This window comes from Pseudomonas sp. St290 (genome assembly GCF_018325805.1).
Taxonomy (GTDB): domain Bacteria; phylum Pseudomonadota; class Gammaproteobacteria; order Pseudomonadales; family Pseudomonadaceae; genus Aquipseudomonas; species Aquipseudomonas bijieensis.
The window spans coordinates 6,572,313-6,775,898 of sequence record NZ_AP014703.1; the positions used below are offsets into that span (position 1 = coordinate 6,572,313).

The 203,586-nt window shown below is 60.8% G+C and carries 174 protein-coding genes and 2 pseudogenes (1 of these 176 cut by a window edge); 72 read left to right on the plus strand and 104 right to left on the minus strand.

The features are described 5' to 3' along the window. On the plus strand, nt 1-933 hold the 3' portion of the coding sequence (locus tag PBDP_RS28975) for a YifB family Mg chelatase-like AAA ATPase (RefSeq protein ID WP_212801615.1). 561 nt of this gene lie to the left of the window's left edge; the window shows 933 of its 1,494 coding nt (coding positions 562-1,494); its start codon lies off the left edge, out of view; the stop codon is at nt 931-933. A 6-nt stretch (nt 934-939) separates the two neighbouring features. Here the strand turns inward: PBDP_RS28975 and PBDP_RS28980 are convergent, their stop codons facing one another. The 3 genes from PBDP_RS28980 to PBDP_RS28990 form a co-directional block, all read right to left on the minus strand. Continuing rightward, on the minus strand, nt 940-2,154 hold the full coding sequence (locus tag PBDP_RS28980) for an aldose 1-epimerase family protein (RefSeq protein ID WP_163856192.1): 1,215 nt from the start codon (nt 2,152-2,154) through the stop codon (nt 940-942). Nucleotides 2,155-2,399: 245 nt separating this feature from the next. Next, complete coding sequence (locus PBDP_RS28985) at nt 2,400-4,376, minus strand: methyl-accepting chemotaxis protein (protein WP_109752682.1); 1,977 nt, start codon at nt 4,374-4,376, stop codon at nt 2,400-2,402. 187 nt (nt 4,377-4,563) lie between these two features. Continuing rightward, nucleotides 4,564-5,484 (minus strand): LysR substrate-binding domain-containing protein, encoded by a 921-nt coding sequence (locus PBDP_RS28990; RefSeq protein WP_109752684.1) that lies wholly within the window; start codon nt 5,482-5,484, stop codon nt 4,564-4,566. A gap of 158 nt (nt 5,485-5,642) precedes the next feature. On the opposite strand from PBDP_RS28990, the gene PBDP_RS28995 reads away from it, so the two are divergent. After that, entirely contained in the window at nt 5,643-7,037 is a 1,395-nt protein-coding gene (locus tag PBDP_RS28995) for a NorM family multidrug efflux MATE transporter (RefSeq protein WP_212801616.1), read from the plus strand. Nucleotides 7,038-7,145: 108 nt separating this feature from the next. Here PBDP_RS28995 and PBDP_RS29000 read toward each other — a convergent pair whose 3' ends face one another. Further along, entirely contained in the window at nt 7,146-8,816 is a 1,671-nt protein-coding gene (locus PBDP_RS29000; protein ID WP_109752686.1) for a putative bifunctional diguanylate cyclase/phosphodiesterase, read from the minus strand. A gap of 272 nt (nt 8,817-9,088) precedes the next feature. On the opposite strand from PBDP_RS29000, the gene rep reads away from it, so the two are divergent. Together rep and PBDP_RS29010 are read left to right on the plus strand one after the other, a co-directional pair. Further along, nucleotides 9,089-11,098: a DNA helicase Rep gene (gene rep / locus PBDP_RS29005; RefSeq protein WP_109752688.1), complete on the plus strand. Its 2,010-nt coding sequence runs from the start codon at nt 9,089-9,091 to the stop codon at nt 11,096-11,098. A 69-nt stretch (nt 11,099-11,167) separates the two neighbouring features. Then, the gene (locus PBDP_RS29010) at nt 11,168-11,740 is read left to right on the plus strand and encodes a xanthine phosphoribosyltransferase (protein ID WP_109752690.1); all 573 of its coding nucleotides are present in this window, start codon (nt 11,168-11,170) and stop codon (nt 11,738-11,740) included. Nucleotides 11,741-11,848: 108 nt separating this feature from the next. Here PBDP_RS29010 and PBDP_RS29015 read toward each other — a convergent pair whose 3' ends face one another. From PBDP_RS29015 to dadA, 6 genes are all read right to left on the minus strand, one after another. Then, complete coding sequence (locus PBDP_RS29015) at nt 11,849-13,771, minus strand: acetyl-CoA hydrolase/transferase C-terminal domain-containing protein (protein ID WP_212801617.1); 1,923 nt, start codon at nt 13,769-13,771, stop codon at nt 11,849-11,851. Nucleotides 13,772-13,907: 136 nt separating this feature from the next. Further along, entirely contained in the window at nt 13,908-14,321 is a 414-nt protein-coding gene (locus tag PBDP_RS29020; protein ID WP_003206840.1) for a c-type cytochrome, read from the minus strand. A gap of 182 nt (nt 14,322-14,503) precedes the next feature. Next, nucleotides 14,504-15,052 carry a cupin domain-containing protein gene (locus PBDP_RS29025; protein WP_109752694.1) on the minus strand — a complete coding sequence of 183 codons (549 nt, stop codon included), beginning with the start codon at nt 15,050-15,052 and terminating at the stop codon, nt 14,504-14,506. 128 nt (nt 15,053-15,180) lie between these two features. Continuing rightward, a complete protein-coding gene (alr, locus tag PBDP_RS29030) occupies nt 15,181-16,254 on the minus strand; it encodes an alanine racemase (protein WP_109752696.1) in 1,074 nt (357 codons plus the stop codon). A gap of 95 nt (nt 16,255-16,349) precedes the next feature. After that, entirely contained in the window at nt 16,350-16,703 is a 354-nt protein-coding gene (locus PBDP_RS29035; RefSeq protein WP_109752699.1) for a RidA family protein, read from the minus strand. Further along, entirely contained in the window at nt 16,675-17,979 is a 1,305-nt protein-coding gene (dadA, locus tag PBDP_RS29040) for a D-amino acid dehydrogenase (protein WP_109752701.1), read from the minus strand. The genes PBDP_RS29035 and dadA overlap by 29 nt, the downstream gene beginning before the upstream one ends. A gap of 155 nt (nt 17,980-18,134) precedes the next feature. On the opposite strand from dadA, the gene PBDP_RS29045 reads away from it, so the two are divergent. Further along, nucleotides 18,135-18,623 (plus strand): Lrp/AsnC ligand binding domain-containing protein, encoded by a 489-nt coding sequence (locus PBDP_RS29045; protein WP_003206849.1) that lies wholly within the window; start codon nt 18,135-18,137, stop codon nt 18,621-18,623. A 120-nt stretch (nt 18,624-18,743) separates the two neighbouring features. On the opposite strand, the gene PBDP_RS29050 is transcribed toward PBDP_RS29045, so the two are convergent. Continuing rightward, nucleotides 18,744-19,097 (minus strand): YkgJ family cysteine cluster protein, encoded by a 354-nt coding sequence (locus PBDP_RS29050; protein ID WP_109752703.1) that lies wholly within the window; start codon nt 19,095-19,097, stop codon nt 18,744-18,746. Between the two features lie 145 nt (nt 19,098-19,242). Between PBDP_RS29050 and PBDP_RS29055 the strand changes: the two genes are divergently transcribed. Beyond that, nucleotides 19,243-20,556, plus strand: a complete 1,314-nt coding sequence (locus PBDP_RS29055; protein ID WP_109752704.1) for an NAD(P)/FAD-dependent oxidoreductase — start codon at nt 19,243-19,245, stop codon at nt 20,554-20,556. A 113-nt stretch (nt 20,557-20,669) separates the two neighbouring features. Here the strand turns inward: PBDP_RS29055 and PBDP_RS29060 are convergent, their stop codons facing one another. Further along, nucleotides 20,670-20,915, minus strand: coding sequence for a DUF1127 domain-containing protein (locus tag PBDP_RS29060; RefSeq protein ID WP_109752705.1), 246 nt, complete (start codon nt 20,913-20,915; stop codon nt 20,670-20,672). A 179-nt stretch (nt 20,916-21,094) separates the two neighbouring features. Between PBDP_RS29060 and PBDP_RS29065 the strand changes: the two genes are divergently transcribed. Beyond that, nucleotides 21,095-22,528: an aminotransferase-like domain-containing protein gene (locus PBDP_RS29065; RefSeq protein ID WP_109752706.1), complete on the plus strand. Its 1,434-nt coding sequence runs from the start codon at nt 21,095-21,097 to the stop codon at nt 22,526-22,528. A 61-nt stretch (nt 22,529-22,589) separates the two neighbouring features. Further along, nucleotides 22,590-24,155, plus strand: coding sequence for a phospholipase D family protein (locus tag PBDP_RS29070; protein ID WP_212801618.1), 1,566 nt, complete (start codon nt 22,590-22,592; stop codon nt 24,153-24,155). Between the two features lie 28 nt (nt 24,156-24,183). Here PBDP_RS29070 and PBDP_RS29075 read toward each other — a convergent pair whose 3' ends face one another. Continuing rightward, nucleotides 24,184-25,326: an MFS transporter gene (locus PBDP_RS29075; protein ID WP_163856183.1), complete on the minus strand. Its 1,143-nt coding sequence runs from the start codon at nt 25,324-25,326 to the stop codon at nt 24,184-24,186. Between the two features lie 191 nt (nt 25,327-25,517). Continuing rightward, a complete protein-coding gene (locus tag PBDP_RS29080; RefSeq protein ID WP_109752709.1) occupies nt 25,518-27,011 on the minus strand; it encodes an aldehyde dehydrogenase in 1,494 nt (497 codons plus the stop codon). A 244-nt stretch (nt 27,012-27,255) separates the two neighbouring features. Here PBDP_RS29080 and PBDP_RS29085 point away from each other — a divergent pair, with 244 nt between their 5' ends. Beyond that, nucleotides 27,256-27,618 (plus strand): cupin domain-containing protein, encoded by a 363-nt coding sequence (locus PBDP_RS29085; protein ID WP_109752710.1) that lies wholly within the window; start codon nt 27,256-27,258, stop codon nt 27,616-27,618. A gap of 170 nt (nt 27,619-27,788) precedes the next feature. Continuing rightward, nucleotides 27,789-28,043 (plus strand): peptidase inhibitor, encoded by a 255-nt coding sequence (locus tag PBDP_RS29090; protein WP_232199874.1) that lies wholly within the window; start codon nt 27,789-27,791, stop codon nt 28,041-28,043. Between the two features lie 74 nt (nt 28,044-28,117). Here the strand turns inward: PBDP_RS29090 and rpmG are convergent, their stop codons facing one another. Together rpmG and rpmB are read right to left on the minus strand one after the other, a co-directional pair. Beyond that, nucleotides 28,118-28,273 carry a 50S ribosomal protein L33 gene (gene rpmG / locus PBDP_RS29095; RefSeq protein WP_003177274.1) on the minus strand — a complete coding sequence of 52 codons (156 nt, stop codon included), beginning with the start codon at nt 28,271-28,273 and terminating at the stop codon, nt 28,118-28,120. An 11-nt stretch (nt 28,274-28,284) separates the two neighbouring features. Beyond that, nucleotides 28,285-28,518 (minus strand): 50S ribosomal protein L28, encoded by a 234-nt coding sequence (gene rpmB / locus PBDP_RS29100; RefSeq protein WP_003177273.1) that lies wholly within the window; start codon nt 28,516-28,518, stop codon nt 28,285-28,287. Nucleotides 28,519-28,954: 436 nt separating this feature from the next. On the opposite strand from rpmB, the gene PBDP_RS29105 reads away from it, so the two are divergent. Continuing rightward, nucleotides 28,955-30,541 (plus strand): ABC transporter substrate-binding protein, encoded by a 1,587-nt coding sequence (locus PBDP_RS29105; RefSeq protein ID WP_109752711.1) that lies wholly within the window; start codon nt 28,955-28,957, stop codon nt 30,539-30,541. 148 nt (nt 30,542-30,689) lie between these two features. On the opposite strand, the gene radC is transcribed toward PBDP_RS29105, so the two are convergent. Next, nucleotides 30,690-31,364 carry a RadC family protein gene (radC, locus tag PBDP_RS29110; RefSeq protein WP_109752712.1) on the minus strand — a complete coding sequence of 225 codons (675 nt, stop codon included), beginning with the start codon at nt 31,362-31,364 and terminating at the stop codon, nt 30,690-30,692. 139 nt (nt 31,365-31,503) lie between these two features. Here radC and coaBC point away from each other — a divergent pair, with 139 nt between their 5' ends. From coaBC to argB, 4 genes and pseudogenes are all read left to right on the plus strand, one after another. Continuing rightward, nucleotides 31,504-32,712 carry a bifunctional phosphopantothenoylcysteine decarboxylase/phosphopantothenate--cysteine ligase CoaBC gene (gene coaBC / locus PBDP_RS29115; RefSeq protein ID WP_212801619.1) on the plus strand — a complete coding sequence of 403 codons (1,209 nt, stop codon included), beginning with the start codon at nt 31,504-31,506 and terminating at the stop codon, nt 32,710-32,712. A gap of 5 nt (nt 32,713-32,717) precedes the next feature. Beyond that, nucleotides 32,718-33,173 carry a dUTP diphosphatase gene (gene dut, locus PBDP_RS29120; protein ID WP_003206867.1) on the plus strand — a complete coding sequence of 152 codons (456 nt, stop codon included), beginning with the start codon at nt 32,718-32,720 and terminating at the stop codon, nt 33,171-33,173. A gap of 251 nt (nt 33,174-33,424) precedes the next feature. Beyond that, a pseudogene (locus PBDP_RS29125) lies at nt 33,425-34,828 on the plus strand (phosphomannomutase/phosphoglucomutase); the annotation flags it as partial. 27 nt (nt 34,829-34,855) lie between these two features. Continuing rightward, on the plus strand, nt 34,856-35,761 hold the full coding sequence (argB, locus tag PBDP_RS29130) for an acetylglutamate kinase (RefSeq protein WP_003206871.1): 906 nt from the start codon (nt 34,856-34,858) through the stop codon (nt 35,759-35,761). A gap of 112 nt (nt 35,762-35,873) precedes the next feature. Here argB and pyrE read toward each other — a convergent pair whose 3' ends face one another. Continuing rightward, nucleotides 35,874-36,518 carry an orotate phosphoribosyltransferase gene (gene pyrE / locus PBDP_RS29135; RefSeq protein WP_109752715.1) on the minus strand — a complete coding sequence of 215 codons (645 nt, stop codon included), beginning with the start codon at nt 36,516-36,518 and terminating at the stop codon, nt 35,874-35,876. 83 nt (nt 36,519-36,601) lie between these two features. Between pyrE and crc the strand changes: the two genes are divergently transcribed. Further along, nucleotides 36,602-37,381 carry a catabolite repression control protein Crc gene (crc, locus tag PBDP_RS29140; RefSeq protein WP_013694557.1) on the plus strand — a complete coding sequence of 260 codons (780 nt, stop codon included), beginning with the start codon at nt 36,602-36,604 and terminating at the stop codon, nt 37,379-37,381. Nucleotides 37,382-37,477: 96 nt separating this feature from the next. Here crc and gltS read toward each other — a convergent pair whose 3' ends face one another. From gltS to rph, 3 genes are all read right to left on the minus strand, one after another. After that, complete coding sequence (gene gltS / locus PBDP_RS29145) at nt 37,478-38,686, minus strand: sodium/glutamate symporter (RefSeq protein WP_109752716.1); 1,209 nt, start codon at nt 38,684-38,686, stop codon at nt 37,478-37,480. A gap of 361 nt (nt 38,687-39,047) precedes the next feature. Then, nucleotides 39,048-39,416, minus strand: coding sequence for a DUF4870 domain-containing protein (locus PBDP_RS29150; protein ID WP_109752718.1), 369 nt, complete (start codon nt 39,414-39,416; stop codon nt 39,048-39,050). 30 nt (nt 39,417-39,446) lie between these two features. Beyond that, nucleotides 39,447-40,169 (minus strand): ribonuclease PH, encoded by a 723-nt coding sequence (gene rph / locus PBDP_RS29155; protein ID WP_003177262.1) that lies wholly within the window; start codon nt 40,167-40,169, stop codon nt 39,447-39,449. A gap of 272 nt (nt 40,170-40,441) precedes the next feature. Between rph and PBDP_RS29160 the strand changes: the two genes are divergently transcribed. The 6 genes from PBDP_RS29160 (at nt 40,442) to PBDP_RS29185 (ending at nt 45,749) form a co-directional block, all read left to right on the plus strand. Next, the gene (locus tag PBDP_RS29160) at nt 40,442-41,305 is read left to right on the plus strand and encodes a YicC/YloC family endoribonuclease (protein ID WP_109752719.1); all 864 of its coding nucleotides are present in this window, start codon (nt 40,442-40,444) and stop codon (nt 41,303-41,305) included. A 12-nt stretch (nt 41,306-41,317) separates the two neighbouring features. Continuing rightward, a complete protein-coding gene (gene gmk, locus PBDP_RS29165) occupies nt 41,318-41,938 on the plus strand; it encodes a guanylate kinase (protein ID WP_109752720.1) in 621 nt (206 codons plus the stop codon). 167 nt (nt 41,939-42,105) lie between these two features. Further along, complete coding sequence (gene rpoZ / locus PBDP_RS29170; RefSeq protein ID WP_003177259.1) at nt 42,106-42,369, plus strand: DNA-directed RNA polymerase subunit omega; 264 nt, start codon at nt 42,106-42,108, stop codon at nt 42,367-42,369. A gap of 60 nt (nt 42,370-42,429) precedes the next feature. Beyond that, nucleotides 42,430-44,535 (plus strand): bifunctional GTP diphosphokinase/guanosine-3',5'-bis pyrophosphate 3'-pyrophosphohydrolase, encoded by a 2,106-nt coding sequence (spoT, locus tag PBDP_RS29175; protein ID WP_109752721.1) that lies wholly within the window; start codon nt 42,430-42,432, stop codon nt 44,533-44,535. A 37-nt stretch (nt 44,536-44,572) separates the two neighbouring features. Next, the gene (ridA, locus tag PBDP_RS29180; protein ID WP_014340863.1) at nt 44,573-44,953 is read left to right on the plus strand and encodes a deaminase RidA; all 381 of its coding nucleotides are present in this window, start codon (nt 44,573-44,575) and stop codon (nt 44,951-44,953) included. A 55-nt stretch (nt 44,954-45,008) separates the two neighbouring features. Then, entirely contained in the window at nt 45,009-45,749 is a 741-nt protein-coding gene (locus PBDP_RS29185) for a hypothetical protein (protein WP_109752722.1), read from the plus strand. Nucleotides 45,750-45,800: 51 nt separating this feature from the next. On the opposite strand, the gene PBDP_RS29190 is transcribed toward PBDP_RS29185, so the two are convergent. Then, the gene (locus PBDP_RS29190) at nt 45,801-46,700 is read right to left on the minus strand and encodes a DMT family transporter (RefSeq protein ID WP_109752723.1); all 900 of its coding nucleotides are present in this window, start codon (nt 46,698-46,700) and stop codon (nt 45,801-45,803) included. Between the two features lie 248 nt (nt 46,701-46,948). Further along, entirely contained in the window at nt 46,949-47,806 is an 858-nt protein-coding gene (locus tag PBDP_RS29195; protein WP_116833746.1) for an SDR family oxidoreductase, read from the minus strand. A gap of 188 nt (nt 47,807-47,994) precedes the next feature. Between PBDP_RS29195 and exbB the strand changes: the two genes are divergently transcribed. The 6 genes from exbB (at nt 47,995) to PBDP_RS29225 (ending at nt 54,818) form a co-directional block, all read left to right on the plus strand. Then, nucleotides 47,995-48,966, plus strand: a complete 972-nt coding sequence (exbB, locus tag PBDP_RS29200) for a tonB-system energizer ExbB (RefSeq protein WP_163856171.1) — start codon at nt 47,995-47,997, stop codon at nt 48,964-48,966. Between the two features lie 6 nt (nt 48,967-48,972). After that, nucleotides 48,973-49,401 (plus strand): TonB system transport protein ExbD, encoded by a 429-nt coding sequence (exbD, locus tag PBDP_RS29205; RefSeq protein WP_163856170.1) that lies wholly within the window; start codon nt 48,973-48,975, stop codon nt 49,399-49,401. Next, nucleotides 49,398-50,153 carry an energy transducer TonB gene (locus PBDP_RS29210; RefSeq protein WP_109752727.1) on the plus strand — a complete coding sequence of 252 codons (756 nt, stop codon included), beginning with the start codon at nt 49,398-49,400 and terminating at the stop codon, nt 50,151-50,153. Before exbD ends, PBDP_RS29210 begins: the two co-directional genes overlap by 4 nt. Before the next feature lie 182 nt (nt 50,154-50,335). Then, a complete protein-coding gene (locus PBDP_RS29215; RefSeq protein ID WP_109752728.1) occupies nt 50,336-51,256 on the plus strand; it encodes a hydrogen peroxide-inducible genes activator in 921 nt (306 codons plus the stop codon). A 9-nt stretch (nt 51,257-51,265) separates the two neighbouring features. Then, complete coding sequence (gene recG, locus PBDP_RS29220; protein ID WP_109752729.1) at nt 51,266-53,341, plus strand: ATP-dependent DNA helicase RecG; 2,076 nt, start codon at nt 51,266-51,268, stop codon at nt 53,339-53,341. Nucleotides 53,342-53,420: 79 nt separating this feature from the next. Continuing rightward, on the plus strand, nt 53,421-54,818 hold the full coding sequence (locus tag PBDP_RS29225) for an aminoacyl-tRNA deacylase and HDOD domain-containing protein (RefSeq protein ID WP_109752730.1): 1,398 nt from the start codon (nt 53,421-53,423) through the stop codon (nt 54,816-54,818). A 171-nt stretch (nt 54,819-54,989) separates the two neighbouring features. On the opposite strand, the gene PBDP_RS29230 is transcribed toward PBDP_RS29225, so the two are convergent. Then, on the minus strand, nt 54,990-55,373 hold the full coding sequence (locus tag PBDP_RS29230) for a helicase (protein ID WP_109752731.1): 384 nt from the start codon (nt 55,371-55,373) through the stop codon (nt 54,990-54,992). 526 nt (nt 55,374-55,899) lie between these two features. On the opposite strand from PBDP_RS29230, the gene PBDP_RS29235 reads away from it, so the two are divergent. After that, complete coding sequence (locus PBDP_RS29235; protein WP_212801620.1) at nt 55,900-56,283, plus strand: DUF6124 family protein; 384 nt, start codon at nt 55,900-55,902, stop codon at nt 56,281-56,283. A gap of 872 nt (nt 56,284-57,155) precedes the next feature. On the opposite strand, the gene tagQ is transcribed toward PBDP_RS29235, so the two are convergent. From tagQ to tagH (PBDP_RS29295), 12 genes are all read right to left on the minus strand, one after another. After that, complete coding sequence (gene tagQ, locus PBDP_RS29240; RefSeq protein ID WP_109752733.1) at nt 57,156-58,097, minus strand: type VI secretion system-associated lipoprotein TagQ; 942 nt, start codon at nt 58,095-58,097, stop codon at nt 57,156-57,158. Nucleotides 58,098-58,183: 86 nt separating this feature from the next. Further along, nucleotides 58,184-59,911: a formylglycine-generating enzyme family protein gene (locus PBDP_RS29245; RefSeq protein WP_109752734.1), complete on the minus strand. Its 1,728-nt coding sequence runs from the start codon at nt 59,909-59,911 to the stop codon at nt 58,184-58,186. Next, a complete protein-coding gene (locus tag PBDP_RS29250; protein ID WP_212801621.1) occupies nt 59,904-61,100 on the minus strand; it encodes an ABC transporter permease in 1,197 nt (398 codons plus the stop codon). Before PBDP_RS29250 ends, PBDP_RS29245 begins: the two co-directional genes overlap by 8 nt. Beyond that, the gene (locus PBDP_RS29255; RefSeq protein ID WP_116833749.1) at nt 61,100-61,816 is read right to left on the minus strand and encodes an ABC transporter ATP-binding protein; all 717 of its coding nucleotides are present in this window, start codon (nt 61,814-61,816) and stop codon (nt 61,100-61,102) included. The genes PBDP_RS29250 and PBDP_RS29255 overlap by 1 nt, the downstream gene beginning before the upstream one ends. After that, nucleotides 61,816-64,911, minus strand: a complete 3,096-nt coding sequence (locus PBDP_RS29260) for a serine/threonine-protein kinase (RefSeq protein ID WP_283246418.1) — start codon at nt 64,909-64,911, stop codon at nt 61,816-61,818. The genes PBDP_RS29255 and PBDP_RS29260 overlap by 1 nt, the downstream gene beginning before the upstream one ends. Then, nucleotides 64,908-65,639: a PP2C family protein-serine/threonine phosphatase gene (locus PBDP_RS29265; protein WP_109752738.1), complete on the minus strand. Its 732-nt coding sequence runs from the start codon at nt 65,637-65,639 to the stop codon at nt 64,908-64,910. The genes PBDP_RS29260 and PBDP_RS29265 overlap by 4 nt, the downstream gene beginning before the upstream one ends. After that, entirely contained in the window at nt 65,640-66,293 is a 654-nt protein-coding gene (tagF, locus tag PBDP_RS29270; protein ID WP_212801622.1) for a type VI secretion system-associated protein TagF, read from the minus strand. Continuing rightward, a complete protein-coding gene (gene tssM / locus PBDP_RS29275; protein WP_116833751.1) occupies nt 66,290-69,790 on the minus strand; it encodes a type VI secretion system membrane subunit TssM in 3,501 nt (1,166 codons plus the stop codon). The genes tagF and tssM (PBDP_RS29275) overlap by 4 nt, the downstream gene beginning before the upstream one ends. Beyond that, on the minus strand, nt 69,787-71,106 hold the full coding sequence (locus PBDP_RS29280; protein WP_212801623.1) for a DotU family type VI secretion system protein: 1,320 nt from the start codon (nt 71,104-71,106) through the stop codon (nt 69,787-69,789). Before PBDP_RS29280 ends, tssM (PBDP_RS29275) begins: the two co-directional genes overlap by 4 nt. A gap of 6 nt (nt 71,107-71,112) precedes the next feature. Then, on the minus strand, nt 71,113-72,447 hold the full coding sequence (gene tssK, locus PBDP_RS29285) for a type VI secretion system baseplate subunit TssK (RefSeq protein WP_003206916.1): 1,335 nt from the start codon (nt 72,445-72,447) through the stop codon (nt 71,113-71,115). Between the two features lie 15 nt (nt 72,448-72,462). After that, entirely contained in the window at nt 72,463-72,969 is a 507-nt protein-coding gene (gene tssJ / locus PBDP_RS29290; RefSeq protein WP_060740022.1) for a type VI secretion system lipoprotein TssJ, read from the minus strand. A 68-nt stretch (nt 72,970-73,037) separates the two neighbouring features. Then, entirely contained in the window at nt 73,038-74,558 is a 1,521-nt protein-coding gene (tagH, locus tag PBDP_RS29295; protein WP_212801624.1) for a type VI secretion system-associated FHA domain protein TagH, read from the minus strand. A 417-nt stretch (nt 74,559-74,975) separates the two neighbouring features. Between tagH (PBDP_RS29295) and tssA (PBDP_RS29300) the strand changes: the two genes are divergently transcribed. The 11 genes from tssA (PBDP_RS29300) to PBDP_RS29350 all read left to right on the plus strand — a co-directional run bounded on the left by tssA (PBDP_RS29300) (nt 74,976) and on the right by PBDP_RS29350 (nt 87,970). Beyond that, on the plus strand, nt 74,976-76,019 hold the full coding sequence (gene tssA, locus PBDP_RS29300) for a type VI secretion system protein TssA (RefSeq protein WP_176688917.1): 1,044 nt from the start codon (nt 74,976-74,978) through the stop codon (nt 76,017-76,019). A gap of 81 nt (nt 76,020-76,100) precedes the next feature. Further along, the gene (tssB, locus tag PBDP_RS29305; protein ID WP_003177230.1) at nt 76,101-76,607 is read left to right on the plus strand and encodes a type VI secretion system contractile sheath small subunit; all 507 of its coding nucleotides are present in this window, start codon (nt 76,101-76,103) and stop codon (nt 76,605-76,607) included. A gap of 2 nt (nt 76,608-76,609) precedes the next feature. Continuing rightward, on the plus strand, nt 76,610-78,106 hold the full coding sequence (gene tssC / locus PBDP_RS29310) for a type VI secretion system contractile sheath large subunit (RefSeq protein ID WP_063323773.1): 1,497 nt from the start codon (nt 76,610-76,612) through the stop codon (nt 78,104-78,106). A gap of 227 nt (nt 78,107-78,333) precedes the next feature. Then, on the plus strand, nt 78,334-78,822 hold the full coding sequence (locus PBDP_RS29315; RefSeq protein WP_003206927.1) for an Hcp family type VI secretion system effector: 489 nt from the start codon (nt 78,334-78,336) through the stop codon (nt 78,820-78,822). Between the two features lie 81 nt (nt 78,823-78,903). After that, nucleotides 78,904-79,359: a T6SS effector amidase Tae4 family protein gene (locus PBDP_RS29320; RefSeq protein WP_109752744.1), complete on the plus strand. Its 456-nt coding sequence runs from the start codon at nt 78,904-78,906 to the stop codon at nt 79,357-79,359. Next, nucleotides 79,356-79,805 carry a hypothetical protein gene (locus PBDP_RS29325; RefSeq protein ID WP_116833756.1) on the plus strand — a complete coding sequence of 150 codons (450 nt, stop codon included), beginning with the start codon at nt 79,356-79,358 and terminating at the stop codon, nt 79,803-79,805. Before PBDP_RS29320 ends, PBDP_RS29325 begins: the two co-directional genes overlap by 4 nt. Next, nucleotides 79,799-80,311 (plus strand): type VI secretion system baseplate subunit TssE, encoded by a 513-nt coding sequence (gene tssE, locus PBDP_RS29330; RefSeq protein ID WP_003206934.1) that lies wholly within the window; start codon nt 79,799-79,801, stop codon nt 80,309-80,311. Before PBDP_RS29325 ends, tssE (PBDP_RS29330) begins: the two co-directional genes overlap by 7 nt. After that, nucleotides 80,308-82,167 (plus strand): type VI secretion system baseplate subunit TssF, encoded by a 1,860-nt coding sequence (tssF, locus tag PBDP_RS29335; protein ID WP_109752746.1) that lies wholly within the window; start codon nt 80,308-80,310, stop codon nt 82,165-82,167. The genes tssE (PBDP_RS29330) and tssF (PBDP_RS29335) overlap by 4 nt, the downstream gene beginning before the upstream one ends. Next, nucleotides 82,131-83,183 carry a type VI secretion system baseplate subunit TssG gene (gene tssG, locus PBDP_RS29340; RefSeq protein WP_212801625.1) on the plus strand — a complete coding sequence of 351 codons (1,053 nt, stop codon included), beginning with the start codon at nt 82,131-82,133 and terminating at the stop codon, nt 83,181-83,183. Before tssF (PBDP_RS29335) ends, tssG (PBDP_RS29340) begins: the two co-directional genes overlap by 37 nt. Then, a complete protein-coding gene (tssH, locus tag PBDP_RS29345) occupies nt 83,176-85,854 on the plus strand; it encodes a type VI secretion system ATPase TssH (RefSeq protein ID WP_212801626.1) in 2,679 nt (892 codons plus the stop codon). The genes tssG (PBDP_RS29340) and tssH (PBDP_RS29345) overlap by 8 nt, the downstream gene beginning before the upstream one ends. Nucleotides 85,855-86,029: 175 nt before the next feature. Beyond that, nucleotides 86,030-87,970, plus strand: a complete 1,941-nt coding sequence (locus PBDP_RS29350; protein ID WP_212801627.1) for a type VI secretion system Vgr family protein — start codon at nt 86,030-86,032, stop codon at nt 87,968-87,970. Between the two features lie 171 nt (nt 87,971-88,141). Here PBDP_RS29350 and PBDP_RS29355 read toward each other — a convergent pair whose 3' ends face one another. From PBDP_RS29355 to PBDP_RS29375, 5 genes are all read right to left on the minus strand, one after another. Beyond that, nucleotides 88,142-88,474, minus strand: a complete 333-nt coding sequence (locus tag PBDP_RS29355; protein ID WP_109752751.1) for a hypothetical protein — start codon at nt 88,472-88,474, stop codon at nt 88,142-88,144. Further along, on the minus strand, nt 88,467-89,678 hold the full coding sequence (locus PBDP_RS30160; protein ID WP_212801628.1) for a PAAR domain-containing protein: 1,212 nt from the start codon (nt 89,676-89,678) through the stop codon (nt 88,467-88,469). Before PBDP_RS30160 ends, PBDP_RS29355 begins: the two co-directional genes overlap by 8 nt. A 118-nt stretch (nt 89,679-89,796) precedes the next feature. Further along, complete coding sequence (locus PBDP_RS29365) at nt 89,797-90,060, minus strand: hypothetical protein (protein ID WP_109752753.1); 264 nt, start codon at nt 90,058-90,060, stop codon at nt 89,797-89,799. A gap of 19 nt (nt 90,061-90,079) precedes the next feature. Next, nucleotides 90,080-91,345 (minus strand): PAAR domain-containing protein, encoded by a 1,266-nt coding sequence (locus PBDP_RS29370; RefSeq protein WP_109752754.1) that lies wholly within the window; start codon nt 91,343-91,345, stop codon nt 90,080-90,082. A 54-nt stretch (nt 91,346-91,399) separates the two neighbouring features. Beyond that, complete coding sequence (locus PBDP_RS29375) at nt 91,400-91,834, minus strand: DUF1795 domain-containing protein (RefSeq protein ID WP_109752755.1); 435 nt, start codon at nt 91,832-91,834, stop codon at nt 91,400-91,402. A gap of 248 nt (nt 91,835-92,082) precedes the next feature. Here PBDP_RS29375 and PBDP_RS29380 point away from each other — a divergent pair, with 248 nt between their 5' ends. From PBDP_RS29380 to PBDP_RS29405, 6 genes are all read left to right on the plus strand, one after another. Next, nucleotides 92,083-94,014 (plus strand): type VI secretion system Vgr family protein, encoded by a 1,932-nt coding sequence (locus tag PBDP_RS29380; protein WP_212801629.1) that lies wholly within the window; start codon nt 92,083-92,085, stop codon nt 94,012-94,014. 18 nt (nt 94,015-94,032) lie between these two features. Further along, nucleotides 94,033-94,467 carry a DcrB-related protein gene (locus tag PBDP_RS29385; RefSeq protein WP_109752757.1) on the plus strand — a complete coding sequence of 145 codons (435 nt, stop codon included), beginning with the start codon at nt 94,033-94,035 and terminating at the stop codon, nt 94,465-94,467. Nucleotides 94,468-94,834: 367 nt separating this feature from the next. Beyond that, nucleotides 94,835-99,166, plus strand: a complete 4,332-nt coding sequence (locus tag PBDP_RS29390; protein WP_212801630.1) for an RHS repeat-associated core domain-containing protein — start codon at nt 94,835-94,837, stop codon at nt 99,164-99,166. Further along, the gene (locus PBDP_RS29395) at nt 99,163-99,828 is read left to right on the plus strand and encodes a hypothetical protein (RefSeq protein WP_212801631.1); all 666 of its coding nucleotides are present in this window, start codon (nt 99,163-99,165) and stop codon (nt 99,826-99,828) included. Before PBDP_RS29390 ends, PBDP_RS29395 begins: the two co-directional genes overlap by 4 nt. A gap of 72 nt (nt 99,829-99,900) precedes the next feature. Then, the gene (locus PBDP_RS29400) at nt 99,901-100,524 is read left to right on the plus strand and encodes a hypothetical protein (RefSeq protein WP_212801632.1); all 624 of its coding nucleotides are present in this window, start codon (nt 99,901-99,903) and stop codon (nt 100,522-100,524) included. 181 nt (nt 100,525-100,705) lie between these two features. Beyond that, a complete protein-coding gene (locus PBDP_RS29405) occupies nt 100,706-101,902 on the plus strand; it encodes a hypothetical protein (RefSeq protein ID WP_212801633.1) in 1,197 nt (398 codons plus the stop codon). Between the two features lie 353 nt (nt 101,903-102,255). Here the strand turns inward: PBDP_RS29405 and PBDP_RS29410 are convergent, their stop codons facing one another. Further along, nucleotides 102,256-103,341 (minus strand): hypothetical protein, encoded by a 1,086-nt coding sequence (locus PBDP_RS29410; protein WP_212801634.1) that lies wholly within the window; start codon nt 103,339-103,341, stop codon nt 102,256-102,258. 796 nt (nt 103,342-104,137) lie between these two features. On the opposite strand from PBDP_RS29410, the gene PBDP_RS29415 reads away from it, so the two are divergent. Next, nucleotides 104,138-104,497, plus strand: a complete 360-nt coding sequence (locus PBDP_RS29415) for a DUF6124 family protein (RefSeq protein WP_109752761.1) — start codon at nt 104,138-104,140, stop codon at nt 104,495-104,497. Nucleotides 104,498-104,713: 216 nt separating this feature from the next. Here PBDP_RS29415 and PBDP_RS29420 read toward each other — a convergent pair whose 3' ends face one another. The 16 genes and pseudogenes from PBDP_RS29420 to tssA (PBDP_RS29495) form a co-directional block, all read right to left on the minus strand. After that, nucleotides 104,714-105,646: a serine/threonine-protein kinase gene (locus tag PBDP_RS29420; protein WP_109752762.1), complete on the minus strand. Its 933-nt coding sequence runs from the start codon at nt 105,644-105,646 to the stop codon at nt 104,714-104,716. Then, a complete protein-coding gene (locus PBDP_RS29425) occupies nt 105,643-106,368 on the minus strand; it encodes a PP2C family protein-serine/threonine phosphatase (RefSeq protein WP_249411828.1) in 726 nt (241 codons plus the stop codon). The genes PBDP_RS29420 and PBDP_RS29425 overlap by 4 nt, the downstream gene beginning before the upstream one ends. Beyond that, nucleotides 106,365-109,850: a type VI secretion system membrane subunit TssM gene (tssM, locus tag PBDP_RS29430; RefSeq protein ID WP_212801635.1), complete on the minus strand. Its 3,486-nt coding sequence runs from the start codon at nt 109,848-109,850 to the stop codon at nt 106,365-106,367. Before tssM (PBDP_RS29430) ends, PBDP_RS29425 begins: the two co-directional genes overlap by 4 nt. Before the next feature lie 13 nt (nt 109,851-109,863). After that, nucleotides 109,864-110,727, minus strand: coding sequence for a type IVB secretion system protein IcmH/DotU (icmH, locus tag PBDP_RS29435; protein ID WP_109752765.1), 864 nt, complete (start codon nt 110,725-110,727; stop codon nt 109,864-109,866). Nucleotides 110,728-110,732: 5 nt separating this feature from the next. Then, complete coding sequence (tssK, locus tag PBDP_RS29440; protein WP_109752766.1) at nt 110,733-112,064, minus strand: type VI secretion system baseplate subunit TssK; 1,332 nt, start codon at nt 112,062-112,064, stop codon at nt 110,733-110,735. After that, entirely contained in the window at nt 112,061-112,564 is a 504-nt protein-coding gene (gene tssJ / locus PBDP_RS29445) for a type VI secretion system lipoprotein TssJ (protein ID WP_109752960.1), read from the minus strand. The genes tssK (PBDP_RS29440) and tssJ (PBDP_RS29445) overlap by 4 nt, the downstream gene beginning before the upstream one ends. Nucleotides 112,565-112,623: 59 nt before the next feature. Then, nucleotides 112,624-113,415, minus strand: a pseudogene (gene tagH, locus PBDP_RS29450) (type VI secretion system-associated FHA domain protein TagH); the annotation flags it as partial. Between the two features lie 19 nt (nt 113,416-113,434). Then, nucleotides 113,435-113,575 (minus strand): type VI secretion protein, encoded by a 141-nt coding sequence (locus PBDP_RS29455; RefSeq protein ID WP_109752768.1) that lies wholly within the window; start codon nt 113,573-113,575, stop codon nt 113,435-113,437. 53 nt (nt 113,576-113,628) lie between these two features. Further along, nucleotides 113,629-115,146, minus strand: coding sequence for a sigma-54 interaction domain-containing protein (locus PBDP_RS29460; RefSeq protein WP_109752769.1), 1,518 nt, complete (start codon nt 115,144-115,146; stop codon nt 113,629-113,631). Nucleotides 115,147-115,156: 10 nt separating this feature from the next. Then, nucleotides 115,157-117,742, minus strand: a complete 2,586-nt coding sequence (gene tssH, locus PBDP_RS29465) for a type VI secretion system ATPase TssH (protein WP_109752961.1) — start codon at nt 117,740-117,742, stop codon at nt 115,157-115,159. Between the two features lie 11 nt (nt 117,743-117,753). After that, the gene (gene tssG / locus PBDP_RS29470; RefSeq protein ID WP_212801636.1) at nt 117,754-118,758 is read right to left on the minus strand and encodes a type VI secretion system baseplate subunit TssG; all 1,005 of its coding nucleotides are present in this window, start codon (nt 118,756-118,758) and stop codon (nt 117,754-117,756) included. After that, complete coding sequence (tssF, locus tag PBDP_RS29475) at nt 118,722-120,509, minus strand: type VI secretion system baseplate subunit TssF (RefSeq protein ID WP_116833770.1); 1,788 nt, start codon at nt 120,507-120,509, stop codon at nt 118,722-118,724. The genes tssG (PBDP_RS29470) and tssF (PBDP_RS29475) overlap by 37 nt, the downstream gene beginning before the upstream one ends. Nucleotides 120,510-120,515: 6 nt before the next feature. Next, nucleotides 120,516-120,926 carry a type VI secretion system baseplate subunit TssE gene (gene tssE / locus PBDP_RS29480; RefSeq protein ID WP_109752772.1) on the minus strand — a complete coding sequence of 137 codons (411 nt, stop codon included), beginning with the start codon at nt 120,924-120,926 and terminating at the stop codon, nt 120,516-120,518. A gap of 8 nt (nt 120,927-120,934) precedes the next feature. After that, nucleotides 120,935-122,404 (minus strand): type VI secretion system contractile sheath large subunit, encoded by a 1,470-nt coding sequence (gene tssC / locus PBDP_RS29485; RefSeq protein ID WP_109752773.1) that lies wholly within the window; start codon nt 122,402-122,404, stop codon nt 120,935-120,937. Between the two features lie 25 nt (nt 122,405-122,429). Then, a complete protein-coding gene (tssB, locus tag PBDP_RS29490; RefSeq protein ID WP_109752774.1) occupies nt 122,430-122,933 on the minus strand; it encodes a type VI secretion system contractile sheath small subunit in 504 nt (167 codons plus the stop codon). A gap of 32 nt (nt 122,934-122,965) precedes the next feature. Next, the gene (gene tssA / locus PBDP_RS29495) at nt 122,966-124,522 is read right to left on the minus strand and encodes a type VI secretion system protein TssA (RefSeq protein WP_109752775.1); all 1,557 of its coding nucleotides are present in this window, start codon (nt 124,520-124,522) and stop codon (nt 122,966-122,968) included. A 436-nt stretch (nt 124,523-124,958) separates the two neighbouring features. On the opposite strand from tssA (PBDP_RS29495), the gene PBDP_RS29500 reads away from it, so the two are divergent. Genes PBDP_RS29500 through PBDP_RS29515 form a run of 4 tightly spaced genes read left to right on the plus strand, consistent with a single transcriptional unit; the run spans nt 124,959 to nt 130,830 of the window. After that, on the plus strand, nt 124,959-127,022 hold the full coding sequence (locus tag PBDP_RS29500) for a type VI secretion system Vgr family protein (protein WP_163856086.1): 2,064 nt from the start codon (nt 124,959-124,961) through the stop codon (nt 127,020-127,022). After that, nucleotides 127,019-127,873, plus strand: coding sequence for a DUF4123 domain-containing protein (locus PBDP_RS29505; protein WP_109752776.1), 855 nt, complete (start codon nt 127,019-127,021; stop codon nt 127,871-127,873). Before PBDP_RS29500 ends, PBDP_RS29505 begins: the two co-directional genes overlap by 4 nt. Beyond that, nucleotides 127,870-128,640, plus strand: a complete 771-nt coding sequence (locus tag PBDP_RS29510) for a hypothetical protein (RefSeq protein WP_212801637.1) — start codon at nt 127,870-127,872, stop codon at nt 128,638-128,640. Before PBDP_RS29505 ends, PBDP_RS29510 begins: the two co-directional genes overlap by 4 nt. Nucleotides 128,641-128,652: 12 nt before the next feature. Then, nucleotides 128,653-130,830 (plus strand): lipase family protein, encoded by a 2,178-nt coding sequence (locus tag PBDP_RS29515; protein ID WP_212801638.1) that lies wholly within the window; start codon nt 128,653-128,655, stop codon nt 130,828-130,830. Nucleotides 130,831-130,912: 82 nt separating this feature from the next. On the opposite strand, the gene pdxY is transcribed toward PBDP_RS29515, so the two are convergent. Next, on the minus strand, nt 130,913-131,785 hold the full coding sequence (gene pdxY, locus PBDP_RS29520; protein ID WP_212801639.1) for a pyridoxal kinase PdxY: 873 nt from the start codon (nt 131,783-131,785) through the stop codon (nt 130,913-130,915). A gap of 119 nt (nt 131,786-131,904) precedes the next feature. Between pdxY and PBDP_RS29525 the strand changes: the two genes are divergently transcribed. Continuing rightward, complete coding sequence (locus PBDP_RS29525) at nt 131,905-132,327, plus strand: DUF3301 domain-containing protein (RefSeq protein WP_212801640.1); 423 nt, start codon at nt 131,905-131,907, stop codon at nt 132,325-132,327. 12 nt (nt 132,328-132,339) lie between these two features. On the opposite strand, the gene PBDP_RS29530 is transcribed toward PBDP_RS29525, so the two are convergent. Beyond that, nucleotides 132,340-133,305: a CobW family GTP-binding protein gene (locus PBDP_RS29530; RefSeq protein ID WP_212801641.1), complete on the minus strand. Its 966-nt coding sequence runs from the start codon at nt 133,303-133,305 to the stop codon at nt 132,340-132,342. A gap of 27 nt (nt 133,306-133,332) precedes the next feature. On the opposite strand from PBDP_RS29530, the gene PBDP_RS29535 reads away from it, so the two are divergent. Then, entirely contained in the window at nt 133,333-133,686 is a 354-nt protein-coding gene (locus PBDP_RS29535; RefSeq protein WP_109752782.1) for an NADH:ubiquinone oxidoreductase, read from the plus strand. On the opposite strand, the gene PBDP_RS29540 is transcribed toward PBDP_RS29535, so the two are convergent. After that, the gene (locus PBDP_RS29540; RefSeq protein WP_109752962.1) at nt 133,683-134,333 is read right to left on the minus strand and encodes a DUF1826 domain-containing protein; all 651 of its coding nucleotides are present in this window, start codon (nt 134,331-134,333) and stop codon (nt 133,683-133,685) included. The two genes, PBDP_RS29535 and PBDP_RS29540, sit on opposite strands and share 4 nt — an antisense overlap. After that, a complete protein-coding gene (gene zigA / locus PBDP_RS29545) occupies nt 134,333-135,541 on the minus strand; it encodes a zinc metallochaperone GTPase ZigA (protein ID WP_109752783.1) in 1,209 nt (402 codons plus the stop codon). Before zigA ends, PBDP_RS29540 begins: the two co-directional genes overlap by 1 nt. Before the next feature lie 144 nt (nt 135,542-135,685). Between zigA and PBDP_RS29550 the strand changes: the two genes are divergently transcribed. From PBDP_RS29550 to PBDP_RS29570, 5 genes are all read left to right on the plus strand, one after another. After that, nucleotides 135,686-136,078, plus strand: coding sequence for a glutamine synthetase (locus PBDP_RS29550; protein ID WP_109752784.1), 393 nt, complete (start codon nt 135,686-135,688; stop codon nt 136,076-136,078). Between the two features lie 116 nt (nt 136,079-136,194). Then, the gene (gene folE2 / locus PBDP_RS29555; protein ID WP_212801642.1) at nt 136,195-137,091 is read left to right on the plus strand and encodes a GTP cyclohydrolase FolE2; all 897 of its coding nucleotides are present in this window, start codon (nt 136,195-136,197) and stop codon (nt 137,089-137,091) included. After that, nucleotides 137,088-137,756 carry a metal ABC transporter ATP-binding protein gene (locus PBDP_RS29560; protein ID WP_109752786.1) on the plus strand — a complete coding sequence of 223 codons (669 nt, stop codon included), beginning with the start codon at nt 137,088-137,090 and terminating at the stop codon, nt 137,754-137,756. The genes folE2 and PBDP_RS29560 overlap by 4 nt, the downstream gene beginning before the upstream one ends. After that, complete coding sequence (locus PBDP_RS29565) at nt 137,756-138,622, plus strand: metal ABC transporter permease (RefSeq protein WP_109752787.1); 867 nt, start codon at nt 137,756-137,758, stop codon at nt 138,620-138,622. The genes PBDP_RS29560 and PBDP_RS29565 overlap by 1 nt, the downstream gene beginning before the upstream one ends. Nucleotides 138,623-138,633: 11 nt before the next feature. Beyond that, a complete protein-coding gene (locus tag PBDP_RS29570) occupies nt 138,634-139,509 on the plus strand; it encodes a metal ABC transporter substrate-binding protein (RefSeq protein WP_109752788.1) in 876 nt (291 codons plus the stop codon). 65 nt (nt 139,510-139,574) lie between these two features. Here the strand turns inward: PBDP_RS29570 and PBDP_RS29575 are convergent, their stop codons facing one another. Continuing rightward, the gene (locus tag PBDP_RS29575; RefSeq protein ID WP_053126737.1) at nt 139,575-140,096 is read right to left on the minus strand and encodes a DUF3617 domain-containing protein; all 522 of its coding nucleotides are present in this window, start codon (nt 140,094-140,096) and stop codon (nt 139,575-139,577) included. A gap of 141 nt (nt 140,097-140,237) precedes the next feature. Here PBDP_RS29575 and cls point away from each other — a divergent pair, with 141 nt between their 5' ends. Then, a complete protein-coding gene (cls, locus tag PBDP_RS29580; RefSeq protein WP_109752789.1) occupies nt 140,238-141,677 on the plus strand; it encodes a cardiolipin synthase in 1,440 nt (479 codons plus the stop codon). Here the strand turns inward: cls and cfaB are convergent. The 5 genes from cfaB to hflK (PBDP_RS29605) all read right to left on the minus strand — a co-directional run bounded on the left by cfaB (nt 141,674) and on the right by hflK (PBDP_RS29605) (nt 149,009). Continuing rightward, nucleotides 141,674-142,861: a C17 cyclopropane fatty acid synthase CfaB gene (cfaB, locus tag PBDP_RS29585; RefSeq protein ID WP_109752790.1), complete on the minus strand. Its 1,188-nt coding sequence runs from the start codon at nt 142,859-142,861 to the stop codon at nt 141,674-141,676. The genes cls and cfaB overlap by 4 nt on opposite strands. A 184-nt stretch (nt 142,862-143,045) precedes the next feature. Further along, the gene (locus PBDP_RS29590; protein WP_109752791.1) at nt 143,046-144,965 is read right to left on the minus strand and encodes a heavy metal translocating P-type ATPase; all 1,920 of its coding nucleotides are present in this window, start codon (nt 144,963-144,965) and stop codon (nt 143,046-143,048) included. Further along, nucleotides 144,962-146,014 carry a protease modulator HflK gene (gene hflK / locus PBDP_RS29595; protein ID WP_116833781.1) on the minus strand — a complete coding sequence of 351 codons (1,053 nt, stop codon included), beginning with the start codon at nt 146,012-146,014 and terminating at the stop codon, nt 144,962-144,964. The genes PBDP_RS29590 and hflK (PBDP_RS29595) overlap by 4 nt, the downstream gene beginning before the upstream one ends. Then, on the minus strand, nt 146,011-147,051 hold the full coding sequence (hflC, locus tag PBDP_RS29600; protein ID WP_116833782.1) for a protease modulator HflC: 1,041 nt from the start codon (nt 147,049-147,051) through the stop codon (nt 146,011-146,013). Before hflC ends, hflK (PBDP_RS29595) begins: the two co-directional genes overlap by 4 nt. After that, nucleotides 147,048-149,009 (minus strand): protease modulator HflK, encoded by a 1,962-nt coding sequence (hflK, locus tag PBDP_RS29605; RefSeq protein WP_116833783.1) that lies wholly within the window; start codon nt 149,007-149,009, stop codon nt 147,048-147,050. The genes hflC and hflK (PBDP_RS29605) overlap by 4 nt, the downstream gene beginning before the upstream one ends. A gap of 219 nt (nt 149,010-149,228) precedes the next feature. Here hflK (PBDP_RS29605) and lpdA point away from each other — a divergent pair, with 219 nt between their 5' ends. After that, nucleotides 149,229-150,629, plus strand: coding sequence for a dihydrolipoyl dehydrogenase (gene lpdA, locus PBDP_RS29610; RefSeq protein ID WP_212801643.1), 1,401 nt, complete (start codon nt 149,229-149,231; stop codon nt 150,627-150,629). Nucleotides 150,630-150,811: 182 nt separating this feature from the next. On the opposite strand, the gene PBDP_RS29615 is transcribed toward lpdA, so the two are convergent. The 7 genes from PBDP_RS29615 to PBDP_RS29645 form a co-directional block, all read right to left on the minus strand. After that, entirely contained in the window at nt 150,812-152,962 is a 2,151-nt protein-coding gene (locus PBDP_RS29615) for a hypothetical protein (RefSeq protein WP_116833785.1), read from the minus strand. Then, nucleotides 152,949-154,142: a DUF3142 domain-containing protein gene (locus PBDP_RS29620; protein ID WP_212801644.1), complete on the minus strand. Its 1,194-nt coding sequence runs from the start codon at nt 154,140-154,142 to the stop codon at nt 152,949-152,951. Before PBDP_RS29620 ends, PBDP_RS29615 begins: the two co-directional genes overlap by 14 nt. A gap of 175 nt (nt 154,143-154,317) precedes the next feature. Beyond that, entirely contained in the window at nt 154,318-155,142 is an 825-nt protein-coding gene (locus PBDP_RS29625) for a class I SAM-dependent methyltransferase (RefSeq protein ID WP_176688887.1), read from the minus strand. Further along, entirely contained in the window at nt 155,136-156,290 is a 1,155-nt protein-coding gene (locus PBDP_RS29630; protein ID WP_212801645.1) for an acyltransferase family protein, read from the minus strand. The genes PBDP_RS29625 and PBDP_RS29630 overlap by 7 nt, the downstream gene beginning before the upstream one ends. Next, nucleotides 156,287-157,159, minus strand: coding sequence for a class I SAM-dependent methyltransferase (locus PBDP_RS29635; protein ID WP_116833788.1), 873 nt, complete (start codon nt 157,157-157,159; stop codon nt 156,287-156,289). The genes PBDP_RS29630 and PBDP_RS29635 overlap by 4 nt, the downstream gene beginning before the upstream one ends. Beyond that, a complete protein-coding gene (locus PBDP_RS29640; RefSeq protein ID WP_109752802.1) occupies nt 157,156-158,448 on the minus strand; it encodes a glycosyltransferase in 1,293 nt (430 codons plus the stop codon). The genes PBDP_RS29635 and PBDP_RS29640 overlap by 4 nt, the downstream gene beginning before the upstream one ends. Continuing rightward, nucleotides 158,442-160,052 (minus strand): glycosyltransferase, encoded by a 1,611-nt coding sequence (locus PBDP_RS29645; protein WP_116833790.1) that lies wholly within the window; start codon nt 160,050-160,052, stop codon nt 158,442-158,444. The genes PBDP_RS29640 and PBDP_RS29645 overlap by 7 nt, the downstream gene beginning before the upstream one ends. 425 nt (nt 160,053-160,477) lie before the next feature. Here PBDP_RS29645 and PBDP_RS29650 point away from each other — a divergent pair, with 425 nt between their 5' ends. The 8 genes from PBDP_RS29650 to PBDP_RS29685 are packed head-to-tail and all read left to right on the plus strand — an operon-like array spanning nt 160,478 to nt 169,481. Continuing rightward, nucleotides 160,478-161,392 carry a GDP-mannose 4,6-dehydratase gene (locus PBDP_RS29650; RefSeq protein WP_109752804.1) on the plus strand — a complete coding sequence of 305 codons (915 nt, stop codon included), beginning with the start codon at nt 160,478-160,480 and terminating at the stop codon, nt 161,390-161,392. After that, nucleotides 161,389-162,357: a GDP-mannose 4,6-dehydratase gene (gene gmd, locus PBDP_RS29655; protein WP_109752805.1), complete on the plus strand. Its 969-nt coding sequence runs from the start codon at nt 161,389-161,391 to the stop codon at nt 162,355-162,357. The genes PBDP_RS29650 and gmd overlap by 4 nt, the downstream gene beginning before the upstream one ends. A gap of 3 nt (nt 162,358-162,360) precedes the next feature. Beyond that, nucleotides 162,361-163,803, plus strand: coding sequence for a mannose-1-phosphate guanylyltransferase/mannose-6-phosphate isomerase (locus PBDP_RS29660; RefSeq protein ID WP_109752806.1), 1,443 nt, complete (start codon nt 162,361-162,363; stop codon nt 163,801-163,803). Continuing rightward, complete coding sequence (locus tag PBDP_RS29665; protein WP_212801646.1) at nt 163,803-164,600, plus strand: ABC transporter permease; 798 nt, start codon at nt 163,803-163,805, stop codon at nt 164,598-164,600. The genes PBDP_RS29660 and PBDP_RS29665 overlap by 1 nt, the downstream gene beginning before the upstream one ends. Further along, complete coding sequence (locus PBDP_RS29670; protein ID WP_109752808.1) at nt 164,600-165,865, plus strand: ABC transporter ATP-binding protein; 1,266 nt, start codon at nt 164,600-164,602, stop codon at nt 165,863-165,865. Before PBDP_RS29665 ends, PBDP_RS29670 begins: the two co-directional genes overlap by 1 nt. Next, a complete protein-coding gene (locus PBDP_RS29675; RefSeq protein ID WP_212801647.1) occupies nt 165,862-167,229 on the plus strand; it encodes a glycosyltransferase family 4 protein in 1,368 nt (455 codons plus the stop codon). The genes PBDP_RS29670 and PBDP_RS29675 overlap by 4 nt, the downstream gene beginning before the upstream one ends. Then, nucleotides 167,220-168,350: a glycosyltransferase family 4 protein gene (locus PBDP_RS29680; protein ID WP_109752810.1), complete on the plus strand. Its 1,131-nt coding sequence runs from the start codon at nt 167,220-167,222 to the stop codon at nt 168,348-168,350. Before PBDP_RS29675 ends, PBDP_RS29680 begins: the two co-directional genes overlap by 10 nt. Further along, the gene (locus tag PBDP_RS29685) at nt 168,351-169,481 is read left to right on the plus strand and encodes a glycosyltransferase family 4 protein (protein WP_109752811.1); all 1,131 of its coding nucleotides are present in this window, start codon (nt 168,351-168,353) and stop codon (nt 169,479-169,481) included. Between the two features lie 195 nt (nt 169,482-169,676). On the opposite strand, the gene PBDP_RS29690 is transcribed toward PBDP_RS29685, so the two are convergent. Together PBDP_RS29690 and PBDP_RS29695 are read right to left on the minus strand one after the other, a co-directional pair. Further along, nucleotides 169,677-170,303 (minus strand): glutathione S-transferase family protein, encoded by a 627-nt coding sequence (locus tag PBDP_RS29690; RefSeq protein WP_116833794.1) that lies wholly within the window; start codon nt 170,301-170,303, stop codon nt 169,677-169,679. A gap of 125 nt (nt 170,304-170,428) precedes the next feature. After that, nucleotides 170,429-171,331 (minus strand): LysR family transcriptional regulator, encoded by a 903-nt coding sequence (locus tag PBDP_RS29695; protein WP_212801648.1) that lies wholly within the window; start codon nt 171,329-171,331, stop codon nt 170,429-170,431. Nucleotides 171,332-171,676: 345 nt separating this feature from the next. On the opposite strand from PBDP_RS29695, the gene PBDP_RS29700 reads away from it, so the two are divergent. Beyond that, the gene (locus tag PBDP_RS29700; RefSeq protein ID WP_212801649.1) at nt 171,677-173,890 is read left to right on the plus strand and encodes an LTA synthase family protein; all 2,214 of its coding nucleotides are present in this window, start codon (nt 171,677-171,679) and stop codon (nt 173,888-173,890) included. A gap of 62 nt (nt 173,891-173,952) precedes the next feature. On the opposite strand, the gene nudK is transcribed toward PBDP_RS29700, so the two are convergent. Further along, on the minus strand, nt 173,953-174,549 hold the full coding sequence (nudK, locus tag PBDP_RS29705; RefSeq protein WP_109752815.1) for a GDP-mannose pyrophosphatase NudK: 597 nt from the start codon (nt 174,547-174,549) through the stop codon (nt 173,953-173,955). A 193-nt stretch (nt 174,550-174,742) separates the two neighbouring features. Here nudK and PBDP_RS29710 point away from each other — a divergent pair, with 193 nt between their 5' ends. After that, nucleotides 174,743-176,632, plus strand: a complete 1,890-nt coding sequence (locus PBDP_RS29710; protein WP_109752816.1) for a methyl-accepting chemotaxis protein — start codon at nt 174,743-174,745, stop codon at nt 176,630-176,632. A gap of 3 nt (nt 176,633-176,635) precedes the next feature. On the opposite strand, the gene nadE is transcribed toward PBDP_RS29710, so the two are convergent. Genes nadE through PBDP_RS29725 form a run of 3 tightly spaced genes read right to left on the minus strand, consistent with a single transcriptional unit; the run spans nt 176,636 to nt 179,363 of the window. Next, a complete protein-coding gene (nadE, locus tag PBDP_RS29715; RefSeq protein ID WP_116833797.1) occupies nt 176,636-177,475 on the minus strand; it encodes an NAD(+) synthase in 840 nt (279 codons plus the stop codon). Nucleotide 177,476: 1 nt separating this feature from the next. Then, on the minus strand, nt 177,477-178,706 hold the full coding sequence (pncB, locus tag PBDP_RS29720; protein ID WP_109752818.1) for a nicotinate phosphoribosyltransferase: 1,230 nt from the start codon (nt 178,704-178,706) through the stop codon (nt 177,477-177,479). 9 nt (nt 178,707-178,715) lie between these two features. After that, nucleotides 178,716-179,363, minus strand: coding sequence for a nicotinamidase (locus PBDP_RS29725; protein WP_116833799.1), 648 nt, complete (start codon nt 179,361-179,363; stop codon nt 178,716-178,718). 183 nt (nt 179,364-179,546) lie between these two features. On the opposite strand from PBDP_RS29725, the gene PBDP_RS29730 reads away from it, so the two are divergent. Both PBDP_RS29730 and PBDP_RS29735 read left to right on the plus strand, forming a co-directional pair. Next, nucleotides 179,547-180,104 carry an adenylyltransferase/cytidyltransferase family protein gene (locus PBDP_RS29730; protein WP_116833800.1) on the plus strand — a complete coding sequence of 186 codons (558 nt, stop codon included), beginning with the start codon at nt 179,547-179,549 and terminating at the stop codon, nt 180,102-180,104. Continuing rightward, nucleotides 180,094-180,801, plus strand: coding sequence for an NUDIX hydrolase (locus PBDP_RS29735; protein WP_116833801.1), 708 nt, complete (start codon nt 180,094-180,096; stop codon nt 180,799-180,801). The genes PBDP_RS29730 and PBDP_RS29735 overlap by 11 nt, the downstream gene beginning before the upstream one ends. 3 nt (nt 180,802-180,804) lie before the next feature. Here PBDP_RS29735 and PBDP_RS29740 read toward each other — a convergent pair whose 3' ends face one another. From PBDP_RS29740 to rpmH, 23 genes are all read right to left on the minus strand, one after another. After that, a complete protein-coding gene (locus tag PBDP_RS29740) occupies nt 180,805-182,061 on the minus strand; it encodes a type II toxin-antitoxin system HipA family toxin (RefSeq protein ID WP_212801650.1) in 1,257 nt (418 codons plus the stop codon). After that, entirely contained in the window at nt 182,054-182,515 is a 462-nt protein-coding gene (locus PBDP_RS29745; RefSeq protein WP_109752823.1) for a helix-turn-helix domain-containing protein, read from the minus strand. The genes PBDP_RS29740 and PBDP_RS29745 overlap by 8 nt, the downstream gene beginning before the upstream one ends. Nucleotides 182,516-182,830: 315 nt before the next feature. Next, nucleotides 182,831-184,663, minus strand: a complete 1,833-nt coding sequence (gene glmS / locus PBDP_RS29750) for a glutamine--fructose-6-phosphate transaminase (isomerizing) (protein ID WP_109752824.1) — start codon at nt 184,661-184,663, stop codon at nt 182,831-182,833. A gap of 1 nt (nt 184,664) precedes the next feature. Beyond that, complete coding sequence (locus tag PBDP_RS29755; RefSeq protein WP_106274775.1) at nt 184,665-185,441, minus strand: DeoR/GlpR family DNA-binding transcription regulator; 777 nt, start codon at nt 185,439-185,441, stop codon at nt 184,665-184,667. A gap of 206 nt (nt 185,442-185,647) precedes the next feature. Continuing rightward, a complete protein-coding gene (glmU, locus tag PBDP_RS29760) occupies nt 185,648-187,015 on the minus strand; it encodes a bifunctional UDP-N-acetylglucosamine diphosphorylase/glucosamine-1-phosphate N-acetyltransferase GlmU (protein WP_116833804.1) in 1,368 nt (455 codons plus the stop codon). A gap of 116 nt (nt 187,016-187,131) precedes the next feature. Next, nucleotides 187,132-187,557: a F0F1 ATP synthase subunit epsilon gene (locus PBDP_RS29765; RefSeq protein ID WP_058438442.1), complete on the minus strand. Its 426-nt coding sequence runs from the start codon at nt 187,555-187,557 to the stop codon at nt 187,132-187,134. Between the two features lie 45 nt (nt 187,558-187,602). Beyond that, a complete protein-coding gene (gene atpD, locus PBDP_RS29770; RefSeq protein ID WP_003187186.1) occupies nt 187,603-188,979 on the minus strand; it encodes a F0F1 ATP synthase subunit beta in 1,377 nt (458 codons plus the stop codon). Between the two features lie 27 nt (nt 188,980-189,006). Next, the gene (gene atpG, locus PBDP_RS29775) at nt 189,007-189,867 is read right to left on the minus strand and encodes a F0F1 ATP synthase subunit gamma (protein WP_072397487.1); all 861 of its coding nucleotides are present in this window, start codon (nt 189,865-189,867) and stop codon (nt 189,007-189,009) included. Nucleotides 189,868-189,917: 50 nt separating this feature from the next. Beyond that, a complete protein-coding gene (atpA, locus tag PBDP_RS29780; RefSeq protein WP_024777788.1) occupies nt 189,918-191,462 on the minus strand; it encodes a F0F1 ATP synthase subunit alpha in 1,545 nt (514 codons plus the stop codon). Nucleotides 191,463-191,483: 21 nt separating this feature from the next. After that, the gene (locus PBDP_RS29785) at nt 191,484-192,020 is read right to left on the minus strand and encodes a F0F1 ATP synthase subunit delta (RefSeq protein ID WP_003187192.1); all 537 of its coding nucleotides are present in this window, start codon (nt 192,018-192,020) and stop codon (nt 191,484-191,486) included. 12 nt (nt 192,021-192,032) lie between these two features. Beyond that, nucleotides 192,033-192,503 carry a F0F1 ATP synthase subunit B gene (locus PBDP_RS29790; RefSeq protein WP_003187193.1) on the minus strand — a complete coding sequence of 157 codons (471 nt, stop codon included), beginning with the start codon at nt 192,501-192,503 and terminating at the stop codon, nt 192,033-192,035. Nucleotides 192,504-192,561: 58 nt separating this feature from the next. Then, on the minus strand, nt 192,562-192,819 hold the full coding sequence (gene atpE, locus PBDP_RS29795; RefSeq protein WP_003097235.1) for a F0F1 ATP synthase subunit C: 258 nt from the start codon (nt 192,817-192,819) through the stop codon (nt 192,562-192,564). 131 nt (nt 192,820-192,950) lie between these two features. Further along, complete coding sequence (gene atpB, locus PBDP_RS29800) at nt 192,951-193,820, minus strand: F0F1 ATP synthase subunit A (RefSeq protein WP_003187195.1); 870 nt, start codon at nt 193,818-193,820, stop codon at nt 192,951-192,953. 16 nt (nt 193,821-193,836) lie between these two features. Next, nucleotides 193,837-194,244, minus strand: a complete 408-nt coding sequence (locus PBDP_RS29805; RefSeq protein WP_109752826.1) for a F0F1 ATP synthase subunit I — start codon at nt 194,242-194,244, stop codon at nt 193,837-193,839. 148 nt (nt 194,245-194,392) lie between these two features. Continuing rightward, nucleotides 194,393-195,265, minus strand: coding sequence for a ParB/RepB/Spo0J family partition protein (locus PBDP_RS29810; RefSeq protein WP_060739912.1), 873 nt, complete (start codon nt 195,263-195,265; stop codon nt 194,393-194,395). Nucleotides 195,266-195,274: 9 nt separating this feature from the next. Next, nucleotides 195,275-196,072 (minus strand): ParA family protein, encoded by a 798-nt coding sequence (locus tag PBDP_RS29815; protein ID WP_003207100.1) that lies wholly within the window; start codon nt 196,070-196,072, stop codon nt 195,275-195,277. A gap of 18 nt (nt 196,073-196,090) precedes the next feature. Next, complete coding sequence (rsmG, locus tag PBDP_RS29820) at nt 196,091-196,726, minus strand: 16S rRNA (guanine(527)-N(7))-methyltransferase RsmG (protein WP_178082472.1); 636 nt, start codon at nt 196,724-196,726, stop codon at nt 196,091-196,093. Nucleotides 196,727-196,731: 5 nt separating this feature from the next. Next, nucleotides 196,732-198,630 (minus strand): tRNA uridine-5-carboxymethylaminomethyl(34) synthesis enzyme MnmG, encoded by a 1,899-nt coding sequence (gene mnmG, locus PBDP_RS29825; protein ID WP_212801651.1) that lies wholly within the window; start codon nt 198,628-198,630, stop codon nt 196,732-196,734. Between the two features lie 564 nt (nt 198,631-199,194). After that, nucleotides 199,195-200,565: a tRNA uridine-5-carboxymethylaminomethyl(34) synthesis GTPase MnmE gene (gene mnmE, locus PBDP_RS29830; RefSeq protein ID WP_212801652.1), complete on the minus strand. Its 1,371-nt coding sequence runs from the start codon at nt 200,563-200,565 to the stop codon at nt 199,195-199,197. 79 nt (nt 200,566-200,644) lie between these two features. After that, the gene (gene yidC / locus PBDP_RS29835) at nt 200,645-202,327 is read right to left on the minus strand and encodes a membrane protein insertase YidC (RefSeq protein ID WP_212801653.1); all 1,683 of its coding nucleotides are present in this window, start codon (nt 202,325-202,327) and stop codon (nt 200,645-200,647) included. Between the two features lie 2 nt (nt 202,328-202,329). Next, nucleotides 202,330-202,575 (minus strand): membrane protein insertion efficiency factor YidD, encoded by a 246-nt coding sequence (gene yidD / locus PBDP_RS29840; protein WP_010465488.1) that lies wholly within the window; start codon nt 202,573-202,575, stop codon nt 202,330-202,332. Next, nucleotides 202,568-202,969: a ribonuclease P protein component gene (gene rnpA, locus PBDP_RS29845; protein WP_003207107.1), complete on the minus strand. Its 402-nt coding sequence runs from the start codon at nt 202,967-202,969 to the stop codon at nt 202,568-202,570. The genes yidD and rnpA overlap by 8 nt, the downstream gene beginning before the upstream one ends. A 16-nt stretch (nt 202,970-202,985) precedes the next feature. Continuing rightward, nucleotides 202,986-203,120: a 50S ribosomal protein L34 gene (gene rpmH, locus PBDP_RS29850; protein ID WP_003213577.1), complete on the minus strand. Its 135-nt coding sequence runs from the start codon at nt 203,118-203,120 to the stop codon at nt 202,986-202,988. Nucleotides 203,121-203,586 lie beyond the last annotated feature (466 nt).

The following is a 203,586-nucleotide window of genomic DNA, read 5'->3' on the forward strand; positions in this document are numbered from 1 at the left end:
TACCCCGACCTGAATGAAGTGCAAGGCCAGGCCGGGGCCAAGCGGGCACTGCTGATCGCCGCCGCGGGAGCTCATAACCTGCTGTTCAGCGGGCCACCGGGCACCGGCAAGACACTGCTGGCGAGCCGTTTGCCGGGGCTGTTACCGCCGTTGGCGGAAAGTGAGGCCCTGGAGGTCGCGGCCATCCAGTCGGTGGCCAGTTGCGTGCCGTTGAGCCATTGGCCGCAACGGCCGTTTCGCCAGCCCCACCACTCGGCTTCCGGTCCCGCGCTGGTGGGTGGCGGGTCAAAACCGCAGCCAGGGGAGATCACCCTCGCCCACCATGGCGTGTTGTTTTTAGATGAACTGCCAGAGTTCGACCGTCGGGTGCTGGAGGTCTTGAGGGAGCCGCTGGAGTCTGGGCACATCGTGGTTTCTCGTGCCCGCGACCGAGTCCGCTTCCCGGCGCGTTTCCAGTTGGTGGCGGCAATGAATCCCTGCCCCTGTGGATACCTTGGCGAGCCCAGCGGCCGTTGCTCCTGTACGCCAGACATGGTGCAGCGCTACCGCAATAAGCTCTCCGGCCCCCTGCTGGACCGCATCGACCTGCACCTGACGGTCGCCCGCGAGGCCACGGCGTTGAATCCCAAAAGCGAACCCGGTGCCGATACGGCCACCGTCGCCGAGCACGTGGCCGAAACCCGGGAACGCCAGCAAAAACGCCAGGGCTGTGCCAACGCATTCCTGGATCTGCCGGGCTTGCGTCGGCATTGCAAACTATCCGCACTCGATGAAACCTGGCTGGAAACCGCTTGCGAACGACTGACCCTGTCGCTGCGCGCCGCCCACCGCCTGCTCAAGGTCGCCCGTACGTTGGCAGACCTTGAGCGGGTGGATCGGATCAGTCGGGAGCACTTGGCCGAGGCGTTGCAGTATCGGCCCGCTACGCCCTGAAGTGCGTCACGGCTTGCTCAGGTCCACCAGCGGCGTATCCCGCACCTCGGTCTTGCGGCCACCCTGGATTTCATCGATGCGTTTGAGGGCTTTATCCACGGCGCCCTTATCCGCCAGCAGGCTGTAGTGGATCTGGAACTGCTTGTGCTCTTTCGGCGCGATCATGGGAACCAGGCCCAGTGGTCGCTGATACCGGCGGTTATAGGAAAAACTGGTGCCTGGCTCCAGCCCGGTCACGTAGCCCTGGCCTTGGGTATCGGTGTTTTTCCACAGGGAGAACACGGGAAGCGTGCTGGTGTTGAAGCCTACCGATACCCCGAGGCTGCCGGCCTTGTTGTGCAGCACGGTAAGGGTGTCGCCCTTGGCGTCGGCGTAGGGCACGACGTTATAGACGGTTTCGTCGTAATCCTTGGTCGGGGCCCGGTAGGTTTGCCAATCGGGCAAGTCGCCCTTGGCCTTGTCGTTGAACGGCGAGACCTGCTTGACCGGTGCCGCGAAACGAGCGCCCTGCTCCAGGAACGGCGTGCTGAAATTGCTGTGATAGAGCGCCTGGTATTCCTTCGGATAGTCGCCGTTGTTGGTCAGCGTGTCGTTGAGGGTGAAAGCCACACTGCCGGGCTCGGTGACCAGTTCGGTCTGCACCGAGAAATCGACCTTCTTGAAGGCCTGCTCCTTCAACTCGCCTCGCAATGTGATGGCGTACGGAGGTTTTTCATCGATGTGCAAAGTGACCTTGTTGGCCGGGATGTTGGCTGCACGACCATGCAGGGTCAGCAGCTCACCATTGTCCATGCCGGGATGGCCGACCCATTCGTAGCCACAGCGAGTCACCAGTTCATTGAAACCTTCGAGCCAGCCCAGTCCGCCTCGACCATTGAGCTCAATGAACGCCGGATTGACCACTTCCTTGACGGGCGAATCCCAGCCCATGCGCACATTCCCGACCGAAGCCTGCAGCACGTTCATGCCGCGGGTCGGGACGACGGAAAGCTTCAGGGTACCGTTGTCGATGTCGACGATGCTGACGCCTTCCTGGCGGCCACCGTGCAAGGTGCGCATCGTCACGGAAAAGGGCTTGCCGGTCTTCACGCCCAGTTGCTGGCTGGTGATTTGCCAGGGTTGAGCGGCTTTATCCGTATCCAGCAGGACGTAATCCCAAGCCATCGCATGGGAGGCAGCGCTTAGAGCGCCAAGGGTAACGAGGAGTTTGAGCGGAGTCATGGTCACGACCTTTTATTGGAGTTGTGCGGTTTTTATAGACTTGAAGAAACGTTTCAGCAAGCTTAAAAACAGCAATATCCTTAAAAAGCAACGACCAGCGGGTTGGAAGCTTTCGGTGGGAGCGAGCTTGCTCGCGATAGCGGTGGATCAGATTGAGATGATGTTGACGGGGCTGCCGTCATCGCGAGCAAGCTCACTCACAGGAGGTCTGGGTGAGCTTGCTCGTGACAGCGGCGCAAGACGCTTCAGCGGAACCGATCGACCTCTTGGCGCAGGTCCTGGGCCAGTTTTTCCAGTTCCTTGGCGGTGAGAGCCAGGTTCGAGACCACTTGCCGCTGTTCGCTGTTGGCCATGGCGATGCTTTGCAGGTTACTGCTGAGCAAGGTCGCAGTACTGCTTTGTTCCTGGGTGGCGGTGGTAATCGCCGCAAATTGCTGGCCGGCCGAGCGACTTTGCTCGTCGATGCGCGCCAGGGCCGAGGCCACGTTGGCGTTGCGCGACAGGCCTTCCTGCATCAACAGGTTGCCCTGCTCCATCGTGCTGATGGCATTGCCGGTTTCCTGCTGGATGCTGTTGATCATGCTGGAAATTTCGTCGGTGGCCTGGCGGGTGCGAGATGCCAGGCTGCGGACTTCATCGGCCACCACGGCAAAACCACGGCCCTGCTCGCCTGCGCGGGCGGCTTCGATGGCGGCGTTCAAGGCCAGCAGGTTGGTCTGCTCGGCGATCGAGGTGATAACGCCAACGATACCGCCGATTTCCTGCGAACGCTGGCCCAAGGTATTGATGACCGTGGCGGTGCTGTTCAGCGCACCGGCGATCTGTTCCAGGGACGACGACGCTTCATCCATAGAGGTCCGGCCAATGCGGGTTTGCTGGGCGTTTTCCTGGGCCAGGCGCTCGGTGTTGCCCATGTTGTCAGCAATGTTCAATGAGGTCGCACTGAACTCTTCCACCGCGCCGGCCATGCTGGTGATTTCGCCGGACTGCTGCTCCATGCCTTCATACGCCCCACTGGACAATCCGGACAGCGCCTGGGCGCGGCTGTTGACCTCCTGGGAGGCCTTGCGGATGTGCTCGACCATGGTCGACAAGGCCTGGCTCATCTGGTTGAAGGCACGGGCCAACTGACCGATCTCATCATGACTCGACACATTCAAGCGCACGCTCAGGTCGCCAGCACCCAAGGCTTCGGCCTGGCGAACCAGATCGCCGAGCGGCGCCAGTTTGCTACGCAACAGCCACATCGCCGAGCCCACCGCCAACAACATCGCCAGCAGGCTGCCAATGGCCAGCTGAGTACCGACGCTCCAGGTCACGGCGCGAATCTCGGCTTTCGGCATGCTCGCCACCACCGCCCACGGCCCGCCCTCGAACGGTACGGCAACGCTGTAGAAATCTTCGGCGGTATCGGTCCAGAACGCCCCCTTGCCCGGTTTCTTGACCAGCCCAACGATGGTCGCGCTCGCCTGGTCCAGCGCCTGCACGCCGGCCGGCGGCACCAGCCATTTGTTCTGTTCATCCAGCAAGGCCAGCGAACCGGTCTGGCCGATGCGGAAGCGCTTGAGGTTCTCGAACTGCGCATTCTGCGCGTCGGTGTAGTCGAAGCCTACGTACAACACGGCAATGATCTTGCCGCTGCTGTCGCGTACGGGCGTGTACTGCGACATGTAGAAGCGTCCGAAAAGCAGGGCTCGACCGATGTAGCTCTGCCCGCTGATCACCGGACCGTAGGCAGGGCCGGCACGGTCGAGCACGGTACCGATGGCCCGCGTACCGTCCTGCTTGCTGACTGAGGTACTGACGCGGATGAAATCGTCGCCGCTGCGCACGAAAACCGTGGCAACCCCGGCGGTCATCGCTTTGAAGTCATCCACTTCCTTGAAGTTGTTGTTCAACACTTCGCCGCCCAGGCTCAAGCCGGGGGTTTGTACGCCCGCCACCGTCACCGGCTGGTCCGGATGCACGCTCAGGCCGGCGCTGAAGCGCTTTTCGAACAGGCCGGCCAACCGTTGAGTACTCTCGCGCAAGGTACTGTGGAACGTATTGAGCTGATCGGCCATCAGACGCGCTTCGCTGGCCAGGTGCTCTTCACGGGTGGCGAGGTTGGCAGTGTCCAGCGAACGCAGGGCGAAAACGGTACTGCCGGAGATCACGATCGCCAATATCACAGCGAGGGCAAGGCCTAGCTGTGAGGCGATCCGGGCACGGGGTTGAGACATGACGGCTCCTGGCCGAGAGACCGGATCATCCTGATCACGCTCGCACGCTCGGCATTCTATTCGGGTGAGGTGAAAGTTGGCCCTTTCTGCACGAAGGTTCCATGCTCACGGATTCGGCGGCAAAGCCAAATACTTGAGCGGTTCGCAAGGATTAATGCCAAGCGGCTATCACGCCAACTACAACGTTTCAGCCCAGGCGCTCGACGTCGGGTAATTGCATGGCCTTTACTTCACCCTGAAGGAAGTCGCTGAGCCGGCGCAAACGTTCACCACCCGGACGGGTTTTTGGCCAGACCAGGTAATAGTGTTCACCGCTGGCGACTGCGGTCGGCCATGGCAAGCTCAGGCGCCCCTGGGCGACATCCTCGGCCACCATCAGCAGGTCGCCCATGGAAACACCATAGCCGCGTGCCGCCGCGATCATGCCCAGCTCCAGGGTATCGAACACCTGTCCCCCCTTGAGCGAAACCTTGTCGGACAGGCCCATGCGTTGCAGCCAGTTGCGCCAGTCCCGGCGATCCGGCGTGGGGTGCAGCAATTCAGCGCTGGCCAACCGCGCCACATCCCAGGGCTGGTCATTCAACAGGTTCGGCGCGCCCACCGGGATCAACTCCTCGGGAAACAGCAAACTGGCCTCCCAGTCGGCGGGAAAGTGCCCGTTGCCCAGCAATACGGCGCAATCGAAGGGCTCGACGTTGAAGTCCACCGAGTCGATGTCCATCCAGGCACTGGTCAGCTGCACCTCGTTGCCGGGCTGCAAATGCCGGAAGCGACTCAGGCGCGCCAACAACCAGCGCATGGTCAGTGTGGAAGGCGCTTTCATGCGCAGGATGCCATCCTCGCCATGCAAGGTATGACAGGCCCGCTCCAGCGCCATGAAGCCCTCACGTACCCCCGGCAACAGCAACCGCGCCGCCTCGGTCAGTTGCAGGTTGCGCCCGCTGCGCTGGAACAGCCGGCAGGCAAAGTGATCTTCCAGCGTGCGAATGTGCCGGCTGACCGCGCTCTGGGTGATCGACAGCTCTTCAGCGGCCCGAGTGAACGAGCTGTAGCGCGCCGCGGCTTCGAATGCCCGCAGCGCATAAAGAGGCGGAAGACGACGAGACATCGCAAAAGCTCCATGGCGTTGTTTGCCAACCCTACCAGAAACCCATCCAGCATGAGTTTTAATCATGCCAGCGATCTTTTTTATCCTTTTGTGCAATCGGCCGAGAGCGCCGAGAATCGTCGCTTTACTGCCTTGTTTGAACATGGAGCGTGATGATCATGCGGCATCCTGTGCGTACCGAACTCTGGGCCATCCTGCGGCTGGCGGGGCCGTTGATTGCCTCACAGTTGGCGCACATGCTGATGGTGCTCACCGACACCGTGATGATGGCGCGCCTGAGCCCCGAAGCCCTGGCCGGCGGCGGGCTCGGGGCGGCCACCTATTCGTTCGTGTCGATCTTCTGCATTGGCGTGATCGCCGCGGTGGGCACCCTGGTCGCGATCCGCCAGGGCGCGGGCGATGTCGAAGGCGCGACCCGGCTGACCCAGGCCGGGCTGTGGCTGGCCTGGCTGATGGCGCTGATGGCCGGGTTGCTGCTGTGGAACCTCAAGCCCGTGCTGCTGATGTTCGGCCAGACCGAAACCAACGTACTCTCCGCCGGACAGTTCCTGCTGGCGCTGCCGTTCGCCCTGCCCGGCTATCTGAGCTTCATGGCCCTGCGCGGCTTCACCAGCGCCATTGGCCGGGCCACACCGGTCATGGTGATCAGCCTCGGCGGCACGGTGGCCAACTTCCTGCTCAACTACGCGCTCATCACCGGCATGTTCGGCCTGCCGAAACTCGGCTTGATGGGGATCGGCCTGGTCACGGCCATCGTCGCCAACTGCATGGCCCTGGCACTGGCCTGGCACATCCATCGGCACCCGGCCTACCGTGCCTACCCCCTGCTCGACGGCCTGTCGCGGCCCAATCGCCAATACCTCAAGGAACTGTGGCGCCTGGGCCTGCCGATTGGTGGCACGTACGCGGTGGAAGTCGGGCTGTTTGCGTTCGCCGCGCTGTGCATGGGCACCATGGGCAGCACACCGTTGGCCGCCCACCAGATCGCCCTGCAAATCGTCTCGGTGGCGTTCATGGTGCCGGCGGGGATGTCCTACGCCATCACCATGCGCATCGGCCAACACTACGGCGCCGGGCAGTTGCCGATGGCGCGCCTGGCCGGTCGGGTCGGGATCGGCTTTGGCGCGGCGGCCATGCTGGCGTTCGCCATGGTGTTCTGGTTGCTGCCCCATCAATTGGTCGGCCTGTTCCTGGACCACGACGACCCGGCGTTCCGCGACGTGATCAACCTGGCCGTGAGCCTGCTGGCCGTGGCGGCATGGTTCGAGCTGTTCGACGGCACGCAAACCATTGCCATGGGCTGCATCCGCGGACTCAAGGACGCCAAGACCACCTTCCTGGTAGGCCTGGGGTGCTATTGGCTGATTGGCGCGCCGGCGGCGTGGTGGATGGCGTTTCACCTCAACTGGGGGCCGACCGGCGTCTGGTGGGGCCTGGCCCTGGGGCTGGCCTGCGCGGCCGTGAGCCTGACAGCGGCGTTTGAATGGAAAATGAAACGGATGATTCGCAGTGAGCCTGGGCAGCAACGTTTCGAGGTCGTTCAGACTGAATGAGCATCCCTTGTGGGAGCGAGCCTGCTCGCGATGGCGATGTGTCAGTCAATATAGCTGCCGACTGGTCTACCGCTATCGCGAGCAGGCTCGCTCCCACAGGAATTTGTATTAGCTCATTTCCAGTGTGGACTGCTGATTGCCATCGAATGTCAGGTATTCAACCAATTCAGGCAACGGCAACGGCTTGCTGATCAGGAAGCCCTGCACCTGGTCGCAACCGAAGCCGCGTAGCAGGTCCAGTTGTTCCCGGGTTTCCACGCCTTCGGCCACCACCTCCAGGTTGAGGTTGTGGGCCAGGTTGATCATGGCGTGCACCAGCTTGCGATTCTCTTCGCGCTGCTCCATGCCGCCGACGAAGCTCTTGTCGATCTTGAGCAAGGCGATGGGCAGGCTGTTGAGGTGCACGAACGAGGAGAACCCGGTGCCGAAGTCGTCCAGGGAGAAGCGCACCCCCAGGCGGCCCAGGGCATCCATGGTCTGCTTGACTAGCTCGCTGCGGCGCATGACGGCGGTTTCGGTGAGTTCGAATTCCAGCCATTGCGCCTCGACCCCCCGTTCGGCAATCAGTCGGCTCAGGGTCGGCAGCAACTGGCTGTCCTGGAACTGCCGGAACGACAGGTTGACCGCCATGTGCAACGGCGCCAGCCCCCGCTCGCGCAGGGCCTGCATGTCCCGCAGCGCCCGGGAAATCACCCAGTAGCCCAGTGGCACGATCAGGCCGCTCTGTTCGGCCAGCGGCACGAACTCACTCGGTGGCAACAATCCGCGTTCGCCATGACGCCAGCGCACCAACGCTTCGAGGCCGACAATGTGGCCGCCATCAAGGTTCAGCCGTGGCTGGTAATGCAGCTCCAACTCGTCACGGCGCAGTGCCCGGCGCAGTTCGCTTTCCAGGTCGGCGAGGCTGCGGGCGTTGCGGTTGATGCGCTCGTTGAAGATATGAAAGGTGCAGCCCTGGGTGCTCTTGGCCTGCTGCATGGCGATGTGGGCGTGCCACATCAGCGGATCGGCGCCGGCCTGGGCACGAGCGTGGGCAACGCCCAGGCTGCAACCGATCAGCAGGCTTTCACCGTCCACCCAATAGGGCTCGGCCAAGGCTTCGGTAATGCGCTCGGCCATCCACTCGGCCCGTTGTGGCGCGCGGCGGGTGTCGATCAGCAGGGCGAATTCATCGCTGCCCAAGCGCGCCAATTGATCGCCGGCCTCGAGCGAGCTCTTGAGTCGCGACACCACTTGCAGGATCAAGCGATCACCGGCCTGATGGCCAAGGGCGTCGTTGGCGTGACGGAAGTTGTCCAGGTCCAGGTGACCGAGGGCCAGGCCCCGGCCATCGTTTTCCGCCAGACGTGCCGCCAGCAGCGTCTGGAAACCCTGGCGATTGGCAATGCCCGTCAACGGGTCCTGTTCGGCAAGGCGCTGCAAGGTGTTTTCCAGCACGCCACGTTCGCGCACATGGCGCAGGCAACGACGCAGGGTCGCGGTGTCGAGGGCATCACGCACCAACCAGTCGCTGACGCCGTCGGGGGCCAGCGCCGGTTCGTGCTCAAGCAACAGGATAGTGGGCAGGCTGCAGCGGCCCGGCGCCGGTTGTAACGCCGCAACGGTCAGCAGTACCGCGTTGCGGTTATCTTCGAACAGGCTGCTGACTGACTCCCAGCTCGGGGCGCTGATCAACACGACCGAGGGCCCCATGGGCGCCAGGCACTCGCGCAATATTGCTGACCACGCAGGCTCTTGGGCCAATAACAGCAAACGCAAGGGTTCGACAGGCGTTGACAAGCTGACTCCCTAGACTCTGCAAGGTGGTAGGCGCCGGGCATTATGACGCGCCGATGGGCAATGACCAATGCCAATGGTTCTCAAACACGCGCTTTCGGTGGTTTTTTCCACTCGAAATCCTGTGCTGGACGCAATTGGCCCCACATCCTGCGTGAAAGTAGCAGAAGCGGCAAATGACAATGCGGTGTGCGTCACAAGTCGGACAGAGCAGCACAATTCTCTGAGCCTGTTAAAATGCCGGCCCATTTCGCAAACGAATCCCTGACTCTGTCATGTCCCGACTCAATCCCCGGCAGCAAGAAGCCGTGAACTATGTCGGCGGCCCTCTTTTGGTGCTCGCCGGCGCAGGCTCCGGCAAGACCAGCGTAATCACCCGCAAGATCGCGCACCTGATCCAGAATTGTGGCATCCGCGCCCAGTACATCGTCGCCATGACCTTCACCAACAAGGCCGCCCGGGAAATGAAGGAGCGGGTCGGCGGCCTGCTGCGCGCCGGTGAGGGCCGTGGCTTGACGGTTTGTACCTTCCACAACCTGGGCCTGAACATCATCCGCAAGGAACACGCGCGACTGGGCTACAAACCGGGCTTCTCGATTTTCGACGAGACCGATGTCAAGGCCCTGATGACCGACATCATGCAGAAGGAATACTCGGGCGACGACGGCGTGGACGAGATCAAGAACATGATCGGCGCCTGGAAAAACGACCTGATCCTGCCGCCAGAAGCCCTGGAAAACGCCCGCAACCCCAAGGAGCAGACCGCCGCCATCGTCTACACCCACTACCAGCGCACGCTCAAGGCGTTCAACGCGGTGGATTTCGACGACCTGATCCTGTTGCCGGTCAAGCTGTTCCAGGACCACGCCGACATCCTCGAAAAATGGCAGAACAAGGTCCGCTACCTGCTGGTGGACGAATACCAGGACACCAACGCCAGCCAGTACCTGCTGGTGAAGCTACTGATCGGCAAACGCAACCAGTTCACCGTGGTAGGCGACGACGACCAGTCGATCTATGCCTGGCGCGGCGCGCGGCCGGAAAACCTGATGCTGCTCAAGGAAGACTATCCGTCGCTCAAAGTGGTGATGCTGGAGCAGAACTACCGCTCCACCAGCCGCATCCTGCGCTGTGCCAACGTGCTGATTTCCAACAACCCCCACGAGTTCGAAAAGCAACTGTGGAGCGAAATGGGCCACGGTGACGAGATCCGCGTGATCCGTTGCCGCAACGAAGACGCCGAAGCCGAGCGCGTGGCCATGGAAATCCTCAGCCTGCACCTGCGCACCGACCGGCCGTACAGCGATTTTGCGATCCTGTATCGCGGCAACTACCAGGCCAAGCTGATCGAGCTGAAGCTGCAGCATCACCAGATCCCTTATCGCCTGTCGGGGGGCAACAGCTTTTTCGGACGCCAGGAAGTGAAGGACCTGATGGCCTACTTCCGCCTGATCGTGAACCCGGACGACGACAACGCCTTCCTGCGGGTGATCAACGTGCCGCGCCGGGAAATCGGTTCGACCACCCTGGAAAAGCTCGGTAACTACGCCACCGAGCGCAAGATCTCGATGTACGCCGCCACCGACGAAATCGGCCTGGGCGAGCATCTGGACAGCCGCTTCACCGATCGCCTGGCGCGCTTCAAGCGCTTCATGGACAAGGTCCGCGAGCAGTGCGCCGGGGAAGATCCGATCTCGGCACTGCGCAGCATGGTGATGGACATCGACTACGAGAACTGGCTGCGCACCAACAGCTCCAGCGACAAGGCTGCCGATTACCGCATGGGCAATGTCTGGTTCCTGATCGAGGCGTTGAAGAACACCCTGGAAAAAGACGAAGACGGCGACATGACGGTCGAGGACGCCATCGGCAAACTCGTACTGCGGGACATGCTCGAACGCCAGCAGGAAGAGGAAGACGGCGCCGAAGGCGTGCAAATGATGACGCTGCACGCCTCCAAGGGCCTGGAGTTCCCCTATGTGTTCATCATGGGCATGGAAGAGGAGATCCTGCCACACCGCTCCAGCATCGAGGCCGACACCATCGAAGAAGAACGGCGCCTGGCCTACGTCGGTATTACCCGGGCCCGTCAGACACTGGCCTTCACGTTCGCCGCCAAGCGCAAGCAATACGGCGAAGTGATCGACTGCGCCCCGAGCCGCTTTCTCGATGAACTGCCGCCGGACGACCTGGCCTGGGAAGGCAACGACGACACGCCGACGGAAGTCAAAGTCGTGCGCGGCAACAGCGCCCTGGCGGATATACGCGCGATGTTAAAGCGCTAGAATCGACTACTTTTTCCACCACGCTTTTTACCCAATCCAGACGCTGAAGACGTCACCAGAGGAGGCTTCATGGAAGCCCTGCACCAGAAAATTCGCGAGCAAGGCATCGTGCTTTCCGACCAGGTTCTGAAAGTCGACGCGTTCCTCAACCACCAGATCGACCCGCAGTTGATGAAGCTGATCGGCGATGAGTTCGCGGCGCTGTTCAAGGACTCGGGCATCACCAAGATCGTCACCATCGAAGCCTCGGGCATTGCCCCGGCGATCATGACCGGGCTGAACCTCGGCGTGCCGGTGATCTTCGCTCGCAAGCAACAGTCCCTGACCCTGACGGAGAACCTGCTGTCGGCCACCGTGTATTCGTTCACCAAGAAAACCGAAAGCACCGTCGCCATCAGCCCGCGCCACCTGACCAGCAGCGACCGGGTGTTGATCATCGATGACTTCCTCGCCAACGGCAAAGCCTCCCAGGCGCTGATCTCCATCATCAAACAGGCCGGCGCCACCGTCGCAGGGCTGGGGATCGTGATCGAGAAGTCGTTCCAGGGAGGGCGCGCGGAACTGGATGCCCAGGGCTATCGCGTCGAATCGTTGGCCCGGGTGAAGTCCCTGGCGGACGGCGTCGTAACCTTCATCGAATAACCTTGTGGGAGCGAGCCTGCTCGCGATAGCGATTTGTTTGTCACATCAATGTGCCTGACAGACCGCTATCGCGAGCAGGCTCGCTCCCATAGTGGAATGTGCGCACCGTTAAGGCGCGGTGGCCTTGAGCCCGGCAAGCAACAACCGCTGGAACAACTCCTCCTTCAGTCCTTCGGGATTGGTCAGCTGCATCCGCTCCAGATGCCCGGCAAACTCCCAGGGCTGCGGCGCATCCAGCGCCGCCTTGCCCAACTCCAGGATCTCGGTGAGCTTGAATTTGCTCTTGAGCCAGTTCAGCGCCCGCAACAGGTCCCGCTCTATGGCGTCGAAATCACACCCGAGCGGGTACTCCGGGAATAGATTCGAGTGCCGCGCCTGGATGGCCTGTAAACGTTCCGAGGTGTTGTCCGCGAATCGTGGGTCGAGACGGAAATCCTTCGGCAACTTGCCGGCTTTTTGCGCCTGTTCGATCAATCCCGGCTGGAAACGTGAATCGCTGATGTTCAGTAGCGCCTCGATCACCGCGGCATCGGTCTTGCCCCGCAGGTCGGCAATGCCGTACTCGGTCACCACAATGTCGCGCAGGTGCCGGGGAATCGTGCAATGGCCGTACTCCCAGACGATGTTCGAGCTGATCTCGCCTCCGGCCTCACGCCAACTGCGAAGGAGCAGGATCGAACGCCCGCCCTCCAGCGCATGACCCTGGGCGACGAAGTTGTACTGCCCGCCCACGCCGCTGAGCACCCGCCCATCTTCCAACTGATCGGCCACCCCGGCCCCCAGCAGGGTCATGGTGAAGACCGTGTTGATGAAACGGGCATCGAGGCGCTGCAGGCGCTTGAGTTGCTCCTGGCCATACAACTCGTTGATGTAACTGATGCGGGTCATGTTGAATTCGAGACGACGGCTTTGCGGCAACTCGCGCAGACGGTCGTAAAAACTTTGCGGGCCGAGGAAGAATCCGCCGTGTATGCAGATGCCGTCAGGTTGCGCCGCCTCGTCCAGAGTCCCGGCGTTGGCCCGTTCCTGGGTCGGTTCGTCGGGGTAGACCTTGCGCCGGATGATCCCGGCCTCGGCCAGTACCAGCAAACCGTTGACGAACATTTCGCTGCAACCGTACAGCCCTTTGGCAAACGGCTCGACGCCGCCCTCGCGCTCGATCAGTTGCGCCCACTGGCTAAGGTTCAGGTCCGCCAGCAACGCCTGGTAACCAGCGTTATCGGCCTGGCGCGCCAGCAGGGCCGCCGTCAATGCATCACCCATGGAGCCGATGCCGATCTGCAGCGTTCCGCCGTCGCGCACCAGGGTACTGGCGTGCAGGCCGATCAGATGATCCTGGAAGCCCACCGGCATGTTCGGTGTAGAGAACAATGTGTGATTGTCCTTCTCGTCGATCAGCAGGTCGAAAGTGTCGATGCCGACTTCCGCGTCGCCCGGCATGTAGGGCAAATCGTTATGTACCTGGCCGACCAGGAGGATGGTCTCCCCGGCCGCCCGGCGCTTGGCGATCATCGGCAGCAGATCCAGGGTGATGTCCGGGTTGCAGCTCAGGCTCAGGCGATCCGGGTGCTGTGGGTCGCTCGCCAGCAACTGCGCCACCAGGTTCAAGCCGGCCGCGTTGATGTCCCGGGCCGCGTGGCTGTAGTTGCTGCTGACGTAGTTCTGCTGGGCCGACGCGCTGTGCAACAGGCTGCCGGGCTGCATGAAGAACTGCTCGACCCGTATATTGGCCGGCATGCTGTCGTGGTGCAGGTCGGCCAGGTAATCCAGTTCGGGGTAATCACCGAAGACCCGTTCGATAAAGGGTTCGAGGAAGCGTTTCTGCAACCCATCGCCCAAGTTTGGTCGGCCCAGGCTCAGGGCGGTGTAGATGGTCAGCTGTCGCTCGGGCAGTTGGGCGATGCGCCGGTACAACGCGTTGGCGAACAGATTGGGTTTGCCCAGCCCCAGGGGCATGCCGAGGTGAATATGCGCGGGCAGGCGCTGGAGCACGTCATCCACCGCCTGTTCGATTGAACACAACTGCACCATCGGACCCTCCTGGACATTCCATGAATGTGGGTTGGACCGAGCTTGCCGCGTCTTGGTTGCGATGAACAGCCCTGGCAAAACAGCGGACGCAAAAAAGCCGCTCGTAAGCGGCTTTTTTGTGAAGGATGTCGGCGTATTACAGGCCAGACATCTCTTTGATGGCGCCCTTGAGGTCGTCATCCGAGCAATCGGCGCAGGTGCCTTTTGGCGGCATGGAGTTAATGCCGGTGATGGCCTTGGCCAGGATGCCGTCGAGACCGCCCTGGTGATCGGCGCGCTCTTTCCAGGCAGCCTTGTCACCGATTTTCGGCGCACCCAGCAGGCCCGTGCCATGGCAAGCGTTGCAGTGTTTCGCAATCACATCAGCCGGCTTCTTGGCACCACCCGCGCCGCCAGCGGCAGTGGCAACTTCCATGCCCTTGCATTCTTTCCCCTGAACGCAGACCTGGCCGACCGGTTCAAGGCGCTTGGCGATTTCGTCGGTGGTCGCCGCTTGGGCACTGACTGCCCATAGGGCCAATACGGTTGCTGGTGCAGCCAGCATTTTCATAATTAGGTTCACGCGTACACCCTCAATGGTGGCTAGTCACGCCTGCGGCCACGGTTTGCAGGCGGGCGCAAGTATAGCGGTAAGCCCGTCACACTGAAACAACCCCAAAGTCGTAAGGGTCTTGTTTGCAATGTCGGCACATTCTCCGTGTGCCTTTGCCCGGCGGGCCTGGCGCCCTTTTTCTAGAAATTGGCCGGTGTGGCTGCGCTGATCAGTCGCGCCGGCACATCGAACGGATTACGGAAACGGTGGGGCTTGGTGCTTTCGAAATAGTAGCTGTCGCCAGCTTCGAGTACGAAGGTCTCGACACCGACCACCAGCTCCAGCCGCCCTTCCACCAGGATCCCGGTTTCCTCGCCCTCATGGGTGAGCATCTCTTCACCCGTGTCGGCGCCCGGCGGATAGATTTCGTTGAGAAAGGCAATCGCCCGGCTCGGGTGTGCCCTGCCCACCAGCTTCATGGTCACGGCGCCGTCGGAGATGTCGATCAGTTCGTTGGCTTTGTAGACGATCTGGGTCGGTTTCTCCTGAAGGATTTCTTCGGAGAAAAACTCGACCATGGACATGGGAATCCCGCCAAGGACCTTACGCAGCGAGCTGATCGAGGGGCTGACGCTGTTCTTCTCGATCATCGAAATAGTGCTGTTGGTGACGCCCGCGCGCTTGGCGAGTTCACGCTGGGAAAGGCCTTTGAGTTTACGAATGGCTTGCAGTCGTTCACCGACGTCCAATGCTGGAGCCTCCAGGGAATCAGGTTGTGTGGAAAGTGAGCGTTATCATGGCGACAGCGTTCAGTATTTACAACACTTTGACCCGAATCCTGTGCGGTGAAGCGACTTTCGGTAGCGCGCGCCGTGCGTCAATGCCCGGAATAGAGCCGTGGCACCCGCCGCAGGTTGCAGAAAATCTGATAGGGAATCGTGTCGGCGGCCTTGGCGACGTCACTGGCGAGGATGTTCTTGCCCCACAACTCCACAGTCGAGCCGAGCCCGGCCTGGGGGATATGGGTCAAGTCGACAGCCAGCATGTCCATCGACACCCGCCCGACCAACTGGCTGCGCTGCCCCTCCACCAGCACCGGAGTACCGGTGGGGGCTTGGCGTGGGTAGCCGTCGGCATAGCCCATGGCGACCACGCCAACCCGGGTCGGTTGCGTGGTCACAAAACGGGCACCATAGCCCACCGGTTCGCCGGCGGGCAATTCGCGCACACTAATGATCTTCGACTCCAGGGTCATCACCGGTTGCAGGCGCGAGGCGACGGCATTGGGCTCGTCAAAGGGTGTGGCACCGTAGAGCATGATGCCCGGGCGCACCCAGTCGCTGGGGATCTGCGGCCAACCCAATACCGCCGGTGAGTTGCGCAGGCTGATCTGCGCCACCAGGCCCTGGCGGGCTTTGTCGAATATCGCCAGTTGCTCGGTACTGCTGGGATCGTGCAGCTCATCGGCACGGGCGAAGTGGCTCATCAAGACAATCTTCGCCACCTTGCCACTGGCAAGCAGACGACGGTAGGCGGCCTGGTAGTCCGCCGGATGCAGGCCAACCCGGTGCATGCCCGAATCGAGCTTGAGCCAGACAGTGATCGGCTGGCTCAGCGCGGCTTTTTCAATCGCTTCGAGCTGCCACAACGAATGCACCACGCACCAGAAATCGTGCTCGACGATCAGCGGCAGTTCATCGGCTTCGAAGAACCCTTCCAGCAGCAGGATCGACCCACGGATCCCGGCGGCTCGCAGTTCCAGGGCTTCTTCGATGCAGGCCACGGCGAACCCGTCCGCCGTTTCCTGCAGCGCCTCGGCGCAACGCACCGCACCGTGCCCGTAGGCGTCGGCCTTGATCACCGCCAAGGCCTTGGCCCCGGTGACTTCGCGGGCCAATTGGTAATTGTGACGCAGGGCTTGAAGGTCGATCAGGGCACGGGCTGGACGCATGGCGGCAGACTTCTAGGCGGTCATTGAATAAAAAACCGGCGCCGGCTGACAGCATAACCACCAACAGCGCCGGGAGAGGGATCGTTTGGCCGGTATTACGGCAGCGCAGCCACGACGGACAGCTCCACCAGAATCTCCGGCTCGCACAGCTTGGCTTGCACCGTGGCGCGGGCCGGGGCGACGCCTTTGGGCAACCATTTGTCCCAGACGGCGTTCATGCCTTCGAAGTGCGCCTCGATGTCTTTCAGGTAGATCGTCACCGACAACAGACGGTTCTTGTCGGTCCCGGCCAAGTCCAGCAAGCGCTCGATGTTGGCCAGGGTCTCACGGGTCTGCTGCTCGATACCGGCGCTCATGTCGTCGCCGACCTGCCCCGCCAGGTAAACGGTGCCGTTGTGCACGACAACCTGGCTCATGCGGTCATTGGTGAGCTGGCGCTGGATTGACATGTTTTGCAGACTCCTGGTGTTTGCTGCCATAACGGGAAATATCGAGGCCTTCGGCGCTGATCTGCGGTTTTTTCTTCGCCATCAGGTCGGCCAACAGGCGACCGGAACCACAGGCCATGGTCCACCCGAGGGTGCCGTGACCGGTGTTCAGGAACAGATTCTTGAAGGGCGTGGCACCCACGATCGGCGTGCCGTCCGGGGTGGTCGGGCGCAGGCCGGTCCAGAAACTCGCCTCGGCCAGATTGCCGCCCTGAGGATAAAGGTCGTTGACGATCATCTCCAGGGTTTCGCGCCGACGCGGGTTGAGAGACAGGTCAAAACCAGCGATTTCCGCCATGCCGCCCACCCGAATGCGGTTGTCGAACCGGGTGATCGCGACCTTGTAGGTTTCGTCGAGGATGGTCGAAGTCGGCGCCATCGCCGGATTGGTGATCGGCACGGTCAGGGAGTAACCCTTGAGCGGATACACCGGTGCGCGGATCCCGAGGGGCTTGAGCAATTGCGGCGAATAGCTGCCCAGGGCGAGCACATAGCGGTCGGCGGTTTCCAGCTTGCCGTCGATCCAGACACCGTTGATGCGGTCACCGGCGAAGTCCAGGCGCTGGATATCCTGGCCGAAGCGAAATTGCACACCCAGCTTCGTCGCCATTTCCGCCAGGCGCGTGGTGAACATCTGGCAATCGCCAGTCTGGTCGTTGGGCAGGCGCAAGGCGCCAGCCAGGATGTCGGTGACATTGGCCAGGGCCGGTTCGACCCGAGCGATGCCCGCACGGTCGAGCACTTCGAACGGTACGCCGGACTCTTTCAACACCGCGATGTCTTTCGCCGCGCCATCGAGCTGGGCCTGGGTGCGGAACAACTGTGTGGTCCCCAGGCTGCGGCCTTCGTAGGCAATGCCGGTTTCGGCGCGCAGCTCGTCCAGGCAATCACGGCTGTACTCGGACAGGCGCACCATGCGCTCCTTGTTGATCGCATAGCGGCTGGCGGTGCAATTGCGCAGCATCTGTGCCATCCACAGGTATTGGTCAATGTCGGCAGTGGCCTTGATCGCCAGCGGCGCATGGCGCTGCAGCAGCCATTTGATGGCCTTGAGCGGTACGCCCGGCGCGGCCCACGGCGAGGCATAACCCGGCGACACCTGGCCGGCATTGGCGAAACTGGTTTCCATCGCAGGCGCTGGCTGACGGTCGACCACCACCACTTCGAATCCGGCCCGGGCCAGATAGTAAGCACTGACGGTACCGATGACGCCGCTACCCAATACCAGAACGCGCATGTTGATGCCCTCATCGCGGATAACCGCTGACGTTTGTTGTACATAGCTCAGATGGGCGCAGTGTAAGAAAGATTAGCCAGTGCTTTTCACTATATAAATGCCTATATTTGGCGAGAATTCTCGGCAATAACCCTTTTTACGGAGGCGCATCCCCTGTGCGTACCAACACCCAGACCAAACGCGAGCTGGACAAGATCGACCGCAACATCCTGCGCATCCTTCAGGCGGACGGACGAATCTCCTTCACCGAGCTGGGAGAAAAGGTCGGCCTTTCCACCACGCCTTGCACCGAGCGGGTACGGCGCCTGGAGCGCGAGGGCATCATCATGGGCTACAACGCCCGGCTCAACCCTCAACATTTGAAGGGTAGCCTGCTGGTGTTTGTCGAGATCAGCCTCGATTACAAATCCGGCGATACGTTCGAAGAATTCCGGCGCGCAGTGCTGAAGCTGCCTCACGTGCTGGAATGTCACCTGGTGTCAGGGGATTTCGATTATCTGGTGAAAGCACGGATTTCCGAGATGGCTTCGTACCGCAAGCTACTGGGAGACATCCTGCTCAAGCTGCCCCATGTGCGCGAATCCAAGAGCTATATCGTCATGGAAGAGGTGAAGGAGAGCTTGAACCTGCCGATTCCGGATTGAGCCTGGCTTAAGGCAATGGTTATCTGGACGGCCGCTTTCGCGAGCAGGCTCGCCCCCACACAGAGATCCATTGTGGGAGCGGGCTTGCTCGCGAAGGCCGCGACTCGGTATCGCTGCCTGCTAGACCAACACCTGCCGGTTGCTGGCCATGTATTCATGAATCTGCTGCTCGACCCGCGGATGAATCAGTTCCACCGGCCGCCGCCCATTGGGGCATGGCAGGGTCGCCGTGGTGCCGAACAGCCGACAGATCAGCGGTCGCTCGTCATACACGGTGCAACCGTTGGGGCCCAAGTGCACGCAGTCGAGCGCGTCCATGGCCGCGTCCTGTTCGGCGCGAGTCTTGCGGGGCAAGCGGGCCATTTCCTCGGGCGAGGTGGTCACCGGACCACAGCAGTCATGGCAACCCGGCACGCACTCGAACGTGGGAATCTGCTGGCGAAGCGTGCGGATTTTTTGACTGTTGCAGCTCATCGAGGCGGCTACCGGGAAAGATGGTCCGGGATTTTGCCTTAAAAGCCACGGGCCAGACAGCGCCAACCGACCGGTGTTGCCCAGGGAGGAATCCCCGGCTTATGCTCCGTAAAATTTCTCAAACACAATAATCAGGATTACGCACATGAACGCCCGTGTTCAGCAACCTGTCCCGAGCCACGCGCACGCCGCCTCTTATTACGCCGCCAGCAGCCTGCCGCAACCGGACCATCCGGTATTGCAGGGTGAGTTGGTGACGGATGTCTGCGTCGTGGGTGGTGGGTTTTCCGGGTTGAACACGGCGATCGAACTGGCCGAGCGCGGCCTGAGCGTAGTGCTGCTGGAGGCGCACAGGATCGGCTGGGGCGCCAGCGGGCGTAACGGCGGTCAACTGATTCGCGGCGTCGGCCATGGTCTCGATCAGTTCGAGCCGATCATTGGTGCCGACGGCGTACGCCAGATGAAGCTCATGGGCCTTGAGGCCGTGGAAATCGTCCGACAACGTGTCGAGCGTTTTCAGATCCCTTGCGACCTCACTTGGGGTTACTGCGACCTCGCCAACAAGCCCAGCGACCTGGAAGGCTTCGCCGAAGATGCCGAAGAGCTGCGCAGCCTGGGCTATCGCCACCAGACCCGGCTGCTGCAAGCCGACGAAATGCACAGCGTCGTGGGTTCGGATCGCTACGTCGGCGGGTTGATCGACATGGGCTCGGGCCATCTGCATCCGCTGAACCTGGCCCTGGGCGAAGCCGCCGCCGCGCAGCAACTGGGAGTCAGGCTGTTCGAGCAATCGGCAGTCACGCGTATCGACTACGGCCCTGAAGTGAAGGTACACACCCAGCAGGGTTCGGTTCGCGCCAAGACGCTGGTACTGGGCTGCAACGCCTACCTCAATGGACTCAATCCACAACTGGGCGGCAAAGTGCTGCCGGCCGGCAGCTACATCATCGCCACCGAACCCTTGAGCCAGGCCCAGGCACAGGCGTTATTGCCACAGAACATGGCGGTCTGCGATCAACGCGTGGCGTTGGACTACTACCGGCTTTCGGCGGATCGACGCCTGTTGTTCGGCGGGGCCTGCCACTATTCCGGCCGGGACCCGCAGGACATTGGCGCCTACATGCGTCCGAAGATGCTCAAGGTATTCCCGCAGTTGGCGCAGGTGAAAATCGATTATCAATGGGGCGGGATGATCGGCATCGGTGCCAACCGTTTGCCGCAGATCGGCCGGCTCAAGGACCAGCCCAATGTGTATTACGCCCAGGCTTATTCCGGCCATGGCGTGAACGCCACGCACCTGGCCGGCAAATTGTTGGCCGAAGCGATCAGCGGACAGCACAGCAGTGGCTTCGATCTGTTCGCGCGGGTCCCGCACATGACTTTCCCCGGCGGCAAGCACCTGCGCTCGCCGCTGTTGGCACTGGGGATGTTGTGGCATCGGTTGAAAGAGTTGGTTTAAAGAGCTTCACCACGACTGACGACGCTATCGCGAGCAAGCCTTGCTCCCACAGACCCTTTCAATCTGTGGGGGCAAGGCTTGCCCGCGATAGCCGTCTCAGGGCCGGCACCACTTCAAAGTCGCCAGAACGGCCTGAGCCCCTCCTCCAATGCCTGCTCCCTACTCAGCCCGATATCACGCAACTGTTCGGGTGTAAGTTCCAACAAGGCTTTGCGTGTATGCAGACGATGCCAGAACAGGGCCCAGCGGCTCAGGTCGGACGGCGCATTGCGCAACATTGCGTCGCGCAGCCCATTCTCCTGCCCTGCCGCCAGTTCCTGACTGTGTAACGTCAGCCGCACATCGCTCAAGCCGTTCATTTTGATCGCTCCTGTTTACTTGGGTAGCCAGAGGTTTCATGATGCGCGGACAGTCAAAAGCAATACAGATTCAACCTATTTATTTTATAAGCATACAGATTCGGTTTCTGCGCCACTGAATCGTCATTTTCCAAGCCAACTGTATCGGTTGCAGTTGTCCATCTCATCGGGAGTGCACCATGACCCTCTACGTGAACCTCGCCGAACTGCTCGGCACCCGCATCGAACAGGGCTTCTACCGTCCCGGCGACCGGCTGCCCTCAGTGCGGGCATTGAGCACGGAACATGGGGTCAGCTTGAGTACGGTGCAGCAGGCCTATCGCGTGCTGGAAGACAGCGGGCTGGCAATGCCGAGACCCAAGTCCGGCTATTTCGTACCTGTGGGTCGCGAACTGCCAGACCTGCCGGTGGTAGGCCGTCCGGCCCAGCGTCCAGTGGATATTTCCCAGTGGGACCAGGTGCTGGAACTGATCCGCGCCGTACCCCGCCCGGACGTGGTGCAACTGGGACGCGGCATGCCGGATATCAATTCGCCGACCATGAAACCGCTGCTGCGCAGCCTGGCGCAGATCAGCCGCCGACAAGACATGCCCGGCCTGTATTACGACAACATCTACGGCAACCTCGCGTTGCGCGAACAGATCGCCCGCCTGTCGCTGGATTCCGGCTGCCAACTGGGGCCCAACGATTTGATCGTCACCACCGGCTGTCATGAGGCCCTGTCGGTCAGCATCCGCGCCACCTGCGAACAAGGCGATATCGTCGCGGTGGACTCACCCAGCTTTCATGGAGCCATGCAAACCCTCAAGGGCCTGGGCATGAAGGCTTTGGAGATCCCCACCGACCCGCTCACCGGCATCAGCCTGGACGCACTGGAACTGGCGCTGGAGCAATGGCCCATCAAGGCCATACAGTTGACCCCCAGCTGTAACAACCCGCTGGGCTACATCATGCCCGACGCTAATAAACGCGCGCTGCTGAACCTGGCACAGCGTTTCGACGTGGCGATCATCGAAGATGATGTGTATGGAGAATTGGCCTACACCTACCCTCGCCCACGCACCATCAAGTCCTTCGATGAAGACGGCCGCGTCCTGCTCTGCAGTTCTTTTTCCAAGACCCTGGCCCCAGGCCTGCGAATTGGCTGGGTCGCGCCGGGCCGGTATCTGGAGCGGGTGCTGCACATGAAATACATCAGCACCGGCTCCACCGCGCCACAGCCGCAGATTGCCATTGCCGAATTTCTCAAGGGCGGACATTTCGAACCCCATTTGCGCCGGATGCGCACGCAATACCAGCGCAATCGCGACGTGATGATCGATTGGGTCAGCCGCTACTTTCCGTCGGGCACCCGTGCCAGTCGCCCGCGGGGCAGCTTCATGCTGTGGGTCGAGTTGCCGGAAGGCTTCGACACATTGAAGCTCAATCGGGTCCTGCTGGACCGAGGCGTGCAGGTCGCAGTCGGCAGCATCTTTTCGGCATCGGGCAAGTACCGCAACTGTCTGCGGATGAACTACGCTGCCAAGCCAACGGCGCAGATCGAAGAGGCCGTACGCAAAGTGGGCGCCGCTGCCATCGCGTTGTTGAACGAAACCCAGCGCGACGTCGTCTGAACTTTATCCAGGGAAGCAGTACCCAACAGCCGATCAACGCAAACAAGCGGAACGCTCCTACGTGAGATCCAGATCGATCCTGCCTTCGCTTTTGTTAGTCGCCTCGCTGCTGGGCGGCTGCGCCAGTTTTGATATCAGCCGCGAGCCTTCCCAAGCGTTGCCAGCCGCCGAATCCTCATTCGGCCGCTCGGTCCAGGCCCAAGCCGCGGCCCATGAAGGCCGTTCCGGCTTTCGGTTGCTCTCCGACAGCACCGAAGCCTTCACCGCCCGGGCCGAGCTGATCCGTCATGCCCAAAGCAGCCTGGACCTGCAGTATTACATCGTCCACGACGGTATCAGCACGCGGATGCTGGTGGATGAACTGCTCAAGGCCGCCGACCGGGGCGTGCGCGTGCGCATCCTGCTGGACGACACCACCAGCGACGGCCAGGATCAGATTATCGCGACCCTCGCCGCGCACCCGCGTATCCAGATTCGCCTGTTCAACCCCCTGCACCTGGGCCGCGCCACCGGCGTGACTCGTAGCCTCGGGCGCCTGTTCAACCTGTCGTTGCAGCATCGACGGATGCACAACAAGCTGTGGCTGGCGGACAACAGCATGGCCATCGTCGGCGGCCGCAATCTGGGCGATGAGTATTTCGACGCCGAACCCAACCTGAACTTTACCGACATCGACCTGCTCGGCGTCGGGCCGGTAGCCGAACAACTGGGGCACAGTTTCGACCAATATTGGAACAGCGCCCTGAGCAAGCCCATCGAACAGTTTCTGTCTCCTCGCCCCACGCCCAAGGACCTGGCCAACAGCCGCCTGCGCCTGCAAGAGTCCCTGGAGCAGACCCAGAAGGAAAACCATGCGCTCTACCAGCAACTGACCGCCTACAAGACCCAGCCGCGCCTGGATACTTGGCGTGACCAGTTGATCTGGGCCTGGAACCAGGCGCTGTGGGACGCGCCCAGCAAAGTGCTGGCCAAGGACGAGCCGGATCCGCAACTGTTGCTGACCACGCAACTGGGGCCCGAACTGACGGGGGTCAGCAAGGAACTGATCATGATTTCCGCCTACTTCGTCCCCGGCCAGCCAGGTTTGGTGTACCTGACCAGCCGCGCCGATGCCGGGGTGTCGGTGAGTCTCTTGACCAACTCCCTGGAAGCGACCGATGTGCCAGCGGTGCATGGCGGCTATGCGCCGTATCGCAGGGCGCTGCTGGAACATGGCGTGCGCCTGTTCGAGTTGCGACGGCAACCGGGCGACAAAGGCAGCAGCCCTCACCTGTTCTACAGCAAATCCTACGGCGAATCGGATTCCAGCCTGCACAGCAAGGCGATCATCTTCGACCAGCAAAAGTCCTTCATTGGCTCGTTCAATTTCGACCCGCGCTCGGTGCTGTGGAACACCGAGGTCGGCGTATTGGTGGACAGCCCGGAGCTTGCCGGCCAAGTCCGCGAGCTGGCCTTGCAGGGCATGGCGCCAGCGCTGAGTTATCAGGCTCGGCTGGAGAATGACAAGCTCGTATGGACCACCGAAGACAACGGCCAGATCCACGACCTGGGCCGCGAACCGGGCAGTTGGTGGCGCCGGTTCAATGCCTGGTTCGCCACGACCATCGGGTTGGAGCGGATGCTTTAGGCCCGGGCCGCTTTTGTGGCAAGGATGTTCAGGCCGTTTGTGTCGCCCCGAATGCCCCTTGGCGCAACAGCAGGATCACCAAGCCGAACGCCCCCGCCGCCATGAACAAAGGCAGCGCATGCCCACTGATCCATTGGCTGCCCGCTCCCGCCGCCAGCGGGCCGATCAGGCAACCGAGCCCCCACAACTGCGCGACATGAGCGTTGGCCCGTACCAGTGCATCGTCGCGGTAACGCTCGCCGATCAGGATCAGCGACAAGGTGAACAAACCTCCCGCGCTGGCGCCGAACAGCACCCACAGCGGCCAGATCAACAGGGTATCGATCAAAAGCGGAACCGCCAGGCTCGATAACGTCAGTGCCACCGCGCACCCCGTCAACAGCGCCCGGCGAGACACGCGATCGGCCAGGGCGCCAATGGGCAATTGCAGCAAGGCATCGCCGACCACCACGGTGCTGACCATCGCCAACGCAATGTCAGCGCTGAAGCCCTGGCGCAAACAGTAGACCGGCAGCAACGTGAGGATCATCGCCTCGAACGCAGCGAACAACGACACCGCCCAGGCAATCGCCGGCAAACCTCGGCAAAACGTCCACAAATCGCCAAACGTGACGCTGCCGGCCTCGCTACTCGGTGCCCCGCTGCGGCCCAGCAACAGCAAGGGTGCGATCAACAGCAGGCCGACACCCACCCAGAAGCCGTAGTCATGATCGGTTCCAAGCGCTCCCAGCAGCAACGGGCCGGCCAACTGGCTCAGGGCATAGCTACTGCCATAAAGCGCCACCAGCCGTCCGCGCCATTGCTCAATGACCAGTTGGTTGATCCAGCTCTCGCCGAGAATGAACACCAGGGTCAGGACCACGCCAATCACCAGGCGCAGCACCAACCAGACCGGGTAGCTGGGCAACAGCGCCAGCAATCCGATGGACAGCGCCCCACCCCACAGGCACAGGCGCATCAACCTCGCCGTGCCGAACTGCGTCGCCAACCGACTCGACACCTTGGCCCCGAGCAACACCCCGACAGCCGGCATCGCAGCCATCACGCCAATGGCGAACGAGCCATAGCCCCAGCCCTCGAGACGCAGCGACACCAGCGGCATGCTTACGCCCAGGGCCAGGCCGACACTCAGGACAGACGCCAACACGGCGAAATAAGTCGCCCAACGCATTTCCACGCTCCTGTGGAGAGTTATCGATTTTTCAGGCATCACTACAAAACAATGTGGGAGCGAGCCTGCTCGCGATGCGGAGCAACATTCAACTGAATCGTCGACTGTCATACCGCTATCGCGAGCAGGCTCGCTCCCACAGGGAGATCAACACTGCATGAAGCCCCCGGTCACCCTGGGGGCCATCACCGTTACAGCTTGATCCAGGTCGCCTTCAGCTCGGTGTACTTGTCGAACGCATGCAGCGACTTGTCGCGGCCGTTGCCCGACTGCTTGAAGCCACCGAACGGCGCGGTCATGTCGCCACCGTCGTACTGGTTGACCCAAACGCTGCCGGCACGCAGGGCCTTGGCCGTCAGGTGGGCCTTGGAAATGTCCTTGGTCCATACCGCCGCAGCCAGGCCGTACGGCGTGTCGTTGGCGATCTGCACGGCTTCCTCGGCCGTGTCGAAGGCGATGACCGACAGCACCGGGCCGAAAATCTCTTCCTGGGCGATTTTCATCGCGTTGCTCACGCCATCGAAAATCGTCGGCTCGACATACGTGCCGCCGGTTTCCTCAAGAATGCGCTTGCCACCGGCCACCAGCTTCGCGCCGTCGCTGTGACCGGCCTCGATGTAGGACAGCACAGTGTTCATCTGCTGAGTGTCCACCAGTGCGCCAACATTGGTAGCTGGGTCCAGGGGGTTGCCGGGCTTCCAGCCCTTGAGGGCTTCGATCACCAGCGGCAGGAAGGTGTCCTTGATAGAGCGTTCCACCAACAGCCGCGAACCGGCAGTGCAGACTTCGCCCTGGTTGAACGCGATGGCGCTGGCGGCGGATTCGGCAGCGGCTTGCAGATCCGGGGCATCGGCAAACACGATGTTCGGGCTCTTGCCGCCGGCTTCCAGCCAGACACGCTTCATGTTGGATTCGCCGGAGTAAATCATCAGTTGCTTGGCGATCTTGGTGGAGCCAGTGAACACCAGGGTATCGACGTCCATGTGCAGGGCCAGGGCCTTGCCGACGGTATGGCCGTAGCCCGGCAGTACGTTCAGCACACCTTTCGGAATGCCGGCTTCGATCGCCAGGGCAGCGATACGGATGGCGGTCAGCGGGGATTTTTCCGACGGCTTGAGCACCACCGAGTTGCCGGTGGACAGCGCCGGACCAAGCTTCCAGCAGGCCATCATCAGCGGGAAGTTCCACGGCACGATAGCGCCCACGACGCCCACCGGCTCACGGGTTACCAGGCCCAACTGATCGTGCGGGGTGGCCGCCACTTCGTCGTAGAGCTTATCGATGGCTTCGCCGCTCCAGCTCAACGCTTGAGCTGCGCCTGGGACGTCGATGTTCAGCGAGTCGCTGATCGGCTTGCCCATGTCCAGGGTTTCGAGCAGGGCCAACTCTTCGGCGTTCTGCCTGAGCAGGCCGGCGAAACGAATCATGGTGGCTTTGCGCTTGCTTGGCGCCAGGCGCGACCAGACGCCGGAATTGAAAGTGGCGCGGGCGTTTTCGACGGCACGCTGGGCGTCGGCAACGTCACAGCTGGCGATCTTGCCGAGCAGGCGGCCATCGACCGGACTGAGGCAATCGAAGGTTTCGCCGGACACCGCATCGGTGTACTCGCCGTTGATAAAGGCGCGGCCTTCGATCTTCAGGTCGCGGGCGCGTTGTTCCCAATCGGCACGAGTCAGGGTGGTCATGCGTGTGTCCTCCTCTTATTGAGTAAGAACGCCGCGCAATGCGCAGCGCTCAACGAATTCTGCCCGGCCAGCCTGTTTCCCGCGCTGTTTTCGGCGCTATCTTCGGCACAGGGCACCCGCCACCCTAAACCAGCGGCTGGTCATGTTTCAATATATTTGACATAACGCCGGTAAACGGCCTTGCGATGTTCGTTTTAATAAACATAGACTCGAAACCTTCCAAGCCATCACCGGGATCTACCGTATGAGCATTCAGGACATCGTCGATTTCAGCCAGGCCAATACCCCTGCCGAACGCTATCGCCCGGACGCGGCCAAGGTGTTCAAGGGCGATCCCGAACAAACCGTGTTCAACCACTACAGCAGCCCCTGCGGGCAAATGAATGCGGGCGTATGGGAAGGCGCCGTCGGTCAGTGGATGGTCAACTACACCGAGCATGAATATTGCGAGATCGTCCAGGGCGTTTCCGTGCTGCGCGACGACGATGGCAATGCCAAGACCTTGCGGGCCGGCGACCGTTTTGTCATTCCAGCGGGGTTCAAGGGCACCTGGGAAGTGCTGGAGCCGTGCCGCAAGATCTATGTGGTCTTCGAGCAGAAGGCTTGAGCCCCGCTGAAAAAGCCGCTGACACTCTTTCGCTGGTCGGTGACCACCACTGCAGATGAAACTGCCCCCCGGGCGCCACGCATTTTATCGTCACAACGGCAACGCACAGGACGTGCGGCCGAGCCGACAGGTGAGCGCCCCAACTCTATGACTATTTGCAAGGAGGCAACATGCCCGTCTTACCCGATCAAGGCGACACCGTCGTCATTCCCATGCCGACCGATCAATGCGATCTCGCCATCGCCCAATACACCATCGGCCAAAAATGCACCCCTGAACTGCTTGAAGAAGTTCGCGCCCTGGCCAATGGGGCTCCCGTGCGCGCCACGGGCCCGAAGTATCCTACGAGCTGGGATCTGCGCCCGCGACGCATCAACCTGCACACCAATGCCGACAGGATCATTGTGAGCATCAACTGCGGCTGATCGACTTCACACGCACAACAAAAAAGGCCCGTATCTCGCGATACGGGCCTTTTTCGTAAGAAGGGAAAAATCAATTACTTGATTTTGCCTTCCTTGTAGATCACGTGCTTGCGAACAACCGGATCATATTTCTTGATCTCGATTTTGTCCGGGGTAGTACGCTTGTTCTTGTCGGTAGTGTAGAAGTGACCAGTACCGGCGCTCGAGATCAAACGAATCAATTCACGCATGATTAGCTCCCTTAAACCTTGCCATCGCGACGAAGTTCGGCCAGCACGACACTGATGCCACGCTTGTCGATGATGCGCATGCCCTTGGCAGATACGCGCAGACGCACAAAACGTTTCTCTTCTTCAACCCAGAAGCGGTGATGCTGCAGGTTCGGCAGGAAACGACGACGGGTTTTGTTGTTTGCGTGGGAAATGTTATTCCCAGTCACCGGACCCTTACCGGTAACTTGACAGACTCTCGACATGCCTCAGCCCTCTAAAACCACATGCCCAACCCGGCATGGGTTGGCCGCTTAATCTCTCAGTCATTTGGCGCCAGGCGCCGCGTTTCTTTAAGGGTCTTACCGGCTACACCTACAGTGAAGGAACCGGGCCCCTAGAAAAGAGCGCTGCTTTATACCAGAAAGACCACAGCGCAACAACAGCCGATGTGATTTGTCTTCACCGGGAATGCTCGAGCAACCGCCCCGGACGGCTGGAGTAAAGGCCGGCGCGGCCCGTTACCACTCGTCGCTGCGCGCAGGTTTTTTTCACCCGCGACGGTTTTGAGCCATCAACGCGCCGGCGCAGAGTGCCGGAAAATGCAAAAAGGGGATAGTCATTTAGCGACGAGCCCACTAGGGTAGGCCTTTTCCAGACTGCACTCGCAGATGGGCCTTCGACTTGCACAGGAAACCGACCATGCGCCTCGCTGCCCTACCATTGTTGCTCGCCCCTCTGCTGATTACCCCGCAGGCCTTGGCCGCCGCCCTGAGCGTCTGCACCGAAGCCAGCCCGGAAGGGTTCGATGTCGTCCAGTACAACTCCCTGACGACTACCAACGCCTCTGCCGACGTGCTGATGAACCGCCTGGTGGATTTCGACACCGCCAGCGGCAAGGTGGTCCCCAGCCTGGCCGAGCACTGGGAAGTCTCGACCGACGGCCTGACCTACCTGTTCAAGCTACGCCCACAGGTCAAGTTCCATCGTACCGAGTACTTCACGCCGCGCCGCGACCTGACCGCCGAAGATGTGAAATTCAGCTTCGAACGCATGCTCGACCCGGCGAATCCTTGGCACAAGGTTGCGCAGAGTGGTTTCCCCCACGCCCAGTCCATGCAGCTACCCGCTCTGATCAAGAAAATCGACGCACTGGACCCGTTGACCGTTCGCTTCACCCTCGATCACGCGGATTCGACCTTCCTGGCGACGTTGAGCATGGGCTTTGCCTCCATCTATTCGGCCGAATACGCCGATCAGTTGCTCAAGGCCGGCACACCGGAAAAACTCAACAGCCAACCGATCGGTACCGGCCCATTCATTTTCAACCGATTCCAGAAAGACGCCTCAATTCGCTACAAGGCCAACGCTGATTATTTTGGCGGCAAGCCCCAAGTGGACCCGCTGGTTTTCGCGATCACGCCGGATGCCAACGTGCGCCTGCAGAAACTGCGGCGCAATGAATGCCAGATCGCCTTGTCACCCAAGCCACTGGATGTACAGGCCGCCCGCCAGGAGCCCACGCTGAGCGTGGCCCAGACCGACGCCTTCATGACCGCGTTCGTGGCCATCAACAGCCAGCATCCGCCGCTGGACAAACCTGAGGTGCGTCAAGCCATCAACCTGGCATTCGACAAGGCCAGCTACCTCAAGACTGTCTTCGAAGGCACCGCCGAAGCCGCCAATGGCCCCTACCCGCCGAACACCTGGAGCTATGCCAAGAGCCTGCCGGGCTACACCCATGACCCAGCCAAGGCTCGTGAATTGCTGGCCAAGGCCGGTTTGAAGGAGGGTTTCCAGACCACCATCTGGACTCGTCCATCCGGCAGCCTGCTGAACCCCAACCCCAGCGTCGGCGCGCAACTGCTGCAGTCCGACCTGGCGGAAATTGGCATCCAGGCCGAAATCCGCGTGATCGAATGGGGCGAACTGATCCGCCGCGCCAAAGCCGGCGAACATGACCTGCTGTTCATGGGCTGGGCGGGCGACAACGGCGACCCGGACAACTTCCTCACACCGCAGTTTTCCTGCGCAGCGGTCAAGTCCGGGACCAACTTCGCCCGCTACTGCAACCCGGACCTGGACAAACTGATCAGCGCCGGCAAGACCACCGGCGAACAGGGTGTGCGTGCCAAGCTCTACGAACAGGCACAGGCGCAGATCCAGCAACAGGCCCTGTGGCTGCCGCTGGCCCACCCAACCGCGTTCGCGTTGACCCGCAAGGATGTGCAGGGTTATGCGGTCAGCCCGTTTGGGCGGCAGGATTACTCCAAAGTCAGCCTCAAGTAACCCCGGCCCCCAGAGCCCCGCCGGGGGAGCCTGTGGGAGCAAAGCTTGCTCGCGATGACGTCATCACATACAACCCTTGTGTTGGCTGTAAAACCGCTATCGCGAGCAAGCTTTGCTCCTACAAGGGATTATTCAAGCCTGACCGGGCCTACATCCACCCATACTCCGCCATCGACAGCGGCTCCCCATCGCCAACGATGAAGTGGTCGAGCACCCGCACATCGATCAGCTCCAGCGCCTCCTGAAGCCGTTCAGTGAGCACCCGATCGGCCTGGCTGGGCTCGGTATTGCCGGAGGGATGGTTGTGGCACAGGATCAATGCAGCGGCGTTATGGGCCAGGGCACGCTTGACCACCTGCCGGGGATAGACGCTGGCGCTGTCGATGGAGCCGCGAAACAATGCCTCATATGCCAGCACCCGATGCCGGGAATCCAGGAAAAGACATCCAAATACCTCATGGGGCTCGTGGCGCAGCATGGCCTTGAGGTAGTCCCGCACTGCCAGCGGACTTTCCAGTACAGAATCTCGTCGCAGGTTTTCGGCCAGATGCCGACGGCCCATTTCGAGCACAGCCTGCAACTGCGCGAACTTCGCCGGCCCCAGGCCCAGGTGCGCGCTGAAGGTGCGCAGATCGGCCTCCAGGAGAATCCGCAGGCCGCCGAACTGATGCAGCAGATGTCGCGCCAGGTCCACCGCACTTTTCCCGGACACCCCCGTGCGCAGGAAAATCGCCAACAGCTCGGCATCCGAAAGACTCGCCGCCCCCCACTCCAATAACCTCTCCCGCGGCCGCTCGGCCGTCGGCCAATCCCGAATACTCATGACATCTCCCTGATTGTGGCACCGCTGTTCCATAGCGGTCGCTGTGATATCGTAGCCCATCTTTTTTGCAGGCGATTTGCCCCTGGCAGCGGCCAAGGGGGTCGCCTCGCACTGACCACTGAAATCGAAAGGCAGGCCTATGCAGCGGCTGTATCGGAAACGCATCGTTCTGGGCGTCGGCGGCGGCATTGCCGCCTACAAGAGCGCCGAGCTGGTTCGCAGGCTTATCGACCAGGGCGCGGAAGTACGGGTCGTCATGACCCGCGGCGGCGCTGAATTCATCACCCCGCTGACTATGCAGGCCCTGTCCGGGCACCCGGTCCACCTGGATTTGCTCGACCCGGCGGCAGAGGCGGCCATGGGCCATATCGAACTGGCCAAATGGGCCGACCTGGTGCTGATCGCCCCGGCTACCGCCGACCTGATCGCCCGCCTGGCCCAGGGCATCGCCGATGACCTGTTGACCACCCTGGTGCTCGCCACTGACGCCGTGGTCGCCGTCGCGCCGGCCATGAACCAGGCCATGTGGCGCGACCCGGCTACCCAGGCCAACCTGCAATTGCTGGAAAGCCGCGCCCTGAAGGTCTTCGGCCCGGCCTCCGGGAGCCAGGCCTGCGGCGATGTCGGCATGGGCCGCATGCTTGAAGCCACCGACCTGGCCCAGTGCGCCGCCGACTGCTTCCAGCGCCAGGCCCTGACCGGCAAGCACGTGCTGATCACCGCCGGGCCGACCCAGGAAAACATCGACCCGGTGCGCTACATCACCAACCACAGCTCCGGAAAAATGGGCTTCGCCCTGGCCGAAGCCGCCGTGGAAGCCGGCGCCCGGGTAACGCTGATCACCGGCCCCGTGCATTTGCCGACGCCGGACCGGGTCACCCGCATCGACGTGGTCAGCGCCCGGGACATGCTCGCCGCCTGCGAAGCAGCCATCCCGTGCGACCTGTTCATCGCCTCGGCGGCGGTAGCGGACTACCGCCCGGAAGTAGTCGCCCCGCAAAAATTGAAGAAAGACCCTACAAGCGGCGACGGCCTGCTACTACAAATGGTGCGCAACCCGGACATCCTGGCCAGCATCGCCACCCGCCCCGACCGCCCGTTCAGCGTCGGCTTCGCCGCCGAGACCGAACACCTGCTCGATTACGCCGCGCGCAAGCTCAAGGACAAGAATCTGGACTTGATCGTCGCCAACGACGTCGCCAACCCGAGCATCGGCTTCAACAGCGAAGAAAACGCCTGCAGCGTGATCGATCGTCAGTTGCACGCCACACTTTTCGCCCAGACCAGCAAGAGCAAGATCGCTCGCCAACTGATCACTTTTATCGCCGAACGGCTGAACCAGGTTTAATTTTCATGCACGCTCTACAAGCCAAGATCCTCGACCCACGCATCGGCAACGAATTCCCGCTGCCGCAATACGCCACACCGGGCTCCGCCGGCCTCGACCTACGGGCCATGCTCAAGCAGGACACGATCCTGGAGCCGGGCCAGACCCTGCTGATCCCTACCGGCCTGTCGGTGTATATCGGCGACCCGGGCCTGGCCGCGCTGATCCTGCCACGCTCGGGCCTGGGCCATAAGCACGGCATCGTACTGGGCAACCTGGTAGGCCTGATCGACTCCGATTACCAGGGCGAACTGATGGTCTCGTGCTGGAACCGCGGCCAGACGGCGTTCAACATTGCCGTGGGCGAACGCATCGCGCAGTTGGTGCTGGTTCCGGTGGTCCAGGCCCACTTCGAATTGGTCGAAGAATTCGACGAAAGCCAGCGCGGTGCCGGTGGTTTCGGGCATTCCGGCAGCCATTGACCGGCGGTTTCAGGCCGGGCGTCCTGCCCGGCCCGTTTATTAAGCTTCTATTTCAGGACAAAAAATGCGCAATGGCTTTCTGCTAGGTTTCCCACCCGGAATCAATGTATTAGGCGAGCGAGACCGGGGTAACGCTGTCTCATGGCATTTTCCCACCACGAACTCTCTGTCAAAAACGCCGTCATACCCTTCAGCTTGAGCCTGCCGACGCCCATCGTCGGCCTGTCCAGTCACCTTCCTGATAGAGCGCCCCGCCCATGAACACCCCAGCCGCAATCGCCCCGATCTTCCCTGAAAGCATCTTCCGCGCCTACGACATCCGTGGCGTGGTACCGGAAACCCTCACCGCCGAAACCGCCTACTGGATCGGCCGCGCCATTGGCTCCCAGAGCCTGGCCCAGGGCGAACCGAACGTGTGTGTCGGCCGTGACGGCCGTCTGTCGGGCCCCGAGCTGGTCGAACAACTGATCAAAGGCGTTGCCGACAGCGGCTGCCACGTCAGCGACGTGGGCCTGGTGCCGACCCCGGCGCTGTACTACGCCGCCAACGTGCTGGCCGGTAAATCCGGCGTGATGCTCACCGGCAGCCACAACCCGTCGAACTACAACGGTTTCAAGATCGTCATCGCCGGCGACACCCTCGCCAACGAGCAGATCCAGGCCCTGCACACCCGCCTCAAGACCAACGACCTGAGCAGCGGCCAGGGCAGCATCACCAAAGTCGATATCCTCGAGCGCTACAACGACGAAATCGTCAAGGACGTGAAACTCGCCCGCCGCCTGAAAGTGGTGGTCGACTGCGGCAACGGCGCGGCCGGCGTGATCGCCCCGCAACTGATCGAAGCCCTGAACTGCGAAGTCATCCCACTGTTCTGCGACGTGGACGGCAACTTCCCTAACCACCACCCGGACCCGGGCAAGCTGGAAAACCTCGAAGACCTGATCGCCAAGGTCAAGGAAACCAACGCCGACCTGGGCCTGGCCTTCGACGGTGACGGCGACCGCGTGGGCGTGGTGACCAATACCGGCAGCGTGGTGTTCCCCGACCGCCTGCTGATGCTGTTCGCTCGCGACGTGGTGGCGCGCAATCCGAACGCCGAAATCATCTTCGACGTTAAGTGCACCCGTCGCCTGGTGCCGTTGATCAAGGAATATGGCGGTCGTCCATTGATGTGGAAAACCGGTCATTCGTTGATCAAGAAGAAAATGAAACAAAGCGGCGCCCTGCTGGCCGGCGAAATGAGCGGCCACATCTTCTTCAAGGAGCGCTGGTTCGGTTTCGACGACGGTATCTACAGCGCCGCGCGCCTGCTGGAAATCCTCAGCAAGGAGAAATCCACGGCCGAAGAGCTGTTCGCGACCTTCCCGAACGATATTTCTACGCCAGAAATCAATATCCATGTGACCGAAGAGAGCAAATTCAGCATCATTGATGCACTGCACGACGCTCAATGGGGCGAAGGCGCCGAACTGACCACCATCGACGGTGTGCGGGTCGACTATCCCCACGGCTGGGGCCTGGTTCGCGCATCCAACACCACACCGGTGCTGGTGCTGCGTTTCGAGGCCGACAACGAAACCGAACTGCAGCGCATCAAGGATGTGTTCCACAGCCAACTCAAACGTGTTGCACCTGATCTCCAACTACCGTTTTGATTTTTTGAAGCACTACCGGAGCCCTGAATGACCCTCGAACGCGAAGCCGCCGCCAACACCGCCAAGGTCCTGTCCGAAGCGTTGCCTTATATCCGACGCTACGTCGGCAAGACCCTGGTGATCAAATACGGCGGCAACGCGATGGAAAGCGAGGAGCTGAAAACCGGCTTCGCCCGCGACATCGTGCTGATGAAGGCCGTGGGCATCAACCCGGTGGTCGTACACGGCGGCGGCCCGCAGATCGGTGACCTGCTCAAGCGCCTGTCGATCGAGAGCCACTTCATCGATGGCATGCGCGTCACCGACGCGCAGACCATGGATGTGGTGGAAATGGTCCTGGGCGGCCAGGTCAACAAGGACATCGTCAACCTGATCAACCGCCACGGCGGCAGCGCCATTGGCCTGACAGGGAAGGACGCCGAGCTGATCCGGGCGAAAAAACTCACCGTCACCCGCCAGACCCCGGAAATGACCCAGCCGGAAATCATCGACATCGGTCACGTGGGCGAAGTGGTCGGCATCAACACCGACCTGCTGAACCTGCTGGTCAAGGGCGATTTCATCCCGGTCATCGCGCCAATCGGCGTGGGCGCCAACGGTGAGTCGTACAACATCAACGCTGACCTGGTGGCCGGCAAGGTTGCCGAAGCGCTGAAAGCTGAAAAGCTGATGCTGCTGACCAACATCGCCGGCCTGATGGACAAGTCGGGCAAGGTCCTGACCGGGCTGTCGACCCAGCAGGTTGACGACCTGATCGCCGACGGCACCATCTACGGCGGCATGCTGCCCAAGATTCGTTGCGCGCTGGAAGCGGTACAAGGCGGCGTCGGCAGCTCGCTGATCATCGACGGTCGGGTTCCGAATGCGATCCTGCTGGAAATCTTCACTGATACCGGCGTGGGTACGTTGATCAGTAATCGCAAGCGTCCTTAAGCGATTCCTGTAAAAAAAGACCCCGTTCAACCTGGTTGAGCGGGGTCTTTTTTTGCCTTCCTCCCTGTGGGAGCGAGCTTGCTCGCTCCCACAGGGAGATTGCGCAGGTCTATTAGACGCCGAACTGCGCCCGATAAGCCTCAACCGCCGGCAAATGCTGCTTGAGCTGCGGATCGTCGGCCAAAAACTCCAGCACCTGGTTCAGCGACACGATGCTGATCACCGGGATGCCGAAGTCGCGCTCCACTTCCTGGATCGCCGACAGTTCACCGTTGCCGCGCTCCTGACGGTTCAGGGCGATCAGCACGCCGGCGGCCTTGGCGCCTTCCTGGGAACCGATGATCTGCATCACTTCGCGGATCGCGGTGCCGGCGGTGATCACGTCGTCGATGATCAATACTTCGCCAGTCAGTGGCGCGCCCACCAGGCTGCCGCCTTCGCCATGGGCCTTGGCTTCCTTGCGGTTGAAGCACCAAGGCAAGTCACGGCCGTGGTGTTCGGCCAGGGCGACGGCAGTAGTGGCGGCCAGCGGGATGCCTTTGTAGGCCGGGCCGAACAGCACGTCGAACGGGATGCCGCTCTCGACGATGGCCGCCGCATAGAAACGGCCCAACTGCGCCAGGGCTGTACCGGTGTTGAACAGGCCAGCATTGAAGAAGTACGGGCTGGTGCGCCCAGACTTGAGGGTGAACTCACCGAAGCGCAAAACGCCGCGATCGATGGCAAAACGAATGAAATCGCGCTGATACGCCTGCATGAAAAAAAGCCTCAAATACCGCGGATTTAGCTAAATAGGTACACGCCGTGTATCATACACGCACGTGATTTTTGGGGCCATTTATGCGGATCATCAGTGTGAACGTCAATGGTATTCAGGCTGCAGTCGAGCGTGGTTTGCTCAGTTGGCTGCAAGCACAGAATGCCGACGTCATCTGCCTGCAGGACACCCGCGCCTCCGCCTTTGAACTTGACGATGCAGCCTTCCAACTGGATGGTTACTTCCTTTATGCCTGCGATGCCGAAGTCCCCGCCCAGGGTGGCGTGGCTTTGTACTCGCGGCTGCAACCGAAGGCTGTCATCAACGGTCTTGGTTTCGAGACGGCGGACCGCTACGGGCGCTACCTGCAAGCCGATTTCGACAAGGTCAGCATCGCGACCTTACTGCTCCCTTCGGGGCAGAACGGCGATGAAGATTTGAATCAGAAATTCAAGTTGATGGACGATTTCGCCCGTTACCTGGATAAACAGCGGCGCAAACGTCGCGAGTACATTTATTGTGGCTCGCTGTACGTGGCGCAACAGAAGCTGGATATCAAGAACTGGCGCGACAGCCAACAATCTCCTGGCTTCCTGGCGCCGGAACGGGCCTGGATGGACGAGATCATTGGCAACATGGGCTATGTCGATGCCCTGCGTGAAGTCAGCCGTGAAGGTGATCAGTACAGCTGGTGGCCGGACAACGAGCAGGCCGAGATGCTCAACCTCGGTTGGCGTTTCGACTACCAGTTGCTGACGCCAGGGCTGCGCCGTTTCGTACGCAGCGCCCGCCTGCCGCGCCAGCCACGGTTCTCGCAGCATGCGCCGCTGATCGTGGATTACGACTGGACCCTGACCATCTAAGTCTATCCGCGACATCCCGCAGGTCGACTGCCTAAAGAAAATGCCCGTTTCGCAAGAGACGGGCATTTTTCATGGAGCACGCTAACGCGTCGAACATCAAGCCGCGGCAAAAAACGGCAGGGCAAGGTACAACTTGATGACGATGACGTTAATGATATCGATGAAGAACGCCCCCACCATGGGCACCACCAGGAACGCTATCTGCGAAGGTCCGTAGCGCTGCGTCACTGCCTGCATATTGGCGATGGCCGTCGGCGTGGCACCCAACCCGAAACCACAATGCCCTGCCGCCAATACCGCGGCATCGTAATGACTGCCCATGAGCCTGAACGTCACGAAAATCGCGAATAGCGCCATGACCAATGTCTGGGCCGCCAGGATAATAAAGATCGGCAAGGCCAGTGAGGCCAGGTCCCACAACTTGAGTGACATCAAGGCGATCGCCAGGAACAGCGACAGGCTGACATTGCCGAGCACGGACACTTCTCGCTCGAATACTTGATACAGGCCCAGTGCCGAAAGCCCATTACGTAGGACCACTCCCACGAACAAGACGCAAACGAACGTCGGCAATTCGAAAGCCGTTTCGTGGAGCTGATCATTCAAGAGCGTACCGGCCAACAGACTGACCGCGATCAGGGCGAGCGTCTCGATGAACGAAAACGGCGTGATCGAGCGCTCTTTGTTCGGCTGCTCGAAGCCCTTGGGCACCCGGGGCTTTTCTGGCTCAAGGCAGCCGGGTGACTGGACACGCTTGATGAGCAGGCGAGCGACCGGACCACCGATCAAGCCACCCAACACCAAGCCGAACGTCGCAGAAGCCATCGCCAACTCGGAGGCGGAGGCCAGGCCGAACTTCTCACTGAACACCGTCCCCCACGCTGCGCCGGTCCCGTGACCGCCCGACAAGGTGATCGAGCCTGTCAGCAACCCCATCAGCGGATCGAGCCCCAGCGCTTTTGCGAGCCCGATGCCCATGGCGTTCTGGACCAGCAGCAGCCCGACAACCGCTAACAGGAAAATGCCCACGACCCGCCCGCCTTTCTTCAGGCTGGCGAAGTCCGCACTCAGGCCAATGGTGGCAAAAAACGCCAGCATCAACGGTGTTTGCAGTGAAGTATCGAATCGAACTTCAACTTCAAGCCCCCGCAAAGCCAACAGGGCCAAGGCAACTACCAGGCCACCCGCCACAGGCTCAGGGATATTGTAGGCGCGTAGAAAACCAACACGCGTAACAAGCCCACGCCCCAGTAACAGCACTAAAGAGGCGGCGACAAGTGTTCCATAGAAATCGAGTTGAAACATGAATGTTTATCTTCGGGTATATATTCAGGGGCGAACTTTTTACCTGGGCACGCCGCTTGAACAGGTTGATTGCCTCAGCATTGATTGGCTTTGAATTCAAGGACCTTCAATGGTCTGAATATATCGAAATATTTCTGAGGGAATATAACGTGGGGCAACTCTATCAATCGACGAGCGCTATTGCCAAGCACATGGACCGCATTGGAACTTCGTGAGTTGTGACTAAAAGTTTAAGAGCAATACATATACGCGCACGATAACGCGCCAGGCAATTGGATGCCGTATATGGAGAGAAACATTTTTTATAAAAAACAATGCCCCGATAAGTCGGGGCATTGTTCTTGAATCGAAGCCTTGATCGTTATTTGACCAAGCGCCAGGTAAACGGATACCGATACGGCTGCCCCTCATTGGCCTTCACGCCACCGATGATGGTCAACACCAACGCACCGATGGCCACCAGGCCGAACAGGAAGAAGCCGATCACCACGACCATCAGCAGCAGGCAGATCGCCGAAGCAATGGCAACGGTGATCTGGAAGTTCAACGCTTCCTTGCCCTGGGCGTCGATGAACGGGTCGGACTCGCGCTTGAGCTGCCAGAGCACCAGCGGCCCGATCAGCGTACCGAACGGAATCCAGATCCCCAACAAGGCGGACAGGTGACAAAACATTGCCCATTGACGCGCCTCTTTGCTCGGCTGGGGCAGCAGGACTTGCTCATCACTCATGACACTCTCCTTGTCTGAAGCGTGGATCGATCAGTCAGCCAACGCGGCTTTTTGCAGTTCGAAGATCTCGTTCATGCCTTTCTTCGCCAACTCCAGCATAGCGTTCAATTCTTCCGGCTGGAACGGTGCACCCTCGGCGGTGCCCTGAACCTCGATGAAGCCGCCGGCACTGGTCATGACCACGTTCAGGTCGGTCTCGGCGGCGGAATCTTCCAGGTAATCCAGGTCCAGCACCGGTTCACCCTGGTACATACCCACGGAAACGGCGGCGATCATTTGCTTGAGCGGGTCGCCGCCCTTGAGGCCGCCGCGCTTCTTGATCACTTTCAAGGCATCGACCAGGGCGACCATGGCCCCGGTGATGGACGCGGTACGCGTACCGCCGTCAGCCTGGATCACGTCGCAATCGACATACAGCGTCACATCGCCCAACTTGGACATGTCCAGCGCGGCGCGCAGCGAACGGCCGATCAGGCGCTGGATTTCCAGGGTACGACCGCCCTGCTTGCCACGGCTGGCCTCGCGCTGGTTCCGCTCGCCGGTGGCGCGCGGCAGCATGCCGTATTCGGCGGTCAACCAGCCCTGGCCCTGGCCCTTGAGGAACCGTGGCACGCCGTTTTCGACGCTGACGGTGCAGATGACCTTGGTATCACCGAATTCGACCAGTACAGATCCCTCGGCGTGTTTGGTGTAGTTGCGGGTAATGCGGATCGAGCGAAGCTGATCGGCAGCGCGACCACTTGGACGTTTCATAGGGAACACCTGTACAGAGGACGGAAAACTGCCGAGCATTATAGAGCCGTGAACCGTCATAGGGCAGTTAAACGTAGCGCAGCTCTAAAAGCCGACACGAGCGAAGCCCCTCAAAGGCCCGCCCGACGGGTTGCAGCGCTTTGTCACATGCCCGGTTTGGGGCCAGGGGCTCACTGCGCTACAATCCTGCGCCTTTGCTGCCCTTGGGCTTTTATTTACAGATCCCAGGCCCACGACCACCGTCGTGCCGGCCTGCATTGCGAGGAACCTCCATGGTGCACAGCATGACCGCCTTCGCCCGCGTCGAAAAGGCCGGGGTCCAAGGCACGCTGAGCTGGGAACTGCGCTCGGTCAACAGCCGTTACCTGGAGCCGCACCTGCGCCTGCCTGAATCCTTTCGCGACCTCGAAGGCGGCGTGCGCGAGGCACTGCGCCAGGGCCTGTCCCGGGGCAAGCTGGAATGCACCCTGCGTTTCACCGAAGAAAGCACTGGCAAAGCCCTGCAAGTGGACCGCGAGCGCGCCGCGCAACTGGTCGCAGCAGCCGAAACCGTTGCCAGCCTGATCAAGAACCCTGCGGCCCTGAATCCGCTGGAAGTCCTCGCCTGGCCCGGCGTGCTGGTGGGTGATGCGAGCGACCCGCAAGCGCTGAACGCCGAGGCGATGGCGCTGTTCAATGAAGGGCTCAAGGAACTCAAGGCCGGTCGCGAGCGCGAAGGCGCGGAGCTGGCCCGGCTGATCAACGAGCGCCTGACCTCCATTGAGGAAGACGTCAGCACCCTGCGCGAGCTGGTCCCGCAGATGCTCGCTACCCAGCGCCAGAAAGTCCTCGATCGCTTCGCCGACATGAAGGCCGAGCTGGATCCGCAGCGCCTGGAGCAGGAAATGGTCATGCTCGCGCAAAAGAGCGACGTGGCCGAAGAACTGGATCGCCTGAGCACCCACATCATCGAAGTTCGCCGGGTGCTCAAGTCCGGTGGTGCGGCCGGTCGCCGCCTGGACTTCCTGATGCAGGAACTCAACCGCGAAGCCAATACACTGGGCTCCAAAGCCTTCGACCCGCGCAGCACCCAGGCTGCGGTCAACCTCAAGGTGTTGATCGAGCAAATGCGCGAACAAGTGCAGAACATTGAGTAAGGCTAACCCGACATGACCCACAGCACCGGCACTCTCTACATCATTTCCGCGCCCTCGGGCGCCGGCAAGACCAGCCTGGTCAAGGCACTGGTCGATGCCGAGCCGCAGATCCGCGTCTCGGTCTCGCACACCACCCGCGCCATGCGCCCGGGCGAAGTCAACGGCGTGAATTATCACTTCGTCGATCGCGAAGAATTCGTGAGGATGGCCGAGCACGGCGACTTCCTGGAGCGCGCCGAAGTCTTCGGCAACCTCTATGGCACTTCGCAAAGCTATCTGCAGCAGACCCTCGACGAAGGCCACGACCTGATCCTGGAGATCGATTGGCAAGGCGCCGAGCAGGTGCGCAAGCTGATGCCCCAGGCCCGTTCGATCTTCATCCTCCCGCCGAGCCAGCAGGCCTTGCGCCAGCGCCTGACCAACCGTGGCCAGGACAGTGACGAAATCATCGAAGGCCGGATGCGCGAAGCGGTCAGCGAAATGAGCCATTACGTCGACTATGATTACCTGATCATCAACGACGATTTCGCCCATGCACTGGACGACCTGAAGGCGATTTTCCGCGCCAGCCAGTTGCAGCAGAAACGCCAACAGCAACGTTTCGGCAAACTATTGGCCGAACTGCTGGGCTGAACAGCCCTTCCCAAAACCGCTGCGACGGCTTTACATTGGTACTCGCAGCGCGCCGAGGGGTTTGGTTAAAAAATCAGCGCTTCCCTAAACGCTGGTGTTTTTTTAAACTGTCGAGTCCGCTCGCCCAACCGGGCAGCGCGCATATTGCATTCGCTCCGAGGAATACCATGGCCCGCGTAACCGTTGAAGACTGCCTAGAACACGTGGAAAACCGCTTTGAGCTGGTCATGCTCTCTACCAAGCGTGCCCGTCAACTGGCCACCGGTGGCAAAGAGCCGTTGGTCCAGTGGGAAAACGACAAGCCTACCGTGGTAGCGCTGCGTGAAATCGCCGAAGGCCTGATGAGCTACGAGTTCATCGCCAACGCTGAAATCGTCGAAGACGAACCGCTGTTCGCAGCGTTCGAGGACGAGTCCAACGAGGCGGTCTAAGCCTATGCCTGGTCGACGTAGCACGGCGCGGGGTCACAGCAAACGGCAGGAGTCATCATCATGCCGAGCATAGACGCCCTCGCCGATCGCTTATCGGCCTACCTCGGCACGGACCAGGTCAATCTGGTCCGCCGAGCCTACTTCTACGCCGAACAAGCCCACGACGGCCAGCGCCGCCGCAGCGGCGAGGCGTACGTCACGCATCCGCTTGCGGTGGCGAACATTCTTGCCGACATGCACATGGACCATCAGAGCCTGATGGCGGCGATGCTGCATGACGTGATCGAAGACACCGGCATTGCCAAGGAAGCGCTGCAAGCGCAGTTCGGCGAAACCGTGGCCGAACTGGTCGACGGGGTCAGCAAACTGACCCAGATGAACTTCGAGACCAAGGCCGAGGCCCAGGCCGAGAACTTCCAGAAAATGGCCATGGCCATGGCGCGCGACATCCGCGTGATCCTGGTCAAGCTCGCCGACCGCCTGCACAACATGCGCACCCTGGAAGTCCTCTCCGGCGAAAAACGCCGGCGCATTGCCAAGGAAACCCTGGAAATCTATGCGCCCATCGCCAATCGCCTGGGCATGCATGCGATCCGCATCGAGTTCGAAGACCTCGGTTTCAAGGCCATGCACCCGATGCGTTCGGCGCGGATCAACCAGGCCGTCAAGCGCGCCCGGGGCAACCGCAAGGAAATCGTCAACAAGATCGAAGAGTCCCTGAGCCACTGCCTGGCCATCGACGGCATCGAAGGCGAAGTCAGCGGGCGGCAGAAACACCTCTACGGCATCTACAAGAAAATGCGCGGCAAGCGTCGGGCCTTCAACGAGATCATGGATGTCTATGCGTTCCGGATCATCGTCGACAAGGTCGATACCTGCTACCGCGTACTCGGCGCTGTGCATAATTTGTACAAACCGTTGCCGGGGCGCTTCAAGGACTACATCGCAATTCCCAAGGCCAACGGCTATCAGTCGCTGCACACCACGCTGTTCGGCATGCACGGCGTACCGATCGAAATCCAGATCCGCACCCGTGAAATGGAAGAAATGGCCAACAACGGCATCGCCGCCCACTGGCTCTACAAATCCAGCGGTGACGAACAGCCCAAGAGCACCCACGCCCGCGCCCGGCAATGGGTCAAGGGCGTGCTGGAAATGCAGCAGCGGGCCGGCAATTCCCTGGAGTTCATCGAGAGCGTGAAGATCGACCTGTTCCCGGACGAGGTCTACGTCTTCACGCCCAAGGGCCGGATCATGGAGCTGCCCAAAGGCTCCACCGCCGTGGACTTTGCCTATGCGGTACACACCGACGTCGGCAACAGCTGCATCGCGTGCCGGATCAACCGCCGCCTGGCGCCGTTGTCCGAACCGCTGCAAAGCGGCTCCACGGTGGAAATCGTCAGCGCGCCCGGCGCCCGGCCGAACCCGGCGTGGCTCAATTTCGTGGTCACCGGCAAAGCCCGCACACACATCCGCCATGCCTTGAAACTGCAACGCCGCTCCGAATCCATCAGCCTTGGCGAGCGCCTGCTGAACAAAGTGCTGAACGGTTTCGACAGCGCGCTGGACAAGATCCCGGCCGAGCGCGTGCAAGCGATGCTCCACGAATACCGCCTCGAACTGATCGAAGACCTGCTGGAAGACATCGGCCTGGGCAATCGCATGGCCTATGTCGTCGCCCGCCGCCTGCTCGGCGAGGGCGAACAGTTGCCAAGCCCCGAAGGCCCGCTGGCGATTCGCGGCACCGAAGGCCTGGTGCTCAGCTATGCCAAGTGTTGCACGCCGATCCCGGGCGACCCGATTGTCGGCCACCTGTCTGCCGGCAAAGGGATGGTGGTGCACCTGGACAACTGCCGCAACATCAGCGAAATCCGCCACAACCCGGAAAAATGCATCCAGCTCTCCTGGGCCAAGGATGTCACCGGCGAATTCAACGTCGAGCTGCGGGTCGAGCTGGAACACCAGCGCGGCCTGATCGCCCTGCTGGCCAGCAGCGTCAACGCCGCCGACGGCAACATCGAAAAAATCAGCATGGACGAGCGCGATGGCCGCATCAGCGTCGTTCAATTGGTGGTCAGCGTGCACGACCGTGTGCACCTGGCCCGCGTGATCAAGAAACTGCGTGCCCTGACCGGCGTCATCCGCATCACCCGGATGCGCGCATAGCGTCGCGTACAGGCCTATTGCTTACAAGGAGTCATCAATGACCAAGACCGTTATCACCAGCGACAAGGCCCCAGCCGCCATCGGCACCTATTCCCAGGCGATCAAGGCCGGTAACACCGTGTACATGTCGGGCCAGATCCCGCTGGACCCGAAAACCATGGAGCTGGTGGAAGGCTTCGAAGCCCAGACCGTGCAGGTATTCGAAAACCTCAAGGCCGTGGCCGAGGCTGCTGGCGGTTCGTTCAAGGACATCGTCAAGCTCAATATCTTCCTCACCGACCTGAGCCACTTCGCCAAGGTCAACGAGATCATGGGCAAGTACTTCGACCAACCTTACCCTGCCCGTGCCGCCATCGGCGTGGCAGCCCTGCCAAAGGGTGCGCAGGTTGAGATGGATGCCATCCTGGTCATCGAGTAATAAGGCCGGCGCAGCGTCTCCCGCTGCGCCGTTTTCGTCTTGAAAGGATTCCACCATGCGCAAAGCGCTTGCTCTCTCGCTGGCAGCCCTGCTTCTGGGCGGCTGCGCCAGCGACCCAGCCGACCGTGACATCAGCGGCACCTGGATCAACCAGGCAGCCATCGACGCCGCCGCCAAGGGCGGCCCGCTTCGCGAAGCGCTGCAGGGCTATGGCCCGAACCTGGAATGGGACGTCAACACCCGGGCCGGTCAGGCGCGCTACACCAACGGTTTTGAAAACGTCGAAGGCAAATTGCTGGGCGAAGAAGACGGCGCGTGGAAAGTCGATTTCTACGGCAGCTCCGCCAGCGAACTCAAGCGTGACGGCAACCAGTTGAGCCAGGCCGCCACCGAGAACGAGCCACAGCAAGTGTTCGACCGCGCGACAATCCAGGTGCCGGAAGGCGCGCCAATCGGCGCCAGTTTCGAGCGCGCGCTGTATGCCGCCTACCTCGGTGGCACCTGGAACATCGTCAACGGCCCCGGCCAAGGCGCCAGCGTGCAATTCCAACCCGACGGCCGGGTCAGCGGCCTGCCGGGTGCCGATCGCTACGCCTTGTGCCTGGCCGGCGATTGCGCCTCCATGAGCGGTGGCAACGACAACATCTGGTTGCAACAGAACGGCCAGGGCAACACCTGGATCTTCGCCCGCGATGGCAAGAAGCTGGAAATCTTCCAGACCGTCAACGCGGCGCTGGCCGATGAAATGCCTTCGTTCACGCCGGGCACTCGGCAGTGGTTGCTGGAAAAGCAGTAAGAGATAGGGCGCTTTGAAATAACTGTACGAGCGCCCCCTCCCGGCAAAGGTTCACGCGCGAGACGGAACAGGTTTTTTTCTACCCAGACGGATCAGCTCATTGGAGAAACACAGCCCAATGATGATCAGTAGTGCACCCGGGTACAGGCTTTCGCGCGGCACTTCATTGAGCACAACAAATGCCAGCAGTGCGGCGAACAGCGGCTCGGTCAGCTCCAAGGCTTGCACCTGGGATGGCTTGAGGTACTCGATTGCCTTGGTGGTGCAGAAAAAGCCGAGGATAGTTGGCAGCGCGGCCAGCGCCAGCAATGCGGCAATCGCCCAGGGCGACAGCTCACCGATCACGAAGCCGTCGGCCGAAGCCGGCATCAGCAAGTACAGACTGCCGAAGAACAGCAACTGACGAGTGAAGTGCAGCCCACCGGACACGCCCATCCGTTTCATGGCTACCGAAAACGCCCCATAGCCGCAGCCCGCCATGGACGCGAGCGCAACGCCTTGGAGCGTGAAGCCCTGCCGCAGATCGGCACCAAAGATCACCGCGATTCCGGCGATCGCCAAGGCGGCACCCACAGTGGAGTTCGCGGTGATCGCATCCTTGAGGATTATGCGTCCGAGCACAATCGAGGAAATGGAAGCACTGGCCATCAGCATCACGACTACACCCGCCGCAGCGTAATGCCGATAGGCAGCCGTTTCGAAGTGGAACAGCACAAAGATACCGAGAAACGCGCAGATCGCCGCCTGGGTCCATTTGGCCCTCGTCGCCGGACGCTTGATAAACAGCAGCAAGGCCGAGAGCAGCAGACAACCCAGGACGGTCTTTATGACGGCGACACTGCTGGCGGTGAAACCATTGCTCATGAGCACTTTGCTGAGCACGCCTATCGTGGCGTTAAGTGCGGCGGCGGAGAGTGCAAAGATAACGCCTTTGCTGAAACTGGCTTGCATTGATGACGGTCCTTGTCGCTGCTAGGTCGTTCGATAGGATGTTGGCCCACATCGACGACGCAAAAGATGACTGAAACGGTTGCGGGTGGCCTGCAGATCACTCTTGGTTTTGGCAAGCAACGGATAATGCTCGGCGAGCTCGATGAACCAAGTCAAGGCCTGGAAAGTACTCAGGACGGCAAGAGCCCATAGAGGACTAGCCCTTGGCGCCGAACCACATCATCGAGCACACGCCGAGCGGGCCCGTGTCAGCAGCGCCCTTCGAGAATCGCCGCATACCCCTCGCGAAAACTCGGATAACGCGGCGTCCAGCCCAAGGCCTTCGCCCGGGCGTTGCTGCAGCGCTTGCTGCCGGCGCGGCGGACGCTGGCGTTTTCGGCCCATTGGGTAACGCCCAGGTATTCACGCAACCAGCCCACCACGTCGGCCAGCGCGGCGGGAGCGTCGTCGACGCCGATATAGCAGTCTTCCAGGGCTTTGCCCTGGCGATCGGCCTCCAGCAGGAAGGCCAGCAGCCCCGCCGCGTCGTCGGCGTGGATGCGGTTGGCGTACAGGGGCGGATCTTCCACCACGCTATAGCCCTGACGCACCTGGCTCAACAGCCATTCACGTCCCGGGCCGTAGATGCCGGTCAGGCGCACGCGGCTGGCCGGGATGCCGCTGTCCAGCGCCACTTGCTCGGCTTCGAGCATCAGCCGACCGGAGTAACCGCCAGCGACAGTTGGCGAGGTTTCATCCACCCATTCGCCCTGCTGCTGCCCATAAACACTGCTGCTGGACACAAAAAGCAGACGCTTGGGCCGCTGGCCGTGCTGCTTCAACCAACCCAACACATGCTGCAAACCTTCGACGTAAGCCGCGCGATAGCCCGCTTCGTCATGGTCGGTGGCCGCGGCGCTGTACACCAGGTAATCCAGCGACCCCGTGGGCCAGTCGTCGGGGCATTGCTCGCTGAACAAATCCCCCGCCACCCCGATGACGCCAGTAGGCAGGCTCGAAACCGTACGCCGCAGACCATGGACCTGCCAGTGTTCGGCCACTAACTGGCTGGCCAGGCGGCCGCCGATATCACCGCAGCCGGCGATCAAAACAGAAGGCGCGGACATCAAGAACTCCTCTGGCAAAGCCTCAGACTAGCCTTCGCAGGGGACGAGCGGCTAGCCATGCGACAAAAAAAGTAACTGTATTACTTTTGTTAACAAGAATTAATTGCAATAATGCCCACCACTTTTGTTCTCGGCCCACGAGGCCTGGAAGAACATCAACCTTCTTTTTCCTCTCAGGTCCGGCCAGCATGAAACGCTCTCTATCCCCCGCTTCGCCAACCAATCGACCTCGTGCCTGGAGCACGGTAGCCGCCCTGCTGTTCAGCCTGCTGCTGGCTCCCACCGCCGCCTTCGCCGATGCACAGACACCTGCCACGAACCCGGCCACCGCGCCGGCGGCGGTACAGACGCCTGCCGACCCGGCCGCTCCCGTTGCGACGCCTGTCGCCACCGACCCGGCCCAGGCCGTCGAGGCCGATGCACCTGAAGTGCTCGAAGCCGACAACTCCCTGGGCATGGCCCATGACCTGTCGCCATGGGGCATGTACAAGAACGCCGACATCATCGTGAAAATCGTGATGATTGGCCTGGCCATCGCCTCGATCATCACCTGGACCATCTGGATTGCCAAAGGCTTCGAGCTGCTGGGGGCCAAGCGTCGCTTGCGCGGTGAAATCGCCGCCCTGAAAAAAGCCACCACCCTCAAGGAAGCCAGCGCCACCGCCGCGAAGGAAGGCACTCTCGCCAACCTGTTGGTACATGACGCGCTCGAAGAGATGCGCCTGTCGGCCAACAGCCGTGAGAAAGAAGGCATCAAGGAGCGCGTGAGCTTCCGCCTAGAGCGCCTGGTTGCCGCTTGCGGTCGAAACATGAGCAGCGGCACCGGGGTGCTCGCCACCATCGGCTCCACCGCGCCGTTCGTCGGCCTGTTCGGCACCGTGTGGGGCATCATGAACAGCTTCATCGGCATCGCCAAGACCCAGACCACCAACCTCGCCGTCGTCGCGCCCGGCATCGCCGAAGCCCTGCTGGCAACGGCATTGGGCCTGGTCGCGGCGATCCCGGCCGTGGTCATCTACAACGTCTTCGCCCGCTCCATTGCCGGCTACAAGGCCCAGGTTTCCGACGCCTCGGCCGAAGTCCTGTTGCTGGTCAGCCGCGACCTCGACCACCTGCCGCCCGAGCGCGGCTCGCAACCGCACATGGTGAAAGTGGGGTAATCGGCCATGGGCCTGCATTTGAAAGAAGGCGCAGACGACGATCTGGCCGAAAACCACGAAATCAACGTCACGCCGTTCATCGACGTGATGCTGGTGCTGTTGATTATCTTCATGGTCGCCGCCCCGCTCGCCACCGTGGACATCAAGGTTGACCTGCCGGCATCGACGGCCAAGCCCTCGCCACGGCCGGAAAAACCGGTGTTCCTCAGCGTCAAGGCCGACCAGCGCCTGTTCCTGGGCGAAGACGAGGTCAAGGCCGAAACCCTCGGCGCGACCCTCGACGCCAGGACCCAAGGCAAGAAAGACACGACGATCTTCTTCCAGGCCGATAAAGGCGTGGACTACGGCGACCTGATGAGCGTGATGGACACGCTGCGCAGCGCCGGCTACCTGAAGGTCGGCCTGGTCGGACTCGAGACGGCGCGGCAGAAATGATCACGATGCGCCAAAAGCTGACGCGCTACAGCGGTAGCCTGGTGGTGGTGCTGGGCGTGCATGCGCTCGCCATCGCCCTGGCGCTGAACTGGACCTCGCGCCCGCCCATTGAATTGCCTCCCCAGGCGATGATGGTCGAGCTGGCGCCAGTGCCGGCCCCGCCACCGCCGGCACCGCCGAAAGTCGTCACACCGCCACAACCTCCCGAGCCGGTCGAAGAATTGCCGCTGCCCAAGCTGGCCGAAGCGCCGAAGCCGGAGATTTCCGTGCCCAAGCCGGTCAAGCCCAAGCCCAAGCCGCAACCGCCCAAGCCCAAACCGGTGGAGAAAAAGCCCGAGCCGCCGAAGGAACAGCCGTCGGAGCAGAAGCCCAGCGACACCCCGCCGACTCAGTCACTGGCCGAGAAGTCCGCGCAACCGGCGCCTGGCCCGTCGCCTGCGCAATCGGCTGCCAAGGCTAATTGGCAAGGCACGCTGTTGGCGCACCTGGGCAAGTACAAGAAGTACCCGCCCAGGGCCCAGCAGATGAACAAGGAAGGCACCAACCGCCTGCGTTTCGTGGTGGACGCCGAAGGCAACGTGCTGTCATTCGAACTGGTGGGCAGCTCCGGCACCGACTTGCTCGACCGGGCCACCCTGGAAATGATCCGCAAAGCCCAACCGCTGCCCAAGCCGCCGGCGGAACTGCTGACCAACGGCACCATCGAACTGACGGCACCGTTCGTGTACTCCATCGACAAGCGCCGGCGTTGATCTCGATTACCAGCCCCTGCAATAGGGCTGGCAATCGAGGACAAAGGTATTACCTGTGGGAGCAAAGCTCGCTCCCACAGGTAATACGCATTAGACAGTGTCACACCGCGCCCCCAGTCTGATAACGTGCGTCTATCGATTGCAGCCGGTATGCTTGGCTCGCAACTTCACGGACGCTCGCCATGACCCTCACAGAATTACGCTACATCGTGACCCTCGCCCAAGAGCAGCATTTCGGCCATGCGGCCGAGCGTTGCCATGTCAGCCAGCCGACGCTGTCGGTGGGTGTGAAAAAGCTTGAAGACGAACTCGGTGTGCTGATTTTCGAGCGCAGCAAAAGCGCCGTGCGCCTGACCCCCGTGGGCGAAGGCATCGTCGCCCAGGCACAAAAGGTCCTGGAGCAGGCCCAGGGTATTCGCGAACTGGCCCAGGCCGGCAAGAACCAACTGACCGCCCCGCTGAAAGTCGGCGCGATCTACACCGTCGGCCCGTACCTGTTCCCGCACCTGATCCCGCAACTGCACCGGGTTGCCCCGCAGATGCCGTTGTACATCGAAGAAAACTTCACCCATGTGCTGCGTGACAAGCTGCGCAACGGCGAGCTGGACGCGATCATCATCGCCCTGCCGTTCAACGAAGCCGACGTCCTGACCCTGCCGCTCTACGACGAGCCGTTCTACGTCCTGATGCCGGCCCAGCACCCCTGGACTCAGAAAAAGAACATCGACGCCGCCCTGCTCAACGACAAGAGCCTGCTGCTGCTGGGCGAAGGCCACTGCTTCCGCGACCAGGTGCTCGAAGCCTGCCCGACCCTGACCAAGGGCGGCGAAGGCGCCAAGCACACCACGGTGGAGTCCAGCTCCCTGGAAACCATCCGTCACATGGTCGCCTCGGGCCTGGGCATTTCGATCCTGCCGTTGTCGGCGGTGGACAGTCATCACTATGCCCCCGGCGTGATCGAAGTCCGCCCGCTGACGCCACCGGCGCCATTCCGCACTGTGGCCATCGCCTGGCGCGCCAGTTTCCCACGGCCCAAGGCCATCGAGATCCTCGCGGACTCGATTCGCCTGTGCTCTGTGGCCAAGCCGCCCGCTGGCAAGTAAGCCACGGCCATGACTGAGCTGTCGAAAGTGCCGGTCACGGCACTCAAGGGTGTCGGTGAAGCCATGGCCGAGAAACTGGCCAAGGTCGGCCTGGAAAATCTCCAGGACGTGTTGTTCCACCTGCCCCTGCGTTACCAGGACCGCACCCGCGTGGTGCCCATCGGCCATTTGCGGCCAGGGCAGGACGCGGTGATCGAAGGCACCGTCAGCGGCGCCGATGTGGTCATGGGCCGGCGCCGCAGCCTGGTGGTGCGCCTGCAGGACGGCACCGGCGGTCTCAGCCTGCGCTTCTACCACTTCAGCAATGCACAAAAGGAAGGTCTCAAGCGCGGCACCCGCGTGCGCTGCTACGGCGAGGCGCGACCCGGTGCCTCGGGGCTGGAGATCTATCATCCGGAATACCGCAGCATCACCGGCGACGAGCCGCCACCGGTGGACGAGACCCTGACCCCGGTCTATCCGCTCACCGAAGGCCTGACTCAACAACGCCTGCGCCAGCTCTGCCAGCAAACCCTGACCCTGCTCGGCCCCAGCAGCCTGCCCGACTGGCTGCCCACGGAGCTGGCCCGGGATTATCAACTGGCGCCGTTGGCCGATGCGATCCGCTATCTGCACCACCCGCCCGCCGATGCCGACGTGGACGAGCTCGCCCTCGGCCATCACTGGGCCCAGCATCGCCTGGCGTTCGAAGAACTACTGACCCACCAGCTGTCGCAGCAGCGCCTACGGGAAAGCCTGCGCTCCCTGCGCGCCCCGGCCATGCCCAAGGCCCAGGATCTGCCGGCTCGCTACCTGGCCAACCTCGGTTTCACCCCCACGGGCGCCCAACAGCGGGTCGGCAACGAAATCGCCTACGACCTGAGCCAGCCCGAGCCCATGCTGCGGCTGATCCAGGGCGATGTCGGCGCCGGCAAGACCGTGGTCGCCGCCCTCGCCGCGCTCCAGGCTCTGGAGGCGGGTTACCAGGTGGCGTTGATGGCGCCCACCGAGATTCTCGCCGAACAACATTTCATCACCTTCCAACGCTGGCTCGAACCGCTGGGTATCGAAGTCGCCTGGCTGGCCGGCAAGCTCAAGGGCAAGAATCGCGCAGCCGCCCTGGCACAGATCGCTGAAGGCGCACCCATGGTGGTCGGTACTCATGCGCTGTTCCAGGACGAAGTGCAGTTCAAGAACCTGGCCCTGGTGATCATCGACGAACAGCACCGTTTTGGCGTGCAACAGCGCCTGGCCCTGCGGCAGAAAGGCGTGGGCGGCCGGATGTGTCCACATCAGTTGATCATGACCGCCACGCCGATCCCGCGAACCCTGGCCATGAGCGCCTACGCCGACCTCGACACCTCGATCCTCGACGAACTACCGCCGGGCCGCACGCCGGTCAATACCGTATTGGTCACCGATACCCGGCGGGTCGAAGTGATCGAGCGCGTACGCAGCGCCTGCGCCGAAGGGCGCCAGGCCTATTGGGTGTGTACGCTGATCGAAGAGTCGGAAGAACTGACCTGCCAGGCCGCTGAAACCACCTATGAAGACCTCACCGCCGCCCTCGGCGAGTTGAAGGTCGGGCTGATCCACGGGCGCATGAAACCCGCCGAGAAAGCCGCCGTCATGGCTGAATTCAAGGCCGGCGCCCTGCAACTGCTGGTCGCCACCACGGTGATCGAGGTGGGCGTGGACGTGCCCAACGCCAGCTTGATGATCATCGAGAACCCCGAGCGCCTGGGCCTGGCGCAGTTGCACCAGTTGCGCGGCCGCGTCGGTCGGGGCAGCGCCGCCAGCCATTGCGTGCTGCTGTATCACCCGCCACTGTCGCAGATCGGTCGGCAGCGGCTGGGCATCATGCGCGAAACCAACGACGGCTTCGTCATCGCCGAAAAAGACCTCGAATTGCGCGGCCCCGGTGAAATGCTCGGCACACGCCAGACCGGTCTGCTTCAATTCAAGGTAGCCGACCTGATGCGCGACGCCGATCTGCTCCCTGCCGTACGCGACGCCGCCCAGGCGCTACTGGAACGCTGGCCCGACCACGTCAGCCCGCTGCTGGATCGCTGGCTGCGTCATGGGCAGCAATACGGCCAAGTGTGAGCACGCGCTCAGTTTTCCGGACGCGCGTACTGGACAAGCTGGTTATACTGACCAACTTGTAGGAAAACGGATACAGACCATGACAGAAGCTGCCCTCGTCCCCGAATCCCCGCACGCTCCGTCTGTTATTCGGCTGCTGCTCGAGAAATTAGGCATCGGCTTTGACGAAGTGCTCGAACGCCCCGGCCTCAACCCCGCCCGCAAAGTGCAGGCAGTGTTGCTGCACGATGCCGTTGGCGCGCTCATGGTGCTGTTTCCGCAAAGCCAGCTGCTGGACCTCAATCGCCTGGCCGAACTCACCGGCCGCAAGCTCACGGCGGTGCCGACCGAACGCCTGGAGCGCATGCTCGGCAAACACAGCCTGAGCCTGCTGCCCGGCCTGCCGGCACTGACCAGCTCGCCGTGCCTGTACGAAGAAAGCCTGCTGCGCGAACCAAAGCTGTTGATCAATTCGGGGGAGCCGGGCCTGCTGCTGGAAGTCACCAGCGAAGCGTTCAAGACCATGCTCACCAAGGCCAGCGCCGCGACATTCGGCGAAGCCGTGAGCAACATCACCCCCAACCTGGACCGCCCGCACGACGACCGCGCGGAAATCACCCAGGCTGTGCAGGCATTCACCGCCCGGCGTATCCAGCAACGGCTGGAAGAAACCATCGAGATCCCGCCGCTGGCTGAAACCGCGCAAAAAATCATCAAACTGCGGGTAGACCCCGACGCCACCATCGACGACATCACCGGTGTCGTGGAAACCGACCCGGCCCTGGCCGCGCAAGTGGTGAGCTGGGCCGCATCGCCTTACTACGCCTCGCCCGGCAAGATTCGCTCGGTAGAAGACGCCATCGTCCGCGTCCTGGGCTTCGACCTGGTGATCAACCTGGCGCTGGGCCTGGCCCTGGGCAAGACCCTGAGCCTGCCCAAGGACCACCCGCAACACACCACGCCGTACTGGCACCAGTCGATCTACACCGCCGCCGTCATCGAAGGCCTGACCCGCGCCATGCCCCGCGCCCAGCGCCCGGAAGGCGGCCTGACCTACCTGTCCGGCCTGCTGCACAACTTCGGCTATTTGCTGCTGGCCCACGTCTTCCCACCGCACTTCTCGTTGATCTGCCGACACCTGGAAGTCAACCCGCACCTGTGCCACAGCTACGTGGAACAGCACCTGCTGGGCATCAGTCGCGAGCAGATCGGCGCCTGGCTGATGCGCTACTGGGACATGCCCGACGAACTGGCCACCGCCCTGCGCTTCCAGCACGACCCGCACTACGACGGCGAATACGCCGCCTACCCGAACCTGGTGTGCCTGGCCGTGCGCCTGCTGCGCTCGCGCGGTATCGGCTCCGGCCCGGACGAGGAAATCCCCGATGCACTGCTCGAACGCGTAGGCCTGTCTCGGGACAAGGTCAATGACGTGGTCAGCAAAGTGCTCGAGGCTGAAGTGTTGTTGCGGGAACTGGCTTCGCAGTTCAGCCACTGACCGCTGATGCAGGCAACTGAGCTTTGTGGCGAGGGGATTTATCCCCGCTGGACTGCGAAGCAGGCTCAAAAGACTGACTGTGGTGAGCCTGCATAACCGGGATAGCAGGTTTCAGGGCTGCTTCGCAGCCCAACGGGGATAAATCCCCTCGCCACAGATATCAGCAACCGCTCAAACCTTCGCTTTCGCCTTCTTCGGCTTCAAATACTTGGTCAGCCCCTGAAACCAGATCACCAACGCCGGGTTGCCCTTGATCTGGATCGACTTGTCCTGAATCCCCGTCATGAACGCCAGTTGCTTGTTCTTGGCCTGCATCGTGGCGAAGCCATAGGCGGCGTCCTTGAAGGCGATGGCGAAGGCAGGCTCCGGGTAAGTGCCGGACCGGCTGGTGATGCGCTGGTTTTTCACGGTGAAATGCCGGGCGACCTTGCCGTCCAGGGTTTGCAGTTGAAACACCAGTTCCTTATCGCCCAACTGCTGCTGGAACGCCGGATTGGTCCTGCTGGCCTTGCCCATCAACAACCCCAGCATCCACAACAGAAAACGAAATTTCATGGGCACCGCCTCGTGAGAAAAGAACAATGACTGGCAGTTTAGCGATTCTTCGGCGGGATGCCATCATCGGATCGCTTTAGCGGAAGATAAGCCTGTTTTCGCGAAAGATGACCGCCAAGTCACGAAAAAATAAAAAGATCGCAGCCTTCGGCAGCTCCTACATCAATTTCCGTAGGAGCTGTCGAAGGCTGCGATCTTTTGACCCTTTTTCCCCGCCAAACCCTCGGACATTTCCTTCAACACGCCGGGCTGTTCATGAACTAGGCAGCGTTTTCGAGCGCCGCTAACCTTTGTTCGTCATCGCAAAAAACGGTGACACGGACGTGCAAGTCCGATCTAGGAACGCATTCGTTATGGCTATTCGCCGAGCATTTTTTTATGCTCGCCGACTGTTATGGCGGCTGCGCGTGGGAGACTTTCGGGTCTGCCGGGTTCCTGGACCGGTCTTGCACACCTACGTACAGCTGCCACCTATTTTTCGACGTGCAATCGGAGGGTGCCGGCTCCACTTCCAGGAAGCTTCATTATGTTCAAAGCAACTCCGAATCCCCCGCAAAGCGGCCACAAATCCCGCGTCGAAGCGCAGGAAGAAAAAAAGCTCGAAGACGCCGCCACCCGCGCCCTCGACTACTACCTCAAGCCCCAGCCCTCCTCCCCACCTGAACCCGACAAAAACCAACTATTCATCGTCTCCCCTCACATCGACACCGAAACCCTGCTGGCCAACGCCTCCGAAGACCTGCAATCAATCAGCACCATCGCCGCCGACCTGGCTGACGACGTGGATGACTCACGCCGCTGCGTCGCCCTGGCAATCAGCCGCATGGCCGATGGGGTGCAGTTGTTGGTTGAGCGGGCGTTGGATCATTTGGAAGCAAAGGAAACGGCGACGCCTGGCGCCAACGGGTAGAGCTTTGCATTGAGGCAGGCTGAGCCGACGCCATCGCGAGCAGGCTCGCTCCCACAAATGGATCGGGGTACATCCGGGAAAAACAGGTCGGCTGTAAGGCCGCCTCGCGAGCAAGCTTTGCTCCCACAGGTCCAGCTCAAACAGGTCTGATGGGTGTACACCCCACAAGAGCCAGGCCGGCTATCAGGCCGCCTCGCGAGCAAGCTTTGCTCCCACAGGTCCAGCTCAAACAAGTCTGATGGGTGTACACCCCACAAGAGCCAGGCCGGCTATCAGGCCGCCTCGCGGTGGACGTTGATTTCGGCGCCCCGTTAACCACGATGGCCGAACGCAGGTATTGCGGAGTGGGCATCCCGGCATGGATGCCGGGATAGCCGCGCTGGGCCATGGATGGCCCTTCGCGGCGGGCCCACGGAGCAATGCCGGAGTGAGGGCACACCGAGCCTAGGCGAGGTGCCGAGTGGTGGGGCAAGACCTTTTGGTTACTTTTGGGGCGTTTGCCAAAAGTGACACGCCGTAAGGGCGTAACCGCCAGCCGCCGTTACCGCAGCAATGGATATGTACCCGGTCAACAAAATCCTGGCCGGCTGTCAGGCCGCCATCGCGAGCAGGCTCGCTCCCACAGTTTGATCGAAGTACAACCGGGAGAGACAGGCCGGCTTTAAGGCCGCCTCGCGAGCAAGCTTTGCTCCCACAGGGGATTGAGGAGATGGCACAGATATTTCAGCCAGCACAAAACAAAAGTGGGAGCGAGCCTGCTCGCGATGGCGGAGTGTCAGTCGACATCAAGGCCAACTGAACCAACGCTATCGCGAGCAAACTCGCTCCCACAGGTTTTGGCGGCTGATCAATGATCAGCCACAGTCACTCAATCAAACATTCGGGCAAGGAACCGGCGCCCAATCGCCCAGGTCCGGGTTCTTGCACATGCTGTTGACCTGAGTGGTACCCGCGCTGGCGACCTGCTTGCTTTCATCCTGCTTGGCCTTGGCGGTCTGCAGGGTCTTCTCGGTGGTCACCGCTTCCTTAGGCACAGTCGGCAGGTCTTTCTTCTTCGCCGGTTGTACGTTCTTGTTCTTTTTCTTGGTGCTGGTCGGAGCCACGACCGGCGTAGTGTCAGCAGTAGCCACAGTCACCACGTCAGTACGCTGCACACCCACTTGCTGCAGATCTTTCTCATAGGCCTGGGTGTAATTGTTCAAGTCTTCGGAAGCTTTACCGTTGACCGCAACGATCAGGTCGTTCGACTCTTTCAGGCCAGCGACGATTTCCGCCAGGCGCTTGCGACCTTCAGTGTCGTTGACGGTCTTGGCCTTGCGATCGGCAACCAGTTTGCTGAACGCATTCTGGTAGCACTGCTGCGAAGTCCGGGCGTAGGCGGTGCTACGGTCGATGTCGGAGACGCTCTTGTTGACGTCGGCGGCGTAGGACGCGATGCGCTGGTTGTCATCGGCGATCTGCTTCTGACGCTCGGTGTAGTAACCGGCTGCACCACCGGCCAGGGCGCCGCCAGCAGCACCGATGGCGGCGTTGCGACCACGATCTTCCTTGTCGGCGGTCAGAACGCCCAGCAGCGCACCACCCACCGCGCCGACGGCTGCGCCGGTGACCACGGACTTGGTCATGTTGCCTTCGGTGGAGCGCAGGTGCTGCACCGGCTCGTAGCAGTTAGGGTAGTACTCGACCTTGGTGCTCGAGGCGACCTTGGAGGTCGGCGACGTGGCGCAGCCGGTCAGTACGGTACTGAAGCCGACAGCGACCATCAGCAAATGACGCTTGGAACCCGAAGCAAAAGGTTTACGGGAGAAAAGCATAGTTGTGTTCTCGTTTTAAGTTTTGACCAGCTCAGCTCGGCCCTATCGCCGCCTGAGTCCCTTCCAAGCTCGCTGACAACGAATACTCAAGACCGCTGAGCGTTCGATGCGAGCAATTCCTTCAATATCACCGCCGGGTCGGCGCGTTTTTGCTGACGATAGTCCCCGACGTGACGAACGAATAACGTTGCGCGCGCCACCAGGCTCTTGCCCAGTACCGGCTTGCGCTCCAGTTCCTCCTTGATGCGTTGAAACTGCGCCTGGATCACGGCATCGGTGTAGCGCGTGCCGGTGGCCAGGTTGTCGATGTAGATCGCCACCGCGCCATCCAGCGCACTGCGACCGTTGTCGATGGCCGTGGCGAACAGTTGGGCGCTGGCCTCGTCCTTGGCATCCAGGGCGACTTGCCGACTGTTCTGCAGATTGGTCAGACGAATGTTGTAGTTGTTGACGGTCTCGGCCACCAGGGCCGACGACTGAATCAGGTTGCCCGCCGCTTCCTCGCGCTGCTGGGCGATGAGCGAGACGTTGCGCTTGAGCTCTTCGTTGACCAGGCCCAGTTCGGCTTGCAGGCGTGGGTCGACGCTGGCGGCGATGATGCTGTCCAGGCGCTTGGTCGGGTCCTCGGCATCGTCGATGGCATCGGTCAGCGACGCCAGCCGGCCTTCTTTCTGCCACTGGGCAAACAATTCCTTGTAGCGCGAACGCGGTGCCGACAACGCCCCGACGGCCACGCGAAAACCGGTGGTTTCGTTGCTTTGCTCAGTGCCATCGGCGGCGAACAACGGATATTCGCGGCGCATGCCGGTGAACAGCGTGCCCTCGCCTTCCAGGTAATTACCGCCCTTTACCACGAAGCCGCCATAGGCGCCCTGACGGCGACCGGCATGCACCAGCTGGAAGGATTCCTGAACCATTTCGGCGGCGTTGCCGACCACGTCGAACAGGCCGATGGGGTTCGGCAGCTTGGTGCCGATGGGCATCAGCCGCGCGGCCTGGCCGGTGCCGCCGGCGACCTGGTTGAACACCGCCCAATCGGCCAGCGGCCCGTCGCTTTCGCTGCCTTCCAGGCGCCGGGGAAACAGGCGCCCTTCCAGGTCCTGACGGCTCACGGCCTGACCGCCACGGGCGGCGAATTCCCACTCCACTTCAGTGGGCAAACGTACGAAACCCAGCCCGCCGTCTTCGGCGGAGGTGCCGCGACCGCTCACCGGCAGCAGGTCCTTGTGGTATTTCATCAGCCAGGCGCTGTACACCGCCGAGAAACGCTCAGCCTCGAACTTCGACAGTTTCACCTTGGGCAAACGCCCGGCCACGCCTTGAGGCAAATCGGCTTGCAAGGTTTCGCAGGCCGGGGCCGGCTCGCCACTGGCCAACGATTGCGCCTGGGCCATGACCTGGGCGTATTGGCGAGCGGTGACTTCGTACTTGCCGATGAAGTACAGCATCGGTTTGAGCGGCGTCTTGGCGTCGGTCTTGGGCATCAACGGCGTGATGGTTTTGTTCCAGTCTGTGGGCAGGTCCTTGAGGGTGAACTGGCCGTTGATGAAGTCGCGCCGGTAGCCGGAAATGAACGACTGCTGGTAACCGGCCTCGCCCTCGCTGAACGGATAGCCGAGGCTGATTTCACGGTCATCCAGGGTGCCCTGGGCGAGGATATAGACGTAGCGGAACACCATCTGCCCTTCGCACGGCAGCGGCAGGCTGACGTCATCGGGCAACGGCTTGGGATTGTCGAGCTTGTCGCTGCCTTCATCGGCCCAGACCAAACCGGCCAGGCTCAGCGCCACGGCGGCGCCCAATAACTTATACATCGCGAATTCCTTCACACGCCTGGATGCGCGCCACGCGCCAGCCACCACAAGCCGCCGCCACGGCGCTGACGCCGAGCACGGCCACCAGGGCCAACGCGTAATGACGCACCAGCAGATGGCTGGCGTACTCGCCGGGCATCTGCGCAAATAAATGGTTCAGGCCCGACTGCGCCAGACCGTACAGGCCGGCACTCAGCAGGGCCGCAAAGGTGGCGCTGTAGAGCGCCTGCAACACTACAAATAACAACAGCGCCGCCGTGGAAACCCCCAGCAGGCGCAACACTGAAAGCTCCCTGCGCTTGCGTTCGACCGCCGCCAGGGCGCCGGCAAAAATCGCCGCGAACGCACCGGCCAACGCCAACCCGGCAATGATCCAGAAGACGATCGACAGATTGCGGCTCAACGATTGCACTTGTGCGATGGTCTGGGCCTGGGTCGACACCAGCAGGTTCTGCCCAGCGAAATACTGGCGCAGCGGCTCGACGTCGCCGAGGTTGCGGGCGTATAGACGAAACGCCGGGTAGACCCGCTGCCCGCTCACGCCAACCGCATCCCCCGGCCAGCCGAACGCGGGCACGGCACGACCGTCGCGGTAATCCTCGGCCGCCTCCAGCAACGCCAGCGGCGCAAACAAGCCGTCCCGGGCAAAGGCTTCCAACGGCAACACGTGCAACACCTGCACCCGCGTACGCTGCGCCTCGCTGCGACCGGCCACCTGCCGGCCAAAACTGGCCTGCAACCAATCACCGGGCTTGGCGCCGAGCTTTTCAGCGGCAGTCTGGCTGAGCACCACTTGATCCAAACCCTGAGGCACCGGCAGGTGATCGAACAACGGATCGTTGGCCGAGGTGGGAATCATCTCGACCGTGACCACCGACGCATCGCTGCTCAAATCCGCCGTAGCGGCGATCTGTCGAGTACGCGGCAAGGCAAAAGCAACGTCGCCGCGCTGGCTCAATTGCTCGACGAACTCGGCACTGAAGCGACCGCCGCCCAAGGGGATGATTTCCCGGGTGGCCGGGTCGTTCTGCAAGCGCTCGGTGAGACTGCTGACCAGACCGAACTTCAGGCCGAACAGCACCAGCAACGGCGCCACCACGGCCACCAAAGCCAACACCGAACAGGCCGACAGCCAGGCATCGTTGCGGTAATCCTGCCAGGCCAGGGAAGCCACCAGCGCGCCGCGCATCAGCAAGCCTCCCCGAGGGTGGCGGTGACACCGCCGTCTGCATCGCGGCGACAACTGATCCGCCGCACCTGCAAACCGCTGGCACGGGCCAGCGCTTCGTCGTGGGTGGCGACCACGCAGCACACGCCGTGTTCACGGGCCTGGGCCACCAGCAACTGCATGACGCGCTCGGCGTTCAGCGGATCGAGGGCGGCGGTCGGTTCATCGGCCAGCAACAGCCGCGGAGCATGGGCCAGCGCCCGGGCACAGCTGACCCGCTGGCGCTGGCCGACGGACAAATCCGCCGGTTTCTTGTCCAGTTGATCGGCAATATCCAACTGCCCAGCCAGGCGCATCACGCTGCCGTCATCCTTCAAACCCAACAGTTTTCGCGACAACTCGATGTTGCCGCGCACGTCCAGGAAGCCCAACAGGCCGCCGGTTTGCAGAACATAACCCAGGTGACGACTGCGCAGCTCGGCCAAGGTGCCCTGTTGCGACCCACGCCACAATTTGGCGATGTCCAGGGGCGCATTGGCAGGGGTGAAGTCGAACCGCCCAGCCTGATCCGGTGCCAGCACCAGCGCCAGCAGATCCAGCAAAGTGCTCTTGCCACAGCCACTGGGCCCGACCACCGCCAGTTGTTCACCGCCGCGCAGTTGTAGCCGTGGAATCACCAGGCTGTAGCGCTGGCTGCCGGCGCCCCGGCTTTTGTGCACTGCGCTCATGTCCAGCATCACGGCAGCGTCGACAACGGAACGCGGTACAAGGCGTCACCCGGCTCGGCATCACCGAAGCGCACCCAGTTCGCCACGTCGTTGTGGAAGGTTTCGTAGAGACGGATTTTCGAATCCAACTCGTCGATGAAATCTTCCTGCTCGGCCACGCTCAAGGACAGCCACAAGTCCTGGGTCATGTTCAGCGACTTGCTGCGGTACGGCAGCCCTTCGAGGTACTCGCCGAGAATCCCGCCGTCGGCCAGGTTGCCGCCCTTGCGCAAGGCCGACGGATCGCGGCTCATGTAGGCACTGGCGCTGGCGATTTCCTGGAAGAAATCCTTGGGCGAACTCTGGGTCTTGCGGGCCGCGTCGACGATCAGCTTCAGCGATTGCTGCAAGTCGTTGAGTTGCAGCTTGGTCAGCATCACGCAGACCTGGAACGCTGGCAGCGCCGGGTTGGTCAGGTCACGGTCGGCGGTCCAGGCACTGACCAGTTGCGGCGCCTGGCTGGCGGATTTGCGCCCCAGGAAATCCATATGCATCGCGTAGCCGACTGCCGCCGACTTGTCGGCCAGGCTCGGCGCGGCGCTCAGCAGCGGCACGGCTTGCGGCTTGTTGCTGCGCACCTGATGGACCAGGTCGGCGAACACCGAGCCGATCTCGTCGACCCGCTCGCCGAACTTGCGCACGTCGGCGCCCGGCACTGGAATGTACAGGTCGCCGATCTGCGGGTTGGCGTCGGCGGTCAGGGTGCGGTATTGGCTCTGGGCGCCGGCATGGGTTTTCTTGCCGGCGTCGCTGAGCAGGTGCAGGGCGTATATCTTGATCTGCTTGCCCAGCGCCGCCTGGCGCACTTCGGCCTCGTTCATTTGCGTGGCGGCAAACGGATCGTTCTTGCGCAAGGCACCGGCGTCGGTGACCAGCAGGATCAAGCGCCCGCCGTAACCGGACCAGTCCATGCCTTCGACGGCTTCCATGACCCCGGCAAACGCATCTTCGTTGAACGAATGGCTCGACACTGTCGACGCCTTGACCTGCCGCGCCAGCTCCATGAAGCGTTGCGGGTCGCGGCCCTGCTCCAGGGTGATCAAGGTCTTGGCGACGTATTCCAGGCCCGGGGTTTTCTTGATGCTGCTGCGGAAACCCACCATGCCGAAGCTGACGCTGTCCAACTCGCCACGCTCGGCGATGCGGGTCTGCAGCTCGTGGACCACGTCGCGGACCTGGTCGATATAGGGCTGCATCGACACCGTGGTGTCCACCACCAGCACCACGGCGGTACGGAACGCGTCGGCGTTGGCGGTGGTGATCGGCGTGTTGCTCGAAGCCTTGGGGGTGTTGCCAGGATCGATGGAAGCGACATTCAGTAACTGCACCGGCTGGCCGTTCTCATCCATGCTTTCGCGGGAATCGAAGATCGGCAACAGATAGAACTGGCTCTGCGGCACGGCGCTGGCGGCCGGTTCCAGGGCCAGCACTTGCTGCTCTTCTTGCGGGCTCTGTTGGGCCTTGAGCAGCACGTTCTTGGCCGCCGAAGGGTTAGCCAGCAGTTTTTCCACTTCGCCAGGCTGACGCAGGAACATCACCGGCGCCCGGCCGGAACGTTCGGTGAACTTGAGCACCAGGCTTTGCTTCCAGTCGCTGACCTGGGCCGCGGGCAACCAGCCGTCGCTGCGCCCATCGGTGGCGGCGCCGACACGCACCCACGCGCTGCCGTCCACATCCTTGCGCTGATACACGTACAGCACGGAAAACGCCGGCAGCGCCTTACCCGGCGCAGCGCCCGGTGCGTCGGCGAGCTTCGCCCCCGGTTTGCTGAGCACGCGCTGGAACAGGGTTTTCTTGCCGGCCATCAACAGCGGACGCTGGCCGCCATCGGCCTCGGTCGCCACGGGCGGCTGAGCCGGAGGGGCAACGGGTGGCTTGACCGCCGGCACTTCCGGGGTCTTCGGCGGCTTCACTTCCGGCGGCTTGACCGAAGTGTTCGTGGCCACTGGCGTCTTCGCCTCTTTGCCATCGTCACCGGCCAACCACCAATAACCCGCGCCCCCCAACGCCAGCGCCACGGCAACCGCAACGGCGGCCAGGGCGAACACCGGCCCCTTGCGCTGCTCCGACACCGAGGATTGAACCACCGGTTTTACTGGCGGCGGAACGGGCTTGGGCTGCGGTTGAGACTGCGGCGGTGAGTAAGCCGGGCCACTGGGAATGTCGATGGACATGGGCGTCAAACCCGCCAAGTCATCAACCGGCTTGGGGGTTTCCGGCAGTTGCAACGACAACGGCCGGATCAGCGTCGCTTCCGATTCCTGAGGCAGGTTATCCAGCGCCCGCAGCAACGCCGCCGCATCCGGGAAACGCTCCGCCGGATCCTTGGCCAGCAGCTTGCGCAGCACATCCTGGTAACGGCCATGGTGCACCGGCAATTCCGGCAACGGTTCGGTCAGGTGGGCCAGGGCCGTGGACAGCGCATCGTTACCGGTATACGGCAGCTTGCCGACAAGGATTTCGTAGAGCACCACGCCCAGGGCGTACAGGTCGGCGCGGCCGTCGATGTCTTGCCCACGGGCCTGTTCCGGGCTCATGTAGCTGGGCGTGCCGACCGCGAAACCGGCCTGGGTGAACTGGGTGCGGTCGTCCAGGGACTTGGCGATGCCGAAGTCCGAGAGCACCGCCGTGCCGTCGGCGCGGAACAGGATGTTGGCCGGCTTGACGTCACGGTGGACCAGGCCCAGCCCGTGGGCATAACCCAGGGCCGAGGCGATCTGGCGAATGTAGGTCAGGCCCTGCTCCGGCGACAGGCCATCGGCGATACGCTCCTTGAGCGTGCCGTTGGGCAGGTATTCCATCGCCATGTAATACAGCTCACCGACGTTGCCGATGTCATGGATGGTGACGGTGTGCGGGTGCGACAAGCGCGCCAGGGTCTTGCCTTCGCGCAGGAAACGCTCGCAGAACGTCGGGTCGGCGGCCAGCGCGGCGGCCATGACCTTCAACGCCACCTTGCGTTCCAGCGAGCGCTGGGTCGCCAGGTACACGCTGGCCATCGCACCTTCGCCGATCGGCCCTTCGATGTCGTAGCCGGGGATGACAATGTTCAGGGTCAAGCTCATGACGGCACCTTCACGACCACCACGGTGATGTTGTCCGGCGCGCCGCGCATCAGGCCCAGGGACACCAGGCTGCTGGCGATTTCACCGGGTTCGTCGTGGCTCAATACTTCGCGGATTTCGTCGTCCTCCACCGTCTTGGTCAGCCCGTCGCTGCACAGCAGGTAGCTGTCGCCAGGCACCAGCAGTAGTTCAGTCAGCGCCAGGTTCAGTTGCGCCTCGACGCCGATGGCCCGGGTGACGATGTTGGCCCGTGGATGCACCCGCGCCTCGGCTTCGCTGAGCAGGCCGCTGTCCTGTAAGTCCTGGACGTAGCTGTGGTCCCGGGAGATGCCTTCGAGCACGCCGTCGCGCAGGCGATACAAACGACTGTCACCGGCCCACAGGCACATGCCGCGCAGGTCGCGGACGGCCAACACCACCACGGTACTGCCCATCATCGTCACGCCACGGTTGGCGGTTTCTTCCCGCACGGCGGCGTTGACCCGCAGCAGGTCGCTTTGCAGCGCCGCGACGTATTCGTCCAGCGAGCGGCCCACGGCAATGCTGCGCAGGCTGTCGACGATCAGGCTGCTGACGTAATCGCCCGCCGCGTGCCCGCCCATGCCGTCGGCCACGACCCACAGGCCGTTTTCCGGCAGGTCCAGGCAGGCGTCTTCGTTGACCTGGCGGACCATCCCGACATGGCTCTTGCTTGCTGACTTGATTGCTTTTCCGGCACTTGGACGCATCTACACAACACCTTCTTGGCCGAGCAAAAATTGCGCAAAATCAGCGGCTGCCGGCAAACCCTGGCAGCGCATCAAACCCGGGGCAATGCGCTCCGATCCCTGGCCCCACCACAGGCTCACACCTTCGCAAGCCGCCTCGGCCAGGGCGCTCATGCGCTGCTGCGGGTCGGTGGCATCGAAGCGATGCAGGCTGGCAAAGCGGCTGCTGGACGTGCGCGGCAAATACATCGGGCTGCCGAGGGTCTCCAGCTGTTCGTTGAACGCCTCGAAACTGGCCTCCACACTCAACGTGCTCAGCAACAGGTTCTCGACCCGCTCGAACCACTCGTCCGCACCGCCCACCACCGACGCCGGGTCCGCGTCGGGCTCCAGCAATACCGCGACGGTCAGCGGGAAATAACGGCCGACCCGGTCGATGCTCGGCATCACCACACCGACGGCGGCGTCCGGGCCACACACCCCGGGCGCGACCATGAAGCGCCACAGCGGGCTGACCAGATAGGCGTCCAGCCAACGCTCGCCGAGGCTGGTCTGGCTGGCGAGCAAACCCGCCGCGAGCCACGAATCCCACGGGCCGATAAACCCCTGGGGCAAGCCACGGCTGACGAAGTCGCCGCGGCTGGCCAGTTTTCCGTAGAAGCCCGGCGTACTCATAGCCGCTCCGGCAGGCTGAAGCCGCTGAGCACCCGGCTCTTGAACGGGTTGAAGGCGCTGTTGGCCCGCAGCTCATAAGAGGCGCTGGCGCCATCGACCCGCAGCCGCAGGTTGAAGCGATCCGGCGAGTTGCCGGCGGTCAGGTCCGATTGCTCCAGCAGCCGGAACCAGGCCCACGGCCCGTCCAGGGTGATGCCGGAGCGACCGCTGGACGACGGCGGCATGATCGAGATCCGCACCACGCCGATGCTGCCCGGGTTGGGCCATTGCATGGCGGTCGGGCGGCTCGGGCCGTGGTCGTAGCTCAGTTGTTGGCCGTCGAGGTCGAGCAGGAACTGGGTGATGGTCGAGTCCATCGCCACTGGCTTGAGCTCGAAACGCACCATCGGCTGCGTGCCGCCGGAACGGAAGAACGCATCGCGAATGGTCGCCGCGCGCTGGAAGGTCTGCAGCACGCCAGGGGCGATGCCGAGCTTCTGCGCCGCGCCCGGCTGCCAGCGCCAGGTCGGGGTCGAGGTGTCGACGTAGGGCTGCAGGTACTTGCGGAAGTAGTTGTCCATCACCCCGCCAACGCCGAAGAACTGACCAAAGTCATCGAGGGTGGCGTCCCGCGCACTGCCCGGCGACATCGGATAGCGCCCGGCCAGGGACTGGCGATAGATGTTCACCACTTCGCTGGTCCAGGCGGCGTTCAGTTGATTGCGCACCCCGCCCATCATGCTGTTGGTGGTGGAATTAACCACCGACTTGACCAGGCCCTGCACCAGCGGCGGCTGGCGTTCGGCATTAAGGCTGACGCGCGTAGCGGCGGCTGTTGCCTGGTTCTTGGCTTCGCCGAGCAAGGCGTCGCCACTGGCACCGACCATGGCGCTGACCTGCACGTACAAGGCGTTCATGTCTGCCAGCAAGCCGTCGATGGCCGCTGGTTCGCCTTCGCTTTTGCTGACAATGCTGTTGAGCTCGGCGAAGTGCGCGGTGATCGGGTCATCGCTTTGCGCCGGTGCGTTTTGCGTTGCCTGCTCCTGGCCGAGCAAGCTGCCCAGGCGCTCCTTGAGCTTGTCCACACCGCCTTCCACTGGCGCACCTTGGGCGGCCAGCAGGCGTTCATCCTGTTGCAGGTCGGTTTCCTTCGCCACCGCCACCAACAGTTTTTTCAACGGTGAAGTCGGGCCGGAAATCACCCGCAGCACATCGGCGGCCTGGGCCACACTGGTGATCGGCACAAAATCGATGTCGGCCAGCAAGGCGTCCCATTGGCGCAGGTAGTCCTGGAAATACAGGCGACGTACATCGGCGGCCAGGCTGGCGACGTTCTGCTGATCGGCCTCTTCGTGGCCCAACACCCATTGCTCTTCGGCCAGGGTGCCGGTCTGGCTCAGGCTGGTGAGCAAGAAGCCCTGGCGATAGCCCTTGACCGTGAAGAACCCGCTCAGCGGTTCGCCCAACGGCTTGCCGCTCTTGCGGCTGAACACCAGCGCGGCGTCACGTCCGGCGGCTTCGTTGATGCGGAAGTCCGGGATGCCTTCAGGCAGTTTCTGGCGCTTGATCCGGTCATACACACGTTGGGCCACCGGCAATTGCTGCAACTGCCGGCGCAGGTCTTCGACCAGGCGCGGGTCGAGGCGCGCCAGCGGCGGACGCCGCTCGAACAGTGCCTGCAAATGCGCGGTCAGGGCCTGGCGCTGCTCGGCCGGCAAGTCGCGCGGCAGGCTGCGGTCCCAATCCAGGGCGATCCAGGCCTTGATGAAGTCGGCATCGTAATGCTCGGTGTCGGCGAGCATCAGATAGGCCTTCAAGCCTTCGTAGAGGAAGTCCGAATTGCCGCCGCTGTGCAGTTGCTCTTCGATGCGCGTCAGCAGGCGTGGGGCGAACACGGCGATCAGCAACTTGCGATAGACGCTGCCGGACTCGGCTTCGAGCATGTCGCCCTGATACAGGCCCAGGCCTTCGGCCCAGCTCGGGGCGTCGTCGGCCAGGTGTTTCACGGCGTTGAGCAACGGCAACACGGCAAGGACATCCCGTTGCGCCGGGCTGAGGTTCTGCACGGTTTGCCCCAGGGGTGCGACTTTCTGGTCAACCTGGGCGATGTAGGCCTGGTTGGCGCGATAGCTGACCCACCACAACGTGCTGACCACCAGCACCAACACCACGGTGGAAGCCAGCACACCGCGGGCGATCCATTTGCGCCGACGCTCGACTTTCGGATCGACGCCCACCAGCCCGCGCTCGGCGAACGCCACGGCAGTGAAGAGTTTTTCGATGAAGTAACTGCGCCCGGTGCCGGTCTGGCGTGCCAGGTGCTGACGGTCCAGGTTCATGCTCTGGGCCATGGAGCCGATCAGGCGATCGATCGGGCTGCCTTCCTGGGTGCCGCTGGTGAAATACACGCCGCGCAGCAACACGCGCTCTTCGAAAGCGTTGGGTTTGAACACGCCTTCGAGGAAGCTTTGCAGGCAATCTTTCAAGGCACCGAACTGCTGCGGGAAGCCGTAGATCAGGTCGCGCCGCGCCGGGTCGCGCTCTTGTTGCAGGCGTTCCACCAGACGGTCGTTGAGGCGCTGCTCAAGGCCGGTGAATTCGCTTTGCAGGTGCGCCAGCGGGCTGTCGTTGCTCTTGCCATCGTCCAGGGCAAAGGTCATGCCCCAGACCTGGGCGCGCTCTTCCTTGCTCAGGGTATCGAAGTACTCCATGAACCCGGGCACGAGGTCGAGCTTGGTCAGCATCAGGTAGATCGGGAAACGCACGCCCAATTGGGTGTACAGCTCCTGGATCCGCAAGCGAATCGCCGCGGCATGGGCGGCACGTTCGGCGTCGCTGCCCAGCAACAGGTCGGACAGGCTGATGGCGATAAACGCACCGTCAATCGGGCGCCGGGCCCGTTGTTTTTTCAGCAGGCCAAGGAAACCCAGCCACGCGGCTTTGTCGATGGTCGCGTCACTGTCCTGGGTGGTGTAGCGGCCGGCGGTGTCGAGCAGGACAGCCTGGTCGGTGAACCACCAATCGCAATTGCGCGTACCGCCGACGCCGCGTACCGCACCGGCGCCCAGTTGCGCGGCCAGCGGGAAATGCAGCCCCGAGTTGACCAGCGCGGTGGTCTTGCCCGAACCCGGCGGGCCGATGATCACGTACCACGGCAACTCGTAGAGGTTGCGCCGCTCATCACCGCCCAGCTTGGCTTTCTTGAGCAGGGCCAGGGCTTCGTCCATGCGCTGGCGCAGAGTTTCGAGCTCTTCGGCGGTGGCGATGCTGGTGGGATCGGGCGGAGTTTGCGCGGCCAGGCTGCGCATCACTTCGGCGGCCTGCCGGCGCGCCTGGATAATGCGGAACACCCGGTAGGCGATCCACACCGCAAACACCAGGATGATCAAGGCCCAGCGCCGGCCTTCGGGCACCAGCCAATCGAGCAGCGGGCCAACGAACCAGATGATCAGGCTCAGGGCGATCAGCCCCAGCAACGGAATGACCCAGCGGGTCATAAAACTGAAAAACGCCTTCACTCGACCCCCTCCGCCAATACTGTGATTTCAACCCGACGATTGCGCGCACGCCCCTCTGGGGTGGCGTTGGACGCCAACGGTTCGGTGTCGCTGCGGCCTTCGGCGCTGAAGCGCTCGGGCTGCCCGGTCTTGGCCGAAAGAATTTGCAGCACCGATTGGGCCCGCGCTTCGGACAAGGCCCAGTTGGACGGGAACCGGAGGGTGGCGATCGGCCGATTGTCGCTGTGCCCGGTCACCAGGACCTGGCCCTTGACCTTGCGCACCGCATCGGCGATGCGCAGCATCAACGGCTGGAAATCGTCCTTGATGCTGGCGCTGCCCGAGGCGAACAACTCATCGCCACGGATGGTCACCACCGAGCGATCGACGGCGTCTTCCACCGCAATGCGGTTGGCCCTGATCTCATCGGCGAGGAAACCGGCCAGGCGTGGTCGCTCGACCACCTTGGGCTGCACCACGGGACGGTCGATGGTCTGCACCGGGATTTCGCCCAGGAAATGAATGTTCTTGAACACCGGCTCGGCATCGGAAGCCAGCTTCATGCGCAGGCCGAACAGCAGCGCCAGCAACAGCGCCGCGCCGATGGCCACGGCGATCCACGGCGGCATGAATTGCGCCAACCGGTCGCGGGCCACGGTAACGCCGCGCCAGTGCGGCGACAGCTCGCGCTCGTAGTCGCCACGGGCGCTGCGGATCACGCCAGCGGTGCGCTCACGCAAGGCTTCCAATTGGCTGCGACCGTCGTTCATCACCCGGTAGCGCCCTTCGAAACCCAGGCACATGCACAGGTACAACAGCTCCAGCAGATACAAGCGCTCGCGGGGGCTTTGCAGGCAGTGCTCCAGCAGCTGGAAGACCTTCTCGCCGCCCCAGGCTTCGTTGTGCACGGTGATCAACAGGCTTTGCTTGCCCCAGTCACTGGTGCCGCCCCACGGGGTGCTCAACACCGCTTCGTCCAACGCGGTGCACAAGGCGTAACGGGCCAGCAACACGTCGTTGCGCACCACGCCGGCGGCCTCGGCGCGCTCTTCGAACTGGCGCAGGTAGGCCAGCAGTTGCGCGCGCAAACTGGCCGGTGCCGGATGGGCAATGGTGTTGCGCAGGCGCGTCAGCAAGGCCAGCAGCGGGCCGGCGGCGCTCTCCAGCGGGTTGAGGCCCTCGGCCTTGCCGGTCAGCACCGGTGCGGCCGGCATCGACAGCGGCGCGGACGCAGGCTGTGGGCGACCTGGGTCCGGACGGCCAGGGTCCGGGCGGAATGGGTCGGCGCCGCGGCCACCGGGCGTTGGCATGAACTGGGTACGATCGTCGTTGCTCATCGCGGTTTATCCTCGGATCGCCCAAAAAGCCAGGTTCAGCCCTGGGAACTGGCCGGCGATGTGGAACGCAAAGCCGCCGGAGTTGCTCAACTGTTGCCAGTGGTCGCTGCCCCGGTCGAGTTCGTAGTAGGTGGAGCCGGCGTGGTACGGCAACTGCCGTGGCGCCACCGGCAACGGCAGCAGGCCGATGCCCGGCAGTTGCAGGTTGACCAGGTCGCGGATGTGCTCCACCGAGCCGACTTTGCTCTGTTGGCCGAAGCGGCCGCGCAGGGTTTCGGCCGGCACGTCGGCGCGCACCACCAGGATGAAGCTGGCGCTGTCGAGCAAGGTCTTGTCGGCCAGCATCGCCACATGGATGCCGTAGGCTTTCTCGACAATCGGAATCGGCGTCGCCTTGCTGTCGATCAGCATCGACAGGGCTTCGCGCAGGGCCTGCATCACCGGGGCGTAGCTGAGCGCCAGGTCATCGTGCTGGTAAGGCGGGTATTGCTGCGGTCGTCGCCCGGACGCGGTGAACGTGGAGAACTCCCCGGCCAGGCTCACCAGTTCGCTGTAGAAGCGCTCGGGGTGCAGCGGGCTCAACTGGCTCAGGTGCTGGATCAGCGGCTGGGCACGGTTGACCAGTTGTAGCAGCATGAAGTCGGCAATCTCCGAGGCGCCACCGGCACCGGACGCCACCACCCGCCCGGCCAGGGCTTCGCCGCGTTGATGCAGCAGGCCCAGCAGTTCGCTGCGAAACGCCGCCAGCGGCTTGGAGGCAATGACATCCAGCAACGGTGGGATGTAGGCATCGTCGAGCACCAGGGCGCGGTCGGCGCGCTTTTCCTTGATGCGCACCACGCCGATGGCGGCGTAGTCGCCAATGCCATCCTGCTCGGTCAACAACCGCAGGGCCCGGGAGCCGAGGGCGACCGGCGCGCGGTTTTCGAACGGTGCATTGTCGTCGCGCACTTCGCAGACCTGGCTCACATAACGCGCGGCGCCGAGGTCTTCGCCTTCATCCACGGTGTCACGGGCGCCGGCGCGCTTGAGCGGCAAGGCCAGGTACACCAGGCCGTCGCGCAGGTTGTCGTCGACGTTCAGTGGTGTAGGCGCCAGGTCATCCTGGGGAATGTTGAAAGGCGTGCCGTCCGGCAACAGACCGCGGGCAGAAATGATCGCCAGCTTGCCCTGGGCCAGCAGGCCCTGGTCGATCAGCAATTCGGAAAAACCCCAGGCGCCGGCCGACAATGGGCGGCTGCGTGCGTCGATGAGGTTTTCCAGGTAACGGTCATGCTGCTGGAAGTGCTGCGTTCCAATGAACATGCCTTCCGACCAGACCACGCGATTGTTCCAGGACATGGGGGCTCCGATTGCTTATTGGGCAGGGCTGGATGGGGGGACGACGACGGCGCTGCGCACGGCGCGCACATCGAGGCTGATCTGGTATTCGGTGTATTCGCGGGCCGGGACGTTCATCACCGTGCGCCACAGCGACTGGTCCAGCTCGCGATAGCCCACCAGTATTCCGATGTGCCGTGTGGCCGGGTCGAGGTCGCGTTGCAGGCTCAGTTGCTGGCCGGGCTGGATCAGCACCTCGTCCTGGTCGATCAGGTCGGCGCCCAGGGTTGCCTGGGCCCTTTCGGCCAGGGCGAAATAATCGGAACGGCCGAAGGTCGCGGCATTTTTCAACTCGAAAATGCGCACCCGGACCGGGGCCGGCTGGCCGGTGGCGCCGGGGTTGAGGCCGGCAATGGCATGGAAATGCAGCTCGATGGCGGCGGTGTCGGCCTCAGCTTCTTCGGGCTGGGGATTGGCCGCATCCTTGGCGCACGCCGTCAGCAGAAGCGCGGTGGCGACTGCGAGTAAAAACCTGGGAATCATCCTGCGTCCTCAATGACGTTTGAGCTATCCGTTGTGTGTCGATCAATCTTGTTATGGGACGGCGCCGCTCAGCGGCGTCGCTGTCGCGTACTGTGTTCTTCGTAGGCGCGGCTGAACTCGCGACCGAACAGGTCCTGGAAATCCTCTTGGGCTTCCCGGGAAATGTTGCTGTAGAGCTCGGTGAACTGCTGCCAGTACTGGGCCTGTCGCGAGCCGCTGAAAATACCCGAGAGCCCACCGGGCTTGGCCATGCGTTCTTCCAGTTGCGCCGGTTCGAAGCGCGCCAGCAGATGCTTGATCGCCGCTTCCACACCGGCCATCACCGCCAGTTGGTGGGCACGCAGGTCATCGAAACTGTCACGCACCGCCGCGTCCGGGGCCATGAACGCCTGATTGCCGTGGCGCAATAGCAACAGCAGCGCTTCATCGACATTGGGAGCGAATTTCAGCGGGTTGTTTTCCACCGGCTGGATCATCGTCTGCTGAATGCGGAACTCGCCCTTGAGACTGCTGCGGGCGCGCAAGACATCGATCAGGCCTTCGACCATCAACCGATAACTGCGGCCGATGCTTTCCATCTGCGCTTCGGCCTGGGCCTTGTCCAGGCGCAACTGGTCCAGCCCGGCACCGCGCAGGAACGCCTGCAGCAAGTCGGGTTGGTTGGCCTCGACCGGGGCAACCGGAGCAACTGGAGCAACTGGAGCAACTGGAGCTGCGACCGGGGGCTCGACACGGGTGACCGACGCTTCAGGCACGGAGGCCGGCGGCGGTGCGCTGATTTCAGCAAAGATGTCGGCGAGCGGAGCCTGCGCAACAGGCGTCGCGACCGGCTCAATCACAGGTGGTAGCGGCACATGCGGCGGGGCCACGGGCTGCGGGGCCACCGCCACTGGCGCAGGCACAGGCTTGTCGCTGAACGGGTCCCAGTCATCCGGAATCACCGAGGCAGGCGGCGGCATCACGGGTTCGACCACAGGCGGCGGGCTCGGTCGGGAAATCGGCGTCGGTGGGCGGAAATCGTGTTGCTCGGCCGGAACATGGTCAGGCTGGGTGGCGGGCGGGACACTGGACGGGCTCAAGAAATCGAACAGGTCCGGCAAGGTGTCCATGGCCGAGCCACCCTGGAAATGCGCAGGCGAAGCCACTTGAATCGGCGATGGCGTATGAAGCGGCGACGGCGTATGCGCAGCGGCGCCCTGGCGCCCCATCAAGGCCTCGAAACTGCTGGGCGATTCGGCGAACGGGTTGCTGTCGGTGACCGGCAGGTTGAAATCGACGCGCGCCTGGATTTCATAATCACCGATGCGGATCACTTCGCCGTCTTGCAGTGGCTCGCTGTTGCCCTTGCGCAGGCGCACGCCGGCCTTGACCAATTCCACACCATTAGTGCTGTTATCGGTTAAATAATAACGCCCGTCTTTGTATTGGATAACGCAATGTTTGCCGGAAACCAGACGCTCGGGGTCCGGTAATACCCAGTCATTATCGATATTGCGGCCAATTGCCATCACCCCCTGATCCATGGACTTTTCAGAACACTGGCCTGGGGTGATCTTGTGATAACTAGTGATAGTCAAACACAGCGGCATCTTGCCTCCTTGCTGAATACATCGCGCGCGGGCGGGTTACGTGAGGATTCAGGCCCTGACTACCCACCCACAACCTTGCCAACCACCGCGAAACGGCTTTTTGCCAGCATGATTGCTGATCATAACCGGCTTGCGTGACAAAAACCCCACGTCAGTTGCCGCTTCGACCACTGGGTCGGGCAGGCTGTTAAGCGCATCACAACTGTTACAGAGGGGCTACACTGGTGAAATAGCTTACCTTGACAAGCGATAAGTACTACACCAAAAATGCACAACTTCTTGAATATAGATGATGGCACTTTAAGATCATTGCGAATCTAAAGGGCCATTATCGTCAAGGAACATGTGAAGTTTCATCCGAAACTTGCGTGTGAACTGCCCGACTTCTTCAAGCGGGTGATAGGGAGATCGATCCAAGTGGATGTGCCTTTGTTGCTCGCCGCCGTTTCCGCGACTTCGCCGTGCGGTGAAGATCTGGAATATGACGCGGATTTCCTGCGCCTGGAACGCGACTCCCGGGGCCAACCCGAGCGCAGCATGGGCGATTCGATCCTGCCTGCCGAACCTCCTGAGTGGCGCAGCATCCAGCAGCAGAGCCTGGACTTGCTGCAACGCAGCAAAGACCTGCGCATCACCCATTTCCTGCTGCAAAGCTCCCTGGCCCTGGAAGGCATTCCGGGGCTCGCCCGCTCGCTGACGTTGATCAGCGAATTGCTCAAGCAATACTGGGCCGAGCTGCATCCGCGCCTGGACGCCGATGACGACAACGACCCCACCGTGCGCATCAATGCCCTCGCCGGCCTGACGTCCGATGTCACCATTCGCCTGCTACGTGAAAGCCTCCTGGCCCGTTCGCGGACCTTCGGGGCCGTCAGCCTGCGCGCCGCCGCCAACGCCAGCGGCCTGCAAAGTTTCCCGGATGAAAACCTCGGCGCCGAACAGCTCGCCGGGGCCCTGCTCGACAGCGACCCCGAGCAATTGGAAATCACCCGTGCCGCCCTGCTGGAAGCCCGCAGCGCCGCCGAAGCCATCGAGCAGCAGGTCAGCGACCAGGTCGGTTCCGCCCAAGGCGTGGACCTTGGCCCGTTGAAGCAACCGCTGAAGATGGCCCTGCAGATTCTCGGCCAGTTCGCCCCACAGAGCGGCGACAGCGCCCTGTCCGAGCCTGTCAGCGACAGCGGCACCGCAACAACAGAATATGCCAGCGCGCCAAGCGCACCGCGCAACACCAATAACAGCACCAGCACCGTCAGCGGCGAAATCAACAACCGCGACGACGTGCTGCGCAGCCTGGACCGGATTCTCGCTTACTACACCCGTCATGAGCCCTCCAGCCCGCTGCCGGTGCTGTTGAACCGGGCCAAGAATCTGGTGCACGCCGACTTCGCGGCCATCGTGCGCAACCTGATTCCCGACGGCATGAGCCAATTTGAAAACCTGCGCGGCCCAGACAGCGAATAAAAAGCGAGCGGATCACGCAGTCACGTCACCGGTACCCCCGATGACGCCAACACCGTCGCTCAAGCGACCAGGAGCAGCAACGTGGCGAAGCAAAGTTCTCAGAAATTCATCGCGCGCAACCGCGCGCCTCGAGTGCAGATCGAGTACGACGTCGAGCTCTACGGCGCCGAGAAAAAGGTCCAGTTGCCCTTCGTCATGGGCGTGATGGCCGACCTCGCCGGCAAGCCCGCCGAGCCTCTGGCACCGGTGGCCGACCGCAAGTTCCTCGAGATCGATGTCGACAACTTCGACTCGCGCCTCAAGGCCATGCAGCCGCGCGTGGCGTTCCATGTGCCTAACGAACTGACCGGCGAAGGCAACCTGAGCCTGGACCTGACGTTCGAAAGCATGGACGACTTCAGTCCGGCGGCCGTAGCCCGCAAGGTCGACTCGCTGAACAAATTGCTCGAAGCGCGCACCCAGTTGGCCAACCTGCTGACCTACATGGACGGCAAGACCGGCGCCGAAGAAATCATCATGAAGGCGATCAAGGACCCAGCGCTGTTGCAGGCCCTGGCGAGCGCGCCGAAGCCAGCACAGGACCAATGATCATGACTGACAATACAGCCCGCGAAGGCGTGCAAAACCTGGGCGCCACCGAAGAAACCAGCGAGTTCGCCTCGCTGCTGCTGCAAGAGTTCAAGCCCAAGACCGAGCGCGCCCGCGAAGCCGTCGAGACGGCCGTGCGCACCCTGGCCGAGCAGGCCCTGGCGCAGACCGACCTGGTGTCCAACGACGCCATCAAGTCGATCGAATCGATCATCGCCGCCATCGACGCCAAGCTCACCGCCCAGGTCAACCAGGTCATCCACCACCCCGACTTCCAGCAGCTGGAAAGCGCCTGGCGTGGCCTGCACTACCTGGTCAACAACACCGAGACCGATGAGCAGCTCAAGATCCGCGTGCTCAACATCTCCAAGACCGACCTGCACAAGACTCTGAAGAAATTCAAGGGCACCGCGTGGGACCAGAGCCCGATCTTCAAGAAGATGTACGAAGAAGAATACGGCCAGTTCGGCGGCGAGCCTTACGGCTGCCTGGTGGGTGACTACTACTTCGACCAGTCGCCACCGGACGTGGAACTGCTGGGCGAGCTTTCGAAAGTCTGCGCGGCCATGCACTCCCCGTTCATTGCGGCGGCATCGCCGACCGTGATGGGCATGGGCTCGTGGCAGGAACTGTCGAACCCGCGCGACCTGACCAAGATCTTCACCACCCCGGAATACGCCGGCTGGCGCTCGCTGCGTGAATCGGAAGACTCGCGCTACATCGGCCTGACCATGCCGCGCTTCCTGGCGCGCCTGCCGTACGGTGCCAAGACCGATCCGGTGGAAGCCTTCGCCTTCGAAGAAAACACCGACGGCGCCGACAGCTCCAAGTACACCTGGGCCAACGCCGCGTACGCGATGGCGGTGAACATCAACCGTTCGTTCAAACACTTCGGCTGGTGCTCGCGCATCCGTGGCGTTGAGTCTGGCGGCGAAGTGGAAAACCTGCCGGCCCACACGTTCCCGACCGATGACGGTGGCGTGGACATGAAGTGCCCGACCGAAATCGCCATCTCGGACCGCCGCGAAGCGGAACTGGCGAAGAATGGTTTCATGCCGCTGCTGCACAAGAAAAACACCGACTTCGCTGCCTTTATCGGTGCCCAGTCGTTGCAGAAACCGGCCGAATACGACGATCCGGACGCCACCGCCAACGCCAACCTGGCCGCGCGCCTGCCGTACCTGTTCGCCACCTGCCGGTTCGCTCACTACTTGAAGTGCATCGTGCGCGACAAGATCGGTTCCTTCAAAGAGAAGGACGAGATGCAGCGCTGGTTGCAGGACTGGATCCTCAACTACGTCGACGGTGACCCGGCGCACTCCACCGAGACCACCAAGGCCCAGCATCCATTGGCTGCCGCTGAAGTGATCGTGGAAGAAGTCGAAGGCAACCCGGGGTACTACAACTCCAAGTTCTACCTGCGCCCGCACTACCAGCTCGAAGGGCTGACCGTGTCGCTGCGCCTGGTATCGAAACTGCCGTCGGCCAAGGGCGCGTAACAACCAGTTGAACGGTACGCAGTAAGAAATGTGGGAGCGAGCCTGCTCGCGATAGCGTTGGATCAGTCGCTACATGCGTTGCCTGACACGCCGCCATCGCGAGCAGGCTCGCTCCCACAGGGGATCTTCAGCAGCTTGGAGATCACCCTGACTCCGCTCGGAGAAACAGATTTCGCAAGGTCAGCGTCAACCAAACAATGTGGTTAGAAACCACACAGGGAGAAAACATGGCTGTTGATATTTTCATCAAGATCGGCGACATCAAGGGCGAGTCCATGGACAAGGCCCACAAGGACGAGATCGATGTCCTGAACTGGAGCTGGGGCATGTCCCAGTCCGGCAACATGCACGTGGGCAGCGGCGGTGGTGCGGGCAAGGTCAACGTCCAGGACCTGTCCCTGACCAAGTACGTCGACAAGGCGTCGCCGAACCTGATGATGCACTGCGCCAGCGGCAAGCACATCGACAAGGTCAAGCTGACCGTACGCAAGGCCGGCGGTGAAAGCCAGGTCGAGTACATGATCATCAACCTGGAAGAAGTGCTGGTCACTTCCCTGAGCACCGGCGGCTCGGGTGGCGATGATCGCCTGACCGAAAACGTCACCCTGAACTTCGCCAAGGTGCTGGTGGACTACCAGCCACAGAAAGCCGATGGCACCAAGGAAGGCGGTCCGGTCAAGTTCGGCTGGAACATCCGTCAGAACGTCAAGGTTTGATCGAACGCGCCCCCGGCGCCACGCGCCGGGGGTGTTTGGTGCTTGCTCGAATCCAATTCTTTTCCACCCGGTATCTGAGTCATGGCCAAGCCTTCGTTTGTCAATTTGTGGAAAGCGTATTCCGATCTGCTGGTGGCCCATCCTGATGCAAAACCTTGCGACGGACCCTGGGCAAACCAATGTGCGATTCGCATGAGCATCACGCTCAATACCGAGCTGACCATCAAGGTCAACAAGTCCACCTACACCGAACCCAAGTGTGCCCATGAACACGCCAGGGGCGCCGAATCGCTGGCGAACTGGCTGTGGAAACATCACCTGGGACGCCCGTTGATCCTCGGCGGAACTGCCGCGGACCGACGCAAGCTGCAAGACAAGACCGGCCTGATTTTCTTCAAGGATTGTTTCCCGCAAATGGGAGAGTCCTCGGAAAGTCGCACCGGCGATCATATCGATCTCTGGAACCGTGGCCTGACCCTCGGGTATGACGATCCGGCCTATCGATCCCGAGCGATCTGGTTCTGGGAGCTCCTATGACCAAGGCTCACTGCGCGATATGGGTCGGCTGCCTGCTAACCAGCCTGACCGCCTGTGCCCAGCAGCAATCTCCGTCGGCAGCGTCCACCGCAGCGGTGGAACATGTCGTCTCGATGGGCGGGCAAACCCTGGTGCTGGAGAATGACCAGGCGCGCTGCGCGCTGCGCAAGCCCGACCAGACCCTGATGCCACTCGACTTGGCGTGGCCCTGCCAATTCACGGTCGATCGACAAGGCAAACCCCACGTCGAAACCTTCGGCAACGTGCCCATTGTCATCGTTGTCCATGTGGCAGGTGGCCCTCAAAACAATCAGGAATGCCGCTCCGAGTACCGCGCCATACGCCAGATCAATGGGCAACTCGAACCCTCGGTAATCGCCCGCAATGCCAGCTGCATGCGCGGCACAGGTGACCAGAAGAATTACACGGGCCTATTCACTTGGTAACCGAAATCGCCACCCGTGATCGCCTGCAACCGTCCCTGCTGGACCGGCTGACCGACGACGATCCGACCAACCCGAAGGAAAGCGCCGACAAGCGCGTGCTCTCCCTGACCCAATTGAAAGCCTCGGTGCTGCGTGACCTGGCCTGGCTGCTCAACACCACCTCATTGCTCAGCGCCGATGCCACGCTGCATACCCCGGCGGGCACCTCGGTGGTGAATTTCGGCCTGCCGGCCCTGGCCGGCAACAGTGCGTCGAACGTCGACGTCTCGGCCCTGGAAACGCTGATCCACCAGGCTATCGCCACGTTCGAACCGCGGATCCTGCGCCACACCCTACGCGTGCGTGCCAGGGCAACCGCCGAGATGAACCACAACGCCCTGAGTTTCGAGATCGAAGGCGATCTCTGGGCCCAGCCCGTGCCGCTGCGCCTGATGCTGCAAACCGACCTGGACCTGGAAACCGGCCACGTGCGCGTGGTCAATGCCGACCAGCGGAGACGCTCATGAACCCGCGCCTGCTGGAGCTGTACAACCAGGAACTGCACCACGTGCGCGAAAGCGCGGCGGAGTTCGCCAAGGAATACCCCAAGATCGCCAGTCGGCTGACGTTGTCCGGCATGGACTGCGCCGACCCGTATGTCGAGCGCCTGCTGGAAGGCTTTGCCTACCTGACGGCGCGGGTGCAGCTCAAGCTCGATGCCGAGTACCCGACCTTCACCCACAACCTGCTGGAAATCGCCTACCCGCATTACCTGGCGCCAACACCGTCGATGACCGTGGTGCAGATGCAGGCCGACCCGGACGAAGGCTCGCTGAGCAGTGGTTTCCCGCTGCCGCGCGATACCGTCCTGCGTGCGGCCCTGGGTCGCGAAACCCAGACCTGCTGCGAGTACCGCACCGCCCACGCGGTGACGTTGTGGCCGTTGCAGGTCAGCCAGGCCGAATACTTTGGCAACCCGTCCGCCGTGCTCGGGCGCCTGGCCGCCAGCGAACCGAAAGCCAAGGCCGGCCTGCGCATCACCTTGCGCACCGGCGCCGAGCTGCCGTTCAACAGCCTGGCCCTGGACAACCTGCCGCTGTACTTGAGCGGCGCCGACGAGCAACCCTTCCGCCTCTACGAGCAACTGCTGGGCAACGCCTGCGCAGTGTTCGCCCGCAAGCCCGGCGGCAATTGGGTCGAACGCCTGCCGCAAGACGCGCTGCGCTCACGTGGCTTCGACGATGCCGACGCCGCGCTGCCGGTGGTGCCGCGGGCCTTCCAGGGCTATCGCCTGTTGCAGGAATACTTCGCCCTGCCCCACCGCTTCCTGTTTGTCGACTTCACCCAGTTGAGCCGCGCGGTCAAGCGTTGCGACGGCCAGGAGCTGGAGTTGATCGTGCTGTTCGACCGCCACGACCCAAGCCTGGAAGGCAGCGTCGGTGCTTCGCAGTTCCTGCCGTTCTGCACCCCGGCCATCAACCTGTTTCCCAAGCGCCTGGATCGCATTCACTTGTCGGAGCGGGTCAACGAACACCATGTGATCGCCGACCGCACCCGGCCGATGGATTTCGAGGTGCACTCACTGAGCGGCCTCACCGGCCACGGCACTGGGCCGGAGCAGCCGTTCCTGCCGTTCTACGCCGTGCGCGATCCGTCCCGCTACGGCCGCGACCAGGCCTACTACACCGTACGGCGCGAGCCGCGCGTGCTGTCCAGCGACCAACGGCGCAACGGCCCACGCTCGACCTACATCGGCAGCGAAACCTTCGTCAGCCTGGTGGACAGCCAGCAAGCGCCCTATCGCCACGACCTGCGCCAACTGGGCGTGACCGCGCTGTGCACCAACCGCGACCTGCCGCTGTTCATGAGCGTGGGCAGCGGCAAGACCGACTTCACCCTGGCCGACAGTGCCCCGGTTGGCGCGGTGCGCTGCGTGGCCGGACCGAGTCGCCCACGGGCCAGCCATGCCCACGATGCCAAGGCCTGGCGATTGATCAGCCAGTTGTCGCTGAACTATTTGTCGTTGAGCGAACAAGGCCAAGGCGCCGCCGCCCTGCGCGAATTGCTGCGCCTGTACGGCGACAGCAACGACGCGGCGCTGCAATTGCAGATCGAAGGTCTGCGCGAAGTCAGCAGCAAGGCCTGCACCCGGCGCTTGCCGATGCCCGGCCCGATCGTGTTCGGTCGGGGCCTGGAGATCACCCTGGAATTCGATGAAAACGCGTTTCGCGGCACCGGGGTGTTCCTGCTCGGCGCCGTGTTCGAGCGCTTCCTGGCACGCTACGTGTCGATCAACAGTTTTACCGAGACGGTGATCCGTACCACCGAACGCGGCGAGATCATGCGATGGAAAGCCAAGCCCGGACGTCGTCCGACCCTGTGAGTACCCTGGAAGCGATGCACCAGGAGCCCTGGGAATACGACTTCTTCCAGGCGTTGCGGCGCATCGAGTGCGAATCCCCCGAGCTGCCGCGCCTGGGCCATTCCCTGCGCCTGGCCGATGACCCGTTGCGCCTCGGACAACAGGCCGATTGCACCTTCGCCCCGGCCACCCTCGCCTCGGTGCAACCGGGCGGCGACGGTGTACCGGCGCGCCTGGAGCAATTCTTCTTCGGCCTTGGCGGCCCCAACGGCCCGATGCCGCTGCACATCACCGAGTACGTGCGCGAGCGCCAGCGCAACAACGCCGACAGCACCAGCAAACGCTTCCTCGATGTGTTTCACCATCGCCTGCTCAGCCTGTTCTACCGGGCCTGGGCCGAAGCGCGGCCAACGGTCAGCCATGACCGCCCGGACGATGACTATTGGTCGGCGCGCCTGGCCGCCCTCAGCGGCCGGGGCATGCCGAGCCTGCTCAACCAAGGGCTGATCCCCGACACGGCGAAGCTGCACTACAGCGGCCACCTGGCGGCACAAACCCGTTACCCGGACGGTTTGAAGGCAATTCTCAGCGAGTACTTCGGCCTGCCGGTGGAGATCGAAGAGTACGTCGGCCAATGGCTGGAACTGCCGGAACGCAGCCGCGTCGGTGTCAGCGCTCATCAATTGGGCGTGGACTTCTGCCTGGGCCGCTACGTGTGGGATCGCCAGCACAAATTCCGCATTCGCCTGGGGCCACTCAAGCTCGTCGACTACATGGGCATGCTGCCCGGCAGCCAGCCGTTCAACGAGCTGGTGGCCTGGGTCGCCGAATACCTGGGCCACGAACTGGACTGGGACCTGAACCTGGTCCTGGAGCAGCCTGAAGTCCCGGCGCTACAACTCAACGGTCGTTTCCGCCTGGGTTTCAACACCTGGCTGGGCCGTCCCGAAACAGATGCCAACGATTTAATACTGGCCCGGCATTACGCCGAACAGGCCAACACCTCACAGACCTCAAGGAGCCATGAGCATGGGTGAAATCAGTCGCGCCGCGTTGTTCGGCAAACTCAACAGCGTGGCTTACAAAGCCATCGAAGCCGCCACCGTGTTCTGCAAGTTGCGCGGTAACCCTTATGTGGAACTGGCCCACTGGTTTCATCAGTTGCTGCAACTGCAGGACTCGGACCTGCATCGCATCATCCGCCAGTTCAACATCGAGCCGGCACGCCTGGCCCGTGACCTGACCGAAGCGCTGGACCGTTTGCCACGGGGCTCGACGTCGATCACCGACCTGTCCTCCCACGTGGAAGAAGCCGTGGAACGCGGCTGGGTCTACGGCAGCCTGATGTTCGGCGAAAGCCAGGTGCGCACCGGCTACCTGGTGATCGGCATTCTCAAGACCCCGAGCCTGCGCCATGCGCTGCTGGGCCTGTCGTCGGAGTTCGACAAGGTCAAGGTCGAAGCCCTGAGCGAACGTTTTGACGAATACGTCGGCGACTCGCCGGAAAATGCCCTGACCGCCAGCGACGGCTTCAATGCCGGCGCCGTGCCCGGCGAAGCCAGCGGCGCCATGGCCCCTAGCGCCATGGGCAAGCAGGAAGCCCTCAAGCGCTTCACCGTCGACCTCACCGAACAGGCCCGCAGCGGCAAGCTCGACCCGATCGTCGGGCGTGACGAAGAGATCCGCCAACTGGTGGACATCCTCATGCGCCGCCGGCAGAACAACCCGATCCTCACCGGTGAAGCCGGCGTGGGCAAGACTGCCGTGGTCGAAGGCTTTGCCCTGCGCATCGTCGCTGGCGACGTGCCGCCGGCCCTCAAGGACGTGGAACTGCGCAGCCTCGACGTTGGCCTGTTGCAGGCCGGCGCAAGCATGAAGGGCGAATTCGAACAGCGCCTGCGCCAGGTTATCGAAGACGTCCAGGCCTCGCCCAAGCCGATCATCCTGTTCATCGACGAAGCCCACACCCTGGTGGGTGCCGGGGGCGCCGCCGGTACCGGTGACGCAGCCAACCTGCTCAAACCGGCCCTGGCCCGCGGCACCTTGCGCACCGTGGCCGCCACGACCTGGGCCGAGTACAAGAAGCACATCGAAAAAGACCCGGCCCTGACCCGGCGTTTCCAAGTGGTGCAAGTGGCCGAGCCGTCGGAAGACAAGGCCCTGCTGATGATGCGTGGCGTGGCCTCGACCATGGAAAAACACCATCAGGTGCAGATCCTCGACGAAGCCCTGGAAGCCTCGGTCAAGCTGTCCCATCGCTACATTCCCGCACGGCAGTTGCCGGACAAATCCGTGAGCCTGCTGGACACCGCCTGCGCCCGCGTCGCCATCAGCCTGCACGCCGTGCCGGCCGAAGTGGACGACAGCCGTCGGCGCATCGAAGCGCTGGAAACCGAGCTGCAAATCATCGCCCGTGAACACGCGATTGGCGTGGTCATCGGCAGCCGCCAGACCCAGACTGAAAACCTGCTGAGCAGCGAGCGCGAACGCCTGGCCGAGCTGGAAAGCCGCTGGGCCGAAGAGAAAACCCTGGTCGACGAACTGCTCGCCACCCGCGCCACCCTGCGCGAGCGCGTCGGCGTGGTGGACAGCGAGGATGGCAGCGAGACCAGCCACGAACTGCGCGAGAAACTGGTGGACCTGCAGCAGCGCCTGACCGCTCTGCAAGGTGAAACCCCGCTGATCCTGCCGACCGTGGACTACCAGGCCGTGGCCTCGGTGGTCGCCGACTGGACCGGTATCCCGGTGGGCCGCATGGCTCGCAACGAGCTGGAGACCGTGCTCAACCTCGACCAGCACCTGAAGAAACGCATCATCGGCCAGGACCACGCCTTGCAGATGATCGCCAAGCGCATCCAGACCTCCCGCGCCGGCCTCGACAACCCGAGCAAGCCGATTGGTGTGTTCATGCTCGCCGGCACCTCCGGCGTGGGCAAGACCGAAACCGCCCTGGCCCTGGCCGAAGCCATGTACGGCGGCGAGCAGAACGTCATCACCATCAACATGAGCGAGTTCCAGGAAGCCCACACCGTGTCCACCCTCAAGGGCGCGCCACCGGGCTACATCGGCTACGGCGAAGGCGGCGTGCTGACCGAAGCCGTACGGCGCAAACCGTACAGCGTGGTGCTGCTGGACGAGGTGGAAAAAGCCCACCCGGACGTGCATGAAATCTTCTTCCAGGTGTTCGACAAAGGCGTGATGGAGGACGGCGAAGGCCGAGTGATCGACTTCAAGAACACCTTGATCCTGCTGACCACCAACGCCGGCACCGAGTTGATTGCCGACGTCTGCAAAGACCCGCAAAACGTGCCCGAGCCGGAGGACATCGCCAAGGCCCTGCGCCAGCCGCTGCTGGAGATTTTCCCGCCGGCCCTGCTCGGTCGCCTGGTGACGATTCCGTACTACCCGCTCAGCGACGAGATGCTCAAGGCCATCACCCGCCTGCAACTCAACCGCATCAAGAAGCGTGTGGAGAGCACCCACAAGGTGGCCTTCGACTACGACGACGCGGTGATCGACCTGATCGTCTCGCGCTGCACCGAAACCGAAAGCGGCGGGCGCATGATCGACACCATCCTGACCAACAGCCTGCTGCCGGACATGAGCCGCGAGTTCCTGACCCGCATGCTCGAAGGCAAGGCCCTGGCGGGCGTGCGGATCAGCGCCGTGGATAACGAATTGCAGTACGATTTCAGCGACGCGGCCTGACCTGACAGGAACACAGTCACTTCTGTGGCAGATATCCCTGTGGGAGCGAGCCTGCTCGCGATAGCGGAGTTACATTCAACATCAATGTTGACTGACACACCGCCATCGCGAGCAGGCTCGCTCCCACAGTTGGGATTGCGTTGCTTCAGCAATTACAACCTGCACGAGACACTCGATGTTATTCAACCAAGCCACACGCCTGGCCAAGATCACCAGCCCCCTGGGACCCGAGGTGCTGCTGCTCAAGGACATGGGCGGCGGTGAAGAGCTGGGCAGGCTGTTCAACTACGAGTTGCAGCTGCATTCGCTGGACAACGCCATCGACCTCAACCAGCTGCTCGGCAAGCCCATGTGCGTGAGCCTGCAACTCGATGGCGGTGGCGAGCGGCACTTCCATGGCATCGTCGCCCGCTGCAGCCAGAACGTCGACCAGGGCCAGTTCGCCAGCTACCAGGCCACCCTGCGCCCATGGCTGTGGCTGCTGACCCGCACTTCCGATTGCCGGATTTTCCAGAACCTGACCATCCCGCAGATCATCAAGCAGGTGTTCCGCGACCTGGGCTTTTCCGATTTCGAAGACGCCTTGAGCCGGCCTTATCGCGAGTGGGAATACTGCGTGCAGTATCGCGAGACCAGCTTCGATTTCGTCAGCCGCCTGATGGAGCAGGAAGGCATCTACTACTTCTTCCGCCATGAACAGGGCCGGCATGTGCTGGTGCTGGCCGACGCCTATGGCGCCCACACCAAGGCCCCTGGCTACGGCTCGGTGCCCTACTACCCCAAGAATGAGCAACAGCGCGAACGCGACCATATCCACGACTGGCACCTGGCCCAGGAAGTCCAGCCCGGTTCGCTGGAACTCAACGACTACGATTTCCAGCGCCCCAGCGCGCGCATCGATGTGCGCTCGGCCATGCCGCGTCCACATACCGCTGGCGATTATCCGTTGTATGACTACCCTGGCGCCTACGTGCAAAGTACCGACGGCGAACACTACGCCCGCACCCGCATCGAAGCCTTGCAGACCCTGCACGAACAGGTCGAGCTGGCGGGTAACGCCCGGGGCCTGGGTTCGGGGCATCTATTCACTCTTACCGGCTTCAGCCGCCAGGACCAGAACCGCGAATACCTGATCGTCGGGGCCCGCTATTACATTTCCCAGGAAAGCGGCGAAACCAGCGGCGGCGCGCCGTCGGCCCAGTTCGAAAGCAGCCTGACCTGCATCGACGCCCAGCAAAGCTATCGCCCGTTGGCGACCACCCACCGTCCTATCGTCAAAGGTCCGCAGACTGCGTTGGTGGTCGGCCCCAAGGGCGAGGAAATCTGGACCGACCAGTTTGGTCGGGTGAAGGTGCATTTCTATTGGGACCGTCACGACCAGTCCAACGAAAACAGCTCGTGCTGGATTCGTGTGTCGCAGGCGTGGGCCGGCAAGAATTGGGGCTCGGTGCAGATCCCCCGCATTGGGCAGGAGGTGATAGTCAGTTTCCTCGAAGGCGATCCCGACCGGCCCATCATCACCGGTCGTGTGTATAACGCCGAACAAACCGTCCCCTATGCATTGCCCGCCAATGCCACTCAAAGCGGCACCAAAAGCCGTTCGAGCAAGGGCGGCACGCCGGCGAATTTCAACGAAATTCGGATGGAAGACAAGAAAGGCGCCGAGCAGTTGTACATCCACGCCGAGCGCAACCAGGACATCGTGGTCGAGGTGGATGAAAGCCATTCGGTCGGCCACGACCGTAACAAAAGCATCGGCCACAACGAAACCGTACGGATTGGCGAGGACCGACTGCGAGCGGTACAGCGCAACGATGCATTGCTCGTCGGCGGAGCCAAGAGCGACAGCATCAGTACCCAATACCTCGTGGAAGCGGGCTCGCAGATTCGACTGGTGTGCGGCAAAAGCGTGCTGGAGTTCAATGCCAGTGGCGAGATCAACATCTCGGGCACGGCGTTCAACATCTACGCCAGCGGCAATGGCAACATCGACACCGGCGGGCGTTTGGACCTCAACTCCGGAGGCGCAAGCGCCGTAGACCCCAAGGGCAAAGGCATCAAGGGAGTGATCGATGCGGCGGTGAAAGCTTTTTTTCCGGCAAAAGCCAAGGGCTGAGGTTCACGGCCGGAACAACCGTGGCGAGGGAGCTTGCTCCCGCTTGAGTGCGAAGCGCTCACCAAAAAGGGCTGCTACGCAGCCCAGCGGGAGCAAGCTCCCTCGCCACGGGTTCATCGTTACCACCCACGCAGAACCTATGTTCGCGGTGGACCAGGGTATATTGAAATTTCACTCATTCGTAAGCCGGTATTGACCGGGCTGCGTCCACGCGACTCGCAAATATTTACCGCTCAGCAATTGCTCGTCACGAAGATATTCAAAAACTTCGGAGGGACACCACTCCTTGCCCGCCGAAAAGGCCACGCCCAGTGAACGGAGTGCGTCGAATACCTTAGCCTTCTGCCTGTTGTCCGCGACCTGCAAAACGTAGATGTCTTTCTGCGCCGCAGTCGAAAACCCGATAGCGCGTAGGGGCGAATCCAACGCGTTATCGATGACTTGAACACGAATCACGTCGCCGTCCGCTTTTTCCACGTACGCTTTCAGCACATCATTAATCACTGACAAATACCTCGGTTAAAGTTTTAATGCCGTTCGCATCCTTTGTCGGAATCGACTCGACGACCATCTCCGGGGCGCCACCCGGCAAGTGTTTACCTGGCCCCAGGAAATACTGGTTTCCTTCCATCGGGCTTCTCGGCATCCGCCCCACGAGATCATCGACCTGCCTGATCTTGAAGCCGCCTTTAAGCGCATCTTTTTCCAAACCAAAGGCGCGTTCCAGTTCCGCCGCTTTTTTACCACTGATGGTCACCTTGGAACGCCCCGAGAAATTTCCAATAACATCGGTGATGCCTTTCTTATCAGAAACAAAAGTACCGGCCCGGCCAATCGTCGGATAGGCGTCCCACGCCGTCGGGCTAATGTTGAACCCTCGATTGTCCTTGAGCATCTGTTCCTGTCGCTGACGAGCCAAGATCGTCCGCTCGGCCGCAGTCATGGGCCTGCGTGCCAGCCTCGGCCCGGCACCGAGCAGGGCCATCCCTGCCACCCCCTGAAACAAGTCCCGATATCCGGGGCCGAGACGATCGCCCAAATTCCCCAGCAGTTCCATGCCGGCATACAGCGCACCACCGACGGCCAGGGCGCCGAAGAAAGCGGCGGCTCCGGCAAAAGCCGCAAGCAACAAGGCTCCGCCCGCCGCCAACAACCCCAACGCCTCCAGCCCGGTGTGCATCCAGCCTTCGAGATCCAGAACAAACGCCACCGACACCGTCGGCCCACCGATGAACGTATTGGGACTGCCGGTCTTGATGTGCGCGCCGCAAACCATTTTGCTGTGCAAACGTGCGGCGGGTTTGCCGTTGATGAAGACCGTGGCGCTGCCTTCGGCGATCAGCACTGGAAAGGGCCAGATCGGATGGTTCATCGGCAGCCCGGTGCAGGAAGACGAAATGTCTTCGCCCGCCCGCATGGCATTGCGGTCGTTGATGTAGACGTTGAAGCTGCCCATTATCAACGCCCCCGTGGTGGGCTCAGGCAGGTTGAAGATGGTGGAGAGGCCTTTGACGATCTGGAACATCGACAAGCCGCCCGCGGCAATCGAGCCGGCCATGATGGCCAGCGCCACGCCGCCCGTGGCGACGGTCGCGGCAACGACCGCGGCGCCAATCAAGGCACCGGCCACGGCACCGGCGATCATCGCGGCCAACCCGAACCCGTGGGCTATTTCATCCCCCAGACGTGCTGCTGCCTGTGCATCCATTGCGTGCATCTACCTTGCCGATTTTGTATGACTGCACAGAGAGACGTATTGATGACTCAGACGTTCGATGGGCGGGATTTGAGCAAGCGCATCGCCGGCCTCCCCTGCCCTTCGACGATCAGATGGCGGTGCCGCGGTTCGTTCCAGGTTGGACAATCAACAGCTCGTCCAGCTCGCGCTTTTTGCAACGCGCCACAAACGGCAGCGCGGCATCCGGGTCACGCCTGAACAGCTCAAAGGTCGCCTGGTTGATTTCATAATATTCCTCGTAGTCGGCCATGCCGTTGCTGACCGGTATGGACACGTAGAACCGACCCGAGTCCTGCTCGATGCCCACGGAGAACATGTGTTCGCGACTGACCAGAACATCTTGAAATTTCATGACTTGCCTACCTCTACCGTCATAATGGCGTCCAACTGAAGTCTTTGGGCAAAATGCCTCCGGCATCGATGACCGCCTCGCTGGCGCCGGTCGGCAGCTTGCCGCCAGGAATCCAGAACTCGTTGGCACCGGCCTCGTTACCTGAAGGAATCCGCAGGTTCATGTCTTTAGGCGCGGGAATATCGACCCGCACAAGGGTACTACTTTCCAGGGTATTTTCTGGAAGCCCAAGCGCCTTCTCCAATGCCCTCTTGTCGCCCTTGGCATTGGCAATCAATTGATCGGCTTCAGCCTTGGGCATCAGGAACGTCGTGCCGTCGCGCTGGGCGATGCCGTACTTGTCCAGGTTGGCCTTCGTGGTGAAGCGTGAGGCACCGTTCTCGAACTGAGCCAAGTGTTCTTTCACATACTGCGGTGACAGGTACGTGTCGGCATCGGGTCGAGACCCCTTCGGCATGGCCAGGATGTCGGCCTCGGTCACGCCAGGCTTGTACTTGGGCGGCGGCAGTTCGGCAGGCTTGGCTGCCTTCGCCATTTTCGGGCTCAACCCCAGCATGGCCATGCCGGCGACACCTTGCAGCAGGTCCCGATAGCCTGGCCCCAGACGGTCGCCCAAATCGCCGAGAAGCTCCATGCCCCCCAGGATCAGCCCGCCTATCACCACGAATTCGACGAGGACGGCGATACCCGCCATGGCCGCCATGACCAACGCAGCACCGGCGGCCAACAACCCCAACACTTCCAACCCGGTGTGCATCCACCCTTCGAGATCCAGGACAAACGCCACCGACACCGTCGGCCCACCGATGAACGTGTTCGGGCTGCCGCTCTTGATATGGGCACCGCAGACCATTTTGCTGTGCAGGCGCGCCGCCGGTTTGCCGTTGATGAAGACCGTGGCGCTGCCTTCGGCGATCAGCACCGGAAAGGGCCAGATCGGATGGTTCATCGGCAGCCCGGTGCAGGAAGACGAAATGTCTTCGCCCGCCCGCATGGCATTGCGGTCGTTGATGTAGACGTTGAAGCTGCCCATTATCAACGCCCCCGTGGTGGGCTCGGGCAGGTTGAAGATGGTGGAGAGGCCCTTGACGATCTGGAACATCGACAAGCCGCCCGCGGCAATCGAGCCGGCCATGATCGCCAGGGCCACGCCGCCCGTGGCGACGGTCGCGGCAACGACCGCGGCGCCAATCAAAGCACCGGCCACGGCTCCGGCGACCATCGCGGCCAACCCGAACCCGTGGGCTATTTCGTCACCCAGACGTGCCGCAGCCTGTGCATCCATTGCGCGCATCTACCTTACTGATGTGTATGCCTGCTCAGTGGGACGTGTCGATGCTCAGACAATCGGAGGCTGTGGCTTGAACGAATGCATCGCCAGCTTCCAGGCCGGCTCGTGATAGGCGAAGTCGGTCGGTGTGGTGGTCAAGGTGGTGATCAGCACCGATGGCTTACGCTCGATGAACACCTGGCGCAGCATCAGTTCACGCCCCTCGCGTTGCCAGGTGTAATCCAGCAACGTGGTGGTGTGCCCCTGCAGCACCGTGTCCCAGCGCTGAACCAGCTTGAAGCCGGGCAGTTGCTGCTCTGCGCTTTTGAGCTGGCGGTCGACGTATTCCGCGAATGGCGCGTCGCCCTGGGAGGCATCGCGGCTGATGACGAAACTGGCTTCTTTAGCAGGGCCGACTGCCGGCAGCTTGAAAATATTGATGCTCTGGTCCTGCCAGGCATCGGGGATTTCGAGATCGGCTTCTTGAATGCGGTAAGAGGTCACAGTAATCGCTTTCCATGGACGTGAGGTGACGCGCGAAGGAGCAGATATTCAAGTAATGCCTGGTAACAATCAAGAACCGGGTTCCTCTGCCCCAAGTAACGAACTACATTATGCGATCAGCGTCACTACTCTGGCGATTTCATGCCTGTGCACGCGCTGTCAAAGGGCGTGATCGCTTGATCTTCAACGTCAAAAGCCGGCAATCTTGCGCAGCGTCAAATGGACTGCGGCAGCGATAAGGACAACCGATGCTATTCAACCAAGCCACACGCCTGGCCAAGATCACCAGCCCCCTGGGACCCGAGGTGCTGTTGCTCAAGGACATGGGCGGCGGTGAAGAGCTGGGCAGGCTGTTCAACTACGAGTTGCAGCTGCATTCGCTGGACAACGCCATCGACCTCAACCAGTTGCTCGGCAAGCCCATGTGCGTGAGCCTGCAACTCGATGGCGGTGGCGAGCGGCACTTCCACGGCATCGTCGCCCGCTGCAGCCAGAACGTCGACCAGGGCCAGTTCGCCAGCTACCAGGCCACCCTGCGCCCATGGTTGTGGCTGCTGACCCGCACTTCCGATTGCCGGATTTTCCAGAACCTGACCATCCCGCAGATCATCAAGCAGGTGTTCCGCGACCTGGGCTTTTCCGATTTCGAAGACGCCTTGAGCCAGTCCTACCGCGAGTGGGAATACTGCGTGCAGTATCGCGAGACCAGTTTCGATTTCGTCAGCCGCCTGATGGAACAGGAAGGCATCTATTACTTTTTCCGTCATGAGCAGGGCCGGCATGTGCTGGTACTGGCCGATGCCTACGGCGCCCACACCACGGCCCCCGGCTACGGCTCGGTGCCTTACTACCCGAAGAATGAGCAGCAGCGCGAACGCGACCACATCCACGACTGGCACCTCGCCCAGGAAGTCCAGCCCGGTTCGCTGGAACTCAACGACTACGATTTCCAACGCCCCAGCGCGCGCATCGACGTACGCTCGGCCATGCCCCGCCCGCACACCGCCGGCGACTATCCGCTGTACGACTACCCTGGCACTTATGTGCAGAGCCAGGACGGCGAACACTACGCCCGCACTCGCATCGAAGCCTTGCAGACCCTCCACGAACAGGTCGAGCTGGCGGGTAACGCGCGAGGCTTGGGCTCGGGGCATCTGTTCACTCTTACCGGCTTCAGCCGTCAGGACCAGAACCGCGAATACCTGATCGTCGGGGCCCGCTACTACATTTCCCAGGAAAGCGGCGAAACCAACGGCGGCGCGCCGAGCGCACAGTTCGAAAGCAGCCTGACCTGCATCGATGCCCAGCAAAGCTATCGCCCGTTGGCGACCACCCACCGCCCTATCGTCAAAGGCCCGCAGACTGCGTTGGTGGTCGGCCCCAAGGGCGAGGAAATCTGGACCGACCAGTTTGGTCGGGTGAAGGTGCATTTCTACTGGGACCGGCACGACCAATCCAACGAAAACAGCTCGTGCTGGATTCGTGTGTCGCAGGCGTGGGCCGGCAAGAATTGGGGCTCGATGCAGATTCCGCGCATCGGCCAGGAAGTCATCGTCAGCTTCCTCGAGGGCGACCCGGACCGGCCGATCATCACCGGCCGCGTCTACAACGCCGAACAGACCGTGCCCTACGACCTGCCGGATAACGCGACCCAGAGCGGCATGAAAAGCCGTTCGAGCAAGGGCGGCACGCCAGCGAATTTCAACGAAATCCGCATGGAAGACAAGAAAGGCGCCGAGCAGTTGTACATCCACGCCGAGCGCAACCAGGACATCGTGGTCGAGGTGGATGAAAGCCATTCGGTCGGCCACGACCGCAACAAAAGCATCGGCCACAACGAGACGGTGACCATCGGCAACAACCGCCTGCGTATCGTCAAGCAGGAGGACATCCTCTCGGTGGGCCAGCGCAAGACCGACAGCATCAGCCAGAGCTACGTCATCGAAGTGGGCGAGAACCTGCGCCTGGTGTGCGGTGAAAGCATCCTGGAGCTCAACGCCAGCGGCCAGATCAACCTGACCGGCGTGCAGATCAGCTTCTACGCCAGCGGCGATGCCGAGTTCAACACCGGTGGCGTGCTGCACCTGAACAACGGTGGCGGCCCGGGTGCCACGCCGGACGGCCAGGGTGTCAAGGGCAGCATCGATGCCAACATCAGCGCCGCGTTCCCCAAGGGCTAACTTCGAGATTTATGCGCCATGACTTACCGTCTCAATGAATTCCAGCTCCAGCTGCCGCCAAGCGAGTTGCTGGACGCGACGATCAACATTCTCAAGTTCCCCGAGCTGGGCACCTCCTTGATTGTCAGCCGCAGCCTGCTGGCCGAGGGCGAGACCCTGCAAAGCAACCTCGACGACCAGCTCAAGCGCCTGGAAAAACAGGTCCAGCAACTGCGCTGCCAACCGGGCGCGACCGTACGCGTGGGTGCCAACCAGGAAGTCGAAGCCATCGAATTGCGCAGCCAGTTCAACAAGGGCAACGAAAAGGTTTTCCAATATCAGCTCGCGCTGGTACTGCCCGGCACTCGCAAGATGCTTGCCCTGAGTTATGTGAAAGCCGAGAAACTGGGCGATGCCGAAGCGGCGCATTGGGCGACGATCAAGGGGTCGCTGGTGTTCGACACTCCGGCCTGACACCCCATCCCTGTGGGAGCGAGCCTGCTCGCGATAGCGGTGGGTCAGGCACTGATGAGGTTGACTGAAAGGGCCCCATCGCGAGCAGGCTCGCTCCCACAGGGGTTTGGTGGCGTCAAGGAAGTGGAAGGCATCATTGATCAAATGTGGGAGCGAGCCTGCTCGCGATAGCGGTGGGTCAGACGCTAGTGATGTTGACTGGTCAGACGTCATCGCGAGCAGGCTCGCTCCCACAGGGACAAACCGAAGCGGATCACGCGCCTGAAAATGGCATTAACGAGCATGCCGTAACCCACAAGGACAACAGGCGCAATGGAAGGCATCAAATTGCTTGAACACACGGTCATCAACCACCTGAGCACCCTGCATGTCTGACGCGCTCTGGGCCGCCCGCCTGGGCGATGCACTGAACCACACCTCGATGATGGCCGACATTCTTGGCGGCGTATTGGAGGTGGCGGCCAACATCGCGATCACCGCCCTGGCGACCGCCGCCGTGGTCGCGGCCACGGGCATCACCGTCGTCACCGGTGGCCTGGGCTGCTTCGTCCTGGGCCTGGTGGTGGGCACCATCGTCGGCCTGGCCATGAGCAAGACCGGGGCCGACAAAGGCCTGAGCAATTTATGCGAGGGCATCGGCAACGCCCTCTTTCCGCCCACGGTGCAGGCCAACATCCTCACCGGCTCCAAGGACACCTTTACCAACAACATCCCCTCGGCCCGCGCCGCCGGAGCGGTAGTTTCCCATGTCGCGCCGGCCGGCACCGAACTGGAAATGCCCGAGCCGGAAGAAGAGCCTAGCTACCTGGACATGGCCGGGAATTTCTTTTCGCAGATGTGGCGTCCCACTGTCGCCTCGCCCGCCCCCGGTACGGAGACCCGACCGGAAGACCTGGTCATCTGCACCAAGCATCCACCCATGCCACCGCAGTTCATGGCCGAAGGCTCGGACAAAGTCACCATCAACGGCCAGCCCGCCGTGCGCAGCGGCGACCGCAGCACCTGCGATGCGACGGTGGTGTCGTCCGGGTTGATTTCGCCCAACGTGACCATTGGCGGCGGTTCGGTGGTGGTGCGCGAGATCCGCAGCGGCAAGACCCCGGGCGTGGGCCTGGCGGTCACGGCGCTACTGATGCTCAAGGGTGGCAAGGGCAAGTTCTTCAGCAAACTGCCGTGCATGCTGGTGGGCGGCGCGGTATCCATGGCCGCCAGCAGCGCGGCGAACGCGGCCGCCAACGCTGCCATGGGTTCGTCGAACCCGGTGCATGCCGCCACGGGCGCCAAGGTACTGGGCGGTGACGAAGACCTGGATTTCGTCTTGCCCGGCATCCTGCCGATTGACTGGCAGCGCGTCTACAACAGCCGCGACGAGCGCCGCGACAGCCTGTTCGGTGCCGGCTGGAGCGTCGCCTACGAAGTCCAGGTGGACATCCTGCCCCACCCCGACGGCGGCGAAACCCTGATCTACACCGACGAACAGGGCCGCCCTATCGACATGGGCTCCATCCCCTTGGGCGGCGCGGTGTTCAGCGCCGGCGAAGGCCTGGCCGTGCGCCGCCATGTGAACGGGCAATTGCTGATCGAAAGCGAAAACGGCCTGTACCGCTTGTTCGAACCGACGCCAGCCAACCCATCACACCTGCGCCTGAGCCAACTGGGCGACCGCAACGACAACCGCATCCACCTCGACTACGACGCCGCCGGGCGCCTGGTGCGACTACGCGACACCTTCGACCTGGTGCACGTCGAGCTGATTCGCGAAGGCGAGCGCGTCACCCAGATCGAACGCCTCTACCCCGACCAGACGCGGGAAGTACTGGTCAGCTACGCCTACGACGCGGCGAACAGCCTTACCGAAGTACGCGACGCCACCGGCCAGGTACAACGGCGCTTCAGCTACGACGCCGGGCAACGGATGGTCGAGCATCAGTTGCCCACCGGCCTGCGCTGCTTCTACGAATGGGCGCTGATCGAAGACCAGGAATGGCGCGTGGTGCGGCACTGGACCGACGAAGGCGACGCCTACCAGTTCGACTATGACCTCAAGGCCGGCATCACCCGCATCAGCGACAGCCTGCAACGCGTCAGCATCCGGCACTGGAACAGCCAGCACCAGATCACCCAATTCAGCGACAACCTCGGCCAGACCTGGTTGTTCGAATGGAACGATGAGCGCCAGTTACTCAGCGCCACCGATCCACAGGGCGGACGCTACACCTATGGCTATGACGAGGCCGGCAACCTCAGCCAGTCCAGTGATCCGCTCGGACGCATTGAGTCCGTTTTATGGCTCGATCATTGGTCGTTACCGTTAGTAGAAACCGACGCCGCCGGCAACAACTGGCGATATGAATACAATCGCCGCGGCAATTGCATTCGCGAAACAGACCCTCTGGGCCTCGTCACCCAATATCGCTACAACGCTCATGGGCAAATCATAGAAATTGTCGACCCGACCGGCAAAAGCAACACCTTGCGTTGGAACACTCAAGGGCAACTGGCTGAACATATTGACTGCTCTGGGTATTCGACAAAGTTCAGCTATGACCATCGCGGTTATCTACAGGTCATCACGGATGCTCTTGGCGAGCGCACTGTCTATGAACATGACTCCCGCGGCCGCCTGCTGCGTTATCAGTTGCCTGATGGCCGCGTCGAACACTACTTGCGCGACGCCAGCGGTCAACTCACCAGTTACATCGATGCGGCCGGTCATACCACCGTCTATCAGCACGATGGGCGCGGACAGGTTCGCCAACGCATCGACGCCCATGGAAGGTCGGTTCAATTCAGCTACGACGCCTATGGACGCCTCCAGGCGCTAACCAACGAAAACGGGGAAAGCTATCGATTCGCCTGGGACGCCGGCGACAGAATGATCGAGCAACAGGATCTGGATGGCAGCGCCCGACGTTATGCCTACGACGGGCTGAATAACGCCATTCGCGAGGCCCATTTCCCTGCCCCTTTTGGCAATGGTATGGCGTTGGTATCCAGCGGCCCAATAGAGCCCATCATTCATCACCTTGAACGAGATGCTGCCGGACGGCTGATTGGCAAAATAACGGCAGACGGCCGAACCGAGTACACCTACGACACTGTGGACCAACTCATTGCCGTCACCTTTACAGATAATCAGGGCAACCAACAAAACCTGAGCTTTGCCTACGACGCCATCGGGCAACTGCTGGAAGAGCAAAGTTCGGCTGGCCGCTTACGGCATCATTACGATGAGCTGGGCAGCTTGATACAAACGCAGCTACCGGACGGCCGTCGACTCAATCGGTTGTATTACGGCAGCGGCCATCTGCACCAACTCAATATTGACGGACAGGTGATCTGTGATTTCGAGCGTGATCGATTGCACCGTGAGGTCCTTCGCACTCAAGGACGACTCATCACCCGTAGCGAATATGACCGGGGCGGACGCGTGCGTTCGCGCCTGCAACGTCATGCGGACCAGTCGACGCTATTGCCGCCTGTGGCGCAGAAACAATTCAACTACGACCCCAATGACAATCTGATCAGTCGCCTCGACCAGACGCCCAGCGGTGATCGCCAACGGTTGCTGCACTACGATGCGACGGGGCGCATTCTCGCCAGCCAAGACAATGTCCAAGGCCCGAGCGAAACCTTCGCCTACGATGCTGCCGCCAACTTGCTGGACGGGCCTCAACCCGGCGCCGGGCTGGTGGTGCATAACAAATTACTGACCTATCAGGACAAACGTTATCGTTACGACGCCTTTGGCCGGATGATCGAAAAACGCAGCGGTGGCCATCTGGTGCAACGCTTTGTCTACGATGCCGAGCACCGTTTGATCGAGGTGCATAACCGCAGCGGTTCCCAAGATACGGTCGTCAGGATGACCTATGACCCACTGGGTCGTCGGACGGCAAAAACCGAACATGACAGTCGTGGTTATCCACTGGGTGAAACACGCTTCATCTGGGACGGTTTGCGACTGCTTCAGGAACAAAAAAACAGCCAGTGCAGCGTTTACCTCTATGACACGGACAGCCACGAACCACTCGCTCGAGTGGACGGCCTCGGTGCTCAACAAAACATTCACTACTACCACAATGATCAGAATGGGTTACCGGAACAGCTCTCGGACGCCAAAGGCGACATCGTCTGGCAAGCGCGTTACCGCGTTTGGGGCAATACCGTTGAGGAAGTGCGTGAGCCTCATTACATCGAAGAACAGAACCTGCGTTTCCAAGGCCAATATCTGGACCGAGAGACAGGCCTGCACTACAACACGTTTCGTTTTTACGACCCGGATATCGGGCGGTTCACGACACCCGATCCCATCGAACTGCTGGGCGGAATCAACCTCTATCAATACGCCCCCAACCCGCTCGGCTGGATAGACCCGTGGGGCTGGTCCTGCCACGGCAACTCGAAAACCAGTCGCAAAGCGCAACATGGTTACGAGATCGTGGACACGCGCACGGGTAAAGTCGCCAAAACCGGCGTGAGTGGCGGCAAGATAAAAACAAACGGAAAATCTGTTCGCGCCGAGACCCAGGTTAGGAAATGGAACGCAGAACCGGGTAACACGGGACGTTACGAATCCAGAGTCATCAAAAAGGTGCCGGCCGGCCCAGGTGCTCGTTGGAAAATCGAGCATTGGGAGCGAAGAAATGCGAATCGACGCAGGCAGGAACTAGACCCAGCGAGGCATTCAAGACCATGATCTTAAAAGAAATCTACCTGTACCCCGACCTGGGCGAATTCAGCGACGAAATTATTCATCCGTTTCGCGACCAAAGCCGATCGATTTGCAATTTTCTTGAGCGCCACCTGAGTGCAGAAAAATTCGAAACGCCGAATTTCAAGAAAATCTGTTTTGTCGGCACCCGCCAAGCCGTCAATGAGCCCTATGTAAACTCCAGCGGCGCGCTCATCGTCAATGTTGGCCTGGATACCGAACTGTATAAAAAATGCACATCGGTCAAAGAGCTCAATGAGTTCTTCATACAACTGTTGTTGGAAGGCCTGGAAAAATGCCGCCCACACATGACCTTGCCTGACGATCTGCTGAAAAACGCAATGGATGAGTTCCGCCGCAACCACTATAAAAACGAGTGGACCTTCAAGCAGAAAAAAATAAAAGGGTCGGACTATGTCTGCGCCCTGGAGTGCCAGTTAACCATCGATTGCTTCCTCATGAACCTTAAGGTCTTGAGGAAAAACACACCGGTACTCGACAAAGAAATTCTGCGAACCGCGCCTGACGAAATAGCATTCGGTCCGTACCTCAAAGACCTCAAGGAAGAAGGCGGCAGAATAAAGGTCATCGACAAATCGGGCGTGGCCTTCTACACCACCACGGTTGCTAGCCTGGACAAGCTTTGACATCCATATGCCGATCGAGCCAACGGATGAGCATGAAGTGATTACCCCACGAGGCTCGCTCAGGTCTACGCCATGAGTATGGAAATTCGCAAGCATCTGGAAGTGGAATTACTGGCGGCGCTGAAGCAAACAACGTCACCCCACCTGGACCTGAAGGCCAGCAAAAACAAACTTGGCCTGCTCGTTGCCAAGGAAAAGCTTGGGGAAATCTACGTTCAACACCTGACCAAGGCCGACGGTTATTACGCAGGGTTGGAGATCTATAACTGCGAGGCCTTTAGCTTCTGCAAAGAGCAATCCCCACCCTATGAGAGTCGGCTGTTGAACGCGTCGTTTTTGTCGAAAAGCTCCTTGTCGGAAGAAGCAAAACAATTCGGCGATGAGCTGGGAGGCATCATCAGAACCCCATCCCCTCAGGCCATTAGCGCCACTGTGCAAAAAATAACCGAACGACTCGAAAAATTTTACCTGCCCAAGGCCGAGCACTGCGTTCTGGGTACGCCCGCATTAATCGATGACGTGTTGGCCGAGCCAGATAACTATGCGTTTCCATTCCTGGCGATTGTCTTTGCGGCGCACAAAAATAATCTGAGCCTGGATTCGGATGTGCTCAAGAAAGCCCTGGCGACTAAAGCAATATTTTGGAACAAACAGTTCGATCTGGCGCTTGCGAACAAACTACTCGGCGCAGGTTAAACGCAAAACCCCGTGGCGAGGGAGCTTGCTCCCGCTGGGCTGCGCAGCGGCCCCCGCTTGTTGGAAAAAGACGTCATGGATTGGCCTCCCAGAAAATTCTTATGCTCCGCTCGGTCGCGGACATCGACTCCATGAGCTATACCAAAGTGCCATCAGCGCCATGCAAAGGGAGCCATGCGCCATGAAGGGGACTTTGTTAGGTTTAATCGTTGTGTCTATCGCCGGATGCGCCAACCTGAACAGTATCTACCGGACATTCGATGTCTCCCGTGGGGAAAGCTCCATGAGCGATATCCGACAGCGAGCCATACTGGTCGCCCCCAATGAGAACATCACCAAAAAATACGACGCGACCGGAAAGCTCGTTTCGGAGGAGTACAGAAAGAACGGGGTGTTCGTTTGCGCAGAACCAAGCCCCGACGCAATGGCTTCCCTTGCTTATGAGCTGGCGGCAAAGGGGGGTTATCCAGAGAAGGCAAGCGGTGAATTGGCGTTCGCCATGCAGGACGGGGCCGCATTCACGGGCATACGCACACAAAGCATCCAGTTGCTCCGTGATTTCGGCTATCGCTTGTGTGAAAGCTACCTGTCTGGCGCGATAAGCGCCCCTCAATATGACCTTCTCATGAGGCGATTCCAAAAGAATACGGTCGCCCTCCTGGCAATTGAACAGCTGACCGGAGCGATCAAAGCCCCTCCCATAGCCCTCACGACAAGTGGCCGGGCTGAAGCGACAAAATCACTGTCCGAACAGAGAGCTGAGCGAGAGAAGGTCAGCGATAGAATTACCGCCCTGGAAACCGAAAAAACAGCAGTAGACAAAAAAATCAGTGATGCCAAAAAAGCCAATGCCAACGCTGACACTTCGGAACTGGATCAGACCGCTGCGGGCCTAGCGGAAAAAATCAAAAACCTGAAAGACGATAGAAACGTTATCGACAGCGCAATAGCCGAAACAAAAGGTGTGATTGCGGATGGCGAAGTAAAGGTAAAAATAGAAACCTCGGGCATGGGCAGCCAACGATCGGATGCCCACATTCAACAAATAGCGAAAACAGTCGAAGGCATCGTCAATAACATCGTGCTCGCCGATGATGAACAGCAACTGTGCATGTCGGCTCTTTTGCTGCCGAACCCGAATGAAGGCCAGAAAAATTTCGCGGATTGGTGCATCAAGGTAATGCGCACCCAGGCTGAAGCCCGGGATGCCTTGATGAAAAATACAAAACTCAAGATGGACCAAGCACAGGCAGTTTTGGGCAGTGGGGCCAACACGGCAGAAAAAGACAAAGCAAGGCAGGACCTTGCCAACCTTCAGAAAGCGTTGGAAGGACTTGGGAAAGGCCCGGGACTGTACAGCCTGTCCTTGGATCGATAGCGCATCGTGGGCCTGTCGATATCGCCCGCTGCGCACGGGTAGCCAAAGGACAGGGGAACAAAACGAAGCGTCGAGCTGAACTGCCTCGACGCTTCTTTATTGATCGCGCCTAGCTATTCAAAAAATGTGAGTTCGTTGCTGGCAAGCCGAGTATTGGACAACGTCGCCCACGATAGCCGCGGCACCACCAACCCCGTGGCGAGGGCGCTTGCTCCCGCTGGGCGGTAACCTGCGGTTTCAGGGGCAGAACCTGGACCGGGAAGCGGGGCCTACGGGAACACCGACAAACCGCATCATTCTGCTGGCAGCGTGACGTTCCCGGCGCTGCGCCAGTTTCTTTTACTGCTTGAAGATCACTTACCAATCAACTGATCCGGATTGAGCCCTATGGCCCGATACCCAATCGCCATCGGGCGCGGAAAGACTTGGGTCAACGTCACGCCCGAGCTGGAAACAGATTTCACCGCACCTGTAACCCCCGGCGCATCCGGTAAAAGGGCTTTGGATAGCTTGTCCACCTCAGCCTCGGTTTCGCCAATTTCCCGGGCAAGCTCGTTCATGGCCGTTTGCTGAGTCTGTGTATTCGGCTGGCCCTGACTGCTGCCTTGCGTGGCAGGAGCCTCCTTCATCATCAATTTCATCTGATCACGCAAACCTGCCAGCTTTTCAAACCGCTCGACCAAAGCCTGAGTGCTAACGGCGAGTTGCGCCGACTGGCCCGCTGAGCTTGTGACGGAAATATCGATCGCGTTCGCGTAATACACTTCCGAAACCAGCAGCAGCTCCGGTTTCGAGCTATTGCCCTGTTTGTCGACGAAAGTTTGAAGCTGCATCATCCGGGCAACAACGCTTTGTAAGTTGCCAAACCCGTCCTTTGTCTTGAAGCCATTGCCGCCCAAGGCGCTCAGAAGATCAGGAACGTCCACCCTTATGACCGTGACACTCGGCACCGAGACCGTCATAAGGTAATCATCCTTGCCCACCACACTGCCCTTCGCCCCCACCGTTCCCGCCATCACATTTGCACCCATTCCCGACTCGACACGTGACCCGAACTGAAAAGCCGGGAACGCCGTGACGCGGTTGACTCTGAAGTCCGCCTCTTTATAGCCGCTGCATTTGAAGTGCGAATAGTTGATAGCCGTCGGCTGCCAGGGCGCTACCGTCTTCTCCCCTGCCGGCTCCCCGCCCTTGACCGGGTAGCCAGAGATTTGCGGCAACTCCGGGGCACTGCGGATCGACAGATACAGTTTGCACAGATCCAACGACCCTACTGGCGCCGGGTAATAGGTGTAAAACGCCGAAGGCTTTTCATCAGAACGGCTTTTCCCGGGGTAGGTGGGGACCAAAAGAAAATTTCCCGGATACAGCCCCTCCTGCAACGGATATACCGCTCTAACACCCAGGTTCGCCACGCTCTCTGACCAAGTCTTGAGCATCGTGCCCGACTCCGGCCTGGAAGCACTGCACCCTCCGATAAGCGCCAGAACGGGGAAAAGAGAGATGAACGTCTTGAAGTGCATACGCCTCCGAGGGACATGAAGAAATAGCATGTCGCCATCACCGGTATAGACGTCAATGATTAAAACTCAAGAACCTGATTGGTCCTTGCTGCTGATCGAACGGGATCAAGCTGCTTTGCCATGGGTCGAGACCGGAAAAAGGGAGAGCAGATGCACTGCTGGCGAATCGAACGCTCGATAACGTCGACCGACGTTAGCCGCCACACCATCAACCTGCGGCGAGGGGATTTAGCAAAACGTCGCACCGCCCCGCTGGGCGGCGAAGCCGCCCCAAAAATGACGACACATTCCTACAGAAAAACCACTGCATCACCGGTGCGAGAGCAATCTCTGACCATGAATTCCAGGGCAATACGAAGCCTTGTTTATTCTCCCTCCACAACGCTTCCACCCAGCTACACATCCTTGCGCCATTGCCTACAACTACGCCAGAATCCGCCCGCTTGTGCGCCTTGCTCCCGGGTTCTATCGTTTCCCTGCCACTGCCCATCAGTGGTCGGGTTTGGCGGCCCGGTACACGAAAGGTGCAACAGCCCCTTAATATGATTGCGATGCCTCAGGCATTGGCACTCCTATGTTATGGCGGGTTGCGCAAGGATCCCTTCGGGGATGCCGGGTTCCTTTCGTTCCGGTCCGCCAACCTTGTGTAATCCGTCACCCCATCTGCTTGGCGGCAGACGGTGACGGTTCCTCTTACGAAAGGAGCTCCACCATGTTCAAAATCACACCGAATCCTCCCGAAGCAGATCAAAGCTCTGCGTCCGCTAAATCCAAAACGAAGAAACAAGACGAAGCAGAAAAGCGCGCCTTGGATTACTACCTCCTACCAAAACCGGAAAACTCGGAAGACGCATCCAAACCGGGCCAGCTATTCACCGTGGCAAAAAACGCCGACAACGAATGCCTGCTCGCCAACCTCAGCGAAAACCTGGCGTCAGCCGACGCGATGATCAGCAACCTGGCCTTCGACCTCGAAGGCCCCCGCCGCCACATCGCCCTCGGCATCCAGCAACTGATCGAACTGAGTTCATTGCTGGCGAACCGGGTGCTGGATAACGTCGACCCACGCTAGCCGCTACACCACCCGTGGCGAGGGGATTTATCCCCGCCGGGCTGCGCAGCAGTCCCAAAAGGCCGGCGCAGTCTTCCAAACCGACCGCTCTAACTGGTCTACGACGGCTGCGCCGCCGAGCGGGAGCAACCTTTCTCGCCATGGACCGCGTACATCTTGAGGCCAGTTATGTATGTACTGCCGCCTTCGCGAGCAGGCTCGCACACAGGGAGAGGGTCACCACCAGGACAACACACCACCCAAGACATCACGCAATCGAGCCGCGCCAATACGCCGCTGCCCCGGATCAAACGCCAGCGCCATACGCAGCGCCGGCCAGCTGTGTCTGGGCAGGTTGCGCGGCGCCTTGAGTGAGCGCTCCAACCGAGCATCGCGAGCCTGGGTGGCGGGTAAGCGTCGGAATGGGTGTTTGCCGCTCGCCAGTTCATACAGCACGCAAGCCACACCGTAGACATCGGCAGCGGCTGACAGAGGCGCACCTTCGAGCAGTTCAGGTGCCGCGTAACCGGGCGTCCAAGCGTTAAGGCGTTCACGATTCAGGTTTGGCAGATGCTGCGAAGGCCCCTCCTCGACCAGGCCCAAACCGAAGTCGAACAGGCGCAGGCCTTCTTCGCTCAACATGATGTTGCTAGGCTTCATGTCGCCATGCAGTACGCCGCGGCTGTGGGCGTAGGCCAGTGCATCAAGCAGCGGCACGGCGATAGCCTTCAGTTCAGGCCAAGGCACCCCCTGGGGCCGTTCACAAAGCAGTTTGTCCAAGGTCAGGCCACGCATCAGCTCCATGGTGATGAAGGCCCGTCGTTGGGCTGCATCCACTTCGAAGGTGTAGGGGCGCAGAATATTCGGGTGATGCAATCGCCGCGTCAGGGCGAACTCGCTGTAGAGCAACGCACTGGCATCAGGTGACTCGTCGAATGCTTCACTGAGCATCTTCAAGGCAAGGTACGGGTCAGGATCAGCGTATTGTTCGTGCAATAAATCCCGTACGCGGTAAACAACGCCCATGCCGCCAGCGCCAAGCAAGCGTTCCAGGCGATAGCGGCCTGCGAGTATGTCCGGTGTTTCGCTGATGCAACGCTGGCTGGATATCGCAGTAGGTGCAGCGTTGGCGAAGGCGAAATACGTGGGATAGGCACCCTCTTCACTCACGGGCGGATCACCACGGCCGTCAGGTTATCCGGCGCCGTGCCACGCAAAACGTCGTCAAAAAGATGCTCTAACACCCTACGAGGCGAAGCCAGGTCCAAGGCTCTGCCAAGGGCCTCTATGCCGAGGCCTTGGTACAGGCCATCACTGCACAGCAAAAACGTATCACCCGGCTGAACGTCCAGCTCCAGCACCTCCAGCGTCAACTCCGGCGCGGCACCGACCGCGCGGGTCAGTGCCTTGGCCGCAGGGTGGGCGCAGGCCTCATCGCGGCTGAAGTGTTGCCTGTCGATCAGTTGCTGTTGCAGCGAGTGATCCTTGGTCAGTTGGTACAAGCGTCGACCGCGCCACAGGTAACAACGGCTGTCACCAGCCCAAATGCAGACCCCGCGGTTTCCTTCCAGCAACAGCACCACCACGGTGCTGCCGATAATGCCGAGACGATCTTCGGTGACGGTAAGCTCCTGGCTCAGTCGTCGATTGATCCAGCGCAGGCATTGGCGCACCGCTTTCGAACGCTCCCCCAAGTCCCGGTACAGTGGCAGTTCCGTCAGGTTGGCAACGATCATCTGGCTGGCGATGTCACCGCCCGAGTGGCCACCCATGCCGTCAGCCACCCCCCATACTCCCTGTTGTGGGCAGTCGAGAAAAGCATCCTCATTACGTGCGCGGGCTTTGCCCGGGTCGGTGCGCGCCGCGCTGTACCAGGGACTAGCCACCATCAAAGCTGCACCGGCAGACGAAATGTGCGGAGCACGCTCATGTCGAAAGGGTTCGGTGTGCGCTGGCTCGTCAGCAAATAATTGGCGCGCAGGCCACCCAGATCCGCCTTCAAGACGCGTACATCGCGCCCGGTCAGGTATTCGCTCTGCATCAAATCGAACAAACGAAACAGCGACCATGGCCCGGTATTTTTCTCGATACCCACGCCTCGCCCAACCATTTTGTCCAGCACCAGCGCGGTTCGGCCATTCTGCGCGTCGCTTGGCCAGGTAAACGCCACCGGCAGGATCGGACCGTGGCGATATTCAAGCATCTGGTCGCCAAAGCGGAATTCAGCACGGCTTACTGCCGGGTCCAGGGTGTACGGCTCAAGCTGGAACTGCACTTGTGGCTCGGTCGGGTTTTCGGCGAAAAAGCTCCGGCGAATGGTATGCGCTGTTGCCATCTGATCGAGATAGACCCGGGAGATCGGCAAGCTCTGCCCGTCGATACTGCGCAGGCGGTAGTCTCCCGCCGGACCGCTGACGAAGGGCTGCATATAATTGTCGAAAAAGCGACCGACGATGCCTTGGTCCTTGAAGAATTCTCGGAAATCATTGAGCGCCACGTCGCTGGCACTGTGGGCGCTGAACGGGTATCGCTTGTCGATTGCCTTGCCGTAAAAGCTGTACAGCTCGCTCTGATAACGCTGGTTCAGGTATCGATAAGAATCGCTGAGCACCAAACGCCAGCTGTCCTCGGCCAGCACGTTGAACCACCCACTGATTGGCCGCGGCAGGCGAGCAGACGCACTGCGCAGGTGACTCAACGCATCTCGCCCGCCGCCCATGCGGTGCCTGGCCAATTCGAACGCCGCTTGTTCCGGTGCACTGGCTCGGGCCAGGTTCGCCAGTTGCAATTGCACCTCATCAAGGGCCCGCAGGACCTGGACCAGATCAGCCGTGGGCCCGCCCTTTCCATCCAGCAGGCGATGCAGCGGTTCGAAACGCCGTCGCAAGGATTTTTGCGCGGTGTCCGACAGATGTTCGGTCAGGGACGCAGAAGCTTTCCCTGCCACAGCGGTGAGCTTTGCAACGGCATGTTCGTCCTTCCCGACCGCATCCGTCAGGTCGTCGAGTTGCTCGACAACCGCCTGGAGTCGAGTGTTTTCGCGCACCTGCACCAGCATCCGCAAAATCGGTGAATGAGCCGAAGTCAGCCCCGCGAGTTGCTCGGCGCCCTCAGCCGCATTGCTGACGGTTTGCAGGGTGATCTGACCGACCGCTTCGCTCCAGTGGTCGGCATAGTCACGAAAATACCGCTGTTCCAGTTCGACCATCAGGCGACGCATGTCCATGCCGCTGAGGCCCTCGCCTTCACCCAATACCCAGTTGTCCTGCAACAATTCGCTGATCAGCGCCGTCCCCTGAACCGAAAAGTAACGTTCGTAACCCTGGCGGGTATAAAAACCAGGAATCACACGATCGGTACCGACCAACAGCCCTCCTTGTGAACCCAAGTGTTGGCCGAGTCGATATGGCGGTAGATTGCTGGCCTGTTCGTGCAGCATTTTGTACACGACGGCGGCCAAGGACTCACGACGAAGGGCCTCTCGGGCCTGGGCTACCAGCGGTTCATTGAGTGCATGAATGAAGGGTAGCTCCAACAGGCGCGCGAAGTGAGCATTCAGGCCCTCCTGTAGCGCCGTGTTGCCGGGGTAACGAAGTGACCCATCGTTGGCCAGCCAATCCTTGAGCCAGGCAACATCTCGACGCTCTTGCAGACCCAGCATCAAGTACGCGCGCAGGCTGTTGAGCAATTGCTCGCGGTCACTCCAGTTGTTGCGGACTTGCTCTTCCAGCCTCTGCGCAACCTTCGGCAACAGTTGCGCCTGCAATTCACGCTCATAGGCCTCGGTCACCGCAGGGTTGCTCGCATCGCCCTGGTACAGGCCGGCACGCTCGTACAATGGCACGGCCCTGTAGGGTGGGAAAACCCGGGTGGCGTCGAAACGAATATCCAGTGACTCGAGCATTGCGGCCCAGTCATCAGCGTTCACTTTGACCGATTGCTGCTGGTCCCAGTGTTGCGCCAGCATACGCAAGCTATCCAGACGCTCGTGGTTGGCCGAAAAACCGTTCGCCCACAACAGCCCGCACAGGCCAACGACTGTCAGCGCCCCGAGGTACAAGGCCCGCTGTCTCCAATGGATACGACGGCGTTCGCGCTGAACGAGGTCAGTCAGATCGGCTTCCGGAAAAATCACCCGGCTGATCAAATGATGAATGAACCGCGAGCGTCGACCAGACACGGTATTACTGGCGCGCAAAGCCACGTTGCCGGGTTCGGCAGTCAGCTCCATTGTTCGACCCGGCAGCAATGCACAGGTCAAATAGAAACCACGCAGCGTACCGACGTTGCCAGTAAACGCCTGCTCGACCAGCAAACAAAGCCCGGCGCCGAGTTGTCCCAGTTGGTGAGGAAAATCAAGCATGCAGCTACGGCGTAGCGGGTCGCGCTCCTGATGCATGCGCATGATCATCTGGCTGTTGAGTCTATGCAGCAGCGCCTCGAACTCGGCACGTAACACGGCTACGTCACTGCCCCGCTGGTCTCGACTGAAGCTCGCACCCAACACCTGGTCGTTTTCCTCACGCGTCAGCGAATCAAAAAATTCATTGAAGCCAGGCACGCTGTCCGCTTTGCTCAGGACCAGGTAAATCGGGACATCGATGTGCAGCCGCCTTTGCAGTTCCTGCAAGCGGCCACGAATCTGGCACGCCAGCGTGGTCATTTCATCTTCGCTGCCCAGCAACAGGATCTCGGTCGGAACCGTCACCAGTACCCCGTTCAACGGACGACTGCGGCGACGTTTGCGCAGCAGTTCGAGCAATACGGCCCAAGCGCTGCTATCGATATCACTGTCCGCCTGGGTCAGGTAGCGCCCGGCGGTGTCGATCAGCACGGCGTGCTCGGCAAAATACCAATCGCAATGACGGGTACCCGATATGTCGCCGACTGGCTTGCGCTCAAGCCTGTCGAGAGGGAACTCAAGGCCTGAACAATCCAACAGACGGGTTTTGCCGCTGGCGGGCGGGCCTATCAGCAGATACCACGGCAGATCGTTGCGCCAGCGGTCACTGCGGCCAGGATAGACGCTTGAGGACCTTAGCGAGGTTAAAGCCCGCTTGAAGCGCGAGCGTACTTCGCGCTGCTCATCAATCCTGGCCTGGTACAGGGCCCGCGCATGCCCGGAGGCGTCTTGCTGGGCATTGGCGCTTGAACCGGCGCGCCCATTGACGAAAACCATGACCAGGCCCCAGCCCAGCAGAAGCACGCTGATGGTCAGCAATCGCGCCGTCGGGCTTGCCCAAAACTTGTAGTCATTGACGGCCAGAAGTGGCCCGGCGAACCACACCAGCAGCGCAACACAAAGCACCAGCAGCAGCGTCCAAATCCACGTCTGGCGCACCCAGGCACCGGCTTTCCTGAAAAGCAATTTCATGACACGTCCCTGTTTACGGCAGCGGCCGAGCGGCGGCCGGCTCTGACAGTTGATAAGGTTGCAGTACGCTTTGGCGTTGCTCGTTCAATACCCAGGCGAAACTCGAGTACATCACTCCCAGGCAGACCAAGGTAAAAACCGCCACTGTCCAGGCAGGGACAATGCGCACCGGACTGCGTCGCGCGCCATCGAATCCTTCCCAGCGAGGTGACAGTTCGCGGGGAATGTCGCCGCGGGTCTGGCAAATCAGCCGGTACAGGGCGTCGCGCAGGCTTTCGAGTTCGAGCATCCCGCGGGCCTGAACCCGATACTTACCCTCGAAGCCCAGGGATAGGCACAGATACAACAGTTCAAGCGTCGGCAGGTGCTTGATAGGGTTTTTCGACAGGCGCTCAAGCAACTGGAAGACCTTCTCGCCGCCGAAGGTTTCGTTGTGGAAAGTGCTGAGCAGGCTTATCTGTGACCAGCCGCCTCCTTGACCCCACGACGTGGTGACGATCGCCTCATCGATCACTGAGCAGAGCACGTAACGCGCGGCGATCAACTGACTGTTTTCAACACCGCCCTGCAAGGCACAGGCTTCGAATTGCTCCAGACCTCGCTTCAGTTCCCCTTTAAGGGCTTGCAGGTCCTCGCGTGCGCGGCCGTGTTTGAGCTGCACCATTTGCGAAAGCAATCCGGACGCCGCCGCGACCAGCGGATTCAGGCTGACATTGAGTGACTGGGAACGTGGCAGGTGCGCGGCGTAGATCATCCGCTCTTGCAACTGTTCGAAACGCGGCGGCGAAGCAGCATCGGTCAAGGGCCCGGAAGCAGGACGTTGTCCATGATGGTCGAGCAGGACGGTCGTTTCGTCCTGAGGATTTTCCTTATCCATTTCGTTCAATTCCTGATGGCCCAAAAATTCAGCTCAAGCTCAGCGAAATCACCGCAAACATGGAACGCAAAGCCTGCGGATCGCTTCAGTTGCGCCAGGTCTTCGGTATTGGGTTCAAGGATGAAATAGGTTTTGTTGGCGTGAAATGCGATCTGCCGCGGAGCCACGGGCAGAGGCCTGATCTTGATACCGGGCAGATGCAGGTTGACCAACTGGCGGATACGCTCCACCGAGCCAACCTTGAGGTTCGACGGCAATCGATGGCGCAGTTCTTCGCTGTCACAGTTGGCACTTGCCGCCAGTACGAACGAAGCCGTATCCAGCAGGGAGAGATCCTGCACTGGCGAGACGATGATTCCATACTGGCGCGGCTGCAATTGCAGCTCGATCGCGTGCTGTTCGAGCACCATCGATAGAACCTGGCGGATCGCTTGCATCAGGCTTCGAAAACACGCGCCTTGGTTGCTGTGCTGGTAGCGGTGGGTCAGCGGTGGGCGTTTGCTGTCGCTGGAGAACGTCGCCAGGTCACCCAGCAGGGCCAGCAGCATTCGGTACAGCGTTTCAGGATGTACTTGCTCCAGGTCCAGATAATGACGCAGCAGCAATTCACTGCGATTGATCAGTTGCAGCATCATGAAATCGCCGACTTGCGCGCCACCTGCCTTGCCATTGAAACGGATCCGCTCGGCAAGGCTGTCGCCCCGATGAGCAAGCATGCCGATGATCTCCTTGAGGCACGACAGCAAGTAATGGGATGAGCGTGCCTGGATGAAGGTCGGTACAAAGTCCGGATCGAGCCTGATCACACCATCGGCCGTGGTATCCAGCACCTCACAGAGCTTGAGCTTCACAAACGCATGGTCGCTCTGTTGCTCGCCCAACAGCAGGCGCAGGTCCGGCCTTCCGCAACTGATCTGGCTCCCGCCGCAATCCCCGGCGTTGGAGTCGGTCACTTGTGTCTCGTAGATGGTGTAGCGTGCCAACACGTCAGACTGCTCTGGACGACGGGACTCGATGTGATTGCCGGTCACCAATGGCAGCGCGAGGTAGATCGGTGTATTGCTGGTATTGGACGGAACTTCCAGGGCCAGCGGCTCGGCGTTGCCACCTAGTTCGAACAGACTGCCGTCCGGTAGCACCCCGCTGGCCTGGCTGACTACCAGCTGACCCATATTGAGAAACTGCACATCGATTTCCAGTGCCAGGAATCCCCAGGCGTAACTGCCGAGCAACCGGGTACGGACCTTCAATTGGTGGTCGATGTAGCGATCGTTGTGCTGTAGATGCTGCGGGCGCAACAACATGCCTTCTTGCCAGATGACTTTATCGTGATTCATCGGTCATCTGCCCCGGCCTGTCTTTCAAGCGTGTTGGCAAGCCCATCCTGGTCAAGGGTCAGGTTCGCTTCGGTCAACTGCGTCGCAGCCACTGGCAGTGTGTAGCGCCAGCGAACCTGTGGCAGGTCACGGTACGCCGCGAGTATGCCGACGTAACGACTATCCCCAGAGAGACCGAGCCTGAGCTCGACGGTTTCACCTGGACGCAGTTCCAGCTCTTCGCTGGAAACCAGGTCAGGGGCCAGTGTTTCCCTCGCACGTTCATAGAGGCTGAAGAAATCTGAGTTTTCAAAAGCCACCGGATGCCTGAGTTCGAACAGCCGCACCACCACCGGCGATGGTCGCCCATTGATATCGGGGTTGAGTCGCTCACTGGCCGTCAGGGCGAGGTTGAGCTTGGTCATCGTCGAAAAGGGCGACAGCGTGGTGCAGCCGGCCAACAACAAGGTCATGGCCAGCGCCGTCAAAGGCTTGGATAAGTGCATCGTGCAGTGGGACATGAACGTCATCCGTGGTGATCGATTTGCAGGCCGGCAATCAGACGAACCTGTTCTTCATAGGTCTGGGTCAGGCGCAGTTCGCTTTTCAGCTCCGAGCGAGTACGCAGGCTCTGTTGCAAACCCTGGATGCTTTGCTTGAGCAACAGCGCGGCGTTGATCGCCAGACCTTCGCGGGCCTCGCTGTCCAGGCCTTCGAGATCCATGCCCAAGGCGGTACCGAAGCGCTGCCAAAAAACGTCGTGCGAGTGATCAATAGCGTTGGCGGGCGGGACGGGCGCAGGCCTTGGCTCAACTGGCTCTTCGACCAGCTCCGGCAACAGCAGGCTTTCCCTGTCGATACGCGCATAATCCGCACGTCCAAGGGTGTCCGGTGGTACCGCCGCAGGATTTATCAGCTCGTCGATGTCCAGCGAGAGCCGCTCCTGTTGATCCAGCGCTTTGAGCGGGTCGAGTTCCAGGAAGGCATCGTCGGGAATAAGACTGTCGACCGGCATTGAGCGGCTGACTTCGGCAAAGCTGTTCGACGGCCCGGCGACCAGCCGCGCCAGGATCTCGAAATCACCCATGATGTAGGCGTCTCCGTCCTGTATCCGGACCGGTTCGCCCTTAGGCAGGCGCGCGCCGCTTTCGCGATGGATCGTACCGTTACCACTGGTGTCGGTCAGGAAAAACGCGCCCTCGCGGAAGCTGACCTGCGCGTGACACTTGGACAGCAGGCGGTCGCGGTCGGGGATCATCCAATGGCAACCCTCGCCCCGTCCTATTACTCCGCCGCCCGGCCCGAAGGTCTTGTGACACAGCTGTACAGGGACGAACTGGTTGGCGTTCAGCATTTCAAAAACAAGATCCATCTCTTAACGGCTCCTTGGGTCACTTGCCGCGATTGATCGCCTGTGGATCACCCAGAGGGCGATAATCACTGTCGTTGAATTTGTAGTTGCCACTACAACCGCCGAGGGTGAATGACATCAGGAGCGTCAGCAGAACGGTTCGCCAGGTAAAGAAAGGCATGGAAACTTCTCCAGTAATGAAGGGCCGGCTGGGATGGGTATGAGGGGCAAGGATCAATCATTGAAATCACTGCGCTGAACGTTCAGGCGCGCGAGACGATAGATCAGCGTGCGCAGCGGCAGGCCGAGTTCGCGGGCGGCACGTGTCTTGTTGCCTGCACTCTCGCGCAGGCAATCGATCAACAGGCCACGTTCTATCTGTTCCATCCGCTCACGCAGGTTCACGCGGCCGCGCTCGGATGGGGTCTGGATGTGCAGCGCAAAATGCTCGACGAGCAATTCGCCGCTCTCGCACAAAAGCACGGCCCTTTCCACGATGCTCTTGAGTTCACGGACATTTCCCGGGAAGTCGTAGGCAGCCAGGTGATCGAGTGCCGCGTCTGACCAGCGCACCGGATCGCGCCTCAGGAGTGTGCAAGCCTTGTCGGCAAAATGCCGCGCCAGCTCGATGATGTCGCCGTCGCGCTGACGTAACGCTGGCAACTGAATTGGAAACTGCGCAAGGCGGTAATACAGGTCTTCGCGGAACTTGCCCTCCTCCATCAACTGCTTCAGGTCGCGATGAGTGGCGGCAATGATGCGCACGTCGACATGGTGAGTGTCGTTGGAACCCAACGGCCGGATTTCCCCTTCCTGCAACACTCGCAACAACTTCGCTTGCAGGGACAACGGCATATCGCCGATTTCATCGAGCAACAGCGTGCCGCCGTTGGCCGCGTCGAACAGCCCGGCACGGTCTCGGTCGGCACCGGTGAACGCGCCCTTGCGATAGCCGAAAAGCTCACTCTCCAGTAAGTTCTCGGGAACCGCCGCACAGTTCTGCACGATAAACGCCTTGGATCGACGCGGACCGTAATCATGGAGGACCCGGGCCACGACTTCCTTGCCGGTACCGGTCTCACCCCGCAGCAGGACGGTATAGGGGCTATGCAGTACTTTACTGAGCAACGAGCAGGTCTTGCGCATGGCGACGCTCTTGCCGATCAGGCCGTAACTGATACCGCTCGGCAAGCTTGTGGCATCGGACACCGACTCGTCGACAGGACCGCGCAGGCGCTGCAACAGATGCATCTGACCAAGTGTAAAGGTCCCAAGACGTCCCAGGGATTCAGCGACCCCATGCAAGTCGAGGTGCTGATTGCTGGCGCACAACAACAAGCCACCAACCTCATCCTGCGGGTCGACCAGGGGCACACAAAGCAGCGACTGCCATGGTGTGGCCCGCGCGGGCAGAAAACGGGTTTCGTGCACACTGTCACTTAGCGCGCCGAGGCATACCACACGGTTCTGGCGTAGGGAAAATTGCAACAATTGCTCAGCGTGATAATCGGAGGACAGGCTTTGCGGGTCACGAAATTGCACCAGGCCTTCCAGATACTCGGTGTTCATTTCCAGGCGGGCGCGAGTGGCATCGAGCAGGTACAACTGCACCAGTTCACAGCCACTGAGCCGCGCAACCCCCTGAATGAAATTCCCCACCAGCTCAGCACCGTCCACCAAGCGTGAAAGGTTGGAAAACTGCGCCAAAAGTGCCTCGGCATAGTCCAGCGGTTGCGAGAGTTTCTTGAACATCGCACCCACCTCAGGAGAACTCACACGCAATGCTGGCATCGTCGTTGAGCACGGCGTGTACATGCCGCAGCTGTTCGTCGCCGGCCATGGCCGCGAGCAACCGGTCGGCAACCAGCGGCATCAGGTGCAGGTCAAGCAGTTGGTCAATCAGTCGTGCGCCGCGATCATTGCGACTGCAACGCGCGACCAGATGGTTCACAAGTTGGCCGCAGTAACTGAAGCCCAAGTGACGACGGCGCAGCCGCTCGCCCATGCGGTCGAGTTTGATCGTCACCAGCTCACGCAACACCGGCCCGCTGACCGGGTAGTACGGCACCACGCACATGCGGGCTAACAGAGCGGGTTTGAAATGTTTACTGAGGATCGGGCGAATGGACTCTTCGAGGCTTTCGGCGCTCGGGTGTGCGCCGTTTTCGCACAGTTCGTCGATGCGCTCACTGCCCAGGTTCGACGTCATCAGAATCAAGGTATTGCGAAAATCAATCTCCCGCCCTTCCCCATCGTTGGCCAAGCCTTTGTCGAATATCTGGTAGAACAGGTTCAACACATCCGGGTCGGCTTTTTCGATTTCATCGAGCAGCACCACGCAATAAGGCTTTTTCCGCACGGCTTCGGTGAGCATGCCACCTTCGCCAAAACCAACGTAGCCCGGCGGTGCGCCGATCAACCGCGAAACGGTATGTTTCTCCTGGAATTCAGTCATGTTGAGCGTGGTGATGAAACGATCACCGCCATAGAGCAAGTCGGCCAGGGCATGCGCCGTCTCAGTCTTGCCGACGCCACTGGGCCCCACCAGCAGAAACACGCCCACTGGGGCGTCGGGTTTGTTCAGGCCTGCGGCGGCGGCACGCATCGCGCGATCAAGCGCCTGTACAGCTGGCTCCTGACCACGAATACGCGCACGCAGGTCCGCCGCGAAACTGGCGACTTTCAAATTGTGCTCTCGGGCCAGTTGCGCCAGCGGTACACCGGTCCAGGCACTGATGACCTCGGCGACCAGTCGCGGGCAAACTTCGAAGCTGACCAAGCGCTCCTGAGCCTGCGCAGCCACCAACGTGCCGTGTGTTTCATGCAGCGCCGCTTCCAGGGCTTCGACACCGTGGGTTTGATCCTGCTCGGATTCCCGTGCCCTGGCCAATTGTTGACGAAGCGACAACAGGCGTTGCGCAAGAATACGTTGCTCGGTCCATTGGGTTTCCAGCGCTCGGCACTCGTCTTCGATGGCCTCCAGGCGGGCCTCCAGCGCTTCCAGCGCCTGAAGATCGATCGATAAACCGGCCTGCCCATCACGGCGCAGCGCCTGGCGCTGACGCTCGCCTTCGGCCAGCTCGCTGCGTATTCGCTCCAGGCTTTGCGGCGCAGCGGCCAGGCTGATGCGTACGCGAGCGCAGGCGGTGTCCAGTACATCCACAGCCTTGTCTGGCAACTGACGACCAGCCAGGTAGCGGGCCGACAATTGCGCCGCCGCGACCACCGCGTCATCACGCAGGTAAATGCCGTGACTGTTCTCGTAGACGCGGGCCAGGCCACGCAGGATGGTCACCGCCTCGCTGACAGTGGGCTCGTGCAATTGCACCGGTTGGAAACGACGGGCCAGGGCTGGGTCTTTCTCAAAGTATTTTTTGTACTCGGTCCAGGTAGTGGCCGCGATCGTGCGCAGCTCGCCCCGGGCCAAGGCTGGCTTGAGCAGGTTGGCCGCATCGGCGGCCCCCGCGCTGCTGCCCGCACCAACCAAGGTGTGGGCCTCATCGATGAACAGAATGATGGATTTCGGCGAAGTCTTGACCTCGTCGATCACCCCCTTGAGACGACGCTCGAATTCACCCTTGATGCCGGCGCCGGCCTGCAGCAGCCCCATATCCAGCGAAAGCAGCTCGACATCTTCGAGCACTGACGGTACTTCCCCTGCGGCGATGCGCAACGCCAGCCCCTCGACGATGGCGGTCTTGCCCACTCCAGCCTCACCGACCACGATTGGGTTGTTCTTGCGGCGACGAACGAGGATATCGATCATCTGCCGGATTTCACCGTCGCGACAAAGCACCGGGTCGAGATGGCCTTCGCGGGCCTGCCGAGTCAGGTCATGGGTAAAGCGCGCCAGCAGGGAGTCGCCCGGTTTGGCGGTCTGATCGGCGACCGGTTGAGCCTGTTGCGACAAGGCGAAATCTTTCAACCGATCGATATTCAGCCGGGTGAGCAGCGCATGATAAGCACTCCCTGCGTAACGAAGCGGGTTGCGCAGCAACGCCAGGATCAACGCGGCTTGTCCGACCTGGCTAAGGCCCAGCTCGAGATTGGCCACCAGCAGGGCATCCTGTAACCATTGCACCAGCGCTGGGGCGAATACCGGGTTGCGCGAAGCACTGTGCCCCATCCGTGGTTGCAGGGCGGCGCTCAGTTCACCCGCGCTGACCTGGGCATCTTGCAAGGCTCGCGCGAGCAGGCCTTGCGGACGCTCCAGCAAGCCCAGCATCAAGTCTTCCACCAGGACCTTGTCTGCGCCACGCGCGATGCATTGCTCGGCCGAGCGCTCCAGATCGCTCCTGGTTTCGGCGTCCAATGCCTGAATCAGTTGCTGAAGGTCTACGTTGATCATGTCATCCATTCCTAGTGAATTTTGCTGCCGAGGATCACTACGCCATCGGCGCGCTCGTGCCCCAGCCAACTGGTCCATCCCAGGCGACAGGTATTCTGTTCACCCATGCACAGCTCACGAATTTCCTGCTGGCGCAGGACCAGGCGAATGTCATATTCGAGGGGATCACGCAGGGTGAATCGCACCAGCGAGCACAACGGCTGGTAACCGGTGCCGATGGGCAGGAATTCGTGAAAACGCTGCCAATCCAGTTCGCTGATATGGATCCGGAACTTGCCGCTGCGGTCGCGCACCCGTTCGCCGAGCACCAGGTCTTGGCTCAGCAGGCTGTTGGCGCTCCCCAGGCGATTGCGCTGTTCGCCAAGGATGTCCACGCGCCGCTCGATGCACTGTTCAAGGTTCAGTTCGGCATGCTTGAAGTAATAACGCAGCACGGCCTCTATCAGAGCCGCCGAATGAGCACGAAGACTCAGCAGGCCCAGGTACGGCAGCAGACGCTTCCAGTTCAGTTGGCTGGCCTTGCGAATGTCTTCGCCGCCCAGGCCGATCAGCGCAAACAGCTGCTCGGAAAACGGGTCTTGAGCACCGCTCTGAAAGCTTGCGCAATAACGATACTTGCGCCAGATCGGTAGCATCAGCCGTTGAAGGCGGTGATGGAAAACGTCGAGAAAGTCGCGCGTCGGATTGCCATCCCCCTCCCCCAAGGCCTGTTCACCATAGAACGCCGGTAGCGGCGACCCTGCCCCTACCAGGCTGACCAGATTCATGCTCAGGCGCGCCCGCACCTGGCCGTGCTCTTCGAAAAACTCCACACGATCAATGTCGCTGGCGGGGAACCCCAGGCTTGGGTTGGCTCGGAATTCCAGCCGGTCATACAGCGCGTCATCATCGAGCGCTGGATGAACCTCGCGCAGCCGATCAACGACCAACAACACGGCCTGAAATAGCGAGTACTCGCGTATCCCTCGTGTCAGCACGCTTATAGAAGCGGCTGCTGGCCCATGCGGGGTGTCCATTGGTAGACCTCTCCTTGTGTGCTGTTCACCCGTAGTTCGTGGTACGAATTGAGGCTGGCATAAAGCGCGAAAAACTCGTTGAGGACCGACGCGAAGACGAACAGGTCGCCCTCGCCGATGTAACCCTGCGGGTCGATGGTCAGCTCGGTGCGCAAGCCACGAACCGGCAAGCCCCGGTGCAGACGGTCGACATGCTGGTGCCTGATCGACTTGAGCCCGTCCAGCAAACGCTTGCTGACCTTCTCTGTCTGTTCGTCGTAGTAACGCGGAAAATCATAGGTTTCGAGAATCACCTTGAGCGCATTGACGTCCGCCAGCGACAGGTAGTTGAGTGACATGTTGCTGATCAGCTTCCAGAGGAAATCGCGATTGAGCGGAGGGGCGAAGCTCGAAGTGACCGGACCTATGTTGCGGAAACTCAGTGATTCAGGGCTTTTCTCACCGGGCTGGTCGATGTCACCCGGCTTTAGCTGGCGCGGCAGGTTCTGGTTGGTGCACATCAACTCGATAGACAGGGTTTCATGGAGGTGAGTGTGGCGGACACCGAAGCCCAGGCAGGTGTCCAGGCCACCGTGCAGCAATGAAGGACGCTGACGAACGCTGTAGTAGGGTCTGCTGTGGGGCACATCGAAGCTTGAATCATGCTCGAAGGATTCGAACGGCACATAGGCCTGATAACCCAGGCCGCCGGGGTTCCAGCCAGTGACGCTTTCGACCGAAAACACGCCGCAGTGCTCCTGGTCATAATCGGCCGGCAGCAGCAGATATTCGTCCTGTTTGCTGTCCAGGCGGATCGGCTGCGCGTCATGTTTGAACAGATTGACGATCGGCGTGCAGTACAGCTTTATGTTATCCAGTGTCGGACGCATCCGCTGGATACCACTTTTGCCAATATCGAAGCGCAGTTCCAGGCCCCGCATCTGTTCGACACTGCTGTGCGGTGCAATGTTGATCACGTCCAGGCCATGGATATCGACGAACAGGAACTTGTCCTGGAAAGCGAAATATTCCTGCAGGTAGCGATAGCCGCGAAAGGTATTCAGCGGATACGGGATCAGCGCTTCCTCTTCGGCAAAGCCTACTGGCTGGACACGAGCGGCTGGGATCCTGAACGTCATTGGGCTGCCGTCTGCCGCCTGCAAAGCTGCGCCAGCGCCGTCCAGCGGAATCAGCTCGATACCCTCGAGGTTGCGCAACAGACTGATGTAGAGCATCTGGCTGATGTAACGCTCGCCGGTCAGGTGCAGACGCAAATGGCTCAGTTGCAGTTCGCCCAAATGACCGTCGCAACACATCTCCAGACGCAGGCTCAACAGCGACCCATCCCCTTTCACTGAATAACTCAACCTGGTCAGATCAAGCGCCAGCACCTCGGTCGGGTAACACGTCAGGAAACGGCAACGCACCTGCTGGACAGGTTTACTTTCGACCGGCGTATCGCGTTCCACCCGCAACGCGGGGCCGGATCGCCGCTGCGGATCGAACTGCAAGATGCTGAAGGCTGGCAATGGCCGCATGTAGTTCGGCCACAATAGCTGCATCAGCGAATGGCTCAGCTCCGGCAATTGGTCATCGAGCTTCTGGCGCAGTCGCCCGGTCAGAAAGGCAAACCCCTCCAGTAGCCGCTCCACATCCGGGTCCCGTCCGGCCTGCCCCAGAAAGGGGGCCAGCGCTGGGTTACGTTCGGCGAAACACCGACCCAGCTGGCGGAGCGCCGTCAGCTCACTCTGGTAGTAATGATTGAACGACATGTATGGCTATCCTTGTCTGACCTTGACTTGGCCGCTGCCGTCCAGGCATGCGGAAAAACTGACCTGCCGCCTGACCCCCTCCACGTCCAGCAAAGCGTCGATGCTGAAGGACAGGCGAAGTTGATCGGCGTTACTGGGCATTGAAACGACACAGACATTCCTGAGGCGTGGCTCGTAGGTCTTGATGAAGATCTCGATCGCCTTGCGGGCCTGGCTCCTCGCGTCGTGCAGGCTCAAGCGCATGTCATTGAGGTCCGGCAGCCCATAATCGGAGAGTGTCTGCACGCTACCCGCCCGGGTGCTGAGCATCTTGGCCAGATGCGCAGCCACCGATGTCACGACACAAACCTCGCGGTTCAAACCCGCGCGCTTTTCAGAATCACCTGCCAGGCGCTCGAAAAGGCTGCCATACGTCATGAGCGCGCCTACACCTTGTCCAGCTTGCCAACCAACGACAGCGTGAAATCGGCGCCCATGTACTTGAAGTGAGGCCGTACGTTCAGGCCAACGCGATACCAGCCAGGCTCACCTTCCACGTCACTGACAATGATCTTCGCTGCACGCAGCGGACGGCGGCCACGGACTTCGGCGCTAGGGTTCTCCTGGTCGGCCACGTACTGGCGGATCCAGTTGTTGAGCTCGCGCTCCAGGTCCGTGCGCTCCTTCCATGACCCCAATTGCTCGCGCTGCAGGACCTTCAAGTAGTGAGCCAGCCGATTGACGATCATCATGTATGGCAACTGAGTGCCAAGCTTGTAGTTCAGCTCTGCATGCTTGTCCTCGGCGCCGATACCAAAGAACTTCGGCTTCTGCACGGAACTGGCGGAGAAGAACGCAGCGTTGTCACTGCCTTTGCGCATGGTCAGGGAGATGAAGCCCTCCTCGGCCAATTCGTATTCGCGCCGGTCGGACACCAGCACTTCGGTCGGGATCTTGGTTTCGATTTCGCCCATGCTTTCGAAGTGATGCAATGGCAGGTCTTCAACCGCGCCACCGCTTTGAGGACCGACGATGTTCGGGCACCAGCGGAACTTGGCAAAGCTGTCGGTCAGCCTTGTACCGAATGCATAGGCGGTGTTGCCCCACAGATAGTGCTCGTGACTGTTGGCAACGGTTTCCTTGTAGACGAACGCCTTGACCGGGTTCTCTTGCGGATCGTAGGGGTTGCGCAACAGGAAGCGCGGGACGGTCAGAGCAAAATAGCGAGCATCTTCCGATTGACGGAAGCTCTGCCACTTGGCGAATTGCGGACCTTCGAAGTGGTCTTTCAAGTCCTTGAGGTCCGGCAGACCAGTGAAGCTCTCCAGGCCAAAGAACTTCGGACCGGCCGCTGCGATGAACGGCGCATGGGACATGCAGGCGACACTGGACACGTACTGCATCAATTTCACGTCCGGCGAGCTTGGGGACATGAAGTAGTTAGCGATGACCGCTCCTACCGGCTGCCCACCGAACTGACCGTATTCAGCGGTGTAGATATGCTTGTACAGGCCTGACTGCATGACTTCTGGCGAATCCTCGAAGTCGTCCAACAAGTCGTCCTTGGAAACGTTGAGCATTTCTATCTTGATGTTTTCGCGGAAGTCGGTGCGGTCCACCAGCAGTTGCAAACCGCGCCATGCCGACTCCAATGCCTGGAATTGCGGGTGGTGGAGGATTTCGTCCATCTGGCGACTGAGCTTGGCATCGATCTCGGCGATCATGCGGTCTACCATGGCCTTCTTGACCGGCTCACCGCTGTTTTGCGGCTTGAGCAGCTCTTCGATGAACGCAGACACGCCGCGCTTGGCAATGTCGTAGGCGTCATCGTCCGGAGTCAGGTGAGTCTGGGCGATGATGCTTTCAAGAATGGTGGCGTTGTTCTGGCCCTGCTTCTGTACTGCATGGGTACTCATGTTTCGGCTTCCTTGGCTGAAAGAATCAAGCGCTCTTCGCTGTGGTGTTCAGACCCAGCTCATCCAGTACGCGGCGGCGGGAATCGTCATTGGCGAGTACGCCCTCGATGGCCTTGCGAAACGCCGGTGCGTTACCCAATGGCCCTTTGAGCGCAACCAGGGCGCCACGCAGTTCCATCAGTTTGCTGAGCTCCGGCACTTGCTCGACCAGGCTCGCCGGGTTGAAATCCTTCATCGAGTTCACACGCAGTTGTACGGCCAACTCTTGAGTTTCGCTCCCGTCCTGAAGACGATTCGGTACGCTCAGGGTCAGGTTCAGCTCCTGTTTGGCCAACACTTCGTCGAAGCTCATCTTGTCGATGCCAATCGGCTTGCGGTCCTCGATCTTGCGTTCGTCCCTGCGGTGGGTGTAATCACCGATCGCCAAGAGTTTCAATGGCAGTTCAATTCCTTCCTGGGCACCGCCAGTGGCAGGCTTGAAGGTGACGTTGATGCGTTCCTTAGGGGCGATCGAGCCTTCTTTGGCCATGACTTTCTCCTTACAATTTGCGACCCGAAGGCCTATTCAATGACCCGTTCGAGGTCGAGGTGACACAACCTGCGATAGGTTTCTTCCTTGCACTCGCGTATGGAGTGGTTCTGGGGTAATAACTCGCAGCAGCTGTGCAACAAATGCAGCACCTGCAACTCCAGGGCGGGCTCCCAGGTATTCAGGCCTGCGTGTTGCAGTGTCTGGTCGAGGGCCTCCAGCTGGACTTTGGCGAGTTCGTATTTCCTGGCCGAGAAGCACAAGCGAGCCATCGCGAACCGCCAGAGGAAACACTCGCGTGCCCCAAGGGCGTTTTGCATGCCTTGCCTGAGCAATTGGACGGCGGGCTTGAGGCCATCCTTGGGCAGGATCGACTGGGCTTCTTCCAGCGTCAGCTCCCAAGGCGCATCGTTGTGAATGACATCGACTTCGTGTGTCGCGCCGGGGCTTTGCAGGTGAGGCATGACCTGGGCAGCGATCCAGGCCCGGGTGGCCGGATCGGCGAACGGCACACCGTCATGCCAGCGCAATTCGATAACGCCCGGCAGGCGCTGGATGAATAGTGCGAGATGGACCTCCACTTCACGCATGGCCAACTCGGCATTCAGCCCTTGCAGGCACTCCCAGGCAAGCCTCTGGCCATCGAGCCAGTACGGTGCCTTCGCCAGGCTGGCCTCGATCTCCACAAGCAGGTTCGCGTAATCGCCCCGTTGCAGGCTGTCCTGATAAGCCTTGAGTTTGTCCGCCGGCAGCCCACGCAGCGGCGTGATCTGCTCGGCGTTGCGCTCGGGCATGACGTCAATGGTCAGCCAGGTCAAAGTACGATTCAGACGCAGGGCGCGAACGTCGGTCGCTTTTTGCTTGAGCCACCAGATGCATAACGAAGCCGCGCTTTCCTGCTGGGCGCGTAAGGCCTTGTGGGCTTCTTTTTCGTTTTCGATCGGAGCGCCGGGCGTGAGCAGTTGGGTGGCAACTTGCTTCACCTGAGCCACTACCGTCCCGAGGGCACCCGCCTGCGGCAGGTTGTCAGTGGCACGCTGGATCATTGTGTTGAGGCGCCGACACAACGGCAGTAGCAGAGGAGCGTCATCCCCTAAGTGGGCAGTGCAAGCGGCGTCGAGCCCCTCAAGCTGTTGTGTCAGATGACGGAACAGCGGCAACTGCTCCTTGATCGCCACGTCATCGCCCAACACCTGCTCCAAGCGTGGCACCAACCAATTGATACTGGCGGCACGGGTTCGATTTTTGGCCGGATGAATCTCAGGCCAATGGTCTTTACACAAGTGCTGCAAAAGACAGAGGCCGGCAAGCAGCCCTTGGAAAGACTCACGCTGATACAGCGCCCAAACCAACCAGGCCGCCACCCGCAAATCCTTCGACTCGGTACGCAACAGCGCTTCACATCCTTCACGGATCTTCAACCAGTCGACCTGGCCGCTCTCGTGCATCGACTGGGCTTTGCCCAGCTCGCTTTCCAACGCCTCGTATTCATTCGAAAAACGCACATCCGCACCCGCAAAGTCCTCTTGGGAAATGGGAGTTTTGGCAAGAGCCAGATAATGAGCGGACAGTTTTCCGGAATACGACATTCACGACCCTGTTAAGAACAGTTCAGTTTGTGACACGGGTAGTTTTGGCGACATGATTAATCAAGGTAAATGTTCGGCTTCGCTTGTAGGAAGTTTCGCAAAAGTGCAATCAAGGCATACCCACAAAACTCACATCGCCTTCAATCAACCGAACGCTGCGAAGCATGCCAAGGTTTTAAACATAAAAAAGTAGGAACTTTCCTTTTTTTCAAAAAATTACCCCTTCGAAAATCCCCAATGCGAAAGTTTTTTCTGTCAAGGCTGAATACACAATCGAACCTCCTAAAAACCACTTCAAATCATTTCGCTCTCAACTCTTACTTGCTGCGAAGAGAACTCCTACATCCTTTTCTTTTTTTACGGGCCTCTGCGCACGCACCCAGCAGGACTGCTTCAATGTAATCAGGAGTCAAAGCCAACGCCCAAGGACCCTCGTATGTTCCACACCCCTGATTTACACGACTTCCATCTCACCATTCCTGACCTCGAATATGACCTTCAAGTGTTGGCCTTCGAAGGCTGCGAAGCCATCAGCACACCTTATTCGTTCGATATCGAGCTCGTCAGTGAACAACGCGATATGGACTTGGAGAACTTGTTAAACCAGCAGGTATTTCTTGCATTCAATAAACAGGGGCACGGTGTTCACGGGCTGATTTATCGTGTTGAACAAGGTGACAGCGGTAAACGCTTGACGCATTACAAAATAAGAGTGGCTCCACGACTGGCTTACTTGGAGCACCGCACTAACCAGCGCATTTTTCAACAGGTCAGCGTGCCGCAGATCATCACATTGATCCTCAAGGAACACGGCATCCTCACCGATGCTCATCGCTTCCAGTTGAGTGCAAGTTATCCGCCTCGTGACTACTGCGTGCAGTATCGCGAATCTGACTTGCACTTCATCGAGCGCCTGTGTCACGAAGAAGGCTTGCATTATCACTTCCAGCACAGTGACTCCGGTCACTACCTGGTATTTGGTGATGACCAGACCGTCTTTCCCCGACTTGAAGGCCGCACTGTTTACAAACACGGCAGCGGCATGGCTAGCGAGGAACCGGTCATCCATCGATTTGGCCTGCGACTGGAGACCCGGACCAGTCGCGTCACGCGCCGTGATTACGATTTCAAGAAATCGACATTCCTACTGGAGACTAGCTGTCAGCCTGGTATCAAAAAAAATAGGCCAGACTTGGAGGCCTATGATTATCCCGGTGACTTTACCCAGGAAAAACGCGGCAAGTCGCTGAGCCGCCGCGCCTTGGAACGCCATCGCGCCGACTACTGCCAAGCCGAAGGAAAGAGTAATCAGCCAGCACTGATGACGGGGCACTTCCTGAGCTTGAGTGAGCACCCACGCCAGGAATGGAATGATCTATGGCTCCTGACCGAAGTGCATCACGAAGGCAAACAGCCGCAGGTGCTTGAGGAAATAACGCCCAGCGACACTGGCAGGACTGCGGATCATTTCTATCAGGGCTATCGCAATCACTTCGTTTCCACGCCTTGGGATGCGGTCTTTCGTTCGCAGCGGGTTTACCAAAAACCACGTGTATGGGGCAGCCAGACGGCAATCGTCACGGGGCCCAAGGATGAAGAGATCCACTGCGACCCGTATGGCCGGGTCAAGGTCAGGTTTTTCTGGGATCGTGCGGGGCACTTCGACGATGGCAGCAGTTGTTGGTTACGAGTCGCCTCCAATTGGGCGGGCAACAGCTACGGGGGCGTCACGATCCCACGGGTGGGCATGGAGGTGTTGGTGACCTTCATGGAAGGCGATCCCGATAAGCCCTTGATCAGCGGATGCCTGACCAACAGCGCCAACGCTCCGCCCTACCCGTTGCCTGCGCACAAGACCCGCACCGTGTTTCGTTCTTGCAGCTCGCCGGGCAACAAAGGCTTCAACGAGCTGCACCTGGAAGACCGCGCCGGTCAGGAACTGATCTATCTGCGTGCCCAGCGTGACATGGAACAGAAGATCGAAAACGACAGCCGACTGGAGATTGGTAACGAGCGGCGGGAGACCATCAAGGGCAATAGCTTCACCGTCCTGCACGCCGAGGAACATCGGACCACCGCCGCCGACCGCACGGTCCAAGTCGAAGGCAATGACTACCTGCGCGTCACCAACCGCCACACCCGCGTCGATCAGACATTGGTGGTCGAGACCGGACAGCAAATACAGATCAAGGCAGGCGCTCATGTGGTCCTTGAAGCAGGTGCAACCCTCAGTTTGAAAGCCGGAGGCCAGCACATCGTGATCGACCACAGCGGTGTCTACAGCAGCAGTGAAATCCAGCTCGGCGGCGCCCCCATGGTCGGCGCCACCGCCTCATCATTTGCGCCTGGCTTGACGGATCCCTTGGCGGCGCCAGCCCCAGTGTTCGCCCCCACTCAACGCTCGCTGATAACGGCCAGCCAAGCAGCGGGATTGGATTTTTGTCCGATCTGCGAGGCCTGCCGCGGAGGGCTCTGCCCAACGGAAGTGGCCGCCGCATGACTCGCTCATTCCCCCATCAATGGTTGATCGAACAGCAACGCCTCGGCCACGCCTTGTGTGTCGTCCTGGACTCAGAAAATGAACACCACACGCGCCAGGCAATGCTCAAGAACAGTCGCCCCGACCAGTACCTGAGCGTGTACGGCCAAACGCTGGTCGCTGATCTCGCTGACGCCGGGCCCTTTGTCTTCACCTTCGATCGGCCCGGCGACGAGCACATCAATGAATTGCTCAACCGGCCGGACAGCCACTGGGGATGGCTCGCCAGCCTTCCAAAAGGGGGCCTGCCAACGCTGGTGGAGCACTGGCGTGAACGGCTGGTCATCGGAGAGCGCCCCCATCAGGCGTTGTACCGCTTCCATGACAACCGTGTCTTGGCCCGGGCGCTCAAGCACCTGCCCGTTGAAGCCTATCCGGCCTACCTTGGGCCAGCGATCAGTGTCTGCTATTGGCAGGGCACTCGCTGGTCAAGCACCTATAACCCGGCCCCTGGGACATACCCGGTGCCCGATTTGCCTCTTTGGCTGCAGGTGCCTGTTACCCCGCAACAAGCGATGCAGACTCGCCTCCTCAATGCCCGCCGCTTCCTGCTGGCCGAGCATATCCTGGCCTTCGCCACACTGGCCGAGCAACAGGACCCGGAGGTGTGGTTGCGTGCCACGCTCGATCAGGCCGAGGCCTGGCACTGGCAAGCACCTGAGCAGTTGGAGTTCTTGCTGACTCAGCGCCTGCAAGCACCCACCGATACTCCGGTGTCGTACTGGCAAGTACGCCCAGCTGAAAGTCCCGATGAGCATTTTGAACGGGTGCGCCTGATGGCGGCGTTCTGGCAGGGAGATGCGCCGCTATGAAACAGGTTTTGCGCATTGCAAGTTTGAGCGGTCTGGCGATGGTGGCAGGTTGTGCCGGGAAACAACCGAACACGTTTATTTTTACGGCAGATTTGCCGCCTGACTTTGCCTACGAAGCGGCGGTGTACTACGTACCTGCGCCAGGCGAAACCTGCACCGTCGAGACCCGGTATAACAAAGCGCCTGTGTTCAATAGGGAGTGGCGTAAGGCATACAAACCCGATTCCGAAATCGTTATTCGCCGAACCCGTATGGGTTGCCCGCTGGTGATCAGCCGCATTGAGCTCGAAATCAATTCCGCCTATGGCAAGGACTGGAGCGATATCAGTCACGATTCAGCCAACGTGGTGATTCGCGATGAGCTGGAAGCGCAATACAAAGGCATGTTCAGCGAAGCGGGTGAAAGCACTTTTTACGGCCAATGCCAGTGGCTGTTCCGTACTTCAGGCAAGCCCCGCATTCTCAGAAAAATCCTCGACTGCAAAAAAACCAACCCACAGGGCGAGCTTGGGCGTGGGCGTCCTTTCTCGGCGTACACCCTGGATCAACTGCCGGGTAAGACCGTGAGGATGAAAATCAAATTGGCGGACGAGGAAAGACCCGCCATTGGAGACACTTGGGTGAAAGTGCCTAACGGTTGGAAACGCTGCCTGGGCAAGCACTTTGAGGACCAGTACGCATTTTGTTATGGCAATTACCAGGACTTCAGCGGTTTTCAAATGCCCGACGGACAGAGATGCACTATTTACCCCGGTTGTACGGAATAAGGAGATCCGCGTATGACGTCATTGCAAAAAGAACTGGAGTCACGGCTGAGCCATCGCAATCTGACCTGCCCTGTGGGGGGTAAGTGGAGCAGTTTTCAGCTCGTCGATGAGTTTGGCTCTGGTGAGCCTTATGCAGGGCTGGCTTATGTCGCTACCGATTCAGAAGGACAAAAATACCCTGGCAACCTGGATGTCATGGGTGTCGGCAAGGTTAGCAACCACTATGCAGGACCAATTGCCCTGCTTTTTGATCAGACGTATCAGGGGTTTGAAGAGGTCTACTCATTTCTACAAACAAGACCGCACTACCCTCTCAAGATCACCGAACTACAAGTCCGCGCCGAGCAAACCCGTTACCTGAACCCAAACGCCACGCGCACCCGGGAAAATCCCGCACAAGCCTGTGCAGACGACTTCTTCCAAGTGGAAGTACGGCACCTGGTCAAGTACGTCGCGCATTTGCCTCCCGAGGTGTACCGCCATTATCCACTCCCTGCAGGGCCGGCACGTCTGATGGGCGAGCATGGCAAGCTCGGCGTGACCTTGATGCCGCAAAAACACACGGTGCTTGAAGTTCGACCGTTGCGCGCCTTGCGGCCCATGCTGTCCACCGCTCCCGAATTCTGTGCGCTCAACTTGTACCAATTGGCGCTCATGTCGACCTTGACCTATTGCCCCTTCGGCCAGACGCCTGACAAAGCTCCGATAAAAACACCGGTGAGCTTCACCGAGCAACCAAGCGCGGGCAACTGGTTCGCCGACGCCTTGGCGAAGTTCGAGGAACTCGGGAAGTTCTATCCGGAACAAACAAAACCCTACTATCCACTGTACGAGGAGGTGCCCTATTCCAAACGCCTGGAGATCGTGCCGTTCGACCCGGCCCTCTACGCGGTCAACGATCCGCAATTGGGTGTACATCAGGAGCATCCCGCCAAAGTCCATTTTCTCGACGACACCGACAAAGAAGAAAGCACTGATACCCAGGCCTACATCACCCACAACGACGAACTGATCCTGATTGCAGTACGTGGCACCCAGCAACCCGCAGACTTCCTGCGCGACGCCGATGCGCTCCAAGTACCGTTTGAAGAAGGGGTCGGCCAGGTGCATCGAGGGTTCTATGGCGCCGCCAAAACAACTGCGGCCTTCGTGACGAGTTATCTGGACAGGTTCTACGCAGGGCAAAAACTGCTGATCTGCGGCCACAGCCTGGGAGGCGCGGTGGCGTTACTACTTTCAGAGATGCTGCGGCGCAGACCGGAAGGCTACACCCTCCAGCTCTACACCTATGGCGCCCCCCGAGCCGCCGACGCCACCTTCACAAAAAACGCCGAAGCCCTGGTGCATTACCGAATGGTCAACCACAACGACCCGATACCCAGCGTGCCCGGCAGTTGGATGAATACCAAGGGCAGTGTTTATGGCACAGGGTTGGCCCTTACGTTCGCCAACGTACCAGTCGGCCTTTCCGTGTTCGTGGCGGGCATCACTAACTTGACGGGCGAGCCCTACGAACACCACGGCATCTTGCGGCACTTCCTGCCGGTGGAGTTCGATCGCAAGGAACGCTCTTCGATCCTGTGGATGCCCCATTGCGACACCATCACCCAACACGCCGCCTGCGAAGTCGCCCTAAAGCATAAACATGGCCTACCGAACCGTCCGGCATTACTGGCGCAACTCATCCAGACCGGCGATCACTTCATGCTCCCCAGCTACATTCCCGCTTGCTGGGCGACCTTGCGCCGCTGGCAGCAAGCGCACAGCAACGCAAGCACACTGGTGACAAAACGCGAATACGAGTGGATCGATCATGCTCTGACGCGGATTACCCAACAATTGCGCGATGAAGAGCGCTACCTGGCAGGACGGGGGGCGCCCAACGGTCGTAGTGACAGATCGATCAACATTGCGCTCATCCGTGAGGTCGACAAGCTGCACAGCACCCGGGCGCGCCTGGCGACGCTGCACACCGCGTCGGTCAGTGAAAAAGACGTTTACGGGAGCTTGTCGGAACGCCCCGAACAACTGGCACACAACCTGGCTCGCTGGCAGGCCCACCCGGAAAACCGAGTGGCCGAACCACTGGCTATGGCACCGCCCTTGGATGACGACAGTGAATTGATCTGCGGCGCTCACGGGTACGCTGTTGGTAAACCCTACGTGCTGGATCTCGATTCCATCGTCTGATCGGCAGGGCCAAGCGGTTTACGACGGCTGCGCCGCCGCTATCGCGAGCAGGTTCGCTCCCACCTGGGTGAGCCCTGTTTGATCACATATTGATCGGCACAGCCTCGAACCGTACCCGTGGATGGACGATCCGGTCTTGGGCGCGGATCAGTTGCAGCTCGTAGCTCGTGCAGGCCTGGGTTTCCAGCAGCACTTCATGCACCGCTGCGGCGGTGAATTCGAACGCGGCCACCAGGCTGTCGCCCAACAATATCCGCGCCAGGAACAACCCAGACGTCAGGTCGCCCACGCCCACCGGCTGACGCGGAAAGGCCAGCAGCGGACGGCGCAGGTGCCAACTGGCCTCGGCGGTCACCAACAGCATTTCGAAGCTGTCATCGGGTTTGCCGGGGTAGGCCAGGTGCTTGACCAGGACCGCCTTCGGCCCACGGGCCAGCAACGCCCGGGCCATGGCCAGGCAGTCCAGTAAAGACTGCGCCTTGCGCCCCGAAAAGCTGTCGAGCTCCAGTTGGTTCGGGCACATGAGGTCTGCCACGGCAGCGGCCTCTTCGAGGAGAAATTCGCTTACCTCGGGCGCCACGATGCAGCCCTTCTCTGGATGCCCCATGACCGGGTCACACAGGTACAGCGCCTTGGGATTGGCAGCCTTGATCCGCGCCACGCCCGTCAGAATCGCCCGCCCCTGGGCAGCGCTGCCCAAGTAACCGGACAAAACCGCATCGCATTGACCCAGCTCACCGATGGCCGCGATGCCTTCGACCAAGGCCGGTATCTGCTCTGGCGCGAGCACTTCGCCGGCCCACTGCCCGTACTGGGTGTGGTTGGAGAACTGCACGGTGTTGAGCGGCCATACGTTCACCCCGACCCGCTGCATCGGAAATACGGCCGCGCTGTTGCCAGCGTGACCGAATACCACGTGAGACTGGATGGCAAGCAGATGAGGTGTACGTTTCATGCGGGAAGTTTCCGTAAAACGATTGAAATTCAAGCCGCGCAGTATGCGACTAAACGCAGCCTGTACGACAGACCAGCGACACAGTTAAGCTGACCGCAACTTGTTGGAGCACTTCGTTCATGCTGACCCTTGGAAATATTTTCGTGCTGATGCTGCTGGCTACCGGCGGCGCCTGGCTGTGGCACAACCATGGCTTGCGCGAACGGGCCTTGGCGAGGGTCATGCAGCATTGTGCCAACCTCAAGATCGAGCTGCTGGACGGCAACGTAGCGCTGAAAAAAATCGGTTTCGTGAAGGATGCCAGCGGACGACGACGCCTGGCACGCGTCTACACCTTCGAATTCACCGTCACCGGTGAAAGCCGCCATTCGGGCACCATTACCCAGTTTGGCGCCCACAGCGCGCACATCGAGCTGGCCCCCTACCCGATGCCCTTCGAAGAAGCCCCGCCACCGCCAATTGAAGCGGTCCAGACCCGGCCCAGGGCTGAGGTCATCGAGTTGAGCCAGTGGCGCCAGGAACACAACAAGTGGAAGCCTTGAAACAGCGCTGACTCAGCGACGCCGACAATTCGCCAGACCGGCTTGCAGGCGATCAACGTCTTGCGGCTGATCGAAAATCAGCTCGATCCGAGAATCCTGGCGCCATTCACTGGCTTGCCAGCCCAGTGCCGCCCCCTCCAACGCATTGGCTGAAACCCAACCGTCGCGGCTGTGGATAACCATCTTCGCCCGTTTCCAGTCTTGGCCTTGTAGCCAGCGCGTCAGCGCCGCTGCGTCGAATGGCTGGCTTGGGTGCCAGCGCCAACCAATGCTCCAGCCGCCTTCCTGCTGCTGATACAGGCAGATCGGTTGCGTCGGGTCGGGCCAGATGGCCGGTATCTGGCCCAGGCTCTTGGGTAGATTCAAGTTATCCACAGCCCCACTGCCCCGAGCCGCATGGCCTGGCAATCGCTCGATCGGCAACGCAGCCTGTTGTGTCCAATACAGCGCACGCCCCGAGAGTTGCGCCGTCACTTGGTCGCGCTCGGCTTGTGTGAGGCTTTCGGACTTGTTCAGCACCAGCAGCCCGGCATCCGCCAGGGTCTGTCGCTGCGCGTCGGGCAGGGGCTTGCCGTCGGCCATCGCCCGGGCATCCAACACCAGCACGCAGGGTTGCACCGCCAGCACGCCGAGCCAGGGTGCTTCACTTAATTGCCTCATCAATTGTGCCGGGTGACCCAGGCCCGAGGGTTCGATGAACAGCCGATCCGGGCGGGCCTTGCGCAATAAACGCCCAAGACCGATCTGGAACGGCGCGCCGTTGACGCAGCACAAGCAGCCACCGGCCACTTCGCCCAGTGCGATACCATCGCCAGCCTGGGTCAGCAACGCGGCATCCAGGCCGATCTGACCGAACTCATTGATCAGCACCGCCCAGCGTTCATTGGCCGGGCGCTGGGCCAACAGATGCCTGATCAGGCTGGTCTTGCCGGCGCCCAAGGGGCCGGCGATGACATGGGTGGGAATGTGCTGCAACATAATCGACGGCTTTCGATGGAGGTGAGTATGCGAATGATCGGCTGGTTGTTACTGGCACTGACGTCGAACCAGGCACTGGCCCAGGCCTGTGTGGTTCACAGCCAGGCGGAGCGGCTCGATGTGAAAGTCTGCCAGCAGAACCGCAGCATTCCGCAGAAGCTGTTTGCCGAGGGCTTCTGCCAGCCAAACCTTGCCGGCCAGAAGGTCGAGGTGCAGTACGTCGATCAATGCCCTGGCGGCGCGTTCGGCGTTTGCAGCAACGCCCAGGTCGCCAATATGCCTTACCGCCAGGATATTCACTATTACGGCGTAGCGACCGATGCCGCTTATCTGCAGCCATTTTGCGAAGGGCAAAGCCAGGGCACTTGGCTCAAACCTTAGGCCAGCCAATCCAGCGTGAGGATCAACCGACGCTCTCCCGGCGCGGGCTCCGGTGAGCGATGGATCAAGCCAAGCCCCTCATTACCGTGCCATTTTTCGCCTTTGAGCAACCCGACATCACCGCAACAAAACTGTTGGATGACCTGCGGATCAACGGGTTCGGCCTCAGGCTGTGCCAGGCGACGGCGGTCCATGGCGCCTTCCTTGAGCCACTGGCTGCCGACTCCGGCATAGGTGGTCAGTAGCCGCACCGGCACGTGGTCAACGTGAAAGCGCGGGCACATTGCCTTGTCCAGCGTGCGCAAGCGCAAGCCGACACGTTGCGCACCCAACAGGCAGGCAAACGCACTGACCAGCCAGGTGACATCGGCGATGAAGCCCTCGTAGCCTTGCAGGTCGCTGAAGCCTGCCGCCAGGCCCTGTAGCGCCGGCGGGGTGTCTTCTTCCGGCAGGTCGAGCACCCGTGATTCTGCCAGCGGCTGGTCCATCGCCAACACCATGGCCGCAAAATCGCTGATGTGTGCGGGAAGTTGACGCTGCCAGACCGCCAGGTTGGTGCCGTCTTCCAGGATCTGCGTGAAGATCCCTGGCGTATCACCGTGGGCCTGTCGTGCTCGCGTGGCCCTCTTAAGACTGGGCGCCAGCATCATGCTGCGACCTCTTCATGCCATGGGCCAAATGGATCCGGCAACAAGCGCCAGTTTTCAACGCCGAGGGCCATTTCCGCATCGGTGAGCAGGCACGCGTCCAGTTCGGCGGTGAGCTGGCTGAAGTCGATGTCCTGACCGATGAACACCAACTCCTGCCGGCAATCGCCCGTGGCGGCGAGCCAGTGCTTCATGATCGCTGCTGTACTTTCCTCATCCTGCGGCCATTGGTTTTTCGGCACGAACCGCCACCAGCGCCCGGCGAAGCCATGCCGCATCAAGCCGCCGGCCTGGGACCAACTGCCCGCCTCCTCAGGTTTGCTGGCCAGCCAGAAGAAACCTTTCGAGCGCAGGAGCTTGCCGTTGGGCCATGGGCGGTCGATAAAGTTGAAGAACCGCTCGGGATGAAACGGCCGACGTGCCCGATAGGCGGTCGAGGCGATGCCATATTCCTCGGTTTCTGGCACGTGCTCACCACGTAGTTCCTGTAGCCAGCCAGGCGCCTGGGCCGCGCGCTCGAAGTCGAAAAGGCCCGTGTCGAGGATCCTGCCCAGTGGCACCTGCCCCATGACCATGGGAATGATCTGCGCCTGGGCGTTGAGGCGCTGCAAAATCGCGATCAATTCTTCCCGATCATGCTGGCTGATCAGGTCGATTTTGCTGATCAGAATCACGTCGGCAAACTCAATCTGTTCGATCAGCAGGTCGGTGATCGAGCGTTCATCCTCCTCACCCAGGGTTTCGCCCCGTGACGCAAGGCTGTCGGCGGCTTGGTAATCCAGCAGGAAATTCACCCCGTCGACCACCGTCACCATGGTGTCGAGTCGCGCCACATCGGCCAGACTTCGGCCATCTTCATCACGAAAGGTGAAGGTTTCCGCCACTGGCAGCGGTTCGGATATGCCCGTGGATTCGATGAGCAGATAATCGAAACGCCCCTCTCTGGCGAGCTGGCCGACTTCTTCGAGCAAGTCTTCGCGCAACGTGCAGCAGATGCAGCCGTTGCTCATTTCCACCAGTTTCTCTTCGGAACGACTCAGGGTGACATCGCGCTGGACTTCGCTGCCATCGATGTTGATCTCGCTCATATCGTTGACGATCACGGCAACTCGCAGATTGTCGCGATTACGCAGGACGTGGTTGAGCAACGTGCTTTTACCGGCACCGAGGAATCCGGAAAGGACGGTTACAGGAAGACGATTGGGCATCAGGTATATCCTCATCGGGCGGCCGCTTCGATTACGGCTCGTTTCCAGGGGTTGGCTTGGTTCAGGATCCAGATATTTTTATGTTATAGTATAACAACACAATTCAACCAGTCCCGCCGTCCCCCATTGGTCTGAGATCAATCCATGCGCAATCTTCTGAAATTGGTATTGGCGAGCTCGTTGTTGCTGTGGGTGTTAAGCGCTTCGGCCCAAAGCCCGCTCCTGGCGAACTGCACCCGCAGTGCGAATTTGCTGGCGTGTGTGGATAGCCAAGGCAATGCCTATAGCGTCGCGACGGCTGGAAACACCATTTATTTGCGAGGTTTTGAAGCAGCCAGTCACCGCTATTGGGCGCAAACGAATAGCCGTTATGGTCAGCTCACATTTTTTACTGGCTTGGCATCGGATGGAGAAAGTTGGGTCGGGTACAGCCGGCGTGTGGGCTGGACCACCCTCAATCGTTTCTCAAGCTCAGGCGGGAGCGCGGGCGCATTTGTATGCGGACGCATGAACGGCTGCCAGGACTCTGCTCGCTGATGTTTCACGTGGAACGCGAACGCTTGGCGAGATGAAACTCCTTTCATGGAAAAGGTTTCTTAAAATTAACCGTTATACTATAACATCTAATTTTGAACCTTCGATGGACCTTGACCATGAACGCGTTAACCCTGCCCGACATCGCTGCGCAGGCTTCACGTCAAACCCTACCTCTTGATTGGGTGGGCATGTGTGGCATCGCAACGCCGGTGTTGATTGACGGCCAGCGTCTGAGTGCATTGGCCGACGCGGGTGTCAGCCTCGATAACGGTGAGGCGCGCGGCATTCACATGTCGCGCTTATACCTGGCGCTTGAACTGCTTGAAGAGACGGCACTTTCGCCAGCGTTGTTGCGCCGAATACTGCAGCAATTTCTCGATAGCCATGAGGGCTTGTCCCACGCGGCATCACTCAGTGTGCATACAGATCTGCTCCTCAAACGTCCGGCGTTAATCAGCCCGCTGGTGGGTTGGAAAAGCTATCCAGTGAGCATCGAAGCTCATCTGAAAAACAAAATGTTCCACGTGGAACTGAAAATTCAGATCGCTTATTCCTCGACTTGTCCCTGTTCAGCCGCGCTTGCTCGACAGTTAATCCAGCAGCAGTTCGTCGACGACTTCGCCAACAAGAAACTCGAGCATGCCGAAATCCTGTCCTGGCTGGGTTCATCGAACGGCATTGTCGCTACCCCTCATAGTCAGCGCAGCACCGCTACCCTGACCCTACGCCTGAACGCCAACGCAAACGAATTGCCGCTGCTGTCGCTCATCAATGAAGCCGAAGCAGCCCTCGGCACCGCTGTCCAGACCGCAGTAAAGCGCGCCGATGAACAGGCATTCGCCCTGGCCAATGGACAAAACCTGATGTTCTGCGAAGACGCCGCACGGCGATTAAGTACAGCCCTGAGTCGCTCCCCCGACATCGTTGCCCTGGATGTACGCGTCGTTCACGCCGAAAGCCTGCACGCCCATGACGCCGTGGCGCAAAGTCGCTGGACCCGAGGCGCGTCATGATCAACTGCCAAGCGCTACGCTGGGGTGCTCCCGGACAACCTCTCACGCCGCCACTGGCCATGGAGCGACCGGCCGGCAGCCTCACGGCGATCATCGGTGCCAACGGCTCTGGAAAAAGCAGTCTGTTGAAGGTGCTCGCAGGGCTGCAAAAACCGCTATCCGGTAAAGTTACCTTGGATGTTCCGCGGCGCGGCGGGGTTTCGTTCATGCCGCAGCAGCAACATCTGGATCGGCAATTCCCCATCAGTTTGCAGGAGTTGGTGGCCGCCGGCTCTTGGGGTAATCAACACACACCGGCCATACGCAGGCAGTTGCTCCAGGACGTACTGGCCGACTGGGCGCTGACCGGCCTCGAACATCGGCCGTTAATGGCGTTGTCTGGAGGCGAGCTGCAACGTGCCCTGCTCGCTCGCTTGAGCCTGGCCGAAGCGCCGCTGCTGTTGCTCGACGAACCCCACGCCGCCCTGGATGAACAAGGCCAAGCGCTGTTGTGGAAGCACATACATCGCTGGCATGCCGCGGGCCGGACCGTCGTGGTGGTCTGTCATGATCTGGCAGCGGTACGCCAACACATCCCCCATACCCTGCTGATTCGCAGCACGGGCTGCGTGCTGGGGCGCAGCGTCGACTTGATCGCCCAACAACCTCAGACGTGGGTGGCCTGATGCTTGCGGCCTCTCATCTCTGGCAACCGTTTCAAGAGTTTGTCTTCATGCGCAGGGCTTTGCTTGGCGGTCTTGTACTGGCGTGTAGCACGGCTCCATTGGGTGTATTCCTGATTCTTCGACGCATGAGCCTGATTGGTGACGCCGTGGCGCACGGCATTCTGCCTGGCGCCGCCCTCGGTTTCTGGTTTGCCGGGCTGAGCCTGCCTGCCTTGACCGTTGGCGGCCTGGGCGCGGGCTTGAGCATGGCCGGGCTCGCCGCCTGGATTACCCGGCGTACCGGTCTAAGGGAGGACGCCAGTCTCGCGGCGATTTATCCCATTTCCTTGGCGGCCGGCGTGTTGATCCTCGGCATGGCCGGTAAACGCCTGGACTTGCTTCACCTGCTGTTCGGCTCGGCATTGGCGGTAGACGGCCCGACGCTCACCGGCATGCTGTGGGTTTCAGGAGCCAGCCTGTTGGCGATGGCGCTGATTTATCGACCGTTGCTACTCGATACCCTCGACCCACTGTTCCTGCAAACCGTCAGCCGTCTCGGCCCGTTGGCCCATGGCGTGTTCCTGACCCTGGTGGTGTTGAACCTGGTGATCGGCTTCCAGGCCATTGGCGCATTGATGGTGGTCGGCCTGATGATGCTGCCGGCTGCTGCGTCGCGCTTCTGGAGCCGTCGCCTGCCGCTCCTGATGTTGATAGCGGCACTGTCTGGCTGCCTCTCCGTGTGGCTTGGCCTGTTGTTGTCCTTCTATTACTCACTGCCCAGCGGACCGTCCATCGTACTGGTGGCGGGTGCGTTGTACCTGCTGTCGGTGGTATTTGGTCCGGTGCACGGCTTGCTGCGCCGCCCGCCTTTGCTCACATCCCAATGAGGTGTTTCCCGATGCGCGTTCTGCTCGTGCTAATCAGTCTGATGCTGTCCATGTCCGCGTCCGCCGCCGAAAAGCTCCAGGTGGTGACCAGCTTCAGCATCCTCGCCGACATGACCCGACAGGTCGGCGGTGAGCATATCCAAATCACCAACATGGTCGGGCCGGACGCCGATGCACACACCTACGAATCGACGCCAGACGACGCCAAGGCATTGCTCAAGGCAAAACTGATCATCAAGAATGGACTGGGCTTCGAGCCGTGGCTGGATCGCCTGGTGACCAGCACCGAAACCAGCGCGCCGGTGATTAGCGCCAGCCGCGGCGTAATCCCGCGGTCACTGGATGAGGATGGCGAGACCGTCCCCGACCCGCATGCGTGGCACAACCTGGCGAACGCCGAGCTGTATGTCAGCAACATCACCAAGGCATTGGAAGCTGCAGACCCGGCCAACAAGGCTGACTACGAGCGCAACAGCCAGGCGTACCTGAAGAAAATCTACGCCCTGCTCGCCGAAGCCAAGGCCAAGCTCGGCACATTGCCGGCCGGTAATCGCAAGATCGTGACCTCCCACGATGCCTTCGGTTACCTGGGCCAGGCCTATGGCATTGAGTTCATGGCCCCCCAGGGATTGTCCACGGAACGTGAACCTTCGGCGGCAGAAGTCGCGGCGCTGATTACCCAGATCCGTCAAGCGAAGGTCAAAGCGGTGTTCATGGAAAACATCAAGGATGCGCGCTTGCTCAAGCAGATCGCCGACGAGAGCGGCGCCCACATCGGCGGTACGCTGTACTCCGACGCCCTCGCAGCCAGCGGACCGGCCAGCACCTTCACCGGCCTTTTCGAATACAACCTCAACACGTTGTATGAGGCATTGAGTCGGCCTTGATCAGGCATTTGTGGGAGCAAGATTTGCTCCCACAGGTTGCCCCACGCGATTACTTCAAACGAGGTTCAAGCCCTCGGCTTGACCGTCCCGCAATCCTGCCCCAGCCACACCGCGCGCGTGTCGAGGCTACCGTTCTGCTGGATGCCGGTGGCATTGAAAGTGCCGTTGACCTTTGTGGTGAATTCACGATCGCTCTGGAACGTCGCTACCCCGTTACCCTGGGCTTTCGGGCAACTGAAGCGAAACTTCCACTGATTGCCGGTGCGCTCGGTGATCTGCTGCTTGCACCCCGATTGCGGGTCTTGCAGCGGGATGTCATTGGTTTGTACCTGCGCCGGGGTCAGGCAGACACGAATGCCTTTACCGCCCATGGTGATGCCCTGTTTTTCCAGCATCGCCCGTTGCTCCGGGGTCATCTGGGTTTGCAGCTGGCCGAGGATCAGTTGCAGATCCGGCAGGTTCTGGTTATCGACCTTCATGTTGCTGGTGGTCAGTTCCCACAAACCCGGCTGGAGCATCTGCGCCTGAGCCGCCATCGGAACCGACAAACCAATTGCCAAGGCCACACCCAGCAGACGAACATTCATTGCATAAACTCCAGAGGACAAGTGGCCGTTAGACGCCGCCCACAGGCTTCGGTTCAGGCTCGGGACGAGTGAATTAAATAGCGACATTCGCCATGGAACATGGTCTGTTAAGCATTGAAACTTCCGGAGCAAGGCTGCCCCATGGATTATTTTGGCCCGCATGTTTTCGGTTACTTGATCGCGCTGCTTCACACCCTGGGTTCCATCGCCGCCGTCCACGCCGTCCTGACGGTGCGCACGGCCCAAGGCTCGATTGCCTGGGCCCTGTCGCTGACGTTCATTCCCTATCTGACGTTGATTCCTTATCTGGTGTTTGGCCGCAGCACGTTCGATGGTTACATCAAGGCTCGCCGCCAAGCCAACGAAGAGATGCGCAGGGCAATCTCCGAGCTGAACTGGCGTCCCTGGGTCGAAGAAGCCCTGACCGCCCGCGCCTCCCAGGCCTACGCCTCGTTACGGGCCATGCCAAAACTGGGACGCACACCGTGCCTGGCGAATAACCAGGTGCGTTTGCTGATCAATGGCCCTGCCACGTTCGAGGCAATTTTCCAGGCCATCGAGCAGGCTCGACAGGCCGTGCTGATTCAGTTTTTCATCATCCATGACGACCGTCTCGGCCAACGCCTGCAAACCCTGCTCTTGAAGAAAGCCGCCGAAGGCGTGGCTGTGTATTTGCTCTATGACCGCATCGGCAGCCACTCCCTGCCCCACCGCTATGTACAGGCCTTGCGCGACGGTGGGGTCCATGTAAAAGCATTCGCCACCCGCAGCGGCTGGCTCAACCGGTTCCAGGTCAACTTTCGCAACCACCGCAAGATCGTGGTAGTGGACGGTGTGCTGGGGTTTGTCGGCGGACACAACGTGGGCGACGAATACATGGGCCAGAAACCGCCCCTGGCGCCGTGGCGCGACACCCATGTGCAAGTGCGCGGGCCGGTGGTGGCCAGCATGCAAGAATCCTTCGCTGAAGACTGGTTCTGGGCGGCCCGTTCGCTGCCACCGTTGATCCTGCCCGACAGCTATCCAGACGACGGGGTGCTTTGCCAGTTGCTGGCCAGCGGCCCGGCCGATGCCTACGAAACCTGCTCACTGTTTTTCGTCGAGGCCATTCACGCAGCCAGCGAACGCGTGTGGATCACGACGCCCTACTTCATCCCTGACGAGGCGGTATTCGCGGCCTTACGCCTGGCGGTACTGCGCGGGGTCGACGTGCGCATCCTGCTGCCCTCGCGACCCGACCACAAAGTCGTCTACGCCGCGTCCAGCCTGTATGCGTTTGAAGCGGTGCGGGCCGGGGTGCGTATGTTCCGTTATGCGCCGGGCTTCCTGCATCAGAAAGTTGTGCTGATCGACCGGGAAATCAGCGCCATCGGCAGCGCGAACCTGGACAACCGTTCGTTCCGCTTGAACTTCGAAGTCATGCTGCTCACCGTGGACATTCCGTTCGCCACCGAGGTCGAGCAAATGCTTGAGCAGGACTTCGCCCAGGCCCAGGAAATCGACATACAGGAAAGCCGGGAAACCCATCGCCTTCAGAAAGTCGGCATGCGGGTCGCCCGGCTTATTTCCCCGATACTTTAAGGCGCGTAGATGTCGTCGCGGGTCCAGGGTAATTCGTGGCTACCGTCAGCGTGGGCCTTCACCGCCAGGATCTGGTGCAGATTGATCCAGCCCTTGGCGAACGCGTAGGCACAGCCGGCCAGGTACAAGCGCCAGATCCGCAGTGCCTGTTCCGGTACTTCCTTCGACGCGGCTTCGAGGTTGTCTTCCAGGCGCTCACTCCAGTGATCGAGGGTACGCGCGTAGTGCAGGCGCAGGCTTTCCACGTCGACGATCTCCAGTCCCGCTTCGCTGATGTGGGCGGAAATCATCGACAGGTGCGGCAGCTCGCCGTTGGGGAATACGTACTTCTCAATGAACTCGCCCGCGCCGCGCCCGACCGGACGCCCGTCGGTGTGCTTGGCGGTGATGCCATGGTTCATCACCAGTCCCCCCTCGCGCACGGCGCCGAACAGCGTCTTGCAGTACTGCTCGAGGTTGGCGTGGCCGACATGTTCGAACATACCCACGCTGACCACTTTGTCGAAGCGGCCGTCCTGGGGCAGATCGCGGTAATCCAGCAGTTGCAACTCGACCTGGTCCTCCAGGCCTTCGGCCTTGACCCGTTCCCGGGCCAGCGTCAGCTGCGCCTTGCTCAGGGTAATGCCGAAGACCTTGGCACCGAACTCCCGCGCGGCGTAACGCGCCAGGCCGCCCCATCCGCAACCGACATCCAGCAGGTAGTCACCCGGTTGCAGTCGCAGCTTGCGACACAGGTGGCGGAACTTGGCTTGCTGGGCCTGTTCGAGGGTTTCGCTGCCCGTCTCGAAATAGGCACAGGAATAGGCCATGTCGCTGTCGAGCCATAGCTGATAAAACGCGTTGGAAAGATCGTAGTGGTAGGAGATCGCCTTGGCGTCGGCTTCCTTGTCGTGGACCGAGCGCACCGGCTGGTTGTCGGGATCGTCCTCGACCAATGCCTGGCTCAACTCATCGCAGACCCGAATGACTTCGTGGATCGGACCTTCGAGCTCCAGTTTGCCCTCAACGAACGCCGCTCCCAGCGCGTCCAGGCTGGGATGAGTAAATTGCGCGACCATTTGTGGGTCCTTGACCACGATCGTGACACTGGGATCGGCACCCAGGGTAAATTCATGGCCGTCCCAGAGCCGCAGCCGAAGCGGCAAATGCAGATTCTGTAAGGCCGGTGGAAGTTGCGCGAGCATGAGTAATCCCCCCTTTTTCCAGACGTCTGAAATGAGGGTAGACCATCATAGAAAAATAGCAGGCTATCGAATTTATAGCCTTTCTCTATCACTGTCCCAAATTCACTCCTTGTGCCGGGTACGGCCAGTATGGGTACGCCCTCTCCAACAGAGACTGCAAGGGTGATGCACAGTTCGCCGAGCGTTATCCAACGGTTCCCTTCGCCTGGATTTTCAGCAGTGGCTCCTGGAACCGCAACAATCGCCCCGCATTACCTAACACTAGCAGGGTACTGAGATTGTGCAGCAACGCAGCGATCATCGCCCCCGCCGCGCCGAGCCAGCCGAAGGCGGCAAAGGCGACAATTGCCAGCGTCCAGCCCAGGCCGATGATCACGTTGACCTGCAACGTGCGCCGGCATTGGCGACTCAATCGCACGCAAGTGCCGAGGCGCCGCAGGTCGCTGCCGATCAGTACGATGTCTGCCGATGCCAGGGCGATGTCCGCACCGCCCGCGCCCATTGCGACGCCCACCACCCCGGCCTTGAGCGCCAGGGAATCGTTGATGCCATCGCCCACCACCATAGGGCGGAAACCATGGTCGATTTCGGCCATGACCCGTTTGAGTTTGTCTTCCGGCAAAGCCTGGGCTTGCAGATCGCCGATACCGACATCCCGCGCCAGGGTCGTGGCCACGCTCTGGCGGTCGCCGGTCAACAGCAACTGACGCCCCAGACCCAGCTCGCGCAGCTCGGCCATGGCAACCCGTGCCTCCGGCTTGACGCTGTCGGCCAACAACAGCCAGGCGAGAAATTGCCCGTCCAGGGCCAGGCCGGCAATCGGACCGTCGTGTTCAGGGACCGCTGATGTTTGAATCCCCAGCTGTGCAAACAATTCTGGCCGACCAAGCGCCGCTTCACCCTGCGCGGTCATGGCGACCACACCCAGCCCTTGGCGCTCATGGATATCCGTCAGCGGCAGGCAGTTTTCCTGCTCCACCAACCCTGCCAACGCACGACTGACCGGATGACTGCTGGCCGAACCGAGGCTGGCGGCCAACGGTAGCAGCAACGGTGCGTGAGCATCCTGGGCCTGTTCGATGGATTGCAGGCGCAGCACGCCGTAGGTCAAGGTACCGGTCTTGTCGACCACCAACGAGGTCAGGTCCGCCAGCTCTTCCAGGAAGGCCGAGCTGCGGATCAGGATCCCGTGGCGCGCCGCCACCGCGATTCCGGCAATGGCGGTGGCCGGCGCCGACAGCACCAACGCACAAGGACAGGCAGCTACCAATACCGCCAGCATCGCCTGGGCATCGTTGGTCACGAACCAGGTCACCGCCGCCAGCAGCAGCACCAATACCAGGTAACTGCCGGCGTAACGCTCCAACAAGCGTGTGATGGGTGGCTTGGAGCGTTCAGCGTTTTGCATCAGGGCGATGACTTTGCCCAGGGTGGATTCTTCACCGGTACGGGTCACCTCCAGGCGCAGCAGGCCATCGAGGTTGATCGCGCCACCGAAGACTTCAGTGCCGACCACAGCCTCCAACGGCACCGACTCACCCGTGATGGGCGCAGTGTCGAGGCTGGCCTGGCCGGACAACACCCGGCCATCGGCCGGCACCCGGTCGCCGGCACGCACCTCCACAATATCGCCGGCTCGAAGCGTCGCGTTGTCGACATCAATGATGGAACCGTCGGCTTGCACCTTGCGACCTTGGCTGCGGGTCAGTTGACCCAGGGCATGGATCGCCTCCTGGGAACCGATGACACTGCGCTCTTCCAGCACATGGCCGAAGATCATGATGATCGGCAACAATGCCGCCGTCAGCAGATCGCCGGTGGCCCAGGCACCGAGCATCGCCAGGGCGATGAGTTGGTCAGTGATCCCGTGCAGGCTCGGGTATCGCAAGCTGTACCAGGCCGAACGCATCACCGGCACCGCCACCAGCAGCGAGGCAAAACCCAACAACAGTTGGCTGACACCGCTCTGCTCCGGCGACCAGGCGCGCCATACCAGGCCCAATGCGAGCAGGCCGAGGGCGAGCATCGCCAAGGTCAATTGCCGAGCGGCGACGCGCTGCTCGGTCGAGGACAACATCGGTACCGCAGGGGTTTGAGCGGTCATTGGCCGGCTCCCTGGATGATCAGGCGGGAATCGTCTTTCGGATCGACCGTGGTCACTGAACCGGCCTGGCGAAGGATGGCCGGTATGCGTTCGCGATACAGGCGCAGCAGCATTTGCGGATCGCTGCCTTGAGTCTTCGCCAAGCCGAGTACCGTGGCCGTATCGGTCGAAGCCTTGGCGAGGCGCTCGCTGGCCTGGGCATGGGCGACTTGCACGGCACGGTCGGCTTCCTGGCGGGCGGCCTGAGTGAGTTTTTCCGCTTCAGTCCGGGCGTTGGCCACGGCTTTGTCGGCCTGCTGGCTAGCGGTCAGCACCGCGTTGAACGCACTCACCGCCGGCCCGGGCAGACTCGATTGCACATCGACCCGCACCACTTCGATGCCCAGCCCCTGCCCTGTCGCCGCCAGGTCAGCCAGGCGTCGGTTAAGACCCTGCACCAGATCACCCCGCAAGCGTTCGCGACGCTCGGCAGCCTGGTTGTCGCTGCCCATCAGTTCGGGGCGCGCCACCAGGATGGTGTCCAGGTCCCGGGCCGCGGTCAGAGCCACGGCACTGCGGGTCGCCAGCCGGTCCAGGGCCGGCAGGACATGTTCACCTTGCAAGACGAAGGCGTAAGGGTCGGTGACCTTGTAGAACACCCGCACATCCAACTGCACCACACCGGCATCGCCGGTCAATAAATAACCAGAGCCGGCCAACGCATCGCTGACCGGCGTGGCGAAACTGGCCACGCGATCGGCCTGCAGGGCCGCATCCGAGCGCAGCAGATTTTCCACTCGCCGCTCAAGCACTCGATCCGCCGCTGGCAGCAGGATCACCTGTTCCACAGGACGCGGCCACGCCACCAAGAGGCCGGCATTCTGGATGCGATCCAAGGCACCAAAGTGCAGCACCACCGCGCGATTCTGCGGATCGATCTGCCGCACGTTGGAAAAGACCCAGGCCAATGCGGCCAGCACCGTGACGGCGTAAAGCGCCAGAAACGCCAGGCGCCCGGCTTGAATCCACGGGCTGGATAACTCGTTTGTTCCACGTGGAACCAAACTCATGGTTGTGTTCCACCTTTGCCTTCCACGGAAACAGGACCATCCACCAGGACACGGAATGGCGCGGCATCGGTGCGCAAAATCAATTTCGTGCCTGGGCTGACAATGGTGCCCAAGGTGTCCAGCGAACGTAGCAGGTTGTAGAGCTGTGGAGAGCCAGCGTAGGCCCGGCCATAAATTTCGGCCGCTTCTACCCGCGACTGCGCTTCGATATCGGCAGCCTTCACGGTAGCGTCAGCCTGCACGACTCGCGCATCACGTTCTGCGGCGGAGCGAATCTGCGCCGCTTCGCGCTTGCCGATGGCAGTGCGTTCGGTGGCGATGGTCTCGCGCTCGGCCCGCATGCGATCTACCGTCGCCGTCAGCGTTACCGAGGGCAAGGTCAGGCGCTCGATGCCCACTTGCAGCACCCGTACGCCGTAAGTGGTGAGCAACTGTTGATCGATCTGTTGACGCAACTGTGCTTCGAAATCGGCGATACGCACCTGACTGGCATCGGTGTTGACCAGGTTCGCCAGGTCAAAACTGGCAGCCGTGGTTTCCAACGCCGAGCCGACGAACGTACGGATCTGTCGTGCAGCCTCGTCCGGTTGGTTCTGCACCGCGCGCATGAAACGCTGCACATTGTCGGGGTCGCCCTGCACCTGCCAAGCCACGTACGCCTGGACGATGATCCGCAGCCCATCACGGGTACCGACATCCTGCAGGCCACTGGATGTGGTACGCAATCGCAGGTCCACCGGGATCGCCGCTTCGAACGGCGCCGGCAAGCGCCAACCGAGACCGGGTTGCAGCAGCACCCGTGCTGGGTTGCCGAAACGGGTGATGACGGTAGCCTCTCCCGAACGCACCTGCACCAGGCTCGCGGCTGCAACGGCAAACGCCACCAGCAGCGCCGCCCAGCCCATCCGCCGCCAGGGGAACGGACCGGTTTGCTGCGGATCGCCATGATGGTGGTGATGATGTCCATGATGATGACCGGCATGACCGTGATCGTGACCGGCGTGGTCGTGGTGACCGTGTGAAGAGGACTGGCTCAATGGGCAGCTCCTGGCTGGACAGGGTTACGCGGCGACGCGGGGTCTGCCGGCAGCGTGAAGGTTCGCAAGTCGATAGTCGGCGCGTTGCCGCTGCCGCCCAGGCGGTGATCGAGAATCAGCAACTGGGCTTTGCCAAGGCCCTGGCTCAGTTGGCTCAAATAATGTTCCAGCACAAAAGCGTGCCCTGCCGTGGCGTAGGCTTTGCGATCGGCGTTGAAACGCAAATCGGCAGCCTGGGCGGTCGCGTTGATTTCCCGAGCAGTGGCATTAGCCTGGTCATGGGCGATGCTGGCTTGTAGTTGTGCCTGGTTGGTCTGTTCCGCCGCCGCACCACGCTCGCGGGCGATCAGCGCCTGAGCGCCGATCTGCGCCGCCTGCACGCCGTGGTAGGCATTGGCCGCGCCGGCCGGCGGATGAATCGCCTCCACGACCGTCGCGAGGATTTCCACACCGCTATCGAGCGTTTGCAAGTCCGCCTGGACGGCGCGACCGATTTCGTCGGCCAGGCTGACACGGTCCGCGCCCAGCAAACCGTCCAGCGTGCGCGAAGCAAACTCATGCACCAGGATGCGGCTGGCGGTACTGCGGATCAGCATCGGCACATCGGCGCTGTTGTAGGTCGCCGCCAGTGCTGCGGCGTCAGTCAGGCCGATACGATAGACAAAGCGCACATCCATGTTGACGATCTGGAAGCTCTGCTGGTCGGCACGGCGGCTGGCAATGACCTGAGACTTGTCGTTCACATGGCTGGCGTCCCACAGCCGATTGGCAATTGCCGGAGCCGGCCCCTCCGCCGGTTCAGCCTCGGCAACCGCTCGACTATCGACGACACTGGTCGCCAGTTCATGCACAACGCCATTCTCGACGTTGAGCACCCTGCCCCACGGCCAAGGCAACGCAACATGCAAACCCGGGCCGAAGACCTCCACCGGTTTACCAAAACGCTCATAGATGCCACGCCCCTGCAGTGGCACTTCGTGCACGCCCGTCAACAACCAGCCCACCAACGCCACCAGCGCCAACACTGGAAAAAAAGCCCGGCGCATATAACTGAAGGCCCAGATCTGGCGCAGGTCGATGCCAAAACGGTTGTGCAGTTCATGTTGCAAAGCGAGCAACGGTTGCGGCGGCCAACGCAGCAGATCGGCGATGACACTTCGGCCCAACAGCGACGGTTCCAGGGCGTCCCGGCGCGGGATGAATAACGACAGCACGGCGCGCAGCAACAACTCTGCCGCCACCAGCCCCGGCAACAGCCCCATCGACACCGCCAGGCGCATCGGCCAGATGGACGTTTCTGCGGCGAACAACAGGCACAAGGCGCCAAGCACCAGCACGATGATCGCCACTCGCGTCAGTTGCGCCAACGGCGGCGCTTCCGGCCATTCCACGGGGGATTGCTGGGCCAATTGCCGCTCGAACACCAGTAATCCGAACGCCAACAGCAACGACAGCACCGCCCCCACACTGGCCGAGACACCGAGGGCGGCAGCGGGCAGCGTCAAGTTCCAGGCTTGCTCCAGGCTCAGCAACACCAGCACTGCCCAACCGGCCAGCCACAACGCAGGCGCACCGATTTGCTTGAGCAGGCCGACCCAGCGTGCGCCGATTCGCTCCAGCAGCCGCTCATACCAACCCAGGTTATCAACAGGCTCGCTTTGCGCAGGCAAGTTATCCACAACCGGCAACAGCGCCCTGCTACGCCATTGCGTCACCCACCAGGCCGACTGCAAACCCGCTACCAACACCAAGAGTCCCGCAGCTTGGCTGACCAGCAGAGCCGGCCATAGCGATTGCGGTGAAAACACCCCGATAAAAAATGCCAGCACCAGGCCCAAACCCGCCACGCTTCCCAGGGCGAAGGCGATTTGCTTCAAGCGGCGCCCTTGGAACGACGCTCGCTGAAAACGCGGCCATTCGGCCACCTGTGCCCCTTCGACATCAAGATCGACTTGCATACCACCCCAGCACTCGTGGCGATCAAAATCCGGCCCGTGACAGATGCCACCGGCACTCCGTTATATGCCGTTACCTTATAACGGTTCCTGTGAAATTTCCGTTTTGAATTCTTCATGACAAGGCCCGTGCCGACCTCTTGACTTAAGCCTTGACCGAAATCTCTGGAAACGCTCATATTACGAGCATAATTTTTCATCAGGCCGAGCGGGAGAACAGCGATGAGCAACTACGACGTGGTCATTCTGGGTGGCGGACCCGGAGGGTATAACGCGGCAATTCGGGCCGGGCAGCTAGGGTTGAAAGCCGCCTGTGTCGAAGGCCGAGCCACCCTCGGCGGCACCTGCCTGAACGTCGGCTGCATGCCCTCCAAGGCATTGCTGCACGCCTCGGAACTGTACGAGGCCGCCACAGGAGCGGAGTTCGCCAACCTGGGCATTGAAGTCAGCCCCACCCTCAACCTTGCGCAAATGATGAAGCAGAAGGACGAAAGCGTGGCGGGCCTGACCAAGGGCATCGAATTTCTGTTTCGCAAGAACAAGGTCGACTGGATCAAAGGTTGGGGCCACATCGATGGGCCGGGCAAAGTGACCGTCACCGGCGACGACGGCACCAAGACCGAACTCAGCGCCAAGGACATCGTCATCGCCACCGGCTCGGAGCCCATGCCCCTGCCAGGCGTGACAATCGATAACCAGCGCATCCTCGACTCCACCGGCGCCTTGTCCCTGAGTGAGGTGCCCCGGCATCTGGTGGTGATCGGCGCCGGCGTCATCGGCCTCGAACTGGGCTCGGTCTGGCGACGCCTGGGTGCCCAGGTCACCGTGGTGGAATATCTCGACCGCATCTGCCCGGGGGTGGATGGCGAGGCCGGCAAGACCTTGCAGCGCGCCTTGGGTAAACAAGGCATCCAGTTCAAGCTGAGTTCCAAGGTCACGGGCGCCGCTGCTTCGGCCGACGGCGTGCAATTGCACATTGAACCGGCGGCGGGCGGCGAATCACAGACCCTGGACGCCGATTACGTGCTGGTCGCCATCGGTCGACGGCCTTACACGCAAGGGCTGGGGCTGGAGAACGTCGGGCTGAGCCCTGACCAGCGCGGCATGCTCGCCAACCAGCATCACCGTACCGAAGCACCGGGCGTCTGGGTGATCGGCGATGTGACGTCCGGACCGATGCTGGCCCACAAGGCCGAGGACGAAGCCATGGCCTGCATCGAACAGATCGCCGGCAAGGCCGCCGAGGTCAACTACGCGCTGATTCCCAGCGTCATCTATACCCGTCCGGAACTGGCCAGCGTCGGCAAGACCGAGGAACAGCTCAAGGCCGAAGGCCGCGCCTACAAGGTCGGCAAGTTTCCATTCACGGCCAACAGCCGGGCCAAGATCAACCACGAGACCGAAGGGTTCGCCAAAGTCCTGGCCGATGAACGTACCGATGAAGTCCTGGGCGTGCACCTGGTGGGTCCGAGCGTCAGTGAGATGATCGGTGAATACTGCGTGGCCATGGAGTTCAGTGCCTCGGCCGAGGACATTGCCCTGACCTGCCACCCACACCCGACCCGCTCGGAGGCATTGCGCCAGGCGGCGATGAATGTGGAGGGGATGGCGACGCAGATGTAGGGACGACGCAAAGCGGGAATGAACACCTGTGGCGAGGGAGCTTGCTCCCGCTCGGCGGCGAAGCCGTCGTAGAACCGGCTGATGCGATTTGCCTGAAAATCGCGTCAGCCCATTTGGGGCGGCTGCGCCACCCAGCGGGAGCAAGCTCCCTCGCCACAGGCTGTGTTCGGCTGGCCGTTAGCTTAGCTGGCCGACATCCGCGCCTTGCGCCGGCGCCGACTGATCAATCCCAACGCCACTGCCACCACCAGCACGGCCCCGCCCACTTCCAGCCAAACCTTGTAAGGTCGCAGCGCCGAACGAATCGGGTCCAGGGCCTGGGTCACGTAGCGTTTGTTCGCTTTGCCGAAGTCCGGCTCCTGGCATTGATGACCGAAATCCCCGGCCCAATCCACATATGGACCTTCCTTCACATAGCGTTGATACAACGCGCTTTGCTCTTCGAGGCTGGAGTTGTATCCCACCGCTTTGCACAGCACCGCCGCAAACGCCTGGCTGGTATGCGGCAAATGATCCGCAGCCTGGCTGGCCAGCGCCGTGGCGACAAAGCGATAGTGATAACGCACATCCGGCTGCGCCGCGCTGGCTTGCTGGCGTTGCACTTCGCCTTCGGCCACCAGCGGTCCGACGCTCAGCTCGACCGGTTCCAGGCTGTAGTTGCCTCCCAGGCTGGCGTAATCCGGCGCCATCTCATAGCCAAGCAGTTCCATGCCCCACTCGCGAGCCATCCGGGACGCATGGAAATACGCCTCGGCCCGCCGGGTTGGCCACCATTTGGACTCGGCATCCTGGCGCAATTGCCCATAGGCACGGGCCTTGTTCTGCAGGTCCGCGTTATCGAAATAAGCCGGTGCCTCATCGAAGCGCCCTTCCCTCAGCAAGCGACGGCCCAGCAGATTGCGCAGGCTCGCGGCCACCGGCAGCGGCACGTAGTTGTCCCGATCCTCCTGGCTCAACGCCGGTGGCGCCGGGACTTGGGCGTCGACGTACTGCTTGAGCTCATCCACCGTGAGCACACGCTCGGCCACTGCGGCCGCGTCGTACCAATAGTTGCTCTGGCCGCGATAGAGCTGATCGAAGGCTTGCAGATAATCACCCCGCTGCAAGGCCAGGATCGCGCTTTCCCCTTCGACCCGGCACTTGGGCTGCACCGACTCGAAATTCCAATCCGCTGTGCGCCGCGGGCCCCAGGACTCATCGTTCGGAAAGGCCTGGGCCGCCTTGGCATAAGCCGCCGCCGCGGCCACCTTGTCGCCGGCGCGCAATGCCAGCTTGGCCCGCACCCACCAGGCCAGGCCGGTGTCGGCGGCTTTTTGCACAAAAGCCTGGGCGCTGGCGTAATCGCCGTGCTGGTAACTCACCGCCGCCAAACGGTCGGCGTCGTCCAGGTTGTCCCGGGCGTTGGCCTGCAACAGTTCGAAGAGCCTTTTCTCGCCCGAGGGCTCTTCTCCGTCCCACCAGCCGACGCGGCTGAGCAAGTAAGCGGTGACCAGCCGCTGCACTGCCTTAGTCTTGAGCAATTCGCTCAAGCGCTCATCGGGCTGGACGCTCAAATCACCGGCCAATTGCAGCAACGAGCTGTAGCCGACCGCAGATCCTTGCAGGTTCTGGGTCGCATACAGGCCGATGGCACTGTCCCAGTCGTCAGCGGTGTAGGCCACCCGGGCTTCTTCGCCAAGGCTGGCGATGCCCAGCTCCAGCGGATCGCTGAAGCCGGCAATACTCATTTCCCGGGCCTGGCGAAACGCAGCTCGCGCCTGGTCCTGCAAGACCACAGGGTCACCGCTGCCAGCCTCGGTGCTCACGGCGAACAATGCCCGGCCCAGGGAGTACGCGGCCCAGGTGCTGCGCAACCGACGTTGGTCGGCCGGTAATGCCAGCAGCTGCTGGAACGCTTCCACGGCGCGCTGATGCTCACCGATGTTAAAAGCCGCCGCGCCAATGGCATACAGACGCAGCTCATCGGGCAGGTTGGCCGCTTCGGCTGCCACCTGGTCTACATCGGTCAAGGCCCGCAGGCGCTCCACCACCGCTTGCTGCGGCGGGGTCAGGCCAATCTGCTCGGCCTTGGTGCGTTGTTCAACGTAGGAAGACTGATCGTCATAGCTGTAATCCGGGTTGCGCGTCGCCTCGGTGGCTGGCTTGAGCCCGGCAATCGCCTGGCCGAGTCGACTGACCTCGAAGCGAAAGCTGCCTTCGGGCAATTCGGCCAGCGATTGGGCGCGGTTATCCAGCAGGCGCATCGGGAAATCCGGCCCGCAGGCCAGCACCGGGCCCAGCGGCAGGCAAAGGCTCAGGCACAGCAGGTGACGAGGCCACTTACGGGTAAACATTGAAACCTCCTTGGTCGATTTTCGTACAGCGCGCCCAGCCGATGGCTCGTTGGCTGCCGGCAGCCAAGCGGCCTTCCTGAATGCGGGTGAAGGTAAGCAGTCCGGGGGTTTGTTGCAACGTATAACCGGCCAAGGCATCGACGCCGTCACACGCGCCCACGGCGAGCGTCAGGCGCTGGGGCCAGGGGCTGTCGAGATTGCCCTGGTTGACCAGACGAATATCGTACAAACCACCTTGCTCTCCCCACTGCAACGCCAGGCGACTGTCCAGATGATCGCCCCGGGCGACGGCACCGAGTGTGGTCAGGCTCCACGCCCGTCGGTCGCCGGCCAAGGGCAGGCGAAACCAGATCAGCCCGGCGAGATGTGGCGGCGGATCAGCCCGCAAATCCGCAGCAAGCCCGGCCACTTGCTGCGGATCGGCCAGCAGCTCACGCCGCTCGCCACCGCGATCAATCGGCACTTCGCTTTCCACCACCGGCACGCCGCTCTCCTGGGTCAGCAGCGCCACGCCGTAGGCCGGCAGGGCCAGATAAAACGGTTTCTGGGTGACCTTGCCCCAGCGTTGCGCCCAGTGCCGGGCCTGTTTCGGATCGAACAGTCCTTGCCGTGGATCGCTCACCGCGTGGACCTGCAACACACTGCTGTCCACCGCTTCCAACAGCCCCGGCAATGCTGGACTGTCGAGCCAGGCCGGCAGCGCCGTGATGCTTAGCCGCAGATTGGCGGGCAGGACTTGCCGCAGTTGGCCGAGAAACTTTCCATAGGCCGGCAACCGTGCATTGCCGGCATCGTGGTCGATCTCTATACCTATCGGCGCCAAGCCCTGGGCTTGCCAATCACTCAGCACTTGCTGGATTTGCGCGATCACCTCGTCCTGATCCAAGGCCTTGAGCTGGCCGTCCAGGCGAATCACGGCGATCGGCGGACGGCCGTCAGCCTTGAGCAGCGCCGGATCGATCCGCGCACGGCTCCAGCCCGCTCCGGGAAAAGCCTGCAACGCCAGCACCCGCAGCGCGGAAAAATCGCCCTGGCTTTGGCGCAGAGCCAACTCATGGGCAGGCGTCCATTGGCGTTGCCAGATATAGACCTGTTGATCGAGGGCCGGGGTTGGAGGCTTTTCGCAGCCCCCCAAAAGCAACATGGCGAGGGCCAGGGAGAGCCGGAAAAGAAACGTCATGAAGCCTTACCACCCATAAAGCCCGGCAGATTACCGCCACCCGCGTCGAAGAGAAACTCTGTGGCGAGGGAGCTTGCTCCCGCTTGGGTGCGCAGCACCCACCAAAAGGGGTCGCTTCGCAACCCAGTGGGAGCAAGCTCCCTCGCCACAGTAAGCGCCCTTGCCACAATGAGTGTTATGAAAGGCCACCAGGCTTACGCGCAATAATCACCTGACTCTTGGCCACCACCGCGTCCAACGCCTGCTTGATCTGCGCGCCACGGGGCGAGTTCAGCACGGCTTGCCAGGTGTCGGCCCAATGATTGAGCAACGGGTGGTCGGCGTTGCTGAAATCCACCTTGGCCTCCCAGAACAACAGCATCCACATCGACCAGTAGAAACCGTATTGGCTGTGGCTCAACACCTCCAGTCCAGCGTCGCTGACCATCGCCTTGAACTGCTCTTCGCTGATGATGCGAATGTGGTTGGGTTTGCGGAAATACTCCGGCGCGGCGATGTCTTTTTGCAGGTCTTCGGAACTGGGGTGCGGCACGCTCAGCAGGTACAGCGCGCCGGGCTGGCCGACCCGTACCAGTTCGGCGAGAAACTGCGCCGGGTCGTCGACATGCTCGATGACTTCGGTGGACACCACCCGGGTGGCCGTGGCGTCGGCAATCGGCAGCGGGTTGCAGTCGGTCACGTGGCACTCGACTTCCCGCGCGGGAGTGTCGCTCAAGCGCTGGCGAGTGGCTTCGACCTTGGCCGCGTCGATGTCGGCGATGATGATCTTCGCCCCGCGCATCCCACAAAAATGCACGTTGCCGCCATCGCCGCAGCCCACGTCCAGCAGCGTGTCTTCAGGCGTCACCGGGAAACCGGTGAACAGTTCGCCGGTTTGCTGGTTGAACCAGCCGCTGAGCATCGCATCGTGCAGCCCGAGCATGTACGGATCGACCTTGTCGGCCACCGGCGCGGCGGGCGCGGGCGTGCCCGTGGTGAGTTTCTTCAAAAGGCTCAGCATGACGGGGCTCCAGAGACAGGAAGGACGGTTCGGGCGGCGGACAGGCGTTCAACCAGTTGGGCGCCACGATTGCGCATGGGCATTTCGACCCAGCGGTAGTTGAGTTCGCTCAACAGCCCGATCAGCGACAGGGCGCAAGCCAGGGCCAGCCAGGGATGGCTGGCCGGGTCCGGCGAACCCAAGGGCGCGAAACGAAACCACAACTCGCGCAGCAGAAAAAATACCGGGATGTGGATCAGGTAGATCCCATAGGAACGACTGCCCACCCAGGTCAGCGCGGTTTTCAATCGGCTGCGGGGCAACAGGTAATCCCGATCGTAAGAGGCCACCCAGACCAGCACGGCGCTGAGCACAGCAATGACCCCGAGCCGGTAGAACGACAAATTGAAGTGCTCGGTCGCGATCCAGGCCATCACGCTGCCCAGGGCCAGTACCAACAACACCCCCAAGGGCGGGCGGCGCAACCATGTGGGCTCGAAGCGCCAATAACTGGACCGCAGGCTCCAGATCGACAACAACACCCCCAACGCCAAGGCATCGGTACGAATCACCGACAACCACAGCGCCCGCCAGGTGAAAAACTGCACCAGCACCACAGCCAGCAGCACCCACACCAGATAGCGGCGCGAGACGAACACCAGCAGCGGCAGGATCAAATAGAACTGCTCTTCCAACGACAGCGTCCAGTACACGAAGCTCGCGCCGTATTCATACCGCATGAACGCATCGGCAAAACGCAGGTTGGCGAATTGCAGGAAACCGGCCAGGGTCGCCTGCAGGTTGGCCTGCACGCTGCCAAACGCGCCGGAGCGGTTCAGGAAGAACACCGCGAACAAAACCAGCAGTAGCCAGAGCCAGGCCGACGGCAGCAGGCGAAACGCCCGGCGAATCCAGAACTCCCGGGTGACGGCCCAGAACTGCCGAGGGCTGTCGCAGCGACGCAATTGCGGGATCAGGCTGCGACCGATGACGAACCCGGATATCGCGAAGAACAGATCCACGCCCCACCACAGCTGGAAACTCTCGGCCAGGGCTGCCAGACGCGGCCATCCACCAGGAAACGGCATGCCTTGCAGGTGATGGAACAACACGCCGATCACCGCGACGGCGCGCAGCAACTCGATGTCCATGATCCGCTTGCTGCTCATGAAGTACTCCCGGAGAAAGGATCGGGTTTACGCGCGATGATGACCTGGCTCTTGGGCATGAACCGGTCCAGCACCTGCTTGATCGCCAGACCGTCGGGTTGCGCCAACAAGCCCTGCCAGAGGCTCGCCCAGCGCTCCATCAACGCGGGATACGGTGCCTGGATACGGTCGCGCACGGCACCCTCGAGGTCCCGGCCTGCCGCCTGTTCGCTGGCCCAGAAGAAAATCATGCCCATGACCCAGAAAAACCCGCTGGCCTGGCGATGCTCGATCACCAGCCCGGCCTCCTCCACCAGCGCAGCGAATCGCTCGGCGCTGAAAATCTGCACATGGTTGGGCGCTCGAAAGTAGCCCGGCGGTGCGATGCCTTGCTGCAAATGTTCGCCCACCGACGCCGGCACGCTGAGCAAATACTGCGCCCCTGGCCGGCCCATGCGCACCAGTTCGGCCATGAACGGCTCTGGCTCATGGATATGCTCGAGCACCTCCATGCAGACGATCTTGTTCGCGCAGCCATCGGCCAAGGGCAGCGGCAGGCTGTTACTGACCAGGCCCAGGAACGGCGCGACGGCCTGGGTCTCGACCTGGCGGGCCAGGTCGCGCACCTTGTCCTGTTCGCTGTCGGTAAAGATCACGGACGCGCCCTGGCGCATCGCAAACAGCGTCGCCACACCTTCGCCGCAACCGACATCCAGCAAGGTATCGGCGGCCGTGATGGCAAAACCCTTGAGCAATTCGCCGGTTTCACTGCGAAACCAGCCATCAAGCATCGCGTCGTAGAGGCCAACATCCCGGGGCGAAACGGCCACCGCCGGCGGTGGTGAAGGCTCCACCGCGGGTCTGAACCCGGCCAGCCATCGCCGGATCATGGCTGCTGCGCGTTCCGGCGCCGCTCAGTCAGGTCTTCGAAAAACGCCCGCAAACGCTGCTCGGCGTTGGCCTGGCTGCAGAACTTCTCCAGGCTGCGCACGGCGTGGGCCGACATGCGGCGATAACGCTCGGGGTCGTTTTTGGCCACGTCATAACTGGCGCGGTAGGCCGAACACAGCGAGTCCCAATCGGTGACATAACGCAGGGTCCGGTACGCCGCACGCGGGTCGTGGGGCCAGGCAGTCAGTTCCTCGGTGGAATCCACCACGAAGGCGTTATCGTGGTCGATGTAGTCGGCCATGGCCGTGTTCAGCGGCGCGATCGCCGGACGGCCGCAAGACATGAACTCCATCAACGGCAAGCACTGTCCTTCGCCATAGGAACTGTTGACCACATACCGGGTGGCTTCCACCAGCCGCTCGTAGTCCGCATCCGCCAGGTAGCCATGTATCAGCACGATGCGGCAGCGGTACGACTGGTTCTTGTAGACGTGATGGAGCATGTCGACGAGCGCGGCTGTGACGTCGTGATGCGTCAGCTTGAGCACCAGGGTTGCGTCGGCAACGTCGCGGAACGTCGTGCAAAACGCGCTGATCATGTCCTTCCAGTTCTTGCGCCCGTCGTAAGGGTTGAACACGGAGGTATAGATCACGCCGTCCAGGAGCAACTCGCAATCCTGGGCCGGACCGTCCAGCACCAACGGCGTACCGGCCTGGTGCGCCGGCGGGCCATAAGGCCGCAGATCCGTGGTGCGGCTGTCGATCAACAGGCCACGCAATTGCAGGCGCATGTGATCCACCGTCGGCCGCTGGGCCAGCATCGCGCCGCGAGCGGCAAAGCGGTCCCATACCGGCGCCGCGATGGCGGCGATGGGGAAGTCCACGCCCATCACCTCACGAACGGACGTGACGGTGAAACTGGAATGGGTAATCGCCATGCCGGTTGCGCCCAAAACCACCCGCCAATCGTGCCGGGGCTCGCCCTGCCAGCTTTCGGTGGGAATGGTGCTGAACTCCCAGGCGAACACTGGAATCGTCGGGCAGGCGTAGTGGGCGGCGGTGCAATGAGGAGGTGAAAACGACAGGAATACGCAATCCTCGCCCCGCCCCAGGCAATCGGCGTACAGCTGATCGACCTCTTCGTCAGGCCGAGTCACTTCGACGACCCGCCCCAACCGCTCCAGCACCGGGCGAAACTCCTTGAGCACGAAGTAATAGCTGTACTCGGGCTTGCCGAGGTTTTCCAGGATGTTGCTCTGGTTGGTTTCCGAATAAATGATGATCAGCATGAGGCGGTACCTGCCTGGACCACCAGCGGCAACCTTTCGTCACAGCCCGGCGCAGCCAGGAAATCCGCCAGGCGCTGCTGTACCGGGGTGAACGCACAATAGCGACGCATCCGCTCGTTCGCGGCAACCGCCATGGCCTGATAGGCCTGCGGTTGGTGCTTGGCCATGGCGTAGCTCTGCTGGTAGGCGAGCTTCAATGAACCCCAGTCAGGCCGATGGCGCAGGGTGCGATACAAGATGCGCGAGTCTTCCGGCCAGATGGTCGGCTCGCGGCTGGACTTGACGATGAAGGCCACCTCGGCGTCGATGTAATCGCGCATCGCCGTGTGGTCCGGTGCGATGACCGGGCGGGCGCAGGACATGAACTCCATCAACGGCAGGCACAGGCCTTCGCAGCGGGACGCATTGACGTAGAAACTCGCGGCGCCATACAGCCGCGCGAATTGTTCGTCTTCCAGGTAACCGTGCATCACCACCACCCGGCAACTGAACGGCGACAGTTGGGACAGCAGCGTCAGCAGCTCGACGTAGTAGGTCGACAGGTCGTTCTGGGTCATTTTCAGCACCAGCGTGGCGTCCTCGACGTCGCGCAGGGCCCAACAAAAGGCGGTGATCAAGTGATGCCAGTTCTTGCGACCGTCATCGGGGTTGAACACGCTGACGTACACCACCCCGCTGACGTCGGTCTCCACCACCTGGCTGGTGTCCGGCAGGATGGCCTGGGGATGTTCCGGTGGCGCGGGCTCGGGAGTGGGCTCCTCGACGAACACCGGCGGCGGGGCCGGCCCTCTCAGGATCCTGCTGATCGCAACGCGTACCGGCACCGGTACCAGGTCGCGGACCGCCTCGCGATACCAGCACAACAGGTTGTGCTTGAACAGCCACACGGGGCCCTGCTCGGTCTTGCCGGTAAAAGCACGGATGACTTCACGCAGGTAATGGCGGGAAACGAATGCCCGCCGCCGCCAAGTCAGGGGCGGCGGTTCGATGATCGGTTCTGGTTCCGGTTCTGGCTCAGGCGTCTCTTCGAAGATCGGCGCGATCAAGCCGTCAGCCGACAGCCCGAGCGGCCGGCTGTCGATGATGCAGCCCTTGATCTGCAAGGTCGTTCCCGGGTTGATCGGCAAGCTCGGGTGTTGCTCACGAACCGCCGCGAAACGCTCCCACAGCGGCGTGGGCAATACCAGTACCGGGAAATCCTCGCCCAAGGTCCGGCGGATCGCCTCGGCTGTGTGGCTGGACAGGGTAATTACCCGGCCATGACGAGCCAGCGTGCGGCTCCAGTCATGCCGCAGGTCGTCGTCCCAGTGCTCGGCCGGGATCGAATCGAACTCCCAGGCCACCACGCAGACCATCGGGCAAAGCAGGTCGAGCGGCGTCTTGTGCGGAGGGGAAAACGACAGGAACAAGCAGTCCTGCCCAGCCTGCTGCAACGTTTGATAAAGCGGATCGACCTCGGCGACCGACGACACCACATGCACCGGCCCCAGGCTTTCCAGCACGGGACGATAGGCCTTGAGCACGAAGTAATAGCTGTACTCAGGGCGACCGAGGCTCTGGCTGATGGAGTGATCGTTTACGTCCGAGTAAAGAATGAAATTCATGGCATCCCATCATGGCGCCGCCATCCCGGCAGCCCCACTTCATGACGGTCGAGTCACGCATCGAACCGGTCCGGAGGCCGCCGCTCGTCGTTCGTCTTGCTACCCGTCTCGTTCTTGTTTTTTTGTGGTCAGGCCCCCGGGGGCGATCCGAAGATCGGCGCCAGGGGCAGCGTGACGAGGGGCATTCTAAACACATCCGCCAAGGGTTCGTGAACCGCTTGGCGAGAATAAACCGTCTATAAATATGAGAACTGACCAGTCACGGTTTGCCCTGTTGAAATTGCGACAAAATTGGCACAGATTGGCAACCAAACAACTACAACAAATGCTTCTCTAGGCTGAACGTTGAGTGATTTTTCCCCGATCTTACGGAAATTTCCCACTCAGTTCGCAATAGACGAAGCAACCGTCAAGGGAGCTGGTGCTTGAAAAAACGTCTGTTCGTTACGGGCCTCAACGGTTTCGTGGGACGTCACATCAAATCTCGACTGAACGGTCATGATTCGGCGTGGCAGGTCATGCCTGTCGCTGCCCGCTACGACCTGACGGATGCCAAGACCCTGGAAGGCCTGTGGCCCGAGGTTCCCGACGCCGTGATCCACCTGGCGGGCCAGACATTTGTCCCGGAAGCCTTCCGCGATCCGGCGCGCACCCTGCACATCAACCTACTGGGCACCTTGAACCTGCTCCAGGCCCTCAAGGCCCGGGGTTTCACCGGAACGTTCCTGTATGTCAGCTCCGGTGATGTCTATGGCCAGGTCAGCGAAGAGCAACTGCCAATCACCGAACTGCAACCGCCCGCTCCACGCAACCCGTATGCCGTGAGCAAGCTGTCGGCCGAACTGCTGAGCCTGCAATGGGGCATGAGCGAAGGCTGGCCGGTGCTGGTGGCCCGCCCGTTCAATCACATCGGTCCCGGTCAGAAGGACAGCTTCGTCATTGCCAGCGCCGCCCGGCAAATCAGCCGGATCAAGCTGGGCCTGCAACCGGCTCGGCTACAGGTGGGCGATATCGACGTGACACGCGACTTCCTCGATGTCGGCGATGTGATTTCGGCCTACCTGACCCTCCTGGACAAAGGCGTCCCGGGGCAGATCTACAACATCTGCTCGGGCCGCGAGCAGAGCATTCGCAGCCTGATCGAACAACTGGGCGATATCGCCCAGGTCGATGTGCAACTGATCCAGGACCCTGCGCGTCTTCGTCGCGCAGAACAGCGTCGTGTCTGTGGTAGCCCAGCCAAGCTACGACAGGCCACCGGATGGACGCCTGAAACAACAACACAACAATCCTTGCGGGCGATCCTGTCCGACTGGGAGATACGGGTACAACAAGAATGAAAAGTGCATTGATCACAGGGATCACCGGCCAGGACGGCGCGTATCTGGCCAAGTTGCTGCTCGACAAGGGTTACAAGGTCCACGGCCTGGTGGCGCGACGAAGCAGTGACTCGCGCTGGCGGCTGCGAGAGATGGGCATCGAACAGGACATCGTTTACCTGGACGGTGACATGGCCGATGCCTGCTCGGTACAACGGGCCGTGATCAAGTCAGCGCCAGACGAGGTGTATAACCTGGCGGCGCAAAGTTTCGTCGCGGCCTCCTGGGACCAGCCGGTGACCACCGGAATCGTCGACGGGCTGGGGGTCACCCACCTGCTCGAAGCCATTCGCCAGTTCAGTGTGCATACCCGTTTCTACCAAGCCTCCACCAGCGAAATGTTCGGCTTGATCCAGGCCGAGCAACAGGACGAACACACCCCGTTTTACCCGCGCAGCCCCTATGGCGTGGCGAAACTGTATGGCCACTGGATCACCGTCAACTACCGGGAAAGCTTCGGCCTGCATGCCAGCAGCGGGATCCTGTTCAACCACGAATCACCGCTGCGCGGCATCGAGTTCGTGACCCGCAAGGTCACCGACGCCGCTGCGCGCATCAAGCAGGGCAAACAGCAGGAATTGCGCCTGGGCAATATCGACGCCAAGCGCGACTGGGGCTTTGCCGGCGATTACGTCGAGGCCATGTGGCTGATGCTGCAACAAGACAAGCCCGACGATTACGTGGTAGCCACCGGCGTCACCACCACCGTGCGCGAGATGTGCAGGATTGCCTTCGACCACGTGGGCCTCGACTACCGTGACTTCGTCAAGATCGACCCGGCGTTTTTCCGCCCGGCCGAAGTCGAGGTGTTGCTCGGCAACCCGGCCAAGGCACAACGCGTCCTGGGCTGGAAACCCCGGACCGACCTCGACACCCTGATCCGCATGATGATGGATGCGGACATGAAACGCGTCGCCAAGGAGTAGGCCATGCTCATTCCCGTGATTCTCTCCGGCGGTGCCGGGACGAGATTGTGGCCGGTGTCCCGCGAGGGTCATCCCAAGCCCTTCATGATCTTGCCCGATGGCCAGTCGCTGCTGGGCAAGACCTATCGGCGCGCCGCGGGGTTGTTCGATGGCCGCGGCGACATCGTCACCGTCACCAATCGCGAGTACTACTTCCAGAGCCGCGATCACTATCAAAGCGCTCACCTGGAGCGTTATCGCGGTCACTTCGTGCTGGAACCGACAGGGCGCAATACCGCGCCGGCCATTGCCACGGCCACCCTCGCGGTGCAGGCCCAGCACGGTGACGACGCGATCCTGGTGGTCATGCCTGCCGACCACCTGATCCAGGACGAGGCCGCCTTCAAGGCCTCCGTGGAACACGCGGTGGAACTGGCTGAAAACGGCCATCTGGTGACCTTCGGCGTGCTGCCCTCGGCGCCGGAAACCGGCTTCGGCTATATCGAACGAGGCAAGCCCCTGGATACCAAGGGCGCTGCCAAGGTCGTGCGTTTCGTTGAGAAACCCGACTTGCAGACCGCCACGCAATATCTGGAAAGCGGTCGCTTCCTGTGGAACTCGGGAATGTTCTGCTTCTCGGTCAAGACCCTGCTGGCGGAGCTGCAAGCCCACGCCCCCGAGCTGCTGGAACAGGCGCGCGCCTGTGTCACGGCCAGTACCGCGGTGGAAACCTCAGGTTGTGTGCAGCAGGAATTATCCGCGGCGCACTTCACCGAAATGCCAGACATCTCCATCGACTATGCCCTGATGGAGCGCTCCGCCAATGTCGTGGTGATTCCGGCCGCCTTCGACTGGAGCGATATCGGTTCCTGGAGCGCCGTCGCCGACCTGGTACCCGCCGACGCACAAAACAACCGCGCCACCGGCGAGGCCCTGTTTATCGACAGCCAGAACAACTTCGTCCAGAGCGAAGGCCGTCTGGTGGCCGCCCTGGGCGTGGAAAACCTGATCATCATCGACACCGCCGATGCCGTGCTGGTGGCCCATGCCGACCGCGCCCAGGATGTTCGCCGCGTCGCCCGGCAGCTAAAGGACAAGGACCACGAAGCCTATCGCCTGCACCGCACGGTCAGCCGGCCATGGGGCAGTTACACCGTCCTCGAAGAGGGGCCACGCTTCAAGATCAAGCGCATCGTGGTCAAGCCTGGCGCGTCGCTGTCGTTGCAAATGCACCACCATCGCAACGAACACTGGGTGGTGGTCGAGGGCATGGCCAAGGTCACCAACAACGGCTCGGGCTCGCACCTGGTCGCCAAGAACGAATCGACCTTCATCCCCGCCGGCCACAAGCACCGCCTGGAGAATCCCGGTGTCATCGACCTGGTCATCATCGAGGTCCAGAGCGGCGAATACCTGGGGGAAGACGACATCGTCCGCTTCGAAGATCACTATGGCAGGGCCGTCTGATGCTGCTGGCCTTGCAACGCACACTGTGGAGCTACCGCGGTTTCGTCCTTGGCAGCGTCAAGCGCGAGTTCCAGGCACGCTATCGCAACTCGCTGTTCGGCGCGTTGTGGACGGTGCTCAACCCGTTGTCGATGATCCTCGTCTACACGGTGATTTTTTCCCACATCATGCGTGCCCGTCTGCCCGGGGTGGAAGACGGCATGGCCTACAGCGTCTACCTCTGTGCCGGGCTACTGACCTGGGGTTTGTTCGCGGAAATCACCACGCGCAGCCAGGGCATGTTCCTGGAAAACGCCAACCTGCTGAAGAAAATCAGCTTCCCCCGGATCTGCCTGCCGGTGATCGTACTGTTCAACGCCGGGATCAACTTCGCGATCATCCTCGGGCTGTTTCTCGGTTTCCTGCTGATCACCGGGCGCTGGCCGGGCATGACCTTGCTGGCATTGGTGCCGTTGCTGGCCCTGCAAGTGCTGTTCGCCGCCGGGCTGGGCATGCTGCTGGGGATTCTCAATGTGTTTTTCCGCGATGTCGGGCAGTTGTTCGGCATTTGCCTGCAATTCTGGTTCTGGTTCACGCCGATCGTTTACCCGATGACCATCCTGCCGCCGTCGATCCAGCAACTGCTCGCCTTCAACCCCATGACCGCCCTGATGCAGAGCTACCAGAACCTGTTTCTCTACAACCAGTGGCCGGTCTGGAGCTCGCTGGTGCCGTTGCTGGTGGCCGGCCTGCTGTTATGCACCTTGGGCCTGCGCATGTTTCGTCGACGCGGCGGTGAAATGGTGGATGAACTCTGATGGGACATTTGCGCGTCACCGGCCTGGGCAAAGCCTACAAGCAGTATCCGAACCGCTGGAGCCGGCTGTTCGAATGGCTGATCCCCTTTTCCCGCCCGCGCCATCAACTGCACTGGATCCTGCAAGGTGTGGATTTCGAGATCCAGCCGGGGGAAGCCGTCGGCATCGTCGGGGTCAACGGTGCCGGCAAAAGCACTTTGCTCAAAATGATCACCGGCACCACCCAACCGACCTGCGGCCACATCCAATTGCAAGGCCGCGTCGCCGCGTTGCTGGAGTTGGGCATGGGCTTTCATCCGGACTTCACCGGCCGCCAGAACGCGTTCATGGCCGGTCAGTTGCTGGGCATGCAGGTGGAGGAAATCGAAGCCTTGATGCCCGAGATCGAAGGGTTTGCCGAAATCGGTGAAGCCATCGACCAGCCGGTGCGCACCTATTCCAGCGGCATGCAGATGCGTCTGGCGTTCAGCGTCGCCACCGCCCGGCGCCCGGATATCCTGATCGTCGACGAGGCGCTGTCGGTGGGCGATGCCTATTTCCAGCACAAGAGCTTCGAACGCATCCGCAGCTTCCGCAAGGCCGGCACCACGCTGCTGATCGTGTCTCACGATCGCTCGGCGATCCAGTCGATCTGCGACACCGCCATCCTGCTCGAACACGGGCGCATGGCCATGCGCGGCAAGCCGGAAGAAGTGATGGATTACTACAACGCGATGCTGGCCCAGCGCGAGGGCCAGGTGGTCCGCCAGGAGATGCTCGCCAACGGCCAGGTGCGCACCATTTCCGGCACCGGCGAGGCGGGCATCATCGATGTACAACTGCTCAACAGCCAGGGGCAGTCGGTGGAAGTGGCCGAGATCGGCCAGCCCATGGTGTTGCAAGTGCGGGTTGAAATCCGCCAGGACATCGAGCGGCTGGTGCTGGGCTTCTTGATCAAGGACCGACTTGGCCAGCCCATGTACGGGATCAACACCCATCGCCAGGACAAAGCCGTGACCGACCTCAAGGCCGGCGAACAGATCACCTTCCGCTTCAGTTTCGACATGCGCCTGGGCAAGGGCAATTACTCCGTCGCGCTCAGCCTGTCGCGGCTGGACTCGCACCTGGACCGTAATTTCGAATGGCGCGACTACGGGTTGGTGTTTCACGTCATCAATAATCGCCAGGAGGATTTCGTCGGCTGTTCCTGGCTCCAGGCCGAAACCAGCATCCGGCGTTCGAGCCAGACTGCCGTCGAAGCGGTGCCGCAAAAGGAGTTGCCATGAGCCGTCTGTTGGTGGATTGCACCTATGTATACGACCACCCGAATGACAACTCCGGCATTCAGCGAGTGGTGCGCAATGTCATTCGCGAATTGCCGGCCAAGGACCAGGATCGCGAATGCATCCCCGTGGCGATGCTGCAGGGCAAGCTGTACGAAGTGAAAAGCCTGGCCCCCCTGCCCACGGAAGGGCTGGATCTGGCCGGTCTGCGAGTACGGCTGATACAGTTCGCCAACCTGTTCTGGGTCAGACATCGGTCTCTCGAACAGCAGCGCCCCTTCAACCAGTCGATCTGGGCTCGCCGCATCTTGTACGGCGCTTGCCGACTGTTCGCCCTGGCGTGCCTGAGCCTTCCCATTCGAATCCTCGATCGCCTCCTAAAACACAAGCCTGGCCCGGCGCGCAGCGTACCGCTGGAACATCGGGCCGGCGATCAACTGGTGTTGCTGGACTCTTCCTGGCATTCAGGTTTCTTTCCCCTGGCCGAACAGCTCAAGCGTGATGGCGTCGGGATCATCTCGGTAATCTATGACCTGATTCCCCTGACCCATCCACAATTCTGCGACGCCGGACTGGTCAAGGTGTTCAACTATTGGTTCGACTGGATTGCCCGCACCGCCGACGGCTACATCGCCATCTCCACCACCATCCGGGATCAGCTTCGCCAGGAAATGGTTCGGCGCATTGGCGAGCAGCAGGTGAGCGAGCGCTGGTTCGACTATTTCCACCTGGGCAGCGAACTGGACCTGATCGACGCCACTCACGCCGTCGATCCGACCTTGCTGCGGCTATTCAAGCGCCCTGAGCCGGTGTTCCTGATGGTCAGCACCATCGAACCGCGGAAAAACCACGCCTACCTGATCGACGCATTCGAGCGGGCCTGGGCCGCCGGTTCACAGGCACGGTTATGCATCGTCGGAAAAATCGGCTGGAAATGCGAAACCCTGATCGAGCGTATCCAACGTCATCCACAACTCGACAGCCGCCTGTTCATGTTCAACAACCTGACGGACCAAAGCCTGGAACATGCCTATCGACACTCCACTGCGCTGGTGTTCCCATCCTACGTGGAAGGTTTCGGCCTGCCGCTGGTGGAAGCCATGCAGCGCGGCTTGCCAGCAATGGGCAGCGATATCGCGGTGTTTCGGGAAATCGGCGGCGAGTTCATGACCTATTTCGATCTCGACGATCCGCAAAGCCTGGCGAACCTGGTCATCGAGATGGAACGTACCGGAGTATTCCCGGCCACTCGTAACCTGGATCAATGGCAATGGCTGAGCTGGCGCCAGGCCAGTGCGCAATTGGTGGAGCGGATCGAGTGCCACATCAGTGAAGTGGTCCCCGACAGGGAAACAGCATGCGGATAGCCCTCAACGCACGCATTCTCCAGGCACCACGCACCGGCATCGGCCACTACGTAGCCGAGCTGGCGACTGCCTTGACCCGGGAACCGGATGTACAGCTGTCACTGTTCCACGGCTGGGGCTGGAGCCCGCAATTGCCGCAAACAGCCAAGCCTGGTTATTCAAAGCTAAGCCCCTTGCTGCGACGGGTTCCGGGCGCCTATCAGGCACGGCGCTGGCTGGAGCAGAAACGTTTCGATCAAGGCCGTTCAAAGGCCATCGACCTGTATCACGAACCCAGCCTCTGGCCGTTGGATTTCGAAGGGCCGATGGTGATCACCCTCCATGACCTCACGCACCTGCGCTACCCCGAAACACAACCGCCGGCACGCCTGAAGGAAATCGAGCGACGGCTCGGTCGCGCGGTGGAACAGGCGCAACTGATCCTGACCGATTCGCAGTTCATCGCCGATGAAGCCCAGCAGCATTTTGGCCTGCCTGCCGAGCGCCTGAGGGTCGCGCCGCTGGGGGTGGCGGCACGTTTCCACCCACGCGAACCGGAAGCGATTGACGCCGTGCTCAAGGCCCATGGCCTGGAGCACCGCCGTTATTTTCTCTGTGTCGGCACCCTGGAACCCCGCAAGAACCTGTCGTTGGCCCTGCGCGCCCATGCCGGGCTCCCGGAATCAGTGCGTCAGACCTTTCCCCTGTTCATCGTAGGAATGAGCGGATGGCAACAGGCACAGCTCAATGATGAGTTGAAATGCGCCCTGGCTGACGGTCATGTTTGCCTGGCGGGTTACCTGCCTGACGAACAGGTCGCCCAGCTATTGGCGGGAGCACGGGCACTGATTTTCCCGTCTTACTACGAAGGCTTTGGCCTACCGGTGCTTGAAGCCATGGCCAGTGGCACACCGGTGATTACCACCCGTCACTCGGCGATGCCCGAGGTGGCGGGACCCGCTGGCAATTACTGCGAGCCGGACGATCCGCAAGGCATGCGCGACGCCATGAGCCGGTTGATGGAAGATCACCCGCACTGGCAAGCGTGTCGCGAGGCGGGGTTGCAACAAGCGGCGCTGTTTTCCTGGGAACGCTGTGCAAAGGTTACCGCCCAAGCGTATCGCCAGGTATTGGGAGGTTGAATGCGAGTCCTGCACTTTTACAAAACCTATTTGCCTGACTCCATGGGCGGCATAGAACAGGTCATCTTCCAGCTGTGCGACAGCACTGACCGGTTGGGTATCGATAACACCGTATTGGCCCTGAGCGGCCAGCCGGCCCCCGAGCCGATCAAGATCCGCCAGCATGTCGTTCATCAGGCCCGAATGAACTTCCAACTGGCGTCCACCGGCTTCTCCTACAGCGTATTCAAGAAATTCCGTGAGCTGGCCGCTGAAGCAGACGTGATCAATTACCACTTCCCCTGGCCATTCATGGACCTGGTGCACTTTTGCAGCGCCGTGAAAAAACCCTATGTCGTGACCTACCATTCAGACATCGTTCGTCAGCGGCACCTGCTCAAGCTCTATCGCCCATTGATGCGGCGCTTTCTGGACGGCGCCGAACGCATCGTCGCGGCGTCGCCGAACTATGTGCACACCAGTGATGTGCTCAGGGAATATCGCGCCAAGACCCGGATCATCACCTACGGCCTGAACAAGGCGAGTTATCCACAGCCTGACCCCGAGCGCATGGCGGAGTGGAAGGCAAAACTAGGGGAGCGGTTCTTTTTGTTCGTGGGGGTGATGCGTTACTACAAAGGCCTGCACATTCTGCTCGACGCCCTCAAAGGCGTGGAGTACCCCGTGGTCATCGTGGGCGCCGGTCCCCTGGAGAAACAACTGCACGCCCAGGCGAAAGCCTTGGGCCTGCGCAACCTGCATTTCCTCGGACGCCTGGGGGACGAAGACAAGGTCGCGCTGCTGGAATTGAGTTATGCCATCGTGTTTCCTTCGCACCTGCGCTCCGAAGCCTTTGGTATCTCCCTGCTCGAAGGCGCGATGTTCGGCAAGCCGATGATCTCCAGCGAAATCGGCACCGGTACCAGCTACATCAATATCCACGACGAAACCGGCCTGGTGGTGCCACCGAGCGATCCCGAGGCGTTCCGCGAAGCAATGCGCACCCTGTGGGAAAACCCGGCACAAGCCCAGGCCATGGGTGCCAGGGCCGAAGCCCGTTACCGGCAGTTGTTCACTTCCGAGGAGATGGGCCACAAGTGGGTGCGACTGTACGAGGAACTGCTGGAGGAAAAGGCGCTTTCCTACGCCTGATCCCCCAACTGGATCCGTGTTTGTACCGGGACATAGCTCACCCTGTGGCGAGGGAGCTTGCTCCCGCTGGGCTGCGCAGCAGCCCCAAAGCCGACACCGCAGCCATGCCAGGCACACCGCGCGCCCTTTTCAAGGGGTTGCTTCGCAACCCAGCGGAAGCAAGCTCCCTCGCCACACAGCCCCCCATTCAAATGCTCAGGCCTGCTTTTGCAACCCGGCAATCGTACGCGGCATGCCCACGAACCCGGGCAAGGCTTCGATCCGCGCCAGCCAGGCCCGTACATTGGCATAGTCCTCCAACGACACATTACCTTCCGGTGCATGGGCGATGTAGCTGTAGCCGGCGATGTCGGCGACGGTCGCAGCGTCACCCGCCAGAAAAGCGCGGCGGCTCAATTCCTGATCAATGACTTTCAGCACGTTGTGGGAACGGGCAATCACGTCCTCGGCGTTGTAGGGCGCGCCAAACACCGTGATCAGCCGCGCCGTGGCCGGCCCCGCATGAATCGGCCCGGCCGCCGCCGACAACCAGCGCTGCACCCGGGCGGCGCCGATTGGATCGCTCGGCAACCAACGGCCCTCGCCATATTTGAGCGCCAGGTACACCAGGATCGCATTGGAATCCGCCAACACCACACCGTCATCGTCAATGACCGGGACCTGGCCAAACGCATTGAGCGCCAGGAAATCCGCCTGTTTGTGCGCCCCTTTGGCCAAGTCGACGAAGATCTCCTCGACAGGTAGCCCGAGCAACGAAAGCATCAGTTGAACGCGATGGGAATGGCCGGAAAGCGGGAAGTGATAGTGCTTGATAGGGTTCATGGTCGACTCCGCTGCAAGTGACGCCATCAGCACAACGGCGTCGATGGAGTCATCTTCCGCTCCAGGCAAAAACAAGAGAATCACCCAGAAACGCAATCCATTGTTTCGCCCAAAGAAATAATGCTTCAGCCATTCAAAGCCGGATGTTCGCGCAACGCACTGACGACGAAGTCGACAAAGCTACGGACCCGCGCGGGCGCATTGCGTCCGCCCTGGTACACCACATGGATCGGCAGAGGCGGCAATTCGAAATCGGCCAGGACGATTTCCAGTTCACCAGCGGCCACGTTGCCCGCCACCTGATAAGACAGCACTCGCGTCATCCCCAGTCCCTGGCAGGCGGCGGTGATCGCGGCCTGGTTGGCCGTCACCACCAGCCTCGGCACGGGCCGGACGGCCAACGGTTGGCCTGAGTCGACGAAGGACCAGCTTTTGACCTGGCCAATGGCCGATGAGGCCACCACGGGCATTCGTTCCAAGTCATCCGGATGCCGGGGCCGCCCATGGCGCGCGAAGAAATCAGGGGAACCGCACACCACCCGCCGCACTTCACCGACACGCACGGCGTGCAGGTTGCTGTCCGGCAGTTCGCCAATACGCAGGGCAACGTCGATGCCCTCCTCGGCCAGGCTGACCGTGCGGTCCAATAGCAAGGCGTTGATGCAGACCTCGGGAAACCGCTGCAGGTAATCCACCAGTAACGGCGTGACGAACGACTGACCGAACAGCACCGGTGCGGTAATCGTCAACTGCCCACGGGGCTGGACGTGGCTACCGGCCGCCGAATCCTCGGCTTCCTGCAAATCGCTCAAGATCCGGCGACAGTCCTCGAGAAAACGCTGGCCAGCTTCGCTCAGGTACACATTGCGCGTGGTGCGCACCAGCAAGGGCGTGCCGATGCGTTGCTCCAACGCCGCCACCGCCCGCGTGACGCTGGCCGCCGACAGCCCCAGGCGCCGCGCCGCCGCCGAAAACCCCGATTCCTGGGCCACGGCAAGGAAAACCTGCATTTCCTGGAACCTGTCCATCCATCCCCCGATGAGAAATCCTGATACAAGTTTTTTACCCGGCCCAAAGCCGCGCTACACGGCCATTGTAGAGACCTGGGCCAGTGAACCACAGCGTAACGCCGCCGGACACTGGGACATTGGCCCGACCGCTGGCGACTGTGCTTGGTACCATCCATTTTTGTGACAGTTTAATGACTGTAAGACCACCCCTGTGGGAGAACCCCCTTTGTGAGAGCGAGCCTGCTCGCGATAGCGTCGATCAGCACAAATTCTTATCGACTGACACAACGCTATCGCGAGCAGGCTCGCTCCCACAGGGTTTGCGTGCTGTTTAATGGATTGGCTTCAACTGGAAGACCTGCTGTGAAAGTTTTTTACCGCCACTTAACCCATCCCCTCGCCTCCCTCATCGCCCTGATTGGCTGCGTATTACTCGTCCCCATGGGCCTGCGCCTGGCCCTGGGCTGGTCCGACCCGTTGGGCTATCTGTCGGACCTGGGCATCGGTGGGCTACTGATCGCGTTGCTTTACCGTCGCCCCTGGTGGCTGGCATTGCCGGTATTGCTGGCCTGGAGTGCGTTGACCCTGGCCAGCATCGAGTTGGTCAGCGCGGTCGGGCGAATGCCCAATCCTTCGGACATTCATTATCTGACCGACCCGCAGTTCGTTGAAAATTCCACCAGCGGCGGCTTCGCTCATCCGTGGCTGGCCGCGCTCCAGTTGGCCGCGCTGGCGTTCTGGCTGGCGATCCAATGGACCCACCGCCCACGCCAGGCGCCACGCTTGCCTCGTCACGCCTGGGCCGTGCCCGTGTTGCTCCTGATGGGCCACGGCGCGTTGCAGTCCTGGCGCCCCAGCGAGGCGGACCAATGGAATGTGTTCAACCTGCCTCACCAACTCGTCACGGCGGGTATCGCCGCCGGGCAGGATCAAGCCCGGCAATGGCTCGACGGCGATACAGTGGACCCAGCCCCGGCCATGGCAGGGCTGACCCGCCTGGACCTCGATGGCAACAGGTTGCTGGCCGAACCGGGGCGTGCACGCAACGTCCTGGTCATCGCCCTGGAGGGCATTCCCGGGGCCTACGTCAGCGCCAACCGTCAGGCCCTGAAAAGCAGCTATCAGGAGAACCTGATGCCGCACCTCAGTGCCTGGGCCGAGCGCGGCATGAACACCCCCGATTACGTCCTGCACAGCCATCAGACCATTCGTGGCTTGTACGCGATGCTGTGTGGCGACTACGACAAACTCGACGACGGTACGCCCAAAGGCGTCGAAATGCTCAACCAGACCCAGCGCAACCAGGCCTGTCTACCGGCCCAGTTGCGCCAGAACGGCTTTTCCACGCATTTCCTCCAGGGCGCGGGCCTGCGGTTCATGGCCAAGGATCGGATCATGCCGCACATCGGCTTCGACACGACCCTGGGCATGGAGTGGTTCACTCGTCCCGCCTACCTGGAATTCCCGTGGGGCAAGGACGACAGGACCTTCTTCGAAGGCGCGCTGGACTACGTCGGGCAACTGCAACAAACGGACAAGCCCTGGATGCTGACCCTGCTGACCGTGGGCACGCACCAGCCCTACTCGGCGCCGGATGAATACCTGCAACGCTACGACACCGCCAAGCAGGCGGCGGTGGGTTATCTGGATGACGCACTGGCGAGCTTCCTGGCGGGCCTGGAGCGCCAGGGCATCCTGGAGAACACCCTGGTGGTCATCACCTCGGACGAATCCCACGGCATCGACGACGTACGCCTGGCGTCGTCCTGGGGATTCAACCTGACCCTGGCCCCGGAACCGTTGCCCCGGATCAAGTCAGGGACCTACGGCCACGTCGATCTGACCGCCTCGATCCTCGATTACTTCGGCTTTGCGGTGCCCACGTCGTTGTCCGGCCGCTCGATGTTCAGGGACTACCCGACGGGCCGGGAGATCATGTCGTTCACCAACGGCAAGCTGCGCTATCACGACGGCAAGGGCACGTTTACCGAGTGCGACTTCCTCCAGCATTGCCGTTACTACACCAGCGAAGGCTTCATCGCCGACCGCGCCACCTACGGCGGGCAATACAGCGGCCAGCGCGCCAGGCTGATTGGAGCCCAGGCCATGGCCTTGGGCCAGACCCTGATGCGCACACCCTTGAACCAGCATTATCAATTCGGCAGCACGGATAAAATCCCGCTGCCGGCCCAGGTCACCAACGATTGGACCGACAACCTGATCGGCGCCCAATACCTGGAAATGCCCAAGGGTTCACAGACCCGCGTCAGCCTGACCATCCGCACCGTGGAGGCTGACCATGCCGCCTACATCTCCCTCAAGGCCAAGGAGTTCGAGAAGGAAGTGCTGATGGACCTGCCCACCGACGTCGCGGTGACACCCGACCAGCCGCTGGTGATGAACATCAGTTTCGACAACCCGCAGCAGCGCAAGGCGTTTTCCTTTCATTTGCTCGGTCATGGCGTCGGCGCCATCGAAATCAGCGACTTCAGCGTCGTGACCGAACTGCCGGAGCAGACGGACCAGCCGCAATACCTGGACGATATGCAGGAAGACAGCGAGGCCCAATCCAGCTGAACAAAAAAACGCGCAGCCCTTGAACACGGCTGCGCTGAGGTCCGCCCACAGAAGGCCTGGGGCTAATCCAGCAACCGATGCAGCTTGGCGTACTGCAACAGCATGATGGTCTTGCCGTCGCAAATCTCTCCGGTCTCGATCATGCCCAGGGCCTGGTCGAGGGACAGCTCCAGCACTTCGATTTCTTCACCTTCTTCTTCCAGACCACCGCCTTCGTGCTGCTTGTCTTCGTCAAAGTACTCGCCGACGAAAAAATGCAACCGCTCAGTCACCGAACCCGGGCTCATGAAGGCTTCGAACACCTTGCGCACGTCCTGGATGATATAGCCGGTTTCTTCCTGGGTTTCCTTGCGGATACAGGTGTGCGGGTCGTCGTTGTCCAACAGGCCGGCGCAGGTTTCGATCAACAGGTCATCGTGGCCATTGACGAAGGCCGGGAAGCGGAATTGCCGGGTCAGTACCACGGTCTGCTTGGCCTTGCTGTACAGCAGGATGGTGGCGCCGTTGCCACGGTCGTAGGTCTCGCGCGTCAGCTCGCGCCATTGGCCGTTGCGACCGAGGTAGTCATAGGTGGTCTTGCGCAGCACGTACCAATTGTCCGAGAGGACTTCGACGTGCTTGATGCGTACGCGATCTTTGGTGCTGGTTGCCTGTGTCATTTGCCCACTCCGTTCGGGACCAGTGGTCCACTTTGAAAACTCCATTCGCGCCTCTTTCATACCCACAAAAAAACTCACGATGACCCATCGTTTTTTCTAGTTCGACAAAATCTGCCCGCTCATTAAATCTTCGACCAGCCCTGAGCCTGCGGGGGTTCCATCCATAAAAAAACAAACCAGACGAGAATTCCTCATGGGCATCAATCTGAAATTCGGGCACAAGATTCTTCTGGGTGCCTGCGTCATCGTGATGGCGGTATTCCTGTCTTTCTCGTTGTTCAACGACCATCGCCAGCAAGCCAGCACCCGCGAAGCACTGCACCGCAACTTACAAGCCACCGGCCAGTTGCTAGGCGCGAACCTCGACAGCTGGCTGGCCGGTCGGATCCTATTGATCGAAGGTGCCGCCCAAACCATCGCCGCCAATCCCACCCCGCAGACCATTGGCGCGATTCTCTCCCAGGACATCATTACAAAGACCTTCATCGCCAGCTACGCCGGCCTTGAAGACAGTCGTTTCTTTATTCATCCCGACCGGGTAATGCCCGACGGGTACGACGTTCGCCAGCGCGCCTGGTACAAAGACGCGGCGCGGACCCTTGAACCGGTGCTGACCGAACCCTACATCGGTGCCGGTATTGATTATCTGATCATGACCCAGGCAGCTCCGATCAAGGTCAATGGCAAGGCCGTCGGTGTGCTGGGTGCGAGCCTGAGCCTGGAGCAGCTCGCGAAAATCATCAATGCCGTGGACCTCAACGGCATAGGCTATGCCTTCCTGGTCAGCGACGACGGCAAGATCCTGGTGCACCCGGACAACACACTGGTGACCAAGACTCTCACACAAGCGTTCCCCGAAGGCCCGCCGAGCATCAACAACGCCTTGAATGAAGTGCAGGAAAACGGCCGAACACGGATTGTCACGTTTACGCCGATCAATGGCCTACCCTCGCTGCACTGGTCCATCGGTCTTTCGGTGGATAAAGACAAAGCCTACGCCGCACTCCACGAATTCCGCACCTCGGCGCTGGTCGCCACATTGATCGCCATGCTGGTCACGGTCGGTTTGCTAGGCCTGTTGATCAACGCCCTGATGCGACCATTGCGCAGCATGGGCTTGGCCATGCAATCCATCGCCGATGGAGAAGGCGACCTGACCCAGCGCCTGCACAGCCTGTCCCGGGATGAGTTCGGCATGATGGCGGGAGGGTTCAATCGCTTCGTCGAACGTATCCAGCAATCGATCCGGGAAGTCCTGGCGTCCAGTATCCAGCTCACCCAATTGGCGGCACAGGTCAGCCAGGCGTCAAACGCCTCCCTGAAAAGCTCTGACACTCAATCGGCCCTGACCCATAACGTCGCCACGGCAATCAATGAGCTGGGGGCCGCGGCCCAGGAAATCGCCCGCAGCGCCGCCCATGCGTCAAGCCGCGCCTCGGATACCCGGGATCAGACCCAGGAAGGCCAGTCTGTGGTGCAGCGCAATATCAGCGCCATGTCGCAGCTCTCGTCGCAAGTGGTCAATACCCGCCGGGACATCGAAAGCCTTAATGAAAAAACGCTGAAGATCGGACGTATCCTCGACGTCATCAAAGGCATCTCCGACCAGACCAACTTGCTGGCCCTTAACGCTGCCATCGAGGCCGCCCGCGCCGGGGATGCCGGACGCGGTTTTGCGGTGGTCTCGGACGAAGTACGTACGCTCGCCCATCGCACCCAACAATCAGCTCAGGAAATCCACAGCATGATCGAGGAGCTGCAAGCAGGTGCCGGCAGTGCTGTGAGCGCCATGCTCGAAAGCCAGCGTCACAGTGACGACAACGTCAGTGCCGCCAAGCTCGCGGGCGAGCGACTCAATCGCGTGCTGCTGGGCATCGGCGAGATTGACGAGATCAACTTGTCCGTCGCCACCGCCACCGAAGAACAGACCTCAGTGGTGGACAATCTGGATCGCGACATCAGCCACATCAATGACCTGAACCAGGAAATGGTCGGCAATTTGCAATCCACCTTGCGGGCCTGCACCGAACTGGAAAACCAGTCGCGCCGCCTGCAACAAATGGTCAACACCTTCAGAATCTGAACATCATTGGAATCGGGTTGGCGGGACTCGTGGCAACGCTCGTTTGTGGGCCGTTTTGAGATAGGCGCGTTCGATGATCTGTCGCGCCTGAGGCGGTACCTCTTCACCCATCAGATACGCATCGATTTCCTCGTAGCTGCAGCCATACGCCACTTCATCCAACTTGCCGGGTGCCAGGTCTTCCAAGTCCGCGGTCGGCGCCTTGCGCACCAGGTACGCGGGGGCACCCATCGCGTCGGCCAACCCTCTCACCTGAGTCTTCGTCAGCCCGGACAACGGTGCCAGGTCGCACGCGCCGTCGCCGAACTTGGTGAAAAACCCCATCACCGCCTCTGCCCCATGATCGGTGCCAACCACCAACCCGTTGCTCAGATTGGCAATAGCGTATTGCGCCAGCATTCGTGCCCGGGCCTTGGCGTTGCCTTTGGCAAAGTCGGTGAGCTCGGCCGAAGGCTGCAAGCCATCGATTTCGATACTGCCCATCAGCCCGTCGACACACGCAGCGATGTTGCTGGTGGTGATCGAGTCCGGGCGGATGAAGTCCAGGGAAGCCTGGGCGTCTTGTTCGTCCGCCTGGGCCTTGTACGGCAGCCGGACGGCGATAAATCGCGCCGCGTAGTCTTCACCCCGCAGTTGCTCCACCGCGAGCTGGCATAGACGGCCGGCGGTGAGCGAATCGACGCCGCCACTGATACCCAGGACCAGGGACTTGCAACCCGACTCGCGCAATATCTGCTTTATGAATTCGATGCGGCGGGCAATCTCGGTTGCTTCGTCGCCCCGGGTGAGTTGGCGGTCGATACCCAGTTCCCGGGCAATGCGGTCTTGCGCAAGCGTAGTCATATCAGGCTCCCAACTGTGGATTGATCAGGGCAACGTTGAACACTTGGGCGGCGTACCGCAGAAACGAGGCATCCTCGCAGACGTTCTTGATCGGATCGTCGGAGAACTTCACCACCGGCTCGCCGTGGACCCGCACCAGTTTCATGACGATGCTCAGCGGTTCGACACCGTCAACATCGCAGGCCAGGCTGGTGCCCATGCCAAAACCGAATTTGGCCTTGCCGCGAACATGACGCAGGATCGGCAGGCACTTTTCGAAATTGAGGCCATCGGAGAACATCAGGTCCTTGGTACGTGGATCGATGCCCAGTTCCTGGTAGCGCCCCAGCACCTTGTCAGCCCAGACGATCGGGTCACCGGAATCCTGGCGCAGGCCGTCATAAAGCTTGGCGAAGTACAGGTCGAAATCCTTGAGGAAGAAGTCAGTGCTGATGCAGTCCGTCAGGGCGATACCGAGCCGGCCGCGATACTCGTGCACCCAGTTTTCCAACGCTGCGTTCTGGCTCTCGCGTAACCGCCCCAGTTGCTGGTGCACCATCAACCATTGGTGAGCCATGGTGCCGATCAGGGGCAGATCGAACTCGTAGGCCAAGTGAGCGTTACTGGTGCCGACAAAGACCCCGGGGAAATCGCTGCGCATCACATTCACCACTTCACGCTGGGCCCTGAACGACAGGCGCCGCCGGGTGGAGAAGTCTGAAACGCGAAACTCGGCGAGTTCTTCACGACTGGCGTTTTTCTCCAGCCATTCGAACTTCTGGTACAGCTTGCGGGTGACGTCGGCCAACTCGACTTCGGGGTATTTCTCGCGGTTGCGCAGTTCGCTGACCATTGCCAACACCGGTTGCTCGAACATGATGCAGTGCAGCATCGGCCCACGGACGCGGATGTGCAGTTGGCCGTCGACTTCCGAAACATGTATGTAGCGCAAATTGAAGCGAAACAGGCCGAGAAACTGTTCGAAGTCCGGTGTCAGGTACTCACGGAAACGCTTGTTGAACAGAAACCGCTGCTCCCCCTCGCGCAGCTGCAGCCCGGCGAGCTTCTCCAGCTCCACACGAATGTCCGGGATCAGGTGACCGAGCCGCTCTTTGGAACGCACGATGAACTGGTATTCCACCTCGACATTCGGGTGCTGGTGCAAGACCGCCTGCATCATGGTGAAGGTGTAGTAGTCGGTATCCAGAAGGCTCTGGATGACGCCGTTGCTTGAATCGTATGCACTGTCCATGGTTCGTCCTTATGCGTTTGCCAGGCGGATGGTTTCTTCGCGAGTCGCGGCAACCGAAATGCCTGCTTGCTGCATGTCGTGAATGGCTTGAAGAGCCCCCTCCTCACTGATGGCCCGGCAGGCCGGAAGGTGAATGATCACTTCGAAGCCGGCGGCGGCCAGTTGCAGCGCGGTGGTCTTGACGCAGAAATCCAGCGCCAGCCCACCGACAATGACCTGCTCCACACCCAGACTTTTGAGGTACTCGATCACCCCGGTGGACAGCTTGCCGTGCAGGTCGTGGTAGCAGGCACCGTACGGGTGCAAATCCGGCTCGACACCCTTCCAGACGAAATAGTCGTAGTCGTAGGGGGTCGGCAGTTGATCCAGCAAGGCAAAACCTTCGGTGCCAGGAACGCAGTGGCTGACCCAGGTGATGTCGGCGTGCTCGAGCCCGGTGGGCACGAACATTTGCGCGTGATCGGCGACTACCCACGGGGCCAGGGGCGTATGGGCGTCCTTGCTGCCGATACGGAGGCTGGCCAGGGACGCGATGAAATTCAGCTCACCGGCAATCTGATCACCACCCGGCACTGGAAGCTCATCGGGGCATAACGGCGTGAAGCTCTTTTGCGCATCGACATCGAAGGAAGCGGTTTTCCGGGTCAGGCTGTTCATGCTGGGTTTCTCCTCTTCATGGTCACGAGAGTACATAAGGTGTACTTTCATAACAAGCCACTCGCAGAAAATATTTTTGCTGATCCTTCTCTAATTCAGTGCATATGGCTTAGCTAACAGTTGATTTTCACCAGAAAGATTTTACTGATAGAGTACATGTAATGTACCAATAGAGGATAAGCCATGTTCGAGATAGCCCTTTATGGCGGTGCCTTCAACCCTCCTCACGCCGGTCACGCCCAGGTGATGATCGAGGCCTCATGCCAGGCCAGACGCGTGCTGGTGGTCCCCAGCTTGCGGCATCCCTACGGCAAGCAAATGGTTGACTATGAGGTGCGCCTGAGCTGGCTGGAATCGATCGTCGAGAAGGTTCAGCCGCTGTGCCGCGCCGAAGTGCGGGCAAGCCGGGTGGAACAGGTCGTGGCCCGTGGCGTTGAAGGCGCAATCTACAGCTACACCCTGCTCGCCCACCTCGCCGACAGCCTGGCCCTGGACGGCAAGCGGATCGCGTTGGTGGTGGGTCGGGATGTCGCGGATCAGCTGCCGACCTTCTATCGCGGCCAGGAATTGCTGGAGCGTTTTTCCATCCTTTGCGTGGAGGAAAAGATCCACGTGCGCAGCACAGGGGTTCGCGAACGACTGGCCTTGGGCAAGCCGCTTCCCATCGACTGGATGGCACCCGGCATGAACCCGTTAAACTATGACCTTTACGCTACCCACGGAAATCGACATGCCCACTAACACAGCCCCCGCACGCGATTATCTGCACACCATCGACCTCTGTGTGCTGCGCTTCTGCCGGGAGACCCAGGCTCTGGAAATCCTCCTGAACCGACGGGAAGCCGAGCCGTTCACCGGTCATTGGGCCCTGCCCGGGATCGTGGTCAATGGTGGTGTCGAAGACCTCACACTGAACGACGCCGTGGAGCGCCTGCGTCATTCAAACAAGGTCGGCATGCCGCTGGCCTGGATCGAACAGGTGGGCACCGTCGGCGACGCATTCCGCGATCCACGCTGCTGGTCGTCCTCGACGTTCTACCTGGCGATTGTCAGCGATGCGGTCCAGCTCGCCGAACACCAGGGATTTTTCCCCCTCAAGGACGTCGCTGACGCCTCGATCAAACTTCCTTTCGATCACAACAGCCTGGTGGCGGCTGTCCAGGAGCGGTTGTTGTCCAAGGCCCTCTACAGCAGCCTGCCACTGATGTTCCTGGGTCCGGAATTCAGCGCGCCGGAAGCGGTGAATATTTTCTCCGTGGTGCTCGACCGCCCGGTGCTCAAGACCAGCATGCGCCAGCGGTTGCTGAAGATGACCGAGGCCGGTTACCTGCAGGAAACCGGTCGCAAGAAAAGCGGCGAAGGCGGCCGCCCGCAACGCACGGTGGAAAATCTCAGACCGGGTAGCGTATATCTGTTTGATCGGTGTTTTCTGGAGTAGCGCTTAGCCGGCAAGCGCAAATGCTGGCGCCATCCGCTCCTGCTCATTAGAGGAAATTCCCAGATAGCGCGCGACCCTGGGCCATTTTCTGACGACCCCCTGGAATCGCTCGATGGTTTGTCTGGCATCGTCAGCAGACACGCGGAAGTAGCCGGCCACGCTCATTGCCAAATCAAGGTCTATGGCGTTATCTGCCTCTGAAACGTTGAGCCTCAAGCCAGTGTCGCCAGGGACAGGGTTCATGTCATATGCAGGCGAAAGACGCCAACCGCGCCCTGGCACTAATAGGAAGCCATGGTTTCGTAGATGATCGTCAGTATTCGAAACCAGCATGTTGAAGACTATTCTTCGCCAAAGCTCGCGAAGATCTGCTTCGGGTGCGGCACCCGCCCTTATCAATACCTCTGCAATCTCCAGATAGCTTGCCCCTGTCTCATGCCCATCACCATCCTGGTGCTCCGTCAGAGTCATCGCTGAAGCAAAGTGAAGTCGCCCACCCTCTGCTGTTCTGTCAAAACGCTTAACCATGAAACAGTGGTGATCACTTGCGTATCGTTGCGCTCTTCCTTCGGCAACATATAGCTCACAGCCTTGGGCCAATGTGTTGACGACCATCTCCCAAGCGCCTACATCGTGGGTATCTCTATTACTGGGGAACTTTCCTATCCAGAGAGCGTGATCGTCATCTACTACGCTTGCCTTGGGCCTCGCTCCACCCAGAGAGCCACCTGGGGCAATGAGCATTCGAATCCAGTCCTGACCCTGAGCCCCCCAATCCTCTCCAGCTTCAAATCGACGCGAAGCCTCTTCAAGCTCACGCATGCGGGCCATGGGTGGGGCGGCTTGCTCCACATGGTCATCAAGGAACTCTCCCTCTTCCTCGACTTTGAAACGCAGTCCCCCTACCCGGTAGACGTCGTGGACACCGATGAGGTAGTCCGAGTCAAATAGCCGTGCGTCCTGCGGTACAACTCCTGCTCTTTTATCCCGCTCCAAGCGACGATCCATCAGCAGTCGCCCCCATCGATCAGGTGAGGAGTCCGATACGCACCCAAAGCAATTTCTCGCTGGATATTGCCGTCCTTCGTAAGGCTGAATCCGAGGGTCGATGGCGATTTGAGTGTGGATGGATTGAAGAACAGCCCGCGCGTATTCAAATTCCATACGCTCGGATCCTGCCAATCTGCGGGAATGAAGGGTCCCAAGCAGTACCGGTGCTGTTTCATCCCAGTCTGCGTAGACGAAAATCCTTTCAGGCATCGTCGTCCCCTAAAAGTTTCTTGGCCAGTTCAGAGCTTGTCTGGCTCCGACTGTCAGCGGCTGGCGATGTAGAAATATTCTCTTTCGCTGAAACGCTGACCAGGTTGTTCCAATGAAACTCACTGGGCAGCCGTACTTTTGGCTTGATGTGCTCGACTGCAGAGCGCCCTTTCAACTCAGCATCTTGCAGATCACGGCCTAACTCATCTGTGCGTGCGAGCAATTCGAGGTCCTTCTCCAACCCCAAGGCTACTAGCACTGAAACGTAGGCGCCGATGGTCACAGCGGGGCTGCCACTCTCCAGCGCTCTCAACGTGGGGGCGCTCATGCCTGCCCGCGCCGCCATTTGCGCCGCCGTTATCTTACGGCGCTTACGAGCCAGCTCAATGCGTTCACCAAACTGGCGCAGGAGCCGCTCGGCTGACGGCATGAGGGGTGCGGTTTTTTTAGGCATGGCTGTATTTTTTCAATTTCTGCAGGAATTTGAAAAAATACTAGCATACATCTCCCCAACATCTGCTCGGAAGGGCAACTTATGAAAGTATTTCTTCAAAAAATCGCGCTAAATAAAAAAATACTTTGTATAGAGACTGTGCTTGCTAAATCGAAGGGATCAGCCCAGACGTTACTGGCCTGACGGCTAAGGCGACGGCAGGAGTAACACGCAGCGGCGTGGTTACCCCAGGCTCGACAGTACGGAGTGTCTGGTGATCGGGTTTAGCAGCGCTAAACCCGAAAGGACTTATTACTTGGGATCAGCAGGGACGACTCACTCCACCGTCACAGACTTCGCCAAATTCCGCGGCTGGTCCACATCCGTGCCCTTGAGCACAGCGACGTAGTACGACAGCAGTTGCAGCGGGATGGTGTAGAGGATTGGCGACAGGATGTCGTGGATGTGTGGCATGTGCACCACGTGGGTACCTTCGCCATTGGTCATGCCGGCCTTTTCGTCAGCAAAGACAATCAACTGGCCGCCGCGGGCGCGGACTTCCTGCAGGTTGGACTTGAGCTTTTCCAGCAGCTCGTTATTCGGCGCGACGGTGACGACGGGCATGTCGTTATCCACAAGCGCCAGCGGACCGTGCTTGAGCTCCCCGGCCGGGTAGGCCTCGGCGTGAATGTAGGAGATTTCCTTGAGCTTCAAGGCCCCTTCCATCGCCACCGGGAATTGCGCGCCACGACCGAGGAACAGGGTGTGGTTCTTCTCGGCGAACAGCTCGGCGATTTTTTCCACGGTGCTGTCCATGGCCAAGGCTTCGCCCAGGCGGGCAGGCAGGCGACGCAGTTCTTCCACCAGCTTGGCCTCGACGCCTTCACCCAGGGTGCCGCGAACCTGGCCCAGGGACAGGGTCAGCAACAGCAGGCCCACCAGTTGCGTGGTGAACGCCTTGGTCGACGCCACGCCGATTTCACGACCGGCCTGGGTCAGCAGGGTCAGGTCGGACTCGCGCACCAGCGAGCTGATGCCGACGTTGCAGATCGCCAGGCTGGCGAGGAACCCCAGTTCCTTGGCATTGCGCAGGGCGGCCAGGGTGTCGGCGGTTTCGCCCGACTGGGAAATGGTGACGAACAGCGAATCGGGCTGCACCACCACTTTGCGATAGCGGAACTCGCTGGCGACTTCGACCTGGCACGGGATACCCGCCAGTTCTTCCAGCCAGTAACGGGCGACCATGCCGGCGTGATAACTGGTGCCGCAGGCCACGATCTGCACGTTGCGGACCTTGGCGAACAACTCCGCCGCCTGTGGACCGAATGCCTGGACCAGGACCTGGCTCTGGCTCATGCGGCCTTCCAGGGTGCGTTGCACCACAGCCGGTTGTTCGTGGATTTCCTTGAGCATGAAGTGGCGGAACTCGCCTTTGTCGGCAGCTTCGGCACCGTCGCGGTATTGGACGGTCTCACGTTCCACGCTTTTGCCGGCCAGATCCCAGATCTGCACGCTGTCGCGGCGTATTTCGGCGATGTCGCCTTCTTCCAGGTACATGAAGCGGTCGGTGACCTGGCGCAGCGCCAACTGATCGGACGCCAGGAAGTTTTCCCCCAGGCCCAGGCCGATGACCAAAGGGCTGCCGCTGCGGGCCGCCACCAGGCGATCGGGTTGTTTCGCGCTGATAACCGCCAGGCCATAGGCACCGTGCAGTTCCTTGACGGTGGCCTTGAGGGCGACAGTCAGGTCCACCAGATCCTTGAGCTTGTGATTGAGCAAGTGAGCGATGACTTCAGTGTCGGTGTCCGAGCTGAACACATAGCCGAGCGCCTTGAGCTGTTCACGCAAAGCTTCGTGGTTTTCGATGATGCCGTTGTGCACCACCGCCAGGTCGCCGGAAAAGTGCGGGTGAGCGTTACGCTCGCATGGCGCGCCATGGGTGGCCCAGCGAGTGTGGGCAACGCCAAGGCGACCGATCAGCGGTTCGGCCTCCAGGGCCTGTTCCAGCTCGCTGACCTTGCCTGGGCGACGCATGCGCTCGAGCTTCTCGTCGTTGGTGAACACCGCTACACCGGCGCTGTCGTAGCCGCGGTATTCCAGGCGCTTGAGGCCCTCGAGCAAGATTGCAGTGATGTTGCGTTCAGCAACGGCGCCGACAATTCCACACATGCTATTTCTCCTGGCTGACAGGCGCGCAGATCAAGGTGATGCCGCGGGCCTGAATCTGATCGCGGGCCTCTACGGGCAGGCGATCATCGGTAATAAGGGTATGGACGCTGCTCCACGGCAGCTCCAGGTTGGGAATCTTGCGGCCGATCTTGTCGGCCTCCACCATCACGATCACTTCGCGGGCCACCTCAGCCATCACGCGGCTCAGGCCCAGCAGTTCGTTGAAGGTGGTGGTACCTCGAACCAGATCGATGCCGTCGGCTCCGATGAACAGCTGGTCGAAATCGTAGGAACGCAGGACCTGCTCGGCCACTTGGCCCTGGAACGACTCGGAGTGAGGGTCCCAAGTGCCGCCGGTCATCAACAGCACCGGCTCATGCTCCAATTCGCTCAAGGCATTGGCGACATGCAGGGAATTGGTCATCACCACCAAGCCCGGCTGTTGGCCGAGTTGAGGAATCATGGCCGCCGTAGTGCTGCCGCTGTCGATGATGATGCGCGCATGTTCGCGGATCCGCTTCACAGCGGCCCGGGCAATGGCGAGTTTGTACTTGGAGACGGTCTGCCCGTTATCGGCCACCAATTCCTGCGGCATTGGCACCGCGCCACCGTAGCGCCGCAGCAGCAGGCCGTTGGTTTCCAAGGCGGCGAGGTCCTTGCGAATCGTAACTTCCGAGGTTTCGAAGCGCTTGGCCAGTTCATCCACACTGACCTCACCCTGCTCCTGGAGCAAGGCAAGGATGTTGTGCCGGCGTTGTGGCGTGTTGCGTTTCGACATGGCGGGATAAGTTTCGATTCGAAAGATAACGTAAGCAATCAAAACCTATTGGAGCGATATCGTCAAGGCGCAACAAGAAAAATTCAGAAATCCCCTAATGAAATGTGGGAGCGAGCCTGCTCGCGAAGCGGTGAGTCAGCCAATACTGCTCTTCTGCCCCACCGCTTCGCGAGCAGCCTCGCTCCCACAGGGGAATGTGGATAACTTCAGGGTTTCTTGATTTTTTCTGGTCGCTTCCAACCATCGATATTGCGCTGGCGAGCGCGTCCAACCGCCAATTGAGCGTTATCCACATTCTGCGTGATGGTCGAACCGGCCGCCGTGGTCGCACCGCTGGAGATATCCACAGGCGCGACCAAGGAGTTGTTCGAGCCGATGAACACGTCTTCGCCCAATACGGTTTTCCACTTGTTGGCGCCATCGTAATTGCAGGTGATGGTGCCGGCGCCAATGTTGGTGCGGGCGCCGACTTCAGCGTCACCGAGGTAGGTCAGGTGCCCGGCCTTGGCGCCTTCGCCCAGGTGAGCATTCTTGAGTTCGACGAAGTTACCCACATGGGCACGGGCCTCCAGCACAGAGCCTGGCCGCAGGCGGGCAAACGGGCCGGCGTCGCTGCCTTCGCCCATGATTGCACCGTCGATATGACTGTTGGCCTTGATCACCACGCCTTTGCGCAAGGTGCTGTCCTTGATCACACAGTTCGGGCCGATCACCACGTCGTCTTCGATGACAACCTTGCCTTCGAGGATGACGTTGATATCGATGACCACGTCGCGGCCCACGCTGACTTCACCGCGTACGTCGAAACGGGCCGGGTCGCGCAGGGTCACGCCTTGCGCCATGAGGCGGCGGGCGGCGCGCAATTGGTAGTGGCGCTCCAGCTCGGCCAGTTGCCGGCGATCGTTGGCGCCCTGCACTTCCATGGCGTCCAGCGGCTGCTCGGTGGCGACGACCAGGCCGTCAGCAACGGCCATGGCGATCACATCGGTCAGGTAGTACTCGCCCTGGGCGTTGTTGTTCGACAGACGACTCATCCAGTCACCCAGGCGCTCGGCCGGCACGGCAAGAATCCCGGTATTGCCCTCGGTGATCGCGCGCTGGGCTTCGTTGGCGTCCTTTTGCTCGACAATCGCCGTCACCTGGCCGTCGGCGTTACGCACAATGCGGCCGTAACCGGTGGGGTCATCCAACTCGACAGTCAGCAGGCCCAGCTGCTGTGGCGCGACATGCTTGAGCAGGCGCTGCAAGGTCTCGACTTCGATCAGCGGCACATCGCCGTAGAGAATCAGCACCGTATCGGCCGTGATGAACGGCACGGCCTGGGCCACGGCATGGCCGGTACCGAGTTGTTTGTCCTGCAGGACGAAATTCAGGTCATCCGCCGCCAGGCGTTCGCGTACCGCATCGGCACCGTGGCCGATCACCACGTGGATGCGCTGTGGATCAAGTTGCCGCGCGCTGTGGATAACATGGCCGAGCATGGAATTGCCGGCTACCGGGTGCAATACCTTGGGCAGCGCCGAACGCATGCGGGTGCCTTGACCGGCCGCGAGGATAACGATTTCGAGAGACATGACTGGCTACCAATCCTGGGTGGTCAGCGGCTGCGACCAGATGATGAGTGTCGGGAAAAAGAAAAAAGGGTAGCCGAGGCTACCCTTTTTAATCAATCGCACAGAAAGCAGACGGCTTAGCCGCCGAACTTCTTGCGGATCTGCTGGACGGTGCGCAGCTGGGCTGCGGCCTCGGCCAGACGTGCAGCAGCAGAACCGTAGTCGAAGTCTGCGCCTTTTTCGTTCAGGGCCTTCTCGGCAGCCTTGACGGCTTCCTGAGCGGAGGCTTCGTCCAGGTCGGCAGCACGTTGCACGGTGTCGGCAAGGACCTTGACCATGTTCGGCTGAACCTCGAGGAAACCACCGGAGATGTAGAACACCTCGGTTTCCCCGCCCTGCTTGATCAAGCGGATCGGACCCGGTTTCAGATTAGTGATCAGCGGTGCGTGACCCAGAGCGATACCAAGATCACCCAGCTCACCATGCGCAACCACCATCTCGACCAGACCGGAGAAGATTTCCCCTTCCGCACTGACGATATCGCAATGGACTGTCATAGCCATCTGATTGCCTCAACCTAAATTAGCGCCCGTTGCCGGGCGCCGGGATTACAGTTTCTTGGCTTTCTCGATCGCTTCTTCGATGCCGCCGACCATGTAGAACGCTTGTTCTGGCAGGTGGTCGTAGTCACCGTTGAGGATGCCTTTGAAGCCAGCAATGGTGTCTTTCAGGGAAACGTATTTACCCGAGGCACCGGTGAAGACTTCAGCCACGAAGAACGGCTGCGACAAGAAGCGCTGGATCTTACGAGCACGGTTTACCAACTGCTTGTCGGCTTCCGAGAGCTCGTCCATACCCAGGATCGCGATGATGTCCTTCAGTTCCTTGTAACGCTGCAGCACGTACTGAACGCCGCGAGCGGTGTCGTAGTGCTCCTGGCCGATCACGTTCGGGTCCAGCTGGCGCGAAGTCGAGTCCAGTGGGTCAACCGCTGGGTAGATACCCAGGGAAGCGATGTCACGGGACAGAACGACGGTGGCGTCCAAGTGGGCGAAGGTGGTCGCTGGCGACGGGTCGGTCAAGTCGTCCGCTGGTACGTATACCGCTTGGATCGAGGTGATCGAGCCTTGCTTGGTCGAAGTGATGCGCTCTTGCAGCACGCCCATCTCTTCAGCCAGGGTCGGTTGGTAACCTACTGCCGAAGGCATACGGCCCAGCAGTGCGGATACTTCGGTACCGGCCAGGGTGTAACGGTAGATGTTGTCGACGAACAGCAGAACGTCGTTACCTTCGTCACGGAACTTCTCGGCCATGGTCAGGCCGGTCAGGGCTACGCGCAGACGGTTTCCCGGCGGCTCGTTCATCTGGCCGTAGACCAGTGCCACTTTGTCCAGAACGTTGGAATCCTTCATCTCGTGGTAGAAGTCGTTACCCTCACGAGTACGCTCACCCACACCAGCGAACACGGAATAACCGCTGTGCTCGATGGCGATGTTACGGATCAGTTCCATCATGTTTACGGTCTTGCCTACACCGGCACCACCGAACAGACCGACTTTACCGCCCTTGGCGAACGGGCAAACCAGGTCGATAACCTTGATGCCGGTTTCCAGCAGCTCGTTGCCACCTGCCTGCTCAGCGAAGGTTGGCGCAGGACGGTGAATGCCCCAGCGCTCTTCGGTGTCGATCGGGCCAGCTTCGTCGATCGGGTTGCCCAGTACGTCCATGATCCGGCCCAGGGTCGCTTTACCGACCGGTACGGAGATGGCTGCGCCAGTGTTGTTGACGTCCAGACCGCGCTTCAAGCCCTCGGTGGAGCCCATCGCAATGGTACGAACCACACCGTCGCCCAGCTGCTGCTGAACTTCCAGGGTGGTTTCGGCGCCTTGAACCTTCAAGGCGTCGTAGATGCTCGGTACGCTGTCGCGTGGAAATTCCACGTCGATAACGGCGCCGATGATTTGAACGATACGTCCGCTACTCATAGCTGGATCCTCTGAATATTTGAACCGTTAAACCGCGGCAGCGCCGCCGACGATTTCCGAGATCTCTTGGGTGATCGCAGCCTGACGCGCCTTGTTGTAGATCAGCTGCAAATCGCTGATCAAATCACCGGCGTTGTCGGTAGCGTTCTTCATCGCGATCATCCGCGCCGCTTGTTCAGCTGCGTTGTTCTCGACCACCGCCTGGTAGACCTGCGACTCCACGTAGCGGACCATCAAGCCGTCGAGCAGCTCCTTGGCGTCCGGTTCGTAGAGATAGTCCCAGTGGTGCTTGAGTTCCTGTTCCGGGGTCGCCACCAGTGGAATCAACTGCTCCACGGTCGGCTGTTGCGTCATGGTGTTGATGAACTTGTTGGATACCACGGACAGGCGGTCGATCCGGCCTTCCAGGTAAGCATCCAGCATCACCTTGACGCTGCCGATCAGGTCATTGATCGACGGTTCTTCACCCAGGTGGCTGATAGCAGCGACGACGTTACCGCCGAAGTTACGGAAGAAAGCCGCACCCTTGCTACCGACCACGCACAGATCGATCTCGACGCCTTGTTCGCGGTTTACCGCCATGTCCTTGACCAGGGCCTTGAACAGGTTGGTGTTCAAGCCACCGCACAGACCACGGTCACTGCTCACCACAACGTAACCGACGCGCTTGATGGCGCGTTCGATCATGAACGGGTGGCGGTATTCCGGGTTGGCGTTGGCCAGATGACCAATCACCTGGCGGATGCGCTCCGCATAAGGACGGCTAGCAGCCATGCGCATTTGTGCCTTGCGCATTTTGCTGACCGCCACTTTTTCCATGGCGCTGGTAATCTTTTGCGTGCTTTTGATGCTCGCAATCTTACTGCGAATCTCTTTTGCGCCTGCCATGTAACACCTATCAGGTTAGCAAGCGGGAGCCTTGCGGCTCCCGCTGCGGCTTACCAGGTTTGGGTGGCCTTGAACTTCTCGATACCGGCTTTGAGGCCAGCGTCGATTTCGTCATTGAAGTCACCTTTAACGTTGATCTTGGCCATCAAATCGGCGTGATCGCGGTTGAAGAAAGCAATCAGCGCTTGTTCGAAGCTGCCGATCTTGGCGATTTCAATGTCAGTCAGGAACCCACGCTCAGCGGCATACAGCGACAGCGCCATGTCAGCGATCGACATTGGTGCGTATTGCTTCTGCTTCATCAGCTCGGTAACGCGCTGACCATGCTCAAGTTGCTTACGGGTCGCTTCGTCCAGGTCAGAAGCGAACTGGGCGAATGCCGCCAGTTCACGGTACTGAGCCAGGGCGGTACGGATACCACCGGACAGCTTCTTGATGATCTTGGTCTGAGCGGCACCACCCACACGGGATACCGAAACACCGGCGTTCACAGCAGGACGGATGCCCGAGTTGAACATGGCCGATTCCAGGAAGATCTGACCGTCGGTGATGGAAATCACGTTGGTCGGAACGAACGCGGAAACGTCGCCAGCCTGGGTTTCGATGATCGGCAGAGCGGTCAGGGAACCGGTCTTGCCAGTCACTGCGCCGTTGGTGAACTTCTCTACGTACTCTTCCGAAACGCGGGAAGCGCGCTCCAGCAGACGGGAGTGGAGATAGAACACGTCGCCTGGGTAGGCTTCACGGCCTGGTGGACGGCGCAGCAGCAGGGAAATCTGGCGGTAGGCCACTGCTTGCTTGGACAGATCGTCATAGACGATCAGCGCGTCTTCACCGCGGTCGCGGAAGTATTCGCCCATGGTGCAACCGGAGTACGGTGCCAGGAATTGCAGCGCGGCCGATTCCGAAGCACTGGCAGCCACGATGATCGTGTTGGCCAGGGCGCCGTTCTCTTCCAGCTTGCGAACCACGTTGGCGATGGTCGATTGCTTCTGACCGATTGCCACGTAGACGCAGAAGATGCCGCTGTTTTTCTGGTTGATGATCGCGTCGATCGCCAGAGCGGTCTTACCGATCTGACGGTCACCGATGATCAGCTCACGCTGGCCACGGCCGACAGGGATCATGGCATCGACAGCCTTGTAGCCAGTCTGTACAGGCTGGTCTACCGACTTACGCCAGATCACGCCAGGAGCAACTTTCTCGACCGCGTCGGTCTCGGTGTTGTTCAGCGGACCTTTGCCGTCAACAGGGTTACCCAGTGCGTCGACTACGCGACCCAGCAGTTCCTTACCAACCGGAACTTCGAGGATGCGGCCGGTGCACTTGGCGCTCATGCCTTCAGCCAGAGTAGTGTATGCGCCCAATACCACGGCACCTACAGAGTCTTGCTCCAGGTTGAGGGCCATACCGTAGACGCCGCCCGGAAACTCGATCATCTCGCCGTACATGACGTCGGCCAGACCGTGAATCCGCACGATGCCGTCAGATACGCTGACGACAGTGCCTTCGTTACGGGCTTGGGAGGTCACATCGAGCTTTTCGATGCGGCCCTTGATAATTTCACTTATTTCGGAAGGATTGAGTTGCTGCATTGCTCTGCTGCCCCTTCAAACTCAAGATTTCAATGCTTCGGCAAGTTTCGCGATTTTGCCGCGAATCGAGCCATCGATAACCAGGTCGCCGGCGCGGATTACAACGCCCCCTATCAGGGACTTGTCTTCCTCGACTTGCAGGCGCACTTCCCGGTTGAGTCGTGCACTGAGAACCTTGGCGAGTTTGTCTTGCTGTTCTTGGTTCAATGCGAAAGCACTGGTCACTTCCACGTCTACCGACTTCTCTTGCTCGGCCTTGTACAGGTCGAAAAGAGCGGCGATCTCCGGCAGAAGCGGGAGACGGTCGTTTTCGGCAACGACATGAATGAAATTCTGTGCCTTGGCATCGAACTTGTCGCCGCACACGTCAATGAACGTGGCGGCCTTTTCTGCGCTCGTCAGTCGCGGGGCCTTGAGCACGCGCTGCATGGTGTCGTCTTGCGACACCGCTGCTGCCAGGCCGAGCATGGCTGACCAATTGGCCAGTTGCTGGTGGGCCTGAGCGTGCTCGAAGGCCGCCTTAGCGTAAGGTCGGGCCAACGTGGTCAGTTCTGCCATGATCGCCCTCGCTTAGATTTCAGCAGCCAGTTGGTTTACCAGCTCTGCGTGCGCGTTTTGATCGATTGTGGCACCCAGGATCTTCGAAGCACCGCCAACGGCCAGGGCACCCACTTGGGCACGCAGCGCGTCTTTGACACTGTTGAGTTCCTGTTCGATCTCGGCTTGAGCCTGAGCCTTCACACGGTCAGCTTCGACGCGAGCCTGTTCACGGGCTTCGTCAACAATCTGGGTACCGCGTTTCTTGGCTTGCTCGATGATTTCAGCTGCCTGAGCCTTCGCTTCGCGCAGTTGCTGACCCACTTTCTCATGGGCCAACTCCAGGTCGCGAGCTGCACGGCTGGCAGCGTCCAGACCATCAGCGATCTTCTTTTGACGTTCGTGCAATGCCGCAATGACCGGAGGCCATACGAACTTCATGCAGAACAGTACAAAAATCAGGAACGCAACGGACTGGCCAATCAGGGTCGCATTAATGTTCACGCCAACACCTCGCAGTTACGTTGTCCATCACACCAATCTACTCGAGACATCCGAGTAATTAGCCAGCGATTTGACCAACGAACGGGTTCGCAAAGGTGAAGAACAGAGCGATACCAACACCGATCATGGTCACGGCGTCGAGCAGACCAGCCACGATGAACATTTTTACTTGCAGCATTGGAACCATTTCTGGCTGACGCGCTGCGCCTTCCAGGAACTTGCCGCCCAGCAGGCCGAAACCAATTGCGGTACCCAGTGCGCCCAGGCCGATCAACAGTGCAACAGCGATAGCGGTTAGACCAACTACAGTTTCCATCTTTCCTCCCGACTTTTACGTCGTATGGTTTAGGTTTTTTAGATTAAAGCGGTAAAACAAATCGTTTCTCAGCCCGGTTCGGGCTCCTTCCCGTTTGACCGGGAAGGACATCAGACTAGTCGAGACTGGCCTTAATGGTTTTCTTCGTGCGCCATCGACAGGTAGACGATGGTCAGCATCATGAAGATGAACGCCTGCAGGGTGATGATCAGGATGTGGAATACAGCCCACGCCCATTGCAGGACTACACCCAGGCCGCTGAGCCACAGCAGGCCGCTGCCGAACATCACAGCGATCAGGATGAACACCAGCTCGCCGGCATACATGTTGCCGAACAGACGCAGTGCCAGAGAAATTGGTTTGGCGATCAGGGTCACGAATTCCAGCAGGAAGTTCACCGGGATCAGCAGGGCTTGAACCAGGATGTTCTTGCTGCCGAACGGGTGCAGGGTCAGTTCGCCGATGAAGCCGCCGATGCCCTTGACCTTGATGCTATAGAAAATGATCAGTGCGAAGACCGAGAACGCCATGCCCAGGGTCGCGTTCGGGTCGGTGGTCGACACGGCGCGGAATGGGATGTGGTGGTCGCCGGAGATCAGGATGGCCAGCTGAGGAATCCAGTCGACCGGTACCAGGTCGACGGCGTTCATCAGAAACACCCAGACGAAGATGGTCAGTGCCAGCGGTGCGATCACCGGGCTACGGCCATGGAAGCTGTCTTTCACGCTGCCATCGACGAATTCGACCAGTACTTCAACGAAGTTCTGCAGTGCGCCGGGCTGACCGGAGGTCGCTTTCTTTGCCGCCATGCGGAAAAGAAGAACGAAAATCAGGCCCAGTGCGACCGACCAGCCGAGGGTATCGACGTGGAAAGCCCAGAAGCCCATTTCCTTGGCTTCTGCTGCGGAGTGGGCAAAGCCCCAGCCGCCGTTGGGTAGCTGACCGAAGGTCAGGTTCTGCAAGTGGTGCTGGATATAGCCCGAAGCGGTTGTCTCTGCCATGGTTGCCTCAAACGCCCTAAGGTCTCGAAAGTCTTGTTCTCATTAGCAGGGGAGCGAACCAGCTAACCAGTTGGGTCAGCAAGAAGACACCGAATACAGCCAGTGGTGCCAATGGCTTCACACCTGCGAACGTCAGCGCAAACAGCACTGCCGTCAAAATCAGTTTCCCCGCCTCGCCGGCATAAAAAGACCGGACGATAGCCTGGGCTGCTCGGGCGCCGGAAAACCGAAATGCCCTGTGAGCGAAGTAAATATTGGGGAGCAAGGCTATCAGGCCTCCGCAAAGACCTGAGTATCCGGCGACGACTCCTTTCCATTGCCAGAGCGCCAATGCGGCGATCAGTACAACGATGAACTGAGTCATCAAAACCGGGAAAACTGCCAGACGATGGAACGGCAAGCGGTTTGGCGTGCGGGTTTCCATCGCTTTTGCTCTCCAAGGGTCGGCCGCCATAATTCAATAACTTGGCATAATTTGTGCCGACAAAATGCGCGCAGAGTATAGGGGCGGTTCTGCCCCTATTCAACTGTCAGGTAGTGATTTCCGACTGCGCGCTACAAGAGCAATTGTTTCAGCGAATGTGTGCAAGGACACCTTGCAGTTCATCGAGGGAGTTATAACCGATCACCAGTTGCCCTTTGCCCTTCTTGCCGTGGCGAATCTGCACCGCAGAGCCCAGGCGCTCGGCCAGGCGCTGTTCCAGACGAGCGATATCAGGATCGATTTTGGGGGCTTCGACGGGGGCCGGTTTACCGCTGAGCCACTGACGAACCAGTGCCTCGGTTTGGCGCACAGTCAGACCTCGTGCGACAACATGTCGCGCCCCTTCAACTTGTTGATTTTCCGGCAAACCGAGCAATGCCCGGGCATGACCCATTTCCAGGTCGCCATGGGACAGCATGGTCTTGATGACTTCCGGCAACGCAATCAGGCGCAGCAGGTTGGCCACGGTCACGCGGGACTTGCCCACCGCCTCGGCGACCTGTTGCTGGGTCAGCTGGAATTCCTGCTGCAAACGCTGCAGGGCCACGGCTTCCTCGATCGGGTTGAGGTCTTCACGCTGGATGTTCTCGATCAGCGCCATGGCAATGGCGGTTTCATCCGGCACATCGCGCACCATGGCCGGGATGGTTTCCTGGCCGGCCTGCTGGCTGGCGCGCCAACGGCGTTCACCGGCGATGATCTCGAAACGCCCATTGGCGATCGGACGGACCACGATCGGCTGCATCACGCCCTGGCTCTTGATCGACTGGGCCAGTTCTTCCAGCGCCTGCGGGTCCATGTCTCGGCGCGGCTGGTATTTGCCGCGTTGGATCAGGTCCAGGGGCAGATGCTGCAACTCGCGCTGATCGGCCTGGACGGCCTGTTCTTCCAGCGAGCTGACAGTCGGACCGCTGAGCAGTGCATCCAGTCCACGTCCGAGACCTCGTTTCTTGACGGCCATGGGGTTTCCTTAAGTTGGCTGGGCTGCAGCGGTGCGTGGGTTACGGCGCTGACGGCGAACCATCTCGCCCGCCAGGGCCAGGTAGGCCAGCGCACCACGGGATTGTTTGTCGTAGGCCAGGGCCGGCATGCCGTAGCTCGGCGCTTCGGCCAGGCGAATGTTACGCGGGATGACAGTGTCGTAGAGCTGCTCGCCGAAGTGTTCCTTGAGCTGGGCCGAGACATCGTTCATCAGGCTAAGGCGCGGGTCATACATGGTCCGCAGCAGGCCTTCGACCTTCAGATCCGGGTTCAGCAGTTCGGCGATGCGCTTGATGTTATCCACAAGGTCGCTCAACCCTTCCAGGGCGAAGTACTCGCACTGCATGGGGATAATTACCCCATCGGCCGCCACCAGGGCGTTGAGGGTCAGCATCGACAACGACGGCGGGCAGTCGATCAGGATGTAATCGTAGTTTTCCCGGATCGGTGCCAAGGCGCTGCGCAGGCGGCTTTCCTTCATCTGCATTTCCAGCAGCACCACTTCGGCCGCCGTCAAATCACGGTTGGCCGGCAGCAGTTGATAACCGCCGTGTTCGGAGAAGTGCATGGCCTGGCCCAGATCGCATTCGCCGATCAGGACGTCATAGATGGAGTTTTCCAGGCCATGTTTATCCACACCGCTGCCCATGGTGGCGTTGCCCTGTGGATCGAGATCGATCAACAGCACCCGGCGCTTGGTCGCGACCAGGGATGCTGCGAGGTTGATGCAGGTGGTGGTCTTGCCCACACCACCCTTCTGGTTCGCTATCGCGAATACCTTAGCCATTCTTGCTTGTGTTCCCAATCATGCCGTGCGGCGCAGTATCAGCAGATGGCGTTGGCCTTGGCAACCAGGTACGGCCAAGGCGTGTTCGCTATCGAGGTGGAAGTCTGCCGGCAATGCTACCAGCTCATCGGCCGGATGAACGCCCTTCATTGCCAGCCAGCGCGTATTGGCGTCGCCCAGGTGGCGAGTCCAGTTGCTGAAGTTCTCCATGCTGCTGAACGCCCGGGAGATGATCCCGTTGAACGGCTGCGCAGGTTGGAACGCTTCGACGCGGCTGTGGATAACTTGCAGGTTATCCAGTTTGAGTTCGAGTTTGACCTGGGTCAGGAAGCGGGTTTTCTTGCCGTTGCTGTCCAGACAGGTCACTTGCGAGCCGGGAAACAGGATCGCCAGCGGGATTCCCGGCATGCCACCGCCGCTGCCGACATCCAGCCAGCGACCGTTTTCGATGAAGGACATGACGCTGAGGCTGTCGAGCAAATGCCGCGAGACCATTTCATCCGGATCGCGCACGGCGGTCAGGTTGTAGGCCTTGTTCCATTTGATCAACAACGCCAGATAACCCAGCAGTTGCGCATGCTGGGCTTCGGTCAGGCTGACGCCGAGCTGACGGGCACCTGTGGATAACTCTTCAGCGTGTTGCGAGGTGACCATCGAACTCAAGCGCTTTGCTCCAACTGGCGGCCCGCGCCGCGTTTTTTCAAATGAATCAACAACAGGGAAATCGCCGCCGGCGTGACGCCGGGAATGCGCGAAGCCTGGCCCAGGGTCTCTGGACGGGTCGCACCGAGCTTGCTCTGGATTTCTTTCGACAGCCCGGAAATGCCGGTGTAGTCGATATCCACAGGCAGCCTGGTGTCTTCACTGGCGCGCAGACGGGCGATTTCGTCCTGTTGGCGGTCAATGTAACCGGCGTATTTGGTCTTGATCTCAACCTGTTCGGCCACCTGTGGATCGTCCGCGCCCTGGCCAGTCACTTCCACCAGCCCGGCGTAGTCGATTTCCGGACGGCTCAAGAGGTTGAGCAGGTTGTATTCATGGGTCAGTGGCGTGCCGAATTTCGCCGCAATGGCATCACCTTGCTCGGTGCCGGGACGAACCCAAGTGCTTTTCAGGCGCTGCTCTTCCAGCTCGATACTCTCGCGTTTCTTGCAGAACGCGGCCCAGCGCACGTCGTCCACCAACCCCAACTCACGACCTTTCTCGGTCAGGCGCAGGTCGGCGTTGTCTTCACGCAGGATCAGGCGATATTCGGCACGGGAGGTGAACATCCGATACGGCTCCTGGGTACCCAGGGTAATCAGGTCGTCCACCAGCACCCCGATGTACGCTTCATCGCGGCGTGGGCACCAGCTGTCTTTGCCCAGGGCGCGCAGCGCTGCGTTGGCACCGGCCAACAGCCCTTGGGCACCGGCCTCTTCGTAACCGGTGGTGCCGTTGATCTGCCCGGCGAAGAACAGACCGCCGATAGTTTTGGTTTCCAGGCTGTACTTCAAATCGCGCGGATCGAAGTAGTCGTACTCGATCGCATAACCCGGACGCACGATGTGCGCGTTCTCCATGCCCCGGATCGATTGCACGATCTGCAATTGCACGTCGAACGGCAGACTTGTGGATATCCCGTTCGGATACAGCTCATGGGTGGTCAAACCTTCCGGTTCGATGAACACCTGGTGGCTTTCCTTGTCGGCAAAGCGATGGATCTTGTCTTCGATCGACGGGCAATAGCGCGGACCGACACCTTCGATTTCACCGGCAGCGGAATACATCGGCGAACGATCGAGGTTCGCCGCGATGATTTCGTGGGTGCGGGCGTTGGTGTGGGTGATCCAGCAACTGACTTGCCGTGGATGCTGTTCCTTGTTGCCCATGAACGACATCACCGGGATCGGCGTGTCGCCAGGCTGCTCGGTCATCACCGAGAAATCCACGGACTTGCCGTCGATGCGAGGTGGTGTACCGGTTTTCAGGCGCCCGACACGCAATGGCAACTCACGCAGACGGTGAGCCAGAGCAATCGACGGCGGATCACCGGCGCGACCGCCAGAAAAATTCTGCAAACCGATGTGGATAAGTCCGCCGAGGAAGGTCCCGGTAGTCAACACCACGGAGTCGGCGAAGAAACGCAGGCCCATTTGCGTGACGACACCGCGCACCTGGTCCTGCTCGACGATCAAGTCATCGGCCGCTTGTTGAAATATCCACAGGTTCGGCTGGTTTTCCAGGATTTCACGGACAGCAGCCTTGTACAGGACTCGGTCGGCCTGGGCGCGAGTAGCGCGCACGGCGGGGCCTTTGCGGCTGTTCAACACGCGAAACTGGATACCACCTTTATCGGTGGCCATGGCCATCGCACCGCCAAGGGCATCGATTTCCTTGACCAGGTGGCTTTTGCCGATCCCACCAATGGCAGGGTTGCAGCTCATGGCGCCAAGGGTTTCCACGTTATGCGTCAGCAACAGGGTCTTTGCCCCCATGCGTGCTGATGCAAGTGCTGCCTCGGTACCGGCATGACCGCCGCCGATGACGATCACTTCAAAACGGGAAGGGAAATCCACCACGCACCTCGTGCCTGCTTTATTCAGGTAATTCGGAATAGGTTTTGAGTCTGGCCCTGGGCGTTTTTCGAACCAGGTCGGCAAGTATAGGGACTTCGCCCTTTCTAAAGAACCCTTTGCACAAAATTTAACCAGCTGTGGAGAACTCGCGGTTAAAAAAATAAAAAAGAAAGAAATTTATAGAATCTTTGTTTTTATGTTTATTCTTACTGAGCTCCCTATCTGTGGATAAGGTCTCACAAGCCTTTATTTTCAATGTGTACAGAGATTCAAAACCCTGTGATCATGTGGCATTGAGGGGCTTGGATAACCGGTGTAAGCCTGTGGATGAATGGGCCTGTTATCCACAGAGGCGCTTATCTTCAGTTTTGAAGGGGGTTTATCAACCGACCTCAGTGGCAGTTATTCACAGGGCTTAATCCACAGAAAGCCGCCGTGATGGGCAGGCCGGTGCCCACGGGCAAGCCGCCATCAAGGGCAATCGTTCTAAAAAAGGAGAAGGAGCGACCGGGTTTGCGTTGGACTCGATAGGCTTCGAGGACAAACCCGGTTTGAAAGGTGGGGCTATTTACCGATGCAGAAGCTGGAAAAGATCCGCCCCAACAAGTCATCGGAACTGAAGGCGCCGGTAATTTCCCCAAGGGAGTGTTGTGCCTGGCGAAGGTCTTCGGCCAACAACTCTCCCGCCCCCGCCAAGGTCAACTGCGCGCGCCCGTGTTCCAGGGCGGCGCTGGCGTGGCGCAAGGCTTCAAGATGCCGCCGGCGGGCGCTGAAGCTGCTTTCCGATGTCTGCTCATAGCCCATGCACGCCTTGAGGTGCTCGCGCAGGAGTTCCAGGCCCTCGCCCGCCGATTTCGCGCTCAGGCTGATGGTCACATGGCCGTCGTTGCTGACCTCGAGAACAATCGCTTCCCCGGTCAGGTCGGCCTTGTTGCGAATCAACGTGACCTTTGCCGGATCCGGGCGGACTTCGAGGAATTCAGGCCATAAGGCAAATGGATCGTCCGCTTCCGGCGCAGTGGCGTCCACCACCAGCAATACCCGGTCGGCTTCACCAATGGCCTTCAGCGCCCGTTCAACGCCGATTTTTTCCACCTTGTCCTCGGTGTCGCGCAAACCTGCGGTATCCACAACGTGCAGCGGCATGCCATCGATGTGGATATGTTCACGCAGAATGTCCCGGGTGGTGCCGGCGATCTCGGTGACAATTGCTGCCTCGCGACCGGCCAGGGCGTTCAGCAGGCTGGATTTGCCAGCATTGGGCCGTCCGGCGATCACCACAGTCATCCCATCGCGCAACAAGGCGCCTTGCCCGGCTTCACGAAGCACTGTGGATAACTCATCGCGTACCTTATCGAGCAAGCTCAGCACGTGGCCATCGGCGAGGAAGTCGATCTCCTCCTCCGGGAAGTCGATGGCCGCCTCGACGTAGATCCGCAGGCCGATCAATTGTTCGGTGAGGTTATGCACACGTTGGGAAAACGCCCCTTGCAATGAACGCAACGCGTTGCGGGCAGCCTGTGCAGAACTGGCTTCGATCAGATCGGCAATCGCCTCGGCCTGGGCCAGGTCGAGCTTGTCGTTGAGAAATGCCCGTTCGCTGAACTCCCCCGGCCGGGCCAGGCGACAGCCCAGTTCAAGGCAGCGCTTGAGCAGCATGTCCAGCACGATGGGCCCGCCGTGTCCTTGCAGTTCCAGCACATCTTCGCCGGTAAACGAATTCGGTCCCGGGAAATACAACGCCAGCCCTTCGTCGAGCACCTGCTGGTCATCACTGAAAAACGGGCCGTAATGCGCAAACCGCGGCTTGAGTTCACGACCGCTGATAGCCTTGGCCGCGACACTGGCCAAGGGCCCCGAAATACGGACGATGCCGACACCGCCGCGACCTTGGGCGGTGGCAACAGCGGCGATGGTTTCACGCGGTGCGCTCATAAACCGGTATCCAGACAAAAGTGGCAGATAGCAAAACGCCCCACTAGGGGGCGTTTTGTGTGGTTATCCACAGAGCAAGTTACGCCTCGGCTTTTTTCGTAGCCGCTTCGATCTTACGCGTGATGTACCACTGCTGAGTAATGGACAGCACGTTGTTCACAACCCAGTACAGCACAAGACCTGCCGGGAACCACAGGAAGAAGAAGGTGAAGATGATTGGCATCATTTTCATGACCTTCGCCTGCATCGGGTCCGGAGGCGTTGGGTTCAACTGCTGCTGGATGAACATGGTCGCGCCCATGATGATCGGCAGGATGAAGAACGGATCCTTGATCGACAGGTCGGTAATCCACAGCATGAACGGTGCCTGACGCATCTCCACGCTTTCCAGCAGAACCCAGTACAGCGACAGGAACACCGGCATCTGTACAAGAATCGGCAAGCATCCACCCAGCGGGTTGATCTTCTCTTTCTTGTACAACTCCATCATGGCCTGGGACATTTTCTGCCGGTCATCGCCATGTTGTTCTTTCAGGGCAGCCAGTTTCGGGGCCACTGCTCGCATGCGCGCCATGGATTTGTAGCTGGCGGCCGACAATGGGAAGAAGATCCCCTTGATCAGCATGGTCAGGAAAATGATCGACCAGCCCCAGTTACCGACGATGCTGTGGATATGTTGCAGCAACCAGAAGATCGGCTGGGCAATGAACCACAGGAAACCGTAGTCCACAGTCAGTTCCAGGCCTGGGGACAACTCTTTCAGCACCGCCTGGCTTTTCGGACCGGCATACAGAATGGCGCTGGTTTCGGCTTTCGCACCTGGCGCGGCAGTCAATGTCGGGCCGGTGTAACCGATGATGAAGTTGCCTTTGCTGTCTTTACGCGTCTGGACGACGTTGCTTTCGCCCTTCTGCGGGATCCAGGCTGTTACAAAATAGTGCTGCAGCCAGGCAACCCAGCCACCTTGGACGGTTTCCTTGAGCTGGCCCTTGTCCATGTCCTTCATGGACACTTTCTTGTACGGCTCCGAACTTGTCCACAGGGCAGCGCCCAGGTAAGTCGCGGTACCGGTGGCGGTGCTGGAGGACGGATCGTCGCTGGCGTCACGCTTGAGTTGCGCGAACATCGCGCCAGACCAAGGCTGGGCGCTCTGGTTGTCGATCAGGTAGGAGACGGTTACGTCATACAGGCCACGCTTCAAGGTGAAACGCTTGATGTAGTTGACGCCATCCTTGCTGAACTTCAGGTCCACGACCAGTTGGTCCTGACCGTCAGCCAGTTGATAAGTCTTCTTCTCGGCGGAGTAGACCGGGCGACCGGCCGGGTTCGAATCCGGGCCATTGGTACCGATCAGGCCACTTTGGGCCAGGTAGGTCCGCTCGTTACCGTTGTCGAACAACTGGAACGGGATTTCCGGATGATCCTGGCGACGTGGGTACAGCGGCAGCTTCAGCTGGGCGACATCACCACCTTGTGGATCGATTGCCAGCTCGAGCACGTCCGTCTTGATCTGGATGAGATCTTTGCTTACGGCCACTGGGGCTTCGGCAGGAGCGCTGGTATCGCTTGCCGCGCGCGGGATGTCGTCATTGTTGGCGGCGTTGTTGCCAACAGGGGCATCCGGCAGGCTCGGTGCGGTATTGCTGGCTGCAACATTCTGAGTCGGCAAGGCAGCCTGGCCATAGTCCTGGTTCCATTTAAGGACCATGACGTAGGACACGATTGCCAGGGCGACGATCAGGATCGTGCGTTTGATATCCATGATTACTCGGCCATCGAAGAAGAACGGGAGGTAGGGATAGGCGGAACCGGGTCATAACCGCCGGGATTCCACGGATGACAGCGACCTAAACGACGAAAGGTCAGCCAGCCACCGCGCAGTAGGCCATGATTTTCTATGGCTTCGTACGCGTAGCAGGAACAACTGGGGTAGAAACGACAGTGACTGGCCATCAAAGGACTAATGGCATAGCGGTAAAACTGGATCGGAACGAGTGCCAGTTTACGCATCGGGACTGTCTACCCCTACAGTTTCGGTGTTGACTGCTGGTACTGGCTTGTTGCGTGCCAGACGCTTCCAGAGCTTGCCGAAATGCTGAATCAATTCGGGGTTTTCTACGTCACCCAAACCTTTGCGCGCGACGATAACAATGTCCCATCCAACCAGTGAATCCTGGTTCAGGCGAAACGATTCGCGCATCAGACGTTTGAGGCGATTGCGCTGAACGGAGAGCTTGACGCTCTTTTTCCCAATAACCAGCCCTAGTCGGGGGTGATCGAGATCGTTGCTGCGCGCAAGGAGCAGGAGATTTTTCCCCGGAACCTTGCCGGTAGGGGAGTCAAAGACTGCCTTGAAATGCCGGGGTGTAAGCAGACGCTTTTCCCGACTGAAGTCCTGACTCACCTCCAGTGCCGGATTATCAAACTGCCAGACGCGCACGACCTTTGGCGCGACGACGCGACAGGACGGCACGACCGTTCTTGGTAGCCATGCGAGCACGGAAACCGTGGGTACGAGCGCGTTTGATAGTGCTTGGTTGGAAAGTACGTTTCATGTCGTGTTACCTGGTTCGTCCACAACGGGCCGGAATGGCCCCCGTTTTAAGAGACCGGGGATTCTAGAGAAAGCAAGCCTCTAGGTCAATTTCCAACCAGCGTTTCCTTTAAATAGATATCCAGCCGCTTGGGCGGATTCATCACACCACGCTAGATATAGAAATAAAGAAGGAAATTATTTAAAGCTTTTCTGTAAAGCTTATAAAAGCAAGGCGGGCGCCTAGCTGTGGATAACCATGCCTAGGCCTTGTAATCCGCCATGTACAGGGAATGACAACTACAGGGGAAAACGGTGGCAAGCCTGTGCTGCACTGTCGGATAAGCTGTGCGTGGAATGGTTAGTTATCCACAGGGCGGTTATCCACCGACTTTCGCCCCCACTTGTGCAATGCCCTCAGGGTCGGTTATCCACAGAGCTTATCCACCGACCGCCTGTCGTCTTTTTCTGAGTTAAAGCATTGATAA

What these genes read in the sequence shown, in the direction of transcription:
- PBDP_RS28980 (WP_163856192.1), bottom strand. Translation starts at nt 2,154, where the DNA reads ATGACTCCGCTCAAACTCCTCGTTACCCTTGGCGCTCTAAGCGCTGCC.
- PBDP_RS28985 (WP_109752682.1), bottom strand. Translation starts at nt 4,376, where the DNA reads ATGTCTCAACCCCGTGCCCGGATCGCCTCACAGCTAGGCCTTGCCCTC.
- PBDP_RS28990 (WP_109752684.1), bottom strand. Translation starts at nt 5,484, where the DNA reads ATGTCTCGTCGTCTTCCGCCTCTTTATGCGCTGCGGGCATTCGAAGCC.
- PBDP_RS28995 (WP_212801616.1), top strand. Translation starts at nt 5,643, where the DNA reads ATGCGGCATCCTGTGCGTACCGAACTCTGGGCCATCCTGCGGCTGGCG.
- rep (WP_109752688.1), top strand. Translation starts at nt 9,089, where the DNA reads ATGTCCCGACTCAATCCCCGGCAGCAAGAAGCCGTGAACTATGTCGGC.
- PBDP_RS29010 (WP_109752690.1), top strand. Translation starts at nt 11,168, where the DNA reads ATGGAAGCCCTGCACCAGAAAATTCGCGAGCAAGGCATCGTGCTTTCC.
- PBDP_RS29015 (WP_212801617.1), bottom strand. Translation starts at nt 13,771, where the DNA reads ATGGTGCAGTTGTGTTCAATCGAACAGGCGGTGGATGACGTGCTCCAG.
- PBDP_RS29020 (WP_003206840.1), bottom strand. Translation starts at nt 14,321, where the DNA reads ATGAAAATGCTGGCTGCACCAGCAACCGTATTGGCCCTATGGGCAGTC.
- alr (WP_109752696.1), bottom strand. Translation starts at nt 16,254, where the DNA reads ATGCGTCCAGCCCGTGCCCTGATCGACCTTCAAGCCCTGCGTCACAAT.
- PBDP_RS29035 (WP_109752699.1), bottom strand. Translation starts at nt 16,703, where the DNA reads ATGTCAATCCAGCGCCAGCTCACCAATGACCGCATGAGCCAGGTTGTC.
- dadA (WP_109752701.1), bottom strand. Translation starts at nt 17,979, where the DNA reads ATGCGCGTTCTGGTATTGGGTAGCGGCGTCATCGGTACCGTCAGTGCT.
- PBDP_RS29050 (WP_109752703.1), bottom strand. Translation starts at nt 19,097, where the DNA reads ATGAGCTGCAACAGTCAAAAAATCCGCACGCTTCGCCAGCAGATTCCC.
- PBDP_RS29055 (WP_109752704.1), top strand. Translation starts at nt 19,243, where the DNA reads ATGAACGCCCGTGTTCAGCAACCTGTCCCGAGCCACGCGCACGCCGCC.
- PBDP_RS29060 (WP_109752705.1), bottom strand. Translation starts at nt 20,915, where the DNA reads ATGAACGGCTTGAGCGATGTGCGGCTGACGTTACACAGTCAGGAACTG.
- PBDP_RS29065 (WP_109752706.1), top strand. Translation starts at nt 21,095, where the DNA reads ATGACCCTCTACGTGAACCTCGCCGAACTGCTCGGCACCCGCATCGAA.
- PBDP_RS29075 (WP_163856183.1), bottom strand. Translation starts at nt 25,326, where the DNA reads ATGCGTTGGGCGACTTATTTCGCCGTGTTGGCGTCTGTCCTGAGTGTC.
- PBDP_RS29080 (WP_109752709.1), bottom strand. Translation starts at nt 27,011, where the DNA reads ATGACCACCCTGACTCGTGCCGATTGGGAACAACGCGCCCGCGACCTG.
- PBDP_RS29085 (WP_109752710.1), top strand. Translation starts at nt 27,256, where the DNA reads ATGAGCATTCAGGACATCGTCGATTTCAGCCAGGCCAATACCCCTGCC.
- PBDP_RS29090 (WP_232199874.1), top strand. Translation starts at nt 27,789, where the DNA reads ATGCCCGTCTTACCCGATCAAGGCGACACCGTCGTCATTCCCATGCCG.
- rpmG (WP_003177274.1), bottom strand. Translation starts at nt 28,273, where the DNA reads ATGCGTGAATTGATTCGTTTGATCTCGAGCGCCGGTACTGGTCACTTC.
- rpmB (WP_003177273.1), bottom strand. Translation starts at nt 28,518, where the DNA reads ATGTCGAGAGTCTGTCAAGTTACCGGTAAGGGTCCGGTGACTGGGAAT.
- PBDP_RS29105 (WP_109752711.1), top strand. Translation starts at nt 28,955, where the DNA reads ATGCGCCTCGCTGCCCTACCATTGTTGCTCGCCCCTCTGCTGATTACC.
- radC (WP_109752712.1), bottom strand. Translation starts at nt 31,364, where the DNA reads ATGAGTATTCGGGATTGGCCGACGGCCGAGCGGCCGCGGGAGAGGTTA.
- coaBC (WP_212801619.1), top strand. Translation starts at nt 31,504, where the DNA reads ATGCAGCGGCTGTATCGGAAACGCATCGTTCTGGGCGTCGGCGGCGGC.
- dut (WP_003206867.1), top strand. Translation starts at nt 32,718, where the DNA reads ATGCACGCTCTACAAGCCAAGATCCTCGACCCACGCATCGGCAACGAA.
- argB (WP_003206871.1), top strand. Translation starts at nt 34,856, where the DNA reads ATGACCCTCGAACGCGAAGCCGCCGCCAACACCGCCAAGGTCCTGTCC.
- pyrE (WP_109752715.1), bottom strand. Translation starts at nt 36,518, where the DNA reads ATGCAGGCGTATCAGCGCGATTTCATTCGTTTTGCCATCGATCGCGGC.
- crc (WP_013694557.1), top strand. Translation starts at nt 36,602, where the DNA reads ATGCGGATCATCAGTGTGAACGTCAATGGTATTCAGGCTGCAGTCGAG.
- gltS (WP_109752716.1), bottom strand. Translation starts at nt 38,686, where the DNA reads ATGTTTCAACTCGATTTCTATGGAACACTTGTCGCCGCCTCTTTAGTG.
- PBDP_RS29150 (WP_109752718.1), bottom strand. Translation starts at nt 39,416, where the DNA reads ATGAGTGATGAGCAAGTCCTGCTGCCCCAGCCGAGCAAAGAGGCGCGT.
- rph (WP_003177262.1), bottom strand. Translation starts at nt 40,169, where the DNA reads ATGAAACGTCCAAGTGGTCGCGCTGCCGATCAGCTTCGCTCGATCCGC.
- PBDP_RS29160 (WP_109752719.1), top strand. Translation starts at nt 40,442, where the DNA reads ATGGTGCACAGCATGACCGCCTTCGCCCGCGTCGAAAAGGCCGGGGTC.
- gmk (WP_109752720.1), top strand. Translation starts at nt 41,318, where the DNA reads ATGACCCACAGCACCGGCACTCTCTACATCATTTCCGCGCCCTCGGGC.
- rpoZ (WP_003177259.1), top strand. Translation starts at nt 42,106, where the DNA reads ATGGCCCGCGTAACCGTTGAAGACTGCCTAGAACACGTGGAAAACCGC.
- spoT (WP_109752721.1), top strand. Translation starts at nt 42,430, where the DNA reads ATGCCGAGCATAGACGCCCTCGCCGATCGCTTATCGGCCTACCTCGGC.
- ridA (WP_014340863.1), top strand. Translation starts at nt 44,573, where the DNA reads ATGACCAAGACCGTTATCACCAGCGACAAGGCCCCAGCCGCCATCGGC.
- PBDP_RS29185 (WP_109752722.1), top strand. Translation starts at nt 45,009, where the DNA reads ATGCGCAAAGCGCTTGCTCTCTCGCTGGCAGCCCTGCTTCTGGGCGGC.
- PBDP_RS29190 (WP_109752723.1), bottom strand. Translation starts at nt 46,700, where the DNA reads ATGCAAGCCAGTTTCAGCAAAGGCGTTATCTTTGCACTCTCCGCCGCC.
- PBDP_RS29195 (WP_116833746.1), bottom strand. Translation starts at nt 47,806, where the DNA reads ATGTCCGCGCCTTCTGTTTTGATCGCCGGCTGCGGTGATATCGGCGGC.
- exbB (WP_163856171.1), top strand. Translation starts at nt 47,995, where the DNA reads ATGAAACGCTCTCTATCCCCCGCTTCGCCAACCAATCGACCTCGTGCC.
- exbD (WP_163856170.1), top strand. Translation starts at nt 48,973, where the DNA reads ATGGGCCTGCATTTGAAAGAAGGCGCAGACGACGATCTGGCCGAAAAC.
- PBDP_RS29210 (WP_109752727.1), top strand. Translation starts at nt 49,398, where the DNA reads ATGATCACGATGCGCCAAAAGCTGACGCGCTACAGCGGTAGCCTGGTG.
- PBDP_RS29215 (WP_109752728.1), top strand. Translation starts at nt 50,336, where the DNA reads ATGACCCTCACAGAATTACGCTACATCGTGACCCTCGCCCAAGAGCAG.
- recG (WP_109752729.1), top strand. Translation starts at nt 51,266, where the DNA reads ATGACTGAGCTGTCGAAAGTGCCGGTCACGGCACTCAAGGGTGTCGGT.
- PBDP_RS29225 (WP_109752730.1), top strand. Translation starts at nt 53,421, where the DNA reads ATGACAGAAGCTGCCCTCGTCCCCGAATCCCCGCACGCTCCGTCTGTT.
- PBDP_RS29230 (WP_109752731.1), bottom strand. Translation starts at nt 55,373, where the DNA reads ATGAAATTTCGTTTTCTGTTGTGGATGCTGGGGTTGTTGATGGGCAAG.
- PBDP_RS29235 (WP_212801620.1), top strand. Translation starts at nt 55,900, where the DNA reads ATGTTCAAAGCAACTCCGAATCCCCCGCAAAGCGGCCACAAATCCCGC.
- tagQ (WP_109752733.1), bottom strand. Translation starts at nt 58,097, where the DNA reads ATGCTTTTCTCCCGTAAACCTTTTGCTTCGGGTTCCAAGCGTCATTTG.
- PBDP_RS29245 (WP_109752734.1), bottom strand. Translation starts at nt 59,911, where the DNA reads ATGTATAAGTTATTGGGCGCCGCCGTGGCGCTGAGCCTGGCCGGTTTG.
- PBDP_RS29250 (WP_212801621.1), bottom strand. Translation starts at nt 61,100, where the DNA reads ATGCGCGGCGCGCTGGTGGCTTCCCTGGCCTGGCAGGATTACCGCAAC.
- PBDP_RS29255 (WP_116833749.1), bottom strand. Translation starts at nt 61,816, where the DNA reads ATGCTGGACATGAGCGCAGTGCACAAAAGCCGGGGCGCCGGCAGCCAG.
- PBDP_RS29260 (WP_283246418.1), bottom strand. Translation starts at nt 64,911, where the DNA reads ATGAGCTTGACCCTGAACATTGTCATCCCCGGCTACGACATCGAAGGG.
- PBDP_RS29265 (WP_109752738.1), bottom strand. Translation starts at nt 65,639, where the DNA reads ATGCGTCCAAGTGCCGGAAAAGCAATCAAGTCAGCAAGCAAGAGCCAT.
- tagF (WP_212801622.1), bottom strand. Translation starts at nt 66,293, where the DNA reads ATGAGTACGCCGGGCTTCTACGGAAAACTGGCCAGCCGCGGCGACTTC.
- PBDP_RS29280 (WP_212801623.1), bottom strand. Translation starts at nt 71,106, where the DNA reads ATGAGCAACGACGATCGTACCCAGTTCATGCCAACGCCCGGTGGCCGC.
- tssK (WP_003206916.1), bottom strand. Translation starts at nt 72,447, where the DNA reads ATGTCCTGGAACAATCGCGTGGTCTGGTCGGAAGGCATGTTCATTGGA.
- tssJ (WP_060740022.1), bottom strand. Translation starts at nt 72,969, where the DNA reads ATGATTCCCAGGTTTTTACTCGCAGTCGCCACCGCGCTTCTGCTGACG.
- tagH (WP_212801624.1), bottom strand. Translation starts at nt 74,558, where the DNA reads ATGCCGCTGTGTTTGACTATCACTAGTTATCACAAGATCACCCCAGGC.
- tssC (WP_063323773.1), top strand. Translation starts at nt 76,610, where the DNA reads ATGACTGACAATACAGCCCGCGAAGGCGTGCAAAACCTGGGCGCCACC.
- PBDP_RS29315 (WP_003206927.1), top strand. Translation starts at nt 78,334, where the DNA reads ATGGCTGTTGATATTTTCATCAAGATCGGCGACATCAAGGGCGAGTCC.
- PBDP_RS29320 (WP_109752744.1), top strand. Translation starts at nt 78,904, where the DNA reads ATGGCCAAGCCTTCGTTTGTCAATTTGTGGAAAGCGTATTCCGATCTG.
- PBDP_RS29325 (WP_116833756.1), top strand. Translation starts at nt 79,356, where the DNA reads ATGACCAAGGCTCACTGCGCGATATGGGTCGGCTGCCTGCTAACCAGC.
- tssF (WP_109752746.1), top strand. Translation starts at nt 80,308, where the DNA reads ATGAACCCGCGCCTGCTGGAGCTGTACAACCAGGAACTGCACCACGTG.
- tssG (WP_212801625.1), top strand. Translation starts at nt 82,131, where the DNA reads ATGGAAAGCCAAGCCCGGACGTCGTCCGACCCTGTGAGTACCCTGGAA.
- tssH (WP_212801626.1), top strand. Translation starts at nt 83,176, where the DNA reads ATGGGTGAAATCAGTCGCGCCGCGTTGTTCGGCAAACTCAACAGCGTG.
- PBDP_RS29350 (WP_212801627.1), top strand. Translation starts at nt 86,030, where the DNA reads ATGTTATTCAACCAAGCCACACGCCTGGCCAAGATCACCAGCCCCCTG.
- PBDP_RS30160 (WP_212801628.1), bottom strand. Translation starts at nt 89,678, where the DNA reads ATGGATGCACAGGCAGCAGCACGTCTGGGGGATGAAATAGCCCACGGG.
- PBDP_RS29365 (WP_109752753.1), bottom strand. Translation starts at nt 90,060, where the DNA reads ATGAAATTTCAAGATGTTCTGGTCAGTCGCGAACACATGTTCTCCGTG.
- PBDP_RS29370 (WP_109752754.1), bottom strand. Translation starts at nt 91,345, where the DNA reads ATGGATGCACAGGCTGCGGCACGTCTGGGTGACGAAATAGCCCACGGG.
- PBDP_RS29380 (WP_212801629.1), top strand. Translation starts at nt 92,083, where the DNA reads ATGCTATTCAACCAAGCCACACGCCTGGCCAAGATCACCAGCCCCCTG.
- PBDP_RS29385 (WP_109752757.1), top strand. Translation starts at nt 94,033, where the DNA reads ATGACTTACCGTCTCAATGAATTCCAGCTCCAGCTGCCGCCAAGCGAG.
- PBDP_RS29390 (WP_212801630.1), top strand. Translation starts at nt 94,835, where the DNA reads ATGTCTGACGCGCTCTGGGCCGCCCGCCTGGGCGATGCACTGAACCAC.
- PBDP_RS29395 (WP_212801631.1), top strand. Translation starts at nt 99,163, where the DNA reads ATGATCTTAAAAGAAATCTACCTGTACCCCGACCTGGGCGAATTCAGC.
- PBDP_RS29400 (WP_212801632.1), top strand. Translation starts at nt 99,901, where the DNA reads ATGAGTATGGAAATTCGCAAGCATCTGGAAGTGGAATTACTGGCGGCG.
- PBDP_RS29405 (WP_212801633.1), top strand. Translation starts at nt 100,706, where the DNA reads ATGAAGGGGACTTTGTTAGGTTTAATCGTTGTGTCTATCGCCGGATGC.
- PBDP_RS29410 (WP_212801634.1), bottom strand. Translation starts at nt 103,341, where the DNA reads ATGCTCAAGACTTGGTCAGAGAGCGTGGCGAACCTGGGTGTTAGAGCG.
- PBDP_RS29415 (WP_109752761.1), top strand. Translation starts at nt 104,138, where the DNA reads ATGTTCAAAATCACACCGAATCCTCCCGAAGCAGATCAAAGCTCTGCG.
- tssM (WP_212801635.1), bottom strand. Translation starts at nt 109,850, where the DNA reads ATGAAATTGCTTTTCAGGAAAGCCGGTGCCTGGGTGCGCCAGACGTGG.
- icmH (WP_109752765.1), bottom strand. Translation starts at nt 110,727, where the DNA reads ATGGATAAGGAAAATCCTCAGGACGAAACGACCGTCCTGCTCGACCAT.
- tssK (WP_109752766.1), bottom strand. Translation starts at nt 112,064, where the DNA reads ATGAATCACGATAAAGTCATCTGGCAAGAAGGCATGTTGTTGCGCCCG.
- tssJ (WP_109752960.1), bottom strand. Translation starts at nt 112,564, where the DNA reads ATGTCCCACTGCACGATGCACTTATCCAAGCCTTTGACGGCGCTGGCC.
- PBDP_RS29455 (WP_109752768.1), bottom strand. Translation starts at nt 113,575, where the DNA reads ATGCCTTTCTTTACCTGGCGAACCGTTCTGCTGACGCTCCTGATGTCA.
- PBDP_RS29460 (WP_109752769.1), bottom strand. Translation starts at nt 115,146, where the DNA reads ATGTTCAAGAAACTCTCGCAACCGCTGGACTATGCCGAGGCACTTTTG.
- tssH (WP_109752961.1), bottom strand. Translation starts at nt 117,742, where the DNA reads ATGATCAACGTAGACCTTCAGCAACTGATTCAGGCATTGGACGCCGAA.
- tssG (WP_212801636.1), bottom strand. Translation starts at nt 118,758, where the DNA reads ATGGACACCCCGCATGGGCCAGCAGCCGCTTCTATAAGCGTGCTGACA.
- tssF (WP_116833770.1), bottom strand. Translation starts at nt 120,509, where the DNA reads ATGTCGTTCAATCATTACTACCAGAGTGAGCTGACGGCGCTCCGCCAG.
- tssE (WP_109752772.1), bottom strand. Translation starts at nt 120,926, where the DNA reads ATGACGTATGGCAGCCTTTTCGAGCGCCTGGCAGGTGATTCTGAAAAG.
- tssC (WP_109752773.1), bottom strand. Translation starts at nt 122,404, where the DNA reads ATGAGTACCCATGCAGTACAGAAGCAGGGCCAGAACAACGCCACCATT.
- tssB (WP_109752774.1), bottom strand. Translation starts at nt 122,933, where the DNA reads ATGGCCAAAGAAGGCTCGATCGCCCCTAAGGAACGCATCAACGTCACC.
- tssA (WP_109752775.1), bottom strand. Translation starts at nt 124,522, where the DNA reads ATGTCGTATTCCGGAAAACTGTCCGCTCATTATCTGGCTCTTGCCAAA.
- PBDP_RS29500 (WP_163856086.1), top strand. Translation starts at nt 124,959, where the DNA reads ATGTTCCACACCCCTGATTTACACGACTTCCATCTCACCATTCCTGAC.
- PBDP_RS29505 (WP_109752776.1), top strand. Translation starts at nt 127,019, where the DNA reads ATGACTCGCTCATTCCCCCATCAATGGTTGATCGAACAGCAACGCCTC.
- PBDP_RS29510 (WP_212801637.1), top strand. Translation starts at nt 127,870, where the DNA reads ATGAAACAGGTTTTGCGCATTGCAAGTTTGAGCGGTCTGGCGATGGTG.
- PBDP_RS29515 (WP_212801638.1), top strand. Translation starts at nt 128,653, where the DNA reads ATGACGTCATTGCAAAAAGAACTGGAGTCACGGCTGAGCCATCGCAAT.
- pdxY (WP_212801639.1), bottom strand. Translation starts at nt 131,785, where the DNA reads ATGAAACGTACACCTCATCTGCTTGCCATCCAGTCTCACGTGGTATTC.
- PBDP_RS29525 (WP_212801640.1), top strand. Translation starts at nt 131,905, where the DNA reads ATGCTGACCCTTGGAAATATTTTCGTGCTGATGCTGCTGGCTACCGGC.
- PBDP_RS29530 (WP_212801641.1), bottom strand. Translation starts at nt 133,305, where the DNA reads ATGTTGCAGCACATTCCCACCCATGTCATCGCCGGCCCCTTGGGCGCC.
- PBDP_RS29535 (WP_109752782.1), top strand. Translation starts at nt 133,333, where the DNA reads ATGCGAATGATCGGCTGGTTGTTACTGGCACTGACGTCGAACCAGGCA.
- PBDP_RS29540 (WP_109752962.1), bottom strand. Translation starts at nt 134,333, where the DNA reads ATGCTGGCGCCCAGTCTTAAGAGGGCCACGCGAGCACGACAGGCCCAC.
- zigA (WP_109752783.1), bottom strand. Translation starts at nt 135,541, where the DNA reads ATGCCCAATCGTCTTCCTGTAACCGTCCTTTCCGGATTCCTCGGTGCC.
- PBDP_RS29550 (WP_109752784.1), top strand. Translation starts at nt 135,686, where the DNA reads ATGCGCAATCTTCTGAAATTGGTATTGGCGAGCTCGTTGTTGCTGTGG.
- folE2 (WP_212801642.1), top strand. Translation starts at nt 136,195, where the DNA reads ATGAACGCGTTAACCCTGCCCGACATCGCTGCGCAGGCTTCACGTCAA.
- PBDP_RS29560 (WP_109752786.1), top strand. Translation starts at nt 137,088, where the DNA reads ATGATCAACTGCCAAGCGCTACGCTGGGGTGCTCCCGGACAACCTCTC.
- PBDP_RS29565 (WP_109752787.1), top strand. Translation starts at nt 137,756, where the DNA reads ATGCTTGCGGCCTCTCATCTCTGGCAACCGTTTCAAGAGTTTGTCTTC.
- PBDP_RS29570 (WP_109752788.1), top strand. Translation starts at nt 138,634, where the DNA reads ATGCGCGTTCTGCTCGTGCTAATCAGTCTGATGCTGTCCATGTCCGCG.
- PBDP_RS29575 (WP_053126737.1), bottom strand. Translation starts at nt 140,096, where the DNA reads ATGAATGTTCGTCTGCTGGGTGTGGCCTTGGCAATTGGTTTGTCGGTT.
- cls (WP_109752789.1), top strand. Translation starts at nt 140,238, where the DNA reads ATGGATTATTTTGGCCCGCATGTTTTCGGTTACTTGATCGCGCTGCTT.
- cfaB (WP_109752790.1), bottom strand. Translation starts at nt 142,861, where the DNA reads ATGCTCGCGCAACTTCCACCGGCCTTACAGAATCTGCATTTGCCGCTT.
- PBDP_RS29590 (WP_109752791.1), bottom strand. Translation starts at nt 144,965, where the DNA reads ATGACCGCTCAAACCCCTGCGGTACCGATGTTGTCCTCGACCGAGCAG.
- hflK (WP_116833781.1), bottom strand. Translation starts at nt 146,014, where the DNA reads ATGAGTTTGGTTCCACGTGGAACAAACGAGTTATCCAGCCCGTGGATT.
- hflK (WP_116833783.1), bottom strand. Translation starts at nt 149,009, where the DNA reads ATGCAAGTCGATCTTGATGTCGAAGGGGCACAGGTGGCCGAATGGCCG.
- lpdA (WP_212801643.1), top strand. Translation starts at nt 149,229, where the DNA reads ATGAGCAACTACGACGTGGTCATTCTGGGTGGCGGACCCGGAGGGTAT.
- PBDP_RS29615 (WP_116833785.1), bottom strand. Translation starts at nt 152,962, where the DNA reads ATGTTTACCCGTAAGTGGCCTCGTCACCTGCTGTGCCTGAGCCTTTGC.
- PBDP_RS29620 (WP_212801644.1), bottom strand. Translation starts at nt 154,142, where the DNA reads ATGACGTTTCTTTTCCGGCTCTCCCTGGCCCTCGCCATGTTGCTTTTG.
- PBDP_RS29625 (WP_176688887.1), bottom strand. Translation starts at nt 155,142, where the DNA reads ATGCTGAGCCTTTTGAAGAAACTCACCACGGGCACGCCCGCGCCCGCC.
- PBDP_RS29630 (WP_212801645.1), bottom strand. Translation starts at nt 156,290, where the DNA reads ATGAGCAGCAAGCGGATCATGGACATCGAGTTGCTGCGCGCCGTCGCG.
- PBDP_RS29635 (WP_116833788.1), bottom strand. Translation starts at nt 157,159, where the DNA reads ATGATCCGGCGATGGCTGGCCGGGTTCAGACCCGCGGTGGAGCCTTCA.
- PBDP_RS29640 (WP_109752802.1), bottom strand. Translation starts at nt 158,448, where the DNA reads ATGCTGATCATCATTTATTCGGAAACCAACCAGAGCAACATCCTGGAA.
- PBDP_RS29645 (WP_116833790.1), bottom strand. Translation starts at nt 160,052, where the DNA reads ATGAATTTCATTCTTTACTCGGACGTAAACGATCACTCCATCAGCCAG.
- gmd (WP_109752805.1), top strand. Translation starts at nt 161,389, where the DNA reads ATGAAAAGTGCATTGATCACAGGGATCACCGGCCAGGACGGCGCGTAT.
- PBDP_RS29660 (WP_109752806.1), top strand. Translation starts at nt 162,361, where the DNA reads ATGCTCATTCCCGTGATTCTCTCCGGCGGTGCCGGGACGAGATTGTGG.
- PBDP_RS29665 (WP_212801646.1), top strand. Translation starts at nt 163,803, where the DNA reads ATGCTGCTGGCCTTGCAACGCACACTGTGGAGCTACCGCGGTTTCGTC.
- PBDP_RS29670 (WP_109752808.1), top strand. Translation starts at nt 164,600, where the DNA reads ATGGGACATTTGCGCGTCACCGGCCTGGGCAAAGCCTACAAGCAGTAT.
- PBDP_RS29675 (WP_212801647.1), top strand. Translation starts at nt 165,862, where the DNA reads ATGAGCCGTCTGTTGGTGGATTGCACCTATGTATACGACCACCCGAAT.
- PBDP_RS29680 (WP_109752810.1), top strand. Translation starts at nt 167,220, where the DNA reads ATGCGGATAGCCCTCAACGCACGCATTCTCCAGGCACCACGCACCGGC.
- PBDP_RS29685 (WP_109752811.1), top strand. Translation starts at nt 168,351, where the DNA reads ATGCGAGTCCTGCACTTTTACAAAACCTATTTGCCTGACTCCATGGGC.
- PBDP_RS29690 (WP_116833794.1), bottom strand. Translation starts at nt 170,303, where the DNA reads ATGAACCCTATCAAGCACTATCACTTCCCGCTTTCCGGCCATTCCCAT.
- PBDP_RS29695 (WP_212801648.1), bottom strand. Translation starts at nt 171,331, where the DNA reads ATGGACAGGTTCCAGGAAATGCAGGTTTTCCTTGCCGTGGCCCAGGAA.
- nudK (WP_109752815.1), bottom strand. Translation starts at nt 174,549, where the DNA reads ATGACACAGGCAACCAGCACCAAAGATCGCGTACGCATCAAGCACGTC.
- PBDP_RS29710 (WP_109752816.1), top strand. Translation starts at nt 174,743, where the DNA reads ATGGGCATCAATCTGAAATTCGGGCACAAGATTCTTCTGGGTGCCTGC.
- nadE (WP_116833797.1), bottom strand. Translation starts at nt 177,475, where the DNA reads ATGACTACGCTTGCGCAAGACCGCATTGCCCGGGAACTGGGTATCGAC.
- pncB (WP_109752818.1), bottom strand. Translation starts at nt 178,706, where the DNA reads ATGGACAGTGCATACGATTCAAGCAACGGCGTCATCCAGAGCCTTCTG.
- PBDP_RS29725 (WP_116833799.1), bottom strand. Translation starts at nt 179,363, where the DNA reads ATGAACAGCCTGACCCGGAAAACCGCTTCCTTCGATGTCGATGCGCAA.
- PBDP_RS29730 (WP_116833800.1), top strand. Translation starts at nt 179,547, where the DNA reads ATGTTCGAGATAGCCCTTTATGGCGGTGCCTTCAACCCTCCTCACGCC.
- PBDP_RS29735 (WP_116833801.1), top strand. Translation starts at nt 180,094, where the DNA reads ATGCCCACTAACACAGCCCCCGCACGCGATTATCTGCACACCATCGAC.
- PBDP_RS29740 (WP_212801650.1), bottom strand. Translation starts at nt 182,061, where the DNA reads ATGCCTGAAAGGATTTTCGTCTACGCAGACTGGGATGAAACAGCACCG.
- PBDP_RS29745 (WP_109752823.1), bottom strand. Translation starts at nt 182,515, where the DNA reads ATGCCTAAAAAAACCGCACCCCTCATGCCGTCAGCCGAGCGGCTCCTG.
- glmS (WP_109752824.1), bottom strand. Translation starts at nt 184,663, where the DNA reads ATGTGTGGAATTGTCGGCGCCGTTGCTGAACGCAACATCACTGCAATC.
- PBDP_RS29755 (WP_106274775.1), bottom strand. Translation starts at nt 185,441, where the DNA reads ATGTCGAAACGCAACACGCCACAACGCCGGCACAACATCCTTGCCTTG.
- glmU (WP_116833804.1), bottom strand. Translation starts at nt 187,015, where the DNA reads ATGTCTCTCGAAATCGTTATCCTCGCGGCCGGTCAAGGCACCCGCATG.
- PBDP_RS29765 (WP_058438442.1), bottom strand. Translation starts at nt 187,557, where the DNA reads ATGGCTATGACAGTCCATTGCGATATCGTCAGTGCGGAAGGGGAAATC.
- atpD (WP_003187186.1), bottom strand. Translation starts at nt 188,979, where the DNA reads ATGAGTAGCGGACGTATCGTTCAAATCATCGGCGCCGTTATCGACGTG.
- atpG (WP_072397487.1), bottom strand. Translation starts at nt 189,867, where the DNA reads ATGGCAGGCGCAAAAGAGATTCGCAGTAAGATTGCGAGCATCAAAAGC.
- atpA (WP_024777788.1), bottom strand. Translation starts at nt 191,462, where the DNA reads ATGCAGCAACTCAATCCTTCCGAAATAAGTGAAATTATCAAGGGCCGC.
- PBDP_RS29785 (WP_003187192.1), bottom strand. Translation starts at nt 192,020, where the DNA reads ATGGCAGAACTGACCACGTTGGCCCGACCTTACGCTAAGGCGGCCTTC.
- atpE (WP_003097235.1), bottom strand. Translation starts at nt 192,819, where the DNA reads ATGGAAACTGTAGTTGGTCTAACCGCTATCGCTGTTGCACTGTTGATC.
- atpB (WP_003187195.1), bottom strand. Translation starts at nt 193,820, where the DNA reads ATGGCAGAGACAACCGCTTCGGGCTATATCCAGCACCACTTGCAGAAC.
- PBDP_RS29805 (WP_109752826.1), bottom strand. Translation starts at nt 194,244, where the DNA reads ATGGAAACCCGCACGCCAAACCGCTTGCCGTTCCATCGTCTGGCAGTT.
- PBDP_RS29810 (WP_060739912.1), bottom strand. Translation starts at nt 195,265, where the DNA reads ATGGCCGTCAAGAAACGAGGTCTCGGACGTGGACTGGATGCACTGCTC.
- PBDP_RS29815 (WP_003207100.1), bottom strand. Translation starts at nt 196,072, where the DNA reads ATGGCTAAGGTATTCGCGATAGCGAACCAGAAGGGTGGTGTGGGCAAG.
- rsmG (WP_178082472.1), bottom strand. Translation starts at nt 196,726, where the DNA reads ATGGTCACCTCGCAACACGCTGAAGAGTTATCCACAGGTGCCCGTCAG.
- mnmE (WP_212801652.1), bottom strand. Translation starts at nt 200,565, where the DNA reads ATGAGCGCACCGCGTGAAACCATCGCCGCTGTTGCCACCGCCCAAGGT.
- yidC (WP_212801653.1), bottom strand. Translation starts at nt 202,327, where the DNA reads ATGGATATCAAACGCACGATCCTGATCGTCGCCCTGGCAATCGTGTCC.
- yidD (WP_010465488.1), bottom strand. Translation starts at nt 202,575, where the DNA reads ATGCGTAAACTGGCACTCGTTCCGATCCAGTTTTACCGCTATGCCATT.
- rpmH (WP_003213577.1), bottom strand. Translation starts at nt 203,120, where the DNA reads ATGAAACGTACTTTCCAACCAAGCACTATCAAACGCGCTCGTACCCAC.